The 225,620-nt window shown below is 63.0% G+C and carries 229 protein-coding genes, 4 tRNA genes and 1 pseudogene (2 of these 234 cut by a window edge); 156 read left to right on the forward strand and 78 right to left on the reverse strand.

The window, feature by feature from the left end:
* Window positions 1–308: the 3' end of an alpha/beta fold hydrolase gene (locus ACFWEM_RS22995; RefSeq protein WP_378537389.1), read on the forward strand. The gene continues 526 nt to the left of window position 1, outside the view; 308 of the gene's 834 nt are visible here — the last part of the coding sequence; its start codon lies beyond the left edge, outside the window; it ends in the stop codon at window positions 306–308.
* A gap of 4 nt (window positions 309–312) precedes the next feature.
* Here ACFWEM_RS22995 and ACFWEM_RS23000 read toward each other — a convergent pair whose 3' ends face one another.
* The 3 genes from ACFWEM_RS23000 to ACFWEM_RS23010 form a co-directional block, all read right to left on the reverse strand.
* Entirely contained in the window at window positions 313–2,364 is a 2,052-nt protein-coding gene (locus tag ACFWEM_RS23000) for a prolyl oligopeptidase family protein (protein ID WP_378537392.1), read from the reverse strand.
* A gap of 84 nt (window positions 2,365–2,448) precedes the next feature.
* Window positions 2,449–3,465 (reverse strand): alpha/beta hydrolase, encoded by a 1,017-nt coding sequence (locus tag ACFWEM_RS23005; RefSeq protein WP_378537395.1) that lies wholly within the window; start codon window positions 3,463–3,465, stop codon window positions 2,449–2,451.
* A gap of 254 nt (window positions 3,466–3,719) precedes the next feature.
* Entirely contained in the window at window positions 3,720–4,769 is a 1,050-nt protein-coding gene (locus ACFWEM_RS23010) for an alpha/beta hydrolase family protein (protein WP_283569216.1), read from the reverse strand.
* 233 nt (window positions 4,770–5,002) lie between these two features.
* Between ACFWEM_RS23010 and ACFWEM_RS23015 the strand changes: the two genes are divergently transcribed.
* The 3 genes from ACFWEM_RS23015 to ACFWEM_RS23025 all read left to right on the forward strand — a co-directional run bounded on the left by ACFWEM_RS23015 (window position 5,003) and on the right by ACFWEM_RS23025 (window position 8,618).
* Window positions 5,003–5,989 carry a dipeptidase gene (locus ACFWEM_RS23015; protein WP_378537400.1) on the forward strand — a complete coding sequence of 329 codons (987 nt, stop codon included), beginning with the start codon at window positions 5,003–5,005 and terminating at the stop codon, window positions 5,987–5,989.
* Between the two features lie 49 nt (window positions 5,990–6,038).
* The gene (gene lpdA, locus ACFWEM_RS23020; protein WP_003941477.1) at window positions 6,039–7,442 is read left to right on the forward strand and encodes a dihydrolipoyl dehydrogenase; all 1,404 of its coding nucleotides are present in this window, start codon (window positions 6,039–6,041) and stop codon (window positions 7,440–7,442) included.
* A 183-nt stretch (window positions 7,443–7,625) separates the two neighbouring features.
* A complete protein-coding gene (locus tag ACFWEM_RS23025; protein WP_378537403.1) occupies window positions 7,626–8,618 on the forward strand; it encodes an iron-siderophore ABC transporter substrate-binding protein in 993 nt (330 codons plus the stop codon).
* Here the strand turns inward: ACFWEM_RS23025 and ACFWEM_RS23030 are convergent.
* Complete coding sequence (locus ACFWEM_RS23030; protein WP_378537407.1) at window positions 8,594–9,043, reverse strand: winged helix-turn-helix transcriptional regulator; 450 nt, start codon at window positions 9,041–9,043, stop codon at window positions 8,594–8,596. The genes ACFWEM_RS23025 and ACFWEM_RS23030 overlap by 25 nt on opposite strands.
* 118 nt (window positions 9,044–9,161) lie before the next feature.
* Between ACFWEM_RS23030 and ACFWEM_RS23035 the strand changes: the two genes are divergently transcribed.
* A complete protein-coding gene (locus ACFWEM_RS23035) occupies window positions 9,162–10,013 on the forward strand; it encodes an SDR family oxidoreductase (RefSeq protein ID WP_378537409.1) in 852 nt (283 codons plus the stop codon).
* 52 nt (window positions 10,014–10,065) lie between these two features.
* Here ACFWEM_RS23035 and ACFWEM_RS23040 read toward each other — a convergent pair whose 3' ends face one another.
* A complete protein-coding gene (locus tag ACFWEM_RS23040; protein ID WP_378537411.1) occupies window positions 10,066–11,667 on the reverse strand; it encodes an MFS transporter in 1,602 nt (533 codons plus the stop codon).
* Window positions 11,668–11,735: 68 nt separating this feature from the next.
* On the opposite strand from ACFWEM_RS23040, the gene ACFWEM_RS23045 reads away from it, so the two are divergent.
* The gene (locus tag ACFWEM_RS23045) at window positions 11,736–12,311 is read left to right on the forward strand and encodes a TetR family transcriptional regulator (protein ID WP_378447068.1); all 576 of its coding nucleotides are present in this window, start codon (window positions 11,736–11,738) and stop codon (window positions 12,309–12,311) included.
* 3 nt (window positions 12,312–12,314) lie between these two features.
* Here the strand turns inward: ACFWEM_RS23045 and atzF are convergent, their stop codons facing one another.
* From atzF to urtA, 12 genes are all read right to left on the reverse strand, one after another.
* The gene (gene atzF, locus ACFWEM_RS23050; RefSeq protein ID WP_378537413.1) at window positions 12,315–14,081 is read right to left on the reverse strand and encodes an allophanate hydrolase; all 1,767 of its coding nucleotides are present in this window, start codon (window positions 14,079–14,081) and stop codon (window positions 12,315–12,317) included.
* Complete coding sequence (locus ACFWEM_RS23055) at window positions 14,041–14,742, reverse strand: GntR family transcriptional regulator (protein ID WP_378537417.1); 702 nt, start codon at window positions 14,740–14,742, stop codon at window positions 14,041–14,043. Before ACFWEM_RS23055 ends, atzF begins: the two co-directional genes overlap by 41 nt.
* A 76-nt stretch (window positions 14,743–14,818) precedes the next feature.
* On the reverse strand, window positions 14,819–15,352 hold the full coding sequence (locus ACFWEM_RS23060; protein ID WP_378537419.1) for a carboxymuconolactone decarboxylase family protein: 534 nt from the start codon (window positions 15,350–15,352) through the stop codon (window positions 14,819–14,821).
* A complete protein-coding gene (locus tag ACFWEM_RS23065) occupies window positions 15,349–16,155 on the reverse strand; it encodes an SDR family NAD(P)-dependent oxidoreductase (RefSeq protein ID WP_378537422.1) in 807 nt (268 codons plus the stop codon). Before ACFWEM_RS23065 ends, ACFWEM_RS23060 begins: the two co-directional genes overlap by 4 nt.
* 97 nt (window positions 16,156–16,252) lie before the next feature.
* On the reverse strand, window positions 16,253–17,506 hold the full coding sequence (locus tag ACFWEM_RS23070; protein ID WP_378537424.1) for an MFS transporter: 1,254 nt from the start codon (window positions 17,504–17,506) through the stop codon (window positions 16,253–16,255).
* 9 nt (window positions 17,507–17,515) lie between these two features.
* A complete protein-coding gene (locus ACFWEM_RS23075) occupies window positions 17,516–18,505 on the reverse strand; it encodes an LLM class flavin-dependent oxidoreductase (RefSeq protein WP_378537427.1) in 990 nt (329 codons plus the stop codon).
* Between the two features lie 118 nt (window positions 18,506–18,623).
* Window positions 18,624–19,313, reverse strand: a complete 690-nt coding sequence (locus tag ACFWEM_RS23080) for a GntR family transcriptional regulator (protein ID WP_378537430.1) — start codon at window positions 19,311–19,313, stop codon at window positions 18,624–18,626.
* A gap of 1 nt (window position 19,314) precedes the next feature.
* Window positions 19,315–20,007, reverse strand: coding sequence for an urea ABC transporter ATP-binding subunit UrtE (gene urtE / locus ACFWEM_RS23085; RefSeq protein ID WP_050656708.1), 693 nt, complete (start codon window positions 20,005–20,007; stop codon window positions 19,315–19,317).
* 3 nt (window positions 20,008–20,010) lie between these two features.
* Entirely contained in the window at window positions 20,011–20,847 is an 837-nt protein-coding gene (urtD, locus tag ACFWEM_RS23090) for an urea ABC transporter ATP-binding protein UrtD (RefSeq protein WP_064688302.1), read from the reverse strand.
* Window positions 20,844–21,950 (reverse strand): urea ABC transporter permease subunit UrtC, encoded by a 1,107-nt coding sequence (gene urtC / locus ACFWEM_RS23095; RefSeq protein ID WP_378537432.1) that lies wholly within the window; start codon window positions 21,948–21,950, stop codon window positions 20,844–20,846. Before urtC ends, urtD begins: the two co-directional genes overlap by 4 nt.
* Entirely contained in the window at window positions 21,947–22,831 is an 885-nt protein-coding gene (gene urtB, locus ACFWEM_RS23100; RefSeq protein WP_378537435.1) for an urea ABC transporter permease subunit UrtB, read from the reverse strand. The genes urtC and urtB overlap by 4 nt, the downstream gene beginning before the upstream one ends.
* A 54-nt stretch (window positions 22,832–22,885) precedes the next feature.
* Window positions 22,886–24,142: an urea ABC transporter substrate-binding protein gene (urtA, locus tag ACFWEM_RS23105; RefSeq protein WP_230816876.1), complete on the reverse strand. Its 1,257-nt coding sequence runs from the start codon at window positions 24,140–24,142 to the stop codon at window positions 22,886–22,888.
* A 267-nt stretch (window positions 24,143–24,409) separates the two neighbouring features.
* On the opposite strand from urtA, the gene ACFWEM_RS23110 reads away from it, so the two are divergent.
* The 9 genes from ACFWEM_RS23110 to ACFWEM_RS23150 all read left to right on the forward strand — a co-directional run bounded on the left by ACFWEM_RS23110 (window position 24,410) and on the right by ACFWEM_RS23150 (window position 33,746).
* Window positions 24,410–25,150 (forward strand): TetR/AcrR family transcriptional regulator, encoded by a 741-nt coding sequence (locus ACFWEM_RS23110; RefSeq protein ID WP_378537437.1) that lies wholly within the window; start codon window positions 24,410–24,412, stop codon window positions 25,148–25,150.
* A gap of 126 nt (window positions 25,151–25,276) precedes the next feature.
* Window positions 25,277–26,461, forward strand: a complete 1,185-nt coding sequence (locus tag ACFWEM_RS23115; RefSeq protein ID WP_378537439.1) for an ABC transporter substrate-binding protein — start codon at window positions 25,277–25,279, stop codon at window positions 26,459–26,461.
* 15 nt (window positions 26,462–26,476) lie between these two features.
* On the forward strand, window positions 26,477–27,352 hold the full coding sequence (locus ACFWEM_RS23120) for a branched-chain amino acid ABC transporter permease (RefSeq protein WP_054186876.1): 876 nt from the start codon (window positions 26,477–26,479) through the stop codon (window positions 27,350–27,352).
* Window positions 27,353–27,420: 68 nt separating this feature from the next.
* The gene (locus ACFWEM_RS23125) at window positions 27,421–28,380 is read left to right on the forward strand and encodes a branched-chain amino acid ABC transporter permease (protein WP_378537811.1); all 960 of its coding nucleotides are present in this window, start codon (window positions 27,421–27,423) and stop codon (window positions 28,378–28,380) included.
* Entirely contained in the window at window positions 28,377–29,150 is a 774-nt protein-coding gene (locus tag ACFWEM_RS23130; protein WP_378537442.1) for an ABC transporter ATP-binding protein, read from the forward strand. The genes ACFWEM_RS23125 and ACFWEM_RS23130 overlap by 4 nt, the downstream gene beginning before the upstream one ends.
* Window positions 29,151–29,152: 2 nt before the next feature.
* On the forward strand, window positions 29,153–29,857 hold the full coding sequence (locus ACFWEM_RS23135) for an ABC transporter ATP-binding protein (protein ID WP_378537444.1): 705 nt from the start codon (window positions 29,153–29,155) through the stop codon (window positions 29,855–29,857).
* A 9-nt stretch (window positions 29,858–29,866) separates the two neighbouring features.
* On the forward strand, window positions 29,867–31,507 hold the full coding sequence (locus ACFWEM_RS23140; RefSeq protein ID WP_378537446.1) for a class I adenylate-forming enzyme family protein: 1,641 nt from the start codon (window positions 29,867–29,869) through the stop codon (window positions 31,505–31,507).
* Between the two features lie 68 nt (window positions 31,508–31,575).
* On the forward strand, window positions 31,576–32,595 hold the full coding sequence (locus ACFWEM_RS23145; protein WP_378537448.1) for an alpha/beta hydrolase: 1,020 nt from the start codon (window positions 31,576–31,578) through the stop codon (window positions 32,593–32,595).
* Window positions 32,596–32,726: 131 nt separating this feature from the next.
* Window positions 32,727–33,746, forward strand: coding sequence for an alpha/beta hydrolase (locus tag ACFWEM_RS23150; RefSeq protein ID WP_378537451.1), 1,020 nt, complete (start codon window positions 32,727–32,729; stop codon window positions 33,744–33,746).
* 5 nt (window positions 33,747–33,751) lie between these two features.
* Here the strand turns inward: ACFWEM_RS23150 and ramB are convergent, their stop codons facing one another.
* The 4 genes from ramB to ACFWEM_RS23170 form a co-directional block, all read right to left on the reverse strand.
* Window positions 33,752–35,164, reverse strand: coding sequence for an acetate metabolism transcriptional regulator RamB (ramB, locus tag ACFWEM_RS23155; RefSeq protein WP_230816883.1), 1,413 nt, complete (start codon window positions 35,162–35,164; stop codon window positions 33,752–33,754).
* Between the two features lie 125 nt (window positions 35,165–35,289).
* Window positions 35,290–36,549: a formamidase gene (gene fmdA / locus ACFWEM_RS23160; protein ID WP_378537453.1), complete on the reverse strand. Its 1,260-nt coding sequence runs from the start codon at window positions 36,547–36,549 to the stop codon at window positions 35,290–35,292.
* Window positions 36,550–36,630: 81 nt separating this feature from the next.
* On the reverse strand, window positions 36,631–36,918 hold the full coding sequence (locus ACFWEM_RS23165) for an FmdB family zinc ribbon protein (RefSeq protein WP_378537455.1): 288 nt from the start codon (window positions 36,916–36,918) through the stop codon (window positions 36,631–36,633).
* Between the two features lie 79 nt (window positions 36,919–36,997).
* Window positions 36,998–37,630, reverse strand: coding sequence for a serine/threonine protein kinase (locus ACFWEM_RS23170; protein ID WP_378537457.1), 633 nt, complete (start codon window positions 37,628–37,630; stop codon window positions 36,998–37,000).
* Between the two features lie 514 nt (window positions 37,631–38,144).
* Between ACFWEM_RS23170 and aceA the strand changes: the two genes are divergently transcribed.
* The 4 genes from aceA (at window position 38,145) to ACFWEM_RS23190 (ending at window position 44,043) form a co-directional block, all read left to right on the forward strand.
* Window positions 38,145–39,434, forward strand: a complete 1,290-nt coding sequence (gene aceA / locus ACFWEM_RS23175) for an isocitrate lyase (RefSeq protein WP_050656693.1) — start codon at window positions 38,145–38,147, stop codon at window positions 39,432–39,434.
* Between the two features lie 200 nt (window positions 39,435–39,634).
* Window positions 39,635–40,531, forward strand: coding sequence for a 3-hydroxybutyryl-CoA dehydrogenase (locus ACFWEM_RS23180; RefSeq protein ID WP_003941541.1), 897 nt, complete (start codon window positions 39,635–39,637; stop codon window positions 40,529–40,531).
* A gap of 92 nt (window positions 40,532–40,623) precedes the next feature.
* Window positions 40,624–42,930, forward strand: a complete 2,307-nt coding sequence (metE, locus tag ACFWEM_RS23185) for a 5-methyltetrahydropteroyltriglutamate--homocysteine S-methyltransferase (RefSeq protein WP_378537460.1) — start codon at window positions 40,624–40,626, stop codon at window positions 42,928–42,930.
* A 72-nt stretch (window positions 42,931–43,002) separates the two neighbouring features.
* Window positions 43,003–44,043 (forward strand): NAD(P)-dependent alcohol dehydrogenase, encoded by a 1,041-nt coding sequence (locus ACFWEM_RS23190; RefSeq protein WP_378537462.1) that lies wholly within the window; start codon window positions 43,003–43,005, stop codon window positions 44,041–44,043.
* Window positions 44,044–44,048: 5 nt separating this feature from the next.
* Here ACFWEM_RS23190 and ACFWEM_RS23195 read toward each other — a convergent pair whose 3' ends face one another.
* Window positions 44,049–44,843 (reverse strand): RNA polymerase sigma factor SigF, encoded by a 795-nt coding sequence (locus ACFWEM_RS23195; RefSeq protein ID WP_378537464.1) that lies wholly within the window; start codon window positions 44,841–44,843, stop codon window positions 44,049–44,051.
* Window positions 44,840–45,271 (reverse strand): ATP-binding protein, encoded by a 432-nt coding sequence (locus ACFWEM_RS23200; protein ID WP_230816889.1) that lies wholly within the window; start codon window positions 45,269–45,271, stop codon window positions 44,840–44,842. Before ACFWEM_RS23200 ends, ACFWEM_RS23195 begins: the two co-directional genes overlap by 4 nt.
* A gap of 391 nt (window positions 45,272–45,662) precedes the next feature.
* Between ACFWEM_RS23200 and ACFWEM_RS23205 the strand changes: the two genes are divergently transcribed.
* Entirely contained in the window at window positions 45,663–46,106 is a 444-nt protein-coding gene (locus tag ACFWEM_RS23205) for an STAS domain-containing protein (protein ID WP_283304882.1), read from the forward strand.
* Window positions 46,107–46,174: 68 nt separating this feature from the next.
* On the opposite strand, the gene ACFWEM_RS23210 is transcribed toward ACFWEM_RS23205, so the two are convergent.
* A complete protein-coding gene (locus ACFWEM_RS23210) occupies window positions 46,175–47,443 on the reverse strand; it encodes a glycosyltransferase (RefSeq protein WP_378537466.1) in 1,269 nt (422 codons plus the stop codon).
* Between the two features lie 120 nt (window positions 47,444–47,563).
* On the opposite strand from ACFWEM_RS23210, the gene ACFWEM_RS23215 reads away from it, so the two are divergent.
* The gene (locus ACFWEM_RS23215; protein ID WP_378537468.1) at window positions 47,564–47,977 is read left to right on the forward strand and encodes a DUF6292 family protein; all 414 of its coding nucleotides are present in this window, start codon (window positions 47,564–47,566) and stop codon (window positions 47,975–47,977) included.
* 22 nt (window positions 47,978–47,999) lie between these two features.
* Here ACFWEM_RS23215 and ACFWEM_RS23220 read toward each other — a convergent pair whose 3' ends face one another.
* On the reverse strand, window positions 48,000–48,569 hold the full coding sequence (locus ACFWEM_RS23220; RefSeq protein ID WP_378537471.1) for a DUF2231 domain-containing protein: 570 nt from the start codon (window positions 48,567–48,569) through the stop codon (window positions 48,000–48,002).
* 114 nt (window positions 48,570–48,683) lie between these two features.
* On the opposite strand from ACFWEM_RS23220, the gene ACFWEM_RS23225 reads away from it, so the two are divergent.
* Complete coding sequence (locus ACFWEM_RS23225; RefSeq protein ID WP_230816894.1) at window positions 48,684–48,905, forward strand: hypothetical protein; 222 nt, start codon at window positions 48,684–48,686, stop codon at window positions 48,903–48,905.
* 16 nt (window positions 48,906–48,921) lie between these two features.
* Here ACFWEM_RS23225 and ACFWEM_RS23230 read toward each other — a convergent pair whose 3' ends face one another.
* Both ACFWEM_RS23230 and ACFWEM_RS23235 read right to left on the reverse strand, forming a co-directional pair.
* Window positions 48,922–49,776: a polyphosphate kinase 2 family protein gene (locus tag ACFWEM_RS23230; RefSeq protein WP_378537476.1), complete on the reverse strand. Its 855-nt coding sequence runs from the start codon at window positions 49,774–49,776 to the stop codon at window positions 48,922–48,924.
* Between the two features lie 57 nt (window positions 49,777–49,833).
* On the reverse strand, window positions 49,834–50,568 hold the full coding sequence (locus ACFWEM_RS23235; protein ID WP_378537479.1) for a TetR/AcrR family transcriptional regulator: 735 nt from the start codon (window positions 50,566–50,568) through the stop codon (window positions 49,834–49,836).
* A 171-nt stretch (window positions 50,569–50,739) separates the two neighbouring features.
* Between ACFWEM_RS23235 and ACFWEM_RS23240 the strand changes: the two genes are divergently transcribed.
* The 5 genes from ACFWEM_RS23240 to ACFWEM_RS23260 all read left to right on the forward strand — a co-directional run bounded on the left by ACFWEM_RS23240 (window position 50,740) and on the right by ACFWEM_RS23260 (window position 55,019).
* Window positions 50,740–52,020, forward strand: a complete 1,281-nt coding sequence (locus ACFWEM_RS23240; protein ID WP_378447269.1) for a DUF445 domain-containing protein — start codon at window positions 50,740–50,742, stop codon at window positions 52,018–52,020.
* A gap of 103 nt (window positions 52,021–52,123) precedes the next feature.
* Complete coding sequence (locus ACFWEM_RS23245; protein WP_230816898.1) at window positions 52,124–52,630, forward strand: helix-turn-helix domain-containing protein; 507 nt, start codon at window positions 52,124–52,126, stop codon at window positions 52,628–52,630.
* Complete coding sequence (locus ACFWEM_RS23250; RefSeq protein WP_378447100.1) at window positions 52,623–53,450, forward strand: heparin-binding hemagglutinin; 828 nt, start codon at window positions 52,623–52,625, stop codon at window positions 53,448–53,450. The genes ACFWEM_RS23245 and ACFWEM_RS23250 overlap by 8 nt, the downstream gene beginning before the upstream one ends.
* Before the next feature lie 95 nt (window positions 53,451–53,545).
* Window positions 53,546–53,842 carry a DUF2516 family protein gene (locus tag ACFWEM_RS23255; protein ID WP_003941505.1) on the forward strand — a complete coding sequence of 99 codons (297 nt, stop codon included), beginning with the start codon at window positions 53,546–53,548 and terminating at the stop codon, window positions 53,840–53,842.
* A gap of 145 nt (window positions 53,843–53,987) precedes the next feature.
* Window positions 53,988–55,019, forward strand: a complete 1,032-nt coding sequence (locus ACFWEM_RS23260) for an alpha/beta fold hydrolase (RefSeq protein WP_378537482.1) — start codon at window positions 53,988–53,990, stop codon at window positions 55,017–55,019.
* A 12-nt stretch (window positions 55,020–55,031) separates the two neighbouring features.
* Here the strand turns inward: ACFWEM_RS23260 and purU are convergent, their stop codons facing one another.
* The gene (purU, locus tag ACFWEM_RS23265; RefSeq protein ID WP_003941509.1) at window positions 55,032–55,919 is read right to left on the reverse strand and encodes a formyltetrahydrofolate deformylase; all 888 of its coding nucleotides are present in this window, start codon (window positions 55,917–55,919) and stop codon (window positions 55,032–55,034) included.
* Window positions 55,920–55,983: 64 nt separating this feature from the next.
* On the opposite strand from purU, the gene deoC reads away from it, so the two are divergent.
* Entirely contained in the window at window positions 55,984–56,649 is a 666-nt protein-coding gene (deoC, locus tag ACFWEM_RS23270) for a deoxyribose-phosphate aldolase (protein WP_378537485.1), read from the forward strand.
* Here deoC and ACFWEM_RS23275 read toward each other — a convergent pair.
* Entirely contained in the window at window positions 56,646–57,416 is a 771-nt protein-coding gene (locus ACFWEM_RS23275; protein ID WP_378537487.1) for a DUF2993 domain-containing protein, read from the reverse strand. The two genes, deoC and ACFWEM_RS23275, sit on opposite strands and share 4 nt — an antisense overlap.
* A 127-nt stretch (window positions 57,417–57,543) precedes the next feature.
* Between ACFWEM_RS23275 and ACFWEM_RS23280 the strand changes: the two genes are divergently transcribed.
* From ACFWEM_RS23280 to ACFWEM_RS23290, 3 genes and pseudogenes are all read left to right on the forward strand, one after another.
* Window positions 57,544–58,122, forward strand: a complete 579-nt coding sequence (locus tag ACFWEM_RS23280; protein WP_378537489.1) for a hypothetical protein — start codon at window positions 57,544–57,546, stop codon at window positions 58,120–58,122.
* Between the two features lie 199 nt (window positions 58,123–58,321).
* A complete protein-coding gene (locus tag ACFWEM_RS23285; RefSeq protein WP_378537492.1) occupies window positions 58,322–58,654 on the forward strand; it encodes an Ig-like domain-containing protein in 333 nt (110 codons plus the stop codon).
* A 76-nt stretch (window positions 58,655–58,730) separates the two neighbouring features.
* Window positions 58,731–59,264 (forward strand): annotated as a pseudogene (locus ACFWEM_RS23290) (Ig-like domain-containing protein); the annotation flags it as partial.
* A gap of 217 nt (window positions 59,265–59,481) precedes the next feature.
* On the opposite strand, the gene ACFWEM_RS23295 reads toward ACFWEM_RS23290, so the two are convergent.
* From ACFWEM_RS23295 to ACFWEM_RS23305, 3 genes are all read right to left on the reverse strand, one after another.
* Window positions 59,482–60,270 (reverse strand): class I SAM-dependent methyltransferase, encoded by a 789-nt coding sequence (locus ACFWEM_RS23295; protein WP_230816907.1) that lies wholly within the window; start codon window positions 60,268–60,270, stop codon window positions 59,482–59,484.
* A gap of 7 nt (window positions 60,271–60,277) precedes the next feature.
* Entirely contained in the window at window positions 60,278–60,778 is a 501-nt protein-coding gene (locus ACFWEM_RS23300; RefSeq protein WP_378537494.1) for a DUF2505 domain-containing protein, read from the reverse strand.
* A gap of 76 nt (window positions 60,779–60,854) precedes the next feature.
* Window positions 60,855–61,352: a DUF2505 domain-containing protein gene (locus tag ACFWEM_RS23305; protein ID WP_378537496.1), complete on the reverse strand. Its 498-nt coding sequence runs from the start codon at window positions 61,350–61,352 to the stop codon at window positions 60,855–60,857.
* 74 nt (window positions 61,353–61,426) lie between these two features.
* On the opposite strand from ACFWEM_RS23305, the gene ACFWEM_RS23310 reads away from it, so the two are divergent.
* From ACFWEM_RS23310 to ACFWEM_RS23325, 4 genes are all read left to right on the forward strand, one after another.
* Window positions 61,427–62,470 carry a UDP-N-acetylmuramate dehydrogenase gene (locus tag ACFWEM_RS23310; protein ID WP_378537498.1) on the forward strand — a complete coding sequence of 348 codons (1,044 nt, stop codon included), beginning with the start codon at window positions 61,427–61,429 and terminating at the stop codon, window positions 62,468–62,470.
* Window positions 62,471–62,502: 32 nt separating this feature from the next.
* Window positions 62,503–63,699, forward strand: a complete 1,197-nt coding sequence (locus ACFWEM_RS23315) for an Ig-like domain-containing protein (RefSeq protein WP_378537500.1) — start codon at window positions 62,503–62,505, stop codon at window positions 63,697–63,699.
* Between the two features lie 132 nt (window positions 63,700–63,831).
* Window positions 63,832–65,388 carry a hypothetical protein gene (locus tag ACFWEM_RS23320; RefSeq protein ID WP_378537502.1) on the forward strand — a complete coding sequence of 519 codons (1,557 nt, stop codon included), beginning with the start codon at window positions 63,832–63,834 and terminating at the stop codon, window positions 65,386–65,388.
* The gene (locus ACFWEM_RS23325) at window positions 65,385–66,143 is read left to right on the forward strand and encodes an ESX secretion-associated protein EspG (protein WP_378537504.1); all 759 of its coding nucleotides are present in this window, start codon (window positions 65,385–65,387) and stop codon (window positions 66,141–66,143) included. Before ACFWEM_RS23320 ends, ACFWEM_RS23325 begins: the two co-directional genes overlap by 4 nt.
* A gap of 15 nt (window positions 66,144–66,158) precedes the next feature.
* Here the strand turns inward: ACFWEM_RS23325 and ACFWEM_RS23330 are convergent, their stop codons facing one another.
* The 3 genes from ACFWEM_RS23330 to ACFWEM_RS23340 are packed head-to-tail and all read right to left on the reverse strand — an operon-like array spanning window position 66,159 to window position 70,219.
* Window positions 66,159–66,908 (reverse strand): SDR family NAD(P)-dependent oxidoreductase, encoded by a 750-nt coding sequence (locus ACFWEM_RS23330; RefSeq protein WP_095970396.1) that lies wholly within the window; start codon window positions 66,906–66,908, stop codon window positions 66,159–66,161.
* A gap of 15 nt (window positions 66,909–66,923) precedes the next feature.
* The gene (locus ACFWEM_RS23335; protein ID WP_378537506.1) at window positions 66,924–69,245 is read right to left on the reverse strand and encodes an arylsulfatase; all 2,322 of its coding nucleotides are present in this window, start codon (window positions 69,243–69,245) and stop codon (window positions 66,924–66,926) included.
* Window positions 69,242–70,219 carry a TauD/TfdA dioxygenase family protein gene (locus ACFWEM_RS23340; RefSeq protein WP_378537508.1) on the reverse strand — a complete coding sequence of 326 codons (978 nt, stop codon included), beginning with the start codon at window positions 70,217–70,219 and terminating at the stop codon, window positions 69,242–69,244. Before ACFWEM_RS23340 ends, ACFWEM_RS23335 begins: the two co-directional genes overlap by 4 nt.
* Window positions 70,220–70,561: 342 nt before the next feature.
* On the opposite strand from ACFWEM_RS23340, the gene ACFWEM_RS23345 reads away from it, so the two are divergent.
* Window positions 70,562–71,833, forward strand: coding sequence for an ROK family protein (locus ACFWEM_RS23345; protein ID WP_378447114.1), 1,272 nt, complete (start codon window positions 70,562–70,564; stop codon window positions 71,831–71,833).
* Window positions 71,834–71,848: 15 nt separating this feature from the next.
* Here the strand turns inward: ACFWEM_RS23345 and ACFWEM_RS23350 are convergent, their stop codons facing one another.
* Window positions 71,849–72,208: a YybH family protein gene (locus ACFWEM_RS23350; RefSeq protein ID WP_378537510.1), complete on the reverse strand. Its 360-nt coding sequence runs from the start codon at window positions 72,206–72,208 to the stop codon at window positions 71,849–71,851.
* 70 nt (window positions 72,209–72,278) lie between these two features.
* Between ACFWEM_RS23350 and ACFWEM_RS23355 the strand changes: the two genes are divergently transcribed.
* Entirely contained in the window at window positions 72,279–73,148 is an 870-nt protein-coding gene (locus ACFWEM_RS23355) for a LysR family transcriptional regulator (protein ID WP_378537512.1), read from the forward strand.
* On the opposite strand, the gene ACFWEM_RS23360 is transcribed toward ACFWEM_RS23355, so the two are convergent.
* From ACFWEM_RS23360 to ACFWEM_RS23370, 3 genes are all read right to left on the reverse strand, one after another.
* Window positions 73,114–74,118 carry a tocopherol cyclase family protein gene (locus ACFWEM_RS23360; RefSeq protein WP_378537514.1) on the reverse strand — a complete coding sequence of 335 codons (1,005 nt, stop codon included), beginning with the start codon at window positions 74,116–74,118 and terminating at the stop codon, window positions 73,114–73,116. The two genes, ACFWEM_RS23355 and ACFWEM_RS23360, sit on opposite strands and share 35 nt — an antisense overlap.
* On the reverse strand, window positions 74,115–74,507 hold the full coding sequence (locus tag ACFWEM_RS23365) for a PaaI family thioesterase (RefSeq protein ID WP_003942017.1): 393 nt from the start codon (window positions 74,505–74,507) through the stop codon (window positions 74,115–74,117). The genes ACFWEM_RS23360 and ACFWEM_RS23365 overlap by 4 nt, the downstream gene beginning before the upstream one ends.
* A 64-nt stretch (window positions 74,508–74,571) precedes the next feature.
* Window positions 74,572–75,345: a PIG-L family deacetylase gene (locus ACFWEM_RS23370; RefSeq protein WP_019744397.1), complete on the reverse strand. Its 774-nt coding sequence runs from the start codon at window positions 75,343–75,345 to the stop codon at window positions 74,572–74,574.
* A 111-nt stretch (window positions 75,346–75,456) separates the two neighbouring features.
* On the opposite strand from ACFWEM_RS23370, the gene ACFWEM_RS23375 reads away from it, so the two are divergent.
* The 8 genes from ACFWEM_RS23375 (at window position 75,457) to ACFWEM_RS23410 (ending at window position 83,948) form a co-directional block, all read left to right on the forward strand.
* A complete protein-coding gene (locus ACFWEM_RS23375; protein ID WP_378537516.1) occupies window positions 75,457–76,683 on the forward strand; it encodes an MFS transporter in 1,227 nt (408 codons plus the stop codon).
* Window positions 76,629–77,456 (forward strand): alpha/beta fold hydrolase, encoded by an 828-nt coding sequence (locus ACFWEM_RS23380; RefSeq protein WP_378537518.1) that lies wholly within the window; start codon window positions 76,629–76,631, stop codon window positions 77,454–77,456. Before ACFWEM_RS23375 ends, ACFWEM_RS23380 begins: the two co-directional genes overlap by 55 nt.
* A gap of 42 nt (window positions 77,457–77,498) precedes the next feature.
* Window positions 77,499–78,827, forward strand: coding sequence for a D-inositol-3-phosphate glycosyltransferase (gene mshA / locus ACFWEM_RS23385; RefSeq protein WP_378537813.1), 1,329 nt, complete (start codon window positions 77,499–77,501; stop codon window positions 78,825–78,827).
* The gene (locus ACFWEM_RS23390) at window positions 78,824–79,321 is read left to right on the forward strand and encodes a YbjN domain-containing protein (RefSeq protein WP_003941943.1); all 498 of its coding nucleotides are present in this window, start codon (window positions 78,824–78,826) and stop codon (window positions 79,319–79,321) included. Before mshA ends, ACFWEM_RS23390 begins: the two co-directional genes overlap by 4 nt.
* Before the next feature lie 139 nt (window positions 79,322–79,460).
* Entirely contained in the window at window positions 79,461–81,062 is a 1,602-nt protein-coding gene (locus ACFWEM_RS23395; RefSeq protein WP_378537520.1) for an AMP-binding protein, read from the forward strand.
* 46 nt (window positions 81,063–81,108) lie between these two features.
* Window positions 81,109–81,864 (forward strand): phosphoglyceromutase, encoded by a 756-nt coding sequence (locus ACFWEM_RS23400; RefSeq protein WP_003941992.1) that lies wholly within the window; start codon window positions 81,109–81,111, stop codon window positions 81,862–81,864.
* A 162-nt stretch (window positions 81,865–82,026) separates the two neighbouring features.
* On the forward strand, window positions 82,027–83,262 hold the full coding sequence (locus ACFWEM_RS23405; RefSeq protein WP_378537522.1) for a sensor histidine kinase: 1,236 nt from the start codon (window positions 82,027–82,029) through the stop codon (window positions 83,260–83,262).
* Window positions 83,259–83,948, forward strand: coding sequence for a response regulator transcription factor (locus tag ACFWEM_RS23410; RefSeq protein WP_003942020.1), 690 nt, complete (start codon window positions 83,259–83,261; stop codon window positions 83,946–83,948). The genes ACFWEM_RS23405 and ACFWEM_RS23410 overlap by 4 nt, the downstream gene beginning before the upstream one ends.
* Before the next feature lie 88 nt (window positions 83,949–84,036).
* On the opposite strand, the gene ACFWEM_RS23415 is transcribed toward ACFWEM_RS23410, so the two are convergent.
* Window positions 84,037–84,822: a hypothetical protein gene (locus tag ACFWEM_RS23415; protein WP_378537815.1), complete on the reverse strand. Its 786-nt coding sequence runs from the start codon at window positions 84,820–84,822 to the stop codon at window positions 84,037–84,039.
* Between the two features lie 66 nt (window positions 84,823–84,888).
* Between ACFWEM_RS23415 and ACFWEM_RS23420 the strand changes: the two genes are divergently transcribed.
* Genes ACFWEM_RS23420 through ACFWEM_RS23430 form a run of 3 tightly spaced genes read left to right on the forward strand, consistent with a single transcriptional unit; the run spans window position 84,889 to window position 87,831 of the window.
* The gene (locus ACFWEM_RS23420) at window positions 84,889–85,839 is read left to right on the forward strand and encodes a Ppx/GppA phosphatase family protein (RefSeq protein WP_003941975.1); all 951 of its coding nucleotides are present in this window, start codon (window positions 84,889–84,891) and stop codon (window positions 85,837–85,839) included.
* On the forward strand, window positions 85,839–86,939 hold the full coding sequence (locus tag ACFWEM_RS23425; protein ID WP_378537524.1) for a hypothetical protein: 1,101 nt from the start codon (window positions 85,839–85,841) through the stop codon (window positions 86,937–86,939). The genes ACFWEM_RS23420 and ACFWEM_RS23425 overlap by 1 nt, the downstream gene beginning before the upstream one ends.
* Before the next feature lie 7 nt (window positions 86,940–86,946).
* The gene (locus ACFWEM_RS23430; RefSeq protein ID WP_378447122.1) at window positions 86,947–87,831 is read left to right on the forward strand and encodes a sugar phosphate isomerase/epimerase family protein; all 885 of its coding nucleotides are present in this window, start codon (window positions 86,947–86,949) and stop codon (window positions 87,829–87,831) included.
* On the opposite strand, the gene ACFWEM_RS23435 is transcribed toward ACFWEM_RS23430, so the two are convergent.
* The 4 genes from ACFWEM_RS23435 to ACFWEM_RS23450 all read right to left on the reverse strand — a co-directional run bounded on the left by ACFWEM_RS23435 (window position 87,811) and on the right by ACFWEM_RS23450 (window position 93,826).
* Window positions 87,811–89,244 carry an HAD-IB family hydrolase gene (locus tag ACFWEM_RS23435; RefSeq protein ID WP_378537526.1) on the reverse strand — a complete coding sequence of 478 codons (1,434 nt, stop codon included), beginning with the start codon at window positions 89,242–89,244 and terminating at the stop codon, window positions 87,811–87,813. The genes ACFWEM_RS23430 and ACFWEM_RS23435 overlap by 21 nt on opposite strands.
* Entirely contained in the window at window positions 89,241–91,577 is a 2,337-nt protein-coding gene (locus tag ACFWEM_RS23440; RefSeq protein ID WP_378447124.1) for a glycerol-3-phosphate 1-O-acyltransferase, read from the reverse strand. The genes ACFWEM_RS23435 and ACFWEM_RS23440 overlap by 4 nt, the downstream gene beginning before the upstream one ends.
* Window positions 91,578–91,580: 3 nt before the next feature.
* On the reverse strand, window positions 91,581–93,047 hold the full coding sequence (locus tag ACFWEM_RS23445) for a wax ester/triacylglycerol synthase domain-containing protein (RefSeq protein WP_378537528.1): 1,467 nt from the start codon (window positions 93,045–93,047) through the stop codon (window positions 91,581–91,583).
* Window positions 93,048–93,202: 155 nt separating this feature from the next.
* Window positions 93,203–93,826 carry a TetR/AcrR family transcriptional regulator gene (locus tag ACFWEM_RS23450; protein ID WP_378537530.1) on the reverse strand — a complete coding sequence of 208 codons (624 nt, stop codon included), beginning with the start codon at window positions 93,824–93,826 and terminating at the stop codon, window positions 93,203–93,205.
* 154 nt (window positions 93,827–93,980) lie between these two features.
* Between ACFWEM_RS23450 and ACFWEM_RS23455 the strand changes: the two genes are divergently transcribed.
* The 7 genes from ACFWEM_RS23455 to ACFWEM_RS23485 all read left to right on the forward strand — a co-directional run bounded on the left by ACFWEM_RS23455 (window position 93,981) and on the right by ACFWEM_RS23485 (window position 99,426).
* Window positions 93,981–94,619 carry a MerR family transcriptional regulator gene (locus tag ACFWEM_RS23455; RefSeq protein ID WP_378537532.1) on the forward strand — a complete coding sequence of 213 codons (639 nt, stop codon included), beginning with the start codon at window positions 93,981–93,983 and terminating at the stop codon, window positions 94,617–94,619.
* The gene (locus ACFWEM_RS23460; protein WP_378537534.1) at window positions 94,616–95,461 is read left to right on the forward strand and encodes a thioesterase family protein; all 846 of its coding nucleotides are present in this window, start codon (window positions 94,616–94,618) and stop codon (window positions 95,459–95,461) included. Before ACFWEM_RS23455 ends, ACFWEM_RS23460 begins: the two co-directional genes overlap by 4 nt.
* A 34-nt stretch (window positions 95,462–95,495) precedes the next feature.
* Window positions 95,496–96,311, forward strand: coding sequence for a pyrroline-5-carboxylate reductase (proC, locus tag ACFWEM_RS23465; protein ID WP_317825117.1), 816 nt, complete (start codon window positions 95,496–95,498; stop codon window positions 96,309–96,311).
* A gap of 126 nt (window positions 96,312–96,437) precedes the next feature.
* On the forward strand, window positions 96,438–96,674 hold the full coding sequence (locus tag ACFWEM_RS23470; protein WP_003941845.1) for a helix-turn-helix domain-containing protein: 237 nt from the start codon (window positions 96,438–96,440) through the stop codon (window positions 96,672–96,674).
* Window positions 96,675–96,919: 245 nt separating this feature from the next.
* Window positions 96,920–97,021, forward strand: a complete 102-nt coding sequence (locus tag ACFWEM_RS23475) for a 30S ribosomal protein bS22 (RefSeq protein WP_003402602.1) — start codon at window positions 96,920–96,922, stop codon at window positions 97,019–97,021.
* A gap of 237 nt (window positions 97,022–97,258) precedes the next feature.
* Window positions 97,259–98,392, forward strand: coding sequence for an NAD-dependent epimerase/dehydratase family protein (locus tag ACFWEM_RS23480; RefSeq protein WP_378447128.1), 1,134 nt, complete (start codon window positions 97,259–97,261; stop codon window positions 98,390–98,392).
* Window positions 98,389–99,426: a lysophospholipid acyltransferase family protein gene (locus tag ACFWEM_RS23485; RefSeq protein ID WP_378537537.1), complete on the forward strand. Its 1,038-nt coding sequence runs from the start codon at window positions 98,389–98,391 to the stop codon at window positions 99,424–99,426. The genes ACFWEM_RS23480 and ACFWEM_RS23485 overlap by 4 nt, the downstream gene beginning before the upstream one ends.
* Before the next feature lie 39 nt (window positions 99,427–99,465).
* On the opposite strand, the gene ACFWEM_RS23490 is transcribed toward ACFWEM_RS23485, so the two are convergent.
* The gene (locus ACFWEM_RS23490) at window positions 99,466–100,461 is read right to left on the reverse strand and encodes an HAD family hydrolase (protein ID WP_378537539.1); all 996 of its coding nucleotides are present in this window, start codon (window positions 100,459–100,461) and stop codon (window positions 99,466–99,468) included.
* 200 nt (window positions 100,462–100,661) lie between these two features.
* On the opposite strand from ACFWEM_RS23490, the gene ACFWEM_RS23495 reads away from it, so the two are divergent.
* From ACFWEM_RS23495 to ACFWEM_RS23550, 12 genes are all read left to right on the forward strand, one after another.
* Window positions 100,662–100,922 (forward strand): glutaredoxin family protein, encoded by a 261-nt coding sequence (locus ACFWEM_RS23495; RefSeq protein ID WP_003941953.1) that lies wholly within the window; start codon window positions 100,662–100,664, stop codon window positions 100,920–100,922.
* Between the two features lie 141 nt (window positions 100,923–101,063).
* Window positions 101,064–101,951 (forward strand): redox-sensing transcriptional repressor Rex, encoded by an 888-nt coding sequence (locus ACFWEM_RS23500; RefSeq protein WP_042923244.1) that lies wholly within the window; start codon window positions 101,064–101,066, stop codon window positions 101,949–101,951.
* Window positions 101,948–103,309: a glutamyl-tRNA reductase gene (locus ACFWEM_RS23505; RefSeq protein WP_378537542.1), complete on the forward strand. Its 1,362-nt coding sequence runs from the start codon at window positions 101,948–101,950 to the stop codon at window positions 103,307–103,309. The genes ACFWEM_RS23500 and ACFWEM_RS23505 overlap by 4 nt, the downstream gene beginning before the upstream one ends.
* Window positions 103,306–104,280, forward strand: a complete 975-nt coding sequence (hemC, locus tag ACFWEM_RS23510) for a hydroxymethylbilane synthase (RefSeq protein WP_378447131.1) — start codon at window positions 103,306–103,308, stop codon at window positions 104,278–104,280. The genes ACFWEM_RS23505 and hemC overlap by 4 nt, the downstream gene beginning before the upstream one ends.
* A gap of 60 nt (window positions 104,281–104,340) precedes the next feature.
* On the forward strand, window positions 104,341–105,903 hold the full coding sequence (locus ACFWEM_RS23515; RefSeq protein WP_003941969.1) for a bifunctional uroporphyrinogen-III C-methyltransferase/uroporphyrinogen-III synthase: 1,563 nt from the start codon (window positions 104,341–104,343) through the stop codon (window positions 105,901–105,903).
* Between the two features lie 74 nt (window positions 105,904–105,977).
* Window positions 105,978–106,952: a porphobilinogen synthase gene (hemB, locus tag ACFWEM_RS23520; protein ID WP_378537544.1), complete on the forward strand. Its 975-nt coding sequence runs from the start codon at window positions 105,978–105,980 to the stop codon at window positions 106,950–106,952.
* A gap of 73 nt (window positions 106,953–107,025) precedes the next feature.
* The gene (locus ACFWEM_RS23525) at window positions 107,026–107,688 is read left to right on the forward strand and encodes a hypothetical protein (RefSeq protein ID WP_378537546.1); all 663 of its coding nucleotides are present in this window, start codon (window positions 107,026–107,028) and stop codon (window positions 107,686–107,688) included.
* Between the two features lie 57 nt (window positions 107,689–107,745).
* A complete protein-coding gene (locus ACFWEM_RS23530; RefSeq protein ID WP_019744371.1) occupies window positions 107,746–107,901 on the forward strand; it encodes a hypothetical protein in 156 nt (51 codons plus the stop codon).
* Window positions 107,902–107,916: 15 nt separating this feature from the next.
* Window positions 107,917–108,354, forward strand: coding sequence for a hypothetical protein (locus tag ACFWEM_RS23535; protein WP_378447134.1), 438 nt, complete (start codon window positions 107,917–107,919; stop codon window positions 108,352–108,354).
* A complete protein-coding gene (locus ACFWEM_RS23540) occupies window positions 108,347–108,862 on the forward strand; it encodes a hypothetical protein (protein WP_378537548.1) in 516 nt (171 codons plus the stop codon). Before ACFWEM_RS23535 ends, ACFWEM_RS23540 begins: the two co-directional genes overlap by 8 nt.
* A complete protein-coding gene (locus ACFWEM_RS23545; protein ID WP_378447136.1) occupies window positions 108,855–109,127 on the forward strand; it encodes a hypothetical protein in 273 nt (90 codons plus the stop codon). The genes ACFWEM_RS23540 and ACFWEM_RS23545 overlap by 8 nt, the downstream gene beginning before the upstream one ends.
* Before the next feature lie 31 nt (window positions 109,128–109,158).
* The gene (locus tag ACFWEM_RS23550) at window positions 109,159–109,440 is read left to right on the forward strand and encodes a metal-sensitive transcriptional regulator (RefSeq protein WP_003942012.1); all 282 of its coding nucleotides are present in this window, start codon (window positions 109,159–109,161) and stop codon (window positions 109,438–109,440) included.
* A gap of 12 nt (window positions 109,441–109,452) precedes the next feature.
* Here the strand turns inward: ACFWEM_RS23550 and ACFWEM_RS23555 are convergent, their stop codons facing one another.
* Window positions 109,453–110,064, reverse strand: coding sequence for a TetR/AcrR family transcriptional regulator (locus ACFWEM_RS23555; protein WP_378537550.1), 612 nt, complete (start codon window positions 110,062–110,064; stop codon window positions 109,453–109,455).
* 254 nt (window positions 110,065–110,318) lie between these two features.
* On the opposite strand from ACFWEM_RS23555, the gene ACFWEM_RS23560 reads away from it, so the two are divergent.
* The 9 genes from ACFWEM_RS23560 to ACFWEM_RS23600 all read left to right on the forward strand — a co-directional run bounded on the left by ACFWEM_RS23560 (window position 110,319) and on the right by ACFWEM_RS23600 (window position 119,892).
* Entirely contained in the window at window positions 110,319–111,065 is a 747-nt protein-coding gene (locus tag ACFWEM_RS23560) for a 3'(2'),5'-bisphosphate nucleotidase CysQ (protein ID WP_378537552.1), read from the forward strand.
* Complete coding sequence (gene cysD, locus ACFWEM_RS23565; protein ID WP_378537554.1) at window positions 111,062–111,967, forward strand: sulfate adenylyltransferase subunit CysD; 906 nt, start codon at window positions 111,062–111,064, stop codon at window positions 111,965–111,967. The genes ACFWEM_RS23560 and cysD overlap by 4 nt, the downstream gene beginning before the upstream one ends.
* On the forward strand, window positions 111,967–113,868 hold the full coding sequence (gene cysN, locus ACFWEM_RS23570) for a sulfate adenylyltransferase subunit CysN (RefSeq protein ID WP_378537556.1): 1,902 nt from the start codon (window positions 111,967–111,969) through the stop codon (window positions 113,866–113,868). The genes cysD and cysN overlap by 1 nt, the downstream gene beginning before the upstream one ends.
* Window positions 113,869–113,892: 24 nt before the next feature.
* Window positions 113,893–114,252 (forward strand): nuclear transport factor 2 family protein, encoded by a 360-nt coding sequence (locus tag ACFWEM_RS23575; RefSeq protein ID WP_378537558.1) that lies wholly within the window; start codon window positions 113,893–113,895, stop codon window positions 114,250–114,252.
* On the forward strand, window positions 114,246–115,037 hold the full coding sequence (locus ACFWEM_RS23580; RefSeq protein ID WP_378537560.1) for an SDR family oxidoreductase: 792 nt from the start codon (window positions 114,246–114,248) through the stop codon (window positions 115,035–115,037). Before ACFWEM_RS23575 ends, ACFWEM_RS23580 begins: the two co-directional genes overlap by 7 nt.
* A gap of 23 nt (window positions 115,038–115,060) precedes the next feature.
* Window positions 115,061–116,206, forward strand: a complete 1,146-nt coding sequence (locus ACFWEM_RS23585) for a sulfotransferase family protein (RefSeq protein ID WP_378537563.1) — start codon at window positions 115,061–115,063, stop codon at window positions 116,204–116,206.
* 27 nt (window positions 116,207–116,233) lie between these two features.
* Window positions 116,234–117,295 (forward strand): DUF1214 domain-containing protein, encoded by a 1,062-nt coding sequence (locus tag ACFWEM_RS23590; RefSeq protein ID WP_378537567.1) that lies wholly within the window; start codon window positions 116,234–116,236, stop codon window positions 117,293–117,295.
* A gap of 23 nt (window positions 117,296–117,318) precedes the next feature.
* Window positions 117,319–118,947, forward strand: a complete 1,629-nt coding sequence (locus ACFWEM_RS23595; protein ID WP_378537817.1) for an ABC transporter substrate-binding protein — start codon at window positions 117,319–117,321, stop codon at window positions 118,945–118,947.
* 69 nt (window positions 118,948–119,016) lie between these two features.
* Window positions 119,017–119,892, forward strand: a complete 876-nt coding sequence (locus ACFWEM_RS23600; RefSeq protein WP_378537570.1) for a TIGR03619 family F420-dependent LLM class oxidoreductase — start codon at window positions 119,017–119,019, stop codon at window positions 119,890–119,892.
* Here the strand turns inward: ACFWEM_RS23600 and ACFWEM_RS23605 are convergent.
* Window positions 119,883–120,431, reverse strand: coding sequence for a TetR family transcriptional regulator (locus ACFWEM_RS23605; RefSeq protein WP_378537572.1), 549 nt, complete (start codon window positions 120,429–120,431; stop codon window positions 119,883–119,885). The two genes, ACFWEM_RS23600 and ACFWEM_RS23605, sit on opposite strands and share 10 nt — an antisense overlap.
* Before the next feature lie 131 nt (window positions 120,432–120,562).
* Here ACFWEM_RS23605 and ACFWEM_RS23610 point away from each other — a divergent pair, with 131 nt between their 5' ends.
* Entirely contained in the window at window positions 120,563–121,579 is a 1,017-nt protein-coding gene (locus tag ACFWEM_RS23610) for a hypothetical protein (RefSeq protein ID WP_378537573.1), read from the forward strand.
* A 44-nt stretch (window positions 121,580–121,623) separates the two neighbouring features.
* Here ACFWEM_RS23610 and ACFWEM_RS23615 read toward each other — a convergent pair whose 3' ends face one another.
* Window positions 121,624–123,564, reverse strand: coding sequence for an acyl-CoA dehydrogenase (locus ACFWEM_RS23615; protein ID WP_378537575.1), 1,941 nt, complete (start codon window positions 123,562–123,564; stop codon window positions 121,624–121,626).
* 60 nt (window positions 123,565–123,624) lie between these two features.
* Window positions 123,625–123,972, reverse strand: coding sequence for a hypothetical protein (locus tag ACFWEM_RS23620; RefSeq protein WP_378537577.1), 348 nt, complete (start codon window positions 123,970–123,972; stop codon window positions 123,625–123,627).
* Window positions 123,973–124,082: 110 nt separating this feature from the next.
* On the opposite strand from ACFWEM_RS23620, the gene hemL reads away from it, so the two are divergent.
* The 7 genes from hemL to ACFWEM_RS23655 all read left to right on the forward strand — a co-directional run bounded on the left by hemL (window position 124,083) and on the right by ACFWEM_RS23655 (window position 132,075).
* Complete coding sequence (hemL, locus tag ACFWEM_RS23625) at window positions 124,083–125,408, forward strand: glutamate-1-semialdehyde 2,1-aminomutase (RefSeq protein ID WP_378537579.1); 1,326 nt, start codon at window positions 124,083–124,085, stop codon at window positions 125,406–125,408.
* Window positions 125,409–125,474: 66 nt separating this feature from the next.
* Window positions 125,475–126,134 (forward strand): histidine phosphatase family protein, encoded by a 660-nt coding sequence (locus tag ACFWEM_RS23630; RefSeq protein ID WP_378447149.1) that lies wholly within the window; start codon window positions 125,475–125,477, stop codon window positions 126,132–126,134.
* The gene (locus tag ACFWEM_RS23635; protein ID WP_378447150.1) at window positions 126,131–126,736 is read left to right on the forward strand and encodes a TlpA disulfide reductase family protein; all 606 of its coding nucleotides are present in this window, start codon (window positions 126,131–126,133) and stop codon (window positions 126,734–126,736) included. Before ACFWEM_RS23630 ends, ACFWEM_RS23635 begins: the two co-directional genes overlap by 4 nt.
* Window positions 126,737–126,738: 2 nt before the next feature.
* Entirely contained in the window at window positions 126,739–127,587 is an 849-nt protein-coding gene (locus ACFWEM_RS23640) for a cytochrome c biogenesis CcdA family protein (RefSeq protein WP_283304941.1), read from the forward strand.
* Window positions 127,584–129,248 carry a cytochrome c biogenesis protein ResB gene (locus ACFWEM_RS23645; protein ID WP_378537581.1) on the forward strand — a complete coding sequence of 555 codons (1,665 nt, stop codon included), beginning with the start codon at window positions 127,584–127,586 and terminating at the stop codon, window positions 129,246–129,248. The genes ACFWEM_RS23640 and ACFWEM_RS23645 overlap by 4 nt, the downstream gene beginning before the upstream one ends.
* The gene (gene ccsB, locus ACFWEM_RS23650) at window positions 129,245–130,207 is read left to right on the forward strand and encodes a c-type cytochrome biogenesis protein CcsB (RefSeq protein ID WP_019744351.1); all 963 of its coding nucleotides are present in this window, start codon (window positions 129,245–129,247) and stop codon (window positions 130,205–130,207) included. The genes ACFWEM_RS23645 and ccsB overlap by 4 nt, the downstream gene beginning before the upstream one ends.
* Window positions 130,208–130,755: 548 nt before the next feature.
* Entirely contained in the window at window positions 130,756–132,075 is a 1,320-nt protein-coding gene (locus ACFWEM_RS23655; RefSeq protein ID WP_378537819.1) for an AAA family ATPase, read from the forward strand.
* 25 nt (window positions 132,076–132,100) lie between these two features.
* On the opposite strand, the gene ACFWEM_RS23660 is transcribed toward ACFWEM_RS23655, so the two are convergent.
* On the reverse strand, window positions 132,101–132,307 hold the full coding sequence (locus ACFWEM_RS23660; protein WP_378537585.1) for a hypothetical protein: 207 nt from the start codon (window positions 132,305–132,307) through the stop codon (window positions 132,101–132,103).
* A gap of 145 nt (window positions 132,308–132,452) precedes the next feature.
* A complete protein-coding gene (locus ACFWEM_RS23665; RefSeq protein ID WP_378537587.1) occupies window positions 132,453–132,665 on the reverse strand; it encodes a BldC family transcriptional regulator in 213 nt (70 codons plus the stop codon).
* A 272-nt stretch (window positions 132,666–132,937) separates the two neighbouring features.
* Here ACFWEM_RS23665 and ACFWEM_RS23670 point away from each other — a divergent pair, with 272 nt between their 5' ends.
* Entirely contained in the window at window positions 132,938–133,324 is a 387-nt protein-coding gene (locus ACFWEM_RS23670; RefSeq protein ID WP_050656729.1) for a DUF4229 domain-containing protein, read from the forward strand.
* Complete coding sequence (locus ACFWEM_RS23675) at window positions 133,321–134,424, forward strand: PLP-dependent cysteine synthase family protein (protein WP_378537590.1); 1,104 nt, start codon at window positions 133,321–133,323, stop codon at window positions 134,422–134,424. Before ACFWEM_RS23670 ends, ACFWEM_RS23675 begins: the two co-directional genes overlap by 4 nt.
* Here ACFWEM_RS23675 and ACFWEM_RS23680 read toward each other — a convergent pair.
* Window positions 134,322–134,975, reverse strand: a complete 654-nt coding sequence (locus ACFWEM_RS23680; protein ID WP_378537592.1) for a GNAT family N-acetyltransferase — start codon at window positions 134,973–134,975, stop codon at window positions 134,322–134,324. The two genes, ACFWEM_RS23675 and ACFWEM_RS23680, sit on opposite strands and share 103 nt — an antisense overlap.
* A 122-nt stretch (window positions 134,976–135,097) precedes the next feature.
* Between ACFWEM_RS23680 and ACFWEM_RS23685 the strand changes: the two genes are divergently transcribed.
* The 4 genes from ACFWEM_RS23685 to ACFWEM_RS23700 are packed head-to-tail and all read left to right on the forward strand — an operon-like array spanning window position 135,098 to window position 137,143.
* Complete coding sequence (locus ACFWEM_RS23685) at window positions 135,098–135,835, forward strand: lysophospholipid acyltransferase family protein (RefSeq protein ID WP_378537594.1); 738 nt, start codon at window positions 135,098–135,100, stop codon at window positions 135,833–135,835.
* Window positions 135,836–135,890: 55 nt separating this feature from the next.
* The gene (locus ACFWEM_RS23690; protein ID WP_230812121.1) at window positions 135,891–136,142 is read left to right on the forward strand and encodes an HTH domain-containing protein; all 252 of its coding nucleotides are present in this window, start codon (window positions 135,891–135,893) and stop codon (window positions 136,140–136,142) included.
* A gap of 5 nt (window positions 136,143–136,147) precedes the next feature.
* On the forward strand, window positions 136,148–136,714 hold the full coding sequence (locus tag ACFWEM_RS23695) for a Clp protease N-terminal domain-containing protein (protein WP_378537596.1): 567 nt from the start codon (window positions 136,148–136,150) through the stop codon (window positions 136,712–136,714).
* A 48-nt stretch (window positions 136,715–136,762) separates the two neighbouring features.
* Window positions 136,763–137,143 carry a phage holin family protein gene (locus ACFWEM_RS23700; protein WP_003941998.1) on the forward strand — a complete coding sequence of 127 codons (381 nt, stop codon included), beginning with the start codon at window positions 136,763–136,765 and terminating at the stop codon, window positions 137,141–137,143.
* Between the two features lie 12 nt (window positions 137,144–137,155).
* Here ACFWEM_RS23700 and ACFWEM_RS23705 read toward each other — a convergent pair whose 3' ends face one another.
* Window positions 137,156–138,025, reverse strand: a complete 870-nt coding sequence (locus ACFWEM_RS23705) for a 1,4-dihydroxy-2-naphthoate polyprenyltransferase (protein ID WP_230812123.1) — start codon at window positions 138,023–138,025, stop codon at window positions 137,156–137,158.
* 49 nt (window positions 138,026–138,074) lie between these two features.
* Here ACFWEM_RS23705 and ACFWEM_RS23710 point away from each other — a divergent pair, with 49 nt between their 5' ends.
* Complete coding sequence (locus ACFWEM_RS23710) at window positions 138,075–141,323, forward strand: BTAD domain-containing putative transcriptional regulator (protein ID WP_378537598.1); 3,249 nt, start codon at window positions 138,075–138,077, stop codon at window positions 141,321–141,323.
* Between the two features lie 21 nt (window positions 141,324–141,344).
* Here the strand turns inward: ACFWEM_RS23710 and ACFWEM_RS23715 are convergent, their stop codons facing one another.
* Both ACFWEM_RS23715 and ACFWEM_RS23720 read right to left on the reverse strand, forming a co-directional pair.
* Entirely contained in the window at window positions 141,345–142,172 is an 828-nt protein-coding gene (locus ACFWEM_RS23715) for an ABC transporter permease (RefSeq protein WP_003941848.1), read from the reverse strand.
* Window positions 142,169–143,176 (reverse strand): ATP-binding cassette domain-containing protein, encoded by a 1,008-nt coding sequence (locus tag ACFWEM_RS23720; RefSeq protein ID WP_378447160.1) that lies wholly within the window; start codon window positions 143,174–143,176, stop codon window positions 142,169–142,171. The genes ACFWEM_RS23715 and ACFWEM_RS23720 overlap by 4 nt, the downstream gene beginning before the upstream one ends.
* Before the next feature lie 154 nt (window positions 143,177–143,330).
* Here ACFWEM_RS23720 and ACFWEM_RS23725 point away from each other — a divergent pair, with 154 nt between their 5' ends.
* Complete coding sequence (locus ACFWEM_RS23725; RefSeq protein WP_378537601.1) at window positions 143,331–144,224, forward strand: hypothetical protein; 894 nt, start codon at window positions 143,331–143,333, stop codon at window positions 144,222–144,224.
* Between the two features lie 54 nt (window positions 144,225–144,278).
* Here ACFWEM_RS23725 and menE read toward each other — a convergent pair whose 3' ends face one another.
* Genes menE through ACFWEM_RS23750 form a run of 5 tightly spaced genes read right to left on the reverse strand, consistent with a single transcriptional unit; the run spans window position 144,279 to window position 147,590 of the window.
* Window positions 144,279–145,418, reverse strand: a complete 1,140-nt coding sequence (gene menE / locus ACFWEM_RS23730; RefSeq protein ID WP_378537603.1) for an o-succinylbenzoate--CoA ligase — start codon at window positions 145,416–145,418, stop codon at window positions 144,279–144,281.
* Window positions 145,415–145,717, reverse strand: coding sequence for a DUF3349 domain-containing protein (locus ACFWEM_RS23735; RefSeq protein ID WP_003941976.1), 303 nt, complete (start codon window positions 145,715–145,717; stop codon window positions 145,415–145,417). Before ACFWEM_RS23735 ends, menE begins: the two co-directional genes overlap by 4 nt.
* Before the next feature lie 4 nt (window positions 145,718–145,721).
* Window positions 145,722–146,057, reverse strand: a complete 336-nt coding sequence (locus ACFWEM_RS23740) for a DUF3349 domain-containing protein (RefSeq protein WP_378447163.1) — start codon at window positions 146,055–146,057, stop codon at window positions 145,722–145,724.
* Window positions 146,058–146,111: 54 nt separating this feature from the next.
* Window positions 146,112–146,375, reverse strand: coding sequence for a hypothetical protein (locus tag ACFWEM_RS23745; protein ID WP_003942079.1), 264 nt, complete (start codon window positions 146,373–146,375; stop codon window positions 146,112–146,114).
* Between the two features lie 15 nt (window positions 146,376–146,390).
* A complete protein-coding gene (locus ACFWEM_RS23750; protein ID WP_378537606.1) occupies window positions 146,391–147,590 on the reverse strand; it encodes an anion permease in 1,200 nt (399 codons plus the stop codon).
* A gap of 284 nt (window positions 147,591–147,874) precedes the next feature.
* On the opposite strand from ACFWEM_RS23750, the gene ACFWEM_RS23755 reads away from it, so the two are divergent.
* The 5 genes from ACFWEM_RS23755 to ACFWEM_RS23775 are packed head-to-tail and all read left to right on the forward strand — an operon-like array spanning window position 147,875 to window position 153,471.
* Window positions 147,875–149,299: an ABC transporter substrate-binding protein gene (locus ACFWEM_RS23755; protein ID WP_378537608.1), complete on the forward strand. Its 1,425-nt coding sequence runs from the start codon at window positions 147,875–147,877 to the stop codon at window positions 149,297–149,299.
* Between the two features lie 60 nt (window positions 149,300–149,359).
* Complete coding sequence (locus ACFWEM_RS23760) at window positions 149,360–151,618, forward strand: ABC transporter permease (RefSeq protein WP_378537610.1); 2,259 nt, start codon at window positions 149,360–149,362, stop codon at window positions 151,616–151,618.
* On the forward strand, window positions 151,611–152,354 hold the full coding sequence (locus ACFWEM_RS23765; RefSeq protein ID WP_050656716.1) for an ABC transporter ATP-binding protein: 744 nt from the start codon (window positions 151,611–151,613) through the stop codon (window positions 152,352–152,354). The genes ACFWEM_RS23760 and ACFWEM_RS23765 overlap by 8 nt, the downstream gene beginning before the upstream one ends.
* Window positions 152,351–153,109, forward strand: a complete 759-nt coding sequence (locus ACFWEM_RS23770) for an ABC transporter ATP-binding protein (RefSeq protein ID WP_378537612.1) — start codon at window positions 152,351–152,353, stop codon at window positions 153,107–153,109. The genes ACFWEM_RS23765 and ACFWEM_RS23770 overlap by 4 nt, the downstream gene beginning before the upstream one ends.
* A gap of 2 nt (window positions 153,110–153,111) precedes the next feature.
* On the forward strand, window positions 153,112–153,471 hold the full coding sequence (locus ACFWEM_RS23775; RefSeq protein WP_003942018.1) for a hypothetical protein: 360 nt from the start codon (window positions 153,112–153,114) through the stop codon (window positions 153,469–153,471).
* A gap of 80 nt (window positions 153,472–153,551) precedes the next feature.
* Here the strand turns inward: ACFWEM_RS23775 and ACFWEM_RS23780 are convergent, their stop codons facing one another.
* Together ACFWEM_RS23780 and ACFWEM_RS23785 are read right to left on the reverse strand one after the other, a co-directional pair.
* On the reverse strand, window positions 153,552–153,941 hold the full coding sequence (locus tag ACFWEM_RS23780; RefSeq protein WP_378537614.1) for a VOC family protein: 390 nt from the start codon (window positions 153,939–153,941) through the stop codon (window positions 153,552–153,554).
* A gap of 29 nt (window positions 153,942–153,970) precedes the next feature.
* A complete protein-coding gene (locus tag ACFWEM_RS23785) occupies window positions 153,971–154,864 on the reverse strand; it encodes a 1,4-dihydroxy-2-naphthoyl-CoA synthase (RefSeq protein ID WP_378537616.1) in 894 nt (297 codons plus the stop codon).
* Between the two features lie 83 nt (window positions 154,865–154,947).
* Between ACFWEM_RS23785 and ACFWEM_RS23790 the strand changes: the two genes are divergently transcribed.
* Genes ACFWEM_RS23790 through ACFWEM_RS23800 form a run of 3 tightly spaced genes read left to right on the forward strand, consistent with a single transcriptional unit; the run spans window position 154,948 to window position 157,084 of the window.
* Window positions 154,948–155,592 carry a PaaI family thioesterase gene (locus ACFWEM_RS23790; RefSeq protein ID WP_378537618.1) on the forward strand — a complete coding sequence of 215 codons (645 nt, stop codon included), beginning with the start codon at window positions 154,948–154,950 and terminating at the stop codon, window positions 155,590–155,592.
* 1 nt (window position 155,593) lies between these two features.
* Window positions 155,594–156,589 (forward strand): o-succinylbenzoate synthase, encoded by a 996-nt coding sequence (locus tag ACFWEM_RS23795; RefSeq protein WP_378537620.1) that lies wholly within the window; start codon window positions 155,594–155,596, stop codon window positions 156,587–156,589.
* Window positions 156,590–156,637: 48 nt separating this feature from the next.
* Window positions 156,638–157,084, forward strand: coding sequence for a DUF6918 family protein (locus ACFWEM_RS23800; RefSeq protein ID WP_378447170.1), 447 nt, complete (start codon window positions 156,638–156,640; stop codon window positions 157,082–157,084).
* Between the two features lie 66 nt (window positions 157,085–157,150).
* Here ACFWEM_RS23800 and ACFWEM_RS23805 read toward each other — a convergent pair whose 3' ends face one another.
* Together ACFWEM_RS23805 and ACFWEM_RS23810 are read right to left on the reverse strand one after the other, a co-directional pair.
* Window positions 157,151–157,978: a siderophore-interacting protein gene (locus ACFWEM_RS23805; RefSeq protein ID WP_378537623.1), complete on the reverse strand. Its 828-nt coding sequence runs from the start codon at window positions 157,976–157,978 to the stop codon at window positions 157,151–157,153.
* Between the two features lie 58 nt (window positions 157,979–158,036).
* Window positions 158,037–158,639, reverse strand: a complete 603-nt coding sequence (locus tag ACFWEM_RS23810) for a flavin reductase family protein (RefSeq protein ID WP_378537625.1) — start codon at window positions 158,637–158,639, stop codon at window positions 158,037–158,039.
* A 68-nt stretch (window positions 158,640–158,707) separates the two neighbouring features.
* On the opposite strand from ACFWEM_RS23810, the gene menD reads away from it, so the two are divergent.
* From menD to ACFWEM_RS23830, 4 genes are all read left to right on the forward strand, one after another.
* Window positions 158,708–160,321, forward strand: coding sequence for a 2-succinyl-5-enolpyruvyl-6-hydroxy-3-cyclohexene-1-carboxylic-acid synthase (gene menD / locus ACFWEM_RS23815; RefSeq protein WP_378537627.1), 1,614 nt, complete (start codon window positions 158,708–158,710; stop codon window positions 160,319–160,321).
* The gene (locus ACFWEM_RS23820) at window positions 160,318–160,761 is read left to right on the forward strand and encodes a DUF3592 domain-containing protein (protein WP_378537630.1); all 444 of its coding nucleotides are present in this window, start codon (window positions 160,318–160,320) and stop codon (window positions 160,759–160,761) included. Before menD ends, ACFWEM_RS23820 begins: the two co-directional genes overlap by 4 nt.
* Before the next feature lie 68 nt (window positions 160,762–160,829).
* The gene (locus ACFWEM_RS23825; protein ID WP_378447175.1) at window positions 160,830–161,975 is read left to right on the forward strand and encodes a glycosyltransferase family 4 protein; all 1,146 of its coding nucleotides are present in this window, start codon (window positions 160,830–160,832) and stop codon (window positions 161,973–161,975) included.
* Between the two features lie 37 nt (window positions 161,976–162,012).
* On the forward strand, window positions 162,013–162,711 hold the full coding sequence (locus ACFWEM_RS23830; RefSeq protein ID WP_378537632.1) for a demethylmenaquinone methyltransferase: 699 nt from the start codon (window positions 162,013–162,015) through the stop codon (window positions 162,709–162,711).
* 54 nt (window positions 162,712–162,765) lie between these two features.
* Here ACFWEM_RS23830 and ACFWEM_RS23835 read toward each other — a convergent pair whose 3' ends face one another.
* Entirely contained in the window at window positions 162,766–164,028 is a 1,263-nt protein-coding gene (locus tag ACFWEM_RS23835; protein ID WP_378537634.1) for a geranylgeranyl reductase family protein, read from the reverse strand.
* A 104-nt stretch (window positions 164,029–164,132) separates the two neighbouring features.
* Here ACFWEM_RS23835 and ACFWEM_RS23840 point away from each other — a divergent pair, with 104 nt between their 5' ends.
* Window positions 164,133–165,182, forward strand: a complete 1,050-nt coding sequence (locus ACFWEM_RS23840; protein ID WP_037129929.1) for a polyprenyl synthetase family protein — start codon at window positions 164,133–164,135, stop codon at window positions 165,180–165,182.
* A gap of 153 nt (window positions 165,183–165,335) precedes the next feature.
* Window positions 165,336–166,199 carry a zinc metalloprotease HtpX gene (htpX, locus tag ACFWEM_RS23845; protein ID WP_378537821.1) on the forward strand — a complete coding sequence of 288 codons (864 nt, stop codon included), beginning with the start codon at window positions 165,336–165,338 and terminating at the stop codon, window positions 166,197–166,199.
* A gap of 70 nt (window positions 166,200–166,269) precedes the next feature.
* Here htpX and ACFWEM_RS23850 read toward each other — a convergent pair whose 3' ends face one another.
* Complete coding sequence (locus ACFWEM_RS23850) at window positions 166,270–166,761, reverse strand: YajQ family cyclic di-GMP-binding protein (protein ID WP_283305038.1); 492 nt, start codon at window positions 166,759–166,761, stop codon at window positions 166,270–166,272.
* A 224-nt stretch (window positions 166,762–166,985) separates the two neighbouring features.
* Between ACFWEM_RS23850 and ACFWEM_RS23855 the strand changes: the two genes are divergently transcribed.
* The 27 genes from ACFWEM_RS23855 (at window position 166,986) to ACFWEM_RS23985 (ending at window position 194,220) form a co-directional block, all read left to right on the forward strand.
* Window positions 166,986–167,068 (forward strand) — tRNA-Tyr (locus ACFWEM_RS23855).
* Between the two features lie 288 nt (window positions 167,069–167,356).
* A tRNA-Thr gene (locus tag ACFWEM_RS23860) sits at window positions 167,357–167,429 on the forward strand.
* Between the two features lie 45 nt (window positions 167,430–167,474).
* Window positions 167,475–167,547: transfer RNA gene (locus tag ACFWEM_RS23865), tRNA-Met, on the forward strand.
* Between the two features lie 61 nt (window positions 167,548–167,608).
* A complete protein-coding gene (rpmG, locus tag ACFWEM_RS23870; RefSeq protein WP_003941903.1) occupies window positions 167,609–167,776 on the forward strand; it encodes a 50S ribosomal protein L33 in 168 nt (55 codons plus the stop codon).
* A gap of 86 nt (window positions 167,777–167,862) precedes the next feature.
* Window positions 167,863–168,417, forward strand: coding sequence for a (3R)-hydroxyacyl-ACP dehydratase subunit HadA (gene hadA / locus ACFWEM_RS23875; protein WP_019744315.1), 555 nt, complete (start codon window positions 167,863–167,865; stop codon window positions 168,415–168,417).
* Window positions 168,404–168,829, forward strand: a complete 426-nt coding sequence (gene hadB, locus ACFWEM_RS23880; protein ID WP_230812146.1) for a (3R)-hydroxyacyl-ACP dehydratase subunit HadB — start codon at window positions 168,404–168,406, stop codon at window positions 168,827–168,829. The genes hadA and hadB overlap by 14 nt, the downstream gene beginning before the upstream one ends.
* Before the next feature lie 173 nt (window positions 168,830–169,002).
* Window positions 169,003–169,075, forward strand: a tRNA-Trp gene (locus ACFWEM_RS23885).
* 31 nt (window positions 169,076–169,106) lie between these two features.
* The gene (gene secE, locus ACFWEM_RS23890) at window positions 169,107–169,610 is read left to right on the forward strand and encodes a preprotein translocase subunit SecE (RefSeq protein WP_378537637.1); all 504 of its coding nucleotides are present in this window, start codon (window positions 169,107–169,109) and stop codon (window positions 169,608–169,610) included.
* A gap of 84 nt (window positions 169,611–169,694) precedes the next feature.
* Window positions 169,695–170,531 carry a transcription termination/antitermination protein NusG gene (nusG, locus tag ACFWEM_RS23895; protein ID WP_003942049.1) on the forward strand — a complete coding sequence of 279 codons (837 nt, stop codon included), beginning with the start codon at window positions 169,695–169,697 and terminating at the stop codon, window positions 170,529–170,531.
* Between the two features lie 66 nt (window positions 170,532–170,597).
* Complete coding sequence (gene rplK / locus ACFWEM_RS23900; RefSeq protein ID WP_003941896.1) at window positions 170,598–171,032, forward strand: 50S ribosomal protein L11; 435 nt, start codon at window positions 170,598–170,600, stop codon at window positions 171,030–171,032.
* Between the two features lie 110 nt (window positions 171,033–171,142).
* Window positions 171,143–171,862: a 50S ribosomal protein L1 gene (rplA, locus tag ACFWEM_RS23905; protein WP_003941982.1), complete on the forward strand. Its 720-nt coding sequence runs from the start codon at window positions 171,143–171,145 to the stop codon at window positions 171,860–171,862.
* A gap of 137 nt (window positions 171,863–171,999) precedes the next feature.
* On the forward strand, window positions 172,000–172,692 hold the full coding sequence (locus ACFWEM_RS23910; RefSeq protein WP_378537639.1) for a hypothetical protein: 693 nt from the start codon (window positions 172,000–172,002) through the stop codon (window positions 172,690–172,692).
* A 419-nt stretch (window positions 172,693–173,111) separates the two neighbouring features.
* Complete coding sequence (gene rplJ, locus ACFWEM_RS23915) at window positions 173,112–173,696, forward strand: 50S ribosomal protein L10 (RefSeq protein WP_378447180.1); 585 nt, start codon at window positions 173,112–173,114, stop codon at window positions 173,694–173,696.
* A 78-nt stretch (window positions 173,697–173,774) separates the two neighbouring features.
* On the forward strand, window positions 173,775–174,161 hold the full coding sequence (gene rplL / locus ACFWEM_RS23920; RefSeq protein ID WP_003941857.1) for a 50S ribosomal protein L7/L12: 387 nt from the start codon (window positions 173,775–173,777) through the stop codon (window positions 174,159–174,161).
* Window positions 174,162–174,420: 259 nt separating this feature from the next.
* Window positions 174,421–175,542, forward strand: a complete 1,122-nt coding sequence (locus tag ACFWEM_RS23925; RefSeq protein WP_007728450.1) for an ABC transporter ATP-binding protein — start codon at window positions 174,421–174,423, stop codon at window positions 175,540–175,542.
* 9 nt (window positions 175,543–175,551) lie between these two features.
* Window positions 175,552–176,346, forward strand: coding sequence for an ABC transporter permease (locus ACFWEM_RS23930; RefSeq protein WP_003942038.1), 795 nt, complete (start codon window positions 175,552–175,554; stop codon window positions 176,344–176,346).
* A 5-nt stretch (window positions 176,347–176,351) separates the two neighbouring features.
* A complete protein-coding gene (locus ACFWEM_RS23935; protein ID WP_230812149.1) occupies window positions 176,352–177,212 on the forward strand; it encodes an ABC transporter permease in 861 nt (286 codons plus the stop codon).
* Window positions 177,209–178,570, forward strand: a complete 1,362-nt coding sequence (locus tag ACFWEM_RS23940; RefSeq protein ID WP_230812150.1) for an MCE family protein — start codon at window positions 177,209–177,211, stop codon at window positions 178,568–178,570. The genes ACFWEM_RS23935 and ACFWEM_RS23940 overlap by 4 nt, the downstream gene beginning before the upstream one ends.
* Window positions 178,567–179,646, forward strand: a complete 1,080-nt coding sequence (locus tag ACFWEM_RS23945) for an MCE family protein (protein WP_378447182.1) — start codon at window positions 178,567–178,569, stop codon at window positions 179,644–179,646. The genes ACFWEM_RS23940 and ACFWEM_RS23945 overlap by 4 nt, the downstream gene beginning before the upstream one ends.
* The gene (locus ACFWEM_RS23950; RefSeq protein ID WP_230812152.1) at window positions 179,643–180,638 is read left to right on the forward strand and encodes an MCE family protein; all 996 of its coding nucleotides are present in this window, start codon (window positions 179,643–179,645) and stop codon (window positions 180,636–180,638) included. The genes ACFWEM_RS23945 and ACFWEM_RS23950 overlap by 4 nt, the downstream gene beginning before the upstream one ends.
* The gene (locus tag ACFWEM_RS23955) at window positions 180,638–181,882 is read left to right on the forward strand and encodes an MCE family protein (protein WP_378537642.1); all 1,245 of its coding nucleotides are present in this window, start codon (window positions 180,638–180,640) and stop codon (window positions 181,880–181,882) included. Before ACFWEM_RS23950 ends, ACFWEM_RS23955 begins: the two co-directional genes overlap by 1 nt.
* Entirely contained in the window at window positions 181,879–183,156 is a 1,278-nt protein-coding gene (locus ACFWEM_RS23960; protein ID WP_378447184.1) for an MCE family protein, read from the forward strand. Before ACFWEM_RS23955 ends, ACFWEM_RS23960 begins: the two co-directional genes overlap by 4 nt.
* Complete coding sequence (locus tag ACFWEM_RS23965; protein WP_378537644.1) at window positions 183,153–184,400, forward strand: MCE family protein; 1,248 nt, start codon at window positions 183,153–183,155, stop codon at window positions 184,398–184,400. The genes ACFWEM_RS23960 and ACFWEM_RS23965 overlap by 4 nt, the downstream gene beginning before the upstream one ends.
* 99 nt (window positions 184,401–184,499) lie before the next feature.
* Window positions 184,500–185,228 carry a hypothetical protein gene (locus tag ACFWEM_RS23970; RefSeq protein ID WP_308251467.1) on the forward strand — a complete coding sequence of 243 codons (729 nt, stop codon included), beginning with the start codon at window positions 184,500–184,502 and terminating at the stop codon, window positions 185,226–185,228.
* A 45-nt stretch (window positions 185,229–185,273) separates the two neighbouring features.
* Window positions 185,274–186,188, forward strand: coding sequence for a hypothetical protein (locus tag ACFWEM_RS23975; RefSeq protein ID WP_378537647.1), 915 nt, complete (start codon window positions 185,274–185,276; stop codon window positions 186,186–186,188).
* 450 nt (window positions 186,189–186,638) lie between these two features.
* Window positions 186,639–190,145 (forward strand): DNA-directed RNA polymerase subunit beta, encoded by a 3,507-nt coding sequence (gene rpoB, locus ACFWEM_RS23980; RefSeq protein WP_378447187.1) that lies wholly within the window; start codon window positions 186,639–186,641, stop codon window positions 190,143–190,145.
* Between the two features lie 118 nt (window positions 190,146–190,263).
* Window positions 190,264–194,220, forward strand: a complete 3,957-nt coding sequence (locus ACFWEM_RS23985) for a DNA-directed RNA polymerase subunit beta' (RefSeq protein ID WP_378447188.1) — start codon at window positions 190,264–190,266, stop codon at window positions 194,218–194,220.
* A 98-nt stretch (window positions 194,221–194,318) separates the two neighbouring features.
* Here the strand turns inward: ACFWEM_RS23985 and ACFWEM_RS23990 are convergent, their stop codons facing one another.
* Window positions 194,319–194,705 carry a glyoxalase superfamily protein gene (locus ACFWEM_RS23990; RefSeq protein WP_003942070.1) on the reverse strand — a complete coding sequence of 129 codons (387 nt, stop codon included), beginning with the start codon at window positions 194,703–194,705 and terminating at the stop codon, window positions 194,319–194,321.
* 88 nt (window positions 194,706–194,793) lie between these two features.
* Here ACFWEM_RS23990 and ACFWEM_RS23995 point away from each other — a divergent pair, with 88 nt between their 5' ends.
* Window positions 194,794–195,801 (forward strand): MsnO8 family LLM class oxidoreductase, encoded by a 1,008-nt coding sequence (locus ACFWEM_RS23995; RefSeq protein WP_378537649.1) that lies wholly within the window; start codon window positions 194,794–194,796, stop codon window positions 195,799–195,801.
* A gap of 13 nt (window positions 195,802–195,814) precedes the next feature.
* Here ACFWEM_RS23995 and ACFWEM_RS24000 read toward each other — a convergent pair whose 3' ends face one another.
* Complete coding sequence (locus tag ACFWEM_RS24000; protein WP_378537651.1) at window positions 195,815–196,312, reverse strand: SixA phosphatase family protein; 498 nt, start codon at window positions 196,310–196,312, stop codon at window positions 195,815–195,817.
* Between the two features lie 73 nt (window positions 196,313–196,385).
* Here ACFWEM_RS24000 and ACFWEM_RS24005 point away from each other — a divergent pair, with 73 nt between their 5' ends.
* A complete protein-coding gene (locus tag ACFWEM_RS24005) occupies window positions 196,386–196,586 on the forward strand; it encodes a hypothetical protein (protein ID WP_003941897.1) in 201 nt (66 codons plus the stop codon).
* Here ACFWEM_RS24005 and ACFWEM_RS24010 read toward each other — a convergent pair.
* Window positions 196,583–197,341, reverse strand: coding sequence for an acyl-[acyl-carrier-protein] thioesterase (locus ACFWEM_RS24010; protein ID WP_378537653.1), 759 nt, complete (start codon window positions 197,339–197,341; stop codon window positions 196,583–196,585). The two genes, ACFWEM_RS24005 and ACFWEM_RS24010, sit on opposite strands and share 4 nt — an antisense overlap.
* Before the next feature lie 44 nt (window positions 197,342–197,385).
* Window positions 197,386–198,375, reverse strand: a complete 990-nt coding sequence (locus tag ACFWEM_RS24015) for an NAD(P)-dependent alcohol dehydrogenase (protein ID WP_378537655.1) — start codon at window positions 198,373–198,375, stop codon at window positions 197,386–197,388.
* Window positions 198,376–198,440: 65 nt separating this feature from the next.
* On the opposite strand from ACFWEM_RS24015, the gene ACFWEM_RS24020 reads away from it, so the two are divergent.
* The 7 genes from ACFWEM_RS24020 (at window position 198,441) to ACFWEM_RS24050 (ending at window position 204,955) form a co-directional block, all read left to right on the forward strand.
* The gene (locus tag ACFWEM_RS24020) at window positions 198,441–199,097 is read left to right on the forward strand and encodes a TetR/AcrR family transcriptional regulator C-terminal domain-containing protein (RefSeq protein ID WP_378537657.1); all 657 of its coding nucleotides are present in this window, start codon (window positions 198,441–198,443) and stop codon (window positions 199,095–199,097) included.
* 96 nt (window positions 199,098–199,193) lie between these two features.
* Entirely contained in the window at window positions 199,194–200,159 is a 966-nt protein-coding gene (locus ACFWEM_RS24025) for an NADPH:quinone oxidoreductase family protein (RefSeq protein WP_378537659.1), read from the forward strand.
* 88 nt (window positions 200,160–200,247) lie between these two features.
* Window positions 200,248–200,718: a MarR family winged helix-turn-helix transcriptional regulator gene (locus ACFWEM_RS24030; protein WP_378537661.1), complete on the forward strand. Its 471-nt coding sequence runs from the start codon at window positions 200,248–200,250 to the stop codon at window positions 200,716–200,718.
* Window positions 200,715–202,247, forward strand: a complete 1,533-nt coding sequence (locus tag ACFWEM_RS24035) for a DHA2 family efflux MFS transporter permease subunit (RefSeq protein WP_378537663.1) — start codon at window positions 200,715–200,717, stop codon at window positions 202,245–202,247. The genes ACFWEM_RS24030 and ACFWEM_RS24035 overlap by 4 nt, the downstream gene beginning before the upstream one ends.
* A 146-nt stretch (window positions 202,248–202,393) precedes the next feature.
* A complete protein-coding gene (locus tag ACFWEM_RS24040; RefSeq protein WP_378447196.1) occupies window positions 202,394–203,488 on the forward strand; it encodes an LLM class flavin-dependent oxidoreductase in 1,095 nt (364 codons plus the stop codon).
* Window positions 203,475–203,948: a MarR family winged helix-turn-helix transcriptional regulator gene (locus ACFWEM_RS24045; protein ID WP_378537665.1), complete on the forward strand. Its 474-nt coding sequence runs from the start codon at window positions 203,475–203,477 to the stop codon at window positions 203,946–203,948. Before ACFWEM_RS24040 ends, ACFWEM_RS24045 begins: the two co-directional genes overlap by 14 nt.
* Window positions 203,949–203,968: 20 nt before the next feature.
* On the forward strand, window positions 203,969–204,955 hold the full coding sequence (locus ACFWEM_RS24050; RefSeq protein ID WP_378537667.1) for a pirin family protein: 987 nt from the start codon (window positions 203,969–203,971) through the stop codon (window positions 204,953–204,955).
* Between the two features lie 40 nt (window positions 204,956–204,995).
* On the opposite strand, the gene ACFWEM_RS24055 is transcribed toward ACFWEM_RS24050, so the two are convergent.
* Genes ACFWEM_RS24055 through ACFWEM_RS24065 form a run of 3 tightly spaced genes read right to left on the reverse strand, consistent with a single transcriptional unit; the run spans window position 204,996 to window position 207,225 of the window.
* The gene (locus tag ACFWEM_RS24055) at window positions 204,996–205,523 is read right to left on the reverse strand and encodes a gamma carbonic anhydrase family protein (RefSeq protein ID WP_378537669.1); all 528 of its coding nucleotides are present in this window, start codon (window positions 205,521–205,523) and stop codon (window positions 204,996–204,998) included.
* A gap of 44 nt (window positions 205,524–205,567) precedes the next feature.
* Window positions 205,568–206,428: a DMT family transporter gene (locus tag ACFWEM_RS24060; protein ID WP_378537671.1), complete on the reverse strand. Its 861-nt coding sequence runs from the start codon at window positions 206,426–206,428 to the stop codon at window positions 205,568–205,570.
* Window positions 206,425–207,225 (reverse strand): crotonase/enoyl-CoA hydratase family protein, encoded by an 801-nt coding sequence (locus ACFWEM_RS24065; RefSeq protein WP_378537673.1) that lies wholly within the window; start codon window positions 207,223–207,225, stop codon window positions 206,425–206,427. The genes ACFWEM_RS24060 and ACFWEM_RS24065 overlap by 4 nt, the downstream gene beginning before the upstream one ends.
* A 125-nt stretch (window positions 207,226–207,350) precedes the next feature.
* On the opposite strand from ACFWEM_RS24065, the gene ACFWEM_RS24070 reads away from it, so the two are divergent.
* The 14 genes from ACFWEM_RS24070 (at window position 207,351) to tuf (ending at window position 223,264) form a co-directional block, all read left to right on the forward strand.
* Window positions 207,351–208,172 (forward strand): TIGR03084 family metal-binding protein, encoded by an 822-nt coding sequence (locus ACFWEM_RS24070; protein WP_378537675.1) that lies wholly within the window; start codon window positions 207,351–207,353, stop codon window positions 208,170–208,172.
* The gene (locus tag ACFWEM_RS24075; protein ID WP_378537678.1) at window positions 208,169–209,890 is read left to right on the forward strand and encodes an acyclic terpene utilization AtuA family protein; all 1,722 of its coding nucleotides are present in this window, start codon (window positions 208,169–208,171) and stop codon (window positions 209,888–209,890) included. Before ACFWEM_RS24070 ends, ACFWEM_RS24075 begins: the two co-directional genes overlap by 4 nt.
* Window positions 209,887–211,035, forward strand: coding sequence for an acyl-CoA dehydrogenase family protein (locus ACFWEM_RS24080; protein WP_378447204.1), 1,149 nt, complete (start codon window positions 209,887–209,889; stop codon window positions 211,033–211,035). Before ACFWEM_RS24075 ends, ACFWEM_RS24080 begins: the two co-directional genes overlap by 4 nt.
* Window positions 211,032–212,630, forward strand: a complete 1,599-nt coding sequence (locus ACFWEM_RS24085; RefSeq protein WP_378447205.1) for an acyl-CoA carboxylase subunit beta — start codon at window positions 211,032–211,034, stop codon at window positions 212,628–212,630. The genes ACFWEM_RS24080 and ACFWEM_RS24085 overlap by 4 nt, the downstream gene beginning before the upstream one ends.
* Before the next feature lie 8 nt (window positions 212,631–212,638).
* Window positions 212,639–214,624 carry an acetyl/propionyl/methylcrotonyl-CoA carboxylase subunit alpha gene (locus tag ACFWEM_RS24090; RefSeq protein WP_378537681.1) on the forward strand — a complete coding sequence of 662 codons (1,986 nt, stop codon included), beginning with the start codon at window positions 212,639–212,641 and terminating at the stop codon, window positions 214,622–214,624.
* Window positions 214,624–215,784 carry an acyl-CoA dehydrogenase family protein gene (locus tag ACFWEM_RS24095; RefSeq protein WP_033236424.1) on the forward strand — a complete coding sequence of 387 codons (1,161 nt, stop codon included), beginning with the start codon at window positions 214,624–214,626 and terminating at the stop codon, window positions 215,782–215,784. Before ACFWEM_RS24090 ends, ACFWEM_RS24095 begins: the two co-directional genes overlap by 1 nt.
* Window positions 215,785–215,808: 24 nt before the next feature.
* Window positions 215,809–216,594 (forward strand): enoyl-CoA hydratase family protein, encoded by a 786-nt coding sequence (locus tag ACFWEM_RS24100; protein ID WP_378537683.1) that lies wholly within the window; start codon window positions 215,809–215,811, stop codon window positions 216,592–216,594.
* Between the two features lie 42 nt (window positions 216,595–216,636).
* A complete protein-coding gene (locus ACFWEM_RS24105; protein WP_378447208.1) occupies window positions 216,637–217,248 on the forward strand; it encodes a TetR/AcrR family transcriptional regulator in 612 nt (203 codons plus the stop codon).
* A gap of 50 nt (window positions 217,249–217,298) precedes the next feature.
* Entirely contained in the window at window positions 217,299–217,847 is a 549-nt protein-coding gene (locus ACFWEM_RS24110; protein WP_378537685.1) for a DUF3558 domain-containing protein, read from the forward strand.
* A complete protein-coding gene (locus tag ACFWEM_RS24115; protein WP_378537687.1) occupies window positions 217,844–218,389 on the forward strand; it encodes a DUF3558 domain-containing protein in 546 nt (181 codons plus the stop codon). Before ACFWEM_RS24110 ends, ACFWEM_RS24115 begins: the two co-directional genes overlap by 4 nt.
* A gap of 409 nt (window positions 218,390–218,798) precedes the next feature.
* Complete coding sequence (gene rpsL / locus ACFWEM_RS24120) at window positions 218,799–219,173, forward strand: 30S ribosomal protein S12 (RefSeq protein WP_003941908.1); 375 nt, start codon at window positions 218,799–218,801, stop codon at window positions 219,171–219,173.
* Window positions 219,173–219,643 (forward strand): 30S ribosomal protein S7, encoded by a 471-nt coding sequence (gene rpsG, locus ACFWEM_RS24125; RefSeq protein ID WP_003941856.1) that lies wholly within the window; start codon window positions 219,173–219,175, stop codon window positions 219,641–219,643. Before rpsL ends, rpsG begins: the two co-directional genes overlap by 1 nt.
* A gap of 201 nt (window positions 219,644–219,844) precedes the next feature.
* A complete protein-coding gene (fusA, locus tag ACFWEM_RS24130; protein WP_378447211.1) occupies window positions 219,845–221,947 on the forward strand; it encodes an elongation factor G in 2,103 nt (700 codons plus the stop codon).
* Between the two features lie 126 nt (window positions 221,948–222,073).
* Complete coding sequence (gene tuf / locus ACFWEM_RS24135) at window positions 222,074–223,264, forward strand: elongation factor Tu (protein WP_019744283.1); 1,191 nt, start codon at window positions 222,074–222,076, stop codon at window positions 223,262–223,264.
* A gap of 93 nt (window positions 223,265–223,357) precedes the next feature.
* On the opposite strand, the gene ACFWEM_RS24140 is transcribed toward tuf, so the two are convergent.
* The 5 genes in view from ACFWEM_RS24140 to ACFWEM_RS24160 are tightly spaced (at most 1 nt apart) and all read right to left on the reverse strand, a layout consistent with a single transcriptional unit that may run on beyond the window.
* Window positions 223,358–223,921: a hypothetical protein gene (locus tag ACFWEM_RS24140; RefSeq protein WP_378537689.1), complete on the reverse strand. Its 564-nt coding sequence runs from the start codon at window positions 223,919–223,921 to the stop codon at window positions 223,358–223,360.
* Window positions 223,918–224,904 carry a DUF6286 domain-containing protein gene (locus tag ACFWEM_RS24145; protein WP_378537691.1) on the reverse strand — a complete coding sequence of 329 codons (987 nt, stop codon included), beginning with the start codon at window positions 224,902–224,904 and terminating at the stop codon, window positions 223,918–223,920. The genes ACFWEM_RS24140 and ACFWEM_RS24145 overlap by 4 nt, the downstream gene beginning before the upstream one ends.
* On the reverse strand, window positions 224,897–225,076 hold the full coding sequence (locus tag ACFWEM_RS24150) for a hypothetical protein (protein ID WP_003942043.1): 180 nt from the start codon (window positions 225,074–225,076) through the stop codon (window positions 224,897–224,899). The genes ACFWEM_RS24145 and ACFWEM_RS24150 overlap by 8 nt, the downstream gene beginning before the upstream one ends.
* A gap of 1 nt (window position 225,077) precedes the next feature.
* Window positions 225,078–225,455, reverse strand: a complete 378-nt coding sequence (locus ACFWEM_RS24155) for a hypothetical protein (protein WP_378537693.1) — start codon at window positions 225,453–225,455, stop codon at window positions 225,078–225,080.
* Window positions 225,452–225,620, reverse strand: the 3' end of a protein-coding gene (locus tag ACFWEM_RS24160; RefSeq protein ID WP_003941912.1) for an Asp23/Gls24 family envelope stress response protein. 299 nt of this gene lie beyond the right edge of the window; only the last 169 of its 468 coding nucleotides appear in the window; the start codon falls outside the window, past its right edge; its stop codon occupies window positions 225,452–225,454. Before ACFWEM_RS24160 ends, ACFWEM_RS24155 begins: the two co-directional genes overlap by 4 nt.

Genomic DNA, 225,620 nt, shown 5'->3' on the forward strand with positions numbered 1-225,620 from the left:
GCTTCGGTCGACAGTCGAAGGTACTGATCACCGATTGGGCCCGGTTCGCCAGGACCGGTCGCATGGAACCCGTCGGTGCGGATATCGACTACGAGGAGCGGATCGCTCGCCTGACCTTGCCGGTTCTGTCGATCACGATCGAAGGGGACGATCTCGCTCCACGCCGGTCGGCAAAGAACCTGGTGGACAAGCTCTCCGGGGCCCAAGTGACGATGACGCACATCGACGAACCACTCGGTCACAACGGTTGGATACGCAATCCCACCGCTGTGAGCGAGCGCGTCGTCGCGTGGTTGCGCGACCGCTGAAAGATCAGCCGAGTTTCTGCCAGAGGAACTCGTAGGTCAGCGCAGTCTTGAAGGCCAGCTGAGCATTGTCCGCGGCGCCGCCGTGGCCACCCTCGATGTTCTCGAAATACAGCACCGGCTTGCCCAGCTCTTCCAGCCGTGCGGCCATCTTGCGGGCATGCGCGGGGTGGACGCGGTCGTCGCGGGTGGACGTCGCGATCAGGATCGGTGGGTACGACGCGGCGGCGTCGATGTTCTGATACGGCGAGTACTCCGAGATGAATGCCCACTCCTCCGGGACATCGGGGTCACCGTATTCGGCCATCCAGGACGCGCCGGCCAGCAGGAGATGGAATCGGCGCATGTCCAGCAGCGGGACCTGGCAGACGATGGCGCCGAAGAGTTCGGGGTACTTGGTCAGCATGATGCCCATCAGCAGGCCGCCGTTGCTTCCGCCCTGAGCTGCCAGAAGTTCCGGGGTCGTGATTCCGCGATCGACGAGGTCTCTCGCGACGGCAGCGAAGTCTTCGTGCACCTTGTGGCGACCGGCCTTGAGAACCTGTGTGTGCCAACCGGGTCCGTACTCGCCGCCACCACGAATGTTCGCAACCACATAGGTGCCGCCCTGCGTCAGCCAGGCACGGCCCAGAGAACCGCTGTACGACGGTGTCAGCGAGATCTCGAATCCGCCGTACCCGTAGAGCAGGGTAGGGCCTGGCTCGCTACGCGGACTACGCACCACGAAGTACGGAACTTGGGTGCCATCGGCAGAGGTGGCGAAGAACTGCTCCGTGGTGATGCCCTCGGCGTCGAAGAACGCGGGAGCCTGCTTGAGGGCAGTGGGTTCGGTTTCGCCGATCACGCCGTGCAAAAGAGTTGCAGGGGAGGTGTATCCGCTCGAGTTGACGAAGTATTCATTGCTGACATCGGGGTCGGTGTCGAGAATTTCGATACTGGTCAGTTCTGGAAGCCCTTCGAAAGGTCGATCCTCCCAGCCGTTTTCGCCCGGCGTCAGGATTCGCAGCGTCGTGCGCACGTCGGTCAGGACCACCAGAATCAGATGATCGCGTGTCCAGGTGTAGTGCTCGAGCGAGGAATGTGCGTCGGGTTCGAAGATCGATGTCAGTGCTCGTGAGCCGGCAAGGAAATCGTCGTAACGGATGGCAAGCAGTGCGCCGGTCGGATATTCGGTGTCCTCGACGGCCCACACGGACTTGGTGCGGATCAACAACCACTCGTGGTGAATCGAGATCCCGGCGTCCTCGGGGACGTCCACGAGCACCAGTTCACCGTCGGGGCGAACTTCGAAATGCTGAGAGTTGTAGAAATCGACCGAGCGAGTGACGAAGTCCCGTTCGAACCCGGGCGTCGGATCGTGCGAAGCCGAGATGGCCACGTCCGTGGCCTGGCCCTCGTAGACGGTCTCGGCGCTGGAGAGGGGAGTGCCGCGCTTCCACCGCTGGGCCAGACGGGGATATCCGGAATCGGTGAGCGACCCCGGGCCGATATCCGTTCCGACGTAGACGGTATCGATGTCGATCCAGTCGATGTCGGTCTTGGCCTCGGGAAGGTAGAAGCCGGGATTCTCGCCCTCGGGAGCGAGGAACTCGCGCTTGTCGATGTCGAACTCGCGAACGACCGCCGCGTCTGCCCCACCGCGGGAGAGGCTGATCAATGCACGGTTGCGGTGTGGCCGTAGAAGTTGCGTGCCCTTCCAGACCCAGTTCTCGCCCTCGGCCTCGGCCAGGGCGTCGAGGTCGACCAGGACGTCCCATTCCGGGTCGTCGGTGACGTACTGATCGAACGTCGTGCGTCGCCACAATCCGCGAACGTGGGTGCTGTCGCGCCAGAAGTTGTAGAGGAACTCACCTCGACGGCGGACGTAGGGGATTCGCGCGTCGGTATCGAGGATCTCGCGCACGTCGCTCTGGAGTCGATCGAAGCGCTCGTTCTCGGTGAGCTGCTCCTCGGTCACGGCATTGTGCTGACGGACCCAATCGAGTGCAGACTCACCGGTCACGTCTTCGAGCCAGAGGTAGGGGTCGTCGCCGGTGGTGGGCTGCTGATCGGAAGTCATACGTCCATTCTTACTGCTCGCTCCCGACAGCACTCGACCCCGCTCCCGAAACACTGGAGCGGGGTCGAGTGAGAACGAATCGGGTCAGACGCCCAGGGAGCGAGCGAGCATCGGCCAGGAGTTGTGGAGATCGTCCTGCCAGTAGCCCCACGAGTGGGTGCCGGTCGGCTTGAAGTCGAAGGTGGCCGGGATCTTCAGGTCGTTGAGACGGTAGGCGAGGTTGTGGGTGCAGTAGTTGACTGCTGCTTCGATGATGCCGCCGACGATCGCCTGGTTGGCGAGCGCACCGACCTGACCGTTGATCGCGGGATTGGCGAGAGTGTCGTGTGGGCCGGGGAGTCCCGAGCCGGTGGAGACGTAGAGCTCGGTGCCGCGGAGCTTCTCGGCGTTGAGGACCGGATCGTTGTCCTTCCAGCCCTGTCCGTCGAGCGGGCCCCACATGTTGGTGATGTCGGCTCCACCGCGGGTACCTGTGACAAGTTCGATCGCACTCTGACCGACGGGAGTACTGGTCTCGGCGCATCCGCTGTACGCGCCGACGCCCTTGTAGAGGCCGGGAGCTGCGATGGCGAGGTTGAGGACCGAGGTCGCGGTCATGGAGATGGCGGAGATCGACTGGACCTTGTTGGTGTTGAACTCGGCGTCGATGACGGGCGGGAGTTCCTGGGTCAGGAACGTCTGCCACTTCTGATGACCGAGAACCGGATCGTCGTTCACCCAGTCGGTGTAGTAGCTGAATGCGCCTTCGAGTGGAGTCACGACGTTGACGTTCTTGTCCTGGAAGAAGTTCATGACGTCGGTCTTGCGTTGCCAGGTCGCCGAGTCCTCGCCGCCGCCTGCACCGTTGAGCAGGTAGAGCGTCGGGCGGGGTTCGCTGCCATCCGCTGGGAGGATGACCTCGAGCGGGATGTTGCGATCCATCGCCGGGGAGAAGACCGAGATGGTGACCTTGCGGTCGCCGGTCTTGGTGTTGCTCACGACGTGCGATCCGGACGTGTCACCGCCCGCAGATGCCGTCGCCGGACTGACCAGCATCGGCAGCACCGTGGCCACTGCGAGAGCTGCGATCACACTGCCACGCTTGAAAATTCGAGCACGCATACGTTCGGATCCTCCACCTGAATGTCTTCGGATCCGGAGCGGATCGAAGTGCCTGTGAGCCCTTACTGGAACAGGTTCACTTTTGTTATGTGTCAGTAAAGCAGAGCGGGCGCAGAAAGTGACGCGATTTGCTTGCCTGACAATTGAATTGGCCCCCGAAATAACCCTCGAATTAACCCTCGAACTGGCCCTGAAAAGAACTCGACCCCGCTCCCGGAAGTGCGGGGAGCGGGGTCGAGCTGAAACGATTTGGGTCAGATGCCCATCGAGCGAGCGAGCATCGGCCAGGAGTTGTGGAGATCGTCTTCCCAGTAGCCCCACGAGTGGGTGCCGGTCGGCTTGAAGTCGAAGGTGGCCGGGATCTTGAGATCGTTGAGGCGGTAGGCGAGGTTGTGGGTGCAGTAGTTGACTGCTGCCTCGATGATGCCGCCGACGATCACCTGGTTGGCGAGTGTGCCGACCTGTCCGTTGATCGCCTCGTTGTTCAGGGTGTCGTGCGGGCCGGGGAGTCCGGAGCCGGTGGAGATGAAGAGTTCGGTGCCGCGGAGCTTCTCGGCGTTGACGACGGGGTCGTTGTCGATCCAGCCCTGGCCGTCGAGGGGGCCCCACATGTTGGTCACGTCAGCGTCGCCGCGCATGCCCACAACCAGTTCGATGGAGGACTGGCCGACCGGTGTGCTGGTCTCGGCGCATCCGCTGTATGCACCGACGCCCTTGTAGAGGCCCGGAGCTGCGATGGCGAGGTTGAGGACCGAGGTCGCGGTCATCGAGATCGCGGAGATCGACTGGACGCCGTTGGTGTTGAACTCGGCGTCGATGACGGGCGGGAGTTCCTGGGTCAGGAACGTCTGCCACTTCTGACGGCCGAGGGACGGGTCGTCGTTCACCCAGTCGGTGTAGTAGCTGAATGCACCTTCGAGCGGGGTGACGACGTTGACGTTCTTGTCAGCGAAGAACTCGTTGACGTCGGTCTGACGCTGCCACGTCGCCCGGTCTTCGCCGCCGCCTGCACCGTTGAGCAGGTAGAGGGTCGGGCGGGGTTCGCTGCCGTCTGCCGGGAGGATGACCTCGAGCGGAATATCGCGTCCCATGGAAGGGGAGTACACCTTGATGGTGGCGATGCGCCCGTTGTCCGTGCGGCTCGAGAGCTTGGAACCCGTTGTGTTTGCCTTGGCAACAGTTGCCGTGGTGGTCGACGGATCTCCGCCTGCGGACGACACTGCAGGGCTGATCAGCATCGGCAGCACGGATACTGCGGCTACAGCGGCGACCAGACGGCCACGCTTGAAAGTGCGAGCACGCATACGTTCAGAAACCTCCACCTAAAATTCCTTCGAATCCGCCCAGGAGTGAACGGTCCTTTGTTGCTGTTCCCGTACGGGAATTCATGCTGGGTACATGCTCTGTCGATAGGTACAGGGCGTGTGAGTCTTGTAAGTTCTACCGCATCGGTGCGTTATCCGCCAGTGAACCAGAGATTTGCTGAACGTACGACCAGTTTCAGGTGAATTTCCCTGATCATCGACGGGATTAGTGAGTGAACCGGACATATCCACTATGGGAACAACATTGTTGCCTACCTCTGCAGTCGAACGCGTCTGTCGAAGATCTTCTCCGATATCAGCGCCCAGCGGGGAGTTACGTTTCGGTGAACGTCGGTTACTCGCCGCAGACTCGCGCGGACTCGACGGCAATCGCCAAGAGTTTCGCGTGGCAGGCGCGGGTCGAGTTCCCGGAGATAACCCCTGTCTTCACCGTCGACGGCGTCCTCGAGATTCAGGAGTCCGGCGGAATCGCCCTGGCCTTTGACCTGGAGGACTCGAATCCGCTGGAGGGAGACCTGGCCAACGTCTCGTACTTCTACGACCTCGGAGTCCGCTCGATGTTGCCGACGTATAACTACATGAACGCTGCCGGCTGCGGCTGCTTGGACCTGGCGGACACGGGGTTGAGTGGATACGGCCGTGACCTGGTTGCCGAGATGAATCGCGTCGGAATGACGGTCGACGGCTCTCACTGTTCGGTGCAGACAGGTTTGGACATCTCAGCTATCACCCAGCGAGCAATGATCTACAGCCACTCGAACCTCCGAAGGTTGTGGGAGCATCCGCGCAACATCACCGACGATCAGGCCAGAGCGTGTGCGGAGACCGGCGGCGTCATCGGGATCAACGGCGTCGGCATTTTCCTCGGCGTCAACGGACCGGATGACGACCAGGCTCGGCTGTCCGCGATGGCCGACCACATCGAAGAGGCTGTGGGACTCGTCGGCATCGATCATGTCGGGATCGGCTCCGACTTCTCCTTCGACGCCGACGACTTCCGCGAAGAGATCGAGCAGAACCCGTCGTCGTTCTCCGAGGCGTACACCGCGTGGGGGCCACTGCAGTGGACTCCTCCGGAGGACGTGCTGACACTTGATCAGGTATTGCGTGAGCGGGGCTTCGACGAGCCGTCGATCGAGGCCGTGTACGGCGGAAATTTCGCCCGAGTTGCCCGAGAAGTGTGGGCTACCGACGGGTAATGCGACCATCTGGGGACAGCGAAACGATGCAGGACTACCCTGGTGAATCGTGACCTCACACTATGACGTCGTTGTCCTCGGAGCCGGCCCCGGTGGGTACGTCGCTGCTATCCGCGCGGCACAACTGGGCCTGAGCACCGCCATCATCGAGCAGAAGTACTGGGGCGGTGTATGCCTGAATGTCGGCTGCATTCCGTCCAAGGCGCTTCTCCGTAACGCCGAACTCGCGCATATCTTCACGAAAGAAGCGAAGACGTTCGGCATGTCCGGAGACGTGTCCTTCGATTTCGGCTCCGCTTTCGATCGCAGCCGCAAGGTCGCGGACGGGCGAGTCAAGGGCATTCACTTCTTGATGAAGAAGAACAAGATCCCGGAGTACGACGGCAAGGGCACGTTCGTCGACGCCAACACCATCAGCGTGGAGCTGAGCAAGGGTGGCACCGAGACGATCACGTTCGACAACGCGATCATCGCGACCGGTTCGTACACCAAGCTGCTGCCCGGCACCTCGCTGAGCGAGAACGTCGTGACCTACGAAGAGCAGATCCTCACCCGTGACCTTCCGGGTTCGATCCTCATCGTCGGTGCCGGCGCGATCGGCATGGAGTTCGGTTACGTCCTCAAGAACTACGGCGTCGACGTCACGATCGTCGAGTTCCTCGATCGGGCACTGCCCAACGAGGACGCCGACGTCTCGAAGGAAATCGCCAAGCAGTACAAGAAGCTCGGCGTCACCATCAAGACCGGTGCCGCTGTGCAGTCCATCAGCGACGACGGCAGCAAGGTCACCGTCTCCATCAAGGACAACAAGTCCGGCGAGATCGAGACCGTCGTCGTCGACAAGGTTCTGCAGTCCGTCGGCTTCGCACCGCGCGTGGAGGGCTTCGGTCTCGAGAACACCGGTGTCGCGTTGACCGATCGCGGCGCCATCGCGATCGACGACTACATGCGCACCAACGTCCCGCACATCTTCGCGATCGGTGACGTCACCGCCAAGCTGCAGCTCGCGCACGTCGCGGAAGCTCAGGCTGTCGTCGCTGCCGAGACCATCGGCGGCGCCGAGACGCAGACACTCGGTGACTACCGCATGATGCCGCGTGCGACGTTCTGCCAGCCGCAGGTCGCCTCGTTCGGGTTGACCGAGGAGCAGGCCAAGGCCGAGGGCTACGACGTCAAGGTCGCGAACTTCCCGTTCGCCGCCAACGGCAAGGCACACGGTCTCGGTGACCCGACCGGTTTCGTCAAGCTGATCGCCGACAAGAAGTACGGCGAACTGCTCGGCGGGCACCTCATCGGACCGGACGTGTCGGAACTGCTGCCCGAGCTGACCTTGGCCCAGAAGTGGGACCTCACGGTCAACGAGTTGGCACGCAACGTCCACACCCACCCCACACTCAGTGAGGCACTGCAGGAAGCGATCCACGGCCTCGCAGGCCACATGATCAACTTCTGACGGCAGGGCCTTCGGCCCCGTGCGCCTTTTCGGTAGTTCGCACTACCGGAAAGGCACACGGGGTTTTTCGTCTTTTGTGTCGAGTTGTGTTGCGAAAGCGCCATCTGAGGCCTTCGAGTCGGGGTGTAGGCGCGCAACGCATTAGCGTCCCGAGTCGACCATCCGGCTTTCGAAGGACCACTCATGAAAACTCGTTCCGTACTGCTCGCGGCTTGCGTCGCGCTGACGCTCTCCGCCTGTGGAACCTCAGGTGACTCCGGATCGGACGCCGAAGCTTCGGGTGCCGCCGAGGCGGGGGCGTTCCCCGTGACCGTCGACCACGCCTACGGTTCGACGACGATCGACGCGGAGCCTATGCGCATCGTGACCATCGGATGGAGTGGCCAGGATTCGGTGATCGCCCTGAACAAGGTTCCGGTCGCCATGGAGAGCTTCTCCGGCGACGGCATCGAGAACAACATCCTGCCCTGGGACGCTTCGCGTCTGAACGGTGCCAAGCCTGTTCTCATGACGACCAATCCCGATATCCCGTTCGAGCAGATCCTCGGGCTCGATCCCGACGTGATCCTCGCCGTCTACTCCGGCATCGACGAGGGCGAGTACAAGCGCCTCAGTGACATCGCGCCGACCGTCGCGTTCCCCGACCAGCCGTGGGATACGGCGTGGGACAAGCAGATGAGCATGATCGGCGCAGCGCTCGGACAGCCGGCGCAGGCTCAGACGCTGATCGACGAGACCGGGGCGTACTTCGAGAAGCAGGCCGCTGATCACCCGCAGTTCCAGGGCAAGACCGCCACGTATGCAATGCGGACCGACGAGGGCCTGATCGTCTTCTGCGGCACCGACCCGCGGATCCGTCTTCTCGGCCAGCTCGGGGTGAAGACCTCGCCCGGTGTCGACGCAGTGTGCACTTCCGGCGACAGTTCGGTGTCCGTGGGCATGGAATCGATCGACACACTCGACGCCGACGTCTTCATTCTCGTCGACGCCGACGGCACCAACCTGGACAAGCTCATGTCCTTCGGTCCGTTCGCGAACATGACCTCGGTGTCGAACGGCCGTCTGGTTCGTCTGGTCGGAATGGACTACGCGATGGCTACGTCCGCTCCGACGGTGCTGAGCGTTCCCTACGCATTCGACGAGTTCATCGCTCAGCTCTCGGACAAGTTGAGCTGATTCCGGGCGTCGTACGACGCTTGTGACGCAACGATTTTCGGCACCTGCGATTCGAGTAGTTCGATCAGGGCCGTGATCTTGGCGGCGACGTCGGCGCCGAGTTCGGTCAGGCTGTATTCCACTTTGGGTGGGATGGTTTCGAGTACCTCACGGTGCACGAGGCCATCCCGCTCGAGTGTTTGCAGGGTCTGCGAGAGCATGCGCTCGCTGACTCCGTCGACGCGTCGGCGCAGGGCACTGAACCGGTACGGGCCCTCGTTCAATGCCGCCAGCGCGAGTGCGCCCCAGCGTCCGGTTGCATTCTGCAATGCAGCCCGAGAGTTGCATCCGCGAGCGAAGACGTCAGCCTCGAGCGTGGGGTCCACGACGTCGGCATTCGGATCAGGAGTCCGGGCAGCACATGAAGGTGAGTCGGTGCTGGTCATGTACGCAGGTTACTACTGCACGATCCCATAGCGCTAACTCAAAGTGTTGCACTTACGAAAAATAAGTGCATGATGGTTGCAGAACGCATTTGCATTTCAACCTGGATCGGGAGTTCGCATGAGCATCGCAGTCACCGGCGCAACCGGAAACCTCGGACAACTTGTTGTCGAGTCGCTGATCGAGCGGGGTACCGCCGCATCCGACATCGTCGCGGTGGTCCGCAATCCGCAGAAGGCGGAAAGCCTCGCGGCGCGCGGAGTAGTTGTACGCCAAGCGGACTACGCCGATGCCTCGGCATTGGAAACCGCATTGGCGGGCGTCGACAAGCTGGTGCTGATCTCGGGAAGTGAAGTGGGGTCACGGCTCGCGCAACACACCAACATCATCGACGCGGCGAAGGCTGCCGGCGTCGGATTCATCGCCTACACGAGCATCTTGAATGCTCAGGACACGCCGATGAAGCTTGCTGCCGAGCACAAGGCGACCGAGGACGTGCTCACTCGGAGCGGTATTCCGTTCGCGCTGCTGCGCAACGGTTGGTACTGGGAGAACTTCACCAACGACCTGGCCGGTGTGATCGAACGCGGCGCACTGGTCGGTGCGGGAGCGGAAGGCAAGATCGCGGCTGCGGCGCGTGCGGATTACGCCGACGCCGCAGCAGTAGTCGCGACCACCGATGGCCACGAAGGCGCAGTGTACGAGTTGGGCGGTGACGAGAGGCTCACCTACGCCGAATTGGCCGAGAAGATCAGCGAGTTTGCCGGCAAGCCTGTCGCGTACCAGTTCGTGAGCGAGGACGCATACAAGGGGATTCTCGAGAGCGTCGGCCTGCCTGCCCCGGTCGCAGAGATTCTCGCGGATTCCGATGCTGCAATTGCCAAGGGAGCGTTGGACACCGAGTCTGGTGACCTGCAGAAGTTGATCGGCCGCAGCAGCACTCCGGTGGCTGAGGTGTTGAAGCAGGCCTAACCTGCTGTGCGCCTTTATTAACCGCGGGCGGTTAATAAAGGCGCACAGGGGTCTACCCCATGTGGACTGCACCCTCGGCGGGCAGATCACCCTTCTTGGCGCGGACCAGAACCAGCACGACCGGTGCGATGATCGCCAACAGGATCGCCGCCCAACCGAATGCGGCAGAGTATCCGGATACCTCGGCGCCGAAGAAGTAGTCCGTCATCGAGGCGACGAAGTCCTGCACCGGCTGGGGGAGTAGTGCCAATTGGTCGCCGGTCGGGATGGTCGCGTTCGACATGTCGACGGGCATGCCTTCGGGCGGCGTCGGCATTGCGTTGTCTGCACTGAAGGCGGACTTCGCCGAAGCGTAGATCGTGGTGAACAGTGCGGTGCCGAGCGCGCCGCCGATCTGCAGGGTGGCGTTGACCAGGGCACTGGCAGCGCCGGCGTCGTGGTCGGGAACGCCGATCAGTGCGAGGTTCTGCATCGGCACCATCAGCAGGCCGAGTCCGAAGCCGAAGATCGCGAGGCCGGGGAACACGTGCGTCCAGTAGGAGCTGTGTACCTCGATCTGGGTCAGCATGAGCAGTCCTACCGCTGCCACCAGTGGGCCGGCGACCATGAGCGGCTTGGGGCCGATCTTGGTGGACAACTGCGCTGCGATGGTCGACGCCAAGACGATGAAGAACGCCATCGGCAATGATCCGACGCCGGCCATGACCGGGCTGAATCCGAGCACGATCTGTAGGTAGAACGTCAGGTACAACGTGCCGCCGAGCAGGGCAGCGCCCACCAACATGGAGCCGATCAGAGCGGCGCCGCGATCACGATGCCACGGAACACTCAGCGGCAGAAGCGGATTCTTGCTGCGGCTCTCGACGACCACGAAGATCGCGAGGAAGACCAGGCCCAGTGCGATGAACAGCAAAGTGTCCGCCTGACCCCAGCCGTGCTCGGCGCGCGTGAACCCGTACACCAGTGAACCGAGGCCGAGTGCGATGAGAATCGCACCGGGAAGGTCGTAGCTCGTGTCGCCGTGTGCCTTGGTTTCCTTGACGATCGGGACGGCCGCAGCGATGGCGATCAGCGCGATCGGGATGTTGACGAGCAGGCACCAGCGCCAGTCGACGTACTGCGTCAGCACTCCGCCGAGGAGCAGGCCGATGGCAGCGCCACCGCCGGAGATCGCGCCGTAAACGGCAAAAGCCTTGGCGCGCTCCTTCTCTCCGATAAAGGTGGTGGTGAGCATCGAGAGTGCTGCGGGCGCGAGTAGTGCTGCGAAGACGCCCTGGCCGGCGCGGGCGATGAACAGTTCGATACCGCTCTGCGCGATGCCGCCGATGCCGGAGGCAACCGCGAAGCCCGCCATGCCGACGATGAAGGAGCGCTTGCGGCCCCAGTAGTCGGCGATTCGGCCGCCGAGGAGCAACAGCGCACCGAACGCCAAGGCGTACGACGTGACCACCCACGCGCGGTCCAGGTCGCTGATACCCAGTTCCTCCTGGGCCGCCGGTAGGGCGATGGAGACGATGGTGCCGTCGAGCACCACCATGAGTTGAGCGAACGCGACGATGCAGAGCACCAGCCAGCGACGTTGATGATTCGGATTCTCGGAGACAGCCGGGATCGGTGGCAGAGTGCCGCCGTCGACGTGGGACGTGGTGGTCATTGGAAAAAGGTATTCCAGCCTTCTCGGGTGAGTCAAACGAAATAGTTCGTTCGGTTACCATCATCACTATGGCTCCCACTGATGTGACCGCGACAAAACAGCGAATCCTCGACGCTGCGCAAGAAGAATTCGGCACCTACGGGCTTGCCGGTGCGCGCATCGATCGGATTGCGAAGAACGGAAACGCCAGTAAGGAGCGCCTCTACGCCTATTTCGGCGACAAGGTCGCGTTGTTCCACGCGGTGCTCGACGTCGACTTCGAGCAGGCGATGGAGTCCGTCGAGTTCACCGGTGAAGACATGCCCGCGCATGCCGTCGAACTGTTCGACGCGATGCTCGGCAAACCGCAGATTCAACGGATGATGATCTGGGGTCAACTGCAGGGTGAGGCGCCACGGATGAAGAAGCTGGCCGAGGAACATTCCAGTTGGGTTCCGCGAATGGCCACGATCCGCAAGGCGCAGGACGACGGCATCATCTCGAAGCATTGGGATCCCCAGGACTTGATCACAATGCTGTTCGGCCTCGTGTTCGGCTGGGTGGTGGCACCCGGTGTGGCTGACAACCAGAACGTCGACGCCGACGAGATTGCGCGCCGCCGTGAAGTGGTGCGCGAGGCCGTCACGCGAATCTGCAAGCCCTAGCTGTCAGCGAGCGAGGTACGCGGCCCAACCGCCGTAGTCGGTGATGTCAGCTGCGCCGTTTACGGCGTCATGAGTGCAGCTGAAACCGACAGTCGTTCTGCCGTCGGATAACTCGACGCTCGTGAGCGCCATCGGCGCAGGCAGTGCAGCGAGGAACGTTCCCAGCCCGGCCGGTGAGATCCGGAAGATCTCGCCGACGACCGGTGCACCAAGGCCGGGACCGCGGCGCACCAGGCCGGGCTTCGGTGGCGTCGTGGCGAGAGCGAAGAGTCGGTAGGCATCCGAGGTCGTGACAGTTTCGACGTACCGCGCACCGAGATCGACCAACTGTGTGTTGAGGGGTTGCCCGCGCAGGTGAGCACCGAACACTGCGAGGTCGATTCCGGTGTCCACGAGGGTAGGTGAAGGCACACCGCCGAGTCGCGCAGCGAGGTCGATGGCGATCTGGTCGTCGAAAGCGGGTACGACGAACATGACGCCGAACGGGTGATCTTCGGCAGTGCGGTGCCCGGGCGCCGCGACGGCTGCCATGTCGAGCAGGTTGCAGAAGTTTGTGAAAGTTCCCATCCGGCGGTTGATTCCGAACGGATCCTCGGTCACGGCAGCGATGGTCGGATGTTCGGTGGTGGTGGGAAGCAGTAGGGCGTCGAACCCGGCGAGGAGTTCCCGGGCAGCGGCCTTGGCGCGGGTGAGAGCATCGAGATCGTCGACTAGCTGGTATCCGGTGGGGTGCTTCGCGCCGAGCACGATGTCGGACACCGCGGGATCTGCTCCGGCAGGACGAGTTTCGAGGAACTCGCCGGCAGCGGCGTACCGCTGCGCCACCACGGCGCCGTCGTAGAGCAATCGGGCCGCATCGAGCAGTCCGGAGATGTCGACCGTCTCGGTCTCGGCGCCGCCCGCTACCAGAGCCGCCGCGGTGTCCTGGAACGCTGCCAGATACGACGGGCTCAGCTGTGCCAGATCCTCGATTCGGGGCACGGCGACACGGGGATTCGGCGCTGCCGCGAGACGAACATCGGAAGGCCAGATTCGGCTGCGGGGATCGCGCGATTCGTGGCCGACCATGATTGCCGCTGCCGCGGTTGCCGATTCGAGGTCGCCGGCGAACACGGTCAAAGCGTCGTAGTCGACGCAGGCGGGTACGACTCCGTGGACGGGGATGACGCCGAGCGAAAGCTTGAGTCCGTAGATCCCGTGGAACGCTGCCGGGACACGGCCGGAACCGGCAGTGTCGGTGCCGATTCCGATGTCTGCAATCCCCAGTGCGACAGCGACGGCGGATCCAGAACTACTACCACCCGAGATCAACTCTTCGTTCCAGGCGCAGCGAACGGCTCCGTAGGGGCTCCGCGTTCCGACCAGTCCGGTGGCGAACTGGTCGAGGTTGGTCTTCCCCAGAACAACAGCGCCGTGCTCGATCAGCCGCGCAACGGCGGAGGCAGTCTCGTCCGGTGCATAGGCGAATTCGGGGCACGCCGCTGTGGTCGGCAGACCGGCGACGTCGACGTTGTCCTTGACGGCGACCAGACTCCCGGCCAGGGGAAGCTGTTCGCCTGCGGCGAGTCTGGCCTCGACCGAGGCGGCGTCGGCAAGCACATCGTCCTTGCTGCGCAACGTGATCCAGACTTCGGGGCGATCGACCTCCTCGATCCGGTGGAAAGCCTGCTCGACCCGGGCAGTCGGGGTGAAAACTTCTGCTGCGACGGTCATGTGTGTACTGCTCCGATCAGTCCGTGATGTGGGCGAGTGAGAGCGCGGTGATCGCACGGGTCACCCGGTCGAGAACGACGTCGAGAGACTCGCCGATGTGTTGGTGCAAAAGAGTGCGGGCCTCGGGCAGGTTGCCGGCAAGTAGTTGTTCGAGGATGCGAATGTGCTCCGCGATCGAGGTGTCGATGCGGCCGTTGACCATGAAGTCGTACATCCGAACGTGCCGGATACGGGAGTTCACGGACAGCAGTGACGCGACCAGTTCGTTGTTGCCCGACGCCCTCAGCACAGCGACGTGGAACTCCTCGTCCAGTTCGACGAACCCCGGCTCCTGAGCCGGCGGATCGAGAGCAAGGGCACGCCACCGCGCCAACTCGTCGTCGAGAATTGTTCGGTCGTGCTGGATCGTCGGATCGGCGATCGCCCGGGTAATTCCTTGCAGCTCCAGAGTGATTCGGAGTTCGTACAGATCTCGGATCCGCGGGATGCTCGGGCGCACGGCGGAGAACCCGTACTCTTCCCGGCGCAGGAGTCCATCGGCACACAGCATCGTCAGCGCCTCCCGTACCGGAGTGCGAGAGATACCGAAACGCGTGGAGAGCTTCGGTTCCGTCAGACGCTGATCGAACCCGATGGTCCCGTTGACCAGTTCGGTACGTAGTTCCCGGTAGACCACCTCACGAAGTGGCTCCGGTGCCGTATTCGTCCCTGTCGACATACCTGTATACGCTATTGATCAGGTGTTTCGTCCAGATGTCTTCGGGTAAGAGCTGAGTTACGGCCGCCGCGGAACTTCAGGAGAAGTCGCGCTGAACCCGCAAGGTTCCGATCGTGGTGGCCAGGCCGTCGTACTGAGTGACCAGCAAGGTGAATTCGATCAACCGACGATCGTCGAGATGCTGCGAGAGCGTTCCCCACGTGTTGTCGGTGATGTCCTTGGCGGTGACCAACTCGTCGACCGCAGTCAAGATCGCACGGTGACGCGGACTCAACTCGGAAGCGTCAGGGCCCTCGATGATTCGGGCCAGTTCTTCTGCGTCGATTCCGGCTTTGCGGCCGAGCCTGGTGTGGTGATCCATCTCGTAACCGCAGTCCCGCAGGTGCGCGACTCGCAGGATGATCAGTTCGGTGTCGTGCCGAGAGATCTTGCCGCCGGGCATGAGTGAGCCGGAGTAGTGCAGCCAACCGCGGAAGAGTCCGCCCGTGCGCCCCAAGGTGCTGAACAGATGCGCATCGGGTGCTCCGGCAGCCTTCGACAGGACACGCCAAATTCCCCAGTTGATCGGACCGAGGTCCTTGAATCGGCCGGGCGGGATACGGGGGTTCATGCGACTCCACGGATGTGAGAGGGACGGAGGTCGATAGCTCGTTGCGCGATGTGGCGAACCGCGGCGCTGCGGCGGGGCGCGTGTACGCGTGACTTCCGGCCGACGATACCGCGCTCGAACGCGTCGACGGCGTCAGCGACGGTCGTGGTGCCGACGCTGGCGAGGGTTCCGCGTGCTCCGTCGAACGACAGTGCGGTGGTATCGGTGTCGATGTCGCCGATGTACGCGACGCCCACCTTGGTGCCGAGGTGTTTCATTTCCAAGCGCAACGCGTCACCCAAGGCTTCGACGCCGGCGCGCGAAGCACCGAACGGTCCGCGAAGCGGATGCTTGGCGGCGCCGTGAGCCGAGGTGACCACCAGGGCGTAACCGTTTTCGTGACTGATGTGCGGACCGGCTGCGCGCAGGGTGTAGTACGTGCCCATGAGATTGACTTCGACGGCGCGGCGCATGTCCGCAGGGTCGCCGCCGAGGATCGAGGAGTTCGCCTCGACACCGGCATTGGCGACGACGACGTCGATGCCGCCCAGCTCCCCGGCTATGTAGTCGACGCCGCGAGATACCTGCGCGAGGTCGGCGACATCGCACAACTGCCAGGGCGCGCGGCCGCAGGAGGTGGCGACTTGTTCGAGAAGTTCCGGCTCGAGGCCGAGCAGTCCCACGGACGCACCACGGTCGTACAGGCGTCTGGCCAGCGAAGAACCGATATTGCGGGCGGCGCCGGTGATCAGGATGCGCCGACCCGTCAGATCGTCGGCACTGCTCTTGCCCGATTCGGCCTTGCCCGCCTCGCTCTTACCCATGTGCTGTGTCCCTACGCAGTGACCTTCTGGTCCTCCGACGCTAACACCGCCGGGTAGCTGCGACTGCAAGTACCGCCAACTCTGTCCGAATGGACGCTCAGACCGATGCGGCTTCGAGACGAGGATGTGACGCGGAAGCCTGTGTCGACCGCAATCGGCGGAATCGGACCACGGCAACGACGGCGGCAACAGCGGCGAGGATCACCAACGGCAGTGACGGACCCATCGTGGGTTCGATGACGACCAGCAGCACCGGTAGTCCGAATCCGAGATAGGTGCCGACGTAGAAGATCCCGGTCAACGCGCCCCGCGAGGCTGGGGGAGCCAGCGACTCGAGATCCAACAGGCCTTCACGCAGGCACAGTCCGTAGGCCGTACCGAGGACGAGCGCGCAGACGATGAACAACCCGAGCCCGGGGCGTGCACCGCCGACCGCGACAAGAAGGTATCCGAGTGCCGCCAGTGCGGCGCCGACCGTGCCGGCCTGGGGACCCCAATTGCGATGACGCGCAGCGGTTTGAACCAGGATCCCGGCACCGAGAGTCAGCGCCGCCGCGAAACCCGGAAGGAGCGGTCCGGAGTAGCGGTCTCCGAGCCTGGCCGTCATGGTCACGAAAGACACTGTTGCGCTGGCGAACACCCACGGAGCCAACGGAAGTGCCCAGAGCAGAGCAGATGCGACGGAGCGCTCCGCGCCGTCTGGTGCATTTGCGACGGAGCGCTCCGCGCCGTCTGGCGCATTTGCGACGGAGCGCTCCGCGCCGTCTGGGACGGGTGTGATGGTCGCGGCTTCTACGGGAACAGGAGTACGACTCCACACAGCCGCCGCGGCAACGGCACCCACCGACAAGACGGCCGAGACGACAAAGGGCGTGGCGAGCGGGAAAGCGGCAAATTCCGCCAACAGACCCGAAAACAGCGGTCCCAGTGCAAAACCCGAGGTAAGTACGACGCCCGCCATGACGGTGCCGGACTTGCCGCGAAGGTCGGCCGCCCACGCGGTACCGGCGCCGATCGCCAGACCGGCACCGATACCGACGACAAGGCGTCCGACCATGAGTCCCGGCGCGTCGTGCCAGAGAAGAAGAATCAAGGTTCCGAGCGAGGCTATGAGCGCACCGGGCAGGACAACGACAGCTCGACCGACGCGGTCCGACACAGCTCCACCGGTCAACAGGCCGGGCAGCAGCCCGAGCGCGTAGATGCCGAAAACACCGTCGAGCACGGTGTGCGAGAGGCCCTCGTCCACCCGGAGAACCGGGATGAGAGAGGCAAAGTGGTTGGCGGCCCAACCCGTCGAAAGCAGAACGGCCAGTACCGAGATGAACCCGCGACGGGAAGGATCGCCCATACCGGCAGCTTAGGCGGGCACCAGATCGCTCACGTCGGCGAGGAGTTCGAACGCGCGCAACCATGCCTCGCGGTTGGTGCCGGTCGACACCGTGATCAGCTCGTCGGCCTGCGCATGCTCGGTGAACTCGTCGAGGTAGGCGCGGACCTCCGTGGGCGTGCCGATGGCGCTGTACTTGGTCATCTGCAGAACCTGCTGACCGGCGGGGGAGTCGAGCAGCATGTCCGCCTCGTCATCCGTGAACTTGCGTCCACGTCCGAGAAGGAGGCTGACGCGCGAACGCTTGGCCGCGAGGAAGTCCTGCTGAGCCTGCTCATGCGTGTCGGCGGCGATGACGTTGACGCCGGCGATGACGTACGGCTCTGCCAACTGCTCCGACGGCTTGAACTCGCGGCGGTAGATCGCAACGGCATCGCGCAGGGCGTTGGGAGCGAAGTGCGAGGCAAATGCATACGGCAGGCCGAGCATCGCGGCGAGCTTGGCGCCGAACAGTGACGATCCGAGAATGTAGAGCGGAACGTGAGTGCCCTTGCCGGGAACGGCGTTGATTCCGGGGACGCGTGAGGTGTCGCCGAGGTAGCCCTGAAGCTCGAGTACGTCCTGCGGGAAGCTGTCCGAAGAACTCGGGTCGCGTCGCAAAGCCTGCATCGTCTTCTGATCACTACCGGGTGCGCGGCCGAGCCCGAGATCGATACGACCCGGGTGCAGAGTCTCGAGGGTGCCGAACTGCTCGGCGATCGTCAGCGGCGCGTGGTTGGGGAGCATGATCCCACCGGCGCCGAGGCGGATTTTGCTGGTGTGCGCGGCGACGTGGCTGATCAGAACACTCGTAGCCGAAGACGCGATGGAACCCATGTTGTGGTGCTCGGCGTACCAGATTCGCTTGTAGCCCCACTCCTCGGCACGCTGCGCCAAGGTGACGCTGGCGTCGAAGCTGTCTTTGGCGGTTTCGTTGTCGCCGATGTGGGCGAGATCGAGGATGGAAAGTGGGACGGCCATGAATGTGGTGCCTTTCTCAGCGAATAGAACGCAAGTGTCGTTGGAAGGTGCAACCATCTGGCGGGCTTTCCTATTTCCGAGAGACCACGTCACCCTCGAGTCAGCGATACGAACCTGATCAATTCCGCACGGCATTGGCCATAGCGGCCAACGAGAGGGCTTGGCGGGCGCGGTCGAGGACAACCGCGCGAGATATGTCGATGTGCGATACCAGTGCCTCGTGCGCTTGCGGAATCTTGCCGTCCAGAACCAGTTCGACGACGGATATATGTTCCTCCACGGTGGCCTTCATACGGTCGGGAGTCAGGTAGTCGAACATCCGCACAGGGCGCAGCTTCGAGTTGACGGCCTGAAGAGCGTCGACCAGTGCGTGGTTGCCGGACGAGGCGAGGAGCGCAATGTGAAACTCCTCGTCGAGGGTCACGAAACCGGCGTCCGGCGACGGCATCTGTTTGCGAAACGCGTACCACCGGTCCAGTTCGGAACCGAGCGCGTCTTTGTCATGGACGGGGGCTTCACCGTCGAGTACCCGCCGAAGCCCGTGAACCTCGAGGAGTACGCGCAGCTCGTAGAGGCCACCCAACTCGTCGAGGTGCGGTCGGTACGGAAAGAGGCCGTGTTCGTCGCGTTCGACGAGCCCGTCGGATTCCAACTTTGCGAGCGCCTCGCGGACCGGTGTTCGCGAGACGCCGTAGAGATGAGCCAACCGTTCCTCACCGAGTCGTTCGGATGGCGCGATCTGACCCGACATCAGATCGTTCCGGATCGAGCGGTAGACCTGCTCGCGCAGCGGCGGCCGCACACTCATGTCAGATTGCCATCGCTCGACGAACCGCGTCGGTGGACGTGGTGCCGCCCTCACCGGTCGAGGTCACGTGTCCGGCCGCGAGAATGCTGTAATGCTGCGCAGATTGGAGCGCGAAACCGATGTGTTGCTCCACGAGGAGGACACCGAGATCGCCTCGCTCGGTGAGTTCCATGACGGTCCTTTCGATTTCGGCGACCACATTGGGCTGAATGCCCTCGGTCGGCTCGTCCAGGATGAGGATCTTGGGTTCGGTGATCAGTGCGCGAGCGATGGCAAGCTGCTGTCGCTGCCCACCGGAGAGAAGCCCGGCCCGTCGATCGAGCAGCGTGGTGAGTGCCGGAAACAGATCCAATGCCTCTGCGATGAGTGCTTTTCCGCGTTTGCGCCCGTCGGCGACCACTCGAAGATTCTCGGCAGTTGTCAGTTGTCCGAACGACTGCTGACCCTGGGGTACGTAGGCAAGTCCGCGAGCGACACGGGCGCTGGGCCGCAGACCGGTGATGTCCTCACCGTTCAGAAGTACCTTTCCGCGTGTGGGTTTGATCAGTCCGACGGCGGCGCGCAGCAAGGTGGTTTTGCCCGCACCGTTGTGACCCATGACTGCCGCAACCCCGTCGCTGGGAACCAGTAGGGAAACGCCGTGGATCACTTCGGTACGTCCGTAGCCGGCGCGGATGTCGACGAGTTCGAGCATGATTCAGTCCTCCGGGGTCGGTTCGGTGTCGGCGCCGAGATCGGTTCCGGCAGCGGCTGTGCCGAGATAGACCTCTTGCACCTTGGGGTCGGCTTGGACCTCGGCCACGGTCCCTTCGGCGAGCACTTTCCCAGCGGCGAGCACCGTGACGGACGTGGCGAAGGATCGCATGAAGTCCATGTCGTGCTCGACGACGACGACGGTTCGCGCACCGCCGATGCGCCGCAGAAGGTTCCCGGTCTCCTCGCGCTCCTCGAGGCTCATACCTGCGACGGGCTCGTCGAGCAGAAGTACGGAACAGTTCTGTACCAACAACATTCCGATTTCGAGCCACTGCTTCTGGCCGTGCGCGAGAATGCCCGCGGGAGTGTCCCTGAGGTGCTCCAAACCGGTTGTCTCCAGTGCCTCTTCGATCTCGGGAAGCACACCTTTGCGTTTTCTGAGCAGGTTCCACGGTGATCGGCCGGCTCCGGCCGCGATGTCGAGGTTCTGCAGCACCGAGAGCTCTTCGAAGACGCTTGCCGTCTGGAAGGTTCGCCCGACGCCGAGGCGGGCGATCTTGTGAACCTTCTTGCCGAGCAGTTGCTCGCCGGACTTCGTGATGGAACCCGTCGCGGGAACGAGTCCGGTGATGGCGTCGACCAGCGTTGTCTTTCCAGCCCCGTTCGGGCCGATGAGAAACCTGAGGTCGCCCTGCATGAGGGTCAAGTCGACGCCGTCGACGGCCTTGAAACCGTCGAAGCTGACCGAAAGGTTCCGTACTTCGAGGTACTCGGACGACATTCCGGCGTTGCCGCCCAGTGCCGGTGTGGGTTCGCTGGTGGCGGTTGTGTTGGTCATGACGACACCTCCACTGGTTCGGGTTGGGAGACCTTGACCGGCGGGTCGGCCGGGGTCTCACGCTTCTTGCGGTGGCGCATCAGGGCGAACAATCCGGCCACACCTGCCGGGAAGAACCCGACCACGACGATGAACATCAACCCTTGTGCGTAGATCCATCCCGAAGGGAGTTTCTCCGAGAATGTCGACTGCGCCCAAGCGACGCCGATCGCACCGAGTACCGGACCCAGAAGCGTTGCGCGGCCACCGATCGCGACCCCGATGAGGAAGGCGATTGACGGAACGATCCCGACGTCGGCGGGGGAGATGATGCCCACGATCGGAACGAAAAGCGCGCCGGCGATACCGGCGAGGAACGCCGCGGTCACGTAGGCGACCAGTTTGATGTTCGCCGGATCGTATCCGAGGAAACGCACGCGCTCCTCTTGATCGCGGACCGCGACGAGCAGTTCGCCGTATCGGGAGTTCATCAGCTGGCGAATCAGAGCTACCGACGCGAGAAGAACTCCGGCGGCGATGAAGAACAACATCTGCTTGTTCGCCGGATCATTGAGGTTGAAACCGAAGAACGTGCGAAAGCGGTTGAGGCCGTTGCTGCCACCGATCGATTGTTGTCCGATCAAGAGGATCGCAAAAGCTGCGGCGAGTGCTTGCGAGAGGATTGCGAAGTACGCGCCCTTGACCCTCCGCTTGAACACGCCGAGTCCGAGGAGAAAGGCAACAGCGGCCGGCAGGAAAAGGATGGCGAAGATCGCCACGAATGGCGAGGCGAACGGTTGCCAGTATCCCGGCAGTTCGGTCTTGCCGGCGATGGACATGAAGTCCGGGACAGCGTCGCCCTTGAGTTCGGCATCGGCGATCTTGAGGTGCATTGCCATCACGTATGCGCCGATTCCGAAGAACACGCCCTGGCCGAGCGTGAGCATTCCGCCTCTGCCCCAAGCCAAACCGATGCCGACAGCGACTATGGCGAAGCACAGGAATTTGGCCAACAGTGACAACCTGAAGTCCGAGAGTACAGCCGGAGCGATGGCGAACAGCACGATCGCGGCGAGAGCAAAACCGCCCCACACCCGAGTTCGGGAATTGTTCAGGATGCTCATACGAGGCTCCTCGTCTTGACTACGAACAGGCCCTGTGGCCGGACTTGAAGGAAGACGACGATGATGACGAACACGATCACCTTCGCGATCGACGCCGTCGTCGAGTACTCGATGAACGAGTTCAAGATGCCGAGGGCGAAGGCTGCGATCACAGCTCCCTTCATCTGACCGAGACCGCCGACGACAACAACCAGGAAGGCGTCGATCAGATAGGACTGGCCGATGGTCGGGCTGGTGGAACCGATGAGCGTCAACGCGACACCCGCTACGCCGGCGAGCCCGGATCCGAGGAAGAAGGTCGTAATGTCCGTACGACGAGAAGAGATTCCGCTCGTCTCGGCCAGATCGCGATTCTGTACGACGGCGCGGATGCGTCTACCCATCGACGACTGCTTCAGCGCGACCGAAAGCGCGATCACCGCAGCGATCGCCAATACCAAAATGAAGATGCGGGTCTTCGGGACCACGGCGCCGAAGATGTCGACCCCACCCGAGAGCCAGGTCGGTGCCGAAACATTGACTGCCGGCGCCCCGAAGATGTCTCGTGCCAACTGCTGAAGGATCAATCCGACGCCGAACGTCACCAACAGGGTGTCGAGGGGTCGGTGGTACATCCGCGATACCAGGACCACTTCGAGTACGACACCCATCAGTCCGCCGACGACAAAACCGACGAGGAGAGAAATGATCAACGATCCCGTTGCATTCGAGATCACCTGCTGCACTACGTATGCGGTGTAAGAGCCGGCCATGATGAACTCGCCGTGTGCCATGTTGATGACACCCATCTGCCCGAAAGTGAGAGATAATCCCAACGCTGCCAACAGGAGAATCGATCCGATACTCAAACCCGTGAACAACTGTCCGATCACAACATCCATGACAGACGCTCCACCTCTCTACTCGTCGATTCCGTCAATTCCGCCTTTCCTCGATCAGCTGCCGAGTCCCTCGGCCCAGGGGTAGTTCTTCAAGTACGGATCCGGCTCGATCGGCTGTCCCGAATCCCAGACCGTGTAGATCAGTCCGTCGGAACGGATTTCGCCGATCCGAGCAGTCTTGGTGATGTGGTGGTTGTCGCCGTCGATGGTGACGAGTCCTTCGGGTGCCTGGAAGGTCACACCGTCGGCGTTGTCCTGAATATCCTTGACCGCAAACGAGTTGGCCTTCTCGACGGTGTTCTTCCAGAGGTAGACGGAGGTGTATGCCGCTTCCATCGGATCGGACGTTGGCTTGTCCTGGCCGAACTTCGCCTTGTACGCCGCGACGAACTTCTTGTTCTCGGGGGAGTCGATGGTCTGGTAGTAGTTCCACGCCGTCAGCTGGCCTTCGACGTTCTGGACACCGATACCACCGACCTCTTCTTCCGCGATGGATACGGAGACGACAGGCATGTCGGCAGGCTTCAGACCGACATTCGAGTATTCACGGAAGAACGCGACGTTGGAATCACCGTTGAGTGTGTTGAACACGGCATCCGCGTCGGCAGTGCGCACCTTGTTCACGATGGTGGAGAAGTCGGTCGAGCCCAATGGCGTGTAGTCCTCACCCTTGATCTCGATGCCGTTCGCTGCCGCGTACGCCTTGATGATGCGGTTGGCGGTCTGTGGGAACACGTAGTCGCTGCCAACCAGATACAGCGACTTGACGCCCTTCTCCTTCAGGTAGTCCAGAGCCGGGATGATCTGCTGGTTGGTCGTTGCACCCGTGTAGAAGATGTTCTTGGAATCTTCGAGTCCCTCGTACTGGACCGGGTAGTAGAGCAAAGAGTTGTTGTCCTCGAACACCGGCAGCATGGCCTTACGGCTCGAGGAGGTCCAGCCACCGAAAACTGCTGCGACGCAATCGCTGCTGATCAGTTTCTCGGCCTTCTCAGCGAACACCGTCGGCTCCGATGCGCCGTCCTCTGCCACGATCTGAATCTTCTTGCCCAGCACACCGCCGGAATCATTGATCTCCTGCACCGCCAACGAGATGGAGTCGCGGACCGTCACTTCACTGATGGCCATGGTGCCCGAGAGTGAATTCAGGGAACCGACCTTGATCGTGTCCCCCGAGGTGTCGACGCACGACGTAGCCGTCGAATCTCCCGCTGCGGTGTCTGTTGCCTTGCTTCCGCAGCCGGTGAGAACCAAGCCCAGCGCGGCGAGAGCGGCCGGCGCGGCAAGGGTGCGCTTCGAGAAGGTTCGCATGTACGGGCCTTTCGTGTCGATGGCTCTGGCAGACAATGGCTCTGACAGATCTGTATCCGGGGTGCGTATACAACGCTGTATTCGTCGAGTGCACAGAGTAGGTGGAAGTTGTTGCGGTGGAATGACTGTCGGTGACAAGTGTGTGTCCGGTGTTTCCATTCGATGTCCGGGACCTCACACCGCAGGTCAGCAGGGGTGCGGTGTTAGCATCGACGAGAAATCGATCAAGCACTCGCTTGACAATCGGAACGTCGGAAGGATCTTCTCGTGCGCTCGACCCGACGGGACGAAATACTCGCTCATGCGGCCAAGCTGTTCAGCGAGCGGGGAATCGCCGCGACGACGGTGCGCGACATCGCCGACGAAGTCGGGATCCTTTCCGGGAGCCTTTATCACTACTTCGACTCCAAGGATGCGATAGCAAACGAGATCGTCGTCCGGTTCCTCGAAGATCTCAACGTCCGGTACGAGGACTCGATCGAGCCGGAAGGTTCGGCTCGCGATCGCCTGGCCACGATGGTTTCGGTGTCGTTCGCCTCTGCGGTCGATCACCCGTATGCCACCGAGGTGTATCAGGGCGAGGCCATTCTTTCGTCGCAGCCGGCCGACGCTCCCATCACGGTCCTGGTGCAGAAGGCCCACAGTTACTGGCGATCGGCCATCGCGCGCGGAATTGCCGACGGGGAGTTTCGGGAGGACATCGATCCCGAGCAGTTTCATCGGCTCCTGCGTGAATCCGTCTGGTCCACCGTCGCGCAGTATCGCCCGCAGCTTTCCGAGTTGGCCGACGATCTGCAGCGCAATCTGATCTCGGTATTCCTGGACGGCTTCGCCGCACGTTCCGGCGACGGAGAGCCAGTGGCACGCATTGCGAGGCGCACCACGAAGAAGGATGCGCAGACCGAATCTCCTGACTCTGAATTTGCCGAACTCCGATCTGATGTTGATGAATTGAAGTCCGTCATTCGCGAACTTAGCTCCTCGATCCGGCACCTGCAGAAGCCGTAACACCGCAGTTCCTGCGCGTGTAGTTCGGATTTTGACTATCGGTGTGACCCAGTGCATACTTCTGTCCACAATCGTAAATCAAGCGCTTGTTTGATTTACCAAGCAGAGTTTGGACGGGAGTTCGATGTGAGACTCGGAAAGGCGATTGCCGTCTGCGCGGCAGTGGTTCTCGGGGCGAGCGCGTGCGCATCTGCCGGTGTCATTCCCGAAGACACCATCGTCATCGGTTTGGACGAGGACTCGACCGGCCCCGGTGCCTCGTACAGCACGATCGCCGGCAAGACCGTACGGATGACCGTCGACCTGATCAACCAGGCGGGCGGAATCAACGGTAAGCAGGTCGAATTGGTTGTCGAGAACGACGAGAGCAGCCCCACCAAGACACCGTCGATCATTCGGAAGTTGGTCGATCACGGATCCAGTGCGGTCATCCTCGCAACGGGCAGCGGGTCGGTCCTGCAAGCCAAGTCGATTCTCCAGCAGTCGAAGATTCCTGCGATAGCTCCGGTCGTTCTCAGCGACGCTTTTGCCTCGGCGCCCGACAACGACTACTCGTTCATGATTCCGAACTCGTTGAAGCAGTATGCCCAGGTGTACTGCGGGGCTTTCGAGAAGATGGGGTACAAATCCCTGGGAATTCTCGGTGACGCTAGTGCGTCCATCGACGGAATCATCAAGACCCTGCGGCCGGCGCTCGAGAAATGCGCCAGAGTGACGGCAGTCGAAAAGGCGCCGGTCGATGCCGCGGACATCACCGCACAAGTGTCGCGTCTCTCGGAAACTGAACCGGACGCAATCCTGGTCGCCAGTATCGGCGGGCACTTCGAGATTCTCGCTCACAACACCCTGTCGAAAATCACCCCGCAGACGCAACGCTTCTCACTCGCTTCCATCGGAAACCAGCCTGCATCTTGGGCTTTGGCGGACCCGAAGGCGTTGAGCGGCATGGTGTACATGGGCTCACTGAGTGCGAACAACCCGAGAACCGCCGAACTGCGCAGCAAGGTGCAGGCGGTGAAGGGCCCTGATTATCAACTGACTGCCTACGACGCACAGGCGTACGACGCCGTCATGATGTTGGCAGAGGCCATCGAAATTGCCGGCGATCACCGAGATCGGACGGCCGTCCGTGATGCTCTTCAACAGGTTTCGGCACTTCCCGCCAGCTTCGGCCAGGACGGACTGACACTGTCGTTCTCCCCACAGGATCATCTGGCTCCGGACAGCCTCTGCGGACTGGTGCTCATCGAATTCGGTGAGGACAACAAGCCGGCCCATCCGTGGGATTCCTACCAACCCCCGTGCGGATAACCGAGGAGCCTTGACATGACAGACGCACAACTGTGGCTCGCAGCCATCGAGATCGGTGCATTCTTCTCGCTGATAGCCCTCGGAATGTATCTCGTGGTGGTCGGCGCCGACTTCTTCAACTTTGCGATGGGCCCGTACGCGATGGCTGCGGCCATGGCGTCGAGTTGGGTCGCGATCAACTACGGGCTCGCTCTCTGGATTGCCATGCCGCTGGGGATCGCGGTGGCAGTGGCGTTGTCGATTCTGACGGAAAAGCTTGTGGTCAAGCAGGTTCAGAAGCGCTCGGGTCGGGGGGAACTACCGGCGTTGGTGGCTGTGACCGCGGTCCTGTTCGGGATCCAGCAGCTCGCCGGCACGGTCTTCGGCCGCACACCGCTTCCCGGACAGAAGATCTTCGACTTCGATCCGATATCGGTGCTCGGCGCCACCGTCGACAGTTCGACCGTAGTACTCGTCGTCGGAACTGCTCTGATCTTCGTCGGTATCGGACTGTGGCTGAACCGGTCCACCTCAGGCCGTCTGCTTCGCGCCGTCGGCGACAGTCCGGATGCCGCCCGTGTCCTGGGGTTGCCGGTGGACCGTGTCCGGCTCATCGCGTTCACCCTCGCCGGTGTGATCGCCGCCGTTGCCGGACTTCTGTTCGCTCCCAAGGCCGGTGTTCAGTTCACGAGCGGCCTGTCGTGGACCCTGACGGCGTTCATCGCGCTTGTCATCGGCGGTACCGGCCGGAGTTGGGCTCCGCTGATCGGCGGAATGGTGTTGGGCGTCGTCCAGGTATTCGCCCCGTACTACTTCGGTGCGAGTGCTGCTCAAACCGCGATTCTGTTGATCGCGCTGGTGTTCTTCGCTTTCCGTCCGGAAGGCCTGCTCTCGAGGAAGGTTCGCGTCTGATGGCCTCGCTTTCTACCAGTCCGCTCACGTCAAGTCCGCCCACTTCAGGTGGCGGTTCCCGGACGAGAATGCTTGCCGTGTCACGGGAAGCTCTGATCACCGTGGCAGTGGTTGCCGCCGTGCTGCTGTGGATGGGGCCGAGTCTGTATCGGCAGGATCTGGTGTTCCTCGCTGCGACCTATTCGTTGATCGCTCTCGGAATGTATGTGCCGTTCGTTCTGGCCGGATCACTGTCGATGGCGTACAGCGCGTACGCCGCGATCGGTGCGTACGCGGTTGCGCTGATCTCTGTTCGGACCGGGTTGTCGATGTGGTGGGGATGGATTCTCGGCGCCCTCGCCGCCGCAGCGGTCGCAGTGCTCCTCAGCTTGGCGACGCAGAAACTCTCCGGGTTCTACCTCGCCGCGGTCACCTTGTTGTTCGGTATCGCCTTCGAGCACTGGCTGATCGACGGGCCGAGCTTCACCGGAGGTTCGGCCGGGATCTCGGGTGTCGAGACTGCGACGATGTTCGGTTGGGAGCCACCGCGTTACGCGTTGGTCGTGTTCGCGATCCTGTTCGTGTGTCTGATCGCGGTCGCTGTCGATCGGCTTCGGAAATCCGTGTGGGGTCTGATGTTGCAAGCTGCCCGCGACAATCGCAATGTCGCACGGTCTTCCGGCGTCAATCCTGCGCACCTGACCGTGGTGGCGCTGGCGATCGGTGCCGCCGTCGCGTCGACCGGCGGATCGCTGTTCACCGTGTCGGTGCAAGCGCTCACTCCTGAAACATTCACTCTCAGTATTGTTTTCCTCGCGATCTTCATGCCGATCATCGGTGGTCGCGGTTCCGCGTGGGGTGCTCCGCTCGGTGCACTGATCGTGGTGATCGTGACGCTGAACATGCCCGGGTACCAGGGAAGCGGTGAACTGCTACTCGCCGGAGCCGTTCTGGTGATCCTCATCGTCGCGCCTGGCGGGGTGATCGGATGGAGCCGGAACGTTCTGGGCCGAATGAACCGTCTGTACAAGGAGCGTGGCAACCGATGACTCGGCTACTCGAAGTGAGCGCGCTCCACAAGTCCTACGGCGGCGTCCGCGCAGTCAGCGACGTCTCGTTCAGCGTCGGACCGGGTGAGGTGATTGGCCTGGTCGGTCCGAACGGTGCAGGCAAGACCACACTCGTGGACTGCATCTTCGGCACACAGCAAGCAGATTCCGGAGCGGTCACGCTCGCCGGTGCCGCCTTGACCGGGCCGTCGGAGCGCCGTGCACGGCAGGGGCTCTCGCGTACGTTCCAGCATCCACAGCTCGCAGCGGAACTCGACGCGATCGACAACATCATTCCGGGACTGTACGGGCACAAGATCACCTCACCGCTGCACTCGCTGTGGTGGGCGATCAAAGGGCCGTTCGAGAACTGGGATCGCGCAGCGCAGCGGGCCCGGGAGATTGCCGCCCGGTACTCGGTTACCGATGTCGAAAGTGCCTGCGGGGATCTCAGTTTGGGTGCGCAGCGCCTGGTCGAGGTAGCGCGGGCGATGTCGAGCGAACCTGAAGTCCTCCTGTTGGACGAACCGTTTGCCGGTGCGGATCACGACGGTATCGCCGCGATTTCCCGTGCTGTTCGATCGATTGCTGCACAGGGCAAGGGAGTGGTTCTGGTCGATCACAACGTCGATCTCATCGCGGCGCTCGCAACCAAGATCGTTCTGCTCAATTTCGGATCGGTGGCGTTCTACGGACCGCCGCAGGAATGCCTGGCCAGCGATGCGATGCGCGAAGTCTATTTCGGTTCCGAATACGAGGAAGGTGCCTGACGATGCTCGAACTCGACAGAGTCACAGTTCGATACGGCTCCGCGGTTGCCGTCAGGAACGTCTCCCTCACCGCCCCGGCCGGTGAAGTGACCGCAATTGTGGGACCGAACGGTGCCGGCAAGACCAGCTTGATCGGAGGAATCTACGGCTCGGTTCCCGCTACCGGGAAAATCACTGTCGACGGTCGTGAGATTCAGAAGCTTTCGGCTCTCGCCCGAGTCCGTAGCGGATTTGCCTATGTCCCCCAGGGCAGGCAACTGTTCATGCGTATGTCCGTTCGCGAGAACCTACGCGTCGGCGCCGACCTGATGGGTTTGAAGGCCGAGGCCGTGGAAACAGCTTTCGAGAGGTTTCCGATCCTGCGCGAACGCTCGGAAAGTTATGCCGGGGTTCTCAGCGGTGGTGAACAGCAGATGTTGGTTCTGGGGCGGGCCCTTCTGGAAACTCCGAAGGTGTTGCTCCTCGACGAGATGATGACCGGGCTGGCACCGAAAATCGTCGCGGAACTGCGAGCGTTGGTCGGCGATCTGGCCGCCGAGGGAGTGACCGTCGTCGTGACGGAACCGGCTCTGGCTGCACTGAAGTCGGTTGTCGACCGCGGATATGTCATGCAACGCGGCGAACTCGTCCGCGAATGCGATTCCGCAGCGACACTGGACAACGCGTACAAACAATCGATGGGCGTACTCAGCGCCGACGGGAGATGATCGACGATCATGGTTGAAACGAAGACACTCGACTTCACCGTCGGTGAATTCGCCACGAATCCGGCCCGGTTCGCCGGTGTCAGCATCAGCGAGATGGTCAGGCATTGGTCTGAGACCATCCCGGACGAAACTGCCTTTGTCACCCCGGAGTCGAGGGTGTCGTGGAAACAGTACGACGCCGCTGCCGATGCCATCGCGTCGGCACTGGACCTAGCGGGTGAGGGATACGGGCATGTGGCCGTGTTGCTTCCCGACACCGCTGTCTTCCATGCGGCTCTCTGCGCAGCATTTCGGACCGGCCGCGTTGCCGTCGGAATCGGTTCGCGCTCCGGCATTCGCGAGATCTCTCATCTGATCGCCCGCTCCGAAGCATCCGTTCTGGTCACCGCGCGCACGCTGCGAGGCGTCGATACCGCCGAACTCGTTGCGAGTCTTCGGGCCGAGCATCCCGGACTGGACGTTGTCTTCGCCGACGAACGCGCCGACGTGATTTTCGAACGCGCGGGCGCAGGTGGCGAATTCACTTCGTTGCCGGTCGAAATCAAGCGTTTCCCCGCAACCAGTCCGTGCTTTGTCACGTCGGGCGTTTCGATGCTGAACTCGACCTCCGGCACGACGGGCCTGCCCAAGCTGGTGACTCAAACCGAGGACCGTTGGGTTGCCTTTTCCGAGATTGCAGCCGAGGCGGCGGCTATCGGTGCAGACGAGGTGTTCCTCGGCGCTGTTCCGGCACCTTTCGGATTCGGTCTCTGGACTTCGCATTTCCTGCCTGCGCTACTCGGTGCTCGTAATGTCGTCATGGAACGCTTCGACGTATCGGTGATGATCGAGTTGATCGAGCGCGAACGGGTAACTGCTTTGAATTGTGTGAGTACACAATTCAAGATGCTGTTGCGCTCGGAGGCCGCGGAATCGGCCGATCTCTCGTCGCTTCGTTTCATGTTCACCGGTGGTGAAGCCGTGCCGTATTCGGAGGCACTGGCTTTCGAGCAACGTACCGGGGCGGCAGTCCTCCAGTTCTACGGATCGAACGAAACCGGCGCCGTCTCGGTGACGACGGTCCTGGACGATCCCGACACCCGACTGAAGACGTGCGGCCACATCATCGATCGCATGCAAGTTCGTGTATTCGACGATGCGGCAAAGGAAATGACCGGCTCCGTCCGTCGAGGTCAGCCTGCGGTTAACGGCCCACTGATGTGCCAAGGGTACTGGGGTGACGTCGATGCGAACGACGAGTTGTACACCGACGAAGGTTGGATGCTTCTCGGCGACATCGTCGAGATCGACGAGACGGGACGGGTGCGTGTGGTCGGACGCAAAGCGGACATCATCATTCGTGGCGGCAAGAACATTTCCGCGGTCGAAGTCGAGGAGTATGTACGCGCGCACCCTTCGGTGGAACTGGTCTCGGTAGTGGGAGTCGACGATCCGCTGTTCGGTGAGAAGGTCTGTGCGGTCGTCGTGTCCGCTGATGACGATCTGAGTTCGGAGGACTTGACTGCCTGGCTGCAGAGCCGAGGAGTGACCCGCGAGTACATACCCGAGTACGTGATGACGGTCGCCGAATTGCCGATGGCGGCCGGGGGCAAGGTAGCCAAGGGCGAAGTCAAGGCGCTCGCGCAGAGGCGGATCGCGGAACTCAGCTGATCGAGCCTGGCGGTAACGGCTTCGCGCTACGCTGATCCGGACATTGTGCCGAGAGTGAGGGAAACCCGATGACGAACCCTTCACCGCACCGATGGCGTAAGCGAGCGCTGTGGACTCTCGGGACAGTGATAGTCCTTGTCGGAGCCGTGGTTCTGGCTTTTGTGCTGAGTCCGAGACCCGGCGCGCTCACCGTGCGCTGGGTCTTCGATCGTGATGCTGTGAAAGTCACCGAGGCGCTCGAGAAGCATGCTCCAGGTGGCGTCGACTCGATCAAGGACCAGCACTATCGCGCCGATGACGACGACGCATATCTGGACGTCTACTTTCCTGCAGCGACGACGGCCACGCTGCCCACGGTGATCTGGACTCATGGCGGTGCCTGGATCTCGGGAAGCAAATCCAACTACGCGTCGTACTACGAGCTGCTGGCTTCTCGCGGATACACCGTTGTGTCCCTGGACTACTCACTCGGGCCCGAGCATCACTATCCGACAGCGGTGCGACAGCTCAACGACGCACACGCGTATGTCGTCGCGAATGCGGAACGGCTGCATGTTGATCCGACGAAGATCGTTCTCGCCGGTGATTCTGCGGGAGCGCAACTCTCGAGTCAGCTCGCCACTCTCGTCACTGATCCCGCGTATGCGGACCGCGTGGGCGTGAACCCGTCGCTGCGGCCGGATCAGCTACGCGGAGTGATCCTGAACTGTGGAATCTACGACGTCGGGAACATGGTCGGCGGACCCGGCATCATCGGTTGGGGAGTTGATCGGTCCCTCTGGGCGTATACCGGGGTGCGTGACTTCATGAGTACCGATGCAGCGGATCAGATGTCGACCTTGAACTACGTCACCGATAGATTTCCGCCTGCCTACATCAGTGGCGGCAACTCGGATCCGTTGACCGATTCTCAGTCGAAACCTTTGGCTGATAAATTATCGGCGTTGGGAATTGCGGTCGACACACTGTTCTATCCGGCCGATCACGTTCCGGCGCTCGGTCACGAGTATCAGTTCGATCTGGACAATGCCGACGGTCTCACGGCGCTCGATCGGACGGTTCAGTTTCTCGACGCTCATACCGGCTAGTTACCGGATTGTGTTGAACCGCCGGGAAAATGGTCATTTCGGACAAAGCTCCGAGGATGTGTTCGGAGGGAATTCCCAGCTAGTCCTTTTGGTCTAGCCTGGGGAGATCCGATCCGACACCAGGAGTTGTTGTGCGAGCGTCTTCCCCCGACAGACGGCGAAGACTCGTTGTCGGTAGCATGGCGGCGTTCGTCGTCATTCTGTTCGGCATAACCGCCGCGCTGGTCAGTCCGTGGCCAGGAGTTCTCCTCGTACGGTGGATGTCAGCGGGTGGGTCCGAAGCGACTCACGCCCAACTCGACAAACACGCACCGCCAGGAATCGTCTCGATCCTCGATCAGCCGTACCGCGACGGCGACGACGACGCACGACTGGACGTGTACTACCCGTCGGAGTCCACTCTGGCGCTACCGACGGTGGTCTGGGTGCACGGCGGTGGCTGGATAGCGGGATCGAGAACTGATGCCGACGGTTACTACAAACTTTTGGCAGATCAAGGTTTCACCGTGATTTCGGTGGACTATTCACTCGGACCGGAAGCGTATTACCCCACCGCAGTGAATCAACTGAACGACGCGTATCGATACATCGTGAGCAACGCGGACAGGTTGCATGTCGATTCGAATAATCTCTTTCTGGCGGGAGATTCGGCAGGCGCGCAGTTGTCCAGTCAGTTGGCGACCGTCATGACCAGCCCTGACTACGCGTCGGAAATGGGGTTGGAGCCGGCATTACGTCCCGAGCAGATACGCGGAGTTGTCCTCGACTGTGGGGTCTTCGATCTGAAACCGCTACTGTCGCAGGGGAAGTACTTCGGTTGGGGTGTCGACAAGCAGTCGCTGTGGGGGTACCTCGGAAGGAGGGACTTCGACGGGTCGACTGCAGTGGGTCAGATGTCGACGCTGGGCCATGTGACCTCGGACTTTCCAGCGACGTTCATCACCGGCGGAAATGTCGACCCACTGACCGCCAGCCAGTCGAAACCCATGGCAGAACGGCTCGCCGATCTGGGCGTCGAAGTAGACGCACTGTTCTACCCCGACGATCACGAGCCTGCGCTGGACCACGAATATCAATTCGACCTCGACACCGTGGACGCGATGATCGCGTTCGATCGCACAGTCGCGTTTCTACGCGAAAACGTGCGTTAGCGCGGTCAGCGAATCACGTACGGCGAAATCGAACTCCGGTGCTCGCTGATGTCGAGGTCTTTCCCCAAAGGAGGGAAGGCGCGCTGCGGACAGTTGAGGCGTTCGCAGACGCGGCAGCCCGAGCCGATCGGCGTTCCCGGATTCGACTCGTCCAGATCCAGACCGTCGCTGTAGACGAGTCGATGAGCGTGGCGAATCTCGCATCCCAATCCGATGGCGAAGATCTTCGCGGGCTGTCCGTACCGAGCAGCTCGGCGTTCGACGGTGCGTGCAACCCACAGGTATCGGCGACCGTCGGGCATCTGCGCGATCTGCGGCATGATCTTGCCCGGATAAGAGAACGTCTCGTAGACGTTCCACAGCGGGCACGTGCCACCGCTGGTGGAGAAGTGGAATCCGGTGGCGGACTGACGCTTCGACATGTTTCCGGCACGGTCGACACGTACGAACATGAACGGGACCCCGCGAAGTTTGGGGCGCTGCAGGGTCGAGAGGCGGTGGCAGATCGTCTCGTAGCTCGCGGAATAGAAGGCAGACATGCGCTCGATGTCGTAGCGGAAGTCCTCGGCAACCTCGTGAAACTGGCTGTAGGGCAGCACCGTGGCCGCGGCGAAATAGTTGGCCAAGCCAAGCTTCGCCAGGGAGACCGATGCTTCGCTGGTGAAGTTGCCCTCGGCCACCAACGAGTCGAGCAGTTCGCCATGCTCGAGGTACGCGAGTTCTGTCGCGAACTTGAAGACCTGTTGCCCGCCCGAGAGCCTTGCGGAGATTTCCAGGACCCTGGTGTCGGGGTCGTAGCGATGAAGTATGTTCTCGCCCAAGTCGACTCGTCGAACGATCTGCACGTCGTGGACGGACTCGAGGCGTCTGGCGATCTCACCGGCGACGTCGCCACGGTGAAAGCGCATCCGGGCAGTGAGTTCTTCGGCTGCGGTGTCGAGATCGTGGATGTAGTTCTGTCGCTGATAGAAGTAGTCGCGCACTTCCTCATGCGGCATGGTGATCGAACCGCTGCCGCTGCCGTCCGAGAAACGGTCCTCCGTGGCTGCGGCGAGCTGGGCCGTCGTGTTGCGGAAGCGGCGATGCATGTTCACCATCGCCTTGGCGAGGCCGGGGTGGGTTGAGACCATCTCCGCGATTTCGTGGGCGTCGGCGTCGATACCCATCTCCTGATCGAGGGCAACTTCACGCATTTCCGCGATCAGGCGTGTGTCGTCCTGCGGGGAGAAGAAGGTGGTGTCGACACCGAAGACTTCACTGATTCGCAGGAGAACCGGCACGGTGAGTGGCCGGACGTCGTGCTCGATCTGATTGAGATAGCTTGCCGAGATCTCCAGCGTCTTGGCCAGCGAAGCCTGACTCAACCCGCGCTCGGTCCGCAGTTGGCGGAGCCGGACACCGACAAAGGTTTTCGACATTTTCCCAGGATACGAGTGACGGTCCGGCTTCGCAAAGGTGGGTTCGCAGTCTTCGCACAGGGGCTCCGCCCCCGTGAGTGGTTGAGGAGCCTCGGCACTCCCTAACCACTCACGGGGCCGGAGGCCTAGATTTTGTTCTCCGAACGCGGAGCGCCAATTCCGGGATCGATCTGGAACGGTCCGCTCGACGACGGTGCGAGCGGGAAGTCGAAGATCGCTGTCGGGAGATACACCGTCGAACACGAGTTGGGGATATCCACGACGCCCGACAGACGACCCTCGATCGGTGCCGCACCGAGTAGCAGGTACGCCTGCTCCGGTGCGTAGCCGAACTTGGTCAGGTATTCGATCGCATGCAGGCACGCACGCTGGTACGACAGATGTGAATCCAGGTACTTCTGTTCGCCGTCCAACGTGACAGAAGTGCCCGAGAATGCAAGCCACTCGGAATACTGCGGATCCGTGTTGCCCGGCATGAAGATCGCGTTCTCGGAAACGCCGTAGGTATCCATGCCGCCCTTGATGATGTCCACACGAAGGTCGATGAAGCCGCCCATCTCGATGGCACCGCAGAACGTGATCTCGCCGTCCCCCTGGGAGAAGTGAAGATCGCCGACCGACAAATTCGCGCCGTCCACGAACACCGGATAGAAGATTCGGCTGCCCTTGGTGAGGTTCTTGATGTCCTGGTTTCCGCCGTTCTCGCGCGGGGGAGCGGTGCGAGCCGCCTCGCCGGCCACGCGTGTGTACTCGTCACCGGTCAAGGTTCCCAGAACGGCATCGCGGGGCTCGGGCGGAAGCGCAAGCGGGGGAACCCGATTGGGGTCGGTGGCAATCAGGGCGCCCTCGCGGGCATTCCACTTGGCGAGCAGGGCTGCCGACGGAGCCGTGCCCATGAGTCCCGGGTGGACGATGCCTGTGAACGAGACGTGCGGAATGTGGCGCGACGTCGCCGTTTGTCCGGAGAAATCCCAGACAGCCTTGTACGCGTCGGGGAACTGTTCGGTGAGGAATCCGCCGCCGTTGTTCCGAGGGAAGATGCCGGTGTACCCCCAGCCTTGGCCGGCCAACGGACCCGAATCCTCTTGGGGGATAGGACCGATATCCAAGATGTCGACGATCAGCAGGTCGCCGGGCTTCGCGCCTTCGACGGAAAAGGGGCCGGACAGCGTGTGGACCGTGGTCAGTGGTGCATTGAGAATGTCGTCGGCGGAGTCGTCGTTGTGGATTGCGCCGTCGAACCATTCGCGGCAATGGACACGAAACGCATCACCGGGTTTCACCGTCACCGCTGCCGGGATGTCCGGGTGCCACCGATTGTGGCCGACGATCGCCTGGTCGGTGAATTTCTTGGCGGAATCGAGTGGAAACAGCAGTTCGGGCATATGCACTCCTCATTCTCGAAGAAACGGAAAACTCGTGGCGGCAGGACTTTCGTGTCGGATCGTGACTCGCTGTGAGGGTGCTCAGGGGCGAGGTAGCTTGCGGTGCAACGGATTGGATGTGGTCGGGGCAGTTTTTCGGCCGCGGCCGGGTAGTGACCCACTGACCACGGCAGGCTCGTGAGCCGATCGAGCTGTGCTGTCCAGCAGACCCATCACGGCTGACGACGCGTGACTCAAGCGGGGAGACGAGACCACCCGCTTGGACTCGAGGCTGCACTGGGGGCAGCTGATCGACTGGGGCACTTCGGCCATCGCGAACGACCGCTCGAGTGGGCCGCAGCCGGTACAGCGAAACTCGTACAGGGGCATGCGGTCACGCTATCGGAGGATCCGTCAGTACGACACTGGAACGACAAGCGCCGGGTTGCTGCCGCCGCAAGTGCGCACGTCAGCGCAAGTACACAACCGCGTTGTCTCCGCCGGTGCAGGTGACGATGCCCGAGGCCACCTTGCACGCCATGGTGTACTCCTTGCCGGTCACCGGACTACGTGCGGAAACCGTGCTGGATCGACCGGCGGCACCGGAGTTTCCGTAGGCGATCCGAACTGCCTCGGCAAACTCGCACGAAGTTTTGCCCCCACTGGTCGCGGATTCCCTGTAACTTCCCGCCGGCTGCCCGCCGGGGCAGGTGGACGCACCTGCCGGGAAGTTCGCGGCGCGTGTGGTCGTCGGGGATGTCGTGCTTGGAGCAGTTGTCGTGGCACCGGCGGTGCCGGGTGTGTTCGCGGCGGCGGTGGTGGAGTGGGCGGCTCCACCGGCCGTCGAGTTGGGGACGTCCTTCGGCCACAGAACCCATGCAAGCCCGCCGAAGAGAGCCAACACGGTGACGACACCGATGATCGATACCGGAATCACCCAGCCGGGTCGTCGTGGCGGCGGATTTCCACGTGGCGGACCAGGCGGGAATCCCTGCGGTGGGGGATAGGACTGCGGCGCGGCCCGGTATCCCAACTGCGGCGGTTGAGGCCCGGATTGCGACCATGCCTGGTTGTTCGGTGGCTGCTGATAGTTGTCCGGCACAGCTTTATCGCCCGTTCAGTGGTGTCGAGGGCGTCGAACGACAAGTCATGGTTCGACAGCATATGGCCGGTGAACGGGTTGTCGGGGGCTTTGCGAGACCTCGATCTCGGCAAAGTACTCGCGCGAATGCCGTTGCGACGAAGTGATTGCGGTCACTTGCGGGCAATGAAGTTGACTCCGAAGTAGCGGACAGGCCCGTTCCGTGCGCTGCGCGAACAGGCGTAATTCACCAGTGGCGGAGTTGAGTGCATTTCGTTCACAGCCTGCGGTTTCATTGCTACTCGCCAGTACGGAACCTGTCCGAATGGGTAGTGCTCGCCGTGTAGGAATCTTCACAGACTTAGCAAAGTGTGTTGAAAAGGTAGCGAAGATTGGCATTAGCAACAGGTAGACGGCACTTTTTCGATGTGCCATTCTCGGTAGGTACACAAGAAGGGCCTGGCAAGTATGTGAAGTAGTACGCACGTACTGCTCACAACAGGCCGGACCAGCAGATCAAAGAGATGGAGTCTTGATGTCGACCACCGGCACCCCGAAGACCGCAGCTGAGCTCCAGCAGGATTGGGACACCAACCCTCGCTGGAAGGGCGTTACTCGTAACTACACGGCCGATCAGGTCGTCAAGCTCCAGGGCACCGTCGTCGAGGAGCAGACCCTCGCTCGTCGCGGATCCGAGATCCTGTGGGATCTCGTGAACAACGAGGACTACATCAACTCCCTCGGTGCACTTACCGGCAACATGGCTGTGCAGCAGGTTCGCGCCGGCCTGAAGGCCATCTACCTCTCCGGTTGGCAGGTTGCCGGCGACGCGAACCTCTCGGGCCACACCTACCCGGACCAGAGCCTCTACCCGGCCAACTCGGTTCCGGCCGTCGTCCGTCGCATCAACAACGCACTCCTGCGCGCCGACGAGATCGCCAAGACCGAGGGTGACACCTCCGTCAGCAACTGGCTCGCTCCGATCGTTGCCGACGCCGAAGCCGGCTTCGGTGGCGCTCTCAACGCTTACGAGCTGCAGAAGGCCATGATCGGCGCCGGCGCTGCCGGTGTCCACTGGGAGGATCAGCTCGCTTCGGAGAAGAAGTGCGGCCACCTCGGTGGCAAGGTGCTCATCCCGACGCAGCAGCACATCCGCACCCTGACCTCGGCTCGCCTGGCTTCCGACGTTGCGGACGTTCCGTCCGTCATCATCGCCCGCACCGACGCTGAGGCCGCAACCCTCATCACCTCCGACGTGGACGAGCGTGACCGCCCGTTCCTCGACGGAACCCGCACGGCTGAAGGCTTCTACGGCGTCAAGAACGGCATCGAGCCCTGCATCGCTCGCGCCAAGGCTTACGCACCGTACGCAGACCTCATCTGGATGGAGACCGGCGTGCCGGATCTCGAGGTTGCAAAGAAGTTCGCCGAGTCCGTTCGCAGCGAATTCCCGGACCAGCTCCTGGCCTACAACTGCTCCCCTTCCTTCAACTGGAAGGCGCACCTGGACGACGCCACCATCGCGAAGTTCCAGAAGGAGCTCGGCGCAATGGGCTTCAAGTTCCAGTTCATCACGCTGGCCGGCTTCCACTCGCTCAACTACGGCATGTTCGACCTGGCCTACGGCTACGCCCGCGAAGGCATGACGGCATTCGTCGACCTGCAGGAGCGCGAGTTCAAGGCTGCTGAAGAGCGTGGCTTCACCGCCATCAAGCACCAGCGTGAGGTTGGCGCCGGCTACTTCGACACCATCGCCACCACAGTTGACCCCAACACCTCGACGGCAGCTCTCAAGGGCTCCACCGAAGAGGGCCAGTTCCACTAAGAACTGACTTCGGGTGGGGGAGAGGCTCGGCTTCGGGTCTCTCCCCTGCTTGTATCACCGATCTACTTTCTCTCGTCTTCAAGGCAGTTCCAATTGCATCGGCCACCAGCGTCGACGCAGTTCGAAGTGCTTTCTTTGCAACACCTTCAGACTGCAAAACCTTCACCAGACAAACTCCACGAGACAAACAAGGAGCTGACGTGACCAGCGAAAAAATTCAGCGCGTCGGCGTTATCGGCGCCGGAATCATGGGTGCCGGAATCGCCGAGGTGTGCGCCCGCGCACATGTCGATGTTCTGGTCTTCGAGCAGACTCGCGAGCTTGCAGCAGCCGGGCGTTCACGCATCCTGCGTTCGCTCGACCGCGGCGTGAGCAGCGGAAAGATCACAGAACGCGAGCGTGAGCAGGCCGCATGGCGTCTGCGTTTCACCTCCGATCTGGGAGATTTCGCGGACCGCCAGCTCGTCGTGGAGGCTGTCGTCGAAGACGAGAAGATCAAGAGCGAAATCTTCGCCGAGCTCGACGCGGTCGTGACGGACCCGGATGCGGTTCTCGCGTCCAACACGTCGTCGATCCCGATCATGAAGCTCGGCATCTCGACCAAGCGTCCCGAGCGAGTCATCGGTATGCACTTCTTCAACCCGGTGCCGGTTCTGCCGCTCGTCGAATTGGTGACGACGCTCAAGACCAGTGCCTCCGTCTCGCAGCGCGCCGAGGCTTTTGCCAGCGACATCCTCGGCAAGCAGGTCGTCCGCAGTGCCGACCGCTCCGGCTTCGTCGTCAACGCACTCCTGGTGCCGTACCTGCTCTCGGCGATCCGCATGGTCGAGTCGGGCTTCGCTACCAAGGAAGACATCGACAAGGCAACGGTTCTGGGCCTCGCGCACCCCATGGGTCCGCTGGCGCTGACGGACCTGGTCGGCCTCGACACCGTCAAGTCCATCGCCGACTCCATGTACGAAGAGTTCAAGGAGCCGCTGTACTCCGCTCCGCCGCTGCTCCTGCGTATGGTCGAAGCCGGATTGACCGGCAAGAAGTCCGGCGCGGGCTTCTACGAATACGCCGACAACGGTCGCTCCACCAAGCAGGCAAGCTAAGGCCCAAAGCCCCCTGTGCGCGTTTGTGGAGTGTAGAGACTCCATAAACGCGCACAGGGCGCTCGCGCCCCTCGGTTAGAAAGGTCGACCGCATGTCCAGCAGCACTGCAGCATTCGGCTCCAGCGTCCTGGGGTATCCGCGCATCGGGCCGCGCCGTGAGCTCAAGCGCGCCCTCGAGTCCTACTGGCACGGCACTTCGGACAAGGACGCACTTCTCGCGGTCGCCAAGGAACTCCAGGAATCGACCTGGAGCGAATTGGCTGCGACGGGATTGAGCCAGGTTCCCGGCAACACCTTCTCCTTCTACGATCACGTGCTCGACAATGCGCTGCTTTTCGGCGCAGTGCCGGAGCGGTTCAAACCGCTCGAGGGCGCACTCGATCCGCTCGATTTCTACTTCACGATGGCCCGCGGTCGCCCCGACTTCCCGCCTCTCGAGCTGGTGCGCTTCTTCGGCACGAACTACTACTACCGTCAGCCCGAGATCGACGCGAACACGGTGTTCTCGCTCAACTCGGAAGCACTGCTCGACGAGTTCGAACGTGCGAAAGCGCGCGGCATCGAATTGCGCCCCGTCATCATGGGACCGGTTTCGCTGCTTCTGCTCTCGAAGGTCGGGCCCGCCACCGAGAAGTCAGATCCGAACTTCACCCCACTCGATCTGTTGGACGCAATCCTGCCCGAGTACGAGAAGCTCTTCGAGCAGCTCGCCAAGGCCGGTGCCACCTGTGTTCAGTTGGACGAGCCTTCGGTGACCGAGGACCGCACCGCCGACGAGCTCGCCGCTCTGGGACGCGCATACGAGAAACTTTCGACGGCTCCGCTGCGCCCGCGCCTGTTGGTGACGGGTCCGTACGGCAAGTTCGGCGAAGCCCTCAACATCTTGGCGCCCACCAAGATCGAGGCCTTCGGTCTGGACTTGGTGCACGGCAAGATCACGGCCGAGGAACTGGCCGCGGTGCCGAACATCAAGCGCAAGCGCATCTACGCAGGCGTCGTCGACGGTCGTAACGTGTGGCGCGTCGACCGGTTCAACACGTTGACGTACCTGAACGAACTCAAGGACGTCGTGCCTGACCTCGTCGTCTCCACGTCGTCGTCGCTGCTGCACGTGCCGTACGACGTGCTCTCCGAGTACGACATTCCGGGAGACGTCGCAGACCGTTTGGCTTTTGCGAAGCAGAAGGTCGGCGAGGTCGTCTCACTGGCGAAGGCGCTCACCGAAGGTCCTTCGGACAAGTGGCGTAAGCGTCCGACGAAGGTGCACTTCAAGCTCAAGCATGCTGTCCGTGCTCGGGTCAACGCGATCAAGCCCGAAGATCGTGTGCGTGCACCGTACGAGGAGCGTCGCAAAGCTCAGCAGGAACGGTTGAACCTGCCTTTGGTTCCGGCTCAGACACTGGGTTCGTTCCCGCAGACCGACGCGATTCGCCAGGCTCGTTACGAACTCGGCCAGGGGCGCTTGGAGTGGGACGACTACTACAAGCGCATCCAGGAAGAGATCGAGCGCACAATCCGTCTGCAAGAGGACATCGGTCTCGATGTTTTCGTGCACGGCGAGCACGAGCGCAACGACATGGTCCAGTACTTCGCCGAACTGCTCGAGGGCTATGCCTTCACGCACAACGGTTGGGTTCAGGCCTACGGATCTCGTTGTACGCGTCCGCCGATTCTCTACGGAGACATCGCACGTCCGAAGCCGATGACGGTCGAGTGGATTGCGTACGCGCAGTCGCTGACCGACAAGCCGGTCAAGGGCATGCTGACGGGTCCGGTCACCATGATCGCTCGTTCGTTCGTGCGTCAGGATCAGCCGCTCTACGAAACGGCAGAGCAACTGGCACTTGTCATTCGAGACGAAATCGCGGATCTCGAAGCCGCCGGAATCGCCATCATCCAGGTGGACGAGCCGGCAATTCGTGAACTGCTGCCACTGCGTGAGGACGGCCGGGAGGCCTACCTGGAGTGGGCCGTCGACGCGTTCCGTCTGGCAACAGGTGGAGCGAAGCCGGAAACACAGATCCACACACATCTGACGTACTCCGCTCGGTCGTCGGTGGTCGACGCCATCGAACGGTTGGACGCAGATGTGACGGCTATCGTCGCGACCCGCTCCATCACGTGGGTTCTCGAAGCACTCAAGGAAGGCGCGCTCACACACGGCGTCGGCCCCGGCGTCTACGAATCTCGTTCGGCTCGGATTCCCGACATCGACGAGCTCGACGAATTGCTCACCGAGGCAAGCGAATCGATCTCTCTCGATCGTTTGTGGGCAAACCCGGACGGCGGCCTCAAGACCCGCCATCCGTGGCAGCTCGAGCCTTCGCTGCGCAACATGGTTGCGGCCGCGAGGCGCTTGCGTCGTCGCGCCGAGCAAGCCGAGCGCGACGCCGGGTAAGTCACGTAAAGAACTAGTCATGGAGGGGCCTGCGAGTTGCAGGTCCCTCCATGCACGGGTAGGCATGTCTGCATGGTTACTGCTGCTGCTTATGCCGCGACGTCCGCTGACGGTCCGCTCGAGAAGACCACCGTCGAACGCCGCGAGCTCGGTCCACTGGACATTCTCATCGACATCAAATTTGCCGGCATCTGCCATTCCGACATCCACACCGCTCGCAACGAGTGGGGCGGAGCCAAGTACCCGATCGTCCCCGGACACGAAATCGCCGGCGTCGTCGCCGCCGTGGGTTCCGATGTCACCAAGCACAAGGTCGGCGACCGCGTCGGCGTCGGCTGCTTCGTCGACTCGTGCGGGGAGTGCGACGCCTGCGCCGCCGGCGAAGAGCAGTACTGCCGCAAGGGTGTGACGGGTACCTACAACGCCACCGGCCGCGACGGTGAGCGCACTCAGGGCGGCTACTCGACGCACATCGTCGTCACCGAGCATTTTGTTCTCTCGATCCCGGAGGGCATCGAACTCGACGTTGCCGCGCCGCTCCTGTGCGCAGGCATCACCTTGTACTCACCGCTGCGGCACTGGAACGCCGGCCCCGGCAAGAAGGTCGCCATCATCGGTTTCGGCGGCCTCGGTCACGTCGGTGTGAAGATCGCCAAGGCGCTCGGAGCAGAAGTTACCGTCCTGAGTCAGACGCTCGGCAAGAAGGAAGATGGTCTTCGCCTCGGCGCCGATCACTACTACGCGACCAACGACCGTGAGACGTTCAAGGCTCTTCGCGGCGAGTTCGATCTGATCCTCAACACGGTCTCGGTCAATCTCGACATCGACGCCTACATGTCCCTGCTCGCCATCAACGGCACTCTCGTCGAACTGGGCCTGCCGGAGAAGCCGATCGAAGTTCGGGCATTCTCGCTCGCCGCAAACCGTCGTAGTCTCGCCGGTTCCATGGTCGGCGGTATCCCGCAGACACAGGAGATGCTCGACTTCTGCGCCGAGCACGGCATCGGTGCAGAAATCGAACTGATCCCGGCTAGCGACATCAACGACGCTTACGAGCGCGTGATCAAGAGCGATGTGCGATACCGATTCGTGATCGACACCGCAACGATCTGATCCGCTCAGTCGAGTTGCTCGCGAAGATTACTCAGTGTCTTCGCGAGCAATCTCGACACGTGCATCTGGGATACGCCGACTTTCTCGGCGATCTGTGTCTGCGTCAGGTTTCCGAAGAATCTGAGCATCAACACCGTCCGCTCTCGTTCGGGAAGCTTGTCGAGAAGCGGGCGTAACGCCTCGTGATTCTCGACGTTCTCGAGTGCTGTGTCGTAGTCACCGAGTGTTTCCACGAGCGGGAGATCATCGGTGTGATTGGACGCGGCACCGTCGACCGAGACGGTCTGGTACGCGTTGCCGGCGATCAACGCCTGGGCGACTTCTTCGCGTTCTATCCCTAACGTCTCGGCCAACTCGTCGACGGTCGGCGCGTGCCCGAGTTGCTGAGACAGCTCACTGATCGCCTGCCCGAGTTGGAAATGCAACTCCTTCATCCGACGCGGAACTCGTAGCGCCCAACCGGTGTCACGGAAGTGTCGCCGAACTTCACCCATCACGGTGGGAACTGCGAACGAGACGAAATCGGAACCGCGCGTGGAATCGAAACGGTCGACGGCGTTGACCAGACCGAGCCGTGCCACCTGAACCAAATCGTCGTGCGCCTCACCGCGCCCGTCGAATCGCCTGGCAATGTGCTCGGCCAACGGCAGGCACCTGGTGATGAGTGCAGTGCGCACTCGTTCGTACTCGGGGCTGTGGGGTTCGAGGGTCCGCATTTCCTCGAAAACTGGTATGACGTCCCGATATTCGTCGGTGGACCGCCGACGCGGGCGTGAGGGGCCGTCTGCGGAAGCGGTCACAGGCGCCCGCTGAGGGCCTTGGTGAACTTCATGGTCGTGATGTAGCCGGCACCGCCGAGGTTCTCTTCCTGGTCGAGCGAAATCGAATCCGTCAGTTCGGTGAGAATGTGCCACCCGAACGAGCGCTGACTGCCGTCCTCGTACTCCGTGGTGGTCGTCGAAACAGACACGTGCAGTTGTGGGGGAGTGAAGACGAACCGACACACCAGAACCGAATCAGGGGCAGCACGAACAATCAGATGCGTACAGATTTCGTCCATGGCCAGCTTGATGTCGGCGATGGCGTCGAGGTCGAAGTTTTCCTGAATGGCAACGGTGGCAGCCAGTGCACGCAAAATCGACAGCTGATCGAGAGTCGCTTGAATCCTCAACTCCACGACCGGTTGAGTCTGATCCTGATCGGGCTCGAGTGCGCTGAGGTGTGCCATAAGTTCTCCGGATCGTCGTACCAGGGGTCGCCGTGAAGTCTGGTGCCGAGAACGATACCCATCTCGACCTTCACCGTGACCCCCGAACACGAAATTTCGTCGATGGTGGTGCCGGGGTAATCGACACAGTTCTGCTCACGACCGTTGGCAGTCGCAACATCGGATTACCTCACGGAACCGCAGACCAAACCACATTTTTGTTCGGAGCACCGAAACGAATGGTCGCAACGCACTTGTGACGTCGGTCATGCTGGCGTACTGTTTCAAACCGAGGTTGAGCACACAGCCGATGAGGGATTGATCCGTAATTCTGGAGACCCGTTCATCGTGCGTCTCCTTCGGAGGTCCCTTCTCTTTTGCAGAGTGTAAACCGTTGCGGGATGGGAGAACCATGACTGTTGTTCCAGGATCATCTATTTCAGGCTTTACGAACGCGGCGAAGGGATCGGTTGATTACGGACCTCCCGCGACCGGGACAGCGACCGCATCATTTCACGCGCACCGCATCAGTGCACAGACCGCTGTTATTCAAGTTCGTGGCGAGATCGACCTGATGAGCGCCAATGCTTTTCGCGATTATTTGACGTACCACGTGGCCGCGGACCGGACACTGGTCGTTGATCTCTCCGAACTCGAATTCATGGGGACGTGCGGCTTGTCCGTACTGTCGGTGCTGTCGACGCGATCACGCGACGTGGGCGGCACACTGGCGCTCGTCTGCGCTCGCCCGGTTCAAAGGTTGCTCAAAGCAGCTGGTCAGGAGTCGATGTTTGCCTGCTACGAGTCGCTGGATCACGCGATCGGCCTCGAAGAGACCCGACGTTTCCCGGCTTGATTCCGCAGCTTCACTTCAAACTTCGTGAAATCAGCTTCGTGAAATCAGGTTCGTAGAGCCCGTCAGCGTCAGTGCACTTCACTTCGGTGAGTGCCCTTGTGTTGGCGGGCTCTCGGCGGTGCTGTGACGCACCGGCCGTAGGTTCGGACCACTTCGGTGGCGACGTGATCCCACGAATACGATTCGCACGCGCGAGCGCGACTCTGCCGTGCAAACGCTGCGCCTTCGTCCTCGTCGTCGAGAAGATGCCGGACTGCCCGCGCGGTTTCCACCGGATTGTTGACCGGGACCCGCCGGCCGGTGAGCCCGTCGATCACGGTATCCCGCAGTCCGCCAACAGGAGTCGCGACCACCGGCACTCCGCACGCCATCGCCTCCAGAGCCGCGATTCCGAACGGTTCGTATCTGGGGGTACAGACGAGGGCGTCGGCCGATCGCATCAATTTCGGTAGTTGGCGGTGCGGAACCCGTCCCAGTAATTGGACTCGATCTGCGACGCCGAGCCGCTCGGCAAGCTTGACCAAGCGGATCGCCACCTCGTCGGTGCTCAGTTGTGCGACGGGCGGCCCACCGATCACTACCAACTCCGTGTCGGGCAGCGAAGCCAGCGCGGCGACGGCAACATCGAAGCCCTTCTGCTCCACCAGCCTTCCGACGCAGATCAATCTATGCGGTGCGGTCTTCTTCGCGGCGGGTCCCTCAGGGGTGAACGCCTCGGTGTCGACGCCCGAGGGCACCATGGTGGTCCGTGATCGTGGTGATCCCTGCCGAACCAGATCGAAGATTTCGTCCGAACTGGTCGCGATGACATGGGTTGCGCCCCTGGCGATCAACGGTTCCAGGTGAGTCCGCTCCGAGGGGCTGTCGTCGGCTGCTCCGAGGTGGCGGTGCGCCGCAGATCCCAGGGAATGGAATGTCTGAAGTACAGGGATGCCGAGCGAGCGGGTCGCGAGTTCCGTTGCCACACCAGACATCCAGAAGTGCGAGTGCACCACATCGGGTCGGCCGGTACTCCACTGAGCGCGCAGAATGCTGGCAAAGGTTCCCAGGTGAGGAAGGATTTCGGCATCCGGAAGAGCCTGTGTCGGGCCGGCCTCGAGATAGTCGACGCAGTACCCGGCGCGAGCGCGAACGCGGTCCGGTCCACCGACGTGTGCCCGCCGCGTGAAGACGGTGACGTCGTGTCCGGCGCGAACCAAGGCCGCAGACAGTTCGTCGACGTGCAGGTTCTGTGCACCAGCTGCCGAGCAGCCCACCGGCGCGAGTGGATCGGCGTTCACCGACACCATGGAGATCTTCAGCATTCGTCCGGGAGCCATAGCGGGCGAGTACTTCATCGGGTCCCCTCTCCACTTGATCGGTTCGTCTGGGGATACCCGGAGTCCATGATCTGAACCGGGTTTCGACGTGGTCAGCGGTGGGCACATTCCAAACACGATGGCGAGGAGTGAGGTTCGATGACAGAACAAATGCTGGTCGACGCAACCGTCGGACTCGGGTTCGAGCGGTACGTACAACGGGTGGCGGTCGGCGTGGGCGCCGGTATCGAGCAATGGTGTTGCAGGCGCGAACACCCCCTGGAGGCCTACATCGCGTTGGACCGAACGGTGCCGCGTTTTCCCGGGCGTGAGGTGGCGTTGCTCTGGGAGGAGACGTGCGGTTGGGCCCTGGCCGTGGAGACTCGTTCAGGGGAGGACCTCATCGTTCTCGGATATCTGGGAGAACATGCGGTGCCTGCCCCCGGTGCCGTCGCCGACTTTGCCGCGACACTGGGCACCCGCAGCCCGCATTGGGTCATGAACAGGCCGCTGGCGGATTCGGACGAGACCGCGCGAGAACTGCGGAGCTATTCCGGAAGTGCTTACACCTGAACAGTATTCAGATTCAATTGGCTCAGTTGACCACGTCCAGGATGGGATCGAGGACGGGCGTCGAGGCAGCTTCGACGTCCGGATCGTCCATGAGTCGAAAGACGATGTGACCGCCGAGCGCACCACCGATGCCGACCGCGGTGAGCCCCAGTATCGACAGCACTCGTGCCAGCGCGAGTGAGTCCTTTCCGCGTAGCCTGTACGACGCAGCAAAGGACCAGATACCCACTGCATTCGACGCAGCGTGCACCAGTCCCACACGGCGGGCGACGTCGCCACGTTCGGACCAGTCCAGCCAGCCCGTCAGCAGGACCGGCGGAGTCGAAACCAATCCGAGCCCGATCAGCCGTCGTGCTGTCTGCGGATCGCCTAAAACATCGAAGATCAGCGACGCCGTCCAGGCGCCCGCCGGAATGGTCACGAGGGCAGGATGGATGGGATGCCCGACGGCGGCGCCGCGCAGAAGTGCGGCGACAGTGCGCGATCGGTCGGATCGCTCCGTGATCTCGAGGATTCTGCGCCTGAGGCCAGTGGACGGACCGTCCAGTCCGCGAGCGGATTCGATTCCGCGATAAAGAGTTCCGATGTCCATGTAATTCGGCTACCCGGCGTAGACGTCGGGAAACCTCGCGACGGCAGTGTCTTGTCGACCGTCATGCTCCGGCGTACGGTCGAAACGAAAGAGATCCGACCGGAGGAGCGAACGATGAAGCTCAATCTCTTTGCGGCGTGGGCGTCGTATTTCCTGGTATTGGCCACAGTGGTCTGCCTCGGCAGTTTCCTGGTGGCGGCAGGCTCAGGTCAGGGCGGTTGGGCATTGATCGCCGGACTCGCCGGCGTCGCGTCCATCGGCCTCGCGGTAGCCCTGTACGCCAGCACTGTGCGTCACGACCACAAAGTGCACCGCGAATCCCCACACCTGTTCTGATCGGGAATGCTTCTGATCAGGACTGTGCGAGTCGCGCCTTCTCCGCCTCGATGTCGAAGTTGGCAGGCGGCCAGTCGAGATCGAGCTTTTCCAGAGCGTCGATCAGTAGCTCCGTGACCGCAATTCGGCTGTACCACTTGCGATCACACGGCACGACGTACCACGGCGCGTGCTCGGTCGACGTCTTGTCGAGCATTGCCTGATACGCCTGCTGATACGCCGGCCACAAACCGCGCTCGGTCACGTCGCCCGGGTTGTACTTCCAGTACTTGTCCGGACGGTCGAGACGTTCTTCCAGTCGCTTCTTCTGCTCGTCGAGCGAGACGAACATCGCGACCTTCACGATCGTGGTTCCGGCGTCGACGAGTTCCTTCTCGAACTGGTTGATCTCGTCGTAGCGCGTGCTCCAGACATCCTCCGGGACAAGATCGTGAACGCGCACGACCAGGACGTCCTCGTAGTGGGAGCGATCGAACACACCGAGATAGCCGCCGCGGGGCAGTTCCTTCTTGATCCGCCAGAGGTAGTGGTGTTGCTTTTCCTCTTCGGTCGGGACACCGAAAGCTGCGTGCTTCACTCCCGAAGGATCCACGTGACCGATCACGTGCCGGACCATGCCGCCCTTGCCTGCGGTGTCCATTCCTTGCAGGACCAGCAGAATCGAGCGGATGTCCCCGGACCGGCCGTTGGCGTACAGCAACTCCTGCAGGTCGGACAGTACCGCGCCGCGCTCCTCGAGCAGACGTTCGCCGTCAGCTTTGTTTCCGGTGAATCCCGGAGTGCTGTTGCGATCGAGTTGATCGATTTCGAACCCGGGCTCTGCCCGCAAGGTCTTGGCGGCCGGTGTTTCCCACAGCGAGTCTTGTGCCATGCCGAAAGAGTGCCACAGGATCGCCCCCTACGGCCCGAAAGTTCGGTCTCGGGCGAGTCAGTCCTCGGCAGGCTTGACGAGGGGATGCGGAACCGACTTGAACTTGGCCGGTGATCCGTTGACCGCCGCAATGCCGGTGATGCCGCCCCACGTCATCATCGTGAGGTAATCGATCAGCGATTCAGCGGACATCGACTTGTTTGAGATCCACCAGTGCGTCGCGAGCTGAATTCCGCCGACGATCCCGAATGCCCACGGCAGGGAGCCGCCGGAATCCATCTCCATCTCGCGAAGACGATTGCCCAACACCGTGGAGAGCAATTCGGCGATCATGCGCTCGGAGTCGGCAACGACGTCGCGGTTGGCGCCGGCGCCGTTGGCCATCACGTAGAGGTAGATGTCCGGGTCGGATGCCACCGTCTCGACGTACGCGGTGATGCTGGCCTGAGTGAGTTCGAAATCGTCGAGATCGCCGCTGATCGCTTCGTAGATACGCGGCGAGAGGATGGTCTCGACGTACCGCATCATCGTGGCGGTGGTGAGGTCGCTCTTGTCGGCGAAGTAGCGGTAGAGGACCGTCTTGGAGACACCGATCTCGGATGCGATCTCGTCCATGCCGATCTCACGGCCGCGCGCGCGGATTGCGGCGATGGTGCCGTCGACGAGTTCCTCGCGTCGAGCGATCTTGTGCTCACGCCAACGACGCTTGCGACCGTCGGATTTCTCGGGCTTCGCATCAGCAACGACTGTGCCGTCTACCTGCTCGTTGTCCTGCACGGCATTCTTGGCCACGAGTCATCTCATATCTGTGGTGCGAGCCACGTCCGATCGGTCTACTTTTCCGTTCCAGCTTAATGTCCGTGCCTTTATCTCGGGCACTCACATCGGCAGTTGGGGGGATTAGGTCCTGCAGAATCAGACATCGTGTCGCTCGCGCTACGCCGCGTCACACCTTTCGGCACAATGGCGAGGGTGCAGCAACTGAGCCTCTCCGCCTTCGACGACGCCGCCAAGCGTCGGGACCTTCGCAAGATGAAGGTCTTCGCCACGGGCCTCCTCGGCTTCGCGACGGTGGTCTACATCTTCTGCCGGTGGCAGGAATCCCGCGGTGCCGGAGAGTGGGTCGGATACGTCCGGGCCGCGTCGGAGGCCGGCATGGTCGGCGCACTTGCCGACTGGTTTGCCGTCACCGCGCTCTTCCGTCATCCGATGGGGCTTCCCATCCCGCACACCGCGATCATCAAGCGTAAAAAGGACCAGCTCGGGGCCAGTCTGAGCTCATTCGTCGGACAGAACTTCCTGGCTCCCGAAGTTGTGTCGGCCAAGGTGCAGCAGGCGCAGATTCCGCTCCGACTCGGCACGTGGATGGCTGAACCTGCCAATGCCGCTCGCGTCGCTGCCGAGACGTCGACCGTCCTGCGCGGCATGGTCGAGGTTCTTCGCGACGAGGACATCGCCCAGATCATCGACAACACGATCGTGAAGCGTCTCGCCGAGCCGATGTGGGGACCGCCGATCGGCCGAGTGCTCGGTGAGCTTCTCAAGGACAACAAGCAGCTGCCGATCATCGAACTGCTGGCCGAGCGCGCGCATCAGTGGGCTCTCGGCAGCCAGGAAACGATCGATCGTGTGATCGTTCGTGATTCGCCGGCATGGTCGCCGAAGTTCGTCGACGCCATGCTGGGGGAGAAGATCTACAAGGAGCTCGTCGAGTTCACCTGGAAAGTCCGTTCCAATCCCGAGCATGAGGTGCGCCTCGCCGCCAACCGCTTCCTGATCGATTTCGCGGACGATCTTCAGAACGACCCGGAGACCATCAAGAAGGCCGAGGGGATCAAGGCCGAGATCATGGGTCGCGAGGAAGTGACCGGTCTGGCGTCGTCGACGTGGCAGGTCGCCAAGCGGCTCATCATGGAGTCCGTCGACGATCCGAACAGCACCCTGCGGACCAAGGTCGCCGAGAACGTGGCCGGCTTCGGAGTTCGGCTGCGCGACGACGACTCCATGCGCGCGAAGGTCGACGGCTGGCTGGTGCAGGGCACCAAGTACATCGCGGAGAACTACACCGACGAGATCACCGGGGTCATCAGCGACACGGTCGAGCGGTGGGATGCCGACGAAGCAAGCGAAAAGATCGAATTGCAGGTCGGTCGAGACCTTCAGTTCATCCGTATCAACGGCACCGTCGTCGGGTCGATCGCCGGTCTGCTGATCTATACGATCTCGACGCTCATCTTCGGCTGAACTGTCCGGTATGTGACGTCCACCACGAGTGCTAGCAGTAGTGCTTGCAATAGTTAGCACCCTCTCCTATCCTGGGAAATGTCCACTGGAAAGGGAGGACGCAATGCCAGCGAAGTCGACGAACTCCGATGACGGAGATCGTGAATCATCCGGTGCCGCAGCCGGAGCAAGCGACTTGGCAGCTCGCGTCGTCAGCTCTGCGGCACACGACATCGGGGGGTTCATTCGTGCACAGCGGGAAGCCGCCCAAGTTTCGATGCGCCAACTTGCTCAACTCGCCGGCGTCAGCAATCCGTATCTGAGCCAGATCGAACGCGGATTGCGCAAACCGTCGGCAGACGTACTGGCGCAAATTGCCAAGGGCCTTCGAGTCTCCTCGGAAGTCCTGTACGTCCAAGCGGGATATCTCGAACAACGCCCGCACAGTCCCATCAGGGACGCGGTGTTGGCCGAGACGGCCATCAACGAACGGCAGAAGCAAGTACTGCTCGAAATCTACGACTCGTTCTGTCGCGAGAACGAGTCGTCCAGACCAGCCGCAGCGCCCGATTTTGCTGAATCGGCCGCAATTCCAGACACCGAGACTTCACTAGGAGAAAAAGATGACTGACAAGAACGCCATCGACAGCGTCAAGACCTCGCTCTACGCCGCCGTCGGTGCAGGCGACCTCGTCGTCCAGGCCGTAGCCGACGTTGTTGCTCAGGTTCGTGAACGCGCCGAGAACACCCAGGGTGACGTCAACGGCCGTGTCGACGGTGCCCGCGAGAAGCTCGCTTCCGTCCAGGGTGACGTCGCCGAGAGCGTCGAGGCACTGCGTGAGCGTCTCGCCGGCCTGCCGTCCGAGCTGCCCGAAGAGCTCGCCGAGCTGCGCGAGAAGTTCGCACCCGAGGAGCTCCGCAAGGTCGCCGAGGCATACCTCAAGGTTGCCGGCGATCTGTACAACTCCCTCGCGGAGCGCGGCGAAGACGCAGTCGAGCGCATCCGCAAGCAGCCCGCAGTCGAAGAGGGCATCGCAGCTGCAGAGTCGGCACTCGGCGACGCCGTCGAGCTGACCGAAGACGCACTCGGAACCGTTGCTCGTCAGACGCGCGCCGTGGGCGAGCAGGCTGCCAAGCTGGCCGGCCGCGCTGCCGGACGCATCTCCGACACCGCAGAAGAGGTCGGCGAGAAGATCTCTGACGCCGGCGAGAAGATTGCCGACGCAGGCGACGAGGCCGCGCTGAAGGTCCTCGACCTCGGTGACCAGGCTGACGAGGCTTCCAAGGAAGCTGCCGCTCGCGTGACCGCTGCTGCTTCCGACGTCCAGGAGCGCGCAACCACCGCCGCCAAGAAGGCCGCTCCGGCCAAGGCTGCTCCCGCGAAGGCTGCACCGGCCAAGGCCACCGCGCCGGCTCCGGCCAAGAAGGCTGCTCCGGCCAAGAAGGCCTGATTTGCCCAGCCCCACCTGACGAAGGCTCCCGCGCTCAGCCGAGTGTGGGAGCCTTCGTGTTCGTCGGGAACCGGATGAGAACTTAGGATGTAGTTGTGACTCAAGTCGATGGGCTAGTCGGTCTGATCTTTCTCGCACTCAAAGTGCTCGCGTTGGTGGGCGCTGTCTACGCGATCGTTCATGCCGTCAGGCAGCGTCCAGACGCCTTCACCGCGGTCAACAAATTGACCAAGCCGATCTGGCTGGGAATTCTGATTGTCGCGGCATTGATTCTTCTGGCGACGTCTCCTGTCGGCCTCCTGGGCATCATCGCGGTCGTCGCAGTGTGCGTGTATCTCGTGGACGTTCGCCCGCGGGTCGATGACATCCAGCACGGCGGTTCTCGCTGGTAGTGTGCTGCGGTTCCCGCTCATCGTGTGCTGCCCCACTCTTCGCTCCAACGCTGACAACGGGCGTTGTTCGAGTGATAGTGTCGGTTAACGGCAGTCACACATAGATTGCATCCGTCTGTCGTCAGCAGCAGTCAGGGGTAAATGCATGTCCAGTCGTTCGCGCACCACAGAGCTTCGAGTACTGGCAGGCGCCGTCGGAGTGGGAGCACTCGTCGCGGCTGTCGCGGGGATCCGTCATCGGCGATCCACGCGTGGGTTGACCCTCTCGAGTGACGTTGAGCCCAATGCACTCCTGAAGGCTCCGACGCTCAAAGCTGACATCAGTGAACTGACCACCGACGACGGTGCGATCATCAACATCCGGGCTTACGGTCCCGTCGACGGCGATCCGATCGTTCTCAGTCACGGCTGGACGTGCTCAACCGAATTCTGGTACCCGCAGGTCAATGCGCTTGCCGGCGAATACCGCGTCATCACCTACGATCAGCGCGGTCACGGCCGCAGCACCGTCGGCAATCTTCCGCTCGGCCCGGACGTCCTTGCCGACGACCTCTCTGCTGTGCTGGCAGCCACGGTTCGCGAGGACAAGAAGGCCGTCATCGTCGGTCACAGCATGGGCGGGATGAGCATCATCGCCTGGGCTGGTCGCCACCCCGACGAGGTCAAGAAGTATGCATCGGCGGTCATGCTCGCGAGCACCGCGAGTGAAAGGTTGATCGCGGAGACCACGGTCATCCCACTGCCCAATCGTTTTCCTCGGGTGCCGGTCCCGGTGGGCCGCGCCATCCTCAGCTCGCCCGTTCCGTTCGTCTCCTCGGGCGCGATGACGAAGGCGATCCAATACGTCTCGATGTCACCGAACGCGACCAAGGCCGAGATTCAGTTCTGCGAGAACATCGTTCGCGAGTGCAAGCCCCGCATCCGTGGCGGTTGGGGAGCAGCGCTGAGCACCCTGGACATTCACGAGGGACTCGACAATCTCGAAGTGCCGACCACCGTGCTCGTCGGCTCGCTTGATCGGCTCACTCCGCCGGTCCATGCGCGCAAGCTTGCGCAGGTCCTCGACGACGCCGGCAACCTCGAACGGTTGATCGTGTTGCCGGGCGTCGGTCATATGTCGTCGATCGAGAACATCGACGAGTTCGACAAGGAAATCGTGCGATTGCGCAACCTCTAGCGCAACGCTGCTCTAGCTGAAGACAACCGTCTTGCGCCCGTGGACCAGAACACGATCCTCGAGGTGCCAGCGCAGTCCGCGTGAGAGTACGAGCTTTTCGATGTCTCGACCCTGACGGACCATGTCGGCGACATCGTCGGCATGGTCGACGCGGATCACGTCCTGCTCGATGATCGGGCCTGCGTCGAGTTCGGCGGTGACATAGTGGCAGGTGGCGCCGATCAGTTTCACGCCGCGCGCGAACGCCTGGTGATAGGGGCGGGCGCCGATGAACGACGGCAAGAAGCTGTGGTGGATGTTGATCGCGCGTCCGGCCCAATGCTCGCACAGTGATTCGGGCAGCACCTGCATGAAGCGTGCAAGAACTACGGCGTCGGGATTGTGAGCGTCGACCAGGGCGCGGACCTTCTCGAAGGACGGTCCCCGTTCAGCCGGGTCCTTGGCGAACGGAACGTGATGGAAGTCGATCCCGTGGCGCTCGGTGACACTGCGCAGATCCTCGTGGTTTCCGATGACGGCGCTGATTTCTGCCGGAAGTTCTCCGCCCGCAGCGCGGCCAAGGAGATCATGCAGGCAGTGACCTTCCTTGCTCACGAGCAGCACGATCTTCTTGGGAGCACCCGAGTCGTGAAGAGTCCACTCGGTTTCCGGACCGATCTCGGCTGCAACAGCTTTGAACCGTTCACGAAGCTCGTCGATGCTCATGCTCACCGAAGACGCACGGACCGCCTGCCGCGTGAAGAACCATCCGGTGTCGGCATCGGCGTGATACGCAGCTTCCACGATCCATCCACCGACGTCGGTGAGAAAGGTCGAGATGCGTGCGACGATGCCCGTGGTGTCGGGGCAGCCGAGGGACAGAACATAGCGACGATCGTCGATCGAAGGTGCAGCGGTCATGCGGCCTAGTCTCTCAGGTGCGGCTGCGGCGACGGTCGCGTGGTGGTGTGCCAAGCTTTCCACCATGTCTGAAGCTGCACTCACTCGTTCCCAGGTTGCCGCGATGGTGGACCACACTCTGCTCAAACCCGAAGCCACCGCGGCCGATGTCACCGCCTTGATCGACGAAGCACGCAGCCTCGGTGTGCTCGCGGTCTGCGTCTCGCCGTCGATGTTGCCGATTCGCGCCGACGGACTGGTGACGGCGGCCGTCGTCGGATTCCCGTCGGGGAAGCATCATTCACTGGTCAAGGGCGCTGAAGCGCGACTGGCCGTCGATCAAGGCGCAGCCGAGATCGACATGGTCATCGACGTAGGAGCGGCGGTCGCCGGCGACTACAGCGCGGTGTTGGCAGACATCCTCACCGTCCGCGAGGCGATGGGGGAGAGTGCGATCCTCAAGGTGATCCTCGAAACCGCAGCGCTGTCCGACGAGGCCATCGTCGAATGTTGCCGCGCAGCTGTGCGTGCCGGGGCGAACTTCGTCAAGACCTCCACCGGCTTCCACCCCGCGGGCGGAGCGACGGTCGAGGCCGTCGCACTGATGGCGCAGACGGTCGGCCCGGGCGTGGGAGTCAAGGCCAGTGGCGGAATACGTACTACGCAGGCAGCACTCGACATGATCGCGGCCGGTGCCACCCGCCTCGGATTGTCCGGAACCCGAGCAGTACTGGACGGACTGGCCGACTAGGTCAGCAGGCCGCAGCTGTCCGGCACCGCCGAGGTGTTCTGGTTGTTCGCGTCGGCGACGGGCATGGCGTAGGCGCCACCCTCGAGCGAGATCTCGATAGCGTCGTCGGTGACGGTCAGCTTGGTGGGCTTCATGTCCAGCGGGTACGTCTGCAGGCTGTCGGTGAGTGTCTGGACGATGCCGTCGACCAGGTCGGTCGGCAGACCCAATCCGAGAATCTCGGCGCCGACGGTCTGGACGTCGACCACACCGTTGGTGACGGTGGGCTTGACCGTGAGCTTCGCGAGCCCGACCGGTCCGACGTCGAACGCGAGTGTTCCGGCGCTCGAGTCGGCGGTGACGCCGGAGACGAGCCCGCCGAAGGTCTGTTCCTGCAAGGTGGCGAGAATGCCTGCGGTAGACCAGTTGACGTCGGCGCTGGAGCTGCCGATGGTGCCGCTGTTACCCGTCGAGGGCTGCAGGTTGATGTCGTTCACCTTCGCGTGAACCTGCATTCCCGTTGCGGGGCCGAACGACGAGTCGTCACTGTCGATGCTGATGTACGGCACCTTCTTGTCGACTGCCTGCAGGAGTACTGGCTTCCAGCTCAACCCGACATCGACCTGGGATCCCAGTTCGCTCTGGAACTGGTCGGCCATGCAGGTCTTCACCTGGTTGCGTACGTACAGTTCTCCACCGACGAGCGCCGCGACGAGTACGGCGATCACCACGAGAAGGATGATGAGCACTCGGTTGCGCGGACGAGGGTTGTTCGCTGCGACAGTCATTCGCCAGATTCTTCCCGACGAGTCTGAACGAACTCTGTGAATACGCACTTCCTCATTCCTGTGATGCGCGACACAGTCGCCCGTAGTCTGTTCGAAACGGCGTTTTCGACGGTCACCGGAGGTGGTCATGGCTTCGGACTACGAGTCACTCGAGCTGCTGGCGCTACGACAGTGCGGATTTGTCACGGCTCTCCAGGCATCCGAACTGGGTTTCGGTCTGGCCCTGATGGACGAGATGACGGAATCCGGAGCTTGGACGTGTGAGTGTCGCGGACTTTTTCGCCTCGAACGCGTCAGACATACTGCCTTGGACGAGTTTGCGAAGTGGTGCACGTGGTTCGCCGGTAGCGCCACCGTCTCGCACTACAGTGCCGCAGATCTGCATGGCCTCGGGCACCTGCAACCTCGTTTCATTCATCTCTCCGTTGCGCATCCTCTCGCGGCGCCGACCCGCCAGGTCGCACTGCATCGACTGCCACTCGCGGACGACGAGTGTGAACAGATCGGGCCCATCCGCATCACCACGCCGTTGCGTACCGTGCACGACCTCGCTTCCGGTGGAATTTCCCAAGTCCTACTCAACGAAGTAGTCGCTGATGCGGTGGCGATCGGTCGACTCGACGCGCACGAGTTGTATCTCTCGTGTGAGAACGCGAGTGTGGATGTTGCTGTTCGAGTGGAGTTGGCGCTCGCCGCAAGCCTGTAATCGAGATTGAATTCTTATACTTCTGCGAGCTTCTGGCATCACGTCCCAAATCGAATATGACGCCCATATCAGAGATGAGTGCGGGACTTACGGAATGGCCGATGTGGGGCGGCGACGTGAAGACGTTTGAGTTCCAGTATCGCGTTGGTGCGGATTGTGCGCTGTAAAGGTAGGGCAGTCCGTTGAGCTGAAGGCGGCAGTGACCGGTGGTGCCGACGGTGATTCGGTCGAGTTCTTCGACGGCGCCACCAAGATCGGTGAGGGCACGCTCGCCAATGGTGCTGCAACACTTGCCTGGACACCGGCCGACGTCCGAACGCACAGCGTGACGGCCAAATATCTCGGCAATGCGAAGGTATCGACCTCGACGTCTTCGGCTGTCGACGTCGTCGTCTCCGAAGACGACAAGAGCACTGCCACCACGATCACCGGTCCCGCAAGTGCGGTGGCGGTGTACTCCGGTTCCGGTGTGTACCAGGCCTCGACGTCCGCGCCGCATGCGTTGACGGTCGCTCCGGTAGTCGTTCACTGACTCCGTCTCGACCGGTGCTGCAGGCGGAACCGTGCAGTTCAAGCAAGGCGGCAGGGATCTGGGCTCACCGATTCCCGTGAACGTCAAGGCGCCGGCTCCCACCGACCAGCAGACCCAAACGACCTTGACCGTTCCGGCGAATGCGAAAACCGTTACGGCAGTTGGTCTCTCCGTAGCCGTCACGCCGACTCCCGTAGGCGGCACGGTGCAGTTCAAGGACGGCTCGGGCAATCTCGGCTCGCCGGTGTCGGTCGTCGACGGCAAGGCGTCGATCATGCACGAGTTCGCGAGCGTCGGCACGCATGACATCACGGCCGTCTACTCGGGTGCCACAGGATTCCTCACCTCTACCTCGGCCGCGCGGGCGGTTTCGGTTACGGCTCCGGCCGCGGAGGATCAGGAAACGTCCATCACCGTGAGCGTCCCGGCATCAGCGGTCAAGGGCGCGAAGGCCGATCTTGTTGCGGCAGTTGTACCTACGCTCAGCGCAGGAACGGTCCAGTTCATGGATGGAGCCACCCCGATCGGTGGATCGGTTACCGTGGTGAACGGCAAGGCCACGCTCTCGCATACTTTCACCGAACTCGGCGATCGTCGAATCACCGCGGTGTTCAGCGGAACTGACGGCTACCTCGGTTCCGAGACCCAGGCTGCAGTCACCGTCAAGGTCACGGCAGAGTCTGACGGCGGCGATCCCGGCAACGGCGGCAGTTCGACCGGTTCGCTGGGAAGCCTGGAAAACACCTTCGGGTCCTGGCCCGACGCCGGCACAAAGACGCCTCGCCGCGGAGAACACCTCCGCGGCGGGGCGTTTCCCGTCTGGGAGTTCAGGGATTCGGCGCTACGACGTGCCAGGGCACGGTCAAGATGCAGTCACGAAGACGTCGACGCGCGGGTTGGACGGGAATTCCCTGTGCCCGAAGAATTTCCAAGGCGGCGGCCCACCGGTGGCGCGGGCCGAACGAGGCGTGCGGCGCAGCGGTGGCCCAGGCTCGATCGGCAGCGCTCAGCAACGCATGGATCGGCTCGCCCGGAACATTGCGATGGATGAGAGCCTTCGGCAGTCGTTCCGCGATGTCGGACGGTCGCTCGATGTCGAAGGGGTCCCAAGCCAATGTCAGCGTCAGCGGACGATCGGCGTCGAGAAGTACCCAGGCGCAACGCCTCCCGAGTTCGTCGCAGGTGCCGTCGAGTAACAGTCCGCCCGGTGCGAGACCGGACTGGATGTGCGACCAGGCCGAATCAACCGCGTCCTCCGGGTACTGCCGGAGAACGTTGAATGCGCGCACGAAAACGGGTGTCAGACCGGCCAGCTCGAATCCACCGCGGGCGAAGCTGACACCGTCACGACTCTCGACCACGCGGGCGGGGTCGATCTCGAGTCCGATGACCCGTCGGTCCCGCCGGACAGCGGTGAGGCGGCTTGCCATCTCGAAGGTGGTATCCGGCCTCGCCCCGTAACCGAGGTCGACTATCAACGGATCGGCTGCGTTGTTCAGAGCGTGTGCGATCGTGCGGTTGTGGACGATCCACCGGTCACTTCGTCGCAGTCTGTTGATCCCCGTCGTGCCACGGGTGATGACCCCCTCGATCTTCGGGGGTGGAGCCTTCTTCACGCCGGCTTCAGCGAGCGGCGAGCCAGGTCGCGGTGACCTGTGCCTCGGTGCGGAACAGATCTACGAGGTTGATCAGCATGAGCTGTTCCAACTTCGCGCCGATGAACGGGATGAATACCTTGGCCTCGGACGTGGTTCGCAGTGTGGACCCGGTATCGGTAGCGAACAACTCCATGGTTCCGGACAGACTTCCCGGCCCGGCGGGGATCGAAGCCTCATATGTTCCGGTCACGGTGTCACCGAAGGCGCCGTAGGACTCCTTGCGAGTGATGACAAGATCCTTCTTCATCACCGTCTGAGCTATGTCCGGCAAATCGGTGCGCGGAAGAATGTGGTGGAGCACGAGATCGATTCCGGTATCGGTGACCTCGAAATGTTCCACATGGTTCTCGGAGTGCTTGCGCATCTCCTCGACGCGGGCCTCCCAGTACGAGCGGTCCGCCAGCGCCGCGTAGACCTGCTCGGGGGAGTGCTGATAGCGGGCGGAGTAGTCGATGCGGCGAGCCATGATCGGAAAGAATACCTGTTACCCGCTGTGACAAGCCAAATTGGCCGTATCCACAACTGTCGCCGCCCGCAGGGTTTTACTTCGCGATCCACTCCCGGGTGAAGTCCTGTTCAGCCTGGATGAGCCGGACAACTTCGTCGACTATCGCGCTCTCGATCTTTCCGCCGAGGAACGGGATCTTGACCTCGACCTCACCGTCGACCTCGAGAGTGGCGGAGTTCTCGTCACCAGTCAGAACCTGGGTGCCCTCGATACGGGCGGGAACACCGTCGACGTGGGCGGAGAAGGTTCCGGTAGCCCTGCCGTCCTTGAACGGGGCCATCGTTTCACTGCGCTTGATGACGATGTCGCCGTTGACGACCTTCGACACCATGCTCGGGAGGTGCTCGGCGGCAATGATCTGCGACATCGTGACCGCAACGGTCTCGTCGCGGACGGTCAGCTCTTCGATCGTTGCGCCGGGACCACCGACAGCGACGATTCGGTCGCGCCAGTACTGCTCGGAGGTCACCGCCTCATGGACCTTCTCGGCGGGGACTGTGTACTTCGACGAATGCTCGATGCGACGGCTCACGATTGTGGAGGCTACCGTTTATCGATGTGTGGGACGTAACCATTGGCAGACGCGTCGTGGAATCAGGCGCTTTCGTGTCCGAGAACGTTGACTTGTCAGGATTGACGACGCTGCGAATCGGGGGACCGGCGCGGCTGCTCGCAGAATGCCCGACGACGCAGTCGTTGATCGACGTCGTGACGCTGCTCGATCGCGAGCAGATCCCGACGCTGATTCTCGCCGGCGGATCGAATCTCGTGATTTCCGACGAGGGATTCGACGGAGTTGTCGTTCGTGTGGCCAACACCACCGTGAGCCTCGACACGGACCGCGTCGTTGCCGAAGCGGGTGCGGTGTGGGACGAAGTAGTCGGCCAATCCGTCGCCGCGGAGTTGGGTGGCCTCGAGTGTCTCTCCGGGATTCCGGGCTCCACGGGTGCGACGCCGGTACAGAACGTCGGCGCGTACGGCGTCGAGGTGGGCTCGCGACTCCGGCGAGTTCAATTGCTCGACCGGCGCAATGGCGAAGTGTCGTGGGTCGAACCGTCGAAACTCGAATTGGGTTACCGGTCGAGCGTCCTCAAGCATTCGGACGCAGCACTGGTTCTCGCCGTCGAATTCGACGCGTCGACCGACGGATTGAGCGCCCCGCTCGCGTACCGCGAACTGTTCACCGCGCTGGGAGCAGAAGAAGGCGCGCGGTTGCCTGCGTCGCAGGTCCGTGAGGCAGTTCTGGGACTTCGGACAGGCAAGGCGATGGTCCTCGATCCGTACGATCACGACACCTGGAGCGCGGGTTCGTTCTTCACCAACCCCGTAGTGCCGGGCGACAAGCTGCCTGCCGTGCTCGCAGCCATCGCCGAACAGCTCGGCGACGTCACCGTGCCGCAGTTCCCCGGCAGTGGTGGGACCAAGCTCTCGGCCGGATGGTTGATCGAACGGGCCGGATTCTCGAAGGGTTATCCCGGCGAAGATGCACCGGCCAGGCTGTCGACCAAGCACACCTTGGCGTTGACCAACAGAGGGTCCGCAACGAGTGCGGATGTGGTCTCGCTCGCGCGGGCAGTGCGCGACGGGGTCGAGGCCGCGTTCGGCGTCCGCCTGGAACCGGAACCGGTAACTGTGGGCTGCACCGTCTGATTCCTGACAGAGCCCGCAGGTAGCCTGTTGAAGTGCATGAGCTGGGTGGTCGGAGAAGTCGTTCGCGTCTTGTTGCGTTGGTAGCTGTATTGCTCGCTGTGATGGTGGCCGTCGTCGGCTGCACGATCGGCGGCAAGGACGGACAGGGCGGCGCGGCGGCCGCCGAACCAGCACCGGTGGCGACCGTGGTGTCGACGCCGGCGCCCGGTACCAAAGATGTCAGCCCGGTCGCCCCCGTCTCGGTAGCGGTGACCCAGGGAACGCTGTCCGACGTCAACCTCAGCAACGCAGCCGGTAAAGCCGTCGCCGGACAACTGTCGCCCGACAAGACATCGTTCACCGTCGGTGAGGCACTCGGCTACGGCACCACGTATTCGTGGTCGGGCTCGGCAACCGGAACCGACGGTAAATCCGTGCCGGTCCAAGGGAGCTTTACGACGGTTGCCCCGGAGTCGACCACCGGCGCCACCCTCAACATCGCCGACGGCCAGGAAGTTGGCATCGCGGCACCGATCACCGTGCAGTTCGACAACTCCGTCGTCGACAAGGCGGCCGTCGAGAAGGCACTTGTCGTGACCACCGTGCCGCCCACCGCCGGATCGTGGGCTTGGCTGGCTGACGACAACGGCGGATCTCGGGCCCATTGGCGCCCGGCCGATTACTGGGTGCCAGGAACGACTGTTCATCTGGATGCCAAGCTCTACGGCTTGAACTACGGCGGTGGCGCCTACGGCGACCAGGATCTCACGCTCGATTTCACGATCGGCCGCAGCCAGATCGTGAAGGCGAATGCACCGAGCCACCGCATGCAGGTGGTGCGCGACGGCCAGACGATCATGGACATTCCCGTCAGCTACGGCGAGGGCAACGAACCCCGAAACGTCACGCGCAGTGGCATTCACATGGTGACCGAGAAGTACGAAGACTTCATGATGTCCAACCCGCCGTTCTACGAGAACGTGCGCGAGCGTTGGGCGGTGCGCATCTCCAACAACGGCGAATTCATCCACGCCAATCCTGAAACCACTGGGGTACAGGGCTCGTCGAACGTCACGAACGGTTGCATCAACCTGTCGACGTCCGACGCGCAGGAGTACTTCGGAACGGCCCTCTACGGTGACCCCGTCGAGGTGACCGGCACGTCGATCGACCTGTCTCCTGCGGACGGCGACATCTACGACTGGGCGATCGATCTGCCGACCTGGAAGTCGATGTCCGCACTGCCCTAAATCTATTTGTCGCTGTGAACCGAGCAATCTGGCGAAGTTCGGAACCATCCGGGCGTTGCTTGCGTCAGTACAGGTAAGTGCTGTCGGCTCGGGGGAGTCTGACGGAGGTTTCGACGTCAGGGGGGGACGGCAGTGGGCATTCCATTTCTGGAAGACGTGCTGGGCAGAATTTCCGAAGCGACGCAGGCCGTTCCTTCCGGCGTGGCGGCATTGCCAGTTGTCGGTATTCCCGTCGCTAGCGCAATCGCTACATCTGCTCTGGTTCAATCCGTGACCGACGACCGCGGCGCGTTCGACGGCGAGATGGCTGCTGCGACTGCGGACGCCGATGCAGAACGCGCACGAGCCTGGGGTGAGCGCGATGCCCTCACCGCTCAGACCTCGTCGCTGGAGTACAGCGAACATGCAATCGTGGACGACGATCCGTTCGACGCGATGTCGCACTCCGAAATCTTCGATCACGTCAACGAGATGGATCCGGCAACCCTGAGCGCAATCGGCGAGGCCTGGAAGGCAATTGCCGGCCGGGTGGAAGCCGGCATCGGGAAGTTCCAGAACGATGTGAACGGCGCGATCACCGAAGGGTGGCAGGGGCGGGGCGGCTCGGCTGCGTTGGAAGCCGTGCTGGCCTACTCGGCAGATGCGGGTGAGCTGAAGGTGCGGGTCGATCTGATCTCGAACAAGATCGAGGAGGCGAAGATCGCACTCCACGAGGCCAAACGCTCGATTCCGGCACCCGACGGCGCCTCGACGGTCGAGATGATCCTCAGCGTGGTTCCCGGGGCTACGTGGAAGCAGGCCCAATACGAAGCGGAAGAAGCCGAACGTCAAGCGCGTCAGGTGATGAAGGACGTGTATCTGCCGTACATGAAGCGCGCGGACGACCAGGTGCCGATCCTCCCGGCCGCGTTCAATCCGATCACCGGCAGTGGAGGGGCAGGCAGTGGAGGGTCTGGGGGCGGCGCATTCGGTGGCGGTGGTTCCGGCGGCGGGAACACTTCGGGTTCGGGGAACGGGCTCGGCACGCCACCTACATCGGGTGGCGGAGTTGGTGGAGGAGCGGACGGTGGAAACTCCGGCGGTGCAAACCCGGCCGGAGACGGTTCCGGTCAGAACGCATCCGGAACCAGTTCCGGAAATGGTGACAACCGTAGCGGCGTTGATGCCCAAGGGAATTCGGGTGCCGATGCTGCCCGGTTCGCAAACGATTCGGGCCCGGCCGGGACTACCGCGGCACATGCCGGCTCACTGCCGGCCGGTGCAGCGCCAGGTGGCCTGGCAGGTGCAACTCCGAATGGTGCTCAGCTCGGTTCCGGAGCGCCTTCAGGCCTCATGGGTAGCGGTTCGGGTGGTGGTTCCGCAGGTGGAATCGGTACCGGCGGCTTCGGGCCAGGTGGAACCGGAGGTGGCGCTCTCGGCCCTGGCGGCCTCGCCGGTGGCGCTCTCGGCCCTAGCGGCCTCCCCGGTGGCGGGCGTGGGGGCGTCAACGGAACTGGCGGTACCTCGGCGACGGGCGCGCAGAGCGGTCGGGGCGCGATGGGTGGCGTCGGCGGCATGGCACCGGGACGCGGACAAGGACAAGACGAAGACAACGTTCACGACACCCCCGGCTACCTCGTCACGGTCGAGAACGGCAACGCCCTGATCGGCGACCTACCCATGGTCTCCCCGGCGGTGTTGGGCGAATGACAACCAAGCAGTGGCACTTCACCGGCCTCGAATTCTCGATCCTCTGGGAAGCGGTCGGACGTGACCGCCTGCCGTACCCGCTTCGGTTTCGTTCGACGGCCGAAACCATGAACGAGCTGACAGCGGAGCGCCGTCGAGCGGGAGCGCGCCTGTCCTCCATGCTTGACGATCGGCTGCATCACGTTCTCGGAGCTCTTGCGAATCCCGCTGCTCGCGTTGAGGTTTCCGGCTTTCACGGGCCGAACATGAGTACAGTGACGCGATTGCACGGCGTTGTTGCCGGCGATCTGGGCGTGCTCGCAACCCAACTGCCCGGCAGGACCTCGGACTGTGGCTCCGATGTGGTTCTGAGCGTGGCGCATCCGTCGGCAATTCCGCGGATGCTGGTCGATCGGCTGCCCGCCTGCTCCGCCGGATCGGAGCGTGGTGTGAGCATCGAGAGATCGAAACCTACCGGGGGACAGAGCTTTCTGAGCAGCGCCGGCAGTGCACGCGGGAGCGAGGAAGTGCGCAGGTTCTTCGGCCGAGCACGGACCTCGATCGGTGAAGTCACCGCATACCCAGGCGGAGCCGTCGACAGCAGACCGACCGACGACGGAATAACGTTCCACTGGTACGACTATGCCGATGACGGTCGGTACATCATCACCGCGGGTGAAACCGTCAGTGCCCGCGGCGCTTCCGCGGAAATGACGGAGGCCGAGATTGCACGCAATCTCGGCCTCGTCCTACACCGGGCGATTCGCACTGGTTAGTCAGAACGATTCGAACTAGCTGGTGGTGCGGTGGAACCGGCCGGGGCTTGCCTGATCCCTCGGCTTGACGACGATCTGATCGAGGTTCACGTGCGACGGCCGCGAGGCAACAAAACCGATGATCTCGGCGATGTCCTGCGCCACCAACGGTGTGATTCCCTCGTACACCTTGTCTGCCTTGTCCTGATCACCTTCGAACCGGACGAGTGAGAACTCCGTCTCGACGGCTCCCGGCGCGATTTCGGTCAGACGAACGGGCTTGCCCAACAGTTCACCGCGCAATGTCCGATGAAGGACGGCTTGAGCGTGCTTGGCGGTGGTGTAGCCCGAGCCGTTGTCGTACGCCTCCAGCGCGGCCACCGAGGTGATGGTCACGACCAGACCATCACCCGAATCGATCAGCTTGGGCAGCAGTGCCTTCGTCACACGCAACGTGCCCAGGACATTGGTCTCCCACATCCACCGCCAGTCGTCCAGATCGGCGTCCAGGACCGTCGCCAGACCCTTTGCACCACCTGCGTTGTTGACCAACACGTCGACACGGGGGACCACGGCCGCGAACGCGTCGACGGAATCCTCGTCGGTGACGTCGAGTTCGAGAGCAGTACCACCGATCTCCTCGGCGATCTTCTCGAGACGATCGACGCGGCGAGCACCGATCACGACGTGGAATCCCTGAGCTGCCAGGGTGCGGGCGGTGGCCTCACCGATTCCGGAGCTGGCTCCGGTGACTACGGCGATGCGGGCATCGGAAGAAATGGTCATGATGCAATCGTAGGGCTAGTCGGCGGCATACTCTGCTTCCCGTTCGATGGATTCGATGTGACGACGCGGTACTTGTATCCGGCCGGGTGTGTAGGTGACGGCACGCAGAGAGCCGCTGTACCGGAACGGTCCGTGGCGTCGGCGCACATCCCACGACACCGGCCCTCTCGCGTCGACGCCGACTGAAATGCCGGTCCACGGCGCCATCCCGACCAGTTGTACCTGCCCGAGTAGTTGACCCGCATGGATTCCGTCGACACTGACGTGGAGATCCCAACGCAGCCGAGGTACCACCGTCACGGACACGTCGATGCGCTTGCTGCCGATCGCCAACGGGCCTGCATCGACCACGGAGTAGGAACCGAATGCGTTGTATCCGAGATGCAGGTGCCCGTCCTCGACGTAGAGAAGATATCCGCCCTGTGGATCACCGTGAGCGACAAGAACACCGGCGTCACCTGCTCGGTAACCGTCGAGTTCGATCGTGATGTCGAAATCGCGGAACCCGATCAGTTTGCTCGACCGGTAGCGCTCCAGTGGAGGTGTTCCGGCAAGCAGACGGACCGGGCGCGAGAGTGCTTCCTCCGCCGGCCGCCGGACTGCGCCCACCGAGTTGCCGAGCAGTGGAAAGACGGTGTTCGCCCACGCCGAGTGGTCCCAGGCCTCGGCGAGTTCGCGAACCTTGTCGGGAAACCGTGATGCGAGGTTGTCGAGCTCGGTCGGGTCGGCTCGGACGTCGAACAACTGCCAGTGTGGCTTGTCGATGTCGTCCGGCGCCAGGGCCAGCAGTTTCCAACCGTCCTTGTAGTAGCCGCGGTTGCCGGTCATCTCGGTGTACTGCTCGGTGTGAGTGCTCGGAGCGGTGGACGATCGCAGAACCGGTGCGGTCGAGACACCGTCGAACTCCTTCACCGGAAGCCCGTTGCGTACGCTCGGTGCGTCGATTCCGGCCAGGTCCAGCAGCGTGGGGGTCAGGTCGGTGACGTACGCGAACTGGTCGCGAATCCCGTTGTCGTCTGCTCCGGGTTTCAATCCCGCGGGCCACGACAGGACGAAGGGAACACGAATTCCCCCCGCGAAGGACTGCCCTTTGTAGAACCGGAAGGGAGTGTTGGACGTCTGCCCCCATCCACGTGGATAGTGGACGCCCAACTCCGGTCCGCCGATCAGGGATTCGTCGTGGGGGACATCGCCGACCCAGTCCGGATCCTGGATATGCGCGAATTGTGCGAAGTAGCTTCGGGTTCCGTCCGAACCGCCCTCGGCGGTGCCGCCGTTGTCCGAGGTGAAGACGATGATCGTGTTGTCGAGCTCGCCCAGCTCGTCCAGGGTGTCGACGATGCGTCCGACGCTCTGATCGATCGAGTCGACCATCGCCGCGTACACCTCCATGTAGCGGGCGAACCGAGACTGCACTTCCGGTGTGAGCGAATGCCATTCGGGGACGTCGAAGCCGGGTTCGGAGTTTCGCGGAGCCTGCCGTGTTCCGTCCGGAAAGAGTCCTTGCAGGAGCTGAGAGGCGAACCGAGACTCTCGGATTCGATCCCAGCCCTCGTCGTAGCGACCGCGGTATTTTGCCTGATCGGCCGGCTTGGCCTGCAAAGGTCCGTGCATCGCGACGTGCGCGAAGTAGAGGAAGAACGGCTTGTCCTGATCGTGGGCGCGCAGATCCTTGATGTACCCGACGGCCTTGTCGGTCAGATCGTCGGTGAGGTAGTAGCCCTCGGGATACTCGTCGACGTCGACCACCGAATTGTCGGAGATCAACTGATTGGGATAGTAGAAGGAATTGAGGCCTTCGAGCGAGCCGTAGTATCGATCGAAACCGCGCTGCGTCGGCCAGGAATCGCGACTTCGGCCCGGGGCGAGGTTTGCGTCGCGCACGAGATGCCACTTGCCCACCGCATAGGTTGCATAGCCTGCGCCGCGCAGGATTTCGGGGAGTGTCTGCACGTCGTCGGCCAATTCCAGACGCAGCCCGGGGTATCCCGGATCGGCGTTGGCGACAAATCCGTACCCGGCGCGGTGCGGATTGAGGCCGGTGAGAAGTGCGGCGCGTGAGGGCGAGCAGAGGGGTGTCGTGTGATAGTTGGTCAACCGAACACCCTGCGCGGCAAGCCGATCGAGGGTCGGAGTCTCGATCTCGGAGCCGAAAGGCCCGATGTCGCTGTATCCCATGTCGTCGATCAGAACCACGACGATGTTGGGTGATCCGGGAGTAGGGGTCGAGGCGGTGGGCCACGACGGGGCCGAATCGGCTGCGGTGCGGCCGATTCGACCCTCGAAGCCTTCGTAACCGCGGGCATGCGGAGGAAGGATGGAATCCGGTGAAGTCATGGGAGAGTCGAGGCACCTTCGATAATCGAGTATTCGGAAGCGTCGCCGGCGATGCTGCTGCTTCGTTCCCCGTGGATGTTGACCGGAATGTCACCGGCAAGTGTGATGCGCTCCAGGCGGCGGTACTGATCGTCGTAGTCGGCGATCGCGTAGTGCTGGGTGGCGCGGTTGTCCCAGATGGCGACATCACCCGCCGCCCAGTTCCAGCGCGTCGTGTACTCGAGCTTGATGGCGTGATCCTGCAGGAGCTTGAACACACCGTTCGACTGTTCGGTGCTCAACCCGACGAAGTTCTTGACAAAGTGACCGAGGACGAGCGTGCGTTCTCCGGTTTCGGGGTGGACACGCACCACCGGGTGTTCCGTCTCGAAGTAAGTGGACTGGAACTCTTCGCGGTAGGCGGCCGTGCGATCTTCGGTGAGCCGCTCGGCACTGGTGGCCGCGTAGTCGTAGACGTTCGTGTGGCGGGCCCAGAGGTTCTCCGCGAGCGCCTTGAGCGGATCCGGGAGTCCGTTGTACGCGGCTACCCCTGACGCCCACGTCGTGGAACCGCCGTATTCGGGTAGCTGCACCGCGCGCAGGATCGACGCCTTGGGGATGCGATCGACGAAGGTGACGTCGGTGTGCCAACTGTTGGCCTTGCCCAGGTCCGAATCGATGGGGAGGACTTTTGCGCCGTGCGACTTCACCGTGGGGTGGGCAGTGGTCGGGGTGCCCAGCAGCTGGGCGAACTCGTACTGCGAATCGTTGTCGAGGTGGTCTTGCCCGCGGAAGAAGATCACCTTGTGTTCGAGAAGTGCCTGTCGGATGAGCGAGATCGTCGCCGGGTCGAGGTGCCCGCCGAGGGTGATTCCGTCGATGCGGGCGCCGATATGCGCGCCGAGGGCGGTGACAGTGCCGCGAGCGGCGTCAGCAGCCGCTCCGTTCGTCGACGCCGCATTGGTGAGGGTCGGCTTGGCGAAAGCTGTAGACATGGTGCACCTTTCGTGGGGAGTGTGCCCACCCAAACACGCGAGATTTCGCCACGACAGGGTTGCGTTCAGTGTGATCGTTACCGCACCTGATTTGTGAATCTCGGTGAAGCTGCTACTTTTGGAGCCATGTCGACCGACCAGCCTGCCGCTTTGCGGGTCACCTATGTGACCGCTGCGCTTGGTTCGCGTCTGCCTCTGGCGCGAGAGCTGTGTTGTCGCCGCCGTTCTTTCTGCAGCTAATTTCTGCGCCTTTTCTGTCTACTTCTTCGTGTGACCAGTGGAAACGCTGATTTCTCGGTCGACAGAGATATGCGCCTTCTCCTCCTTCTGCAAGGGACAGCCATGTCGACACCCACCATCTCTGCCATTCCGAACATCCGATCGCGAACCGCGCTCTCGGGAACCCGGACCCGTACCCAGATTGTTGCGCCCGAACTGCGCATTGCCGACGGTCCGTCCGCGACTGTGTTGCGCATTGCTCGATCCCGCGGACCGCTCTCTCGCGATACCGCCGCGAAAGCGTCCGGACTGAGTATTGCCACCGTGAACCGGCAGGTCACGAGCCTGCTCGACCTCGGAATCCTGCGCGAACGCGCAGACCTGACAGCCTCCGGCGCCATCGGGCGTCCGCGGGTTCCGTTCGAGGTCAATCACGAGCCGTACCTGACCGTCGGCATCCACATCGGTGCCGTAGTCACCAGCATCATCGCCAGCGATATTCGCGGCAAGGTGCTCGGCGCCGTCGAGATTCCGACGCCCGCCACCAATTCCGCTGTCGCACTTGCCACCATTGCGCGGTCGGCCAAATCGTTTGCCTCACGGTGGCACAAGCGTCGCCCGCTCGCCGTCGGCGTGGCCATCGGCGGTCGCGTCGATTCAGCGACCGGAGTAGTCGATCACCCGCGCCTGGGGTGGAAGGGCGCCAAGGTCGGATCCATCATCGGAGCCGGCTTGGACCTCCCCGTTTCGGTCGCCGCCCACGTCGAGGCGATGGCCGCGTCGGAACTTCTGCTCAGCAACGACCGCGCCGAGGCGCCGACGCCGGGAACCACCGGACTGTACTTCTACGCCCGTGAAACCGCCGGTATCGCAATCACTTTCGAAGGGCGAGTGCACACTCCGTCCAGCGGGCCCGGTTCGATCGCGCACCTGCCCACCGGCTCGTCGGCGCGGTGCACCTGCGGCGCGGTGGGTTGCTTGGAAGCGACGATCAGCGACCGCGCGGTCGTCGCGCAGGCACTGTCTTCGGGCGCAGTGATCCAGGGCAGTGAGCGTGTCACGATCGCCGATGTCTATCGTGCTGCGTCGGCGGGTTCCATTCCGGCTCACGAACTTCTGGTCGACCGGGCGCGCGTGCTCGGCCGGACAGTGGCGATGTTGCGTGACCTGTTCAACCCGGATCGGGTGATCCTCGGTGGCCAGGCGTTCACCGACTATCCGGCCGGCGTGCCGCACGTCGCCGAGGCTTTCTCGTCGGCATCCTCCTTGGAGCGCAAGGATATTCGAATCACCGGTTTCGGCAATCGCGTTCAGGAATACGCCTCGACGGTCGTGTCACTGAGCTCGCTGTTCGCCGATCCGGCGGCGGCAATGCGGCGTGCGTCGGCCGTCTGACTGCGAAGAGGGCAGTCAGAGTTCCGGTCGATCGAGCACCCGCAACCACGAACCGTCGGGCTGGCGGCGCGCCACCTGTGTGCGTCCGCCGGTTCCGTCGGAAGGTTTGGTCGAGGTCATGGCGAGGTCGTCGCTGATCACCGTTGGTAGGGTTTCCTCGACGGTGAATGTCGGTGCTGCTGCGAGCATCTGAGAAATCACTTCGCGGATGGCCTGACGGCCAATCGTGAGGGATCCGGGTGGAAACGCCATCACAGCGTTTTCCTCGTACAGTCCGGCGACAGCGTCTGCGTTTCCGGCGTTCGCGAACTGGACGAAGAGTCGGGCAATATCTTCGGGGGTTGCGGCCTTCTGAACTTCATGTGTTGTTGTCATGTTTCCATCGTGCAAGCACACTTTCGATAAGTCCAAGATCTAGTTTGTCTCAAAGCTAGAATCAACAGTTATGGAACTCCGGCAGCTGGAATACTTCGTCACGGTAGCGGAGGAAGCCAATTTCACTCGCGCCGCCGAGCGGCTTCACGTGGCGCAGCCGGGTGTGAGTGCGCAGGTCAAAAGACTGGAACGTGAGCTGGGGCAGGAGTTGCTCGACCGTAGTGGTCGAACCGTTCGTCTGACCGATGCCGGGCGAGCCGTCCTCCCACACGCCCGCGCTGCACTTGCTTCCGTGCAGAGCAGTCGCGACGTTGTCGACGCCTTGAACGGACTGGTTCGGGGCTCGGTTTCGGTCGGGATGGTCACCGCCTGCGCTTCCGCCGATCTGACCGATCTGCTCAGTCGTCTACACACCAGACACCCAGGTTTGGACATTTCGCTGGCCGAGGACGATTCGCGCAGCCTGCTTGCCGGAGTGGTGGACGGAACCTTCGACATAGCCGTCATCGGAGTTGCGGGCGAGCTGCCGGAAGACCTCGAATCGAGGGTGATCACCGACGAACGACTGGTGGCCGCAGTGGCGGCGGATCATCCGCTGGCCGCGTTGTCGTCTCTGCCGTTTGCCGAACTCGCCACGCGATCGGTCATCTGTCTTCCGGAGGGAACCGGTATCAGGACGTGTCTGGACTTCGCGTGCTCCGCGGCCGGCACGAAGGCGACGGTTGCGCTCGAGGCAAGCAACCTCGGCATCATCGTTTCGTTGGCCGCACAGGGGTTGGGAATCGCTGTGCTTCCCGAGTCGACAGTGGGGGAGTTGCATCGGATCGATCTCGAACCGGAAGCTCGATCCCGGTTGGAATTGGTCTGGCGTTCGTCGGGCGGCAAGAACCCGGCGGCATCCGCTCTCATCGATCTCGCGAGAGCTGTTCCCGCCGAGTGAGTTCGGCCTGCGCCCGATCCAATCCGCCGTGCTCTAGGGCGGCCAATCTTGATCTGTCCTTCCAGACTATGGTGCCGCGTCGCCGGACGATAACCGACATGGTTCCACCGAGATGCTCGAGCGCTCCGGGTACGTTTCGACGCTCGGCGGGAATGGGAACCGGAAGTATGTGCGCGTCGGCGATGGGTGCGGTCCCGTCGATGTCGACGCTCCACTTTCGGCTGTAACCTCGAAGCGTCCAACGATCGTCGGACACGGTCGTCTCCACCTGTGACGTCAGCGGATTGCCCAGACGCACCACTGTGCCGTCTGGCAAGGCGACCACCACGGCGGTGACTTCGGTGCGCAGAGGCCCGGCGCTGACCTGGCCGCCGGCAAACGCCACGCAGGCCCGCGGATCGGTGAATCCCTGGGCCTGTCCCCACCACCAGGCATCCGGGAATCCTCCCTTTCCCCAGTTCTTCTCGCCGTACACCTGTGCTCCGGTGAGATCCCAGCTCTGTCCGTCGATGACGGCGCTTCCCTCGACCCGGCCGCCGAGCAGCCACGGATGCCAGTACTGATTGAGTGCGGGAACTGATTGGAAGTAACTCGATCCCCCGAAGCGGCGGTGCGGCCAGAATCGCTGATTACTGATCCGCACATCGAGATGGCTGTCGCCGAAATCGACCTGTAGTCGACCAGCATTGCCGCGGAAAGCGTTGTCGGCGTAGGCCACCAGGATGCGGGAATCGGCCGATCCGCTCGGGTGCTCGGCGGTCCGGAGGAATCCGCCCGGATGCGCCGCGAGACCGAGCGTCGACCAGTTGCCACCATCGGACTTGTTGATTCCGGCGAGCGCAATCACCACCCGCCCGCTCTCCGGCATCGTGAAACGCCAGAAGTAACCCTCCATCGCAACGTCATGGGAGGCAAGCAGATTGCCGAAAGGAAGGGTGGCACCGGAGGCGCGGTACGAGGGAAGCTTCACGGTCCCAGCACTGCCTGTGATGCGGTGACCTGAGCGACGAGACGGCCCTCGTCATCACGAATCTCGGTCACGACCGCGACGGTGCTGCGTCCCGCGTGCAATGGACGGGCAGTTGCGGTGACCGTGCCTTTACGAACCCCGCGGGTGAACACGGTCGACGAACTGGTGGTGGACGTACTTGCGCCGGGCGGAAGATTGAGGAATGCACAGACGGCGCCGACGCTGTCTGCCAGCGTCATCAAGGCGCCGCCGTGCATTCCGTTGCCGGCGGTGGTGCGGTGGCTGTCCCAATCCAGATGGCCGACAACCTGTTCGGGTGCCGCGCTGTCCAACTGAATTCCGGTGTGAACTGCAAAAGGCATGCTCGCGACAAGTTGTTCGAGGTCCATGCCTACCGATGGTAACGAGCCGCCGAAACCTCCGTCGGGACTTCGGTTTATCGAGGGCGGTGGCTCAGAGGGGCAGGGCGGTTTCCGACAGTCCCTCCGGCGCGTTTCGGCGACGGAACCACTCGGTGCCGAATGCCGCGGCGAGCTGCTCCGTCGGCATTTCGAGGAACGGGCCGAAATCGCCGACCTGCGTTGCGTGCGCGTACATGGCCGCGCGCTTGGACGAGATCACCGAACTCACGTCGACTGCGGTGGTGAGTTGGTCAGCCGGAAGCCCGAACGATTCGATGTCCGGCGGCTGCGCCTCCTCGGTCCACTCGGGGTTGGCCTGCATCAGCATCTTCATGTGATCGCGGTTGGTGGACGCCTCGTAAACGAACGGCGTGCCCGCGAGTTCTGCAGCACGAACGCCGACATGGTGGACCTGGATGTGATCCGGGTGGCCGTATCCGCCGTTGGGGTCGTAGATGGTCAGGACATCGGCGTTCTCTTCACGAAGAACCTCGGCCAGACGCTCGGCCGCCTTCTCGACGTCGACGTTGCAGAACGCTTCCGGATTCTCGTTCTCGGGCGTACCCACCATCCCCGAATCCGGGTAGTGCAGGGACACGACGCGATTGGCACCCAACGCGTCGGTGGACGCCTCGAGTTCACGGCTGCGGCGCTGAGCCAACGTCTCGTATTCGTCCAACAGTCCGTCGGGGAATTCACCGAGAGCACCGTCGGTAGCGGTGACGACTACGACGCGGTGACCTGCGTCGGCGGCCATTCTCATCACGCCGCCCGTGGTGAAAACTTCGTCATCGGGATGGGCGTGGAAACACACCAGGACACTCATTCGCGCAATCGTAAGGCAAGTTACCGACAGGTCAACCCGAGCGCACAGTGAAAACGATTTGTCGAGTCGGCCTCGGCTCTGTGAACCTTGTTCAGTGCACGAGAAGCTGACATGAGCGAATCCACCAACAAAGGCCTGCTGAGCGCCTACCGCGAGATATTCTCGGCCCCGGGATCGGTTGCCTTCTCGGCCGCCGGATTTGTCGCAAGGCTGCCGATAGCGATGATCGGCATCGGAATCGTGACGATGATCTCGCAACTTCGTGGTGACTACGCGCTCGCCGGGGCGCTCGCCGCGGTTTTTGCGCTCTCGTCGGCGATCATCGCGCCAGCGGTCTCGCGCGCGGTCGACCGCTTCGGACAGAGGGCGGTCCTGCCGATTGCCGCGGCTGTCAGCGTCACCGCGATCGGGGCACTCTTGCTCGCAGTCCGGATGGAAGCCCCCGACTGGCTGCTTTTCGTCCTGGTAATTCCCGGCGGCGCCACCCCGACGATCGGGGCGATGATTCGCGCCAGGTGGGTCGCGATCTACGTCGGAAAACCGCAGCTGCGCACTGCCTTCGCCTTCGAATCGGTGGTGGACGAGCTCTGCTTCGTGGCGGGCCCGGTCATCTCGGTGGGTCTGAGCATCGGACTCTTCCCCGAGGCTGGACCACTTGCAGGGTTGATTCTGCTGGTCACGGGGACCTTGCTGCTGGTGATTCAGCGCGGAACCGAGCCGAAGGTGCATCCGCGTCGACCCGGCCGCGGACGGTCGGTACTCGGTAACCACGTGATGTGGATCGTCATCGTGATCATGGTGATGCTCGGAACGATCTTCGGTGTCATCGACGTCGGCGCCATCGCGTTCACCGAGGAACAGAATTCACCTGGCTCCGCGACGCTGGTCCTCGCGCTGTTCGCCGGCGGTTCGGGAATCGCGGGACTGATCTTCGGATCGATGCACCCGGCGCGATCGCTGCGTGGGCAATTGATGATCGCGTCCGCCGCGGTCGCCCTTCTCAGCGTCCCGCTTCTCCTGGTCGGAAACGTGGCCGCACTTGCGGGCGCGTACGTCCTGGCCGGCGCGACCGTCGCACCGACGCTCATCATCGCGACAGCCTTGGTCGAGCAGATCGTCCCACCGGAAAAACTCACGGAGGGGATGACCCTGACGGTCACCGGACTCGGCGTCGGCGTGGCGCTCGGGTCCGCGCTGGCCGGGCAGTTGATCGACCGCTACGGCGTCTCCTCCGCTTACATGCTCGCCGTCGGCGCCGCAGTCGCAGCCTCTATCGTGACGGCATGTCTATTCGTGAAGCCGTCAGCGTCGACGGCACGTCCATCGTCTATCGAGTAACCGGAAATCCGGCTGGGACCCCGCTGGTGCTGCTGCACGGCTGGGCTCAGTCGTCACAGTGCTGGGGCGAGCAGGTCCTCGCGGACCTGGCAGCGGACTACCGCTTGATCGCCGTCGATCTGCGCGGCCACGGTTACTCCGACGCGCCCGAGTCCGGATACGACGACTCCGCGAACTGGGCCGGCGACGTCGCGGCGGTTCTTGCTGCCGAAAGCATCACCGAGAACGCGATCCTGCTCGGCTGGTCGTACGGCGGTCTGGTGATCTGCGATTACCTGGCAGCACACGGAACCGGCGCGGTGGCGGGTGCGGTTCTCGTCGGTGCGATCACCAGCATCGGGCGCGGTGAGAAGGGCGGCAAGGTCGGCTCGGCAATGCGGAGTGCGGTTCCCGGCGCTATGTCCGAAGATCCCCGCGAGGCAATCCGGGCACTCGGCGCTTTCGGCAACGCTCTCACCGGCCCACCCGAGGGCAAGGGTGCAGCGTCGCAGGCCTTGTTCGGGTACAGCCTCTCGACGCGTCCGCGGGTGCGCGCAGCACTGTTCAACCGTGCAGTCGGTCACGACGACCTGCTCCGCAACCTGGACATCCCGGTCCTCGTTCTGCACGGGACCGAGGACTCCGTCGTCGACGTGAATGCAGGTAAGCACGCCGAGGAACTGATTCCCAAGTCGCAGGCGTCGTACTGGGAAGGCTGCAATCACGGCCCGTTCGTGGAGGATCCGACACGATTCGTGTCTGAAGTGCGAACCTTCATCTCGAGCCTCGGTTAGAGTTCGCGCCCGGTGAGGGGGCAGTATGGAGTGGTGACGTCCATGCACATTTCGCGCCCTCGCCGGGTGGCCGTTCTCTCGGTCCACACCTCGCCATTGGCGCAACCCGGCACCGGTGACGCGGGTGGGATGAATGTCTACGTTCTGCAATCCGCCATTCAGCTCGCCAAACGTGGCGTCGAGGTGGAGATATTCACCCGCGCGACGTCCTCGGCCGACGCGCCCGTGGTGGACGCCGCTCCCGGAGTGCGGGTTCGGAACATTGCGGCCGGTCCCTTCGAAGGACTGGACAAGGCGGATCTGCCGACTCAACTGTGTGCCTTCGTCGCGGGAGTTCTTCGGGAGGAAGCGCGACGCGAACCCGGGTACTACAGCCTGATTCACTCGCATTACTGGTTGTCCGGGCAGGTCGGCTGGCTGGCCCGCGATCGTTGGGGCGTGCCCCTCGTCCACACCGCGCACACACTCGCGGCAGTGAAGAATCTTTCGCTGGCCGAGGGGGATACCCCGGAACCTGCAGCACGGCAGATCGGCGAGCAGCAAGTTGTCGCCGAATCCGATCGGCTGGTCGCCAACACCACCGACGAAGCCAAGGCGCTGCACGAGTTGTACGGCGCAGACCCCACGCGTATCGACGTCGTGGCTCCCGGCGCCGATCTCACCCGTTATCGACCGGGCGATCGCGATTCCGCCCGCGCGTCGTTGGGATTGAACCCCGGCGAGATCGTCGTGACTTTCGTCGGCCGGATCCAACCTCTGAAAGCACCGGACGTTCTGCTGCGTGCTGCCGCCGAAGTGATCAGCCGTCGCCCCGAGTTGCCGTTGCGCATCCTCGTCGTCGGCGGGCCGTCGGGAACCGGTCTCGCGCGGCCGGACGTATTGATCGAACTGGCACGCTCACTCGGCATCACAGCGCAGGTGACGTTCTTGCCGCCGCAGGCGCCGGAGCGTCTCGCCGATGTCTACCGTGCCTCGGATCTGGTTGCGGTGCCGAGCTATTCGGAGTCCTTCGGGTTGGTGGCCATCGAAGCTCAAGCCTGCGGAACTCCGGTGATCGCCGCCGACGTCGGCGGACTGGGAGTAGCCGTACGCAATGGTGAGACGGGCCTGCTGGTTCAAGGACACCGCACCGAAGACTGGGCCGGTGCCCTCGAATCTTTGGTGACAACGCCGAAGCGCTTGGCCGAACTCGCCGCGCAGGCACCGCGTCACGCCGAGAATTTCTCGTGGGAACACACCGCGGACGGTTTGCTCGAGAGCTATCGCAAAGCCGCAGTCAACTACAACAACGGAACCGGTCCCAGCGACTTCTCGCCCCGCCGTGCGCGGGGTCTGTGGCGTCTGCGCCGGACCGGGGGAGTGCGTACATGAGCAGCATTTCGGACACTATCGAGCAGGCCCTCACCGAGCGCGAACTCGAGTTCACCAGAAAAGACGACGCGCATTTCATCGTCGAACTTCCCGGCGAGCACAAACTCAAGACGTCGACTCTGCTCACCGTCGGCAATCACGGCGTGCGGGTCGAGGCCTTCGTGTGCCGCAAGGTGGACGAGAACTTCGAAGGCGTCTACAAGTTCTTGCTCAAGCGCAACCGCCGTCTGTACGGGGTGGCGTACACACTCGACAAGGTCGGGGACATCTACCTGGTCGGCAAGATCGCCGAGCATGCCGTGACCGGCGATGAACTCGATCGAGTGCTCGGTCAGGTTCTCGAAGCCGCCGACGGCGATTTCAACGTCATTCTCGAACTCGGTTTCTCTTCGTCGATCAAGCGTGAGTGGGCGTGGCGGGTGTCGCGAGGTGAGTCGCTGGCGAATCTCGAACCGTTCAAGCACCTCATCGAGGAGGAGCCCGCGCAAAGCTGACCGAGCGGGGTGAGACACATCGCTGATGTGTCACGTAAAGTGGCCTTTATTTGTGACTGTCGTCACGGAATAATACTGTTCCCGTGAGTCACAGTAAGTTGGTCACACCACCCTGCCGCGCAACTTTTCGAGGAGCACAGTGAGCTTCAAGAGTCCGTTCCCCGACGTTGAAATCCCCAACCTCAGCGTCTACGACTTCCTGTTCGGAAACACCGACCCCGCAGACCTCGACAAGACGGCATTCGTCGAAGGCAGTTCTGGCGCGGTCACCACATACGCATCGCTGATCGCACAGATCAACGGCGTTGCAGGCGCTCTCGCTGCGCGTGGACTCGCCGTCGGAGACGTGGTCGGGTTGCATTCGCCCAACGTCCCGGCCTTCGGTTCCGTCTTCCACGGCATCCTTCGTGCCGGTGGTGTCGCGACCACGATCAACGCTCTCTACACCGCCGAGGACATCGCCAAGCAGCTCACCGATTCCAAGGCCAAATTCCTCTTCACGGTCTCGCCTTTGCTGCCGCAGGCCAAGGCAGCCGCCGATCAGGTCGGCATCCCCGCTGAGAACGTGTTCGTGCTCGACGGAGCCGAAGGCCACCTGTCGCTGCGAGATCTGCTCGGCGAGGGTGCAGCGGCGCCCGATGTCTCCTTCGACCCGGCCACCCAGCTCGCGGTTCTGCCGTACTCATCGGGCACCACCGGCCGGCCCAAGGGCGTCATGCTCACCCATCGGAACCTCGTGGCCAACGTCTGCCAGATAATCCCGCGGATGGGGATCGAGACCGACGACAAGATCCTCGCGGTCCTGCCGTTCTTCCACATCTACGGCATGACGGTGCTGCTCAACGCGGCGCTGTACCGCCGCGCGACCCTCATCACGATGCCGAAGTTCGATCTCGTCGAGTTCCTGCGGATCGTCGCCGAGCAGAAGTCGACGTACATCTTCGTCGCACCGCCCGTTGCCGTCGCGCTGGCCAAGCACCCGCTGGTCGACCAGTACGACCTCTCGAGCGTGCACACCATCTTCTCCGGTGCGGCCCCGCTCGACGCGGCGCTCGGCAAGGCCGTCGCAGACCGTTTGAACTGCCACGTCCGCCAGGGCTACGGCATGTCCGAGATGAGCCCGGTCTCGCACGCGATCCCGTTCGATCGTGACGACATCGCGCTCGACACCTGCGGTCCCACCATCGCCAACATGGAATGCAAGCTCGTCGACCCGGGAACGGGCGAAGAGGTCGCGTACCCGGCACTCGGCACGGACGGGGTCAGCGAGCCCGGTGAACTGTGGTGCAAGGGCCCGAACATCATGGTGGGCTACCTCGGCAACGACCAGGCCACCAAGGACACCCTCGACGACGACGGTTACCTGCACACCGGTGACATCGCGACCGTCGACGGAGACGGCGTCGTCAAGATCGTCGATCGCCTCAAGGAACTGATCAAGTACAAGGGCTACCAGGTTCCCCCGGCCGAACTCGAGGCTTTGCTGCTGACGCATCCGCAGATCGCCGACGCCGCCGTGATCGGTGTGCTCGACGCCGAGGGCGAAGAGGTTCCGAAGGCATTCGTCGTTCTCCAGGACGGCGCCGAGTTGACCGAAGCCGACGTGATCTCGTTTGTCGCCGAGCGCGTCTCGCCGCACAAGAAGGTCCGCCAGGTTTCGTTCATCAGCACCGTGCCGAAATCCGCGGCCGGAAAGATCCTCCGCAAGGATCTGCGAACTGCGGAAGTAGCCCCGAGCTGATTTCCAGACAGGGTTGACCAAGAAGGGTTCCGGTACTCGTGCCAGGATGAACGCCATGAGTATCGGAACCCTGGTCCTGCTCCGCCACGGCGAGAGCGAATGGAATGCACTCAATCTGTTCACCGGCTGGGTGGACGTACACCTGACAGACAAGGGCATGGCCGAAGGCAAGCGCGCCGGCGAACTGCTCGCCGAGCACAACCTGTTGCCCGACGTTCTCTACACCTCGCTTCTGCGCCGCGCGATCAGCACCGCTAATCTCGCGCTCGATGCGGCCGATCGCCACTGGATCCCGGTAGTTCGCGACTGGCGCCTCAACGAGCGCCACTACGGCGCCCTGCAGGGCAAGAACAAGGCTCAGACCAAGGAAGAGTACGGAAACGAGCAGTTCATGCTCTGGCGTCGTAGCTACGACACCCCGCCGCCCGCCATCGAAGCCGGCAGCGAGTACAGCCAGGACACCGATCCTCGGTACGCGAACCTCGACGAGGTTCCCTTGACCGAGTGCCTGCTCGACGTCGTCAAGCGTCTGATCCCGTACTGGGAGGACACCATCTCGCAGGAGCTGCTCGCCGGCCGGAACGTGCTGGTCACCGCGCACGGCAACTCGCTGCGTGCATTGGTCAAGCACCTCGACGGCATCTCGGACGAGGACATCGCGGGCCTGAACATCCCGACCGGAATCCCGCTGCGGTATGACCTCGACGAGAACCTGAAGCCGCTCAATCCTGGCGGCACCTACCTGGATCCGGAGGCCGCCGCTGCCGGCGCCGCCGCGGTGGCGAATCAGGGCGGAAAGTAGCAACCCGATGATGTGCGTCGAGGCCCCCCGAACAGTGTTTTCGGGGGGCCTCGGCCAACAACAGATGAACGACGAACCAACGCCGTCCACCTGGCGGATTACACGGGTGGGAACGTCCGAACCCGCCGTAACCGACTCTTCGCGCGAACGTACGATTGCGCCGTGAGTGTCGTGATTGCAGTGCTGCTGGTCGTGGTCGCCGGCTTGGTCGGCTACCTCGTCGGCGGGGTGCTGGTGCCAAGGCTGTCGTCGCGCCAGAATCAGCGCTCTGACGAACAGACCGGGCTCACGATGTCCCAGGTTCTCGACCTCATCGTGTTGGCTTCGGAAAGCGGTATCGCCGTCGTCGATGGTTTCCATGACGTCGTGCTCTTCAACCCTCGCGCCGAAGAACTCGGCCTGGTGAAGAATCGTCTGGTCGACGAGCGAGCGTGGCGGGCAGCGCAGGAAGTCCTGCGGACAGGTCACACCGTCGAGGTGGATCTGACAGCGCAGACCGCGCAGCGCGGCCGCGACAAGATTGCCGTTCGTGGCACCGCTCGGCTGCTCAGCAAGGACGACCGCAACTTCGTGGTCCTGTTCGCCGACGACGATTCCGAGCAGGTCCGCATGGAGGCGACCCGACGCGATTTCGTCGCGAACGTCAGCCACGAACTGAAGACACCGGTCGGTGCGATGAGTCTGCTCGCGGAGGCGCTGCTCGAATCTGCCGACGACCCGGAATCGGTGCGCCACTTCGGCGAACGGGTGCTCGGTGAGTCGATTCGTCTGGGCAAGATGGTCACCGAGTTGATCGCACTCTCGCGTCTGCAAGGTGCCGAGAAGCTGCCTGATCTCGATGTGGTCGACGTCGACACGGTGGTGTCCGAGGCGCTGTCGCGGTCGAATCTGTCGGCCGAGGCCGCCGGAATCACCGTCACCACCGACCATCCGAGCGGGCTGGAGGTGCTCGGGGATCAGACCCTCCTCGTGACTGCACTGTCCAACCTCATCGAGAACGCTATTGCATACTCGCCCAAAGGTTCTCCGGTGTCCGTCAGTCGGTCGGTGCGCGGCGACAATGTCGCGATCGCGGTCACCGACCGAGGTGAGGGCATCGCGAAATCGGATCAGGAGCGAGTGTTCGAGAGATTCTTCCGCGTGGACAAGGCGCGGTCACGGCAGACCGGTGGAACCGGTCTGGGGCTGGCGATCGTCAAACACGTCGCGGCCAATCACAACGGCTCCATCGAACTGTGGAGCAAACCGGGAACAGGGTCTACCTTCACGTTGCAGATACCGGCACACGTGGAGTCGGACGACGACATCGACTCTGACGACGCGGGAACCGCCGGTTCCACGCGGATCGGCAGACGAGAACAAGGCAGTAGAGAAAACGGCATGGAGGCCAAACGATGACGAGTGTGCTGATCGTGGAGGACGAGGAGTCCTTGGCGGACCCGCTGGCGTTCCTGCTCCGCAAGGAAGGCTTCGAGACCACCATCGTCAACGACGGACCGTCGGCGTTGGCGGAATTCGACCGCTCCGGCGCGGACATCGTCTTGCTCGACCTCATGCTGCCCGGCATGAGTGGTACGGACGTCTGCAAGGCGCTGCGATCGCGCTCAGGCGTTCCCGTCATCATGGTGACGGCGCGCGACAGTGAGATCGACAAGGTCGTCGGCCTGGAACTCGGTGCGGACGACTATGTGACCAAACCGTATTCGGCGCGCGAGCTGATCGCCCGCATCCGTGCGGTGCTGCGCCGCGGGGTGGAGAACGAGGCAGACCTCGCCTCCGACAACGGTGTGCTCGAGGCCGGACCGGTACGGATGGACGTCGAGCGTCACGTCGTGCAGGTGGCCGGTAACCCGGTGACGTTGCCGCTCAAGGAGTTCGACCTCCTCGAGTACCTGCTCCGCAACTCCGGCCGGGTGCTGACCCGCGGACAGCTGATCGACCGCGTCTGGGGAGCCGACTACGTCGGTGACACCAAAACCCTTGACGTACACGTGAAGCGGTTGCGTTCGAAGATCGAATCCGATCCGGCCAAGCCGGAACACCTGGTCACCGTCCGCGGGTTGGGCTACAAGCTCGAAGCGTGATCGAACCTCGTCGAGAAGAAATGTCGAGAGAGAATTCAGCCGCTCACACGATCGTGTGAGCGGCTGAAATTTTTCGGTTTGCGTGGAGTCAGCCCTGAGCTTTGTTCTGAGCGATCGTGGTCGCCGGGTGGACCGCTATGAGGCCGAGGCCGGCGCGACGCCTGCAGAGGCGAGCCAGCTCGTCGTACGCGCGCTTTCCGAGAAGCTCCGTCAGTTCCGGCCCGTAGGACTGCCAGACTTGCCGCTCCCCGACGTGAGCGTCGGGGGAGCCGGAGCAGTACCAGGCGAGGTCGTCGCCGCCCTCACCCCAGCCGCGGCGGTCGTACTCGGTGATCGTGGTCTTGAGGATCTGCACGCCGTCCGGCCGGTCGACCCAGTCCTGAGTGCGGCGGATGGGTAGCTGCCAGCACACGTCGGGCTTGACCTCGAGTGGCTCGATGCCCTTCTTGAGCGCCATGGAATGCAGTGCGCAGCCCTCGCCGCCGGCAAAACCCGGCCGGTTGAGGAAGATGCACGCTCCTTTGTAGCGGCGGGTGCGCAGCGCGGGCTCGTCCTCGAGGTCGTCTTCTTCGACGTAGCCCTTCTTGCCGAGACCCTTTTCCATGTACTGCCAGTCTTCGGCTGTGAGCATTTTCACTGACGCATCGAGCTTGTCCTGATCTTCCTGATCGGAGAGGAAAGCGCCGTGCGAGCAGCAGCCGTCGTCCGGGCGGTCGCCGATGATGCCCTGACATGCCGGCGTGCCGAACACGCAGGTCCAATGCGAGAGCAACCACGTCATATCAGCGGAAATGAGGTGCTCGGAGTTCTCCGGATCGACAAATTCGACCCATTCGCGCGGGAAATCGAGATCGACCTCGGGGCTCGGAGTCATCTTGTGGGACCGGTCTGGGTTACCTGCTGTCACAAGGGCCGACGGTAGACCCAGTAACGTGGCGATGTGCGACTAGGGGTACTCGACGTCGGAAGCAATACCGTCCATCTATTGGTTGTGGACGCCCATCGGGGCGGCCACCCAACACCCATGAGCTCGACCAAGTCCACGTTGAGGCTGGCGGAGAACACCGACGACCGCGGCGATATCACCACGTCAGGAGCCGATCGGTTGGTCTCGACGGTCTCCGAATTCGCCGGTATCGCCAAGACGTCCGGATGCGAGGAAATGATGGCTTTTGCCACTTCCGCCGTCCGTGACGCCAACAATTCCGAAGCCGTGCTCGCCCGCGTTCGCGCGGAGACCGGAGTCAATCTCGAGGTTCTCTCCGGGGTCGACGAAGCCCGCTTGACCTTTCTGGCAGTGCGCCGCTGGTACGGCTGGAGCGCCGGACGCATCCTGAACCTGGACATCGGCGGCGGCTCCCTCGAACTCACCGCAGGTGGAGACGAGGATCCGGACGTCGCCTTCTCGCTGCAACTCGGTGCCGGACGGTTGACGCGCGACTGGCTCCAGGCCGATCCGCCGGGCAAGCGCCGGGTCGCAGTCCTGCGCGACTGGCTGGACGCGGAGCTGGTTGGACCAGCCAAGGAACTGCGCGCCGCCGGCGACTGGGACCGCACGGTCGGGACGTCGAAGACCTTCCGATCGCTGGCTCGGCTCACCGGCGCGGCCCCTTCTGCCGCAGGCCCCCGGGCCAAACGGACCCTGACTTCCAGCGGACTCAGGCAACTCATAGCCTTCATATCCAGGATGACGGCAGCGGACCGTGCAGAATTGGAAGGAGTGAGCTCGGATCGGTCACAGCAGATTGTGGCCGGCGCGCTCATCGCAGAGGCAACCATGCGGGCGCTCGGAGTGGACGAACTGGAAATTTGTCCCTGGGCACTGCGTGAGGGTCTGATTCTGCGAAAGCTCGACACAGAAATGGGCGGTGAATTGGTGGTGAGTGCTTGATGACCGAGGACAGTCAGCAGATTTCCGTAGCGGAACTGCTCAAGCGGAACGGTCAGAGCGTCGAATCCCGAGGTGGACGACGCCGGCGCGGCGTAGCCGGTGGCATCTCCGTCGCCGAACTGACTGGTGAGATCCCGATCGTTCGCCAGTCGGGATCGCGCGCGGCAGCCGAGCCCGAGTCGGCCGAACCAGCAGCGTCCGAGCCGGCAACCGCAGCGCCTGAAACTGCTGCACCGGCCGAGGCTGTTGCGGAAACCGCGAAGCCCACCGCGCCGGCACCGAAGGTTCCCGCCGACCGCACTGCCGCTTTCGCCGTTTCCTTCGACGACGACGATGACGACGAGCCGCAGGCACCCAAGGCCGAGTCGAAGCCGGTTGCCGCGCCGCCGACCACGACTCCGAAGCCGACTTCCACACCTTCGCCAGGACAGACCTCGAAGTCCTCGCCAGGACAGTGGGTGAGCCGGGCTCCGCTCAACTCCTCGTCGCCAACGCAGGTAACGCAGGAACCGGCACTGCTGTCGGGTCAGACCCTGGCAGGTGACCTGATGCGTCAGGAACGTGCCGCAACCCAGTCACCGTCGTTGCGTCCGCCGATCCTGCCGCCGCGTGTCCCCACTCCCGTCGCCAAGACACCTGCTCCGGCCGCTCCGGACGACAGCACCGAACTGATCGACAAGATCGCAGAAGCGGATTCCACCGAGGCCGAATCGACCGCAGTGGTCGATCTGGTCAAGGCGCCGGCAGTCACTGACAGTGCAAAAAAGTCCACTGCCGTCGCTGAGCCCGAGACTGATGTCGAAGCCGAACCGGCCGCGGAAGAGGCCGGCGAACGTAACTCGATCCGTGAATGGGCAGTGCTTGCCGGTCAGGTCGTTATCGCACTGATCGTCGGCGGCGCGATGTTCAAGGGCTTCGAGAAGCTGTGGGACATGCTGCCGTGGGTGGCGTTGGTGCTCGCGCTGATCGTGATCGTCGGCCTGGTGGCCGTCGTGCGGGTTCTGCGCAAGACGGACGACATCACGAGTTTTGTGATCGCGGTGGTCGTCGGCATGATCGTGACGCTCGGTCCATTGGCGTTCTTGTTGACTTCGGGTTGATCGGACGATGATCGGGGGATCGCAGCGCAGAATTCGTCGGCCGATAGCCGTCGGTTTGTCGACGGCTTCGGTGTATCCGGAGAACACGGAAGCAGCATTTCGTTACGCCGCCGATCTCGGATACGACGGTGTAGAACTGATGGTGTGGGCCGAATCCGTCAGCCAGGACGTCGGTGCTGTTGCTGCCCTCGTTCGCAAATATGCGATCCCGGTGCAGGCTGTGCATGCGCCATGTCTGCTGATTTCGCAGCGCGTGTGGGGATCCGATCCGGTCGAGAAACTCGAGCGTTCGGTTCGCACCGCCGAAACCTTGGGTGCGACGACGGTGGTCGTCCACCCACCGTTCCGGTGGCAGCGCAAGTACGCCGAAGGCTTCGCCGAACAGGTTGTCGACCTCGAATCGAAGAGCAGCGTCGTCGTGGCGGTGGAGAACATGTTCCCCATGCGCGCGGACAGCTTCTTCGGCGGTAAAGACAAGTCTGCGGAGCGTCTACGCAAACGTGGCGGTCCGGGCGCGGCGCTGTCGGCATTCAGCCCGTCGTACGACCCGACCGATTCCGATCACGCTCACTACACACTCGACCTGTCGCACACCGCGACGGCGGGCATGGATGCCTTGGAGTTGGCCTCCCGGATGGGTAGGGGACTCGAGCATCTGCATCTGGCCGACGGTCGCGGGGCGTCGATGGACGAGCACTTGATCCCCGGGCATGGTTCACAGCCGTGCGCGGAGTTGTGTCAGCAGTTGGCCGCGAGCGAATTCAGCGGCCAGGCCGTCATCGAGATCAACACTCAGAACGCGCGCACCAGGCGGGAGCGGTCGTCGATGCTGGCGCAGGCGCTCGCGTTTGCACGCGAGCACCTGGCACGTTCAGCGGTGGCCGGCAAGTAGCGCAGCTTCGAACTGCGCGCGTACCTTCTCGACGTGCGCGTCGAGGTCCTTGGTCTCCCAGCCTTCGGTCGAGATGGGATCGAGCACCGAGACGTAGACCGGGCCCGGATGGGCGACAAGCGAATTGCGCCACATTCTTTCGCCCGCGTTGTGAATCACCACGGGCACGATCGGCACACCGGCCTGGATCGCCAAGTGGAATCCACCTTTCTTGAACGGGCCCAGGCGTGGTGTCGGAGAACGGGTGCCCTCCGGAGCGATGACGATCGAGACGCCGTTCTTCAGCTTGTCGACCGCCGGCTGCAATGCGGCCTTCGCCTTGGTGGTGTCCGTGCGGTCGATGTAGGCGACGTCGAGCAGTGCGCCGACGGGCATGAACCGCGGATCGCTTGCCGCTTCCTTCTTCGCGACGCCGGTCACGTCACGCTTGATCACGGTGCCCAGGACCAACATGTCCAGGGAACTCTGATGATTGAACATGAATACCGCCGGACGGTGATCCCACACGTTGTGCTCGCCGTCGATCTCGACGTCGATGCCCAGCAGTGAGAGCGAGATGTCGGGGCCGTACGTGCCGACCAGGTTCGCACCCAGTTGACGGTTCCCGGTGACAATGCCTGCCGACGCACCGAGGGCGGCGGTGGCAGCAAGCGCGCCCATGGCCGTCGCCGTTCGGATCGTGGAGATCGGTGTTGCGCCACGTTGCGGTTTACGCAGGCCGACCGAGGGCCAGTGATTGCGCAATGCGATCTTGGCCAGACCACGGTCGGGATTCAGTGCGACAGGTCGCCCGACGGCCTCGAGCATGAAAACATCTTCGACGCCGTTGGAGTACGCAAACGCGTTCTTCAAGTCGGCGCCCATCGTCTCGGCATATCCCGCAAGGGCATTGGCTTTGGCCGGACCCCACAGAGCGGGTGAGGACAGTTCGCCGGTCAGCATTCCGTCGACGACTTCGGGTTCGGTGCACAGCACGTCTTCGATGTCGAGATCTTCGGCGACGTATTTGGCCTGGAACGGAGTCGCCGACGTGGCCATCACGATGGTGTGGCCGGCGCGCCGGTGCGCAGCCAGAAGCCCGCGTGCTTCCGGGTAGATCATCGCGGCGATCTCCTGCTTGAACAACCGTCGGCCCCAGTCGTTCAGTTCCTCGACGGTCCGGCCGCCCAGGGCGCGAACGCCGATGTCCATCAGTGCTCCGACATCAGCGCCACGGAACTGCGTGTCGATCGCGGCACCGGTGGTGCGCAACAGTTCACCGACGCTGATGTCCAAGCGTCGCAGGCGGTCTCGGTACACGACACTGGCCGAGTACCCGCTGATCAAGGTGCCGTCGAGATCGAAGGCGGCGATCGTTCCCGGTCCGGGCGGGGCGGCTTCGATGGCGGAGTGCAGACGCTCGAGTCCGGTCACAGTCCTACTTCCTCGTTCGCGGCGGGCGCTCGGTTTGCTTCTGGAATGGTCACTACCGCAGCGGCGTCCGGTACCGGCATCGCCACCTGATCGAGTCGCGCATGCGCGAGTGCGCGAAGGTGACGCAGGCGCTCGACCTGAACCTTGATCTCGGCAGCGAATGCCAGGCGCCGGGCCCGGACTCCGTCGTCGTCGACTTCGATCAAGTTACGGTTGCGCGCCAAATTCAGTGCGGTGGCGAACAATTCGCCGGAGACGGATTCGTTGCTGGCGATCTGCTGCCGCAGTCGACGCTGATGTGCGACGTCGATACAGTTGCTGATGAACGACTTCTCGTCGAACGACGTCGAAATCGGCGCGAGCACAAGCTGATCGGCGACAACCTGGTACGCCTCGAGGAACGGTTGGAGCACGCGGTGCGCGAGGTACGGGCGAACCGTCTCGATCATGTGCTCGGTTCGTTTGTCGTCGGCCATGACGGTTTCCCACTCGGGGTCGATCAACGTCAGCTCGGTCCGCATCTCCTGCTCGAATGTGTCCCGGTCGCTGAAGAAGAACTCGAATTTCAACAAATCTCGGATGCGCTTGGCCTCGGCCCACCCGTCCCCGATGGGATCCTCGAACCGCTCTTCGACGGCTGCCTGGAGTACCAGTTCGGTGATGGCACGCACGACAAGAAAGTGAATCGTGTTGTTGCGGTAGAAGGCAGCGACAAGATGCTGGTCCTTGCCGAGGTAGAAGACCTGCTCGCCGCCGCGATCGAAGCGCTCGAGCACACCGGAATCGACGTGTGTCTGCAACGCCTTCTCGATGACACGCGGATCGGACAGTTCGACGTCGCCGGCGATCGGAAGGTTGCGCGCGGTGATGTACCCGAACAGCGGCGTGAGGATCGCCGTGAGTTCGCGAACGGTCAACGCCCGGTCTTCGATTCCGAGGAACGCCAACATCGCCAGCGAAGACACGGTCACCGGCGTGACCTCGTTGATTCGGTGACACACCTCGATTCCGGCCTTTTGAATGGCGAGGCGCTGGTCGGTTTCCTGGCTGAGTGCGTCCGCGAGTGAGAGCGGCCTGCCGATGGTCACGTGCGCGACGCCGTTGCGCTTGCCCTGTGCACGTACGTAACCCACCATCCAGCGTAGGCCTTCCGGTGTCTTCTCGGCGCCGAGCGCCTCGGCCGCCATGGCCCCGACTTCGTAGAGTTGGTCGTAGCTCAGCGCGACCGGGACGAGGTACACGTCGGATGCGCCGCTGACCTGAAAAGCCTTGGTCAGGTAGGTCAGGAGACCGAAGCGCGGCGGGCGCAGTTTCCCGGTGCGCCCGCGTCCACCCTCGATGTACCACTCCAGATTGAAGCGCTTGGTCAGCAGGTAGCGCATGTACTCGTGCATCGACCACTTGTAGACCTCGTCGTTGCCGATGCTTCGACGAATGAAGACGGTGCCGCTGCGCTTGAGGATCGAGCCCATGGGCCAGAAGCTGATGTTGAGTCCGCCCATGACGTGATTGAGCGGCAAGCCGTTCGCGATCAACGCCGGACGCAGAACGAGGGGATCGAGATACGAACGGTGACTGGGAAGGAAGACCAGTGAGTGTTCCTTGTTCAGCTCACGGAGTTCCTCGAAGCGGCTCGTGTCCACGTCCAGCTTGTAGGCGCGAGCGAAGTAGCGGCCCAGGCGATCCCACACCGCGATGGCTTGGCGACTCTGGGTGGCAACCATTTCTTCGAGAGCTTCACGCGCACGACGATCGACGTCGGCGACCGCGATGTTCAACCGGTCGGCCAAAGCCATGACCTCGGTGGCGAACCGGCGGGTGTCGGTGATCTCGTCGACGACGAACCGCGACACCTTGTACTGGCCACCCAGTAGGCCCAACTCGGCGCGCTCGAGCGCCAGCGCCGCCTGACGACGGATGAACTCGGGTAGCGAACCGCCACCGCTCTTTTCGAGTCGACGCTCGAGATCGCTCAGTGGCGCGGGTTCACCTTCGATGACCTGGCACCGCGACGGGTCGGTGCGCAGGGTTCTGCGCTGCGCGCCGCGTCCGGGGTGGAGGGGGTCGCGTGGTGCCAGTGCATCGCGCACCCGCACCGCGACGTTGTGTTTGGTATGGGTGTCCGGGATCCACACAACGCGAAGCGGCGCGAGCATCGGGTCGTCGGTCCGCGCCGCCAGTTCGGCCAGGGTCTTGTCGGTAATGTTGACGGTGACCGGCCGCGTTTCGGATGCGGTTGCCTTGTCGGCAAGCCACTTTCGCAGTACACCGGCCTCGGCCTCTGTCATGGTTTCGGTGAGGTACACGCGCGGGTTGGTCGTGTTTTCACTCATGACTCACGCACCTTCCGTTGGAACTCCGAGAGCCACGATCTCGTCCAGGCTCTCCTGCAGGCACTGCATCAGCAAGGCGGGTTTCGTGATCGCAGCGGTGTCGAGATTGATTCCGATACAGCACACCCCGACATGGGAGACCAGCGTTGCCATCGCCGCGCAGCCGGGAGCCGGGCCGAACGGGAACATCCGCTCGATCTTGGCTCCGGCGAGATACACCGGCACCGGTACGCCGGCGACATTGCTCGCCTGCAGATCCAGTCCAGTCGACTGGGACAGATACCAGTTCGCGAGCAGATAATTTGGCAGGCGGGCGAGGATCGGGGCAGCGACGTCGAGAGCGTCCAACGCCGGTTCCTCACGCAGACCCAGGACGATTTCTCGTACCTGCCTGATGCGTTTGGCCGGATCGGTCTCGGCGACCGGACCGTTGAAGCGAACTGCTGCAAACCGGTTGCCTCCGTTGGCATCCGCGCCGGTACGCATACTGATCGGCATACCCATCGGAATGCTGTCGACGGATTGTCCGAAGGCTTCGTGGTAGCGACGGAAGCCGCCGAGCAAGGCAGCGACATACGCGTCGTTGAGTGAACCGCCGGCAGCTTTCGCCCCGGCCTTGAGCTCTGGAACACCCACTTCGAGAGTTCCGAACCACCGTCCGAGACCACGATCGTGGAGCAGCGGGGAACCGGAACGAGCTGGGGGAGTGACGATCTTGCGGAGTGAATTGGCGTAACCGAGGACCTCGGAAGCCGTCGTGATCGGACTCGAGATCGCCGTCGTCGCAACATTGGTGGCGCCGCGGACCAGTTTGGCGATCCGCGAGGGCGTCCGCCGGATCTCGCTGACGACCTCCTCGCCGAAGGCGCCTACCGAAGACAGGTGCTCAGGGGCGGGCGGTGTGCGGTCGGGTTTGTTCGGGGTGGGATCCGGGCGCCTGCTGTGTAGGAGCGTCATCATCTGGATGCCCCCCATGCCGTCGGTGATGGAGTGGTGAGTCTTGACCACGAACACGGCGCGACCGTCGTCGAGACCTTCGATGAGCAGTGCGCTCCACGGCGGCCGAGCCTTGTCGAAGGGTTCGGTGGCCAGGTGGCGACACATGCGCAGCGCGTGATCGAAATCCGCGGGTGCAGGCAAGCGAACCCGTCGTAGGTGATAGCCGATGTCGAACTCCGGATCGACGGACCACACCGGATTGCCCAACTGCATCGCCGGTTCCACCGCTCGCATACGAATGCGCGGAACCACGTGCGATGCCCACTCGACTGCGTCGAGCAGACGGTCCCAGTCCGGGGCGCGATCGAGAACCTCCACCGCAACGATCGGTGAGCGCAGTTGCGGCTGCGCTTCTTCCATCCGCCACATTCCAGTCTCGAAGTCGGACATCGTGCGGTTCGCCCCCCAGGCGACCGCGGAAAGGTCGACGTCGACCGCGCTAGGAGGAACAAATGGATTGCTGTTGGCCATACGTCAAGAACTCCCTCGGTCTGCGGATCCACCCCGCGCATCTCTGCTTCTAAGTGTGGACCCGCGACCGTGGGCGCGTCCCGGTTTCGGTGTCAGCCGACAGGTGTGACGTTCGTCAGTTAAGGGCTAATCGGACATGCCGGGAAGATCAGTGATCAAGAAGTGACGCCGACGGCTTTCAGGGCTATCTCGCGGTAGAGGACACTGACTTCGCGTGGAGTCTGCGGTCCGTCGAGTCGATACCAGAGGACGACGGACTGACACATGCCCAGCAGTGCGCGGCCCGTTCCGGTGATGTCGGGGACCGTGAACTCACCGCTCTCGACGCCTGCCGTCAGTACGTCGACGAGTAGGTTCTCGAGCTTCTTTCGCTTGGCCGCGTAGCTCTTTCGTTCCGCGTCCTCGAGGTATCGGAGTTCGGAATCGAGGAAAGCTATGTCGGAGCGACTGGTCATGTGCAGGACGCACGCCTCGATGAGATTGCCGAACTGTGTCGTCGGTGACGGGCCGGCAGCGTCGACAGCAGCGCTCGCGCGCGCGGTGACGTTCTCGATTCCCGGTTCCATCAGTGCGACGAGGATGCCTTGTTTGTTGCCGTGGTGGTAATACAGTGTCGGCACGGTGACGCCGGCGCGTTTGGCAATGTCGCGAACCGATGCTCCGTGGTAGCCGAGTTCATGGAACACCTCGAGTGCGGCGGTGAGCAGGGGAGTCAGCGCCAGTGGTTCGACGATGCGCCACTGTTCGTCGGGCTGAGCCTCCGACTGCAAATCCGTCATTCCGCCTGTTCGCTCCGTTCGGAAGTTTCTGGTGGTGTGCGCAAAGAAGGTTCAACCCTAGCGCAAGGCGTGTCCTCCTTACCGATGCTCGGCCACCATTGGATAGCATCACTATCCAGTGATGGGCCGAGCGAGTTGGAGCGACGGAGGAGCAGTGAAGGTTTCCGAACTGGCCGCGCAGTCCGGCGTCGCACTGGCCACGATCAAGTACTACCTCCGTGAAGGTCTGCTGATGCCTGGTGAGCCGATCAGCGCAACGGGAGCGAGGTACGGCGAACAGCACGTCCAACGACTCGCGTTGATCAGGGCCCTGGCCGGGGCGGGACTCGCGATTCCACGGATTCGCGCGGTGCTCGAATTGGTGGTCAGTGACGAGCGATCCGAATTCGAGACTTTCGGCCGCGCGATCGCACAACTACCGCCCTACATCGAACCTGAACCGGATCCAGAGTTCCCCAGAGCTCGCAAGGTTCTGGAGTTTCTCGGTCAGGTCTTCGAGCCGAGGTACGTGGCGGTTGCGCACCTCGAGCGGGCACTGATCGGCCTCGAGGATGCCGGACTGAGCCTCTCGGACGAGCGATTGCGCGCCTACGGCGAGCACATCCGAGGGATCGCCGAAGTGGAAATCGAGCTGATGCCTACCAGTTCGACCGAGGACGGCATTCGCTATGCGGTCCTCGGAACCGCCATGTACGAACCCGTCCTGACAGCTTTGCGACGCTTGGCGCACCAAGACTTGGCCGCACGACATTTCCCGCAACACCGAGAAAGCATTGAACAGGAAAATCGATGAGCACCAGCCCCTTTCAAGATCTCAATCGCCTCACCTCGCTCGGCAACGGGCGGTACACCGCAACGATCGACCCGATCTGGACCATCGGGCCGAAGGTGCACGGCGGCTCCATGATGGCCGTGTGTGCTGCTGCGGCGCGTCAATGTCTGCGAGACGGCGCAGGTGAGAACGACTCGCTTTTGAATATGCAGCCACTCGCTGTGAGCGCCAACTATCTCTCCGCCCCCGACCCCGGTGAAGTCGACTTGGAGGTGATCGTCCGCAAGCAGGGACGGCAGGTCGCGTTGTTCGACGTCGAATTGAGCCAGGCCGGTCGCAGCGCTGTTCGCGCGGCGGTCACGCTCGGATTCCCGGACGACGGCGACCCGACATTTGTCACTGCCTCGTCGATCGACGACATGTCACCGGAACCGCCGGAGAGTGCGGTGGCCGTCATCGGCGATCATCCGATGGCTCAGGTCGTGCACGTCGGGCAGGGTTGCGACATGCGAATCGACACCACCTCGGCGCACTTCCTCACCGGGAGCCAAGGCGAGGCCGAGGTCAGGATGTGGGTCCGCCCCCGGCCCGAGGACGAGAACGATCTCGACACCGCTGTGCTGTTCGCCATCATGGCAGGTGACATCAGCGCGCCGGTGACGATGAACCGCGGCTTGTTCGGGTGGGCGCCGACAGTGCAGTTGACGACGTACCTGCGCCGACTGCCGACGCCGGGATGGCTTCGTGTGCGAGCAAGTTCGGATGTTCTGGGCAGCACGTGGTTCGAAGAGGACCACGCAGTTCTCGATTCGACGGGCGCAGTCGTCGTCCAGAGTCGTCAATTGGCGATGATGCCCCGCTAGGGTCGATCGCTGCGGTCGTGGCAGGCTGTTCGCCATGACAAGAATTGCGATTATCGGTGGCGGCAAGATCGGCGAGGCGCTGATCTCCGGGCTGTTGCAGGCCGGCCACGCCATCAAGGATCTGGTTGTCGCCGAGCAGTATCAGCCTCGCGCAGACGAATTGATTGCCGAATACTCCATCCGCGTCAGCACGGTCGCCGATGCTGCGGAGGGTGCAGACGTCATTGTCATCGCGGTCAAGCCCAACGACGTCGAATCAGCGCTCACCGCGTTGACGAAGGTCGATCTGGACGGTGACCTCGAGCAGTTGATCGTTTCTCTCGCGGCGGGAATCCCCACCGGGTTCTTCGAAACGCGTCTGCCGGCAGGGTTCCCGGTCGTCCGCGTCATGCCGAACACCCCCATGTTGGTGGGGGAGGGCGTGAGCGTTCTGTCACCCGGACGCCACGTCAAGGCCGAGCATCTCGAGCTTGTACGCGGCATCCTCGGCAGCGTCGGCAAGGTGGTCACTGTTCCCGAATCGCAGATCGACGCGGTCACTGCTGTCTCCGGTTCCGGCCCGGCCTATTTCTTCCTGGTTGCCGAAGCGATGATCGACGCGGGAGTCGGTCTCGGCCTGACGCGCCCGGTCGCTACCGAATTGGTGGTGCAGACGATGGTCGGTTCCGCAGCGATGCTCGATCGCACCGGCGACAGCGCAACGGATCTTCGCGCCGCGGTGACGTCACCGGGCGGAACGACGGCTGCAGCACTGCGTCAGCTCGAAGCGGGCGGCCTGCGGACGGCGTTCTTCGATGCCTTGGATGCAGCAAAGACGCGTTCGGCCGCGATGGGTGCAGCTGCGGAATAGTCGTCCGTTTAGCCACACCCGTCGCTTTAACCCCACCAGTACAGCTAAGCTCGACTTAGTACGTACGTGTCTGTTCCGCCGGAGGGGAAGCCGGCGGCGCGAGTCGTGCTGGAGGTATGTGGATTAATGGTGTCTGCAAACAAGCCGTCCATGGGTTCGTCCCACGACGGAAAGCCGGCAGTGGCCGGCACGCAATTCCTCACTGTTGCTGAGGTAGCAACTTTGATGAGGGTGTCGAAAATGACTGTGTACCGGTTGGTGCACAGTGGCGAATTGCCCGCTGTACGAGTGGGCCGTTCGTTCCGTGTACATGCGAAGGCAGTGCACGATTACCTCGAAACCTCGTACTTCGATGCCGGCTGACCAGCCGGTTCGAAGCGGATGACCTCGGCGTGAGCCGAGTCGCGGGCACAGCGGTTGCTGTGCCGGAGGCTCGGTTTATGCCGAGTGAGTCCACACCGGTACGATGAGTCACTGTCGTACCAGCAAGCTGGTGTCGTAAGGCGCTGAGCTAGTTAAAACGAGGGCCAGGCGCCAAATTGCTTGGCGCAGGCGTACGTGACCGGCGTGCGCAGGAACGCTAGAGAAGAACGTGAGGGACACCCGCTATGGGTTCAGTGATCAAGAAGCGTCGCAAGCGCATGTCGAAGAAGAAGCACCGCAAGCTGCTTCGTCGTACCCGAGTACAGCGCAGGAAACTCGGTAAATAAGCAATACCTGTCGATGCCCGCCGCCCCTTCCGGGGTGGCGGGCATCGACGTATTTCAGGGGAGGGGCGACGTATCTCCGGGGAGAGATGTGTCGGCCGTCTCATTGTCTGGGCGGTTTGTCTTGAATGACCGAAATCTGGGTAGTCAGCGCGGGACCCCCTCTGCCCGTAAAGTGGGGGAAAATCGCGGGAGGGACGCTTCGGCAGAGCGCGTTTCTACTGGATATGGGGGTACTTGGTGGTTGAAGGTGACAACACTTCAGGGGGTACGGCGCCTCGCGTCGTACTGGTGACCGGGGCGAGCAGATTCCTCGGCGGCTACCTGGTTACCAGGCTTGCGCAGAATCCGTCGATCGAGCGTGTTATCGCCGTCGACGCGGTCAGTCCGAGCAAGGACATGATGCGCAGAATGGGCCGCGCGGAATTCGTGCGAGCAGACATCCGCAATCCGCTGATCGGCAAAGTGATCCGAAACGCCGAGGTCGACACCGTCGTGCATGCGTCGACGCTTCAGAAAGCCCCCAAAGCCGGCAGCCGCGCCGCGATGAAGGACATGAACGTCATCGGCGCCATGCAACTGTTCGCGGTCTGCCAGAAAGCTCCGACGGTTCGCAAGGTGGTTCTGCGCTCGGCCTCGGTCGTCTACGGGTGCAGTGCCAAGGACCCCGCTCAGTTCACCGAAGAAATGAGTGCGCGCCGCCGGCCGCCGGGCGGATATGCCCGCGACAGTCTCGAGATCGAGGGATACCTCCGCGGGATGGGGCGTCGGCGTCCCGACATCTCGGTCGGGATTCTGCGGTTGGCGCCGCTGATCGGACCTCAACTGACGGCAACTGTCGGGCATTACGTCACCGCCCCGCTCGTGCCGACCATCGTCGGGCGGAACGCGCGTCTGCAATTGCTCCACGTCGAGGATGCCCTCGCAGCGTTGGAGAAGGCGACCATCGGACACGCCTCGGGTACGTACAACATCGCCGGCGACGGAGTGGTGATGATGTCGCAGGCGATCCGCCGGGCAGGAAGGGTCGAAGTTCCGATGCCGCTCGCGCTGTTCCGCAGTGTCGGGAGCGCGTTGGTGGGATCGTCCATGAGGCTGTACACCGACGAGCAACTCGAGTACTTCCGGTTCGGCTGCGGACTCGACACCACTCGCATGCGCAGCGAATTGGGGTTCGAGCCGCGATGGACCACCATGCAGGCACTCGACGATTTCATGCGTGCGATGCAGACCCGCCGGATCATCAAGTCCGAGTGGATCGATCGGGCCGAGAATGCGTTGACCACGATCCTCGGCGGTGACGCCGCCGCGGCGAGCGCAAGTGCAGACGTGATGCACATGCCGTTGTCGCGGCAAAGTGCGGTGAAGGGGTGACTGACGTGGCGAAGGTAATTCCCCTGAGACCCAGCGCAACTCACACCGGAAAGTCGGCAACCTCGCGCTCGCGTGAGTCCGTCACGGGCACGGAGCGTGACATCCGTGAACAAAGTGAGCGTCGGCATCCGTCCGGAGCGTCCTCGGCGGCCGACCACGGCGGTGAGAGCACATTCGTCGATGCGGCCAGGTCCGCGATCGTCGACCAGATCGGCTCGGCGGCAGAATTTTTCCGACGTCGGGTGTCCGGTGACTACGAGGTCGACGAGTTCGGATTCGATCCGCATTTCGCGGACAACGTCGTCATGCCGATGTTGCGACCGTTGTTCGAGAAGTGGTTCCGCGTCGAGGTCAGTGGGATCGAGAACATTCCCCTCACCGGGGGAGCACTGGTGGTTGCCAATCACGCCGGCGTGATTCCGCTCGACGGTCTGATGACGTCGGTCGCAGTGCACGATCATCATCCGGCGCATCGCCCGCTGCGAATGTTGGCTGCGGACATGGCTTTCGAGATGCCGGTGGTGGGCGGTCTGGCGCGCAAGGCCGGTCACACGTTGGCGTGCAACCCCGACGCCGAGCGTCTGCTCAACGACGGTGAAGTCGCGGCGGTGTTCCCGGAGGGATTCAAGGGGATCGGGAAGCCGTTCAGTGAGCGGTACAAGTTGCAGCGGTTCGGGCGCGGTGGCTTCGTGTCGGCCGCAATGCGTACCGGTGTTCCGATCATTCCGTGCTCGATCGTGGGTTCGGAGGAGATCTATCCGAAAATCGGTGATCTGACCACACTCGCGCGTGTTCTCGGGTTGCCGTATTTTCCGGTGACACCACTGTTCCCGCACTTCGGGCCGCTCGGCCTGGTTCCGTTGCCGTCGAAGTGGTACATCGAGTTCGGAAAGCCCATCGTCACCGACACTTTCGAGAGCGGTGCCGCCGACGATCCGATGGTCCTGTTCGAGGTCACGGACCACGTTCGAGAGACGATTCAGCAGACGCTGTATCGGCTGTTGGCCAAGCGTCGCAACGTCTTTCTCGGCTGAGTTCGGTCCGGATCGCCAGGCGATCCGGACCGAACCCGCTCAGGCGTTCTGTTCTTTGCGCCTGGCAAGAATTGCCGCGAGCGCCCCACCGACCGCTCCGAGCACCAGCGCCGTCGGTACGCCGATCTTGGCGGCCTTTCGTCCGGTGCGGAAATCGCGAACTTCCCAACCGCGGTTCTTCGCGAGTTCACGAAGATCTGCGTCGGGATTGATCGCCACTGGCGTCCCCACCAACGAGAGCATCGGAACGTCGTTGTGGCTGTCGGAGTAGGCGGAACAGCGCTTGAGATTGAGTCCTTCCCGTACGGCCAATGTCCGCACGGCGTGAGCCTTGCCCATGCCGTGCAGGATGTCGCCGACGAGTCGGCCGGTGAAGACGCCGTCCTCACTCTCGGCGACGGTGCCCAAGGCGCCGGTCAGTCCCAGTTTCTCGGCGATGACCTGAGCCAGTTCGACCGGAGTCGCCGTCACCAACCACACCTGCTGTCCGGCGTCGAGGTGCATCTGAGCCAACGCTCTCGTGCCTGGCCAGATCTTGTCGGCGATGACCTCGTCGTAGATCTCCTCGCCGAGGCGGGCGAGTTCGGCGGTGGATCGGCCGGCCACGAAGGACAGTGCTTTCTCGCGGCCTTCCGCGACGTCGTCACTGCTTTCTCTGCCGGTAACTCGGAACTTGATCTGCTTCCACGCGAAATCGACCAGATCCGAGGTCTTGAGATACTTGCGAGCAGCGAGACCCCGGGCGAAGTGGATGATCGATGCACCCTGCACCATGGTGTTGTCGACGTCGAAGAATGCGGCGGCCGTGAGGTCGCGCGGAACAGTCGGCAGCTCTTCGCCGGTTTCGGGTTCGGTGGGGTTGGCAGCTTCGTGCAACGCCAGGGCTGCATCGGCACTCGCCTCGCCGGCGAGATTGGCTCGAACTTCCGACTCACTCGGGCCCAGCGGATTCTTCACATGGCGACGCCCGGGGAGTATGACCCCGGCCAGCCCTGATCCGAATCCGGAGCCGTTCGGTAGTGATCGCGCAGGCACCCGCACCTCCCGTGTTGCACTCTCGAGCAGAGAACTCTTCGAGTCAGCCTATCCTCCGCGATGAGGCCCGATGGGTTGGATGGCGACCTTCCCTGTGGTGTGTGACGTTCCTCTCCGCCGATTTGGTATCGAGTGGGGCTCTGGAGGCACACTCGACCGATCAAGTAGATGGCATCCCAGCAGAAGAAAGGTATGCGTCGATGACTGCAGCTACGCATGAAGTAACCCTGTTGACACGCGCAGGATGCGCGTCCTGCGTCGGCGCGGCGGAGGTACTACGACGGGTCTGTTCCGAGTTCGAGCTGGAATTGACGTGCATCGACGTAGACGAAGCTGCCGCGACCGATCCAGAGCTGAGAGCGGAGTACGGAGACAGATTGCCGGTCATTCTTCTCGACGGACGCGAGCACGGTTACTGGGAAGTTGACGAAGAACGCCTTCGCGACGATTTACGCAAGTAAGGCAACCCTCAAAGTTGTGCGCGGAGCCGCTTTGCAGGTGAACGGCACATCGCACCCGTCTCGAGCAACTTTGTGCATGGGTTCACAAGCGGTTACCGTGGTGTGAACATTCCCCCCGGAGCATCGTGGAGGTCGACAGTCGTGTCGACCGGACGAGGAGCCAGCGACGTGACCGAACCGCACCAGACGCATGAGCCTGTGGCTCAGCGCGTCACCGGCGCTGCGGGCTCTTCTGTCACCGACGCTGCCAGCGCCTCGGTCACCGACCCGATCGCTCAGGATCGCGTCATCCCCCAGGCTACGGTGACGCGGTTGGCCGCATACCTGCGGGTCCTCGGAGTGATGTCCGACCGGGGTACCTCCATCGTCTCGAGCGAGGAACTAGCCCAGGCGTCAGGCGTCGGATCAGCGAAATTGCGTAAGGATCTGTCGTTCCTCGGGCCCAACGGCGTCCGCGGCGTCGGGTACGACGTCAACAGGCTCCGCATCCGCATCGAGCGTGCACTCGGACTCGATCGTGGGCACAAGGTCGTTCTCGTCGGAGTCGGAAACCTCGGCAAGGCGCTGGTCGGCTACGGCGGATTCAGCCGCCGCGGTTTCGAGATGGTCGGACTCTTCGACAGTGACGCAGATCGAATCGGAAGTAGAGTCGGCGATCTCGTCGTGCGCAGCACCGAGGAACTGACTGTCGCCTGCCGCGAACTGAACGCGACCATCGGCGTCATCTCCACACCGGACGAGGCAGCGCAGGGCGTGTGCGACCAGTTCGTCAGCGCCGGGCTGCGCTGCATCATGAGTTTCTCGCCGATCGCCCTCGACGTTCCCGATCACGTGGAACTGCGACGCGTCGATCTGGCCGTCGAGATGCAGGTTCTCTCCTTCAACAGTGCGCGCAATGCCGATCAGGCATCCAGCGCGCCGCGAGTACGCGTGGCTCACGCCGCATCCGCTTCGTCAGTTCCATCCACCAGTTCACCCGCTCCGGTCGGAGCAGGTTCGACAAGAAACGGATCAGTGATCGCGCCGTGAGTGTTCTGCTTGTCGGGGTCTCGCATCGAACCGCGCCCGTCCCGGTGCTCGAGCGAGTAGCTGTGACCGACACCGATCGTCCGAAGCTGATCGACAAGCTTCTGGCGTCCTCGCACATCTCCGAAGCGATGATCGTCTCCACCTGCAACCGGGTGGAGGTCTACGCGGTGGTGGACGCATTCCACGGTGCTCTCACCGAAGTCGGTGAAATCCTGGCCGACCATTCGGGTCTCGACCTGACAGCGCTGCACGCTCACGCTTACGTCCGCTACAGCGAAGCAGCGGTCGAACACCTCTTCGCGGTGGCCAGTGGCCTCGACTCGATGGTGATCGGCGAACAGCAGATTCTCGGCCAGATCCGATCGGCCTACGCATCTTCGGATGCGCAGCAGGCCGCTGGACGCGTCGTCCACGAACTGGCTCAGCAGGCACTGCGCGTCGGTAAGCGAGTGCATTCCGAAACCGGAATCGACTCCGCCGGAGCGTCAGTCGTGTCCGTGGCTCTCGATCGTGCAGCCGGCATCATCGGCGAGGGCGGCCTGGTCGGCCGCACTGCCGTGGTCGTCGGGGCAGGCTCGATGGGCGGCCTGTCCGTCGCGCACCTCACCCGCGCCGGAATCGAACGCATCGTGGTCGTCAACCGGACACAGGAACGTGCCGAGCACCTCGCCGAGACGGCACGCTCCAACGGCGTCGACGCCGACGGTGTTGCCTTCGACCAGCTTTCGGCCGCGATGGCGCAGGCCGATGTCATGGTCACCTGTACCGGCGCGGTCGGGGCAGTGGTCACCCTGGCGGATGTGCACCTCGCACTCGCCGAGCCCGATCGCGACAACACCAAGCACCTGGTCATCTGCGACCTCGGGCTGCCGCGCGACATCGATCCCGCCGTCGCCGGCCTGCCGGGTGTCACCGTTCTCGACATGGAGACGCTGCAGCGTGATCCGGCGGCAGGCGCCGCCGCTTCCGACGCAGACGCCGCACGCACCATCGTTGCCGGTGAGCTTGCGACGTACCTCGCGGGACAGCGTCTCGCCGAGGTCACTCCGACCGTCACGGCTTTGCGTCAGCGCGCCGCCGACGTCGTCGAAGCCGAACTGATGCGGCTCGATTCGCGTCTGCCCGGCCTGGACGATCCGCAGCGCGACGAGGTTGCGCGCACCGTGCGCCGCGTCGTGGACAAGCTTCTCCACGCCCCGACTGTGCGCGTCAAGCAACTGGCGTCGGCCCCCGGCGGCGACTCCTACGCAGCAGCGCTGCGCGAACTCTTCGAACTCAGCCCCGGATCTCCCGCGGCCGTGGCCACACCCACCGATCTGGTGGACGGCGACCGCACTGGAAGGGACCTGCAGGCATGAGCGTCACCACCCCGCAATCGGGGAGCCCGCTGCGGATCGGCACTCGCGGAAGTCTTCTCGCGACCACCCAGGCCGGAACCGTGCGCGATGCGCTCATTGCAGCCGGACATCCCGCCGAGTTGGTCATCATCAAGACCAAGGGCGATCAGTCCACCGATCCCGTCCAGAAGATCGGCGTCGGAGTGTTCACCGCTGAGCTTCGAGAAGCCTTGCTGGACAATCGCGTCGACGTCGCAGTGCATTCCTACAAGGACCTGCCGACCGCGCAGGATCCACGTTTTGTCATCGCTGCGATTCCGCCGCGTGAAGATCCGCGCGACGCGCTCGTCGCCCGCGACGGTCTGGTCCTCGGCGAGCTTCCGGCCGGTTCCAAGGTGGGAACCTCGGCGCCGCGACGGGTTTCACAGCTGAAGGCACTCGGGCTCGGCCTCGACATCGTGCCGCTGCGGGGCAACCTGCAGCGTCGCCTCGGCAAGGTCGAATCCGGTGAACTCGACGCCGTGATCCTCGCCCGCGCCGGCCTGTCCCGGATCGGCCTGCTCGATCTCATCACCGAGAACATCGAGCCCGTACAGATGCTCCCCGCTCCGGCGCAGGGCGCTTTGGCCGTCGAATGTCTTTCTGCCAATACGGAATTGGCAGCAATTCTGGCCGAGCAGGACGACGCGGGTACCCGAGCGGCAGTCACTGCCGAGCGTGCACTTCTCGCCGAGTTGGAAGCCGGCTGCACCGCGCCGGTCGGTGCGATCGCGGAAATCGTCGAATCCCTCGACGACGACGGCAGAATCTTCGACGAACTGTCGGTACGCGGCTGCGCAGCCGCCATCGACGGCTCGGACGTCATCCGTACCGGCGCCGTCGGTGCGCCGGACAAGGCCGAGGAACTCGGCCGAGCGGTAGCGCGCGAGTTACTCGAACTCGGCGCCCGAGAGTTGATGAACGTGACTACAGGCGAGGCAGCCGATGTTTGACGCCCCACTTTGCACTTGCACCAAGTTCCCATTTCGATACAGCGCACTGGAGAATCACCGATGACCCGAGTCCGAAAGAACACTCCCGGACGGATCCTGTTCGTGGGATCGGGACCGGGCGACCCCGCCCTGCTCACCGTTCGCGCACGTGACGTCCTCACCGGCGCCGCAATGGCATTCACCGATCCGGACGTCGACAAGGGCGTCGTCGCGCTCGTCGGCATCGACATGGGTCGCGACGAGGAGACCGGCGAGCTGATCGCGGACGTGCGTCCGGCACTCGGTGAGCCGGCCGAGGTCGCAAAGACATTGGTGCACGAGGCCAAGAACGGCCACGACGTCGTGCGTCTGGTCTCCGGTGACCCGCTGACCACGGATTCCGTGATTGCAGAAGTCACCGCGGTCGCTCGCACGCAGGTTCAGTTCGAGGTCCTCCCCGGTCTTCCGTCCGGTTCGGCAGTGCCGAGCTACGCCGGCATGGCGCTCGGCTCGGGTCACACCGAGGCCGACGTTCGCGGTGAAGTCGACTGGGCTGCTCTGGCCGCTGCACCGGGACCGTTGGTTCTGCACGCGACGTCCGGACATCTTGCCGAGACCGCCAGCGCGCTGGTCGAGAACGGTTTGGCTCCGCAGACCCCCGCTGCCATCACCGTCCGCGGCACCACTCGTCAGCAGCGAACCGTCGAGGCAACTCTCGCGACGCTCAACGAAGCCGGATCCGAACTGGTGGGCTCGCTGATCGTCACCGTCGGCAAGGTTGTCGCGCAGCGCAACAAGATGTCGTGGTGGGAATCGCGCGCTCTGTACGGCTGGACCGTTCTCGTGCCGCGCACCAAGGATCAGGCCGGCGAGATGAGCGACCGTCTGGTCACTCACGGAGCCATCCCGATCGAGGTTCCGACCATCGCCGTCGAGCCGCCTCGCAGCCCGGCTCAGATGGAGCGTTCGGTCAAGGGTCTCGTCGACGGTCGTTACCAGTGGGTCGTCTTCACTTCCACCAATGCTGTTCGCGCAGTGTGGGAGAAGTTCGAAGAGTTCGGTCTCGACGCTCGCGCCTTCTCCGGTGTGAAGATCGCCTGCATCGGCGAAGCAACCGCAGCCAAGGTTCGCTCGTTCGGCATCAACCCCGAGCTGATCCCGACCGGTGAGCAGTCCAGCGAGGGCCTGCTGGCCGAATTCGCGCCCTACGACGACGTTTTCGATCCGGTCAACCGGGTTCTGTTGCCGCGCGCGGATATTGCGACCGAAACCCTTGCCGAGGGCCTGCGCGAACGCGGTTGGGAGATCGACGACGTCACCGCCTACCGCACCGTCCGGGCAGCGCCGCCGCCGGCCGAGACCCGCGAGATGATCAAGACCGGTGGATTCGACGCCGTCTGCTTCACCTCGTCCTCGACCGTGCGCAACCTCGTCGGCATCGCCGGCAAGCCGCACGCCCGCACGTTGGTCGCGTGCATCGGCCCGAAGACGGCCGAAACCGCTATCGAGTTCGGTCTGCGCGTCGACGTGCAGCCCGAGACCTCGCAGGTGGGACCGCTGGTGGAGGCTCTCGCCGAGCACGCAGCTCGTCTGCGCGCCGAAGGTGCTTTGCCACCCCCGCGTAAGAAGTCTCGAAGGCGCTAGCGCACCCGTGAGTGGTTGAGGAGTCTGTGGGCTCCTCAACCACTCACAGGTCCCGACGAAGGAGGGCCCCTTCCGTGTTTCCCACTCATCGCCCTCGCCGGCTCCGGCGCACGCCTGCGCTCCGGCGGCTCGTGGCAGAGACCTCGCTCGAACCCCGGCACCTCGTGTTGCCGATGTTCGTCGCCGACGGCATCGACGCTCCGCGTGAGATCAGTTCCATGCCAGGCGTTTTCCAGCACACCCTCGATTCGTTGCGGTCCGCCGCGGTGGAAGCGGTGGAAGCCGGCGTCGGTGGCCTGATGCTCTTCGGTGTCCCCAAAGCGGAGGACAAGGATCCACAAGGTTCCGGTGCCTCCGATCCCGACGGCATCCTCAACGTCGGATTGCGCGCTCTGGCAGACGAACTCGGTGATTCGACGGTCATCATGGCCGATACCTGCCTCGACGAGTTCACTGATCACGGCCACTGCGGTGTGCTCTCTGCCGACGGTGCCGTCGACAACGACGCGACCTTGATCCGATACGTCGAAATGGCTCTCGCACAAGCTGAATCGGGTGCTCACCTGCTCGGACCCAGTGGCATGATGGACGGCCAGGTGGCTGCAATTCGAGGTGCGCTCGACGCATCCGGGTATGTCGAGGTCGGCCAGCTCGCCTATGCCGCGAAATATGCGTCAGCGTTCTACGGGCCGTTCCGTGAAGCCGTTGGATCCTCTCTGCAAGGTGACCGTCGTACGTATCAGCAGGACGGTGCCAATCGCCGCGAGTCGATGCGCGAAGTAGACCTCGACATCGCCGAGGGCGCCGACATGGTGATGGTCAAGCCTGCGATGTCCTACCTCGACATTCTGCGTGAGACCGCCGACCGGTCTCCGGTTCCGGTCGCGGCGTACCAGATATCGGGGGAGTACTCGATGATCACGGCCGCTGCGCAGAACGGGTGGATCGATCGGGATGCTGCGATTCTCGAATCGCTCACCAGTATTCGCCGCGCCGGTGCCGACGTGGTCCTCACGTACTGGGCGTCGGAAGTTGCCGGATGGCTGTGACGGTGTCACGCATGTTGTCTGTGACGGTGCCGCACATGGTGGCTGCGCCCGTATCGACCGATACGCTGGTGTCATGACCGAGCAGTGGCCGCCGTCGCGCCAGGAACCGCCCCGCCGGGAACCTCCCTACGAGAACCAGCCGTTCGAGAACCAGCCGTACCGCGAACTCGGACCGATGCCAACCGGTCAGATCCCGGGATACGGCCCCGGTTACAACGGATACCCAGGACTTACGCCGAAACCCGAGCCGCCGACGGACGTCGTGACTGCGATTCAGTTGTGGTGGGCTGTGACGGCGCTGGGGTTGGTCCAGGGCGGCGCGATGATCTGGATGCTGCTCGGGCAGAAGTCGATGTTCGTCGACGAGATGCTCAAAAACCAAGCGGCTGTCGACGCGGGCCTGACGCGTTCCGACGTGGACGGTATGTTCCCACTGGTCATCGTGTTTTCCGCGGTGCTGGTCGTGATCGTCACCGCGGTGTTCCTTCTGTTTGTGCGCTCGATGAGTCGCGGCAAGAACTGGGCTCGAATGTTGCTGACGTTCTGTGGTGTGTTCATGCTGGTCTCCGCGATCCCGGTGATCTTCGGGCTCGGCGGCGACGGCGGCGCGGCCACGCTGCTGTTCGGTGGCGCGGAAATCCTGCAGGCAGTTGCTGCTGTCGGCGCGATTGTGATGATGCACCGAAAAGAGTCCAATCCGTACTTCCTTCGTTTCCCCCCGGCGGGGAACCGGTAGGTAGCTCGGGGTACTGTGAAACGGGTCACTGCAGTAGTAGGGGAGAGGTCGCACGCGATGAGTTCTCAGGAAGCCCTGCGCACAGAAAGCACCCACGACGCGCCACTGCGCCAACGTGGTTCACGCACCGAAGTGATCTTGTTCGCGATCCTCGGAGCCTCTGTTCTGGTGACACTCCTGGTGCTCATGATTCCGGGCATCGTCAGCGGATAGCGCACACTTGAACCCGTGAGTATCTCTACGAAGGTCAGGCGCCCGACAGCCGTCGAGGCAGCATTTTGGCTGTGGATCGCCAGCGCGTTCCTACTCATACTTTTCGGCCTGATCAACGTCACCAGCGCGTCGTATTCGCTGCGTGAGCAGTTCACCGATCAAGGCATATCGGCCGGAAACATCGACATCTACGTCACTTTCGTGCGGGTGTCCGGGCTGGTTCTGCTGTTGACCGGTCTCGCGATCGGCGGCCTCGCCGGTCCCACGCGCGCCGGAAAACCTCTCTGTCGACGAATCCTGGTGATCGTCTCGGGAGTGTTCGCGGTGCTGCAGATCGCGCTGGTGGTGGCCGGGATCAGTACCGTGCTCGCGCTTGTCGTTCCCGTCATGCTGATCTGTGCCTGCATCGCGATCTACCGAGACACCACAAGAAGTTGGTTTGCCCGTGGCTGACCGTGCTCCTGAAAGCGGCCCGGACGTTCTCTACTACGAGCCGGGTTCGCGGTGGTGGGCCGTCGCGTTCGGTCCGATCTTCTGCCTGATCGCCTTGGTCATCGAACTGCTCACCGGCCCTGTCGTGCATTGGTTCGGTCTGGCGATGTTCGCTGTGATTCTCACCGGATTGGTGTACGTGCAGGTGATTGCCGCGCGCCGGCATGCGAGCGTACTTCTGACCGCGACTACTTTGCGTCAGGGAACCGAAGAGGTGCCGATCACCGAGATCGCCGAGGTGTTCCCAGAGTCCGACGACGCGGCCTACGAGGACGAAATGGAACCGTGGGAAACGGCACGTGCACTCGGTGAGCTGTCCGGAGTGCCGAGGCGTCGGCACGGTATCGGCTTGCGTCTGACCACCGGGGGATTGGTGCGGGCGTGGGCGAAAGACGATCGGGCACTTCGCGAGGCGTTGAGCCAGGTTGTCACGGTTGGTGTCGAACCGGACGGGTCTGCCGATGACTGAGTCGCAGCCATCTCCGCTTGTCGACGTGAAGACGTGGATCGGTGTCCTCGGCATCGTCGCCGCCACGATTCTGGCGATCGTGTGCTGGCGGTCGGGTACGACGACTACCGACTTCGGCCCGATCTTGGAGGGCGCTCCGCCGTTCGAGAGCACGCACTACGACGGCCTCTGGATCTCGGGTGCCGGACTGTCGATTCTGGTCGCGGGGCTGATGGCCATCGATGTCGTGCGCCGGGTCCGGGTGGGCTTCGTCGCATCCCGCTAGCCCTCATACGGGTAGGGGGTATAGTTGCGGTATGAGTAGTTACAGCCCCGAGCAGGACGATCTGCTCAAGCGCCTTCGTCGTATCGAAGGTCAGGTAGCCGGAATCTCGCGCATGGTCGCAGACGACCGGTACTGCATCGACGTGCTCACCCAGGTGTCCGCTGCGACGAGCGCGCTGCAGTCGGTATCCCTGAAGCTTCTCGACGCCCACCTCGCAGGTTGCGTCGTCGAAGCTGCCAAGCAGGGTGGTCCGGAAGCGGACGTCAAGATCAAGGAAGCACAGGCGGCTATCGCTCGTCTCGTTCGTTCGTAAGGTGCCGGTCCGTCACTGTGTGATGGACCGCGCAAGCGCCCGGGCGGAGAAGTTCACGAAATGCTCGGGCGTGATTTCCTTGGCGATGTTGACGACGATGGTGTCCGACAGACCTTTGAGCCCGGAGAGCACGACGTGGATCAGCGCAGGGTCGTCGATCAGCCGACTTCCTTCGGCTGCAGCAGCTTCGGTGAGCGCTCGAATCAACGCCGAGTTGAAGACCGCGACGGATGCGTGAAGTTCCCGCATGCTCTCTCGGTCGGATCCGGCCATGCCTTCGATGTCGCGCCAGGTGGTGGTGAGTCGACCCACCCGTGCCCAGTGCCGAGCAAACTCGGAAATCATGGACGCGAGCAATGCGCTCAGTCCCTGCTCGCGGGGGAGCGAGTTCACGAAATCAGCCATTTCCAGCTGACTTTCGCTCAAGAGGGCTGCGAAGATGTCCTGCTTGTCGACGAAGTACTGGTAGATCAGCCCAGTGCTGGTGCCGGCTCGTTTGGCGACCGCGCGGATCGTGAGCGCGGAGTAGCCACCCTCGTCCAGTAGCGAGATCGCCGCGTCGAGTGTTCGGCGCCGACGCACTTCGGCGTCGCCGTAGATCGACTTGCTGCTGGTACTGCTCATTTGATCACCGTAGTCGCGGTGGTCGGCATCCTCAATTCACATCGAACACTGTTCGTTGTCGAACGCCGCACTCAAGTGAATGTGATGTATATCATAGAATGAACATTGTTCGAAATAGAATGAACATCGTTCATTCTGGTGTTACGGTATGGCGCAGACCACATCGAGGCCAGTGCAAAGCGCTGGACACTCTGCGGTCGGCCTGACCTTTCTTCCCGCATCGATCGGGAGGTCTACACAGTTGTGGAGTACCTATGACACGCACCAACGATGAACGCGCGGCGATCGACATCGCCACTGCGGCGGGAGAACTTCTGCTCGAACACCGGAAATCTCTCGGCGAAAACGACGGTGATGCCGCGACTTTCAAGAACGCCGCCGATCGGCTCAGTCACGAATTCATCGTCGCCGAACTTGCCCGACGCTTTCCTGCGGATGCAGTGCTGTCGGAGGAAGGCGCCGACGACCTCGCGAGGCTGGCTGCGGATCGAGTGTGGATCGTCGACCCGCTCGACGGCACCCGTGAATTCGGTGAAGCCGGCCGATCGGACTGGGCCGTTCATGTCGCACTGACCGAAAACGGTGTCCTCACAGCGGGTGCGGTCGCAATGCCTGCCCTCGGTGTCACCTATTCGAGCAGCGATGATCGAACCGAGCGGGATGCCGCGACGCCGGTTCGAGTCGTCGTATCGCGGACGCGTCGTCCGGAACCGGTCATGCGCATGGCCGACTCGATGGGCGCGGAGTTGATCGAAATGGGATCCGCCGGAGCCAAAGCAATGGCGGTCGTCTCGGGTGACGCGGACATCTATGCCCATGCGGGCGGGCAGTACGAGTGGGATTCGGCGGCGCCTGTTGCCGTCGCACGCGCTGCGGGACTGCATGTTTCGCGTATCGATGGCAGCGAACTGCGCTACAACCAGGAAAACCCGTGGTTGCCGGATCTGCTGATCTGCCGACCAGAACTCGCCCCGAAAGCACTGGAGGAACTGGGCCGATGACCACGACACTGACTCATCTCGAACGGCTCGAAGCCGAGAGCATCCACATCATGCGTGAAGCTGTTGCGCAGAGCGAGAACCCGGTGATGTTGTACTCGGTGGGCAAGGACTCCGCCGTGATGCTGCATCTCGCGCGTAAGGCCTTCTACCCGTCGAAGTTGCCGTTTCCGCTTCTGCACGTCGACACGACGTGGAAGTTCCGAGAAATGTACAAACTTCGTGACAGTACCGCTGCTGCAGGCGATCTCGATCTGATCGTCCACACCAATCCGGACTGCATGAAGCAGGGGATCAACCCGTTCACTCACGGATCCGCGGTGCACACCGACATGTGGAAGACCGAGGGCCTCAAACAAGCCCTCGATCACTACAAGTTCGACGCGGCATTCGGCGGCGCCCGCCGTGACGAGGAAAAATCCCGCGCCAAGGAACGGATCTTCTCGATCCGATCGGCTGCGCACCGCTGGGATCCCAAGCAGCAGCGACCGGAGTTGTGGCGGATGTACAACGTCCGCAAAGCGCCGGGTGAAAGCCTGCGCGTCTTCCCGCTCTCGAACTGGACCGAGCTGGACGTGTGGGAATACGTACGCCAGGAAGAGATTCCGATCGTTCCGCTGTACTTTGCCGACAAGCGTCCCGTCGTCGAACGCGATGGCGCACTGATCATGGTCGACGACGACCGGATGCCGTTGCTGCCGGGAGAAACTCCGGAACTCAAGAGTGTTCGTTTCCGCACCCTCGGCTGCTATCCGCTGACCGGCGCTGTCGAGTCGACCGCCACCAGCTTGACCGAGATCATCTCGGAAATGTTGCTCACCACCACTTCCGAACGCCAGGGACGGGTCATCGACCACGACTCCAGTGCGTCGATGGAAAAGAAGAAGCAAGAGGGGTACTTCTGATGACTGTTTCCTCGGATCTGATCGCTGACGACATCGAGACATACCTCGAGCGTCACGCGAACAAGAGCATGCTGCGATTCATCACGTGTGGCAGCGTCGACGACGGCAAGAGCACCCTGATCGGCCGTCTGCTCTACGAATCGAAGCTCGTCTTCGACGACCAGTTGACGGCGCTCGAAGCGGATTCACGCAAGAGCGGCACCCAGGGGGAGGGGCTCGATTTCGCGCTCCTGGTCGACGGTCTCGCTGCCGAACGTGAGCAGGGCATCACGATCGACGTCGCCTACCGCTACTTCACGACCGAGCGTCGCAAGTTCGTCGTCGCCGATACTCCGGGGCACGAGCAGTACACCCGAAACATGGTGACCGGCGCGTCGACCGCCGATCTCGCGGTGATCCTTGTCGACTCCCGCAAAGGCATTCTGACTCAGACCCGTCGGCACTCGTATCTCGTGTCGTTGCTCGGGATCAAGCACGTGGTTCTTGCCGTGAACAAGCTCGACCTCGTCGACTACTCGCAAGAGGTCTTCGATGCCATTACCGCGGACTACACGGCCTTCGCTCACGAGATCGGGCTGGACGGATTCGTCGCCATTCCTATGTCGGCATACATGGGTGACAATCTCACCGAGCGCAGTGCGAATACCCCGTGGTACTCCGGGCCCAGCCTGATCGAGCATCTCGAAAGCGTGGACATCGACGATGCTGCCGCCGCGGCTCCGTTCCGGATGCCGGTGCAGTGGGTGAACCGGCCGGACCTCGACTTCCGGGGATTCTCCGGCCAGATCGTTTCCGGCACCGTATCTCCCGGAGATCCCATCCGCGTGCTCCCCAGTGGGAAGACGTCCACCGTCGAGCGCATCGTGACCATGGGTGGTGACCTCGACGTTGCCGGTGCCGGCCGCTCCGTCACCATCACGCTCACCGACGAGATCGACATCAGCCGCGGCGACGTGCTCTCCATCGGTGACAATCCGCCGGCCGTCGCCGATCAGTTCGAGGCCTGCATCGTCTGGATGGGTGAGGCTCCCATGCTGCCTGAACGGCCGTTCCTGTGCCAGATCGGTACCGTCACTCTCACCGCACGCATCACCAAACCGAAACACAAGATCAACGTCAACACACTCGAAAAGACCGCAACGACTACTCTCGAGCTCAACGAAATCGGTGTGTGCAACATCAGTTTCGATCGGCCCGTCCCGTTCGATCCGTACGTGGGCAACCGCGACACCGGTAGCTTCATCCTCATCGACCGTCTTACCAACGGCACTGTCGGTGCGGGCATGATCACGCACTCGCTGCGTCGATCGGACAACATTCACTGGCAATCCGTCGACGTCGACGAGGCCGCGCACACCAGGCTCAAGGGACACCAACCCGCAGTTCTGTGGTTCACCGGTCTCTCCGGTTCGGGAAAGTCGACTATCGCCAACGACGTCGAGCGTCAACTGCACGCACTCGGCGCGCACACCTACCTCCTCGACGGAGACAACGTCCGTCACGGGTTGAATCGAGACCTCGGATTCACCGAAGCCGACCGCGTCGAGAACATCCGCCGCGTCACCGAGGTCACCCGCCTGATGGCGGACGCGGGTCTGATCGTCCTCGCGTCCTTCATTTCACCGTTCGAGGCCGAGCGTCATGCCGCCCGTGAATTGATCGGCGACGACCAGTTCGTCGAAATCTTCGTCGACACCGCTCTTGCCGTCGCAGAGGAGCGAGATCCCAAAGGTCTGTACAAGAAAGCTCGACGTGGGGAGTTGGTGAACTTCACCGGAATCGATTCGCCGTACGAAGCGCCGCAGAACCCCGACATTCACATCGACACCAGTGTCACGACGACCGAGGACGCTGCGATCGCGATCATCGATTACCTCCGCGCCCGCGGAACCATCTCTTGATCCGACTGACCACGAGGAAATTCCATGCCTGACAGAGCTGAAATAGTTTCTGCTGTAGAAGATTACGTCAAGTATCTCGGAAGTCACGACGTCGACGGCCTGGTTGCGCTGTTTGCACCGGACGCAGTTCAACACGAACCGCTCGGGGTCCAGACCTACCGCGGGATCGACGAGATTCGCGCATTCGATACCGCGAACGCGCAGGTCGACTTCACAGTGAGTCTGCTCGGCCCGATTTCGGTGACGGGAAACTACGCGGCCATGCAACTTCGGGTGCAGCGAGTCGGTATCCCCGACTTCGCTGCCACCGACCTGTTCGAGTTCGACGAGAACTGCAAGATCACCTCTCTGAGCGTGGTTCTCGATCCGCAGGCGCTGTGCTGACCTGTCACGGCCTGCTGGCAGACAAGGTGGTCGTCGTCTCGGGAGTGGGCCCGGCGCTGGGTCGCTCGATTGCGCTGCAGAGTGCGGCGGCCGGAGCGAAAGTTGTCCTGGCTGCCCGCACACCCGAGCGCTTGGAATCGGTGGCAACCGAGATCCGTGATCGCGGCGGAATTGCACTGGCCGTTCCGACCGATCTCACCGACGTCGACTCGATCACGTCGCTGGCGGAGACAGCGGTCGCCGAGTTCGGTGCCGTGGACTGCCTCGTGAACAATGCATTCGTCCAACCGGCCCAGGTCCCGCTCCTTGACGCTGATTTGGCGTCCATCCAGTCGGGTATCGACATCAACCTGCTTGCGGCGTTGAATGTCACACGCGCGCTTGTGCCCGCATTGACCGAGGCACAGGGGTCCGTCGTGATGGTGACGTCCATGGTGCTGCGCAATCAGCTTCCCGGGTTCGGGGCGTACCGCATCATGAAAGCCGGGCTCCTGGCAATGGCGCGAAGTTTGTCGATCGATCTCGGGCCCAAGGGGATTCGAGTCAATTCAGTTGCTCCCGGCTATATCTGGGCGGACTCGGTCAAGAACATGTTCGAGAAGAAGGCAGCGGCAGCAGGAGTCGACCCCAAGGTCATTTACGACGAGGTCGCAGCGGGCGCCGATCTGCGCCGGCTACCAGAACCCGACGACATCGCCAATGCCGTCGTCTTCCTCTTGTCCGATGCGGCCAGAGCCATCGCCGGGCAATGTCTCGACGTCAACTGCGGTCACACCCACCACTGAACCCATCCCCCAAGGAATTACAGATGACACAGGATTACGACGGCATCGGTTCCGTCGACGACTTGCACCAGGCTGCGCGCGAGGTGGCCGGGTACAAAAACTTCGGCAGCGACAGCTATCTCGAAGGGCTTCGAGTTCTCCTCGAGTCGTTCCAGAACGAGGCCGACCTCACTCCGCACGGCAAGGTGATCGCTCGCAAGATGATCGTCGGCGCGCTCGCGGGTCGCTTGACCAGTGAGGCCGGATTCGCGAGATATCCAGAGCACGTCGACGTTCCGATCGAGCGCCCGATCTTCGTCGTCGGGTTGACCCGCACCGGCAGCACCGCGCTGCACCGCTTGCTCGGCGCAGACCCGGCGCATCAGGGCGCCGAGATGTGGCTCGCCGAGTCGCCGCAGCCTCGCCCCGAGCGCGACAAGTGGTCGGAGAACGCAGACTACGTTCGCTCCGACGCCTTCTACCGTGCGCGCCAGCGCAACGAGGCGGACCTGATGAAGGTTCATTTCATGGGGGCAGAAGAGGTCGAGGAATGTTGGCGTCTGCTGCAGCAGACGATGCTCTCGACCGCGTTCGAGACGGTGGCGTACGTGCCGAGTTACACCCGGTGGCTGGCGGAGCAGGACTGGACCGAAACATATGCGCGGCACAAGAAGAACCTGCAGTTGATCGGGCTTCACGACCAGGACCGACGGTGGGTGCTCAAGAGCCCGAGCCATGTATTCGCGATCGACGAGATCATGTCGGTTTATCCGGATGCACTGTTCGTTCGGACCTTCCGGGACCCGTTGACGTCGATGGCGTCCACCTTCAGCCTTGCCGAGCAGGGCGGACACGACATGTCGAAGGCCTTCGACCGTCCGGCTATCGGGCGCACCCAACTCGACCTGTGGGCGAGAGGGAATGCGAACTTCAACAGTGCCCGTAGCCGTTACAACTCCGATCAGTTCATCGACGTCGACTACAAGGACTTCATCTCCGATGCAGTCGGCACCGTCGAGAAGATCTATGCACAGTTCGCCCTGCCCTTCACGGACGAGGCTCGCGCCGCGGTGGAGGCGTCACACCAGGCGAGCCTTGCCGAGCATCGTCGTCCGTCGCACCGCTATTCGCTCGAGGAGTTCGGCGTGAGCGCTGCCGACGTCGAAGCGAAGTTCGCCACCACACCCTGAAGCCCTGACCGAAACAAGGAGATTCACATGAATGCTGTTTGGGAAAAGTTCTGCGCAGATCTGCTCGAGGTCGGAAAGGTCCTGGAAGACGAGATCGTCCCTCAGGACCCGCTGACCCAGGCCGAGGGCGTCCGCTATCTGAGTCGGTTGCTTCGGTACGGCACGATCAACTGTGTCGAGTACACCGATCCACGCTGGCCACAGTTCTCGTCGGCTCCGAACCCGAACATGATGACGAAGATCGGTGCCGACAACCCGGACAACGTCTACATGCGCGCCAACATTTCCGGTCAGTACAACTACCGGATCATCGGCACCCGAGGCACCGTCCCGTTGATCACCTTCGGCTCGCGCGTCAATCGGTACCACATCGACGGCACCATGCTGCAGACCGGCGATCTGCATATCCAGGACCTCGAGGTCGACGAGAACGGCCGTTTCGAGTTCATCGCGAGCGTCGACAAGCCCGCTGAGGGGGCTTGGCTGCCTTTGGCGCCCGACAGCAACCTCATCTCCGTTCGGCAAACTTACAAGGATCGGCGCAACGAGGTCATCGGTGATCTGACCATCGAATGCCTGAACCCGGACGGGGAGTTCGTCCCGCTGACTCCGGAAGAGATCGGCGAGCGCCTCACCAAGTCCGTCGGGATCGTGAAGGGGATGGCGGAGACCTTCCTGGAATGGTCACGCAAATTCCAGCCGCACACCAACGAGATCTTCGACTGGGGACAGGACTACTTCCAGGACGCCGGCGGCGATCCGACGATCTTCTACTTCCACGGCTATTGGAAACTCGCAGAGGACGAGGCGTGGGTCATCGAGACCGAGGTTCCGAACTGCGAGTACTTCAACTTCGTGCTGCAGAACTTCTGGGTCGAGTCTCTCGACTACAACCGCACGAACATCTACATCAACAACCACACCGCGAAGCTCAACGACGACGGCACCATGACGATTGTCGTGGCGGCGAAGGATCCGGGCTACGGCAACTGGATCGACACCGATTCGCACGCCGAGGGGACTTGGGCGCTGCGCTGGATCAAGGCGGACTCGCACCCGATCCCGACGTCGAAGGTAGTCAAGATCTGACCCGCTGCCGAGATTGGGAACGTATGTACACCAAGAAGAATCGGTTCGTCCCTCGATTTGTCGCGCTCGGGCTTGCCGGTGCCCTGTTGTTGGCCGGGTGCGCCTCCAGCAGTGGGGGCACCGCAGGATCGGATTCACCGGGCAGTAGCGGCGCAGCGGGTTTCGTGGGAGCTCGAGATACGGGGGAGCGGATCGACGGAGGTCTTCTCACCTTCGGGTCTTATTCGTTCCCTTCCTCACTGGACCCCACTAGAACTCAAGCCGCCGGTTCGACCGGCGGAACCGAAATGGCCGCGATTTACGACACGCTGGTGCGCAGCGACTCCGCCAGCGGGAGCTTCGTGCCGAAACTTGCGAAGTCACTGTCGGGCAACAGCGACTTCACCTCGTACACCGTCACTTTGGCTGATGGTCTGACCTTCAGTGACGGAAGCCCGCTCGACGCGGAAGCGGTGAAGTGGAGTATCGAACGATTCGTGGCAGGTAAGGGTGATGTATCGCAGACCTGGCTCAACATCGTGGAGCGGATCGAGACACCCGACGCCACCACTGTCGAATTTGTGCTCGAGCGGCCCTGGCGACAATTCCCGGCACTGTTGTCGCTCGGCCCCGGAATGATCGTTGCGCGAAGTTCCGACGCAGAGACCGTGGGAGGGGAAAAAGCGTTCACTCCGATCGGGGCGGGCCCGTTCACCTTGGCCAAGTTCGCGCCGCACGAAGAACTGGTACTCGCCGCACGCACGGATTATCAGGGCGGCAAACCGCCACTGGACACACTGCGGTTTGTCCCTACCTCGGGTGCACAGTCTCAGTACGAATCGCTGAAGAGCGGTCAGATCGACATGACGTACATTCTTCGCGACGAGGCCGTCATCAACCAAGCTCTCGACGACGGATACTCCGGCTACCTCAGTCCGACCGGACAGAACGGGATCGGCACGATCAACAACCGGGCGGGCAAGCCCGGAGCCGATGTGCGCATTCGTCAGGCGATCGCCTATGGGGTGGATCCGGCGGCGATCAATACCCGTGCGAACAACGGATTGGGCACCGCCAGTTCCGAACTGGTCCCGCAGACATCACGTTGGTTCAACAACACCGCAGGCATCCCGTTCGATCACGTGAAGGCAAAGGCGCTGCTCGATCAAGCGAAGTCCGACGGGTACGACGGGAAACTCCGCTACCTCACCACCTCGGAGCCGAGCCAGCAGGCGACGGCACTGACGGTTCAGGCGTCGCTGAACGCGATCGGGTTCGACGTCACCATCGACTACGCCACCGATGTGACCGACCTGGTCCGACGGGTATACAAGGACCACGATTTCGACATGACCAGAGGTGGCGCTCCAGTCGGCGAAGAAGCGCCGTACCTCAATGTGTACAACAGTATGGCCAGTGATTCGAAGAACAACCCGTCGGGCTTTGCGGACCCGGAGATGGACGCACTGATCACGGCTGTGCAGACTGCACCGTCGGACGACGCTGTCCGTGATGCGATCAGCAAGGTGCAGGAGTACGCCAATGTGACTGTTCCTTACGTGATCTGGGGTCCCGCATCGGTGTTGATCGCCTGGGACGGCAATATTCACGGCGTCGAACGCAATATCACCGACATCATGTTCTTCGACGAAGCCTGGATGTCGTCGAAGTGAGTTCCTCTGAGCGGAAGGGTGTTTCGACGTGCGAATGACGAAATGGTGTAGCGGCGAAATGGTGGAACGATGAAGTGGTCGTTGGCGGGCGCGATGATCGACGCTCTGGAACTGTGCGAATTGGCCCAGGTTGCAGAAGAGGTGGGGTTCGACGGTATCGCGATGCCGGATTCCGTGTTCTATCCCGAGCAGGTGTCGGCGCCGTATCCGTACACCGCTGACGGGAAGCGGATGTGGGCGCCCGAGACTCCGATGCCTGATCCGTTCATTGCGATGACGGCAATGGCGGCCGTCACGTCGCGAATTCAGTTTTACACCAACGTGTTCAAACTCCCACTGCGTGATCCTTTGTTGACGGCAAAGCAGGTCTCGACCATGGCAGTGATGTCGCGAAATCGCATCGCACTCGGCATCGGTTTGTCCTGGATCCCCGAGGAATTCACCTTTACCGGGACCGAGATGCGCACCCGCGGTGCGCGTACCGACGAAGCCATCGAGATCATCAAGGCCGTGTGTGCGGGACGTGGACCCGAATGGATCGAATACCACGGCAAGCACTACGAGTTCGACGCTCTGATGATCAGTCCTGCTCCGGAGATTGCGGTTCCGATCTACATCGGTGGGCACAGTGAACCGGGATTGCGCCGCGCAGCCAGGCTGGCCGACGGTTGGATGTCGGTGAACACGACCAAAGCCGAATTGGCCTCCGCCATCGATCGCCTCATGGAATTGCGGGTCGAGTACGGTCGTGCCGATCTTCCTTTCGGCGTCAACGTCTCGCCGACTGATGTTCGTGATCTGGACGGATATCGCGAACTCGAGACTCTCGGAGTCACGGAAATCAGAGTGTCGCCGTGGTATCGCTACGGAGTTGATGCCGGTGATCGTCAGGGAAGACTCGACTCCATTCGACGGTTTGCCGACGAGGTCATCGCTCAGTACTGATCGATCAGCGTCTGCATCGCCCGGCCGTAGAGCTTTGCCAACTGATCTCGATCTGCCGACTGAGGGATGCTCTCGTCGCTGAGAGCACTCAACAATCCGGACACCTGGGCGGAGACCAGGAGCGCGCGGGTGTATGCGTCTTCGCCTTGGAGACGAGCCGAGAGATTGGTGGCGAATACTCCGGTCATCTCGCGCAGCCGCTCCCGGATGCGTGGACTGTCCGACGCCCGCATGAGCGCCGTGTACACCGACAGCATCCGGGCGTCGGCCTTACCCAGGACGAATTCTGCGATCCGCTCACCGAGGGTGTCGATCGGGCCGTCGAACTGGCCTTCGAAGTAGCCGGCGACCGGCGTGGTTTCCAGGAACAGTGCTTCTTTGGATCCGAAATGCCGGATGACCAGGGCCGGATCGATACCGGCAACCTTGGCGATGGCGCGAACTGACGTGCCACCGAACCCGTGCTCGCCGAACAGTTGGAACGCTGCCGCGCGAATCGCCTCGGACGTCGAGGGCTGCTCTCGTTCTGTGAATGTCACGACACCGACCTGTGTGCTCGCTCGCCGACCTCGTTGTCAACACTGTTGACTATAACGTGTCAACAGTGTTGACTGTTGAGTCTGTCAACGGTGTTGACAGCTAGATGCGGTTAGTGAAGAGAGCGTGGAATATGACAGTTACCGACGTCCGGGTGCCCAGCGAAGAGGTTGTCGATCCGCCGACCAATTGGAAGATGGTGGGCAGTGGACTCGCATTTCCGTTGTTCTTCGTCATCATGTTCTGCCTGTGTTACGTCAGCGCCTTCCACTCACCGATGCCGAATCAGGCACCGATCGTGGTGGTCGGTTCACCATCCGTCACGGCTCCGCTGATCGAGGGAATCGAAGCTACGTCAGGCGACAAGTTCGACATCGTCGCCACCGACAACGCCGCCGACGCTCTCGCTCGTATCGACAACCGCGACGCCATCGGCGCCATCGAAATCGGTGACACCGTGACCGCGCACATCGCAACCGGTGCGGGGGCCTCGACGGTTTCCGTGGTGAGCGGCTTAGCCCATTCCGTCGCGGAGCAGACGGGGCAGCAGGTCACCGTGATCGACTCGGCGCCTGTCACGGCGCGCGACTCCTCGACCGTCGGGCTCTTCTACTTCCTGATCGTCTGCACCCTCGGCGGCTACCTGACCATCACGGTGCTCAGTCAGGTTGCTCCGAGAATGCGCCTGCGAGAGCAGTATTCAATCCTGGCCGGCGCGGCGATTCTCACCCCGCTCATCGCGTTCGGCATCACCAGTATTTTCATGCACGCCTTCGGCGCGTCGTTCAGCCAGATCCTGCAACTGCTGGGGATCTCGATGCTCTACACGTTCACCGTCGGCGCGGTGAGCATCCTGCTGAATCGACTGCTCGGACAGGCAGCGATCTTTGCAGTGCTGACGGTGCTCGTTTTCATCAACTTCCCGAGCTCGGGTGGCGCCATCCCGGTGTCGTTCCTTCCAGGATTCTGGCAGCACATCCATTCGTTCTGGCTCGGATCAGCGGCCATGGAGCCGATTCGGTCCGTCATCTACTTCGATGGCAACGGTGCCGGGCCGCACCTGCTCGTTCTGGGAATCTGGCTCGTCGCGGCACTCGGCCTGACCGGACTGCTCGCCTCTCGCCAGTCGAAAAAGGCAGCAGCGCACTGAGTGTGGTGGGGCCGGCGTTTGCCGACCCCACCCGACCATCTACTTCAGACCGTCTGCTTCAGCCGTACCGCGTCCGTACCCGGTCCGTCGAGCATCGCCGACCCCAGCAGGATGTCCGGAATGCCGAACCCGTCGATCAGTGTCTCGACGTGCGGACGCAGGGTGCGGCAACGCTCGTTGATTCCGCGCGTCACGGCCTTCGAACGCTCCACCGACAGATGCCGGTGCTCCATGAACCAGGCCTTGTCCTCCTCGATGACGGACAGTGCATAGAGGTCGCACACCTCGCCGAAGAGTTCCTTCGTGGTCTCGTCCTCACAGGAGTCGATACCGGCGACGAATGCTTCCAGGATGACACGCTCGATGTGTGCCTGAGCGGCTTTGAGCACGTGATCCTGGACGAAGTTGAACGCGTCGAAGGGGTTCTCCTCGCGCTTCTGTGCGGCCTGCAATCGCCTTGCCGCAGTGGCGAGTAGGTACTCCTCGCGGTCCTCGAACATCTTCATCTGGGTGCCGCGGTTGAAGAGGCTGCCGTCCTCTTCGTTGTCCTGGCGGGTGTCGACGATCGTCTGCAGAATCTGCTGCGCCGCCGTGCGCTTCTTGACCACGTCGGAGACCGTCGTAGCGGCGAAGCGCATCCAGTCGACCGGGCTCATGCCGCGTACTTCGTCGGCGTAGGAGGTGAGCAGTTCCTTGGCGACCAACTGCGTCAGAACGTGGTTGTCGCCCTCGAACGTGGTGAACACGTCGGTGTCCGCCTTGAGCGCGGTGAGACGGTTCTCCGCGAGATAGCCTGCGCCGCCGCACGCTTCGCGTGCCTCCTGGATGGCCCGCGTGGCATGCCACGTGTTTGCGGCCTTGAGTCCGGCGGCGCGACCTTCGAGTTCGCGCTGCTCCTGCGGATCCGGGTTGTCGCTGCTCTGGATGTCGTGCATCGCGGCAACAAGTTCGTTCTGTGCGAACTGCAGAGCGTACGAGCGGGCGATCAACGGCAGCAGACGCTTCTGGTGGACGAGGTAGTCCATGATCAGAACCTCGTCGTCGCTCTTCGGGGCGCTGAACTGCCTGCGCTGCAGGGCATATCGACCGGCAATGGCCAATCCCACGCGGGCGGCCGCTGCTGCCGAACCACCGACCGTGACACGTCCACGAACCAGTGTGCCGACCATCGTGAAGAAACGACGGTTCGGGTTTTCGATAGCCGAACTGTACGTGCCGTCCTCGGCGACGTCGGCGTAACGGTTGAGTAGATTCTCACGCGGGATGCGGACCTGGTCGAAGACGATGCGGCCGTTGTCGACTCCGGGTAGTCCGCCCTTGAGTCCGCAGTCGGACGTCGTGACGCCGGGAAGGTCGTTGCCGGCGTCGTCACGAATCGGCACGACAAAACAGTGGACGCCCTGGCTTTCGCCACCGGTGATCAACTGAGCGAACACCGCCGCGACGGTGGCGTGCTGGGCCGCGCCGCCGATGTAGTCCTTGCGCGAGGACGGAGTGGGGGAGTTGACGACGAACTCGCCCGTCTCGACGTCGTAGGTTGCGGTGGTTTCGAGTTCTTGTACGTCGCTGCCGTGGCCGGTCTCGGTCATCGCGAAGCAACCGAGTAGGTCCAGATCGATCAGCGGTTTGACGTACGCCTGGTGATGACGCTCGGTACCGAGGTTTTCGATGGCGCCGCCGAACAATCCCCACTGGACGCCCGCCTTGACCATCAGCGAGAGGTCGGACATCGCCAGCATCTCGATGCTGGTGACGGCGCCGCCCGCGTCGCCCGTTCCGCCGTGAGATACCGCGAAACCGTTTGCGGCGTAGCCGAGATCGGCGAGAACCCGCATCTGTTCGAGAGCCTTGGAACGCGCTATGGCGGTGTTGGGTGTGTAGTGCGGAGCAAAACGTTCGTCGTTCAATTCGCCGCGAACGCGCTCACGCACCTCCCGCCAGCGTCCGTCGAGTGTTGTCCTGAGGTGGTCCGCTGTGGTGGCCATGGAACCGACGATAGCGCGTAGCGCACCGCGGGCAACCCGGTTCGATCTCAACCCTCGCATTCAGCAGGAGCCTGCGGCGCCCGCTTCGATTCCCTGACGGAAGAGTTCCTTCTCGCTCTCGGACATAGCCTGGTACGAAGGGTCGTTCTCGACGATCTTCAGGAAGTCGGCTCCCGCCGCCCGAGTCGACGTGTCGCCGCTCTGAACACGCTGCTGAACGTAGACGGACACGGCCGAACACCCGCCGAGAAACGCGGGATCAGTGCTCGCCGCCGCGGTGGTTCGAGCCGAATCGGTGGCGCTCGATTGCGACGAAATTGTCGCCTTGTCGTCATCGGAAGCGTCCGAACCACATGATGTGAGAAGAATCGCAGCTGAGACCATCAGCGTCGTCAACAGTCGCTTCATGCCCGAAATCGTCTCACGTGAGGTCCGGTTCGACCGGAAAACTCGCCTCGAGCACCGAAGTCCTACACCCTGTCGTTGTCAGATTCGACAGAACTGGGACACTGGAAGCCGTGACTGTGTCTTCCGGTGATCCCGACGTGCATGCAACGAACTCCGCTCGGCTCTTCGAACGTGCCGGCAACGTGATTCCGGGTGGCGTCAACTCGCCCGTCCGTGCGTTCGGTTCGGTCGGCGGAACACCGCGATTCATCCGCGAGGCGTCCGGTTACACCCTCACCGACGTCGACGGGAACAACTACGTCGACCTGGTGTCGTCCTGGGGTCCGATGATTCTCGGGCACGCTCACCCGGCAGTCGTCGAAGCCGTTCGCGAAGCCGCGCTCGGCGGTCTCTCCTTCGGTGCGCCGACGGAAGGCGAAGTTGCCCTCGCCGAGGAAATCGTCGCCCGCGTCGCGCCCGTGGAAAAGGTTCGCCTGGTCAACTCCGGAACCGAAGCCACGATGAGCGCAGTCCGCCTCGCCCGCGGATTCACCGGACGCACCAAGATCATCAAGTTCTCCGGTTGCTATCACGGCCACGTCGACGCCCTTCTCGCCGACGCCGGATCAGGCCTCGCGACGTTCGGACTGCCGACCTCGCCCGGTGTGACCGGTGCGCAAGCCGAAGACACCATCGTCGTCCGCTACAACGATCTCGACGCAGTGGCCGCGGCGTTCGCCGCCAACCCCGGCGCCATCGCGTGCGTCATCACCGAAGCTGCCGCTGGAAACATGGGCGCCGTCGCGCCGCTCCCCGGCTTCAACGAGGGCCTGCGTCGTCTCACCCGTGAGCACGGCGCACTCCTGATCATGGACGAGGTGATGACCGGATTCCGCGTCAGCGCCTCGGGTTGGTACGGCATCGACAACGTCGCCGGCGACCTCTACACCTTCGGCAAGGTCATGAGCGGGGGCCTGCCCGCCGCAGCCTTCGGCGGCCGCGCCGACATCATGGGCCACCTCGCACCCGACGGTCCCGTCTACCAGGCAGGCACCCTCTCGGGTAACCCCGTAGCCGTTGCCGCCGGACTCGCGAGCCTGCGCGCCGCCGACGCCGAGGTGTACGCCAAGCTCGGCCGGCACGCGACCGCCCTCGGCGACCTCATGACCCAAGCCCTCACCGCCGAAGGCGTCGAACACCGTGTGCAGTACGCAGGCACCTTGGTGAGCGTGTTCTTCACGGAGAACACGGTGACCAACTACGACGAAGCCAAAGCCGCGCAGACCTGGCGATTCCCCGCCTTCTTCCATGCGCTGCTCTCCCGCGGCGTGTACCCGCCGCCGAGCGCGTTCGAAGCGTGGTTCGTCTCCGCAGCACTCGACGATCGAGCATTCTCGATCATCGCCGACGCCATGCCTCATGCAGCCAAGGCCGCAGCTGCTTCCGTCAAGCCCTGATCCGTTCCAGTTCCAGAACACCCGCACGCTTCCGACATCCATCACCTTCAGCGAGGACCCTCGACTGTGACCGACGCCGATCACCCCGACCACACGTCCACCCGCACCATCGTCCACGTCCTTCGCCACGGTGAAGTTCACAACCCGCGCGGGATCCTCTACGGACGGCTCCCGGGTTTCCGGTTGTCGGTGGCGGGCGAGGCCCAGGCTCGTGCGGTCGCATCCGTGCTTTCCGATCACGACATCACCCACGTGGTCGCGTCGCCGCTTCAGCGCGCACAGGAAACCGCGACTCCGATCGCCGAGGCGCACAAGCTCGACATCGTCACCGACGAGAACCTCATCGAGGCGGGCAACGAATTCGAGGGCCTCAAGGTAGCTGTCGGGGACGGTGCGCTCTCGCGTCCGCGTCACTGGTGGAAACTGCGTGACCCGTTCACCCCGTCCTGGGGCGAGCCCTACTTGCAGATCGCACATCGCATGCTGGCAGCCGTCAACGCCGCACGCGTCGCGGCAGTCGGACACGAAGCCGTCGTCGTCAGCCATCAGCTTCCGGTCTGGACTCTGCGTCGATTCCTGCAGGGTGAGCGTCTCTGGCACGACCCCCGTCACCGTCAGTGCGGTCTGGCCTCGTTGACGTCACTGGTCTACGAGGGCGACACACTGGTCGACATCGTCTACTCCGAACCCGCCGGCGCCTCCGACCCGAGAGTGACAGGCGCATGATTTCGCGCCGCATCGCCGCAGCACTGGCAGCCGCTGCATCCGCGATGCTCCTTCTCTCGTCCTGCGCGACCGGCGACGACGCCGTCGCACAGGGCGGAACTTTCGACTTCGTCTCACCGGGCGGACAGACCAAGATCTTCTACGATCCGCCGTCCGACCGAGGCACCATCGGCAACCTCTCCGGGCCCGACCTGATGAACGAAGGCCAGAAGGTCGGCGTCGACGACTTCGAGGGCAAGGTCGTCGTCCTCAACGTCTGGGGTCAGTGGTGTGGACCGTGCCGGGCCGAAGCCGACGATCTGGAACAGGTCTACGAGCAGACCAAGGATTCCGGCGTGCAGTTCCTCGGTATCAACGTCCGCGACGACACCAAGAACAAGGCGCAGGACTTCGTGGTCGACAACAAGGTCTCGTACCCGTCGATCTACGACCCGTCGATGCGCTCGCTGATCGCCCTCGGCAAGGGCTACCCCACGTCGGTCATTCCGACGACGATCGTCCTTGATCGCCAGCATCGCGTCGCCGCGGTATTTCTCCAAGAACTTCTCGCCGAGGATTTGCTGCCCGTCGTCCAGCGGGTAGCTCAGGAAGACGCGCAGTAGACATGACAACCACGACCACCACGCTGCTGGCCGGCAGCGAAACACTGAGTGCCGGTGTGGGCGAAGCATTTCAGAACGCGGCGTCGTCCGGTCCGCTGCTGCTGGCCCTCGGTGCCTGCGTCCTCGCCGGTCTGGTGTCGTTCGCTTCACCGTGCGTCGTGCCGCTCGTTCCCGGCTACCTTTCCTACCTCGCCGGCGTCGTCGGCGCCGACGCACCCGCGATCACCGCCGACGAGGCGAGGACCCGGACGATCACCCGGAGCAGTCGCCTGAGGGTCGCCGGTGCGGCCGGACTGTTCGTCGCCGGCTTCACCGTCGTCTTCGTTCTCGCCACCGCGTCGGTGTTCGGCGTTATCTCGACTCTGCTCGTCAACCGCGAGGTCCTGATGCGCGTGGGCGGTGTGGTCACGATCGCGATGGGCCTGGTGTTCATCGGACTGATCCCGGCGCTGCAGAAAGACGTCCGCTTCGAACCGCGTCGTGTGTCGTCGCTGGTGGGGGCGCCGCTACTCGGGGGAGTGTTCGCGCTGGGGTGGACGCCATGCCTCGGACCGACATTGGCAGGCGTGATGTCCGTAGCCGCGGGAACCGACGGGATGACCGCCGCGCGCGGTGTCACGTTGATCGTCGCGTACTGCATCGGACTCGGGCTGCCGTTCATCTTTCTGGCGCTGGGGTCGGCACGTGCGCTGACCGGCGTCGGCTGGTTGCGTCGTAATGCACGCACCATTCAAATTTTCGGCGGAATCATGTTGGTGGCAGTGGGAATCGCCCTCGTCACGGGCGCGTGGGACCAGTTCGTCGGCTGGGTTCGCGACGCATTTATCTCGGAGGTGACGCTGCCGATATGACAGCTGACGACAATAACGACAACCCGACACCCGTGCTGCCGAAGCAGTCGGTGATCGGTCGAGTCGTTGCACTCGGGCGCAACACCTGGCGCGGGCTCACCTCGATGCGGACCGCGCTGGTTCTGCTGTTCCTCCTCGCACTCGCTGCGATCCCCGGTGCCCTGCTGCCTCAGCGAACCCTCAACGAGGGCAAGGTCGCCGACTACATCGCCGCGCGTCCGACTCTCGGCCCGTGGATGGACCGCCTCGAACTGTTCGACGTGTTCAGCAGCTTCTGGTTCACCGCGATCTACGCATTGCTCTTCATCTCGCTGGTCGGCTGCATCCTGCCGCGTTGTGTGGAGCACGCAAAGGCACTGCGCACCCGTCCCGTTAATGCGCCGCGTAACCTCGCTCGTCTGCCGCACCACACCACGAGCGTCGTGGACGGCGAGACTCCCGACGAACTTGCCGCCCGTGTGTCGAAAGAACTGCGTGGTTGGCGCGTCGAAACGCGTCGCGGCGATACGAAATCACGACGCGAAGGCGAGATCACCATCTCGGCGGAGAAGGGATATCTCCGCGAATTCGGCAACCTCATGTTCCACCTGTCGCTGGTCGGACTGCTGATCGCGATCGCCGCGGGCAAGTTGTTCGGCTACGAAGGCAATCGCATCGTCATCGCCAACGACGGCCCCGGGTTCTGCACTACGTCACCGGCGGTGTTCGACTCGTTCGTCGCGGGCCTGAGCCTCGACGGCACCGGCATGACTCCGCTGTGTGTCCGTGTGAAGAACTTCCAGGCCGACTACCTCGAGACCGGTCAGGCCGAGATGTTCACCTCGGACATCTCGTACCAGGCAGGCGACGACCTCGAGTCCGATACCTGGCGGGACACGACCATCCAGGTGAACCACCCGCTGCGGATCGCCGGCGATCGTGTGTACCTGCAGGGACACGGATACGCGCCGACCTTCACCGTCACGTTCCCGAACGGCGAGACCCGCACCGAGACGCTTCAGTGGCGTCCGGACGACGCCACGACGTTCCTGAGCAGTGGCGCGATGCGTTTCGACCCGCCGGGCGGTATGTATCCGGATGCGGACGAGCGTCGGAAGAATCAGATTGCCATCGAAGGATTGTTCGCGCCCACCGCGCTGTTCCACGGCAACCTTCTGTCGTCGAGTTACCCGGCGATGAACGATCCGGCCGTCGCGATCGACATCTACAAGGGCGACACCGGACTCGATACCGGTAACCCGCAATCGCTGTTCGAACTCAACACCGAACTGATCAATCAGGGTCGACTGCTCAAGCAGGACCGGGTCAACCTTTTCCCGGGGGAGAGCGCGACGCTTGCCGACGGAACCCAGGTGCGATTCGACGGTGCCGTCGACTTCGTGAACCTTCAGGTCTCCCATGATCCCGCTCAGGTATGGGTGTTGGTTTCGGCGTTGACGATGATGGCGGGTCTGCTCGTCTCGCTCGTGATCAAGCGTCGCCGCGTCTGGGCGCGTATCTATCCAGATGACGAACGACGTACTGTAGTAGAACTTGGTGGGCTTGCCCGCACCGACCACGCAGGCTGGGGCGACGAGTTCGACCGCCTCGCCGACCGCTTGCTGAAAAGCAATCCGACCACCGCGGTGACCGAACCGCACGCGCAGGAGAACGCCCGATGACAACCAACGAGACACTCGCGCAGTACAGCGACTGGGCCTTCAAGTCCGCCTTCACCGTGCTCGTTCTGGCGTTTGTGCTGCTCATCGTGCAGTACGCGTCGGCCAGAGCCAAGGCGGTTCAGGACAAGGAACTGGTCTCGGCCGGTGGAGTCGACGCTTCCGTGCCTGGCAGGGTCGCGGAGACTCCGACCAAGTCGCTCTCGGAGCGATTCGGCGGAATGGGCCGGGCTGTCCTGGTCGTCGGAACGGTTCTGATCATCGCGTCGATCGTGCTCCGCGGATTTGCGACGGAACGATTCCCGCTCGGCAACATGTACGAATTCGTGGCGATGGCGTGTGCGGCGTCGTTGCTGGTCGGGCACGTCCTCTTGATCAAGCCGGCTTACCGTCCGATGTGGGTCTTCCTGCTGGTTCCCGTTCTGATTCTGATGTTCCTCGCCGGCACGGTTCTCTACGCCGACGCGGCCCCCGTGGTTCCGGCGCTGCGCTCGTACTGGCTTCCGATTCACGTGACGATCGTCAGCGTCGGCTCCGGCATCTTCATGATCGGCGGTATCGCGAGCCTCCTGTTCCTGCTGCGACTGAAGTTCCCGCCCGGTGACGAGGGCACGAGCATCGGCGGCCGGATCGCAGAGCGACTGCCGGACGCCCAGACTCTCGACCGCTTGGCATACAAGAGCACGATCATCGCGTTTCCGCTGTTCGGCGCAGGCGTAATCCTCGGTGCCATCTGGGCGGAAGCTGCGTGGGGACGCTTCTGGGGTTGGGATCCGAAGGAGACGATGTCCTTCATCGCCTGGGTGATCTACGCGGCCTACCTGCATGCGAGGGCAACGTCCGGGTGGCGGGAGACGAAGGCTGCTTGGATCAACATCGCCGGTTTCGTTGCGATGCTGTTCAATCTCTTCATCATCAACATGGTCGTCTCCGGCTTGCACTCCTACGCGGGACTCAACTGATCCTCTCGAGGTACCGTGGGTGGCTGCCGACCGGTCTGTAGGTATTACCGGTAGGTAGGTCAGGGGCGGCACCAGCTACGATGCAGCTCGGTGAATAACTAGCTGCCTGGTAGCTGTGGGGATCGACGAGGGGGAACGGCGAGATGGCCGACAAGATTGAAGACGCCGGAGCAGGATTGTGGGAGCCGGTGCGTCCTGCCGAGCCGACGCGGCGCGAGCCGCGCGCGTCCGCGCCGGATCCGTCATCCGACTCGGTTCCCAGCGATGTTCGCAGTCTCTTCGTGGCCCCGGTCGACTCCGGTCCGCTCCAGCAAGTAGGCGGCCAGGCGCCCAGTGCATCCCCCGCCCACCCGCCCAGTGCATCCCCCGTCCACCCGCCCAGTGCATCCCCCGCCCACCCGCCCAGTGCACCCGCCGCCCAGCCGCCGCTTACGACGCCGGCAGCTCCGCCGGCGCCTGCGCCAGGCCCTAAAACTCCGGTCATCCAATACCCGGAAGCACAGCCAGGCCCCATCAACGGCCAGTTCTCGACCTCGCCCGCGATGCCGATGCAGACCTACGAACCCGCGAATCGTGCAGGGTCGGTTCCGGATTCACGAGTCGCCGCTCCGCAATCCGCACAGAACTCGCAGCCCGTTCAGAACCATCCCAGCCCGACCGCGAGACCTCTCCAGCAACCGCAGGCACCTTCTTCGCCCGGCATGCATCAGCCCAATCCCGTGATTCGGCAGTTCGGTCACCCCGGCGCTGCGCCGGTGCAGAACGGTCAAGCGCTGCAGAATGGTCAAGCGCTGCAGAACGGTCACACCCTGCAGAACGGGCAGGCGATGCCGGTTGCTCCGCCGACGGCGGCACCGGTTCACCCTCCGATGCAGAAGGCCGGATTCAACCCCGCTCCCGGCAATCGTCCTGAGCCGGCTCTTCCGATGACGGCGCAAGACCTCTCGGCAGCGCTTCTCGTCAAGCCGGTCCGGCCAGCCCCGGCCGGTGGCTGGCGCAAAGCGCTGTACACGATGTCCGGCCGATCGGTGAACCTCGGGAACGGCGCGAAGGATCAGCATGTCGTCGAGTTGACGCGCCAGATCAACCAGCCGCTGCAGGGCTGCTACAAGGTTGCGGTGCTCAGTCTCAAAGGTGGCGTCGGAAAAACCACGACCACTGCGACGCTGGGATCGATGTTCGCATCGATTCGCGGCGATCGCGTCGTCGCAGTCGATGCAAACCCGGACCGGGGAACCCTGAGTCAGAAGATCCCGCTCGAGACGCCGGCAACTGTGCGTAACCTGCTGCGTGACGAGAACAGTATCGAGAAGTACAGCGACGTCAGAGGCTATACATCGCAAAACCAGCACCGGCTCGAAGTGCTTGCGTCCGACAGTGATCCAGCAGTCTCGGAGGCATTCAGCGGCGTGGACTACACGCGCACGGTCGACATGCTCGAAAAGTTCTACAGCATAGTTCTGACCGACTGCGGCACCGGCTTGATGCACTCGGCGATGCAGGCCATTCTCGAGGGCGCAGATTCGTTGATCGTCGTCAGTTCCGGATCCGTCGACGGTGCACGTAGCGCCTCCGCAACACTTGATTGGCTCGACGCTCACGGTTACAGCAGGCTGGTCGCCACGTCCGTGGCCGTCATCAACGCGGTGCGGCCTCGCTCGGGCAAGGTTGATCTGCCGCGCGTCGTCGAGCACTTCGAGCAGCGCTGCCGAGCGGTGAGGTTGATTCCGTTCGACCCGCATTTGGAAGAGGGCGCCGAAATCGATCTGGACCGGTTGCGTCCGGGTACTCGGGAAGCGGTGCTGGAGTTGGCTGCTGTGGTTGCGCAGGACTTTCCGGCCTCCCCGTACGGCTTCTCAGGGCGGTAATCGGATAGCCGGGTAAGCCCGGACGCTACGTCGACGTGTCAGTCGGCGGTACGTCCGGCCCTTCCGTGCGCTTGCGTCGTGTTTGCTGGTTCACATTCCACAGGAATTCGGGATCGTCGTCCGGTCCGCGCACGCCGCTCACCGGGGCGCGCGTCGACGGATCGGGCCCGAATGCCTTCCACATCAGAACGATCAATGTCACCAAACCCACCAACGCCAACAGATAAAACACGGCGCACCTCCTCAGGGAACTGAGGTCGAGCCTACTCAGTCTCCGGCCCGCATCACCAGAAGTGCTGCGGACAAGTGTTTAGGCTCAGTGCGTCAGTGCTGTATCTGTCGGGTAGTACGTGTTTCTCTTTGCGGGCTGTGGATGCTCAGTTGTGGTCCGCTTCCGTGGTCAGCGATCGCAGAAGCTGCATGACCTCGGCCTCACGGAATCGACGATGTCCCCCTGGTGTGCGAAGCGAGCCGAGTCGTCCTGCGTGTGCCCAGCGGGTCACGGTCTTGGGATCGACATGAAACAATGCCGCTACCTGTCCGGGCGTCATGAGTGCGTCTGCGGCGGTATTGAAGGTTGGTGCGCTCATTGTGAGGTCCTCCATGTTGATGTCGAACGTTGACGAACAGTGACTCTGAACAGTGATACCGAACCGGCGTGTCGAGCAGTTGCCGAAAACCTGCGTCGAGTTTGTTTCGAAGTCCTTCGCTTACATTCGACCGTTTTCTGAGTGGTAGCGCAATGTTTGCACAGATATAGCCGGGTAGTCGATCTTTCAAGACAAAGTAATGTTTAAGTAAAGGACAAAATGGATATAGCGGGCTCGGTGCTACCGGTATTCGGAATGGGTAACCTGAGAGGGTGAGTCAGTTGTCTGAAAACCCCGAAAATGTTCCTTCTGAGCCGGTCAAGGCCAGTAAACCTTCCGCAAACTCTGGGCAAGCAAAGTCGGCTGCCGGGCCGGTGACCAAGGGTCAACTGGCCCGCGACGTGGTGCTGTACTCGGTCGCCCGGTTGCTGCTTGTCGTCGTGATCGGTGCCCTCATCATCGGCGGCGGAAAGCTCGCCGGCACCGACGTTCCGCTGATTGTCGCCGCACTGTTCGCAGTGCTGATCGCCTTGCCGCTGTCGCTGCTGCTCTTCGCGAAACTGCGCAAGCGTGTCAACGCAGGCATTGCGGCCGTCGACGCCCAGCGGCGGTCCGATCGTGACGATCTTCGTTCCAAGCTGCGTGGAGACGGCCGGTGACCACGGAGTCGCTCGACGTCGACCGCCGGACGTCTCGGCAGTGGGTCGACAACGCGGTGCGGTTGATCGAAGCTGATGCGCAACGCAGCGCGGACACTCACCTGCTGCGGTATCCGCTGCCGAGTAACTGGACCGTCCAGCTCTATCTGAAGGACGAGTCGACACACATCACGGGAAGTCTCAAACATCGACTCGCGCGGTCGCTTTTCCTCTACGCGATCTGCAACGGCTGGGTTACCGAAGAGACCACCGTCATCGAAGCGTCGTCCGGTTCGACGGCTGTGAGCGAGGCGTATTTCGCGAAGTTGCTCGGTCTGGATTTTGTCGCGGTGATGCCAGCGAGCACGAGTCCCGCCAAGATCGCGTTGATCGAGGCACAGGGTGGACGTTGTCATTTCGTGAGCGATCCGTCTTCGATCTACTCGGAATCGCATCGGCTCGCGAGTGAGTTGAACGGTCACTACATGGACCAGTTCACCCACGCCGAGCGTGCGACGGACTGGCGCGGAAACAACAACATCGCCGAATCCATCTTCACTCAGCTCGAGCACGAGGAACATCCGATTCCCGACTGGGTGGTCGTCGGAGCCGGAACGGGCGGAACCGGCGCCACGATCGGCCGCTTCCTTCGCTACCGGAAATTCGACACCGGACTGTGCGTCGTAGACCCGGAGCACTCCGTGTTCTTCGACGCGTGGCGAGCGAGCGATCCGTCGATCGTCGGTACTCGGGGCTCCCGGATCGAGGGCATCGGCCGTCCGCGCGTCGAACCGTCGTTTGTCGGTCAAGTGGTCGACCGCATGATCAAGGTGCCGGACGCGGGCTCGATTGCGGCGGCACGGCACGCCAGCGCCGCCCTGGGGCGCAAAGTGGGTGGCTCGACGGGTACGAACCTGTGGGGAGCTTTTGCGTTGCTTGCGGAGATGATGGCCGCCGGACGCAGCGGCAGCGTCGTCACGCTTCTGTGCGACGGCGGAGAGCGCTACTCGGGCACCTACTACAACGACGAATGGGTGGCCTCGGAAGGGATAGACCTGCTCGGCCCCACAGCAGTGCTGGACGAGTTCGTTCGTTCGGGTGCGTGGACCGCCAACTCCTGAACCGCATACTCCTGCGCCGCGCGCTTCTGCACTGCTGACACATGACCGCGGGCGGGGCGGCTCATTGTCACGCGAGGCCACGCGTCCAGGCCGGATGACTGCTCGATCATTCTGATGCGGATCAGGCCGGGGGAGAGTGTGTTCTCCGCCAGGCGCACGAATCCGAGTCGCTCGTAGTACGGCGCGTTCCACGGAACGTCGACGAAGGTCGTCAGAGTCACGAGATCGTGGTGATGGTCCGCCGCCCATTCGGTGACAACGTCGATCAGTTGGGCTCCGAGGCCTTTGCGGGCATGATCGGGGTGAACGGAAACCTGCTCGATATGTGCGCCGCCGTCCACGATCTCGACCAGTGCATACGCAACGGGTACGTCGTTTGCGTCGGTCTGAACCCAGATGTGTTCGGCGGCGAGAAAATCGTTCAACTCGTCGAGCGTCGGCGGTGGATCGTCTGCGATGGCGTCCATCCCGATGTCTCGGAACGGTTCGCCCGCGGCGATCTCGATCTGTTGCAGTGCGGGTAGGTCGGTGGATATGGCCGAGCGGATCACAGAAACCGTTTTACCTCGAGAAGTGCGTTTCTCCCAGCGCTACGCCATGTGAAACACAAACCTACGCAACCGTAGGTTGTGTATCGTTTGTCCAAGGGACACTTCTCCAGCGAGGGCGGATCATGGGCAATCCTGAAGTTTCACTCGACAACTACGAAGCTGTGTACGAGTACTACCGCAGCCATCAGCAGAACCGGTTTGTGGCGAAGCTCGCCTATGCCGCGCTGGCGTTGAAGTACCGCCCGCGGGTGAAGTACGCGCCGGGTGCGGAAGCTGCGCTGAAGACTCTGCTCGAACGCAAGACGCAATTGGTCGTGGCAGTCAATCATCTGACGGAGAGCGACCAATTCACACTCGCCGCGACCGCGTGGCGTACTCCGTTGCGGCGCGTGATCGGACGGACCAGGGTCCTCGCCAAAGACGAACTCTTCGTTGATCCTTCGCAGCGCAAGAAGGTCGACATGATGGGCAGCATTCCGGTTTTTCGCAGCAAGAACTACGGCCTTCGCGCTGTCTCGGATGCCGGCCGCGTGATGATGGACGTCGCGGCCGAGCGTCTGGGCAATGGGGATTGTCTGGCGATTTTCCCGGAGGGGACGTGCAATACCGAGGATCCGACGCGGCTGCAGCATGTCAACAGCGGTATCGGCCACATCGTCGCCCGCGCCGAGAAGTTGGGATGCTCGCCGGCCCTGGTGTCGATCGGCATCAACTACGGCCCGGTGGCCGGCGACGTGAAGGCTGCGAGCGTCTTCGTCGGGATGCCCGTGACCGAACTTCCGGACAAGCCGATGGATATCGCCCGAACCGTGCAGGCTGACCTGCAGTTGGCAGTGGACGGCGCAGTCGCCGGGTACTGACATGGCGGTGTCAATTTTGGTTGACAGATTTCGATTGTCAATCTAAATTGACAATATGACCGAAGCAACCTCTCTTGCCGCTGCCGCCGGCAGTCCGGATCCCGCCGAGGGATTGCGTGCCGTTCGAGCGCTGCGACGTCTACTCGAAAAACTCGAGGCCATTCAGGTCGCCAATGCGCGTCGTCACGGATGGTCCTGGCAGGCAATCGCGGAAACCCTCGAGGTCAGCCGTCAAGCCGTCCACAAGAAATATGCGTCCGCGCAATCGGAATCGATGCTGCGTTCACTGCGCGAGAAGGGCAGGTAAGTGCCATGTTCGAAAGATTCTCCGCGCAGGCGAGGGGAGTCGTCGTCGATGCTGTCGCCGGCTCCGGTCCTGTCACTCCGATGGAACTGTTGACCGCGTTGCTCACCTCTGATCGGGGCATCGCCACCGAGGTGCTCGCCGAGTCTGGTGTCACGCTCGACGTGATCCGCCACGCCGGCGCCGGGTCGAACGAAGGTAGCTCGAACAAGCTCGACGACGACGCCGAGATACTCAAGTCGATCGGCATCGATCTCGATGCGGTTCGGGAGAGTCTCGAGCAGTCCTTCGGCGAACGTGTGCTGGACGAGACTCCTGTGCCGAACGGCGTCGACACTTCCCGCAAGAGCCGATTCGGGTTCCCTCGTTCACGATTCGAGAAGGACTCCAAGAAGGTGTTGGAACTCTCGCTCCGTGAAGCGCTCGCGCACAAGGACAATCGCATCGGCGCCGAACACATCCTGCTCGGCATCCTGCGTGTCGCCGACGGACCCACCCGTGAGGCTCTCGAAACGCAGGTCACGATGTCGGTGATCCGTGAGCGGTTGGAAGCGAAGATGAATCGCGCGGCCTAGATTCGGCACGGTTCCGCATGCACGGGAGGGATGTGCCAGCATTCAGACATGACATTTCTGGCACGTCTCATCATCAACGGCATAGCCATCTGGCTGGCGTCGGCGTGGGTCACCGGCATCACGATCGCCAACCACGACAACGGCACCTGGGGCACGGTTCTCGTGATCGCGGTGATCGCCCTGATCTTCACGGTGGTCAACGCCTTCATCAAGCCGGTAGTACAGCTTCTCTCGCTACCGCTGCTCATCCTGACGCTCGGACTGTTCACTCTCGTGATCAACGCCCTGATGCTGATGCTGACGGCGTGGATCTCGTCCGGAACGTCCTACGGCTTGACGGTCGACGGCTTCTGGACGGCAGTCTGGGGCGCGCTGATCATCTCGATCGTGAACTTCCTGCTCAGCGCGTTCGTGCCCGACAACCGTTGAGTGCGTCGACGTTCAGGCGAGACTGAGCGCAACTGCGGTCGCGGCACCCCAGACGAGCATGGCAAGTCCGGTGTCGCGCAGCGCGGGGATCAGGGCCATTCCCTGCCCGCCTGAACGCAGCGGGGCGTTGGCTCGGATTGCCAGTGGCAACGCGAGCAATCCGAGCAATGCCCACGGAGTGCGCAGGATCAGCAGCAGGGTCGCGACGAACGGAACGGCCAGCAGGATCACGTGCAGCGTGCGGGTCTTCGCGTCCCCGAGCCGTACTGCGAGAGTGATCTTTCCGGACTCGGTGTCGGTCGGGATGTCGCGAAGATTGTTGGCAACGAGCACTGCGCTCGAGAACGAGCCGATGGCGATCGCTCCGGCCAGCCCGGCCAGATCGACCCGCTCGGCCTGCACGAACTGAGTTCCCAGTACTGCGATCAGCCCGAAGAAGATGAACACGGCGATCTCGCCGAACCCGCTGTATCCGTACGGCTTCTTGCCGCCGGTGTAGAACCAGGCACCGATGATGCAGAACACGCCGACCGCGACCAGCCACCACGCTGTGGTCGCCGCCAGAACGAACCCGGCCACCGCGGCAACGGCGAAGCAGCTGATCGCTGCGGCCTTCACGGCTCCGGGACTGACCAACTTCGATCCGACCAAGCGCAGTGGCCCGACGCGGTCGTCGTCCGTTCCGCGGATTCCGTCGGAATAGTCGTTCGCGAAATTCACCCCGACGATCAAGGCCAAGGAGACGACCAGTGCCAGGAGCGCCTTCCACCACACTGCGAGGTCCAGGGACGCCGCGGCTCCGGTGCCGACCAGCACGGGCGCAATCGCGTTCGGGAGTGTGCGCGGCCTCGCGCCTTCGATCCATTGAGCAGCTGTTGCCATACAAGGATCTTTGCACTGTGCAATACGATCGAACGCGGTGGATCAGCACATGACTCGAGACGTGAGTGAGCGCGCCAGGTACGCGCAGTCGGGCGAAGACCTGGCAGACATTGCCTTGCTCGGACCCGTTTCGACCAAAGTGGGCGATCGCCTGGTTCCGCTGCCGGGTCCGCGAGCTCGAACTCTGCTGGTTGCGCTGGCTCGCAATCCCGGTGAGCCACGCACCGCGCAGAGCCTGATCGACGACGTCTGGGGGCTGGAGCCGCCGCGCTCACCGATGAACGCCCTCCACACTCAGGTCTCGCGCTTGCGATCTGCACTCCCGGACGGGGCCCTCGAGGTCACGGCGGCCGGATACCGGCTCACTCTCGCCAGAGCGCGCGTCGACCTGGCCCGGGCAGCGGACGCGGCTCGTCGTCTGCACGCCGGCGACGCGGACGCGTCCGAGTCACTTGCGGCCGCGACCGAGGCGCTGCGCCTGTGGCGCGGCACACCCGGGAGCGACGTCGTCGGCGACGTCGCAGATCGTCTGGCGCTCGACGCGGGCCGCGTGTACGACGAACTGGAGACGGCGCAGATCGACGCGTTCCTCACGCTGGGGGAGTACGCGGCAGCCATTCCACTGGTGCGCGGACGGCACCTGGCGAATCCATTCGACGACACAGCAGCCGAAGCGCTGATGCGTGCGCTCGCCGGAGCCGGCCGGGTCAACGAGGCACTCGAGGTGTTCGCGGAGTTCCGAAACCATCTCGCCAACCGTCTGGGCGCTGATCCGTCACCCGCACTGGTGACTCTGAACGCGAAACTTCTGGGGGCACCTGCGGCAATACCGCGGGCTGCGCGTGCGATCGGCCTGCGGGCTGCCCCCAACGCCCTGCTCGGTCGCGACAACGACATCGACAAGATCGAATCCTTGCTCGCCCGCTCTCGCGTCGTCACGATTCTCGGACCCGGTGGTGCCGGAAAGACCCGCCTTGCACACGAATTGGGTCTGCGTGCATCCGTGAACCACCCGGGCGTGTCGGTGGTACTGGTGGAGTTGGCGTCGTTGCGTAGCAGCGAAGATGTGATCGCGGCCATCGGCGGCACCCTCGGAATCAGTGAATCCGACCTGGCTCCAGGCAAATTGACCGTCGGCCGGACGCATTCGGCGCGAGAACGACTCAAAGAGGCGCTGTCGGCCGGTCCGATGTTGCTCATCCTCGACAACTGCGAGCACGTGATCGGCGCGTGTTCGGAGATCGTGGCCGAGATGATCGCGGCCGGTCGTCAGTTGACGGTACTGACCACCAGTCGATCGCCGCTCATGATCAGCGCCGAGGCTGTGTACCCGTTGCCGCCGTTGGCGATCGACGACGGAACCGGCTCGGCAGTCGAACTCTTCTCAGCGAGAGCCCGCGCGGTGCGGCCGTCGGTTCATCTGGACGTCGACGCCGTCGTCAAGCTGTGTACGACGCTCGACGGACTCCCGTTGGCGATCGAACTCGCGGCCGCTCGGGTCCGGACGATGAGCGTCGACGAAATCGGTTCGAGACTGCGAGATCGGTTCGCGTTGTTGCGCTCCGATGATCCGACGTCTCCGGATCGGCATCGCACTCTGCACGCGGTGATCGACTGGAGTTGGAATCTGCTGGGCGGCGGCGATCAGATTGCGCTGCGTCGGTTGTGCCGATTCCCGGCAGGCTTCACGCTTTTCTCGGCGCAGGCCGTTGCCGGGTGGGGCGAGTTGACCGATGTGGCCGGTGCCGTCGAAGCGCTGGTGAATCAGTCTCTTCTTTCCGTCAGCGACGGGGAGGGTGAGCTTCGCTACTACATGCTCGAGACGGTCCGTGAATACGGCGAGGAGCAACTCGCCGCGTCCGGAGAGGGGCCGGAAGTGATTCGGCGCCTCGATGACTGGGCGATCGCGATCGCCGAGGACGCCGTCGTGCGTGCGCGCACCGATCAGCTGCGTCTGATTGCCGACCTGGACGCCGAGCACGACAATCTTCTCGCAGTTCTTCGCTGGGCAGTCGAGCGCGGCGACGCGATCACCGTGGCCAACGTCTTTCCCGTCCTTGCGATTCTGTGGGCAGTGCGAGGATCGAACTCGGAAATCTCGAACTGGGCGTCGAAGATCGTCGGGGCTACCGCGGACAACGATCTGCGCGACGTGAATGCGGAACTGGTGGGCGCCACGTTCATTCTGGTAGCGATGCATCTCTATTTCGGGGAGGCCGATCGAAACCATGCCCGCGCGCGGGTTCGTCTTCGAAAGTTGTTGCGAGAGCGCGATGATCTCGGTCCGTTGTTTGCGTTTCTGATCAGACTTTCCACGAGTGGGATCGCCAACCACAAACTTGCGCGGTTGGTTGCGGAGGGCGTTCGCAGCCCCGACCCCGAGACCCGAATGGCTGCGCTGTCCGCGCGTTCGAACATGCGGGAGAACATCGGCGATCTGCGCGGCGCATTGCTCGACGGGCAGGCTCTGTTCGACTACGCGACCAGTGTCGGTGACGAGTGGGGACTGGCGATGGCAGCCCAACATGTCGGGTCGGTTCACAGCCAGTCCGCCCGCTACGGCGACGCCATTGCGTTCTACGCGATTGCGGCGGCGTCGATGGAACGTCTCGGCGCGCGTGACGAGGCGATGCAGCTCATCTGCTTTCAAGCCGGAGCGATGATCGCATCCGGTGACACCGCCGGCGGGCGAACACTTCTCGATCGGGCGCGCCCGGCCTTGGCGCACTCGACCGGGACCGGTGCGATCGAAACCGATCAACGGCGAGCGGCACTCATGGCGAGCATTGCCGAGGCGGATCTCGCGGACGGCCGTATCGAGGACGGCCTGGCCCGCTATCGAGAAGCCCTGGAGTTGTTGGGTCCTGCAATCGAGAACATCTTCGGTGATCCCTTCGTCGTTCTACTCGGTGCCGCGGCAGTGTGTGCTCACGTCGTTCACGGACGACACGAACTCGTAGCCGGTCGGGTTCTGCAGATGAAGGATTCGAGTGCTCTCAAGTTCGATCCGAACGGTTATGCGGACCTGCCGCTCGCGGGTTCCTTGGCGTCGGCGATCGGGTCGTTCGATCTTGTCACGGGCAACATCGACCGCGGGGTCGAACTGATGGCTCTGTCGTTGAAAATGCCCGGGAGACAAGACTTCGTCTCGCTCCACCATGCGCGCCTGTCCGACTTCGCCGTTGGTGTGGTCGGAGCCGACAGGTGGTCCGTGGAAACCGAAAAGGTGTCGGGCTACTCACGCAGAGCGGTCCGCGAAGCAGCGTTGGCTGTGCTTCGCGGACCGGTGCTCGATTAGAGCTGGACAGTGGTGCGGGACTTACGTCTTGCGCATGTACATCCGGACGGTCAGAGGTGCCATGACGGCAACGATCACCGCGGCGCCGACCAACGACCACACGACGTGGATACCGAAGTGACCGTCGTTGGCCAGCTCGCGAACCGCGGTTACCAGGTGTGAGACCGGATTGACGTTCACGAACTTCTGAAGCCAACTTGGCATGGTGGCAGGATCGACGAACGCATTCGACAGGAACGTCAGCGGGAACAGCACGAGCATCGAAACGCCCTGCACCGTGGACGCTTTGTTCATCAGCACGCCCATGAGAGCGAAGATCCAGCTGATCGAGAACGCGCACACCATGACCAGGATCGCGGCGGACAGAATGCCGACCACGCCGCCCGCGGGGCGGTAACCCATCGCGAAACCGACGATGAACGTGATGGTCGTGGCGATGCCGTAGCGCACGACGTCGGCGAGCAATGCTCCGGACAGCGGGGCGATACGAGCGATGGGAAGGGATTTGAATCGGTCGAACACACCCTTGTCCATGTCCTCACGAAGCTGGGTGCCCGTGACGATGGAACCGGTGATGACGGTCTGAACGAGGATGCCGGGGATGATCGTCGGCAGATATGCCGTCACGTCACCGGCGATCGCGCCGCCGAAGATATAGGTGAACATCAACGTGAAGATGATCGGCTGGATGACGACGTCGAACAGTTGCTCGGGGTTGTGCTTGATCTTGAGAATTCCGCGGTACGCCATCGTGAACGTGTTCGCGAAGCTCTGCTGCAGGCTGATGCGGCGGGGTGCGGCATCCGGCTGGGCTATCGGTGACCGGGGTTTGGTGAGGGTGGTTGTCATGCGACGCTCCGATCGGAGTCGTTGTCGGACTGGGCGTCGTTGCGTCCACCGTCTTCGGGCTGGTGCCCGGTGATGGTCAGGAACACTTCGTCCAGGCTGGGTTTCTGTACGTTGATCTCGTCGACGGCGATACCTTGCTCGCGCAGGCGGATCAGCAGGTCGGCGGTGATCGACGGGTCGCTCAACGGGGCGGTGATCCGTCCGACCTCGGGCGTGACACCTACCTCGACGCCGAGCGCCGACGCGATGAGCGAGCGAGCTTCCTCGGTGCGATCTCGATCGACCAGCTTGAGTTGGAGCGAGGAGATCCCGACCGAAGCTTTGAGTTCGTCGGCGGTGCCGTTGGCGATCACGCGGCCGCGGTCGATCACCGCGATCCGATCCGCCAACTGATCGGCCTCGTCCAGGTACTGCGTGGTGAGCATCACTGTCGAACCCTCGGCGACCAATCGCCGGATGGTCACCCACATCTGGGCGCGGGTGCGCGGATCGAGGCCCGTGGTGGGCTCGTCGAGGAACAGCAGCGGCGGGCGGGCGATCAGGCTTGCTGCCAGGTCGAGGCGTCGACGCATACCGCCGGAGAAGTTCTTGAGCGGCTTGCTTGCTGCCTCGGCCAGGTCGAACTCTTCGAGGAGTTCGAGGGACTTGGTCCGCGCATCGCGGCGGCTCAGGCCGAGCAGTCGCGAGAAGATCACGAGGTTCTCGGTCGCGGTCAGGTCCTCGTCGACGGAGGCATACTGCCCGGTGACGCCGATCAGGGAGCGGACTGCGGTGGGTTCACGGCTGACGTCGTGGCCGAAGATGCGCGCCTCACCGCCGTCGGGACGAAGGAGGGTGGCGAGCATGCGGACGGTGGTGGTCTTGCCGGCGCCGTTCGGCCCGAGGACGCCGAAGACCGAGCCGGTGGGGACGGTGAGGCTGACGCCGTCGACCGCGCGGTGCTCGCCGAACTTCTTGACGAGTCCGTCGGCCTCGATGGCAAGAGGCGAAGCTGTGTGGTTCATGGGGTGAAGCTTGGCAGATCGATCTTGCATGGACCTTGCGTGGAACTTGCGGTTACTTGCACAGCGCGCGAGGTCGGTGCTCCACAACCGGCAGACAATCCCCAGACGGATCTTGTTTGTCGGTGTGCGGGCGCGATGGCGTCACGCTCGCTGCATGGGAATTCTCACGCGGGCGCAGGCGCACCGGGACGGCACCAGCGACGCGCAGTTGCAGCGAGCGGTCAGGCGCGGTGAGCTGTACCGAATCGCAGCGGGGATCTACATGCGAGCCGATCACTTTCGCGAACTCGATGAGAGAGCACGCCACCGGTGCGCTGTCCTCGCGGCCGCTGAAACCTGTGGTCCAGGTGCGATCGTGAGCCACGCTTCGGCAGCGGTCATGCACGGATTGGATTGCGGCGGATTGCGATTGGGCACCGTGCACATGACGCGTAACCGGTGCTCGGGTGGGCGGAAGAGTCAGACCTTGCATCTTCATCCAGCAGTGGTCCCGCCCGAGGAGGTCGTGCTGATCGACGGCGTCGCAACCACGTCACTTGCGCGAACATTCGTAGACCTCGCACGGACGACGTCGTTCGAGAACGCCGTGGTGATCGGCGATTGCGCCCTGCGACGCGGAATGAGGCGTGAGGACGTCGACGCTTCGCTCGATCATGCGCGCGGAAGGCTGGGCATGAGTCGTGCGCGAGTGGCGGCGGAGTTCATCGAACCGGGTGCCGAGAGCCCAGGGGAGTCCATCAGCCGCGTACGCATGCGCGCCGACGGTTGGCCGAAGCCGACCCTGCAGCACGAGATCCGTCATGGTGGCCGGTTCATCGGACGAGTCGACTTCTTCTGGAAAGAGCACGGTGCGGTGGGCGAGTTCGACGGGATGGTCAAGTACCGCGGCGACAATCCGGGTAGGGCGGTAGAGCGCGAGAAACTGCGTGAGGACGCGATCCGGGACGCGGGGTTCGAGGTGTTCCGCTGGGTGTGGGCGGATCTTCGCGACTTCGAACGCGTCCGGGAAAGGTTCGAGCGGGCTTGCCTCCGCGCAGCCGCGCGCTGATTGTGCAGCCGCGGGGCTGGTCAGGCCTGCGGCTGAACAATAGTGCTGCGGCTGCTAGCTGAACCGAGCCACCAGGGCGGCGCGGTCGAGCTTGCCCGGTCCACGCAGGGGGAGCGCGTCCACGACGAACAGTTCGCGCGGGGCTGCGGTGACGTCGAGTGTCCGCTGAGCATGTGTGCGCAGTTCCTCGAGCGTCGGAGCTTCGCCCTCTGGTACGACGACGGCCACCACCCGCTGCCCGAGACGCTTGTCCTCGATGCCGATCACCGCGCACTCGCGAACGGCGGGGTGATCTGCCAACGCGGCCTCGACCACCTGCGGTACGACGGTCAGCCCGCCGGTGGAGATTGCCTCGTCCAGTCGGCCGCTGATGCGCAGGACCCCGTCGACCACCGATCCGGCGTCGTCGGTCCGGAACCACCCGGGCTCGGCGAAGGCTGGGTGGTCGGGAAGCCCGCGGTACCCGGACGCGAGCATCGGCCCACCCAGCAGAACCCGGCCGTCGTCGATGCGAATCTTTGCCCCGGACAACGGGATTCCGTCGTACACACAGCCGCCGGACGTCTCACTCATTCCGTAGGTCCGGACGACGGTGATGCCAGCTTCGGTGGCCTGCGCGAGCACCGGCGCGGGAGTAGCAGCGCCGCCGAGCAGGACAGCGTCGAGCGAAGCCAACGCCTCGACAGCGGTGCGATCACCGAGCGCCTTGACCAACTGCGTCGGCACCAACGAGGTGTAGCGGCGCGGTCCGCTCATCGCGGCGACAGCGCCCGGCAAGGCCGCCGGGTCGAAACCCGCGCTGACGTCGACGATCACCGGTTGTGTTCCGGCGAGGACACTGCGCAACAGAACCTGCATCCCGGCGATGTGGTGCGGAGGGAGAACCAGCAACCAGGATCCCGGCCCGCCGAGGCGTTCATGCGTCGCGTCGCCGCTGGCCCGCAGTGCGCTCGCCGTGAGCATCGCACCCTTCGGAGTGCCGGTGGTTCCCGAGGTTGCGACTACCAGCGAAACACCGTCGTCGATGGGCTGATCGGGGTGCAGTGCATCGCTCAGGCGGGCAGTCTCGCGTGCGTCGGCCGCCGGGACGGGGAGCACGGCGTCGTGCTTGCCTTCGAGGATCTGCGCGATGCGCGGCAGCACCTCGAAAACGGCCTCACCCTGCGGAACGGCCAGTGTGCGAAGAACGCTCACCGGACGTCCGGCCCGGCCAGCGGCCAACCACCGGCAGCCAGATGGCTTCGCACGCGGTCGACGTCGGTTTCGAGTGGCATCTCGTTGGTGATCTTCGTGATGAGGACCTGGATGTCGGTCTTCTCGATGGGCAGATCGCCGTCCTCGATCAACGCGTCGGCGACGGCGTCGACCTCGGTTTCGGAGAGTCTGCGAGTGAGAAGTGCGAAGAGGGGGATGTAGTCCTGCTCAGGGACGCCATTGGGATAGCCGGCCCGCAACCAGCCGACTATCGACGTGAGGAAGGGCGGAAGGGCCATGACGTCAGCTCACGTCTCGAACTTCGTTGTCGGATTCCGCGTCTTCGATGACCGGCCACCCACCTGCACGCAGTCTCTCGCTGACACGATCGACGTCGTCCTCGGAAGGCTCCTCGTTGAGGATTCCCTCGATGATGGCGCGGATGGTGTCGTAGTCGACGTGCCGGTCCGGTACCTCGTGTGCGGACTCGATGGACATCGAAACGACCTGCTCGATCTCCTCGTCGGTCAGACGACGACGGAGAACGGCGAGCAGTGCAAAATGATCCTTGTCCGGGATGCCCTCGGGGTACCCGGCACGCAGCCAGTCGAGCACGCTGCGCAATGAATACTTGCTCAAATCCTCGGCCTCAATTTCGTTTCGGTGGTTTCAGTGGTGTGCCGCGACGACCACTCAGAAGACGTGGATTCCGAACGTGCTGGCCAAGAAGTTCTTCATCAACAACAGTATTCCGGCGAAGATCGTGACGAGCACGACCGCAAAACAGAGGTACGCACCCATTTTACCCAGGGTGGACGGTCCTTCGGTGCCGTCAGCGTTCGGCAGGCTCAGCGACTTGAGGCCGAAGGCGAAGATCGCCGGCAGTCCGGCTCCGAAGAGCAGTCCGACTGCCACTACCTGCCAGAGCGAATCGAGGGTATCGGTGAGTAGATGCATTCTCTTGCGCCCCTTTCAGGAGTTGCGAGTGGGTTCGGTGGACGGAGTGGGATCGGCGACCGGAATCTCTCGAGCCGTCACATCCGGATTCTCGTCCCATTCGGCGGTCACGTTGGCCGCGTCTACGGGTTCCTTACGCGAGCGCAGGTACATGAAGATCGCGAACGCGATGAGAGCGGCGAAGACGACGAGCACCCCGGCCAGTCCACCGACCAGATGCGCGAGTGCCCAGCAGATAGCGCCGACGACGGCGGCCGACGGCAGCGTGATCAGCCAGGCGGCGGCCATTCGGCCTGCGACGCCCCAGCGGACCTCCGCGCCCTTGCGGCCGATGCCGGTGCCGAGGATGGATCCGGTGGCGACGTGGGTGGTCGAGAGGGGGAGTCCGAGATGGCTCGACGTGAGGATGATGGCGGCCGACGATGCTTCGGCTGCCAGACCCTGCGGCGCGGCGATCTCGACAAGGCCCTTGCCCAGGGTGCGGATGATGCGCCAACCGCCGAGGTAGGTGCCGAGAGCGATCGCGACGGCACAGGTGAACTTCACCCAGAACGGCATCTCGGTTTCGGCGGTGATGGTGCCGTGAGCGACCAGGGCCAAAAAGATGACGCCCATCGTCTTCTGGGCGTCATTGGTGCCGTGCGCAAGTGAGATCAGTGAGGCGGTGCCGATCTGGCCGTAGCGGAAACCGCGCTCACGCTCGTCTTCCTTAACGGATGCGGTGATTCGGTACACGAGCTTGGTGCCGACGCCGGCGACCAGAGCCGCGACGACCGGCGCGAGGATTGCGGGGACGACGACCTTGGTCAGGACCCCGCCCCACTCGACGCCGCCCATTCCGATGGAGGCGATTGCGGCGCCGATCAATCCGCCGAACAGTGCGTGCGAGGAGCTCGACGGCAATCCGAGCAGCCAGGTGGCCAGATTCCAGATGATTCCGCCGACAAGACCGGCGAACACGATCAGCAGCAGATCCTGCCCACTGACCGCGCCGAGGTTGACGACTCCTTTGGCCACGGTCGCGGCGACCTCGACGGAGAGGAACGCGCCGACCAGGTTCAGGATCGCGGAAAGTGTGACCGCAACTTTGGGCTTGAGTGCACCGGTCGCGATGGAGGTGGCCATTGCGTTACCCGTGTCGTGAAAACCATTCGTGAAATCGAACGCGAGGGCGGTGACAACTACCACCAGGAGGATTAAAAGCTCTGCGGTCACAACGTGAATTGTGCGTATCGAACGCGTAAAAGTACAGCGAACGGGATGCGAACAGCGGCTCCGTGGAGTACGTCGCCGCGCGTGGGCTGCGGCGCTGCCGTTCGTGATGTGTTCAGCGCCACGAATTTCGAACCCTGTGTGGGACCTCACTTTTTGGTCTCACTCACCGGGAAGGCACATTCGGGCCGTTTTAAACGCTGATTACCTACGGGCACCGAGCGCACCGGAACAGGGGTTTCACCCCTGTATCTCGGTGTCTGTCAGTGAGAAGGAGAGCTCCGACCGTGAAGCCCAACAAGTCCACGAAGCTGATCGTGGCACTCGCCGCGACCGCCGTTCTGGCATCAGCCTGCGCATCGAATCGTGGTGACGATCCCTACGCCGTCGCTGTCGGCGGATCAGGCGTCAGCGCCGACGTCGCGTCGAGCACCTCCGATGCCAAATTCGGCACCCTCGATTCGCCGTGCGGCGAAGGCGATGCCACCGGGGCAACCGATCAGGGCGTCAGCGACACCGAGATCAAGATCGGGTTCGGTGACGACCGCGGGTACGTGAAGTCTCCGGGGCTGAACAAGGAAATGAGCGACGCGGTGAACGCGCTCATCTCGTGGTGCAACGATCAGGGCGGCATCAACGGCCGCAAGGTCGTCGGAACCGACTGCGACGCCGCGATGACACAGGCCAACTCGGTCATGCAGGAAGCGTGCGCAAGCCAGTTCATGATGGTCGGCTACGGCTTCGCGATGGATCAGACCGCCGAGCAGACGCGTGTCGCGTGCAACCTGGTGTCCGTGCCAGGCTTCACCGTCTCGCCCGACGCAGCCAACGGACCGATGACGTTCCAGGGTGTCCCGTTCCCGGTCGATTACGCGAACGGCTCGCAGTGGTTCCAGATGGCCGAGATGCACCCTGACCTGGTCAACGACTTCGACGTCGTCAACAGCACGATGCCCACGATCATCAGCTCCACCACGAAGATTCGTTCGATTGCCGAGGCTGCGGGCTTCAAGCTCAAGGATTGTGGCGTCACCCTCAACTACGAGGGTGAATCGAGCTACGTGCCCTTTGCCGAGAAGTTCAAGGAGTGCGGCGCGAAGGGGATCTGGACGTCACGATCGGCGAGCCCTTCGGAACTGAACTTCGTCAAGGCCCTCGACCAGGTCGGGATCGATCCCATCTTCTTCGGTGAAGCCACTTGGTACGGCGCGACCGTCTCCGATTGGAACAAGGACACCGGCCTGCTCGACAACCTCAACGCGGGCATGACCTTCCAGATGCTCGAGAACGCGGACAAGGTGCCCGCAGTGAAGAAGTACGTCGATCTGGTCGCCGAGCAGGGTGGCAAGACCGCGCTCCTCGGTATGCAGGCGGCATCGTCCTTCTTACTGTGGGCCGCCGCCGCGGACGAGTGCGGCAGCGATCTGACGCGTCAGTGCATGGTCGACGAACTCTCGAACATTCACGAGTGGGACGGCGGCGGACTGCACGCCGCCACCGATCCCGGCAAGAACATGCCGGCTACTTGCGGACTCACGACCTCGCTGAAGGGCAATACCTACTCGCAGGCGTTCCCGTCGACCGCGGGCGAATTCAAGTGTGACCCCAAGTACCTCGTCGCGACCGACAAGAGCACCTGGGGAACCGAACTCGGCACCGACCGCGTGTCGACGAAGTACCAGAACGCGAACGTCATCAAGCCGCAGTCCTGATTCTCCTGACTCGGGTGGTGAGCGCCAACCACCGCCCGAGTCCCTAACGAGGGTTCAGCCATGAACACTTTTGTCACTTTCACGATCCTGGGCCTGGTCCTGGGGTCGGTGTACGCGATCGCCGCCTCCGGGCTGGTGCTCACGTACAACACGTCAGGCATCTTCAACTTCGCGCACGGTGCACAGGCAATGCTCGGTGCGTTCATCTACTGGCAGTTGCGCTACGGCTGGGAACTTCCCACCGTCGTCGCTTTGCTGATTTCACTCGTCCTGGTCGGGCCACTGATGGGCCTCGGCCTCTACGTCCTGATCATGAAGGGTCTGCGCGATACCGCCGAGGTCACCAAAATCGTTGTGACGGTCTCGATCCTGCTCGGAATGCTCTCGATCTCGCACTGGTTCTGGCACCCCGAAACTGCTCGGACGATGCAGATGTTCTTCGGCGACCAGTCCAAGATCACGGTGTTCGGCGCGAGCATTCGCTACCACGAGTTGATCTGCATCCTCGTTGCGATCGCCATCGCCGTCGGCCTGCGGATCCTGTTCACGCGCACCCGCGCCGGCGTCGCGATGCGCGGCGTCGTCGACGATCCGGAACTACTGCGCCTCAACGGGCACAATCCGGAGCGCCTCGCGGCACTCTCGTGGGCGATGGGTTCGACGCTCGCCGTCCTCGCCGGCATCCTGATCACCCCGATCAGCGGCGGCACGCTCGAAGCGAACATGTTGACGCTCTTGGTGATCGACGCGTTTGCCGCGGCCATGTTCGGCCGGTTGCGCAGCATCCCGCGCACCTTTGTCGGCGCCGTGGTTCTCGGGCTTGCCGGTACGTACGTATTGGCGTACTTCCCGACGAGTTGGAGTTGGACGTCGAATTTCCGTGTCTCCCTGCCGATGATCGCGCTGTTCGTCGTACTCATCGTCCTACCTCAGGACCGCTTGCGCGGTGCGGTCACTCGTACTCGCGAGCGCTACCACGTGCCGAGCGTGCGCAAGGCCGTCGTCTGGGGCGTGGCCCTGATCGTCATCGTCTACCTGATCCGTCTGCTGATGGTGACGTCCGCGGTCACCACACTGACCATCGGAATGACGTTTGCGATCATCGCACTCTCGCTCACCCTCCTCACCGGCTATGCGGGTGAATTGAACTTGGCGCCGGTGTCTTTCGGCGCTATCGCCACCATCGTGGCCTTCCACTTCGGGATCTCCGGTTCCGGATTGGCCGCGCACCTCAACCTGTGGGGCATCGTCGTCGGAGTCCTGGTCACCGCAGTCATCGGCGGCCTGGTTGCCCTGCCGGCGCTGCGGCTGCGAGGGCTGTATCTGGCGCTTGCGACCATGGCCTTCGGAGTGTTCCTCTCCAACATGGTTCTTCGTGACACCACCGAACACGAGATGTTCGGCATGAAGTACTCGCTGTTCAAGGACGGCAACATCGCCCTCCCGCCGCTGAAGATCGGCCCGCTCGATCTGAGCAACGAGACGGTGTTCCTGATGACCGTGACCGCGCTGTTCTCGGTACTCGGCGTCGGCGTCATCGCGTTGCGTAACAGCGGCTACGGGCGCCGACTCGCTGCGATGAAGGACAGCCCGGCCGGTTCGGCGATGCTCGGGCAGAGCCTGGTTCGGCTCAAGCTGAGCGTTTTCATGATCTCTTCGGGGATCGCCGGTCTCGGCGGCATTCTGATGTCGAGCGCCATGGGCTCCGTCTCGGGCGAGAGCTTTGCCATCATGGTCAGCCTCTCGCTGCTCATGTTGACCGTCGTCGCGGGTATCGGATACGTCACCGGTGCCCTGTTCGGTGGACTGATGGCCGGAATCGGGTTTGCGGTCATCATGGTTTCGTTCACCAATCTGGCTTCGGCGCAACCGGAGTTGGAGGGAATGTGGCTGCTCTTCGGCAACATCGCGGCCGTCAGCCCGGCACTGATCGGCATCGGCGTCGGCGCGAACCCCAGCGGAACGGTCCACAGCGTGATCGAGGGCTACCGAAGGCTTGCCGACGCCAGGCCGGTTCTGATCGGCGGCGCCGCAGTTGTTCTGCTGACGTACGTCCTTGCCCTGACCGGCGTGCTCGGCAACTGGTGGTTCGCGTCCATCACGATTGCCGTGGTGTTCATGTTGCCGGTGATCGGTGAGATGGTCATGCCCAGTGCGGTTCTCACCCCGGAAGAACTGGCTGCCAAGTCGACAATCGTTCCCGAGGACGTCGGGATCGTCGTTCCGTACAGCCCCGAGATCCGTGACGAGATCGACCGCGAACTGGGGATTCCTCAGTACCAGGGCGGCTCGCCGAAGGAGTTGACCGCTCATGTCTGATGCACCACTTCTCGAAACACGCGGTGTGAGCGTTCGTTTCGGTGGACACGTCGCGGTTAAGGACGTTTCGCTCACCGTGCAACCCGGCACGGTGACGGGACTCATCGGACCGAACGGCGCCGGTAAGACGACGCTCTTCAATACCATCACCGGGCTGCAGAAACCCACGTCCGGTCAGGTGTTCCTCGGTGGCGTCGACGTGACGAAGCTGCCGCCGCACAAGCGTGCGGGTCGGGGGCTGGCACGTACCTTTCAGCGGCTCGAACTGTTCGTCTCGCTGTCGGTGCGTGACAACCTGCGCGTCGCGGGAGACATCCACAAGGCCAACGGCCGCAACAAGATCGACGTGGACGGTGAGACCGATCGCCTGCTGGAGCTGACCGGGCTCACGGATGTCGCTGACAAGGACGTCGCGGACATTCCCACCGGACGTGCTCGCGTCGTCGAAGTTGCACGAGCCCTCATGACCGACCCGCGAGTCCTTCTGCTCGACGAACCGGCCTCGGGTCAGACCGAGCAGGAAACCGAGGTCTTTGCGGAGATGCTCACCGAACTGGCTGCGGGTGGACTCGGAATCTGTCTGGTGGAGCACGACATTCCGCTGGTGATGAAGGTGTGCTCGACCATTCACGTGCTCGACTACGGCGCTGTCCTCGCCTCGGGTGATCCGGAGAAGATCCGGACGGATCCGGAAGTGATCGCGGCCTACATCGGGACCGAGGAGGAGGCGGTATGACTTCAGCGAAAATTGGCGAGGCGAAAATTGGCGAGGGTATACGCAGCCCCGACCGCGCCGAACCGTTACTCGAACTGTCCGGTGTCCGCGCCGGTTACGGGTCCATCGAGGTTCTGCACGGCGTGGATCTGGTCCTCGAACCGGGCGCCGTGGTGGCGTTGCTCGGACCCAATGGCGGCGGCAAGACGTCGACGCTCAAGATATGTTCGGGCGTCCTGCCCGTCACCCGCGGCGAGTTCCGGCTCGCGGGCCAGGTCGTGAACGGCGTCGAGCCTTCGGAGTTGGCGCGGCTGGGTGTCTGCTCCATCCCCGAGGGACGCGGGATCTTCGCCAACCTCACTGTGCGGGAAAACCTGTGGATCGCCACCGGAACGGGCGTCGGGCTGGCCGAACTCGAAGAGGTTGCGTACGGCAGGTTCCCGATCCTGGGGGAGCGGCGCGGACAGTTGGCCGGATCGATGTCCGGTGGTGAGCAGCAGATGCTGGCGCTGTCACGGGCACTCGGCACTCACCCGACGGTGCTCCTGCTCGACGAGCTGTCGATGGGACTCGCACCTCGAATCGTCTCGCAGATGTACGACGTCGTCGGCTCGCTTGCAGCCGAAGGGATTTCCATTCTCGTCGCCGAGCAGTTCGCACGAGCGGTGCTGCCCATCGCGACCTCGGCCGCACTGATGTTGCAGGGACGCGTCGTCAAGACCGGCGATCCACACGACATCGAAAACGAACTTTCTACCAGTTATCTAGGAGGATGACGATGACTACTCTCGCCGAAGATCGCCGTGAGGAATTCAAGAAGAACATCGCAGAGTTGAAGCTGGACAAGAAGCAGGCAGGCGGCGACGCGGCGACTCGCATCGCCGGCCTGGTGCTCATGGTCGTTGGAGTGGTCGGCGCCTTCGTCGTCTACATCTCCTCGCTGACGCTCTCGGACCTGCGTGATCTGGTGTCGTACCAGATCCTCACCGTGGTTTTCCTCGCCCTGACGGTGGTCGGCGCTGCGCTCTTCCTGGCCGCATCGGTGGCAAAGGTGCTGCGGCTGTGGTTGGTTCGCCAACTGCTCGAAGGTCAGGCCCAGACCGATCAGATCTCGCAGGCGTTGAGCACGCGCAACTGATCCCTGGGAAGAACCGAAAGATGCCCGCCACGAAAGTCGTGGCGGGCATCTGTCACTGCTCGGCTACAGCTGTGTCTCGACTACGCGGACGGTGGCCGGGAATCGCGTCGGATGGGATGGTTCTCCGGGATCTGCACCATCACGATCGGTGTCCCGTCCGGGTCGGCAATCCACATCTCGTGTAGACCCCACGGTTCCTGTCTTGCCTCGCGCGCGATCTTGACCCCGGCGAGAACCAGTTCGGTCTGAGCGGCAGTGAGGTCACGGACCTGCAGCCAGATCGCGCCGCGAAACCCACCCTCGCCGGTGCCGCCGTGTGCGGCGACTTCGATCAGCCCTTGGCCGGCGAAGAAGACTGTGCCGCCTGGATATTCACGAGCGATCGCCAGACCGAGGGTGTCTCGGTAGAAGCTCAGCGTCCGTTCGTACTCGCTCGGGCGCAATATCGTACGGCTACTCAGAATCTCCACGTCCGGCCTCCCGTCTCACACCTACTGTCTCAGAAGTACCAGGGATATGGTGACCAATCGGGATCGCGCTTCTCGAGGAACGAGTCGCGACCCTCGACGGCCTCGTCGGTCATGTACGCCAAACGTGTTGCCTCACCGGCGAACAACTGCTGACCGACCAACCCGTCGTCCTGCAGGTTGAACGCGTACTTGAGCATCCGCTGCGCCTGCGGCGACTTACCGTTGATCTTGCCGGCCCAGTCGATCGCGACGTTCTCGAGTTCCGCGTGGTCGACAACCTTGTTGACGGCGCCCATCTGATGCATTTCCTCGGCGGTGTACGTCTCACCCAGGAAGAAGATCTCGCGGGCGAACTTCTGGCCCACCATCTTTGCCAGGTAGGCGCTGCCATAGCCGCCGTCGAAGCTTCCGACGTCGGCGTCGGTCTGCTTGAAGCGAGCATGCTCGCGGCTCGCGAGCGTCAGGTCGCACACCACGTGCAGGCTGTGGCCGCCGCCCGCAGCCCAGCCGTTGACCAGGCAGATGACTACCTTCGGCATGAAGCGGATCAGGCGCTGAACCTCGAGGATGTGCAGGCGTCCCGCGCGTGCCTTGTCGACGGTGTCCGCTGTTTCACCTTCGGCATACTGGTAGCCGTTGCGGCCACGGATGCGCTGGTCGCCGCCCGAGCAGAACGCCCAGCCGCCGTCCTTCTCGCTCGGTCCGTTGCCGGTAAGCAGCACCGCTCCCACGTCGGAGGTCATGCGGGCGTGATCGAGGGCCCGGTACAACTCGTCGACGGTGTGCGGGCGGAACGCATTACGTACTTCCGGTCGGTCGAAGGCAACGCGAACGGTGCCTTGGCTGACGTGCCGGTGGTAGGTGATGTCGGTGAGGTTCTCGAATCCGGGGACAGGGCGCCAGAGCTGCGGGTTGAAGGTCACCTGAGCCACGATAGAGGCACGCCTCGCGCGTCTAACGGATACCTGAGGTAGAACACGTTCCCGGGCGCGCTAACGTGCAGGTCATGAGCGAACAAACCGCAGACGGCACGGAGATCGTCACAGACGGTGAGAACCGGGGCGGATTTCCGCGGTTCCGGCACACTCCCGCAGGTCCGGACTTCGGCCGCTTCGTCGAGGCAATGCGCAGGTTGCAGGACCTTGCGGTCTCGACCAACGTGCCTGACGACGTACTCGCAGACATCGCTACACAGGCTGAGGAGCTTGCCGATCGGTTGACGCCGTACGAGGTCCCGGAAGGCAAGTCGCCCGCGGGTTCCAACATTCAACTGCCCGGTCGCGGCAGCCTCCTCATGCTCCCGTGGATGGTGGAGAAGTTCGACACCGAAGGGGTCCGCAGTACCGGCGTCTTCCGCCGCTACCACCTGGGCGGCAACGGCGCCGCTCACGGCGGCGTACTGCCGCTGCTGTTCGACGACGTCTTCGGGATGACGGTCCACGCGGGTGGCCGTCCGATCTCCCGCACCGGCTACCTCCACATCAACTACCGCGCCATCACTCCGCTCAACCAACAACTGGTGATCGAGGGGAAGGTGGATCGGGTCGAGGGTCGCAAGACTTTCGTCAGTGCGCGCCTGACCGACCTCGACGGCAAGCTCCTCGCCGACGGTGAGGCGCTCATGATCGAACTGCTTCCGGGACAGCCCTGACATGTTCCCCTCGTTCGACGATCTGATCTCGGACGCCGTGGTGCTCGCGCTGCCGATGCGAGTTCGCTTTCGCGGCATCACGACTCGTGAGGCGCTGCTCGTTCGTGGCCCAGCCGGGTGGGGAGAATTCGCCCCGTTCGTCGAGTACGACGACGAAGAGGCGTCGCAGTGGCTGCTCGCAGGTATCGAAGCGGCGTGGCTGGGTCCGCCGCCGGCACTTCGTCACGCGGTTCCCGTCAACGCGACCGTGCCGGCGATCGACGCGTCTGCCGTTCCGGAATTGTTGGAGCGCTTCCCCGGGGCCCGGACCGCCAAGATCAAGGTCGCCGAGAAGGGGCAGTCGCTGGCGCAGGACGTCGCTCGGGTGAACGAGGTGCGTCGGCACATCCCGAACGTGCGCGTCGACGCCAACGGCGGGTGGAATGTGGACGAGGCGATCACGGCTTTGCGTGCGATCACCGAGGACGGTGACCTCGAATACGCCGAGCAGCCGTGTGCCAGCGTCGAGGAACTTGTCAGGGTTCGCGCCGCGGGGACCGGTGTGCGGATCGCTGCTGACGAGAGCATTCGCCGTGCCGAGGACCCGCTGCGCGTCGTACGAGCCGGGGGAGCGGACGTAGCCGTCGTAAAGGTGCCGCCGCTGGGCGGAATGCGTGCTGTGGTGGCGCTGTCGGCGCAGCTGGCGGACTACGGGGTGCCGGTAGTGGTCTCGAGTGCGCTGGACACGGCTGTGGGGATGTCAGCGGGGCTGGCTGCCGCGGCAGCCTTGCCTTCGCTTCCGTTTGCCTGCGGCCTCGGCACCGGCGGCCTGTTCGTCCGGGATGTCGCGGTCACCGGGGCAGCCGTCGACGGCGCTTTGTCCGTTGGCGCGGTCGAGCCCGACCCCGTTCTACTCGAGACGCTGGCCGCGCCGGCGGACCGGCGCGACTGGTGGCTGGATCGTGCTCGGCGCTGCCATCGGATACTCGGCGGTAAGGACCTGCCGAATTTCGTATAGTCTCGGGCCCGACCTGATGAACATCAGTGAAGAATGAAGGGATCGAAAGTGGTTGCAGCTCTGAACGAAACCCTGCTCGAGGAATCACGGGTTCCCGCGGTCGTCGCGGACGTGCAGACCTTGATCGACGCAGAGGTTTCGGATAAGTCGGGGGCCTCAGGGCTGGCTCTCAAGGGTGGCTACGGCGCGGTCAAGAAGGTGAGCCCGTCCATCGTGCCGGACGCCGTCACCGCGCTTCTGCCGGCTTTCGTGGCAAAGCTCGAGCCGTACTGGCAGGACTTCTCGGCTTCCGGTGAAGGCAGCTTCGCCGATTTCATCAGCGCCCGCGGTGACGCGGTTGCCGATTCCCTCCTCGAGGTGACGGACGAGCGTATCGACGGCAGCGACAAGGCCGTCGTCAAGTCGATGTACTCGAAGCTGCGCGGTTCGGCCAAGAAGCATGTGACTGCAGCTCTGCCCCGTCTGGGCGAGCTGATCCAGAAGCACGCTGCCTAAGCGAACGTAAAACAACGAGCGGCCCGGGAGTTTCTCCCGGGCCGCTCGTCGTTTTCGATGCGTTTGTCAGTGAGCCGAATGGCCGTGGCGCCAGAAGCCGGTGAAGGTGATGTCGGTTTTGGCGAACTTCCGGTCGTTCACCAGGTGCCGACGCAGCCCGGTGGTAAGTGCCTGTTCGCCGGCGACAAACGTGTACGACGGCCCCTCGGGCAGTTTGGCATCGAGGACGGTCTCGAGGGTAAGAACACCCGGCGTTGCGTGTTCGTCCTCGCGAACGAGCCAATGCACGTTGACGTTCGCCAGCTCCGGAATGTCTTGCTTGTCTTCGATGTTCGGAATCTCGACGAAGACCTCGGCACGCAGGTCTGCGGGCGCGGATTCCAGAATGCCGATGATCGCGGGAAGTGCACTTTCGTCGCCGACGAGCAGTTGCCACTTGGCCTCGGGTGTGGGGTTGTAGATGCACCCCTCGTCCAGGAGGGCGACCTTGTCGCCGGCCGACGCGGTGTCCGCCCACGCGGATGCCGGGCCGATGTCCCCGTGGTAAGCGAAGTCGATGTCGATCTCCGTGGTCTCGCCGAAGAGGCCTGATCCGGCCGCGCGATAGGCGCGAATCGTGTAGTTGCGCACGACAGGTCGCGTGTCCTTGGACATCAACAGATACTGCGCGTACCAGAGATTGCTTGCCGCGCTCGGCAACCGGAGTTCACTCTGACCGAGTTGCGGGATGAACATGCGGAACCACTGATCTGCACCCATCGGTGCGATGGTGGACAGTTCCTCGCCCGCAATGGTCACTCGGATGAAGCTCGGGCTGATTCGTTTGTTCGCCACGACCTGCGCCGACACGATGCTGCGTGAGGCCGGTTTCACGAACTTGGCGCGCTTGGCCATGACTGGTTGCTCCCTGATTAGCTGTTACTCATACCTAATCAGGTAACCCTAACCTGATTTACGGCCGGTGTGGAGTGGTGGGTCTGTCCTTTTCGACGACTTCGGGAGGAAGACCCCACTGCGCTCGGCCAAGTCGGCTCATCGGTGCGATTGCCGCGAAGTCCGGTAACCCGTCGTCGGCGACAGCCTCGGGACGCACAGCGACCGCCACCACATTTCCCATCACGACAAACGAATTACCGACCTCGATGACCTGGTGGAGCGTGCATTCGATGGCGATCGGGGAGTCGGCGACCCGGACCGGTCGAACCCGCTCGCTCGGTTCGCTGCGGATGTTCAACTCGAGAAATTCGTCGGCATCGGCGTCGTAGAAGGCCGAACTGGCGTTCACGACGTCCGCGAGAGGAGCCGTCGCGAGATTGACGACGAATTCGCCGGTCGCTTCGATGTTGCGCAGACTGTCCTTGCGCCCGACCGACGTGAACTGCACGATCGGCGGCGCCGAACTTGCCACGGTGAAGAAGCTGTACGGAGCCAGATTGCCGACGCCGTCGGCCGACACCGTGGACACCCACGCAATCGGCCGGGGGACCACCGAAGCGGTGAGTAACTGGTAGAACCGGCGGGGTTCGAGCTCGGCTGGATCGAAGAGTGTGCGCACCCACACATAATGCCGCTGTCCCCGCCCCTGGGCATGCTTGCGCCCGAACATCTGACACTCTTGAAGGTGTGAATCCGTCCACTGCACAAGCCACAGCCGTCGTCGACGAACTGGTTCGTGGTGGCGTGCGTGAAGTCGTGCTGTGTCCAGGCTCTCGCAACGCGCCCCTCGCATTTGCCCTACAGGCTGCCGACCTCGACGGCCGGTTGCGTCTGCACATGCGGATCGACGAGCGGACCGCAGGCTTTCTGGCACTCGGACTGGCAATCGCCGGGAAACGACCGGTCCCCATCGTGATGACCTCCGGGACCGCCGTCGCCAACCTCGGACCCGCTGTCCTCGAGGCCAACTACGCGCGAGTGCCGCTCGTCGTCCTGAGCGCGAACCGGCCGTACGAGATGCTCGGCACCGGCGCCAACCAGACCGTCGAACAGCTCGGGCTCTTCGGCAGTCAGGTCCGCGCAACCATCAGCCTGGGCCTGGCCGAAGACGATTCGACGCAGAACAGCCAGTGGCGCTCGGCAGTCTGCCGTGTGCTCGCCGCTGCCCGCGGAACCCGATCCGGAAACGCGGGCCCCGTGCATTTCGACATCCCGCTGCGTGAGCCGCTGGTGCCGGACGTGCACGTCCAGGGACCGGTTCCGGAAGGCCGTCCCGGCGGTGCGGCCTGGACCACCACGCAGAACGCGACGCTCGACGTTCCGGTCGATCTGGACCTCACCGCGGACACGGTGGTCATCTCCGGACACGGCAGTGCACTTCGGCCCGAGCTGGCCGGCCTGCCGACGGTGGCCGAGCCGACGGCTCCGATGCACGGGATCGCGCTGCATCCACTCGCTCTCTCTCAACTCAAGCCCAAGCAGGCGATCATCACCGGCCGCCCGACGCTGCATCGCCAGGTCTCGAAGGTGTTGGCCGACCCGAGCGTCGACGTCTACGCGCTGACAACCGGGCCGCGCTGGCCCGACGTGTCCGGCAACGTACTCGCCACCGGTACCAGGGCAGTGGTCACCGGAACGCCAGATCCCGCGTGGATCGCTCGGTGCGCCGCGCTGACCGAACACGCCGAAACTGCCGTGCGTAAGCAACTCGACGCCCACCCGAAGGCGACCGGCCTGCACGTCGCAGCGGCCGTGATGGATGCGCTGGTGGACGGTGACCAGCTTCTGCTCGGCGCGTCCAATCCCGTTCGCGACGCGGCCCTCGTGAGTTACCCCAAGCCCGCAGTGCGGGTGCTGTCCAACCGCGGTGTCGCAGGTATCGACGGCACCGTCTCGGCGGCGGTCGGTGCCGCGTTGGCGTACGACGGTGGCCGGACCGTCGCTCTCATGGGCGACCTGACATTCCTGCACGACGCGTCCGGACTGCTGATCGGGACCGGTGAGCCGAGGCCGAGCGACCTCACCATCGTCGTCGCCAACGACGACGGCGGCGGCATCTTCGAGCTCCTCGAACAAGGCGACCCGCAGTACGCGGGAGTCTTCGAGCGAGTCTTCGGAACTCCGCACGGCATGGACCTGGCCGCGCTCTGTGCGGCGTACCGCGTGCCACACGCAGCTGTCACCGTCGACGCCCTGGCCACGACGCTGGCACAACCAGCCAACGGGATCCGTGTTCTCGAGGTCGCGACAGATCGCAGTGGGCTGCGCGAACTCCACGCTTCCGTGCGGGCACAGCTGTGACGCAAACAGTTCTGCGTCGCTTCCGCATCGGCGTGCTGGTGGTTGCCGTCGGCATTTCGGTGCTCGCGGTCATCCTCGTCCTCGGAGCCTGGCGCAACGATCGGACCATCGAATCGAACATGGGGACCGCAACTGCCGAGGTGCTCTCGGCAGGCTCGCTTCGGTCGGCGATCAGCTTCGTGACACCGGACGGCGCAAATCACAACCCCGAACTCGGCGTGCTCTACCCCACCAATCTGACTGTGGGACAACGTATCGAGGTCGAGTACTCCAAGGCCGACCCCGATTTGGTCCGGGTGGCGGGACGCAACGCGACGGTGGCGCTGATCCCGGCCGGATCCGTGATCGTCGTGACGTGGCTCCTGGCTGGACCGTCGATCTGGTACCTGCGCAAGCGGGAAGCACAGGCAGCGGGTTCGGCGCCGGTCGCCTCGAGTTAGTTCGCGCTTCGCCCGAACTTCACACGAACATGACGTGGACTTTTCCTGGCCCTGTCACCGTTCTCGGTGTGAGAGTAGCCATCGTTGCGGAGTCATTCCTGCCCAACATGAACGGCGTCACCAACTCGGTACTACGCGTGCTCGAACACCTAGATCGCACTGGCCACGACGCCATGGTCATTGCGCCGGACACTGTCGGATCCGACACCTCTGCCGCCACCGAACACGAAGGTGTTCAGGTGGTTCGGGTGCCCGCCGTCATGGTGCCCAAAGTCAGTTCACTCCCCGTCGGCCTGCCACAACCACGTCTGACGACGGCCGTGCGGACCTTCGCGCCCGACGTCGTACATCTGGCGTCACCGTTCCTGCTCGGTGCCGGGGGAGTCGCCGTCGCCAAACGCCTCGGAATCCCCACCGTCGCGGTTTATCAGACCGATGTCGCTGGATTCGCCGAAAGCTACGGTCTCGGCGTCACCAGTCGCGCCGCATGGGCGTGGACCCGTCGAATCCACAAGAGCTGCAACAGGACCCTCGCGCCGTCCACCTCGGCGGTCGACGCCCTCGAAGAGCACGGCATTCCGCGCGTGCACCGGTGGGCTCGCGGCGTCGACGCACAACGATTCGCGCCTTCGCGTCGTAGCTCGGGGTTGCGCCAGTCCTGGATCGGCGACAGTGATCGGCTGGTGGTCGGCTTCGTCGGTCGCCTCGCGCCCGAAAAGCACGTCGAACGGTTGGCGGCGCTGGCCGGCGATCCCAGTGTGCAGATCGTCGTCGTCGGAGACGGCCCGGACCGCCAGAATCTGCAGCGACTGATGCCGGACGCGATCTTCACCGGACAACTCGGCGGTACCGCGCTTGCTGACGCTTACGCCAGCCTGGACGTGTTCGTTCACCCCGGCGAGCACGAGACCTTCTGCCAGGCGGTCCAGGAAGCGCTCGCGAGCGGTGTGCCCGTCGTCGGCCCGGACGCCGGTGGCCCCCGTGACCTGATCTCGCATTGCCGCAACGGCTACCTCCTGCCGACGGACAGGTTCACCGAACTCCTGCCCAGCGCCGTCGACGCACTTCGCCAGCGTGATCTGCGAGTGCAGTTCGGCTCCGCAGCGAGGCGCTCGGTGCTGCACCGCACCTGGCCGGCCATCTGCGAAGAGTTGCTCCGTCACTACGAGGACGTGCAGGGCCTCGGGCGGCGAACGGGTGCCAGAGCAGCCTGAACGCCCTCGCTGCCCGAGGGTTGGTAGCGTTTCGGGTGTGGCCACTACACACGGAACCCGAGCAACTCTCGAGAAGCAACCGCACGAAGTCGCGTCGATGTTCGACGACGTCGCGGAGCGGTACGACCTCACCAACACCGTGCTGTCCTTCGGCCAGGACAAGGGTTGGCGCAAGGCCACCCGCGAAGCCCTCGACCTGAAGCCGGGAGAGAAGGTGCTCGACCTCGCTGCCGGAACCGGTGTCTCGACCGTCGAACTGGGGCGCTCCGGGGCCTGGTGCGTCGCCACCGACTTCTCCAAGGGAATGCTCAAGGCGGGAATCTCGCGCAAAGTTCCGATGGTCGCAGGTGACGCGATGTACCTGCCGTACGCCGACAACGTTTTCGATGCCGCGACGATTTCCTTCGGCCTGCGCAACGTCTCCGACTTCGAGGCCGGACTTCGCGAGATCGCCCGGGTCACCAAGCCGGGCGGACGCCTCGTCGTCAGCGAGTTCTCGACGCCCGTCTTCGGGCCGTTCCGCACGGTCTACATGGAGTACCTCATGAAGGCGCTCCCGCAGGTCGCACGCACTGTCAGCAGCAACCCCGACGCCTACATCTACCTCGCCGAATCGATCCGCGCCTGGCCGACCCAGGAAGAGCTGGCACGCAAGATCGAGGCCGCCGGGTGGAAGAACGTCAAGTGGCGCAACCTCACCGGCGGCATCGTGGCGCTGCATTACGCCACTGCCTGACTGCTGTGCGCCTTTATTAACCCCCGGCGGTTAAGAAAGGCGCACAGCAGTTGCTCAACCGAACAGCGGCCGGGAGTCGATCTTTCTCGACGCGGCCCCTGACGCCCGCCAGGCCTTCGCCGTCAGATCGGCGTCGGCGTCGGTGACGAGGTTTCCCATCACCCGAACGGCGACCGTCATCAGTGCCCGTGAGCGCATCGCAATCGGACCCGACGCGGGCAGGAACTGCGGAACCGTCAGCAGTCCTGCGAGTCGGCGCGCGACCGAGAACGCCTGCCCGTAATGCTCCCGCAGCACCTTCGGCCACAGCTGCGTCAGATCGTCGGCGCCGAGCGCTTCGACCACCAAGCGTCCGCCTTCGAGGCCGTAGTCGATGCCCTCACCGTTGAGCGGGTTCACGCACGCTGCGGCGTCACCGATCACGGCCCAGTTGCGTCCGGCGATGTTGGAGACGGCGCCGCCCATGGGAAGCAAAGCCGAAGCGACGGAATGTATTTCGCTGCTCCACTGCCACTCGCTTCGGCGCTGATCGGTGTAGAGGTCGAGCAAAGGTCGCAGGGCACCTGGTGCCGGACGTTTGGACGTCGCCAGTGTCCCGACCCCGATGTTCACCTCGCCGGTACCGAGCGGGAAGATCCAGCCGTACCCCGCCTGCAACGTGCCCTCCGCGTCCCGCAGCTCCAGATGCGAGGTGATCCACGGGTCGGCGCTGCGCGGCGTCGCGACATACGCGCGTGCGGCGACGCCGTACGCGGTGTCCCGGTGCCACTGCCGTCCCAGCTTCTTGCCGAGCGTCGAGCGAACGCCGTCGGCGATGATCAGCGTCCGACAGCGAAGGGTGCTGCGTCCCGAGGGGCCGGCGAGTACGACGGCGGCTACTCGATCGCCGTCGAGTTCGACGTCCACTGCCTTGGTGCCCTCGACCATGACCGCGCCGGATTCGACGGCACACCGGCGAATGGCGTCGTCGAGTTCGGTGCGGGGGATCGCACTGCCGATCGGCGGGAACGACGTCCCCGGCCACTCGAGTTCGAGTTCTTGCCCGAAGCCGGACAACCGCAGGCCCTTGTTCGTCGTATGTGACCGAACCCACTCGCCGAGGCCGAGGAGATCCAGTTCGGCTACGGCGCGCGGAGTGAGTCCATCACCACAAGTCTTGTCTCGCGGGAAGACGGCAGCGTCCACCAGAACGACGTCTCGGCCGCTGCGGGCGGCCCATGCCGCGGCCGAAGAACCCGCGGGACCTGCGCCGATGACCACAATGTCGGTTTCGGTCGGAAGCGAATCGACGACGGGGGACTGCTCTTCTACGGACACACTCACATCTTCCCAGGCTCGCGATCGCCACCGTGGCGAGGCCGTCCCGAGTGCGAACCGCTAGGTTCACTACCGTGGGAACCGAGCCGTCACTGACGACAGGAATGGGTACTGACATCGTGAGCACCGAAAAGACTGCTGCCGACGCAACCGCATCGAGCACCGTCGTTGCAGGCATCGACCTGGGCGACGAACAGCTCGCCGCAGTGGTGCGTGGTGGACTCTCCGATGTCGAGGAGTTGTTGGTCAGCGAGCTGTCCGACGGCGAAGACTTCCTCACCGAGGCCGCGCTGCACCTCGCGCGAGCCGGTGGAAAGCGCTTCCGTCCGTTGTTCACGATCCTGACCGCGCAGCTCGGACCGGTGCCGAACGATCCGTCGATCATCACCGCAGCGACCGTCACCGAACTCGTTCACCTCGCGACGCTCTATCACGACGACGTCATGGACGAGGCGTCCATGCGCCGCGGGGCACCCAGCGCCAACGCCCGCTGGGGCAACAGCGTGGCGATCCTGGCCGGCGACTACTTGTTCGCGCACGCGTCACGACTGGTGTCGACGCTCGGACCCGAAGCAGTTCGGATCATCGCCGAAACCTTCGCCGAGCTGGTCACCGGCCAGATGCGCGAGACGATCGGCGTCAAGAAGGAGCAGGATCCGGTCGAGCACTACCTCAAGGTCGTGTGGGAGAAGACCGGTTCGCTGATCGCTGCCTCGGGACGCTTCGGCGGCACCTTCTCCGGCGCCGACGCAGCTCACATCGAGCGCCTCGAGCGCCTGGGTGATGCCGTCGGCACCGCGTTCCAGATCTCCGACGACATCATCGACATCTCGTCCGTCTCGGCGCAGTCCGGCAAGACGCCCGGCACCGACCTGCGTGAGGGCGTCCACACCCTGCCCGTCCTGTACGCATTCCGCGAAGAAGGGGCCGACGCAGATCGTCTGCGCGAGCTGCTCGCGGGTCCGGTAACCGAAGACGCCCTGGTAGAAGAAGCCCTCGAACTGCTCGAGCGTTCGCCGGGCATGGTCAAGGCGAAGGCAAAGCTGGGCGAGTACGCCGTCGCGGCCAAGGCTCAGTTGGCCGAACTGCCCCAGGGGCCTGCAAACGAAGCGCTGGTTCGTCTCGTGGACTACACGATCGAACGAGTCGGCTGACACCTCGACGAATCGGGGCTTCCGGGGGGAAACCCCGACGAGCTCTGGGTGGGAACCCTGATGGCCCTGTCCTTCGTTGACTGAACAGAACCGGTGCACACGCCGGGGAGTTCGGGTGAGCCTTCGGCTCCGGCGAGGCAAGAGGTGAGCGGTTTGCACGGCTACGCGAACGGTGCGAAGACATTCGGGTTGTTGGTGGGGATGTCGGCGCTGATCGTCTTCATCGGCTCGCTGTTCAACAGCCCGATGCTTCTGTGGGGATCCGTACTCTTTGCCGTCGGCATGAATGCATACCTGTACTTCAACAGCGACAAGCTGGCGCTTCGATCGATGCGCGCCCAGCCCATCACCGAGGTCGAGGCACCGGCGATCTACCGGATCGTGCGCGAACTCGCCACGACGGCGCACCAACCGATGCCCAGGCTGTACATCAGCCCCACGAACGCCCCGAACGCGTTTGCCACCGGTCGTAGCCCTCGGCACGCCGCGGTGTGCGTGACCAGCGGCATCATGCAGATCCTGAACGAACGCGAACTGCGTGCCGTGCTCGGGCACGAACTCTCTCACGTCTACAACCGGGACATTTTGATCTCGTCCGTGGCCGGCGCGATGGCCAGCGTCATCTCGGGCCTGGCCAACTTCGCCATGTACGCGAGCATCTTCGGTGGCCGAGGGAACGGGCAGGGAAGCAATCCGATCGCGCTGCTGCTCGTCTCCCTGCTGGGACCGATCGCGGCAACCGTGGTCAAGCTGGCCGTCTCGCGCTCTCGCGAGTACCAGGCGGATCAATCGGGAGCCGAGCTCACCGGTGACCCGCTGGCGTTGGCGTCGGCGCTGCGCAAGCTCGAGTCTGGCGTCGCAGCCGCGCCGTTGCCGCCTGAGCCCAAGCTCGCGGCGCAGTCCCACCTGATGATCGCCAACCCCTTCAGAGCGGGGGACAAGGTGAGCAAGCTGTTCTCGACGCATCCGCCCATGGCGGACCGGATCGAGCGGTTGGAGAAGATGGCGGGGATGTAGGGCCTTCGGCCCCTGTGCGCGGTCAGGTAGTCCCAGGACTCCTTAACCGCGCACAGGGGCGCAGCCCCTACTACCGGTAGTTCACGAACTGCAGGGCGATCCCGAAGTCCTCACCCTTGAGCAGGGAGATGACACCCTGGAGGTCGTCGCGCTTCTTGCTGCTCACCCGAAGCTCTTCACCCTGGATCTGCGCCTTGACGCCCTTGGGACCCTCGTCGCGGATCTTCTTGGTGATCTTCTTCGCGTTCTCGCTGGTGATGCCCTGGACCAAGGTTCCGGACAGCTTGTAGATCTTTCCGGACTGCGCCGGCTCGCCGGCATCGAATGCCTTCAGTGAGATGTCACGACGGATCAGCTTCTCCTTGAACACGTCGAGGGCGGCCAGCAGTCGCTCCTCGGTGTCGGCGTTCAACGTGATCGTCTCTTCACCAGACCACTCGATCGACGCTCCCGTGTTTCGGAAGTCGAAACGCGTGGTCAACTCCTTGGCAGCCTGATGCAGAGCGTTGTCCACCTCTTGACGGTCTACTTTGCTCACCACGTCGAAGGACGAATCAGCCACTTCACACTCCCGCTTTCCGGTAGTTCACGAACATCGAGTTCCGCCCACCTTCCATACCGGTGGACACCTCGACGTTATCGGGTCGGCACCGCCCGTTACCACCCGGTTTGCAAAATGGGGGTGTGTTCGTTGTATTCTTCTCACCGCACCGAGGAAGCCGTTTTCGGCCGCCGCACGTCGCGATATACTTGCGAATGCGCCGGATCGAAGCCTGGTGCAAGCACGGCAGATTGCCCGAGCGGCCAATGGGAGCGGACTGTAAATCCGTCGGCTTATGCCTACGTAGGTTCGAATCCTACATCTGCCACACCAAGTCAGCCCCGATTCTCTTTCCGAGAATCGGGGCTGACTTTTTTGTGCTTGTTCCGATGTCGACGGATGGCAGGTGACGCGTACCTGCTGCGGCTCGGGGAGGACTCCGGGGGAGTGCGGGGCCAAGTTGGTTCTCGCAAAGCCCTCGCCACAGGCCCCGATCGGTGCAAGAATGGGCTCCGGCACCATTTTTGCCCCGATGACCAGCGGATTTGGTGCTGGCGCTCGTTCGTGTGTAATCTTTCGGAGGCTTCAAGAGAGCGGCAACGCACTCCTGAGCCACGCCCCCTTAGCTCAGTCGGTAGAGCGTTTCCATGGTAAGGAAAAGGTCAACGGTTCGATTCCGTTAGGGGGCTCGCTGGATTGTGGTGCCGTGCTTTCCGCGCGACACTCGACACCGAGGCGGTGTAGCTCAGTTGGTAGAGCAAACGACTCATAATCGTTGCGTCGCCGGTTCAAGTCCGGTCACCGCTACACAATATGCATGATCCACCCTGATTGCTCGTAATCAGATACACCCGAAAGAAGGCATCCCGTGGCCTCCTCGACCGACGTTCGGCCCAAGATCACCTTGGCCTGCGAGGTATGCAAGCACCGCAACTACATCACCAAGAAGAATCGGCGCAACGACCCCGATCGCCTGGAGCTCAAGAAGTTCTGCCCCAACTGCGGAACCCACCAGTCGCACCGCGAGTCGAAGTAGTAAGTCCTTAACCGGACGACGATTTTCGCGGAAGACCCTCTCCGGGCCTGCGTCTTCGGGTCCTAGCTAGAAGAGAGTCTCACCGCGTGACAGATTTGCAAGAGAACCAGGCAGCGGCCGAGGTCCCTACGGACCCGGCCGCTCATGCCGTCCAGATGGTCGGTCATCACTATCGTGTCGAAGACTTCTACGAGGTCGGACGCGAGAAGGTGCGCGAGTTCGCTCGCGCCGTCCAGGACGCGCATCCCGCGCACTACGACGAGTCGGCAGCCAAAGGCCTCGGATACGACGGTCTGATCGCTCCCATCACTTTTGTCGCAATCGTGGGTGCCATTGCTCAGCGACGTCTGTTCGAAGAGATCGTCACTGGCTACGACTTGAGTCAGATTCTTCAGACCGATCAGCGTTTGGTGCTGCACAAGCCCATGCAGGTCGGTGACCGACTCTTCTGCGATGTCTTCCTGGATTCGTTCAGGCAGGCCGCAGGTAGCGACATCATCGTGACCAAGAACATCATCACCGATCAGAACGACGAGGCAGTTGTCACCACGTGGACAACGCTTGTCGCTCGAACCGGTGGGGAAGTGGACGAGAACATCGCCCACGCAGTCAAGGACGTGATGATGCATGTCGCTTCGTAAATTCTCCGACGTGAGTGTCGGCGAACTTCTCCCCGAGAAGTCCGTGACTCTGACACGCGGAAACCTCGCCAACTATGCCGGTGTCTCGGGAGATCCGAACCCGATTCACTTCAGCGACGAGGTTGCACGACTTGCCGGCTTGCCGGACGTGGTTGCGCACGGCATGCTCTCCATGGGCATCGGTGCCGGTTACGTCACCGAATGGCTGGGAGATCCGGGCGCAGTGACCGAGTACAACGTACGGTTCACGAGCCCGGTCATCGTGGCGGCCGACAAGGCTGCCGAGATCGATTTCACCGCCAAGGTGAAGTCGGTCGACGAAGAAAGCAAGACCGCAGTACTGGCAATCGTGGCCAAGTCCGAAGGTAAGAAGATCTTCGGTCGTGCCACTGCCACGGTCCGTCTAGCCTGATCGCAGGGCGGATTGTGTTTGTTCCGGGGCTTTGAAGTACACTGAGATTTCTGGGATTCCTCAGCGCTGCGCGCTGCCCTGAATGTTGCAAGGCATTCACCTCGGGTAGCGCGTATGTTGTGTGATCGCAGAACGGTTGATTCAGGCAGGGTCTACCTGTCGAGGTCAACCAAAGGGGCGTAGCTCAACTGGCAGAGCAGCGGTCTCCAAAACCGCAGGTTGCAGGTTCAAGTCCTGTCGCCCCTGCCCCCGGATGCCAGCGACTGAGAGGAACGACGTGAGCGAGGAGCGCGCCAAGCGCGACGCCGACACTTCGGATGCGGAGACTTCACCGTCTGCCGATTCGACCGGTGTCGACGACACTGCAGCTGACGCGACTACGCGTTCCGATCTGTCGCTGGACAAGGACGGTGCCGACGAGGCCCCCTCCGCATCCAGTGGGGTTTCCAACAAGCCGACCGGCAAGCGCGCTGCACGCGGCGCCTCGGTCAGCGCGTCCACCGTGAAGACTCCGGCACGGACGGCATCCCGGACATCATCGGCCAAGCCGACTGCAACGAACCCCGGCAAGAAGCCCAAGGCGAAGAAAGACAACATCTTCAAGCGCCTGCGCAAATTCTTCCGCGAGGTCATCGCAGAACTCCGTAAGGTCATCTGGCCGAACCGCAAGCAGATGATCACCTACACCAGCGTCGTGCTGACGTTCGTGGTCTTCATGGTCGCTTTCATCAGCGGCGTCGATATCGCTGTGATCAAGGGTGTCACCTGGCTGTTCGGCTGATCGCCGTAGCAGTCGGGCGTCTTTGCCTGCGAGCGCGACAAGACCCGACCCGGGTCCGAGTAACGAGAGGAAGCGAGTGCCCCAGTGAGCACCCCCGAGAACGACACGAATGAGGCTTTGGCCGAAGAGCGTGTTTCTGCCGAGGCGGCAGCCGAAGTAGACGTCGTGGTTGCCGAAGGCACCGATGCAGACGTTGCCGAAGGCACTGATGCAGACGCTGCAGCGACCGAGGACGTCATCTCCGACGATGCCGAGAACTCCGACGAGGCCGCTCCCGCCGCCGAACTCGAGGTCGAGGATCCCGTTGCCGAACTCAAGGCTGCGCTGCGCCGCGCCCCGGGTGACTGGTACGTCATCCACTCGTACGCCGGTTACGAGAACAAGGTCAAGACCAACCTCGAGACTCGCGTTCAGAACCTCGACGTCGGTGACTACATCTTCCAGGTGGAAGTTCCCACCGAAGAGGTCACCGAGATCAAGAACGGCCAGCGCAAGCAGGTCAACCGCAAGGTTCTGCCCGGATACATCCTCGTTCGCATGGAGCTCAACGACGAGTCGTGGGGCGCAGTGCGCAACACGCCTGGTGTCACCGGTTTTGTCGGTGCAACGTCGCGTCCCTCGCCGCTGACCCTCAACGAGGTCGTCAAGTTCCTGCTCCCGCAGCAGGAGCAGAAGAAGCAGCAGGCTGCAGCGGCCGCCGTCGCAGCAGGCGAGGCACCGTCCGAGTCCTTCGGCAAGCCCCTCATCGAGGTCGACTTCGAGGTCGGCGAGTCGGTCACCGTCATGGACGGTCCGTTCGCAACCCTTCCGGCCAGCATCAGCGAGGTCAACGGCGAGCAGCAGAAGCTCAAGGTTCTCGTGTCGATCTTCGGTCGTGAAACCCCGGTTGAGCTCAACTTCAACCAGGTCGCGAAGATCTGACCACCCCAAAACTTGCAATTTGTTCGACGCAAGACACACACCCAAGCTAGAAACTAGGAACTAGAGATGCCCCCAAAGAAGAAGAAGCTCGCCGGGCTCATCAAGCTGCAGATCCAGGCAGGTCAGGCTAACCCTGCACCTCCCGTGGGTCCCGCGCTCGGTCAGCACGGCGTGAACATCATGGAGTTCTGCAAGGCCTACAACGCGGCGACTGAGTCCCAGCGCGGCAATGTTGTGCCGGTCGAGATCTCGGTCTACGAAGACCGGACCTTCGATTTCAAGCTGAAGACCCCTCCCGCCGCCAAGCTGCTCCTCAAGGCAGCCGGCGTCGCCAAGGGCTCCGGCGAACCGCACAAGACCAAGGTTGCCTCGGTGACCATGGATCAGGTGCGCGAAATCGCGAAGACCAAGGCTGAAGACCTCAATGCCAATGACATCGAGCAGGCCGCGAAGATCATCGCCGGCACCGCTCGCTCCATGGGCATCACGGTCCAGGGCTAGTAGCCCGCTCCACAGCATTACGTGGGAGGGCCGGCCAGGCCCCGACCACAACTGAACCATTCACCACTGCACCAAGTAACTCACTGCAGTGATAAGTAAGGACAGAACAAATGGCAAAGCGCAGCAAGGCGTACCTCGCCGCCGCTGAGAAGATCGACGCAGACAAGCTCTACAGCCCGCTTCAGGCTGCAAAGCTCGCCAAGGAGACGTCGTCCACCAAGATGGATGCAACCGTTGAGGTTGCAGTTCGTCTGGGCGTCGACCCCCGTAAGGCTGACCAGATGGTCCGCGGAACGGTCAACCTGCCCCACGGCACCGGTAAGACCGCTCGCGTCATCGTGTTCGCTGTTGGCGAGAAGGCAGCAGAAGCAGAGGCTGCAGGCGCTGACGTAGTCGGTGCAGAAGACCTGATCGAGCGCATCCAGGGTGGATGGGTCGATTTCGACGCCGCAATCGCGACTCCTGATCAGATGGCCAAGGTCGGCCGCATCGCCCGTGTCCTCGGACCGCGTGGCCTGATGCCGAACCCGAAGACGGGCACCGTCACGGCGGATGTCACCAAGGCTGTCAACGACATCAAGGGCGGAAAGATCAACTTCCGCGTCGACAAGCAGGCCAACCTGCATTTCGTCATCGGCAAGGCATCGTTCGACGATGAGAAGCTGGTGGAGAACTACGGCGCAGCCCTGGACGAGATCCTGCGTGCGAAGCCCTCGTCGGCCAAGGGCCGCTACGTGAAGAAGATCACGGTCTCGACCACCACCGGTCCGGGCATCCCGGTGGATCCGAACCGTACTCGCAACCTCCTCGAGGATGCTGCAGACGCGTAAGCAGTCCGCATACGAACAAGAAGGCCGGCAGGGATCACTCCCTGCCGGCCTTCTTGTCTGTTTCGTGAGGGAGTGATCCCCGCCGGTGGTATCCGGTCCAGCGGTGGTATCGATCTAGCGATGGCATCATCGGGTGTATGCACGAAGCGTTCCAGTTCCTCGGAAATTTCTGGTGGCTGCTGTTCGTTTTCGGCGGCACCATCGGTGGGGCGCTGAAAGGTGTCGCGGTTGCCAACGAAAGGCGGATCGAGCGCCGGCAGGAGCGTTTCCGGCTCAAACAGCAGACCAAGGTCGCCATCGCGCAAGCCAACGCACAACATCACGCCGACGAAGACACGCAGCGTCGCGAGCTGGTGAAAGCCGTCGAGCAGCACGACGAAGTCGACGCAAGATGGTTCTCGTACGAGCTCGACCCGGTCACGCTGCTCGACACCCCGATGATGACGGACATGCGCGAGCCATTGACCGCCGATTTTCATCGAGCCAAATATCGTGCCGATCTCCTCCGACCAGGCAATCCGGAGACGATGATCGGTAACCAGCAGGCACAAACCGAGTACCGCGAGTCGGTGCACGCTTACGCGATCGCCTTCGAAATCGCGGAAGCGGAAGCCAAGCGCCGCCGACGCAGCGGCTTCACCCTCGACGAACAAGAACGCCTGGTACGAGCGCAGCGTCTGTTGCGACTGGCCATGGACGAGGGCGCGACGCCGCAGGAACGTCAGAGCGCTTACAGGAAGGCACACAAGGAACTCGACGGACTCCTTGTCTTGCCGGATCGTGCTCGGGCGGAGATCGAGCACAAGATCGCCAGGGCTATAGGTGCGTGAAGAAGCGGGGCGTGACGAACCCGATTTGGTTATGCAGCGAGCAGTCAGGTAGTCTTCGACGCGGAGTTCAGTGCTGGATATGAACTTCACCCCAAAATCATGTTCTACCCAAGACCGTTGGTGATTGCGCTCAGTGATGAGTGTGGTTGAAAGTCCGGGAGTGCCCGGCGGCCCACGTAGGTGAACGAGGTAGGGGGATAGCTTGATGTAGTGGTTCTACAGTTTGCCTGGTTGTGCACTGCTTTGCGTTGCATCGTTACGCTGATTCGTAAGCCTCTTCTTCATGTTTCCTCTGTACGCCCCGTGCGCTTGCGCCCGGGGCGTTTTGCATGTCGCGGGCTGTGTCTTCTCGGGTTCATCCCCGATGAGGTGCAGCGGTTCCTGAGTGGGACAACGACGCTCACGAGAGGAGGCGAAGTATGGCAAAGCCTGAGAAGGTTTCCGCAGTTGCGGAAATCACCGAGCAGTTCAAGGGTTCGACCGCCGCTGTGGTCACGGAATACCGTGGCCTTTCGGTTGGCAACATCACGACACTGCGACGCGCTCTCGGAGAAGGTGCCACCTACTCCGTCGCCAAGAACACCCTGGTCAAGCGTGCCGCCGCAGAGGCTGGCATCGAGGGCCTTGATGACCTGTTCGTTGGTCCGACCGCCATTGCATTCATCAAGGGCGAACCGGTCGACGCTGCGAAGGCTCTGAAGAACTTCGCTAAGGACAACAAGGCGCTCATCATCAAGGGCGGCTACATGGACGGCGCTGCGCTGTCCGTGGAAGAGGTCAACAAGATCGCGGATCTCGAATCCCGCGAAATCCTGTTGGCAAAGCTTGCCGGCGCGATGAAGGGCAACTTGGCAAAGGCCGCAGGCCTGTTCAATGCTCCCGCTTCGCAGTTTGCCCGTTTGGCTGCTGCACTGCAGGAGAAGAAGGCCGCAGAAGGCGGAGCCGCAGAGGCCCCCGCAGAGGCTGCCACCGAGGCTCCGGCCGAGGCCGAAGCCGAAAGCTGATCCGCACCCGCGCATCACTGCTATAACCCCGCCCGGTCGCGGATCAGCGACATGGGACTTACAGGAAGGACCGCCACAATGGCGAAGCTCAGCACCGAAGAGTTGTTGGACCAGTTCAAGGAGCTCACCCTCCTCGAGCTCTCGGAGTTCGTTAAGGCATTCGAGGAGACCTTCGAGGTCACCGCTGCTGCTCCCGTCGCCGTCGCCGCTGCAGGCGCACCGGCTGCCGGCGCAGAAGCTGCTGAAGAGCAGGACGAGTTCGACGTCGTCCTCGAGTCGGCTGGCGACAAGAAGATCCAGGTCATCAAGGTCGTCCGTGAGGTCGTTTCCGGCCTCGGCCTGAAGGAAGCCAAGGACCTCGTCGAGAGCGCTCCGAAGGCCATCCTCGAGAAGGTTGCCAAGGACGCCGCAGAGGCTGCCAAGGAAAAGCTCGAAGCTGCCGGCGCAAAGATCGTCATCAAGTAAGACGGTTTTCCCGCTGCTCTTCGCGAGTAGTAACGAAGAGGGCCACTCCCCACGGGGAGTGGCCCTCTTTTTTTGAACTTTTTTCGCGGGCGATATGTCGGAATCCATGCAGGTGGGAGGGGTGTCCGAACTAGGCTGTGACCTGAATTATGCTTCTTCCCTACTCGTTAGTAGTATTCGCAGTCACGGGTACCACTCCCATGCGATAGAGTGACCCAACCCACACGGGTGCATGCATGCAACGGACGTCGCGGAGGTAATGGTGGGAGTCGAGGTAGCGGTACAAGGACTGACAAAGTCTTTCGGGTCGCAGAGGATTTGGCAGGACGTGTCGTTGACACTTCCCGCGGGTGAGGTCAGTGCACTGCTCGGGCCTTCGGGTACCGGTAAGTCGGTGTTCCTGAAGTCCCTGATCGGACTGCTCCGCCCTGAACAAGGCTCCATCGTCATCGACGGCACGGACATCCTGCAGTGCTCCTCCAAGGAGCTCTACGAGATCCGCAAACTGTTCGGCGTTCTGTTCCAGGACGGCGCTCTGTTCGGCTCGATGAACTTGTACGACAACATCGCCTTCCCGCTTCGTGAGCACACCAAGAAGTCGGAATCCGATATCCGCAAGATCGTGATGGAGAAGTTGGACCTCACCGGTCTGGTCGGCGCCGAGGACAAGCTCCCCGGCGAGATCTCCGGCGGTATGCGCAAGCGTGCCGGTCTGGCGCGTGCACTCGTTCTCGATCCCGAGATCATCCTCGTCGACGAGCCGGACTCCGGTCTGGACCCGGTGCGTACGACGTACATCAGCCAGACCCTGATCGACATCAACGCGCAGTCCGACGCGACGATTCTGATCGTCTCGCACAACATCAACCTCGCGCGCACGGTGCCGGACAACATCGGCATGCTCTTCCGTCGCCAGTTGGTGATGTTCGGTCCTCGTGAGGTGCTTCTCACCTCGGACGAACCCGTCGTCAAGCAGTTCCTCAACGGAACGATGATCGGTCCGATCGGTATGTCGGAGGAGAAGGACGAGGCGCAGATGGCGCACGAGCAGGCGCTCGTCGACGCCGGTCACCACGCCGGTGGTGTCGACGACGTCGAGGGCATCGTGCCGCAGATGAAGGCCACCCCCGGAAACCCGGAGCGTCAGGCTGTTCGTCGTCGCCAGGAGCGCGTCCGCCAGATCATGCACACCCTCCCAGCTAACGCTCAGGCGGCAATTCAGGACAGCCTGGACGAGGTTGACGGAACTGGGCAGTACGATCCCCAGTACGCCGAAGCGAGCGGCTATCAGGGGGAGTGGAACGACAACTCGCAAGACACGCAGGTCATTCCTGCATACGAGGGCGATCCCTACGGAAACACGACACACGGGCAAGGGTAGGCATATCGGATGGGGGTTACCCGCAACTCGGTTCTGAGTCCGGTCAACGGAGCATTAACTCAGGCCGGAAACATCGTCGAACTGTTTGTCGACGTCGTTAGGAATACGTTCCGGCGTCCATTTCAGTTCCGTGAGTTCATCGAGCAGGCCTGGTTCATCGCCAGCGTGACGATTTTGCCGACGGCATTGGTAGCCATTCCTTTCGGCGCCGTCGTCTCACTGCAGACCGGTTCGCTGATCAAGCAGTTGGGTGCAGAATCGTTCACCGGCGCGGCCAGCGTCCTGGCGGTGATCCAGCAGGGTAGCCCTCTGGTGACAGCGTTGCTGGTCGCCGGTGCGGCCGGATCGGCCGTGACGGCCGACCTCGGTTCACGAACCATCCGCGAAGAGATCGACGCGATGGAAGTCCTCGGAATCAATCCGATTCAGCGCCTGGTGGTTCCGCGAGTACTCGCGATGGTGCTGATCGCTGTACTGCTCAACGGACTGGTGTCCGTGGTCGGTATCGCGGGCGGCTACTTCTTCAACGTGATCCTGCAGGGCGGTAACCCCGGTGCCTACATCTCGTCGTTCTCAGCTTTTGCGCAGCTACCGGACATTTGGAGCGGTGAGATCAAAGCCGCGGTGTTCGGTGTCATCGCAGGTGTGATCTCCGCGTACAAGGGACTTCACCCGTCCGGTGGCCCCAAGGGCGTCGGTGAGGCGGTGAACCAGGCCGTCGTCATCACGTTCCTGCTGTTGTTCTTCGCCAATCTGATTCTGACGATGGTGTACCTCCAGATCGTGCCGGCGAAGGGATCTTGACCTAAATGACCATCGCACGAGGCCGCGGCGATCAGTTCCTGCTGAAGAGCCGCAAAGTTGCCAAGATTCCATTGAACGCGTTGGACCGCGCGGGCGAGCAGATGTCGTTCTACGCGCGCGCAATCGCGTGGACTCCGCGCACCCTGCACCGGTACCGGAAGGAGACGCTTCGGCTGCTCGCCGAAGTGACGTTCGGTAGCGGTGCGCTCGCAGTCATCGGCGGAACGATCGGCGTCATCGCGATGATGTCGGGATTCACCGGTGTCGTCGTCGGTCTTCAGGGCTTCGCCGCCCTCGAGCAGTTGGGTAGCTCGGTTCTGACCGGCTTCCTCTCCGCCTACGTCAACACCCGTGAGATCGCTCCGATCGTTGCGGCCCTCGCGCTCTCGGCCACGGTGGGTTGTGGATTCACAGCTCAGCTCGGCGCCATGCGAATCTCCGAGGAGATCGACGCACTCGAGGTCATGGCGGTGCCTTCGGTGCCGTTCCTGGTCACGACGCGCATGATCGCCGGCTTCGTCGCCGTCATCCCGCTGTACATCGTGGGTCTGCTTGCGGCGTACCTCGCCTCCAGAGTGATCAGTACGGTGTTCAACGGGCAGTCGACGGGCTCGTACGACCACTACTTCAACCTGTTCCTGCCACCGCAGGACGTGCTGTATTCGTTTGCGAAAGTCCTGGTCTTCGCCTTCGTGCTGATCCTGATCCACTGCTACTACGGTTTCCACGCCTCGGGTGGTCCCGCAGGCGTGGGCGTGGCCGTCGGCCGCGCTGTTCGCGCCGCCATCGTGACGATCGCCGTTCTCGACTTCTTCCTCAGCCTCGCAATCTGGGGCACCACGACGACAGTGAGGGTGGCCGGATGATCGAGGCTCCGTCAGTCCTGCGCCGCCGTGTGCTCGGACTCGTGTTCTTCGTGGTGTTGGCCTTGTTCCTGGCCTTCACCATCGGAACTTTCAACAAGACGTTCAAGGACGTCGTGAAGATCGACCTCGTGACCGACACCGTCGGAAATGCTTTGCCGCCCAACGCGGACGTCAAGGTCCGTGGGCTGCTGGTGGGCGAGGTGCGGTCCGCGTCGACGAAAGACGGCCAGGTCACGTCGGTCCTCGCGATCGAACCGGACAAGGCTGATCTGATTCCGTCCAACGTCACGGCACGTCTGCTTCCGAAGACGCTGTTCGGTGAGCGATACGTCTCCCTGATCATTCCGGAGGGAACCACCGCGACCCCGATTTCCGCGGGAACGGTGATTCACCAGGACAAGAGCGGCAACGCTGTCGAGGTCGGTGACGTTCTGGACGGGCTGCTCCCACTCCTGCAGGCCATTCCGCCGCAGGATCTGGCGAACACTCTCGGGTCTCTCGCTCAGGGCCTGACGGGACGCGGTGCCGAGCTCGGTTTGACCGTCGATCGTCTCGAAGAGATCTTCCGCGGCGTCAACACCGAACTACCTGCCGTGCAAGAGGATCTGCGTAAGTTCGCGGACTTCTCCCAGACGTACTCGGACGCTGCGCCCGATCTGGTCAACGCTCTCGACAATCTGCGGACCACGGGTAACACGGTGGTGCAGAAGCAGGATCAGTTGCGGACACTGCTGGCGTCGCTCACCGCGACCTCGTCGAACACAGCAGCATTCCTCGAGACGAACTCGTCCTCGATCATCACGCTGGCTGCAGATTCGACCGAAGCGCTCCAGCTGTTGGCGCAGTACTCGCCGACCTTCGGGTGCACGTTCAAGGGCTTCTCGGACACTGCTCCGGAAGCGGCCAAGATTCTGTCCACCGACGCGCCCAATCCCGGTGTGCGTGCGAGTATTCAGATCGTGAACCCCAAGGGCCGCTACCTGCCCAACCAGGACGAGCCCCGGCTCGTCGACAACCGCGGCCCGGTTTGCTACGACAACGTCACCGAGCCCGGTCGCCCGTTCCCGCAGTACCCCGGCGGGTCGTACGGTGACGGTTCCTACCAGGTGCCGTCCCGCAACCCAGGACCCGCGACCATGGAATTCCTGCCCGCACCCGAGGGCTCCGGACCGCAGCTCTTCTCGACCAACAACAGTGGTCCTGCACAGCAGGCCGGCTACGCGGGCTCGCGACTCGAAGAGGATACGTTGAAGGTGATCTACGGACAGGCCAACGGTGTTGCGCCGGACGACGTTCCGGCGTGGACCACAATGGTCAGTGCTCCGGCATTCGCCGGTGCGGAGGTGAGCGTCCAATGAGAGGACTCGCAGCTCCGCTGACAAAGCTCATCATCTTCGTGGTGGTGACGGTCCTGGCGACAGGACTGCTGGCAGCCAGTATCGCCAACCTCGGAGGCGGTGGCGGTACCAAGTTCAACGCCGTCTTCTCCGACGTCACCTCGCTGAACGAGGGCGACGAGGTACGCATTGCCGGAGTTCGTGTCGGGCAGGTCGAGAAGATCGCCATCGTCAACGACAACCAGGCCGAGGTGCAGTTCTCGGTGTCCGACCGTGATTGGTTGCCGGCGAGTTCCATCGCCACGATCCGGTTCCGCAACCTGGTGGGGCAGCGGTACATCTCGCTTTCACAAGGTGAAGGTAGCCAGGGCAAGAAGATCACCGGCGGCGACACCTTGCCGCTGGCGCAGACGCGCCCGGCGGTCAACCTCACGACGCTCTTCAACGGCTTCAAGCCGCTGTTCACCACTCTGAGCGCCGACGACGTGAACAAGCTGTCGTACCAGATCATCCAGGTCTTCCAGGGTGAGTCGGGAACTATCAGTGAGCTCGTACGCAACACCGCGAGCCTGACCAACACCGTTGCCGACAAGGACGCTGTCATCGGCGCGGTGATCAAGAACCTCAACGACGTTCTCGACACCGTCAACGCAAATGACAAGAACCTCGATTCGCTGATCGTCAACACCCAGCAACTGGTCACCGGGTTGGCCAACGAGCGTGGTGTGGTCGGTTCGGCCGTCACCTCACTCGCCGGCCTGACCGACGCGACAGCCGATCTGCTCGAGCCGACGCGGCCGTCGATCCAGGGCTCGATCACGGCACTCAACACCTTGGCGACCACACTCAACCGTCGTAGTGACGACGTGAATGCGGTGCTCGAGACCTTGCCGGTCAAGCTCGACAAGCTCGCTCGCGTCGCGAGTTACGGTTCCTGGTTCCAGTTCTACCTGTGTGGAATCGACATCGTCGCCGGTCCCGGACAGTCTGCGTCGCTGAATCTGCCCACCGGCCTGCCGACGGTCAACCAGCCGATCTACACCAATGCCGCCACGCGATGCACTCAAGACGGTATGAGGGAGTTGCAAGGTCGATGAGTAAACGTCGCAGTCCGGCAATGGCCGGAGCCATCGGTATTTTCGTGGTGCTGTTGGCCACTTTGTCAGCATTCTTCCTCGATTCGCTTCCGTTCGTGGGGGCAGGGTCGTCCTACTCCGCGGAGTTCTCCGAAGCCGCCGGGCTCAAGCCCGGCAACGAGGTTCGTATCGCCGGAGTGAAAGTCGGAAAGGTCACCTCCGTCGATCTCGACGGAGATCGTGTACTCGTCGATTTCAAGGTCAGCGACGCGTGGGTCGGCGATCAAACTTCGGCGTCCATCCAGATCAAGACGATTCTGGGACAGAAGTACCTCGCACTCGATCCGCGCGGAACCGACAACCTCGATCCCAAGGACCGGATCCCGCTCGAGCGCACCACGTCTCCGTACGACGTCGTTCAGGCTTTCTCGGCCGCGGCGGACACGGTCGGCGACATCGACACCGACCAGTTGGCGAAGAGCATGGAGACGTTGTCCCAAGCCTTCTCCGAGACACCTGGCGACGTGCGAGCCTCGCTCGACGGTGTCAGCCGGTTGTCCCAGACGATCGCGAGCCGCGATCAGGACTTGCAGAAGCTTTTCGACGCGACCGGGAAGACGTCCCAGATCCTTGCTGATCGCAACAAGGAATTCACGCAGCTCATCCGAGACGGCGGACTTCTGGTGCAGGAGCTCAACAATCGTCAGCAGGCGATTTCGCAGTTGCTCACCGGAACTCAGCGAGTCTCGCAGCAGCTCACCGGTCTCGTTCGCGACAACGAGGCGGCAATCGGGCCGGCGTTGACGCAGCTCAACGGCGTCATCGACATCTTGAAGGCCAACAACGAGAACTTGGACAAGGCACTGAAGCTCTACGAACCCTTCATTCGGCTGTACGCCAACGTGGTCGGCAACGGCCGTTGGTTCGACCAGGTCGTCGTGAACCTCCTTCCGCCGGGTCTGCCGGATATTCCGGGCTACCGTGACCCCGTTCGTACGTTGGGAGGCAACTGATGGCTGACACTGGAAGCGGCTCCAAGAAGCGTTCGGTCGCGATCATCGCCGCTGTTCTGATCGGGTTACTCGTCATCGGTGGCGCACTGTGGTGGGTGTTCACGCGCGCCGGAACGACCAAGATCACCGCCTACTTCGACAAGTCGGTGGGTATCTACGACGGTTCCGACGTTCGTGTTCTCGGTGTCAAGGTCGGCACCGTCGAATCCGTCGAACCTCAGGGAGATCAGGTCAAGGTCGAGTTGCGTGTCGATCGTGGGATCGACATCCCCGCCGGCGCCAGCGCCGCACAGATCACTCCTTCGGTGGTTGCCGACCGTTACATCCAGTTGACTCCGGTCTTCACCGGCGGCGACAAGATGTCCAGCGGTGCAGTCATTCCGCTCGAGAAGACGGCGACGCCCGTCGAGGTCGACCAGTTGTACTCCAGCATCGACGAACTCGCGTCGGCACTCGGTCCCGAAGGTGCCAACAAGAACGGTGCGCTGTCCGATTTCGTCGAGGCCGGCGCGGCCAACCTCGAAGGCAACGGTGAAGCGTTGGGGGACAGCATCACCAACCTCTCGGATGCCGCACGGACGCTGAACGATTCGCGTGACAACATCTCGCTCACCATCAAGAACCTCGATACGTTCGTGGGTGCGCTCGCGGCCAACGATCAGCAGGTGCGTCAGTTCAACACTCAGTTGTCGGACCTGACCGGATTCTTGGCAGGTGAACGCGACGATCTCGGTGCCGCCCTGAATCAGCTCTCGATCGCACTCGGCGACGTCGCGAAGTTCGTGGCCGACAACCGCGATCAACTGGTCCAGACAACCGAGGGTCTCGTCGAACCGACACAGACATTGGCGAACAACAAGGAAGCCCTGGCCAACACGCTCACCATGCTTCCGTTGGCGATCTCCAACCTGGTCAACTCGTACGACGCCGAATCAGGTGTGCTCGCTTCACGTCTGGCGTTCCCTGATCTTCAGAACCCGGCCGGAGTGCTCTGCAAGTTGATGGACCTCGGCAAACTATTGCCTGGTGATCCGCGGTTCGAGGCGTTGGGACGGCAGATGCAACCGGCCATCGACCAGTGCGCAAACGTCGCAGCGATGACCGACGCAGCCAATCAGGCTGCAGGCCTGAACCTTCCCTTCGGCATCCTTGCCGGTTCCGAACGACAGATGCAGGTAGTTCCGGGCACTGTGCCCGGCGTCGTGTCACCGCGACTGACCAGTGGAAACGGGGAGGGCGAGTGAAGCGTTCATTGATAGTCGGCGCCGGATTGTGCGCCGTCCTGATCTCGGCAACCGCCTGCTCGTCCGAGGGGATCTACGCTGTCCCGCTTCCCGGCGGTCCTGATGTGGGATCCGATCCGATGCACTTGACCATTCAGTTCGACGATGTCCTGGACCTTGTTCCGCAGTCCGCTGTGAAGGTCGACGGCGTTCCTGTCGGTCGCGTCGACGACGTATCGGTCGGACCGGACGGATGGACCGCGGACGTCGGCATCATCCTTGACTCGTCGGTTGATCTGCCCGCCAATGCAATTGCCGCGGTCGAGCAGACGAACCTGCTCGGCGAGAAGTTCATCCAGCTGTCGGCCCCGCCGTCAGGCCCGGACTCTGCGAAGCTGGCCGACGGCGATCTGATCCCGCTCGATCGCACCCGGCACGCCACCGAGATCGAGCAGGTTCTCGGCGCGTTGTCGCTGCTCCTCAACGGCGGCGGTGTCGGCCAGTTGCAGCCCATCGTCGAAGAACTCGGGGCCGCGTTCGACGGCCGCGAAGGCAAGACGAGGAGTCTGCTGGAGCAGGCGAACACTCTCATCGGTGGACTCAACGAGCAGCGTGACGACATCACCCGCGCGCTCGACGGACTCGACGTGCTGTCGAGTCGAGTCAACGATCAGAACGAGAAGATCGGCAAGATTCTCGAGGAACTGCCCGTTGCGACACAGGTTCTCAACGAGCAGCGTCCGCAGTTGACGCAGATGCTCGCTCAGGTGGATCGACTCGGAACAGTGGGAACCGACGTCCTCACGCAGTCGAAGGACGATCTGATCGCTGATCTTCAGGCCCTTCGTCCGACGCTTCAGGCGCTTGCGGACTCCGGTGACGACTTCGTCGGGGCACTTCCTTTTCTCCCGACCTTCCCGTTCCCGGACGGTGTCGAGAAGATTGCGCAGGGTGGTTCGGTGAACCTCTTCCTGAGCGTCGACCTGCAGATCGGCAATACTCTCTCGGGTCTTGGTGTCGGACAGGGTGAACCGGAATACCGTCAGCCGAAGTTCGGCAATCCCAAGCCGGTAGTCGATCCGTCCAACCCGTATTACAACGGCAACGGACCGCGGCCGGGTTGGCCGACGGTGTCACTGCTGCCGATCGCTCCGATCCTGCCGCAGATCCCCGTCGTCGCCGGTCTTCCCGCGACAACGGCCGGTGACCCGGCAACCCCCGCTCCGGCGGCGGATCCGCTCAACCCCATCCAGGGAATGCTGGAACAGTTCGGAATCGGTGGTGATGGACAGTGAGATCAGCTCTGGTCAAATGGCAGCTAGTCGGCTTTGTCTTGGTTGCGCTTCTGGGTCTCATCTACGTCGGTGCCAAGTACGTGCGTCTGGACAACCTCATGGGGTTCGGGCAGTACACGGTCAAGACCGAATTGGCCACGTCCGGTGGAATTTTCACCAACGCCGAAGTGACGTACCGCGGCGTTCCGGTCGGCCGAGTGGGCGACATGTCGTTGACCGAGGACGGAATTCAGGTCGACCTGAAGATCGACAACAGTGCTCCGGAGATTCCCTCGTCGGCCCGTGCCGTCGTGGCTAACCGCTCCGCCATCGGTGAGCAGTACGTCGATCTTCAGCCCGATACCGATCAGGGACCTTTCCTCGAGGACGGGTCGGTGATTGCGGTGGGGGACACCACAACTCCGATCCCGATCGAGGATGTGTTGACCAGTGCAAACGGCTTGGTCAAGTCCGTGCCGGTCGACGCACTCCACACCGTCGCCGTCGAACTCGGTGCCGCGTTCAACGGCAAGGGTGAGGACATTCAGGTCCTGGCCGATTCGTTGTCCGGTCTCTCGCAGTCCGGTCTCGACACTCTGCCTCAGACACTCGCGCTGATTCGCAACAGCGAGACGGTTCTGACGACGCAGTCGGATCAGTCCTCCGCGATCAAGCAGTTCAGTACCGATCTCGACGCTGTCACGGCGCAGTTGCGTACCAGCGACCCGGACATTCGACGTTTGATCGACAACGGCATTCCGGCCAGCGATCAGATCGGTGCCCTCATCAACGAGGGCGGTCCGAGCCTGACGACCGACCTGACCAATCTGGCGGCCACTACCAAGACACTTGCGCCGCGAACGATCGCGCTGCAGCCGTTCCTGATCTTCCTTCCTGGCCTTGCCGCTGCCGCACCGACGGTTGCTCCCGGCGACGGAACGGTCCATCAGGGCTTGGTGCTGGAGACCAACAATCCGCTCTCGTGCACGGTGGGTTACGAAGGCACGATGGCGATCCTGGACGACATGAAGCGTCAGAATCCCAATTTCGACGACACCCAGCAGGATTTCCCGCTCAACACCGCGGCGTCGTGTGAGGTGCCGTTGGGCAGCGAGACGGGTGTCCGTAGTGCCAACCGTGTGATCTACGCAGACCCCGACACGATCCAGCCTTGGGACTTCAAGCCGAAGGTCGATCCGGACAAGTTGAACCTCAACCCGATCGCGACGCAGTTGGCGCCGATGCTCGGAGTGACACCGAAGTAGACCGATCCGAATGTGATCGAGTTTGTGCAGTTCAGGCTACTGAGTTGTGGCAGTTGACGATTCGCGGCCAGAGGCTGGGCAAAACAGGTAAGTAGGGTAGTGAGTGTGATTCAGAGAAACAGTTCCCCGCAGTCCGGCGGGCCCGAGCAAGTCGAAGCGGGAACGCCGACGACCGGCAAACCGAAGGGACTGACAGCGTCTCTGATTGCGGTCGGTGTCTTGCTTCTGGCGGCAGTGGTTGCGCTCGGTGTGTTCGGCGTCCCGTACGTTCGGGCGCTGACCACCGACCGCACCACCGCCGAGATGCGTGACGACGCGCTGATCGGTGCGCAGCAAGTCGCGATCAATCTCAACAACGCGGACTCGGCCAATCTCGACCAGTCGATCGAGAACATGCGTTCCTCGGTGACCGGTGACGAGATGACGACGTATCTGCAGACCGTTCAGGATTCGATCACCGACGAATTGCGTAACTCCGGCTCGAAGGCTGACACCGAGGTTGTGCAGTCCGCTCTGACCGAACTCAACACCGATGATCGGACCGCCACGGCTCTGGTCGTCGTTCGAGTGACCACGACGCAGGGCAACCAGTTCGTCAAGAACCAGCTCGGGATGCGGCTCGGAATGGTCGAGGTGGACGGGGTCTGGAAGGCGCAGTCGGCCGATCCGGTCGGATCGCGGGTCGACCTCGGCTCCGGCACTTTGCCGGCTGCCGACGGCTCCACGCCGGCACCCGATGCGACGCCCGCCCCCGGCTCGGGGACCGAAGCACCCGCATCCAGTGCTCCTGCACCGACAACCGAGGGTGGTGATTCCGGTGGCCAGTAGTTCTTCGAACCTGCACACCGACATCCCTCGAAGGAGAAGCGCGTAATGCCACCCAAACGTCGTACCGGCGGACCGTCCTCCCCGCAGAACCGTCGGCCGAAGATCGCGGGAAGCGCTCGCTCGCTCAACGTCCCCGCGGGGACGTCCGATTCGGATCCGGTCGAGCCCACTATCGAGCAGCCGGAAGCAGCGACACCAGAAGCAGCGGCTCCGGAAGCAGTGACTCCCGAAGCAGTGACTCCCAAAGCAGCGACACCTGAATCAGCGAAGCCGAACCTCGCGAAGGCGCAAGCCTCCAGTGCCGAGCCGGCGAAGTCTGAATCCGACGACCCGGAATCCACACCAGCCCCGGATCTCACCAAGCCGGCGAAGACCGTCGCCGACGAACCGAAGGCCGCTTCCGAAGAGTCGAAGGCCCCCGCTGCCCCGGAGACGGACGCGGGGGAGTCGGCGACAACCTCCCCACCATCCAGGGTCGGCTGGCGCCTGGTCGCGATCCTGGGGGCAGCAGCGGTCATCGTCGCGATCATCGCCGGCATCGCCTTCTTCAAAGTCGGCGCGAAGACGGACGACATCGCCTGGGTGGACGAAGGCGCCACGGCTGAGGTTCTTCGTGTGACGCCGTCGGCGTTGGCTGCAGTCTTCACGTTCTCTCCCGACACGTTCGACGCCGATTTCGACAAGGGTGTCCAGGGCCTGAACCAGTCGATGCGCGATCAGCTGACGCAGTACAAGGACACGCAGAAGGCCGGCGTCGAACAAACCCAGACGGCAACGACCGCTGATGTCCCGCTGATCGGGATCACACGGCTCGAGAAGGACCGGGCGCAGTTGCTCGCCCAACTGAACGTCAGCTCGACGCAGAACGGCGTGGCGGCAGACTCTCGCTCAGGAATGGTCATCGTGAGCCTGGAGAAGCAGGACGGAAACTGGCTGATTTCTGAGATTCGCGACCAGTAGAACGCGAGTAGCCCCTGCGTAGCAGCGCGAAGATCTGGATCGACGCACGATGTCGGTCCAGATTTTTCGTATGTGATGCCGTTGCTGGCTACACTCCCGGTGGCAGTGTTCGAATGCGCGTCACGAATGTTCGAATGCTGCGACACGCGCTCTCGCCCTTGACGGAGCGGTCCGCAAGGTCCACTCTGATCGGTGAACATGCACGGACGAGTGATCGGCAGTCTCACGTCAGTATCTGAATTCGACCCTCAGTTACACCCGACTCGACATTTCCAGAGTAAGGGTGTACTTTTGGACGTTGCGCTGGCTGCCTCCTGTCCACCCCTCGTCTCAACCGCTGCGAAGTCAAGTACTTCTTGCTTTCTGCGACGGGTTTCGTTCGGGTTGTAACCAGCGAAATTCGAAGCAGATACAGCGGCGGTCGCAACAGCACGGAGCGGCCCGCGTGAGGTGCTGGAAGGACGCATCTTGGCAGTCTCTAGCCAGACCAAGGCAGTTTCCGGAATCCCCGGAGCCCCGAAGAGGGTTTCGTTCGCGAAAGTTCGCGAACCCCTCGAAGTTCCCGGGCTTCTTGACGTACAGACAGATTCGTTCGAGTGGCTGATCGGCGCGCAGAGTTGGCGCGAACGAGCAGCGGCACTCGGCGACAATGCAGTGTCCGGTGGTCTCGAGGACATCCTCGCGGAGCTTTCTCCGATCGAGGATTTCAACGGCACTATGTCGCTGTCCTTCTCCGACCCTCGATTCGACGAGGTCAAGGCCTCGACGGACGAGTGCAAAGACAAGGACATGACCTACGCGGCGCCGTTGTTCGTCACCGCGGAGTTCATCAACAACAACACTGGTGAGATCAAGAGCCAGACGGTCTTCATGGGAGATTTCCCGATGATGACCGACAAGGGCACCTTCATCATCAACGGCACCGAGCGTGTGGTCGTCTCGCAGCTCGTGCGTTCCCCCGGTGTGTACTTCGACATGAGCGTCGACAAGAGCACCGAGAAGGATCTGCACAGCGTCAAGGTGATCCCGGGTCGCGGCGCATGGCTCGAGTTCGACGTCGACAAGCGCGACACCGTTGGTGTCCGTATCGACCGCAAGCGTCGTCAGCCTGTCACCGTCCTGCTCAAGGCACTCGGCTGGACCACCGAGCAGATCACGGAGCGCTTCGGCTTCTCCGAGATCCTCATGGCCACGCTGGAGAAGGACAACACCGCCGGCACCGATGAGGCGTTGCTCGACATCTACCGCAAGCTGCGTCCGGGCGAGCCCCCCACCAAGGAGAGCGCGCAGACTCTGCTGGAGAACCTGTTCTTCAAGGACAAGCGCTACGACCTCGCTCGCGTGGGTCGTTACAAGATCAACAAGAAGCTCGGCCTTAACGCGGGTCAGCCGATCGTTGCATCCACGCTCACCGAAGAAGACATCGTCGCCACCGTCGAGTACCTCGTGCGTCTGCACGCAGGTGACACCTCGATGACGGCTCCGGGCGGCGTCGAGGTTCCCGTCGAGGTCGACGACATCGACCACTTCGGCAACCGTCGTCTGCGTACGGTCGGCGAGCTCATCCAGAACCAGATCCGCGTGGGCCTGTCCCGCATGGAGCGCGTGGTTCGTGAGCGCATGACCACGCAGGACGTCGAGGCAATCACGCCTCAGACGCTGATCAACATCCGTCCCGTCGTCGCTGCGATCAGGGAGTTCTTCGGAACCTCCCAGCTGTCGCAGTTCATGGACCAGAACAACCCGCTGTCGGGGCTGACGCACAAGCGTCGTCTGTCCGCCCTCGGCCCGGGTGGTCTGTCCCGTGAGCGCGCCGGCCTCGAGGTTCGCGACGTTCACCCGTCGCACTACGGCCGCATGTGCCCGATCGAGACCCCGGAAGGCCCGAACATCGGCCTGATCGGTTCACTGTCGGTCTACGCCCGCGTCAACCCGTTCGGTTTCATCGAGACCCCGTACCGTCGCGTCGTCGACGGACAGGTGACGGATGACGTCGACTACCTGACCGCCGACGAAGAAGACCGCCACGTGGTCGCGCAGGCCAACTCGGCCATCGACCGTGAGGGTCGCTTCACCGACTCGAAGATTCTCGTCCGCCGTAAGGGTGGCGAGGTCGAGTTCGTCGCGTCCTCCGACATCGACTACATGGACGTTTCGCCGCGTCAGATGGTGTCCGTCGCTACCGCGATGATTCCGTTCCTCGAGCACGACGATGCAAACCGTGCCCTGATGGGCGCGAACATGCAGCGTCAGGCTGTCCCGCTGGTTCGCAGCGAGGCACCTCTCGTCGGAACCGGCATGGAGCTGCGTGCAGCTGTGGATGCCGGCGACGTCATCATCACCGAGAAGACCGGTGTCGTGGAGGAGATCTCCGCGGACTACGTCACGGTGATGGCTGACGACGGAAGCCGCAAGACGTACCGGATGCGCAAGTTCGCGCGTTCCAACCAGGGCACGTGCGCCAACCAGCGTCCGATCGTGGACGAGGGACAGCGTGTCGAGGCCGGCCAGGTTCTGGCCGACGGCCCTTGCACCGAGAACGGTGAGATGGCGCTGGGCAAGAACTTGCTCGTCGCGATCATGCCGTGGGAAGGCCACAACTACGAGGACGCGATCATTCTGTCGCAGCGTCTCGTGGAAGAGGACGTCCTGACCTCGATTCACATCGAGGAGCACGAGATCGATGCCCGCGACACCAAGCTCGGTGCCGAGGAAATCACTCGCGACATCCCGAACGTCTCCGACGAGGTCCTCGCTGACCTCGACGAGCGCGGCATCATCCGTATCGGTGCCGAGGTTCGTGACGGCGACGTGCTGGTCGGAAAGGTCACGCCGAAGGGCGAGACCGAGCTGACCCCCGAAGAGCGCCTCCTTCGCGCCATCTTCGGTGAGAAGGCTCGCGAGGTTCGTGACACGTCCCTCAAGGTTCCTCACGGTGAGACCGGCAAGGTCATCGGAATCCGCGTGTTCTCGCGTGACGAAGACGACGATCTGCCTCCCGGTGTCAACGAGTTGGTCCGCGTGTACGTGGCACAGAAGCGCAAGATCCAGGACGGCGACAAGCTCGCCGGCCGCCACGGTAACAAGGGCGTCATCGGCAAGATCCTGCCGCAGGAAGACATGCCGTTCCTCTCGGACGGCACGCCTGTCGACATCATCTTGAACACGCACGGCGTCCCGCGTCGTATGAACATCGGTCAGGTCCTGGAGACCCACCTCGGGTGGATCGGCAAGACCGGCTGGAACGTTCAGATCGCGTCCGACGGCTCTCGTCCCGACTGGGCTGCGACCCTGCCGGAAGAGATGCTGTCCGCTCCGGCCGACTCGAACATCGCCACCCCGGTGTTCGACGGTGCGAAGGAAGACGAGCTCACCGGTCTCCTCGGCGCGACGCTGCCGAACCGTGACGGCGAGCAGATGGTCGGACCCGACGGAAAGGCCACCTTGTTCGACGGCCGCTCCGGCGAGCCGTTCCCGTACCCGGTCTCGGTCGGTTACATGTACATCATCAAGCTGCACCACTTGGTCGACGACAAGATCCACGCTCGTTCGACCGGTCCGTACTCGATGATCACGCAGCAGCCTCTCGGTGGTAAGGCCCAGTTCGGTGGCCAGCGCTTCGGTGAGATGGAGTGCTGGGCGATGCAGGCCTACGGCGCGGCTTACACGCTGCAGGAACTGCTGACCATCAAGTCGGACGACGTGGTCGGTCGAGTCAAGGTGTACGAAGCCATCGTCAAGGGCGAGAACATCCCCGAACCCGGCATCCCCGAGTCGTTCAAGGTGCTCCTCAAGGAGCTCCAGTCGCTCTGCCTCAACGTGGAGGTGCTGTCCTCGGACGGCGCGGCCATCACGATGGCGGACGGCGACGACGAGGACTTGGAGCGGGCCGCAGCGAACCTGGGCATCAACCTGTCTAGGAACGAAGCTGCGACGGTCGACGACCTCGCGAACTAGGTTTCGGTCCCCGGGTTGTTCTTCGAAAGAGCGGCCCGGGGGCGTAGTTCACATTTGAATTGGCAGTCAGGTTGCCGGGTGACCGGCAACCGTAACCCCAACGGGGAAAGGAAGTTACGTGCTCGACGTCAACTTCTTCGATGAACTCCGCATTGGCTTGGCCAGTGCAGAGGACATCCGCAATTGGTCCTACGGCGAGGTCAAGAAGCCGGAGACCATCAACTACCGCACGCTCAAGCCCGAGAAGGACGGCCTCTTCTGCGAGAAGATCTTCGGCCCCACCCGGGACTGGGAGTGCTACTGCGGTAAGTACAAGCGTGTCCGCTTCAAGGGCATCATCTGTGAGCGCTGTGGCGTCGAGGTCACTCGCGCCAAGGTTCGTCGTGAGCGCATGGGTCACATCGAACTGGCCGCACCGGTCACGCACATCTGGTACTTCAAGGGTGTTCCGAGCCGTCTCGGTTACCTGCTCGACCTGGCTCCGAAGGATCTCGAAAAGATCATCTACTTCGCTGCCTACGTCATCGTCGGCGTCGACGAGGAGCTCCGTCACAACGAGCTGTCCACCCTCGAAGCCGAGATGCAGGTCGAGAAGAAGACCGTCGCAGATCAGCGCGACGCCGATCTCGAGGCACGTGCGCAGAAGCTCGAAGCCGACATCGCGGAGCTCGAGGCAGAGGGCGCGAAGTCCGATGTCCGCCGCAAGGTCAAGGACGGCGGCGAGCGCGAAATGCGTCAGCTCCGTGACCGCGCGCAGCGTGAGCTGGATCGTCTCGACGAGATCTGGACCACCTTCACCAAGCTGAGCGTCAAGCAGCTCATCATCGACGAGCTGCTGTACCGCGAGCTGGTCGACCGTTACGGCGAGTACTTCACGGGTGCGATGGGCGCAGAGTCCATCCAGATCCTGATGCAGAACTTCGACCTCGACGCCGAGGCAGAGTCTCTTCGCGAGACCATCCGCAGCGGCAAGGGCCAGAAGAAGCTGCGTGCTCTCAAGCGCCTCAAGGTGGTTGCGGCTTTCCAGACCAACGGCAACTCGCCGATGGGCATGGTCCTCAACGCTGTTCCGGTGATCCCGCCGGAGCTTCGCCCGATGGTTCAGCTCGACGGTGGACGTTTCGCGACGTCCGACCTCAACGACCTGTACCGCCGAGTCATCAACCGCAACAACCGCCTCAAGCGACTGATCGACCTCGGTGCTCCCGAGATCATCGTCAACAACGAGAAGCGGATGCTGCAGGAGTCGGTCGACGCCCTGTTCGACAACGGTCGTCGTGGACGTCCGGTCACCGGACCGGGTAACCGCCCGCTGAAGTCCCTGAGCGATCTGCTCAAGGGCAAGCAGGGTCGTTTCCGTCAGAACCTGCTCGGTAAGCGCGTCGACTACTCGGGTCGTTCCGTGATCGTCGTCGGTCCTCAGCTCAAGCTGCACCAGTGTGGTCTGCCCAAGCTGATGGCTCTCGAGCTGTTCAAGCCGTTCGTGATGAAGCGTCTGGTCGATCTGAACCACGCGCAGAACATCAAGTCGGCAAAGCGCATGGTCGAGCGCAAGCGCGTCCAGGTGTGGGACGTCCTCGAAGAGGTCATCGCCGAGCACCCCGTGCTGCTCAACCGTGCACCTACGCTGCACCGTCTGGGTATCCAGGCATTCGAGCCGCAGCTTGTCGAGGGCAAGGCCATTCAGCTCCACCCGCTGGTGTGTGAGGCCTTCAACGCCGACTTCGACGGTGACCAGATGGCTGTTCACCTCCCGCTGTCGGCAGAGGCTCAGGCCGAGGCGCGCATCTTGATGCTGTCCTCGAACAACATCCTCTCGCCTGCTTCGGGTCGCCCGCTCGCCATGCCGCGTCTGGACATGGTCACGGGTCTGTTCCACCTCACCCGTCTCGACGAGGGTGTCACCGGTGAGCTCATTGCTCCGACCAACGACGAGGCAGAGCAGGGCGTGTACTCCTCGCCCGCCGAGGCTCAGATGGCGGTCGACCGCGGTGCTCTCTCGGTACAGGCTCAGATCAAGGTGCGTCTGACGCAGCAGCGTCCGCCGCGCGACCTCGAGAACGAACTGTTCCCCGAGGGCTGGAACTACGGTGACGGCTGGACCGCCACCACGACACTCGGCCGTGTGCTCTTCAACGAGCTGCTTCCGGCGGACTACCCGTTCGTCAACGAGCAGATGCCGAAGAAGCGCCAGGCGACGATCATCAACGATCTCGCCGAGCGGTACCCGATGATCGTGGTTGCACAGACCGTCGACAAGCTCAAGGACGTCGGGTTCTACTGGGCCACCCGTTCGGGTGTCACGGTCTCGATTTCCGACGTGCTCGTGCCGCCGGAGAAGCCCGCCATCATCGAGGACTTCGAGGCTCAGGCCGACAAGATCGAGAAGCAGTACCAGCGTGGTGCTTTGGACAAGAAGGAGCGCAACAGCGCTCTGGTCACCATTTGGCAGGAAGCGACCGACAAGGTCGGCAAGGCCATGGAGGCTCACTTCCCCGACAGCAACCCGATCCCGATGATCGTGAAGTCCGGCGCAGCCGGCAACATGACTCAGGTTCGCTCGCTCGCCGGTATGAAGGGCTTGGTGACAAACCCGAAGGGTGAGTTCATCCCGCGTCCGATCAAGTCTTCCTTCAAGGAAGGCCTGACCGTTCTCGAGTACTTCATCAACACGCACGGTGCTCGTAAGGGTCTGGCCGATACCGCACTCCGCACCGCCGACTCGGGTTACCTGACCCGTCGTCTGGTGGACGTTTCGCAGGACGTCATCGTCCGCGAGGTCGACTGTGGAACAGAGCGCGGCATCGTCACCACGATCGCCGAGAAGCAGGCCGACGGCACGATGATCCGCGATGCTCACGTGGAGACCAGCACGTACGCCCGTACCTTGGCGGCCGATGCAGTCGACGCGAACGGCACCGTCATCGTCGAGCGTGGCCACGATCTCGGTGACCCCGCGATCGATGCTCTGCTCGAGGCCGGCATCACGACGGTCAAGGTCCGCTCGGTCCTGACCTGCACCACCGGCACCGGCGTTTGTGCCACTTGCTACGGCCGCTCGATGGCCACCGGCAAGCTGGTCGACATCGGTGAGGCTGTCGGTATTGTCGCCGCTCAGTCGATCGGTGAGCCCGGTACCCAGCTGACCATGCGTACCTTCCACCAGGGTGGTGTCGCAGGAGATGACATCACCGGCGGTCTGCCGCGTGTCCAGGAGCTGTTCGAGGCACGTGTGCCCAAGGGCAAGGCTCCCATCGCGGACGTCACCGGTCGGGTACAGCTCGAAGACGGCGATCGTTTCTACAAGATCACCATCGTTCCGGACGACGGCGGCGAAGAGGTTGTCTACGACAAGCTCAGCAAGCGTCAGCGTCTGCGCGTCTTCAAGCACGCCGACGGTCGCGAAAGCCTCTTGGCTGACGGTGACCACGTCGAGGTCGGACAGCAGCTCATGGAAGGTGCTGCCGATCCCCACGAGGTTCTGCGAGTCATGGGTCCGCGTCAGGTTCAGATCCACTTGGTCAACGAGGTCCAGGAGGTGTACCGGAGCCAGGGTGTGTCGATCCACGACAAGCACATCGAGGTCATCGTGCGCCAGATGCTTCGTCGCGTGACGATCATCGATTCCGGTGCCACCGAGTTCCTGCCCGGTTCGCTCACCGAGCGCGCCGAGTTCGAGTCGGCAAACCGCCGCGTTGTCGCCGAGGGTGGCGAGCCCGCAGCCGGCCGTCCGGTGCTCATGGGTATCACGAAGGCGTCGCTCGCGACGGATTCGTGGCTGTCCGCGGCATCGTTCCAGGAGACCACTCGTGTCTTGACCGACGCGGCTATCAACTGCCGTTCGGACAAGCTGATCGGTCTGAAGGAAAATGTCATCATCGGTAAGCTGATCCCTGCCGGTACCGGTATCAACCGTTACCGCAACATCCAGGTTCAGCCCACCGAAGAGGCGCGCGCCGCTGCTTACGCAGTGCCGTCGTACGACGACCAGTACTACAGCCCGGACGGCTTCGGCCAGAACACCGGTGCTGCAGTTCCGCTGGACGACTACGGCTTCAGCAACGACTACCGCTAGTCGGGTAGTCGCATGTGACGACTACCGCTAAGCGCTAGGTCGTGAGAAATCCCCCGCCTGAATCAGGCGGGGGATTTCTTCGTTTCGGAGGTGCGGTTTCAGGAGTTACTGCCGCTGAGGTCCGGGATGACGATCTCCTGGACGGCCCACTTGTTGCCGTCGGGGTCGGCGAAGTAGATGAATCTGCCCCAAGCCTGGTCGTCGATCGGGCTGATGTCGATGCCGCGGCTCTTGAACTCGCGCTCAGCCTCTTCGATGTCCTTGACCACCACCTGCATGCCGACGACCGAGCCGGGCTCCGCGTCGGTGATTCCCTTGCCGATGCAGATCGAGCAGGCAGAGCCGGGTGGGGTCAACTGGACGAATCGCAGGTCTTCGCTGACCGTGTGATCGTGGTCGGCATTGAAGCCGAGGCGGACGTAGAAGTCCTTGGCGCGGTCGATGTCGGTGACGGGAATGGCGACCAGTTCGAGCTTGATGTCCATGACGTGCCCTTCATGTGATGGTGAATTCCGGCGACAGGTCCAGTGTTGCGGGTATTGCGGTCAGAAACGGTCCTCGTTCGGCGTCCGGATGAAACTTTCCGAATTGCTTGTTGCTCCGAGAGTGCTTCTCTCACTTCTCGACCGATCCCGAACCAGGAGCGGATACCCCGACTCCGCTGCTCTGACGCATTCGCTCGAACGTGCCGCGCACGCCGACGCTCTCGGCTACCACCGGTTCTGGGTCGCCGAGCATCACGCGGTGCCCGGGATCGGGAGCGGGTCGCCGGCAGTACTGCTCGCCGCGATCGGCGCGCATACGAGCGATATCAGACTCGGCAGCGGTGGGGTCATGCTGCCGAATCACCAACCACTGATCGTCGCCGAGCAGTTCCTGATGCTGGAGGCTCTCTACCCGGGGCGAATCGATCTCGGCCTCGGCCGATCGCTGGGGTTCACGGAGCCTGTTCGTCAGGCACTACGACGCAGCAAGGACGCGCCGGACACGTTTGTGTCGGACCTGGACGAGGTGAGGCGTTACCTGGACGGATCCGCCGTGGTGACGGCACGGCCGGCGTCGCAGACTGGAGTCCCGATCTTCGTGCTCGCCACGCGCACAGGCTTGAAAGTGGCAGCGCAGCTGGGGCTTCCGGTGGTCGTGGGTGGGCCGATACTCGGAATCGGCGGCACCGATCGGGTGGATCTATTGGACGAGTACCGCCGAGATTTCCGGCCCACCGACGCTCATCCCGAACCCTTTGTGATGGTTTCCCTCGAGGTGGCGGTTGCCCACACCACCGACGCGGCACGTGAGTTGCTGATCCCGGAGGCGTACGCGCTGGCCGAATCGTCTCGGACAGGGGAGTTTCCGCCGCTGGCGTCACCCGATGAGATCAGGCGCGCACCGCGCAGTGATCGAAACGCCAGGCGTATCGAGTCTTTCATGGCGTCGGCGCTGCACGGGACGCCGGTCGAGGTGAAGCAGCAGCTTCACGATCTGGCCGAGCGGACCGGTGCCGACGAATTGCTCGCGTCCACGTCGACGTACGACCGTGACGCGCTTGCACTTTCGGACCGACTGCTGCGTGAGGTGATCTAGCGGTGTGGTCGATCTAGCGGGGTACGTGAAACTCGAGCAGCGTCGCGACGGAGTCGTCGAGTTCGGTCCACGGCACCGGTACCGAGAGGACCGCGATCGCCGAAGTCGGGAACTTGTCCCGGATACGTTGGGCCGCTTCGGAGTTTTCGTTCGACGCCAGATCGAGTGCAGTCCACGGGATCCCGGGTTCGTGTCCGACGATCAGGAGTGTTTTGACGTGGTCCGACGTGGTGCGCGCAGCTGCGATCACGTCGGCGGGTGAGCCGCCGTAGATGGACTTCTCGAATCCGGCGGGCGCCTCGATACCCGTCGAGGCAAGGGTTTCGACGGTCCGCCGGGAGGTGGAGCACAGAACGGCGTCGACGGGCGGGACGTTCTCGCGGATCCATTCGCCGCCGATGCGGGCCTCGCGCAGGCCCCGTTCGGCGAGTGGACGCTGGTGATCTCGGATGCCCTCGGGGTAGCTGGACTTGCCGTGTCGCATGAGGACGAGGGTGCGGTGGTCGGCCATGCGTTCACGGTATCCGCTTTATGCCCGTCAGTCCGGTTACTCTGGATGGTCAGGACCTTGAAGGAGGTTTTCGATGGCCGGTAAGAAGCTTGATCGAACTAATGCCCGAACCGCACTCGAGGTGGTACGCGAAAGCCCCACCATCGCGTTCATCACCGTTGCCCCGGCAGTGGTGGTCTTCGGTGTGGTGTGGTGGCTCTTCGGTTTTTGGGCCGCGATTCTTCTCGCGTTGGTTTTCGGTGTCGCGGCAGTCGCGACCCAGAAACTGCGTTAGAGGGCGCTCACCTGCGCAACTGCGCGGAGCGCTTCGCCCACCAGGAACCAGACCGTGACGGTCTTGTCGTCGACGCGACTGCGCAGGACGACGTCGTCGCTGGAGACGATGGGGGAGAGGTACTCGATCAGCGCTCGATGCGGAACGGTACGCAGTTCTGTGCGAGCGCTGAGGACCTCTTCGACCGCTTGCCAGTAGACGGCGTTGTTGACGTGGTCGAACGGGTCGATGTCGGTGGCGCGCAGAGCGAACGGCGTGTCGAGAACACCGGCGTCGTCCACCTCCGGTGCGTTCTCGGCGAGGACACGCTTCCACTTCAGGCGATGCTCGTCGGTGGATTCTTCCAACGGCCGCATGAAGTCGTCACTCATCCGGGTGGGCATGCCCGACTCGGCGCTGATGTTGATCCAGAAGCCTTCGGTTTCCATCAGCGCGCCGTTGCTGCCGTCGAAGCGCACGCGCATGTTCGCCCATCTCGTGGAGAAGCCGGAGCACCAGCGAGTCATGGTCAACTCTTCCGGCCAGATTGCCGGCCGGACGACGTCGACGACGGTGCGACGCACTATCCAGAGCGGGTGTGTGTCGATGGCCCCGGCGGCCTCGATGTTGTCGTTGCCGATGTCTTGCAGGTAGCGGGCGACGGCGTCGAGCCTGACCTGTTTGGCGACGTCGATGTCGCCGGTGCGTACCGGGCGGGACTTGACGAAGATCGGTCCTCTGTCTGGCTGCTGCGCGAGCGTGAGATCTGGGTTCACGTGAGATTCCTGTTCGCTGGAGTGAGCCGATTCTGTCAGGCTTTTCAGCGAGTGGCGATTATCTGCTTTCCGCAGCCGGAGCCGTCGACCATCCGTGCCACAGCGACGGCGGTGTCGGTGAGGGTATGAACCGAGTCGATCACCGGGGTGATGACACCTGTGTCGATCATTGCCGTCAGCACCTCCAGATCCTCGGTGTTCTCCGAAGCCATCAAAGACCCGAGCTTCTGAGATACGAACGGAGACAAGCACAGTGCGCGGATTTGACGATCGATTCCGCCGAGCCACCGTCCACCGTTCTCGCCGCCGACGATGACGAGAGTTCCGGTGCGTGTGAGTGCTCGTCGTAGGTCTCGCAGTCGGCGGTTGCCGCCGGTGTCGATGATGACGTCGTACCGATGTGATCCGTCGGTGGCGTCGTCGATGCGGTAGTCGAGAACCTCGTCGGCTCCGAGAGCGCGGACGGTATCGATTTTCGATGCGCTGCATACGCCGGTGACGTGCGCCCCGAGGGCTTTGGCGACTTGGACCGCATAGATTCCTACGCCACCGGATGCACCGAGGACGAGGACAGATTGCTCCGCCTCCACGTGACCGTGATCGCGCACCGCTTGCAGTGCCGTCAGGGCGGAGACCGGTACTGCTGCCGCTTGCGCGAACGACAACCGGGCAGGTTTTGCGGCAATCTTCGATTCGAGCGCGCACGCATATTCCGCGAAAGCACCGACCGCGATCCCGTACACCTCCTGGCCGACTGCCACGCGGGTAACCGAACTGCCGATGGCTTCGACGCGACCGCAGACGTCCAGTCCGCGAACCCGGTTCTTGGGTGCGCGCAGTCCAAATCCCGCGAGGCGCAACGGATATGGCAACCCGGCCATGAGGTGCCAGGCCCCTCTGTCGACAGACGCAGCCTCGACGCGTATCAGCACTTCGTTGTCGGCGACGGTGGGGCGCGGAATGCGATCGAGGTAGAGGACATCGGCTTCGCCGTAGCGATCCTGCACGACGGCGGTCATCAGTTCCTGTGCCATGCGAGTCTCCGTTCGTCGAGTACTTACACCGTAAGTATTACACTTACGGTGTAAGTTCTGTCAATGTGGAGAAGCGTGCGAGATTGACCCGGGACGACGTCGTAGGCGGTGCCGTCGCACTGGCCGATTCCGTGGGGATCGACTCGATGACGATGCGCAAACTGGGGACGCAACTGGGCGTCGAGGCGATGTCTCTGTACAACCACGTGTCGGACAAGGGTGACCTGCTCGACGGAATGGTCGACGCGGTTTTTGCGGAGATCGACCTGCCGACGCCAGGACGCCCATGGCGAACGGAACTTCACGCGCGAGCGGTTTCCACTCGTGCAGTATTGGGGAGGCACCCTTGGGCAACTCCGTTGATGGAGTCTCGAACGACGCCTGGTCCCGCGACGTTGCGTCACCACGACGCAGTGATCGGGACGCTACGCGCCGCCGAATTTCCGGTCGCCCTTGCTGCGCATGCCTTTTCGATCATGGATGCGTACATCTACGGCTTCGTGCTGCAAGAGGTGAGCTTGCCGTTCGAAACTGCGCAGGAGACGACGGAACTGGCGAACGCGATCATGGGATCGTTCGAGAGCGGTCAGTATCCGCACCTGGCCGAGTTGACCACCGAGCACGTGCTGGCGCCGGGATACAGCTACGCTGCCGAATTCGCTTTCGGTCTGGATCTGATTCTCGACGGACTCGAACGACTGCACATCGGGAGCGAACGATGATCTGACGTGAGTACCGGGTTAAGGTCGAGAAAAACCGGGTTACCGGTCCAGATTTCAGATGTCCCGAATTTCAGATGTCCCGAAGAGGAGCTTTCTGTGCGCGCAATGGTGGTTACGGAACTGACCGGTCCCGAAGGAATTGTCGCGCAGGAGGTTCCCGAGCCCGCAGCTGAAGGTCTGGTCCTCATCGACGTGAAGGCCAGTGGCGTCTGCTTTCCGGACCTACTGATCACCTACGGCAAGTATCAGATCCGGCCGGAACCGCCGTTCATTCCCGGAGCGGAGATATCGGGCGTCGTGGTCTCTGCGCCCGAGGGTTCGGGTTTCGCTCCGGGTGATCGTGTTCTGGCAGCCGCATATCTGGGCGGCTATGCGGAGCGGATTGCCGTGAACCCAGCGCAGGTACTTCGAATTCCGGACGGACTCGCATTCGACGAGGCGGCTTCGCTGATCATCAACTATCAGACGATGGAGTTCGCGCTCGCTCGTCGCGCAAAGATCGTCGAGGGGGAGACGGTGGTTGTGCTCGGCGCAGCGGGTGGCGTCGGAACGGCAAGCATTCAATTGGCAAAGGCGCACGGCGCCCGGGTGATCGCGGTAGTACGACGCGAGGGTGTAGAGGACTTTCTTCGTGAGCTCGGTGCCGACGAGGTTGTCGCGCTTGCCCCGGGATGGGGAGAGCGGATTCGGGAACTGACCGACGGTGTCGGTGCTCAGATCGTGGTGGATCCGGTGGGCGGCGACGCGTTCGACGACGCGGTTCGTGTTCTGGCACCCGAAGGACGGCTTGTGGTGATCGGATTCGCCGGCGGCGGTATTCCCGAGGTGAAGGTGAACCGGGTGCTGTTCCGGAACATCAGCATTGTCGGGGCGGCGTGGGGCGAATTCACACGCACCAATCCCGAAGCGGTAGCCGAGGTGCACGCATCGTTGGTCGACCACGTCCGAAACGGCCTGCGACCCCTGGTCAAGGCACGGTATCCGCTCGCGGACGCTGCGGTTGCCCTCGCTGATCTCGAAAGCGGCAAAGTTCTCGGAAAGGCCATTTTGCTGCAGGAATGATGTCGGCAACGTGATGGCGCTCACCAAATAATAAGTTGCAACATGTTTTCATTTGGGCAATAGTTGCAACCGCACTACCATTTGCCAGGTGATCGCTTCCGATTCTGATGACCTGTTTGGAGCACTCGACGAGTTGTTCACTCGCCTGATGAGCGCCGGTGATTCGGAGTCGATCGATGCGTTGATCGAGCTGGATCTCTCGTTCTCTCAGGTGCGTGTGCTGTTCGTACTTGCACAACGTGATGCGGCGATCCCGATCAACGAGGTTGCCGAGGAGCTTCGGCTCTCGGTGGCAGCTACGGGACGAAACATCGACCAGCTCGTGAACATGGGCCTGGTCGATCGCCGTGAAGACGAGCGGGACCGGCGCGTCAAGCGGGTTTCCTTGTCGGAGGCCGGTCGTAAGGTGACGACCAACCACATCGAGTGCAAGCGCGGCCAGCTTCGTGATTTCGCGTCGCGTGTTCCTGAGCCAGAGCGAATTCGTTTGTTCGAGGCTCTCAAGCCCATTCTCGCGGGTGACTATCTGCGAGCACTTACCCAGGAGACTTCGCGATGACATCGCCGAACGCGCCGGCAACGGCGCCTGACAAACTCGACGGGGCGGTCCTCAAGATTGCGTCCGTGGTGGTGCTCGGCGCCATCATGTCGATTCTCGACGTAACCGTGGTGAGCGTCGCGCTCACCACCTTTGCCGAGGACTTCCAGACCTCGTACGCCACCGTCGCATGGACGATGACGGCGTACACCCTTGCCTTGGCGACGGTCATCCCGGTCACGGGTTGGGCAGCAGATCGATTCGGTACCAAGCGCCTGTACATGACGGCCCTGGTGCTGTTCGTGCTCGGTTCGGTCGCCTGTGCGATGGCGTGGGACATCACCTCGCTCATCGGCTTCCGTGTGCTCCAGGGCCTCGGCGGCGGCATGTTGATGCCGCTCGGTATGACCATCATGACCCGGGCTGCCGGTCCGGACCGCGTCGGTCGCGTCATGGCAGTTCTCGGTATCCCGATGCTGCTCGGCCCCATCGGTGGTCCGATCCTCGGTGGTTGGCTGATCGAGGCCGCGAGTTGGCACTGGATCTTCCTCATCAACCTGCCGATCGGCATCATCGCGTTGGCAGCAGCATTCATCATTCTGCCGTCCGACAAGGCGAAGCCTTCGGAGTCCTTCGACTTCCTCGGCATGATTCTGCTGTCACCCGGCCTCGCGCTGTTCCTGTTCGGTGTGTCGTCCATCCCCGAGGTGGGGACCGTTGCCTCGGCCAGGGTTCTGGTGTCGGCCGGTATCGGTCTGGCGCTGATCATCGCCTTCGTGTTCCATGCGCTCAACAAGGATCACCCGCTGATCGACTTGCACCTGTTCAAGAACCGCCAGTTGACCACCGCCGTCATCACGACATCGTTGTTCATTGTCGCCTTCATGGGAGCCGGTCTGCTCTTCCCGAGTTACTTCATTCAGGTCGGCGGTCACACCACGCTCGCTGCCGGATTGTTGATGGCTCCGCAGGGCCTCGGTGCCATGGTCACGATGCCGATTGCCGGCCGGCTGGTCGACAAGATCGGCCCGGGCAAGATCGTCCTGACCGGTTTGCCGTTGATTCTGATCGGTCTGGGTGTCTTCACACAGGTCGCCTCGGATTCGCCGACGTGGTTGCTGATGGGCGCGCTGTTCGTCATGGGCCTCGGCATGGGTTGCACCATGATGCCGCTGATGACCGCAGCCATCGTGACGCTTTCCAACGAGCAGATCGCTCGCGGTTCCACCCTGATGAACATCGTTCAGCAGACCGCAGGTTCGATCGGTACCGCTGTGATGTCGGTGGTTCTCACCAACCAGCTCCTCGATCGTGGCCTCGATACGACGATGGTCGGAGCGGCGTCGCACATTCCGACCGAGCCGGGTAGCCCGCAAGAGTCTGCGGCCGATTCGATTCTCAGCGCAGCGTCGGACGCATTCGGCAACACCTTCCTCGTTGCCACCGTGTTGATCGTCCTGACCCTCATCCCGGCGTTCTTCCTGCCGCGGAGCAAGACCACCAGGCCGGTGGCCGAGGGCGAGACGGCAGCGCCGATCGTTATGCACTGACCGGTTTCCGGTACAAAGTTTGACCAGGTGAGGGCGGCACACATCATGTGTGCCGCCCTCACCTTTTGCCGTGGAATACAGCGGGATGGTTGAATGTTTGATCAGTTACATGCAAACGCATGGATCTAGTTCGCGGAGGAGCAACCATGCAGTTCGGAATCTTCACGGTCGGCGACGTCACCACCGATCCCACGACCGGGGTCACGCCCACCGAGCACGATCGCATCAAGGCCATGACGACCATCGCCAAGCACGCAGAGGAAGTCGGTCTCGACGTCTTCGCGACCGGCGAGCATCACAACAAGCCGTTCGTTCCGTCGTCTCCGACGACGATGCTCGGATACATCGCTGCTCAGACCGAGAAGATCACGTTGTCCACGTCCACGACGCTGATCACCACCAACGACCCGGTGAAGATCGCCGAGGACTACGCGATGCTCCAGCACCTCGCCGAGGGGCGCGTCGACCTGATGATGGGACGCGGAAACACCGCGCCGGTGTACCCGTGGTTCGGCAAGGACATTCGCGCCGGAATCCCGTTGGCGCTCGAGAACTATCAACTTCTTCGCAGGCTGTGGGACGAGGAGGTCGTGAACTGGCAAGGGGAGTACCGCACACCGCTGCAGGGATTCACGTCCACTCCGCGCCCGCTGGACGGCATCGCTCCGTTCGTGTGGCACGGGTCGATCCGCAGCCCCGAGATCGCGGAGATCGCGGCGTATCACGGCGACGGATTCTTCGCGAACAACATCTTCTGGCCGAAAGAGCACTACATCGAGCTGATCAATCTCTATCGCCAGCGTTACGAGCACTACGGCCACGGGTCCGCGGATCAGGCGATCGTCGGCCTCGGCGGTCAGGTCTTCATGCGCAAGAACAGTCAGGACGCGGTCAAGGAGTTCCGTCCGTATTTCGACAATGCCCCGGTGTACGGCCATGGACCTTCCCTCGAGGAGTTCACCGAGCAGACCCCGCTGACGGTCGGTTCCCCCGAACAGGTCATCGAGAAGACCTTGGCTTTTGCCGATTTCTTCGGTGACTATCAGCGCCAGCTGTTCTTGATGGATCACGCCGGACTGCCGCTCAAGACAGTGCTCGAGCAGCTCGATCTGCTCGGTGAGGAAGTTGTTCCGGTTCTGCGCCGTGAGTTCGCGGCCAGACGCCCCGCCCATGTGCCGGACAACCCGCCTACTCACGCGTCGATGAAGGCGGCTCGTGAGGCAAGCAGTGTCACTGCCTGACGCACAACAGCCAGAGGCTCCGGTCAGCACCACCGAGCTCGCCACCGACGCCTGGGAAGCCTTGTTTCGCGCCCAGGTGTCGGTGATGCGGCGGCTCTCTGCCGACGACGTCTGGGATCAGGTGTCAATGCGCGAGTACGACGTGCTGTTCACGCTCAGTCTCGCGCCGCGGAACTGTCTGCGCCTGCATGACCTGAATCGGGAGATTCTGTTGAGTCAACCGTCGCTCAGTCGCCTGGTGGAGCGGCTGGAGGGCGAAGGCTTGGTGTCCCGAAGCGTGGATCCACTCGACCGCCGCGGCACGATCGTGCAACTCACCGAAGCGGGTGCAGCGCTGCAGAAATCAGTGGGTCGCCGTCATGCGGCAAGTATTCGCCGCCACGTCGGACCGGCGTTGGACGCGGACGAACTTCGACTGTTGGCCGAACTGTGCACGCGTCTGCGTCTCGCGCAGGCATGACTAGAGGCAGGATGGACGATATGAGCAATCTCGAAGCGCAACCCGTCGAGCAGGAATGCGAAGGCCATCCGGTCGAGAGCGAGATTCAGATTCTCACCCCGCGCGACGTGCCGCTCGGCGGCCCGCGGGCAATGCGAGTACGACGCACCCTCCCACAACGCGAGCGTTCGTTGATCGGAGCGTGGTGTTTTGCCGATCACTACGGTCCGGATGACGTCGGCTCTGGTCCGGGCATGCATGTGCCGCCGCATCCGCACACTGGATTGCAAACGGTCAGTTGGCTGTTCACCGGAGAGATCGAGCACCGTGACAGCATCGGTTCCCATGCGATGGTGCGACCGGGTGAACTGAATTTGATGACGGCCGGGAGTGGGATCGCGCACTCCGAGGTGTCGACGCCGAACACCAAGGTTCTGCACGGGATGCAGTTGTGGGTGGCGCTTCCGGATGCGGCACGCGATACCGCACCCGCATTTGTTCACTACCGGCCCGAGCCGGTGACCACCGGCGGCGCCACGCTCAGTGTGTTCCTCGGTTCGCTCGCCGGTGACACATCTCCGGTGTCGACGTTCACCGAATTGTTGGGCGCCGAGGTGATTTTGGACCCTGGCGCCGAGATCGCCCTCGACGTCGATCGTTCACATGAGCACGGCGTAATCGTCGATCAAGGATCGGTAGTGCTACGCGGAACCACCGTCGGCTGGGCCGAGTTGGGTTATCAAGCACCGGGTTTCGGCAAACTGACATTGCGTAATCCGGGATCCGAACCGGCTCGACTGCTACTTCTCGGCGGTAAACCGTTGGGAGAGCAGGTCATCATGTGGTGGAACTTCATGGGCCGCACCCACGAAGAGATCGTCGAGTATCGACGCAAGTGGCAGGCCGAGCTTGGCTCCGGATTCGACGGCAGCGTCCCGGACCAGCGTTTCGGCGTCGTGCCGGGATACGACGGTCCGGCGCTCCCGGCACCCGAGTTGCCGAACAGTACGTTGCGGCCCCGAGGCTAGTCGTTGCTCTTGCTGCTACCGGCCGCGAGCGTCGTCTCGATCAGGCCTGCTCGATGTCCTGGTGGGCCTTCGCGAGCATCAGGTAGCCGGCGCCGTTCGCGATGATACCGGCCTTTTCGCCTTCGGAGAGTTCACGTTTGACCTTGGCGGGCACACCGGCGACCAGCGATCCGGGCGGGATCTGCATTCCCTGAGACACGACGGCACCGGCCGCGATCAGCGATCCCGAACCGATGTGCGCGCCGTTGAGCACCACGGCGCCCATGCCGACGAGCACGTCGTCTTCGACGGTGCACCCGTGCAGCACCGCGTTGTGGCCGACCGAGATTCGTTCGCCCAGTACCGCGGGGAACGTCGGGTCGGCGTGAACCGTGCAGTTGTCCTGAATGTTGGTGTCAGCGCCGATGGAGATCGATTCGGCGTCGCCGCGCAGGACTGCGCCGTACCAGATGCTGGCGCCCGCAGCGATGGTCACCGCGCCGACAACGGTGGCGTTGGGTGCGATGAACGCGCTTTCGTCGATTTTCGGGGTGCGTCCGAGAACGGTGGCGATGATCGGGTTGGTCATGGTTCTCCTGTGCGTTGGAATGACGTGCTCTGACGGTACCTGGACTATTTCGGCGTGGACTTTCGATTCATGACAACAGTCCCGACACCCGCGGTCACCACCAGTCCGATGGCGACGAGTGTGAAGGCGTCGAGCGATTGCCCGATCACGAGAACTCCGGCCAGTGCAGCCGCAGCGGGTTCGAGGGCGATGAGGACGGCAAAGACCTTCTTGGCCAGCGAGCGTAGGGCCCACATCTCCAGGCTGTAGGGGATGACGGACGAGAGGATCGCGACGGCCGCGCCGGCGGCGAGCATCTTCGGATCCAGCAGTTCGCTTCCGCCGGAGACGAGGCCGAACGGCAGGGTCAATACTGCCGCGACGATGCTTGCGCCGGCCAAACCGTCGGCGCTCGGGAGGGTCGCGGCGAGATGGGAACCGGCCACGATGTAGCCGGCCCACGCAGCAGCGGCGATCAACGCGAACATCACCCCGACCGGGTCCAATCCGGATTCGCCGTGATCTCCCAACCCGAGCAGCAGCACTCCGCCGAAGGCGAGCAGCACCCACGCTCCGTCGGCCCATCGACGAGACAGCACTGCGGCCAGCGTCAACGGTCCGAGGAACTCGATGGTGACAGCGGTGCCGATGGGCACCGTGTCGAGGGCGAGGTAAAAGGCACCGTTCATGACGGCCAGCGCGATACCCAACGCGAAGATGCCTTTGCGCTGCCGGTTCGACCACCTGCTCCATCTAGGGCGGACGATGACGCCGAGGATGATCGCGGCGATAGTCAGTCGCAGCGTCGTCGCTCCGGCCGGCCCGATCTGTGAGAACAGCGTCGTCGCGAATGCCGCTCCGAATTGGAGCGAAAGTATCGAGGTGAGGACTGCACCGACCGGCAGTAGCTGACTGCCGGTCTTCATTCTCCGGTGAACTCAGGACTACGACGTTCGAGCATCGCGGCGACGGCTTCGTGGTGATCGCGAGTGTGATGCGCGATCGACTGCATGGCGGCGGAGAGTTCGAGCAGGCTCTCGAGGCTTTGGTGCTGGCCTTCACGGAGCAGTTTCTTGGTCATGCGGAGTACCTGCGGGGAATTGGCTGCTACTCGCGCTGCCAAGGCGTGCGCGGCGGAGAGCAATTCTTCGGGATCGGTGACCTGCGAGATCAGCCCCCAGTCGAGTGCCTTGGTCGCGTCGATCGGTTCGCCGGTGAACGCCATCTCGGCGGCGCGGGCGTTGCCGATCGCGCGGGGGAGCAGCCAGGCTCCGCCGTCGCCGGGGATGAGTCCCACCTTGACGAAGCTCTCGGCGAAGACCGCCGCTGTCGACGCGATGCGGAGGTCGCACATGAGTGAGAGGTCGCAGCCCGCTCCGATGGCGGGGCCGTTGACGGCTGCGATGGTCGGGACCTCACACGTGTACAGAGCGAGGGGAATGCGCTGGATCCCGTGCCGGTAGCCCTGGCGGATCTCGCCGGGAGCGCCACCGAACATGCCTTCCTTGTCTCGCATGTGTTTGACGTTGCCGCCGGAGGAGAAGGCCGACCCGGCTCCGGTGAGGATCACCGCGCGCACACTCTGATCTCGGTTTACTGCGGTGACCGCGTCTTCGAGGGCCTCGATCATGTCGATCTCGGAGATCGCGTTGCGGGTGTCCGGGCGATTGAGGGTCCAGGTGACCACGTCGCCGGTTCGTGAGATGAGTACGGCGTCGCTCATGGGTGCTCCTGTTTGATCGATGGTGCAGGGTCGGTGATCGGTTCCGCTCAGTCTCTCACCACAGGATTTCGCAATAACAATCATTCGTGCTTGATTTTTATAACCTTGAGTGTGATGCTGGTCGCATGGCCGAACTTCAGACGTTCATCGATGACTTGCGGGCCGAAGGCGAGAGCCTCGACGCCCTGGTTGCAGATCTGCCCGAGGAGAAGTGGGCGACATTGACGCCCGCGGAAGGGTGGACCATCGCCCATCAGATCGGGCACCTGCACTGGACGGACAGTGCAGCAATCCTGGCGATCACCGACCCGGACGGGTTCGCGGAGCAGTTGAAGGCGGCGTTCGTGAATCCGGCGGGGTTCGTCGACGACGGCGCTGCCGAGCAGGCCGCCCGGCCGCCCGCAGAGTTGCTCGCCGATTGGCGGGCGGGGCGCACTGCTCTCGTCGAGGCGCTCACCGCTGCCCCGGCCGGCACCAAGTTCCCCTGGTACGGCCCGCCCATGGGCGGTGTCTCCATGGCAACTGCGCGGTTGATGGAGACGTGGGCACACGGACAGGACGTCGCCGACGCTCTTGGCGCCGAACGAGTTCCGACGTCGCGCATCAAGAACATCGCTCACCTGGGTGTCCGCACGCGGAACTTCGCGTACTCGGTCAACGAGAAGACGCCACCCGCCGAGGATTTCCGGGTTGAGTTGACGGCGCCCGACGGCTCGATCTGGACCTGGGGGCCGGAAGATGCGACGCAGAAGGTGACGGGGCCGGCGTTGGATTTCTGCTTGCTGGTCACTCAGCGCGCCAACCGCGCCGATCTCGATCTGGTCGCCGACGGCGGCGACGCGGACGAGTGGCTCGGGTTCGCGCAGGCATTTGCGGGGCCCAGCGGTGAGGGACGAGCTGCCGTCGGATCCAGCGGTGAGGGACGAGAATCGAAGGTGGACAAATGAGTTCGGTGCGGATCGGCAACTGTTCCGGTTTCTACGGCGACCGCGTCTCGGCGATGCGCGAGATGCTCGAGGGCGGCGAACTCGACTACCTGACCGGCGACTACCTTGCCGAACTGACGATGTTGATCCTCGGCCGCGACCGGATGAAGGACCCGTCGCTCGGCTATGCGAAGACGTTCCTGCGGCAGGTGGAGGACACCCTCGGCCTCGCGCTCGACAAGGGCGTGAAGATCGTCGCGAACGCCGGCGGCCTCAACCCAGCCGGACTGGCCGACGCGCTGCGCGAGGTCAACGCCAAGCTGGGTTTGAACGCGAAGATCGCTCACGTCGAGGGTGACGATCTGGTCTCCCGCGCCGACGAACTCGGACTCGGCTCCCCGCTGACGGCCAACGCGTACCTCGGCGCCTGGGGCATCGTCGAAGCATTGTCGGCCGACGCCGATGTCGTGGTCACCGGACGTGTCACCGACGCTTCGGTGATCGTCGGTCCGGCCGCCCACCATTTCGGTTGGAAGCGAGATGATTTCGATCAGCTGGCTGGTGCTGTCGCGGCGGGCCACGTCATCGAGTGCGGCACCCAGGCCACCGGCGGCAACTACGCGTTCTTCACCGAGATTCCCAATCTGGGCCGCCCTGGCTTCCCGATCGCCGAGATCAACGCGGACGGCTCGTCCGTCATCACCAAGCATGCCGGAACGGATGGCGAGGTGAGCGTCGGCACCGTTACGGCGCAGCTGTTGTACGAGATCACGGGCGGACGCTACGCGGGCCCGGACGTGACCACTCGCATCGACAACGCGGTGCTCACCCAGGAAAGCCCGGATCGGGTGCTGATCAGCGGTGTCACAGGCGAGGCTCCGCCGCCGCAGTACAAGGTCTCGCTGAACACACTGGCCGGGTTCCGCAACGAGGCTACGTTCATCCTCACCGGTCTCGACATCGAGGCCAAAGCGGATCTGGCAAAGGGGCAACTCGAATCCTGGCTGACGAAGAAGCCGGCCGAACTGGTCTGGACCCTCGCTCGCACGGATCATCCGGATTCCGATACCGAAGAAACTGCGAGTGCGTTGCTGCGCTGCGTGGTTCGCGATTCCGATCCCAAGGTTATCGGTCGCCCTTTCTCCGCGGTTGCGGTGGAAATGGCACTTGCCAGCTACCCCGGCTTCTCGCTGACGGCACCGCCGAGCAACGGCCAACCGTACGGGGTGTTCACCCCCGGCTACGTCGACGCGGGATCGGTGCCTCACGTCGCCGTGCTTCCCGACGGCACTCGTGTGGACATCGCTCCGTCCACGCTGACGCAGGACCTCGAACCTGTCGACGAACCCGAGCGTCCGGAGCCCTTGCCGCCTCAGTCTTCGCTCTCGGTGCCGCTCGGCACGATCGCCGGCGCTCGAAGCGGCGACAAGGGTGGAAACGCCAACGTAGGCGTCTGGGTTCGCACGGACGATCAGTGGAAGTGGTTGGCGCACACACTCACCGTCGAAAAGCTCAAGGAACTACTGCCCGAAGCGGCAGAGTTGACCGTCACTCGTTACCAGCTTCCGCACCTTCGTGCCGTCAACTTCGTGATCGAGGGAATCCTCGGTCAGGGTGTGGCCTCGCAGGCGCGGTTCGATCCGCAAGCCAAGGGAATTGGCGAATGGTTGCGCTCGCGCCACATCGACATCCCGATTTCGCTACTCCCCGCAACTGACGAGAAAGAGGATTCACGGTGACCGTGTGGACCACACCGGAAAGGCTTGCGCTTCGCGAGACCGTACGCGGATTCGTGAACCAGGAGATTTTGCCGCACCTGACGCAGTGGGAGCGTGACGGTGAGATTCCGCGCGAATTGCACCGCAAGGCAGGTGCTCTGGGTCTGCTCGGGGCCAGTGCTCCCGAATCTGCAGGCGGTGAAGGCGGTGACGCCGTCGACTCCATCGTGATCTGTGAGGAGATGCATCAGGCCGGTGCGTCGGGCGGGCTGTTCGCATCGCTGTTCACCTGCGGCATCGCGGTGCCGCACCTCATTGCGGCCGGCGACGAGGCGCAGATCGAGAAGTGGGTCAAGCCGACGCTGCGCGGGGAGAAGATCGGCTCGCTCGCCATCACCGAACCGGGCGGTGGCAGCGACGTCGGACACCTGACAACCACAGCCAAGCGCGACGGCGACCATTACGTCGTCAACGGCGCAAAGACGTTCATCACCTCCGGGGTTCGCGCCGACTTCGTCGTCACCGCGGTGCGCACCGGCGGCTCCGGAGCCGGTGGCGTCTCGCTGCTCGTGATCGAGAAGGGCACACCGGGATTCACGGTGTCGCGCAAGCTCGAGAAGATGGGGTGGCGCGCGTCCGATACCGCGGAACTGTCGTTTGTCGACGCAAGGGTTCCGGTGGAGAATCTGGTCGGGGCCGAGAACAGCGGCTTCGCGCAGATCGCGCAGGCATTCGTCTCCGAGCGTGTCGCCCTCGCCGCGCAGGCGTATGCCAGCGCGGAGCGATGCCTGGAATTGACCCTCGAATGGTGCCGTGCCCGTGAGACGTTCGGCCGCCCCCTGATCAGCCGCCAGGCAGTGCAGAACACCGTGACCGAGATGGCCCGCAAGATCGATGTGGCCAAGGTGTACACGCACTCGGTGATCGAGCGTTACATGGCCGGTGACGGAGATCTGATCGCCGAGGTGTGCTTCGCCAAGAACACGGCCGTCGAAACCGGTGAATGGGTTGCCAACCAAGCGGTTCAGCTGTTCGGTGGCCTCGGCTACATGCAGGAAAGTGAAGTGGAGAGGCAGTACCGGGACATGCGAATTCTGGGAATCGGTGGCGGTACCACCGAAATCCTCACCGGCCTCGCAGCCAAGCGATTGGGGTATCAGTCATGAGTGTCATCCGGTCCACACTGGACACCAATTCCGAGGTCTACAAGACCGCAACCTCGACCATGAACACCAAGCTCGCCGAGATCGAGGTCGAGCACGCCAAGGCGCTGGCCGGTGGTGGCGAGAAGTACACCGAGCGGCACCACAAGCGGGGAAAGCTCTTGGCGCGTGAACGGATCGAACTTCTCCTCGATCAGGATTCACCGTTCCTCGAGGTGTGCCCCCTCGCCGCCTGGGGAAGCGATTTCCCGGTCGGCGCCAGCACCGTGGTCGGTATCGGCGTCGTCGAAGGCGTCGAATGCCTGATCGTCGCCAACGATCCCACCGTGCGCGGCGGCACCAGCAACCCGTGGACGCTTCGTAAGGGTTTCCGCGCCAACGACATCGCCATGCAGAACCGCCTGCCGGTGATCTCCCTGGTCGAGTCCGGCGGCGCAGATTTGCCGACGCAGAAGGAGGTGTTCATCCCGGGTGGGCGTATGTTCCGTGACCTCACGCAGCTCTCCGCCGCCGGAATCCCCACCATCGCACTGGTCTTCGGCAACTCGACGGCCGGCGGTGCGTACATCCCCGGCATGTCCGACCACGTCGTGATGATCAAGGAACGCTCCAAGGTGTTTCTCGCGGGCCCGCCGCTGGTCAAGATGGCCACCGGTGAGGAATCCGACGACGAGGCACTCGGCGGCGCCGAAATGCACGCGCGCAAGTCCGGACTGGCCGACTACTTCGCCGCTGACGAGCAGGACGCGATCCGCATCGGGCGCTCGATCGTCAAGCGACTCAACTGGACCAAGAAGGGGCCGGCGCCTCGCGCCGAGATCATCGAACCGCTCGAGGATCCGGAAGAGTTGCTCGGCATCGTTCCCGCCGACCTGAAGATTCCTTTCGATCCGCGTGAGGTCATCGCTCGCATCGTCGACGGTTCCGACTTCGACGAGTTCAAACCGCTCTACGGGTCGTCTCTCGTGACCGGCTGGGCGGAGCTGAACGGCTACCCGATCGGCATCCTGGCGAACGCCCGTGGAGTTCTCTTCAGTGAGGAATCCCAGAAGGCCACACAGTTCATCCAGCTGGCCAACCGCTCCAACACGCCGTTGCTGTTCCTGCACAACACCACCGGCTACATGGTGGGCAAGGAATACGAGGAGGGCGGCATGATCAAGCACGGATCGATGATGATCAATGCGGTTGCCAACTCCAAGGTTCCGCACATCTCCATCCTGCTCGGAGCGTCGTACGGCGCTGGTCACTACGGCATGTGCGGGCGCGCGTTCGATCCGCGATTCCTCTTCGCCTGGCCCAGTTCCAAGTCCGCGGTCATGGGCGGTGCGCAACTCGCCGGAGTCATCTCCATCGTGGGACGCGCTGCCGCCGAGGCGCGTGGCCAGGTCTTCGACGAGCAGGCCGATGCCGGCATGCGCGCGATGATCGAGAACCAGATCGAGGCCGAGTCACTTCCGATGTTCTTGTCCGGGCGTCTTTACGACGACGGCGTCATCGACCCCCGAGACACCCGCACCGTGGTGGGAATGTGCCTGTCGGCCATTGCCACCGCCCCGATCGAAGGCACCGAGAACTTCGGCGTCTTCCGTATGTGAGGCACGCCGTGACAATCACTTCAGTACTGGTCGCCAATCGTGGCGAAATCGCCCGCCGTGTCTTTGCGACCTGCCGCAAGAACGGAATCGGCACGGTCGCGGTGTTTTCCGACGCAGATGCCGACAGCCCCCACGTCGCCGAAGCCGACGCCTCGGTTCGGCTGCCGGGTAACACACCTGCCGAGACGTACCTGCGGGGTGAGCTCATCATCGCCGCCGCCAAGGCTTCGGGCGCTGACGCGATTCATCCCGGCTACGGATTCCTCTCCGAGAACGCGGAGTTCGCGCGCAGCGTCATCGACGCGGGACTGACGTGGATCGGCCCGCCCGTCGAATCCATCGAGCTCATGGGTTCGAAGGTCGAGTCCAAGAAGATCATGGACGCCGCCGGAGTTCCGGTACTTTCCGAACTCGATCCCGCCGCGGTGACCGAAGCTCATCTGCCGGTGCTGATCAAGGCATCGGCCGGTGGCGGTGGACGCGGAATGCGTGTCGTTCGTGAATTATCTTCGCTGGATGGCGAACTGGAAGCGGCTCGGCGGGAGGCGCAGTCCGCATTCGGCGACCCGACGGTCTTCTGCGAGCGCTACCTCGAGACCGGTCGGCACATCGAGGTTCAGGTCATGGCCGACCGACACGGCGGCGTGTGGGCGGTGGGGGAGCGCGAGTGCTCGATCCAGCGTCGGCACCAGAAGGTCGTCGAAGAAGCACCGTCGCCGCTCGTGCAACGCATCCCCGCCATGCGCGACAAGCTCTTCGACGCCTCGCGGCTTGCCGCCAATGCCATCGGCTACGAAGGCGCAGGAACCGTCGAGTTCCTTGCCGACGAAAAGGGCGACTTCTTCTTCCTCGAGATGAATACCCGTTTGCAGGTGGAGCACCCGGTCACCGAATGCACCACCGGACTCGATCTGGTGGAGCTGCAATTGCAGGTGGCTTCGGGTGACGCGCTCCCAGACGAGCAGCCGCAGATCCGCGGGCATTCGATCGAGGTGCGTCTGTACGCCGAAGATCCCGCGAAGAACTGGCAGCCGCAGAGCGGTACCGTTCACCACATCGAGTTGCCCGGTGGCGTGGCAGAATTCAGTGTTCTGCGTGAGCAGGGCGTTCGCCTCGATTCGGGTGTCATCGACGGCAGTGTCGTCGGCGTCCATTACGACCCGATGCTGGCCAAGGTCATCTCCTACGCGCCGACGCGAACGGCAGCTGCGCGGCTGCTCGCATCGACGCTGGCGCGCACCAGGATTCACGGCTTGCGTACCAACCGCGACCTGCTCGTCAACGTCTTGGCCCATCCGGCCTTCATTGCCGGAGATACCGACACTGCCTTCTTCGAGACTCACGACCTCGAGAAGCTGTCAACACCTCTGGCCGACACCGGCGCCGTAAGACTCTCGGCGCTGGCGGCGGCACTTGCCGATGCCGCGCACAACCGGGCGTCGGCCCGCGTCATCGGCCGCTTGCCCAGTGGGTGGCGCAACCTGCCGTCGCAGCCGCAGAGCAAGAGCTATTCCACTGCGTCGGGCGACTACGACGTCCGCTACTCCCTGAGTCGAAGCGGCGTACTGAGTGCAGAGGGCTTCGACGACGTGAGCCTGGTATCGGCAACTGCGACCCGGGTCGTGCTCGAGCAGAGCGGAGTTCGGCGTTCGTTCGACGTGGCTGCCTACGCGAGTGAGATTTTTGTCGACTCCTCGCTCGGACCCGTCGCCTTGACGGCAGCACCGCGCTTCGTGGATCCGTCGGCGGAAGTCGCTGCCGGTTCGTTGCTCGCTCCGATGCCGGGATCGGTCATCCGCCTCGGCGCCGCACTCGGTGACACCGTCACTGCCGGCCAGCCGATTCTGTGGCTCGAGGCCATGAAGATGGAGCACACTGTCACCGCGCCGACTGCCGGTGTCCTGGTAGAACTTCCGGTCGCAGTCGGCCAGCAGGTCGAGGTCGGATCGGTACTCGCACGTGTGGAAGAACCCGCTACAGAAGAGGAAGCATGATGAGTTTCATCGAAACCGAAGAGCAGAAGGAACTGCGGGCATCCGTTTCCAAACTGGGTGAGCGCTTCAACTACGTCGACTACGTGCTGCCCAAGGCGCGCAAGGGTGAGCCGCTCACCGAATTGTGGAACGAGGCGGGCAAACTCGGATTCCTGGGCGTCAACCTGCCGGAGGAATACGGCGGCGGCGGTGCCGGCATTTACGAACTCGCGCTGGTGCAGGAGGAATTGGCAGCGCAGGGTGCCGGTCTGCTCCTGGTTGTCGTCTCGCCGGCCATCTGCGGCACCATCATTGGCAAGTACGGCACTGCGGAGCAGAAGCAGCAGTGGCTACCCAGCCTCGCCGACGGCTCCAAGATCATGGCGTTCGGAATCACCGAGGCCGACGCAGGTTCCAACTCTCACCAGATCACGACGACTGCTCGTCGCGACGGCGAAGACTGGATCCTGAGCGGTAACAAGATCTACATCTCGGGCGTCGATCAAGCTGATGCGGTCCTCATCGTTGCGCGCACCGAGGACTCCAAGACCGGCAAGCTCAAGCCCGCTCTGTTCATCGTCCCCACGGATTCTCCCGGATTCGTGAAGACGCAGATGGAGATGGACATCATCGAACCGGACCACCAGTTCATCTTGTTCCTCGACGACGTGCGCCTGCCGGCCGACGCTCTGGTCGGCGAAGCTGATGCAGCTTTGATGCAGTTGTTCGCCGGCCTCAATCCGGAGCGCATTCTGGGTGCGTCGATGGCGATCGGTATGGGCCGTTACGCCCTCAACGCTGCGGTGAAGTTCGCCAACGAGCGAACGGTGTGGAAGACGCCGATCGGTGCGCACCAGGGTATTTCGCATCCTCTCGCGCAGGTGAAGATCGAACTCGAACTCGCCAAGCTGATGATGCAGAAGGCCGCGGTGCTCTACGACAGCGGTGACGATTTCGGTGCTGCCGAAGCCGCGAACATGGCGAAGTACGCGGCCGCCGAGGCCAGCATCAAGGCACTCGATCAAGCGATTCAGACGCACGGCGGCGCCGGTCTGACGAAGGAATACGGACTGGCTGCCATGCTCGGCGCGGCACGTATCGCCCGCGTTGCTCCGGTCAGTCGCGAGATGATCCTCAACTTCGTCTCGCAGCATTCCCTCGGTCTGCCGCGGTCTTACTAGACGGTCCTACTGAAGAGGAGACTCATGACGGATCAGGACAAGCCATACGTACGGTACGAAGTATCAGGCGGTGCTGCCACGATCACTCTCGACTCACCCCACAACCGCAACGCGATTTCGACGCGGTTGGTTACGGAGTTGCAGGCGGGGTTGACGTCGGCTGCGGCCGATCCAGCGGTTCGGGCGGTAGTGCTCACCCACACCGGTGGAACATTCTGTGCGGGAGCCGATCTCAGTGAGGCTTCGGGGTCGTCCGCGTCACCGGAGGAAGCCGTCAAGGAGCGCGGCCGGGGGATGCTGACGCTCTTGCGCAGCATTCTCGAGCTTCCCAAGCCGGTGATCGGGCGCATCGACGGTCACGTCCGGGCCGGAGGCATGGGTCTTGTCGGGGCGTGCGACATCGTCGTCGCCGGACCGGCGAGCACCTTCGCGGTGACGGAATCACGATTGGGTTTGGCAGCATCCATCATTTCGCTCACGGTCCTGCCGAGGCTCGACCAGCGATCCTCGAGCCGCTACCTGCTCACCGGAGAGAAGTTCGGCCAGCACGAGGCCGAATCCATCGGACTCGTCACCTCCGCGTCGCAGGACACGGAGGAGTCGATCACCGAACTGCTCGGCACCTTGCGCCAATGTTCACCGCAGGGGCTGGCCGAATCGAAGTGGATCACGACGCGTTCGGTCCTGGCCGGATTCGACCGGGACGGCGAGGAGATGATCGCGCAGTCGGCTCGGCTGTTTTCCTCTGACGAGGCTCGTGAGGGCATGATGTCTTTCTTGCAGAAGCGTCCAGCAGTCTGGGCGCAGTAGAACTGCGCACTGGAACACAGCGGTAGAAAGGATGGCGGCGCGATGACTCGAGAGCCCAAGCAGGACCGAAGTCGAGTCACGCGCTCCCACCTGCTCGAAGTGACGGTGGAGTGTCTCGCCGAACTCGGATGGAGCGCAACGACGATGAGCGTCGTCGCGCAGCGTGCCGGGGTGTCCAGAGGTGCGATGCAGCACCACTTCCCGACTCGTGAGGACCTCATCACCGCGGCGCTCGAGGTGATGTTCGACGCCCGGATGGATCAGGCGCGAAAGGAATCGACCGACCTTCCGGTGGGTGCCGGACGAACCGAAGCAATCATTTCGCGGCTGGTCGAGTACTACACCGGGACCCTCTTCAAGGCAGCACTGCAGGTGTGGACGGCCGCCGCCTCCGACCCCGACCTGCGTGCCCGCGTCCTGCCTCTCGAGGAACGGTTCGGGCGCATCGCGCACCGCATGGCCGTTGAGAGTCTGGGTGTCGACGACTCCGATCCGGTGACGCATCGCCTGGTACAGGCGACACTGGACCTCGCCCGAGGGCTAGGGTTGGCAGACGTACTCACCGACGACTCGCGCCGGCGCACCGAGGTGGTCAAACAGTGGGCGGCGCAATTGGATTCCACGCTGGTTCGAGTACCGGTCACGACCCCCTGAATCGGTAGCGGGGCGTGTGTCGGGGGCCACCGAGAAGTACAGTCGGCTCCATGGCCGCGCGCACTCTCACTTCGATCGGGACTTCGGTATTGGTCTCGGCTGCCGTGCTCTCGGCGGTGGTCGGCTGCAGCTCCGACGACGGGTCCGCCGACCGGCCGGGCGACGGCGCCAGTTCGCCGGCCCTCGCACCCACCGATCCCGGTCCGATGTTCGCCGAATGCGGCTCGGTGACCGACGAAGAAGTTGTCAACGCCTTCAATCTCGGCACTTTTGCGACGACGACGCGCAACGGCGTCGGTTGCCAGTGGGAGGTCGCCGGTTCGAATGGCCCGAGCGTAAGTTTCTCCTGGTACCGCGGAAGCCCGATAGGCCGCGAAAGGGCAGGGTCCGACCTTCTCGGACGTCCCGCCGACGACATCACGATCGGTGGTCACCAGGGCTTCATCGCGTCCACGGCGGGTTCGTTGTGCGAGTTGGGTATCGCGTTCGGCGGAGACTTCGTGCACTGGTCGATCACCTACGGCTTGCTGCCTCCGACCGCTGATCCGTGCACGGTTGCACGGGATCTGATGGAAAAAACAGTTTCGAGGGCACAGTGAGGTTCGAAGGCACACTGAAGAGCGCAAGGATCGGACTCGCCCTGGCGGGGTCGATTGTTCTACTCACGGGCTGCGGCTCGGTGGTCACCGGGACTCCCCGCGCGGAGGGCAGCTACCGCGGTAGTGACAGCCAGGAATTCGCGAACGTCCTCCAAGAATGCGAAGCGGTCACCGACGAGCAGATCGCCGGCGCCGTGGGTGCCGACGCCGTCGGGCGTGGGTTCTTCGGCGCTATCTGCCGCTGGGACGGCATCGGGGCCGCGGGTCCGATCAAGATCACCTTCAACTGGTTCGAGTCGGGCACTCTCGATCACGAGCGCGCTGCTTTCGAACACCTGGGATACGTGGTGGCGAAGATCGACATCAACGGCAGTAGCGGGTTCCAGGTTCGCCAGCCGGTCGATCCGCAGAGTTGCGGGGTGAGCGCGAGCGCACCGGCCGGGGGAGTGTTCGGGTGGTGGGTCACCGAGCCGCAAGGCGGAGCGGATCCGTGCGAGGCGGCGGCGAAGCTCGGCGGGTTGACGTTGAACCGCAGCATCTGATCGCGACCGGTCCGGCTACGTGGTTCGAGTATGCGACCAGAGTGTCTGGTCAGAGCATGAGGTCACTATCACCGTGGCCTCGCTTTGACCTTGTGGCGCGCCGACAGGTATCGTTATGGGTCGTGTCCGGCATGCCCGGGCCGATCTGTGTGCCTAGCTAGGTATTGCCGTGCGCGCGTTCGAGCAGATTTTGCTGATGAACGAGCATCCGGCTGCCTGTGTGGGGGTATGCGACACGCCCGACCTCGGGGGTGGTGCAAGGCGCGAAAGTGCTGAGTACAGACTCTGAGGTGGGTGAGGAGCAGCAGCTCTCTTGCTCCAACTGCTAGATCCCTAATTTCAGAACAGCCACGTTTTCGAACGGCCCGAGTTCGCTCGAGCAGTCTGTTCGTCACAAGAAAGCCGGTAAATGCCAACCATCAACCAGCTGGTCCGCAAGGGTCGCCGCGACAAGACCGCCAAGGTCAAGACGGCAGCTCTCAAGGGCAGCCCGCAGCGTCGTGGCGTGTGCACTCGCGTGTACACCACCACCCCCAAGAAGCCGAACTCAGCGCTCCGTAAGGTCGCACGTGTTCGCCTCACGACTTCGGTCGAGGTCACCGCGTACATCCCCGGCGAAGGTCACAACCTTCAGGAGCACTCCATGGTGCTCGTCCGTGGCGGTCGTGTGAAGGACCTCCCGGGTGTCCGTTACAAGATCATCCGCGGCTCCCTCGACACCCAGGGTGTCAAGGGTCGCAAGCAGGCACGCAGCCGCTACGGCGCCAAGAAGGAGAAGAGCTAATGCCACGTAAGGGCCCCGCTCCGAAGCGCCCGCTCATCAACGACCCGGTTTACGGTTCCCCGTTGGTGACGCAGCTCGTCAACAAGATCCTGCTGGACGGCAAGAAGTCCACCGCAGAGCGAATCGTGTACCAGGCTCTCGAGCAGGCACGCGAGAAGACCGGCACCGATCCGGTCGTCACCCTCAAGCGCGCCCTGGACAACGTCAAGCCTGCACTCGAGGTTCGTAGCCGCCGCGTCGGTGGCGCTACCTACCAGGTGCCGGTCGAGGTTCGTCCCGGTCGTTCCACCACGCTGGCACTGCGCTGGCTGGTCACCTTCTCGCGTGCACGTCGTGAGAAGACCATGGTCGAGCGTCTCGCCAACGAGCTCCTCGATGCCAGCAATGGCCTCGGTGCAGCTGTGAAGCGTCGCGAAGACACTCACAAGATGGCCGAAGCCAACAAGGCATTCGCCCACTACCGCTGGTGATGTAAAGCGTCGGAGCAACTGCCATCGGGTGGGGCTCCGACGCTTGTCGCCGTTGGCGACCTGATCATCTCGCCGGTTTCCGGACGCAGGTGGCCAGGTTCGCCTCGGCAGAGACATAATTGAAAGACCATGGCCTTGACGGTGGAACACACCGGATACGGCCGACACCCGAAAACCAAGCAACGAGCGGGGAAGAAACCTGTGGCACAGGAAGTGCTGACTGACCTGAACAAGGTCCGCAACATCGGCATCATGGCGCACATCGATGCCGGCAAGACCACCACCACCGAGCGCATCCTGTTCTACACCGGTGTCAATTACAAGATCGGTGAGACGCACGACGGTGCGTCGACGACGGACTGGATGGAGCAGGAGAAGGAACGCGGCATCACGATCACGTCTGCCGCCGTGACTTGCTTCTGGAACAACAACCAGATCAACATCATCGACACCCCCGGCCACGTCGACTTCACGGTCGAGGTGGAGCGGTCGCTGCGCGTGCTCGACGGCGCAGTTGCTGTCTTCGACGGTAAGGAAGGTGTCGAGCCGCAGTCCGAGCAGGTTTGGCGTCAGGCTGCCAAGTACGACGTTCCGCGTATCTGCTTCGTCAACAAGATGGACAAGATGGGCGCGGACTTCTACTTCACAGTCCAGACCATCATCGACCGTCTCGGCGCGAAGCCGCTCGTTCTCCAGCTGCCCATCGGCGCTGAGGACGACTTCGACGGCGTCGTCGACCTGGTCGAGATGCGCGCCATCACCTGGCGCGGCGTGGTTCCGACCGGTGCACTGCCGACCATCGAAGAGATCCCCGCGGACCTCGCCGAGAAGGCTGCAGAGTACCGCGAGAAGCTGCTCGAAACCGTTGCCGAGTCCGACGAAGCTCTCATGGAGAAGTACTTCGCAGGTGAAGAGCTCACGGTCGAGGAGATCAAGGGCGCCATCCGCAAGATGACGGTCGCTTCGCAGCTCTACCCCGTGATCTGTGGCTCCGCGTTCAAGAACAAGGGCGTTCAGCCCATGCTCGACGCGGTCATCGATTACCTGCCGAACCCGTTGGACATCGGCGAGGTCGTCGGTCACAAGCTCGGTGACGAAGAAGTAGAGATCACTCGCAAGCCGAGCAAGGACGAGCCGTTCGCGGCTCTCGCCTTCAAGATCGCCGCTCACCCGTTCTTCGGCAAGCTGACCTTCGTTCGCGTGTACTCGGGTCGTCTCGATCCGGGCCAGCAGGTGCTCAACGCGACGAAGGGCAAGAAGGAGCGCATCGGAAAGCTTTTCCAGATGCACGCCAACAAGGAGAACCCGGTAGACGAGGCTGTAGCCGGCCACATCTACGCAATGATCGGCCTCAAGGACACCACCACCGGTGACACCTTGTGCGATCAGGCGAACCCGATCGTCCTCGAGTCGATGTCCTTCCCGGCACCGGTCATCCAGGTCTCCATCGAGCCCAAGACCAAGTCCGACCAGGAAAAGCTGGGTGTCGCCATCCAGAAGCTGGCCGAAGAGGATCCGACCTTCTCGGTCGAACTCGACGACGAGACCGGTCAGACCGTCATCGGCGGCATGGGCGAGCTCCACCTCGACATCCTCGTCGACCGCATGCGTCGCGAGTTCAAGGTCGAGGCCAACGTCGGCAAGCCGCAGGTTGCGTACCGCGAGACCATCACCAAGAAGGTCGAGAAGCACGACTACACCCACAAGAAGCAGACGGGTGGCTCGGGCCAGTTCGCAAAGGTCATCATCGCTCTGGAGCCTTTCGTGGGCGAAGACGGTGCTACCTACGAGTTCGAGAACAAGGTTTCCGGCGGTCGTATCCCGCGCGAGTACATCCCTTCCGTGGATGCCGGCGCGCAGGACGCGATGCAGTACGGTGTTCTCGCCGGCTACCCGCTCGTGAACCTGAAGCTGTCGCTGCTCGATGGTGCTTACCACGACGTCGACTCCTCGGAAATGGCATTCAAGGTTGCCGGTTCGCAGGCATTGAAGGAAGCCGCCCGCAAGGCCGGCCCCGTCATTCTCGAACCCATCATGGCTGTCGAGGTCACTACGCCCGAGGACTACATGGGCGACGTGATCGGCGACCTCAACTCCCGCCGTGGCCAGATTCAGGCCATGGAGGAACGCAGTGGTGCCCGTGTCGTCAAGGCGCAGGTTCCGCTCTCGGAGATGTTCGGCTACATCGGTGACCTGCGGTCCAGGACTCAGGGTCGCGCGAACTTCTCCATGGTGTTCGATTCCTACGCAGAGGTTCCCGTGAACGTTGCGAAGGAAATCATCGCCAAGGCGACAGGCGAGTAAGCGCAAGCAAGCTCCCCAGCCCGCGCCGGTAAGCGACCTCGGTTTCTTCCGGCACGAAGCACGACCAAGTAACAACCAACCGCACTGCTGCATACGGCAAGCAACAACAGTCCAGGAGGACACAAAGTGGCGAAGGCGAAGTTCGAGCGGACGAAGCCGCACGTGAACATCGGCACCATTGGTCACGTCGACCACGGCAAGACCACGACGACGGCGGCCATCACCAAGGTTCTCGCGGATGCATTCCCCGACCTGAACGAGGCTTCGGCCTTCGATCAGATCGACAAGGCTCCCGAGGAAAAGGCTCGTGGCATCACGATCAACATCTCGCATGTTGAGTACCAGACGGAAAAGCGCCACTACGCGCACGTCGATGCACCGGGTCACGCCGACTACATCAAGAACATGATCACCGGCGCAGCTCAGATGGACGGCGCTATCCTCGTCGTCGCAGCTACCGATGGCCCGATGCCCCAGACGCGCGAGCATGTCCTGCTCGCTCGCCAGGTCGGCGTTCCTTACATCCTCGTCGCCCTGAACAAGGCCGACATGGTTGACGACGACGAGATCCTCGAGCTCGTCGAGATGGAGGTCCGCGAACTGCTGGCCGCTCAGGAATTCGACGAGGAAGCCCCCGTCATTCCGATCTCGGCACTCAAGGCACTCGAGGGTGACCCGAAGTGGACGCAGTCCATTCTCGACCTGATGGCTGCTGTCGACGAGTCCATCCCGGACCCGGTCCGCGAGACGGACAAGCCCTTCCTCATGCCTGTCGAGGATGTCTTCACGATCACCGGCCGTGGCACCGTTGTCACCGGTCGTATCGAGCGCGGCTCGGTCAACGTGAACGAGGAGGTGGAGATCGTCGGCATCAAGGAGACCTCCACCAAGACCACCGTCACGGGTATCGAAATGTTCCGCAAGCTGCTCGACTCGGGCCAGGCCGGCGACAACGTCGGACTGCTCGTTCGTGGCATCAAGCGCGAAGATGTCGAGCGTGGACAGGTTGTCGTCAAGCCGGGCACCACGACTCCCCACACGGAGTTCGAGGGCCAGGCATACATCCTGTCGAAGGACGAGGGCGGCCGCCACACCCCGTTCTTCAACAACTACCGCCCGCAGTTCTACTTCCGTACCACGGACGTTACGGGCGTCGTGACGCTGCCTGAGGGCACCGAGATGGTCATGCCCGGTGACAACACCGAGATGTCCGTCAAGCTCATCCAGCCTGTCGCCATGGACGAGGGCCTGCGCTTCGCAATTCGCGAAGGTGGCCGTACGGTCGGCGCCGGCAAGGTTGCCAAGATCATCAAGTGAGACTCTCGTCTCGCTAGCTGATTCACAGCACTAGAAAAGGCGCTCATTCCCTTCGGGGAGTGAGCGCCTTTTCTGTGTCTGTTTGCTTCTTACCTACTTGGTGGCTTCGACCCGGTCGAGATGCAACAGAACCTGCACCGCCACGGGTGAGCCGTCGAGGCTTCGCCTGGTTGCGCCGGCGATGCGTTCGGCCGAAGCGGTGAATCCGGCGACGTCGATCGCCGGATCTGCGGTGACGACAATCGACAGCGTCGGCAGGCCGCGATCGATCGTCGCTTTGCTCCTGGTGCTTCGCACGCCGCTCAGCTGGGCGAGTTCGGCAGCTACACCGTCGGCAACGGGCCCGAGATCCACGCTGACGTCGGTACCGGATTCGTTGTGCCGCAATGTGACTGCGCTCGTTCGGCGCCGGCGAAGGTTCAGGTATAAAAGCCCGAAACCGGTGACGACGCAGAGAACAAAGGTGCCAGAGAGGACCCAGTGCCACCACGGCTGCTCCGGAAGGCCGAAGAGGACTTCCCGATCAAGACGTGACACCCAGGTTCGAATAAGCGAGGCACCCGCGTCCCACGCGATGGCGTATGCGCCGGCCGCAAGCAGCGCGATTCCGACAATGAGGACGATGGTCCGATCGACCGCGGAGATCCAACGGTTCACGAGGCGTCCTTTCGTCGGACTGCGGCTTCTCGTCGTGCGGCAGCTTCTCTCACGACCACCGAAAGTTGCAGTGGCTGCTGCAGTATCGCAAGGTGAGGCCGAACGGCTTCGTCGACGGCTGCGGCAAGTTGGGTGCGATCGCCACCGGTGGATTCGACGTGGACTTTGACGTGTTTGCGGTCGACGCTGGTGTGGGCCGAGCCGACGCCGGGAACGATCGCTGCGTGGCTACTGCACAGACGTGCGATGTCCGTCGGTCGCATCCATACCGTCGATGCACTCGGGTTGCCCAGTGGGACATGGGTTTTAGCGCGGCGTTTGGCCGCCGACATGATCAGGACCACGCCCGCGACGACGGCGGCGATTGCCGCCGGAAGGAGCCACGGTTGCCAGTGCAGACGCGACGTCCATTCCACGGAGTTTCGGATCCAGGGTGCCGATTCGAAAGTTCCACGGTTGATGAACCATTCGCGGGAGACCACGAACGCGAGCGCGAGCAGGCCGCAGGCGATCACGACGGCAGAGACCGCGGCGGCCGGGTTCGCGGAGGGAACTCGCGGTGGAATCGGATCCGAGAGCGCCTCCTGTGCAGGGTCTTCCGCGATCTCGACGCCGGAAACGCAAGAATCGTCGGTGCCCTCGGTTGCCGCGATCATAACGTTCATGTCGTGGAGGGGCAGGCCGGTCAGCGACTCGACGCTGCGTCCGACTTCCGCTCGCACGCGCCCGGTCAGTTCGGTGACCGAACACGGCCAGGACACGGCGAGGAAGAGGTTGATGGCGACGGCGTCGCTGCCCATCGAGATGTCGGCTCGCGGAAGGTCGCGTCCGGTCAAGCGGGTCAAACCGCCGGACTGGCGGACCACTCCCGGGACGTTTACCGCTGCGGCCGTGGCGATCTTGGCCATCGCCCGGTCCTTGATGACCAGCGAACCGCGTAGGCCGGGATCGTCTGCCGCGCTCGAATCAACTGGCTCAGCCACGGCCACGGCTTCGAAGGATCGCGCCGAGATCGAGATGTCCGTCGCGGTGTGCTCCAATCGCCATACCGGCGGCGCCGAGCAGGACTGCGAAGACGAATCCGCTGAATCCACCCATGATTCCGGCGAGCGCGAGGAGCAGACCGACCAGCAGTCCGACGGTGGTGCTGTTCATGTCAGTTCCCTTCTCGAATGTTCGGTGCAATGTCGGTGACGCTGGAAGGCTCGGTGACTACATTCTCGGAGATATCCGGCAGGTACCCCGCTGTCGACAGGTCTCCGACGGTGACGTCGACCGGTACGTCGACCAACTGCGCCACCACAACTCGGACGCGTTCGGCGACGCTGCGAACGTCGGCCGGGTAGTGAACGGAAATATGTACCGCACAGGAGTTTTCGTCGACGACGACGCCGGTGATTCGGCGCCCTGGTAGGTAGGTTCCCACCTCACCGAACTGCCCGCCGTGCAAATCTGCCACTTCCGGGATCGCAAGAACGGCGTCGGCGACAACCTCGGCCGCGTCGATCTCGCGGCCGGCGTCGGCGGTACTCACTGAACCCTCGGCTTGGCTTCCGGATCGGTACTGCCGCCGCTCTCGGCATCCTCGAAGAGCATGACGTCGAAGACGGTGATGTTGACCTCGGTGACCTCGAGACCCGTCATGCTTTCGACTGCGGCAATGACGTTTCGGCGGATCCCTACCGCCAGTTCGTGGAGT

The sequence above is a fragment of the Rhodococcus sp. NPDC060176 genome (assembly GCF_042728675.1).
Taxonomy (GTDB): domain Bacteria; phylum Actinomycetota; class Actinomycetes; order Mycobacteriales; family Mycobacteriaceae; genus Rhodococcus_F.

Excerpts from the sequence above, each read along its gene's own strand:
- ACFWEM_RS23145 (WP_378537448.1), top strand. The coding sequence starts at position 31,576 with ATGACGAACCCTTCACCGCACCGATGGCGTAAGCGAGCGCTGTGGACT.
- ACFWEM_RS23365 (WP_003942017.1), bottom strand. The coding sequence starts at position 74,507 with ATGGACCTCGAACAACTTGTCGCGAGCATGCCTTTTGCAGTTCACACC.
- ACFWEM_RS23925 (WP_007728450.1), top strand. The coding sequence starts at position 174,421 with ATGGTGGGAGTCGAGGTAGCGGTACAAGGACTGACAAAGTCTTTCGGG.
- rplJ (WP_378447180.1), top strand. The coding sequence starts at position 173,112 with ATGGCAAAGCCTGAGAAGGTTTCCGCAGTTGCGGAAATCACCGAGCAG.
- rplK (WP_003941896.1), top strand. The coding sequence starts at position 170,598 with ATGCCCCCAAAGAAGAAGAAGCTCGCCGGGCTCATCAAGCTGCAGATC.
- ACFWEM_RS23655 (WP_378537819.1), top strand. The coding sequence starts at position 130,756 with ATGCAGACCTACGAACCCGCGAATCGTGCAGGGTCGGTTCCGGATTCA.
- ACFWEM_RS23205 (WP_283304882.1), top strand. The coding sequence starts at position 45,663 with ATGACTGTTGTTCCAGGATCATCTATTTCAGGCTTTACGAACGCGGCG.
- ACFWEM_RS24055 (WP_378537669.1), bottom strand. The coding sequence starts at position 205,523 with ATGACCAACCCGATCATCGCCACCGTTCTCGGACGCACCCCGAAAATC.
- ACFWEM_RS23060 (WP_378537419.1), bottom strand. The coding sequence starts at position 15,352 with ATGAACCCCCGTATCCCGCCCGGCCGATTCAAGGACCTCGGTCCGATC.
- ACFWEM_RS23130 (WP_378537442.1), top strand. The coding sequence starts at position 28,377 with ATGACTCGGCTACTCGAAGTGAGCGCGCTCCACAAGTCCTACGGCGGC.
- ACFWEM_RS23710 (WP_378537598.1), top strand. The coding sequence starts at position 138,075 with ATGACTCGAGACGTGAGTGAGCGCGCCAGGTACGCGCAGTCGGGCGAA.
- ACFWEM_RS23440 (WP_378447124.1), bottom strand. The coding sequence starts at position 91,577 with ATGAGTGAAAACACGACCAACCCGCGCGTGTACCTCACCGAAACCATG.
- ACFWEM_RS23200 (WP_230816889.1), bottom strand. The coding sequence starts at position 45,271 with ATGGCACACCTCAGCGCACTCGAGCCCGATCAGGATCAGACTCAACCG.
- ACFWEM_RS24040 (WP_378447196.1), top strand. The coding sequence starts at position 202,394 with ATGCAGTTCGGAATCTTCACGGTCGGCGACGTCACCACCGATCCCACG.
- ACFWEM_RS23640 (WP_283304941.1), top strand. The coding sequence starts at position 126,739 with ATGACAACCACGACCACCACGCTGCTGGCCGGCAGCGAAACACTGAGT.
- metE (WP_378537460.1), top strand. The coding sequence starts at position 40,624 with ATGTCCAGCAGCACTGCAGCATTCGGCTCCAGCGTCCTGGGGTATCCG.
- ACFWEM_RS23995 (WP_378537649.1), top strand. The coding sequence starts at position 194,794 with ATGAAACTTTCCGAATTGCTTGTTGCTCCGAGAGTGCTTCTCTCACTT.
- ACFWEM_RS23000 (WP_378537392.1), bottom strand. The coding sequence starts at position 2,364 with ATGACTTCCGATCAGCAGCCCACCACCGGCGACGACCCCTACCTCTGG.
- cysN (WP_378537556.1), top strand. The coding sequence starts at position 111,967 with ATGACTGTTTCCTCGGATCTGATCGCTGACGACATCGAGACATACCTC.
- ACFWEM_RS23585 (WP_378537563.1), top strand. The coding sequence starts at position 115,061 with ATGACACAGGATTACGACGGCATCGGTTCCGTCGACGACTTGCACCAG.
- ACFWEM_RS23010 (WP_283569216.1), bottom strand. The coding sequence starts at position 4,769 with ATGCGTGCTCGCACTTTCAAGCGTGGCCGTCTGGTCGCCGCTGTAGCC.
- ACFWEM_RS23975 (WP_378537647.1), top strand. The coding sequence starts at position 185,274 with ATGCCACCCAAACGTCGTACCGGCGGACCGTCCTCCCCGCAGAACCGT.
- ACFWEM_RS23725 (WP_378537601.1), top strand. The coding sequence starts at position 143,331 with ATGGGAATTCTCACGCGGGCGCAGGCGCACCGGGACGGCACCAGCGAC.
- ACFWEM_RS23745 (WP_003942079.1), bottom strand. The coding sequence starts at position 146,375 with ATGCATCTACTCACCGATACCCTCGATTCGCTCTGGCAGGTAGTGGCA.
- rpsG (WP_003941856.1), top strand. The coding sequence starts at position 219,173 with ATGCCACGTAAGGGCCCCGCTCCGAAGCGCCCGCTCATCAACGACCCG.
- ACFWEM_RS23065 (WP_378537422.1), bottom strand. The coding sequence starts at position 16,155 with ATGGGTAAGAGCGAGGCGGGCAAGGCCGAATCGGGCAAGAGCAGTGCC.
- ACFWEM_RS23080 (WP_378537430.1), bottom strand. The coding sequence starts at position 19,313 with ATGAGTGTGCGGCCGCCGCTGCGCGAGCAGGTCTACCGCTCGATCCGG.
- ACFWEM_RS23530 (WP_019744371.1), top strand. The coding sequence starts at position 107,746 with ATGAGTTCTCAGGAAGCCCTGCGCACAGAAAGCACCCACGACGCGCCA.
- ACFWEM_RS23120 (WP_054186876.1), top strand. The coding sequence starts at position 26,477 with ATGACAGACGCACAACTGTGGCTCGCAGCCATCGAGATCGGTGCATTC.
- ACFWEM_RS23280 (WP_378537489.1), top strand. The coding sequence starts at position 57,544 with ATGGCTTCGGACTACGAGTCACTCGAGCTGCTGGCGCTACGACAGTGC.
- ACFWEM_RS23340 (WP_378537508.1), bottom strand. The coding sequence starts at position 70,219 with ATGTCTACAGCTTTCGCCAAGCCGACCCTCACCAATGCGGCGTCGACG.
- urtC (WP_378537432.1), bottom strand. The coding sequence starts at position 21,950 with ATGAGCATCCTGAACAATTCCCGAACTCGGGTGTGGGGCGGTTTTGCT.
- ACFWEM_RS23590 (WP_378537567.1), top strand. The coding sequence starts at position 116,234 with ATGAATGCTGTTTGGGAAAAGTTCTGCGCAGATCTGCTCGAGGTCGGA.
- ACFWEM_RS24065 (WP_378537673.1), bottom strand. The coding sequence starts at position 207,225 with ATGAGCGACGCCGTACTCATCTCACGAACCGGCGACGTGGTCACCTGG.
- rplA (WP_003941982.1), top strand. The coding sequence starts at position 171,143 with ATGGCAAAGCGCAGCAAGGCGTACCTCGCCGCCGCTGAGAAGATCGAC.
- ACFWEM_RS23910 (WP_378537639.1), top strand. The coding sequence starts at position 172,000 with ATGCACGAAGCGTTCCAGTTCCTCGGAAATTTCTGGTGGCTGCTGTTC.
- urtA (WP_230816876.1), bottom strand. The coding sequence starts at position 24,142 with ATGCGAACCTTCTCGAAGCGCACCCTTGCCGCGCCGGCCGCTCTCGCC.
- ACFWEM_RS23075 (WP_378537427.1), bottom strand. The coding sequence starts at position 18,505 with ATGGCCGTCCCACTTTCCATCCTCGATCTCGCCCACATCGGCGACAAC.
- ACFWEM_RS23230 (WP_378537476.1), bottom strand. The coding sequence starts at position 49,776 with ATGGCACAAGACTCGCTGTGGGAAACACCGGCCGCCAAGACCTTGCGG.
- ACFWEM_RS23325 (WP_378537504.1), top strand. The coding sequence starts at position 65,385 with ATGACAACCAAGCAGTGGCACTTCACCGGCCTCGAATTCTCGATCCTC.
- ACFWEM_RS23135 (WP_378537444.1), top strand. The coding sequence starts at position 29,153 with ATGCTCGAACTCGACAGAGTCACAGTTCGATACGGCTCCGCGGTTGCC.
- ACFWEM_RS23685 (WP_378537594.1), top strand. The coding sequence starts at position 135,098 with ATGGGCAATCCTGAAGTTTCACTCGACAACTACGAAGCTGTGTACGAG.
- ACFWEM_RS23245 (WP_230816898.1), top strand. The coding sequence starts at position 52,124 with ATGCCAGCGAAGTCGACGAACTCCGATGACGGAGATCGTGAATCATCC.
- ACFWEM_RS24110 (WP_378537685.1), top strand. The coding sequence starts at position 217,299 with ATGGCCGCGCGCACTCTCACTTCGATCGGGACTTCGGTATTGGTCTCG.
- ACFWEM_RS24150 (WP_003942043.1), bottom strand. The coding sequence starts at position 225,076 with ATGAACAGCACCACCGTCGGACTGCTGGTCGGTCTGCTCCTCGCGCTC.
- ACFWEM_RS23705 (WP_230812123.1), bottom strand. The coding sequence starts at position 138,025 with ATGGCAACAGCTGCTCAATGGATCGAAGGCGCGAGGCCGCGCACACTC.
- urtD (WP_064688302.1), bottom strand. The coding sequence starts at position 20,847 with ATGACCAACACAACCGCCACCAGCGAACCCACACCGGCACTGGGCGGC.
- ACFWEM_RS23735 (WP_003941976.1), bottom strand. The coding sequence starts at position 145,717 with ATGGCCCTTCCGCCCTTCCTCACGTCGATAGTCGGCTGGTTGCGGGCC.
- ACFWEM_RS23375 (WP_378537516.1), top strand. The coding sequence starts at position 75,457 with ATGAGCGAATCCACCAACAAAGGCCTGCTGAGCGCCTACCGCGAGATA.
- ACFWEM_RS23030 (WP_378537407.1), bottom strand. The coding sequence starts at position 9,043 with ATGACCAGCACCGACTCACCTTCATGTGCTGCCCGGACTCCTGATCCG.
- ACFWEM_RS23005 (WP_378537395.1), bottom strand. The coding sequence starts at position 3,465 with ATGCGTGCTCGAATTTTCAAGCGTGGCAGTGTGATCGCAGCTCTCGCA.
- ACFWEM_RS23935 (WP_230812149.1), top strand. The coding sequence starts at position 176,352 with ATGACCATCGCACGAGGCCGCGGCGATCAGTTCCTGCTGAAGAGCCGC.
- ACFWEM_RS23515 (WP_003941969.1), top strand. The coding sequence starts at position 104,341 with ATGACCCGAGTCCGAAAGAACACTCCCGGACGGATCCTGTTCGTGGGA.
- rpsL (WP_003941908.1), top strand. The coding sequence starts at position 218,799 with ATGCCAACCATCAACCAGCTGGTCCGCAAGGGTCGCCGCGACAAGACC.
- ACFWEM_RS23035 (WP_378537409.1), top strand. The coding sequence starts at position 9,162 with ATGAGCATCGCAGTCACCGGCGCAACCGGAAACCTCGGACAACTTGTT.
- ACFWEM_RS23430 (WP_378447122.1), top strand. The coding sequence starts at position 86,947 with ATGATCGGGGGATCGCAGCGCAGAATTCGTCGGCCGATAGCCGTCGGT.
- ACFWEM_RS23470 (WP_003941845.1), top strand. The coding sequence starts at position 96,438 with ATGGTGTCTGCAAACAAGCCGTCCATGGGTTCGTCCCACGACGGAAAG.
- ACFWEM_RS23445 (WP_378537528.1), bottom strand. The coding sequence starts at position 93,047 with ATGGCCAACAGCAATCCATTTGTTCCTCCTAGCGCGGTCGACGTCGAC.
- ACFWEM_RS23615 (WP_378537575.1), bottom strand. The coding sequence starts at position 123,564 with ATGGCCACCACAGCGGACCACCTCAGGACAACACTCGACGGACGCTGG.
- ACFWEM_RS23790 (WP_378537618.1), top strand. The coding sequence starts at position 154,948 with ATGAGCGAACAAACCGCAGACGGCACGGAGATCGTCACAGACGGTGAG.
- ACFWEM_RS23380 (WP_378537518.1), top strand. The coding sequence starts at position 76,629 with ATGTCTATTCGTGAAGCCGTCAGCGTCGACGGCACGTCCATCGTCTAT.
- ACFWEM_RS23040 (WP_378537411.1), bottom strand. The coding sequence starts at position 11,667 with ATGACCACCACGTCCCACGTCGACGGCGGCACTCTGCCACCGATCCCG.
- ACFWEM_RS23125 (WP_378537811.1), top strand. The coding sequence starts at position 27,421 with ATGCTTGCCGTGTCACGGGAAGCTCTGATCACCGTGGCAGTGGTTGCC.
- hadB (WP_230812146.1), top strand. The coding sequence starts at position 168,404 with ATGTCGCTTCGTAAATTCTCCGACGTGAGTGTCGGCGAACTTCTCCCC.
- ACFWEM_RS23055 (WP_378537417.1), bottom strand. The coding sequence starts at position 14,742 with ATGTCGACAGGGACGAATACGGCACCGGAGCCACTTCGTGAGGTGGTC.
- ACFWEM_RS23165 (WP_378537455.1), bottom strand. The coding sequence starts at position 36,918 with ATGCCCCTGTACGAGTTTCGCTGTACCGGCTGCGGCCCACTCGAGCGG.
- ACFWEM_RS23335 (WP_378537506.1), bottom strand. The coding sequence starts at position 69,245 with ATGACTTCACCGGATTCCATCCTTCCTCCGCATGCCCGCGGTTACGAA.
- ACFWEM_RS23460 (WP_378537534.1), top strand. The coding sequence starts at position 94,616 with ATGAGCACCAGCCCCTTTCAAGATCTCAATCGCCTCACCTCGCTCGGC.
- ramB (WP_230816883.1), bottom strand. The coding sequence starts at position 35,164 with ATGTCGAAAACCTTTGTCGGTGTCCGGCTCCGCCAACTGCGGACCGAG.
- ACFWEM_RS23805 (WP_378537623.1), bottom strand. The coding sequence starts at position 157,978 with ATGGCCAAGCGCGCCAAGTTCGTGAAACCGGCCTCACGCAGCATCGTG.
- ACFWEM_RS23945 (WP_378447182.1), top strand. The coding sequence starts at position 178,567 with ATGAGAGGACTCGCAGCTCCGCTGACAAAGCTCATCATCTTCGTGGTG.
- hemC (WP_378447131.1), top strand. The coding sequence starts at position 103,306 with ATGAGCGTCACCACCCCGCAATCGGGGAGCCCGCTGCGGATCGGCACT.
- urtE (WP_050656708.1), bottom strand. The coding sequence starts at position 20,007 with ATGCTCGAACTCGTCGACATCCGCGCCGGCTACGGACGTACCGAAGTG.
- ccsB (WP_019744351.1), top strand. The coding sequence starts at position 129,245 with ATGACAACCAACGAGACACTCGCGCAGTACAGCGACTGGGCCTTCAAG.
- ACFWEM_RS23355 (WP_378537512.1), top strand. The coding sequence starts at position 72,279 with ATGGAACTCCGGCAGCTGGAATACTTCGTCACGGTAGCGGAGGAAGCC.
- ACFWEM_RS24000 (WP_378537651.1), bottom strand. The coding sequence starts at position 196,312 with ATGGCCGACCACCGCACCCTCGTCCTCATGCGACACGGCAAGTCCAGC.
- ACFWEM_RS23550 (WP_003942012.1), top strand. The coding sequence starts at position 109,159 with ATGAGTAGTTACAGCCCCGAGCAGGACGATCTGCTCAAGCGCCTTCGT.
- ACFWEM_RS23775 (WP_003942018.1), top strand. The coding sequence starts at position 153,112 with ATGACTACTCTCGCCGAAGATCGCCGTGAGGAATTCAAGAAGAACATC.
- ACFWEM_RS23545 (WP_378447136.1), top strand. The coding sequence starts at position 108,855 with ATGACTGAGTCGCAGCCATCTCCGCTTGTCGACGTGAAGACGTGGATC.
- ACFWEM_RS23990 (WP_003942070.1), bottom strand. The coding sequence starts at position 194,705 with ATGGACATCAAGCTCGAACTGGTCGCCATTCCCGTCACCGACATCGAC.
- ACFWEM_RS23025 (WP_378537403.1), top strand. The coding sequence starts at position 7,626 with ATGAAAACTCGTTCCGTACTGCTCGCGGCTTGCGTCGCGCTGACGCTC.
- ACFWEM_RS23140 (WP_378537446.1), top strand. The coding sequence starts at position 29,867 with ATGGTTGAAACGAAGACACTCGACTTCACCGTCGGTGAATTCGCCACG.
- ACFWEM_RS24015 (WP_378537655.1), bottom strand. The coding sequence starts at position 198,375 with ATGGCACAGGAACTGATGACCGCCGTCGTGCAGGATCGCTACGGCGAA.
- ACFWEM_RS23700 (WP_003941998.1), top strand. The coding sequence starts at position 136,763 with ATGACATTTCTGGCACGTCTCATCATCAACGGCATAGCCATCTGGCTG.
- rplL (WP_003941857.1), top strand. The coding sequence starts at position 173,775 with ATGGCGAAGCTCAGCACCGAAGAGTTGTTGGACCAGTTCAAGGAGCTC.
- ACFWEM_RS23330 (WP_095970396.1), bottom strand. The coding sequence starts at position 66,908 with ATGACCATTTCTTCCGATGCCCGCATCGCCGTAGTCACCGGAGCCAGC.
- ACFWEM_RS23045 (WP_378447068.1), top strand. The coding sequence starts at position 11,736 with ATGGCTCCCACTGATGTGACCGCGACAAAACAGCGAATCCTCGACGCT.
- ACFWEM_RS23190 (WP_378537462.1), top strand. The coding sequence starts at position 43,003 with ATGGTTACTGCTGCTGCTTATGCCGCGACGTCCGCTGACGGTCCGCTC.
- ACFWEM_RS23930 (WP_003942038.1), top strand. The coding sequence starts at position 175,552 with ATGGGGGTTACCCGCAACTCGGTTCTGAGTCCGGTCAACGGAGCATTA.
- ACFWEM_RS23210 (WP_378537466.1), bottom strand. The coding sequence starts at position 47,443 with ATGAAGTACTCGCCCGCTATGGCTCCCGGACGAATGCTGAAGATCTCC.
- ACFWEM_RS23720 (WP_378447160.1), bottom strand. The coding sequence starts at position 143,176 with ATGAACCACACAGCTTCGCCTCTTGCCATCGAGGCCGACGGACTCGTC.
- ACFWEM_RS23695 (WP_378537596.1), top strand. The coding sequence starts at position 136,148 with ATGTTCGAAAGATTCTCCGCGCAGGCGAGGGGAGTCGTCGTCGATGCT.
- ACFWEM_RS23955 (WP_378537642.1), top strand. The coding sequence starts at position 180,638 with ATGGCTGACACTGGAAGCGGCTCCAAGAAGCGTTCGGTCGCGATCATC.
- ACFWEM_RS23300 (WP_378537494.1), bottom strand. The coding sequence starts at position 60,778 with ATGGCTCGCCGCATCGACTACTCCGCCCGCTATCAGCACTCCCCCGAG.
- ACFWEM_RS23275 (WP_378537487.1), bottom strand. The coding sequence starts at position 57,416 with ATGACTGTCGCAGCGAACAACCCTCGTCCGCGCAACCGAGTGCTCATC.
- ACFWEM_RS23595 (WP_378537817.1), top strand. The coding sequence starts at position 117,319 with ATGTACACCAAGAAGAATCGGTTCGTCCCTCGATTTGTCGCGCTCGGG.
- ACFWEM_RS23070 (WP_378537424.1), bottom strand. The coding sequence starts at position 17,506 with ATGGGCGATCCTTCCCGTCGCGGGTTCATCTCGGTACTGGCCGTTCTG.
- ACFWEM_RS23765 (WP_050656716.1), top strand. The coding sequence starts at position 151,611 with ATGTCTGATGCACCACTTCTCGAAACACGCGGTGTGAGCGTTCGTTTC.
- urtB (WP_378537435.1), bottom strand. The coding sequence starts at position 22,831 with ATGGATGTTGTGATCGGACAGTTGTTCACGGGTTTGAGTATCGGATCG.
- ACFWEM_RS24035 (WP_378537663.1), top strand. The coding sequence starts at position 200,715 with ATGACATCGCCGAACGCGCCGGCAACGGCGCCTGACAAACTCGACGGG.
- ACFWEM_RS23950 (WP_230812152.1), top strand. The coding sequence starts at position 179,643 with ATGAGTAAACGTCGCAGTCCGGCAATGGCCGGAGCCATCGGTATTTTC.
- mshA (WP_378537813.1), top strand. The coding sequence starts at position 77,499 with ATGCACATTTCGCGCCCTCGCCGGGTGGCCGTTCTCTCGGTCCACACC.
- proC (WP_317825117.1), top strand. The coding sequence starts at position 95,496 with ATGACAAGAATTGCGATTATCGGTGGCGGCAAGATCGGCGAGGCGCTG.
- ACFWEM_RS23610 (WP_378537573.1), top strand. The coding sequence starts at position 120,563 with ATGACAGTTACCGACGTCCGGGTGCCCAGCGAAGAGGTTGTCGATCCG.
- ACFWEM_RS24085 (WP_378447205.1), top strand. The coding sequence starts at position 211,032 with ATGAGTGTCATCCGGTCCACACTGGACACCAATTCCGAGGTCTACAAG.
- ACFWEM_RS24060 (WP_378537671.1), bottom strand. The coding sequence starts at position 206,428 with ATGAAGACCGGCAGTCAGCTACTGCCGGTCGGTGCAGTCCTCACCTCG.
- ACFWEM_RS23370 (WP_019744397.1), bottom strand. The coding sequence starts at position 75,345 with ATGAGTGTCCTGGTGTGTTTCCACGCCCATCCCGATGACGAAGTTTTC.
- fmdA (WP_378537453.1), bottom strand. The coding sequence starts at position 36,549 with ATGCCCGAACTGCTGTTTCCACTCGATTCCGCCAAGAAATTCACCGAC.
- ACFWEM_RS23940 (WP_230812150.1), top strand. The coding sequence starts at position 177,209 with ATGATCGAGGCTCCGTCAGTCCTGCGCCGCCGTGTGCTCGGACTCGTG.
- ACFWEM_RS23260 (WP_378537482.1), top strand. The coding sequence starts at position 53,988 with ATGTCCAGTCGTTCGCGCACCACAGAGCTTCGAGTACTGGCAGGCGCC.
- ACFWEM_RS24070 (WP_378537675.1), top strand. The coding sequence starts at position 207,351 with ATGGCCGAACTTCAGACGTTCATCGATGACTTGCGGGCCGAAGGCGAG.
- aceA (WP_050656693.1), top strand. The coding sequence starts at position 38,145 with ATGTCGACCACCGGCACCCCGAAGACCGCAGCTGAGCTCCAGCAGGAT.
- ACFWEM_RS23225 (WP_230816894.1), top strand. The coding sequence starts at position 48,684 with ATGAAGCTCAATCTCTTTGCGGCGTGGGCGTCGTATTTCCTGGTATTG.
- ACFWEM_RS23390 (WP_003941943.1), top strand. The coding sequence starts at position 78,824 with ATGAGCAGCATTTCGGACACTATCGAGCAGGCCCTCACCGAGCGCGAA.
- ACFWEM_RS24100 (WP_378537683.1), top strand. The coding sequence starts at position 215,809 with ATGACGGATCAGGACAAGCCATACGTACGGTACGAAGTATCAGGCGGT.
- ACFWEM_RS24095 (WP_033236424.1), top strand. The coding sequence starts at position 214,624 with ATGAGTTTCATCGAAACCGAAGAGCAGAAGGAACTGCGGGCATCCGTT.
- ACFWEM_RS23220 (WP_378537471.1), bottom strand. The coding sequence starts at position 48,569 with ATGGACATCGGAACTCTTTATCGCGGAATCGAATCCGCTCGCGGACTG.
- deoC (WP_378537485.1), top strand. The coding sequence starts at position 55,984 with ATGTCTGAAGCTGCACTCACTCGTTCCCAGGTTGCCGCGATGGTGGAC.
- ACFWEM_RS23250 (WP_378447100.1), top strand. The coding sequence starts at position 52,623 with ATGACTGACAAGAACGCCATCGACAGCGTCAAGACCTCGCTCTACGCC.
- ACFWEM_RS23475 (WP_003402602.1), top strand. The coding sequence starts at position 96,920 with ATGGGTTCAGTGATCAAGAAGCGTCGCAAGCGCATGTCGAAGAAGAAG.
- ACFWEM_RS23495 (WP_003941953.1), top strand. The coding sequence starts at position 100,662 with ATGACTGCAGCTACGCATGAAGTAACCCTGTTGACACGCGCAGGATGC.
- ACFWEM_RS23760 (WP_378537610.1), top strand. The coding sequence starts at position 149,360 with ATGAACACTTTTGTCACTTTCACGATCCTGGGCCTGGTCCTGGGGTCG.
- purU (WP_003941509.1), bottom strand. The coding sequence starts at position 55,919 with ATGACCGCTGCACCTTCGATCGACGATCGTCGCTATGTTCTGTCCCTC.
- ACFWEM_RS23690 (WP_230812121.1), top strand. The coding sequence starts at position 135,891 with ATGACCGAAGCAACCTCTCTTGCCGCTGCCGCCGGCAGTCCGGATCCC.
- ACFWEM_RS23555 (WP_378537550.1), bottom strand. The coding sequence starts at position 110,064 with ATGAGCAGTACCAGCAGCAAGTCGATCTACGGCGACGCCGAAGTGCGT.
- cysD (WP_378537554.1), top strand. The coding sequence starts at position 111,062 with ATGACCACGACACTGACTCATCTCGAACGGCTCGAAGCCGAGAGCATC.
- ACFWEM_RS23415 (WP_378537815.1), bottom strand. The coding sequence starts at position 84,822 with ATGACTCCGAGCCCCGAGGTCGATCTCGATTTCCCGCGCGAATGGGTC.
- ACFWEM_RS24105 (WP_378447208.1), top strand. The coding sequence starts at position 216,637 with ATGACTCGAGAGCCCAAGCAGGACCGAAGTCGAGTCACGCGCTCCCAC.
- ACFWEM_RS23345 (WP_378447114.1), top strand. The coding sequence starts at position 70,562 with ATGTCGACACCCACCATCTCTGCCATTCCGAACATCCGATCGCGAACC.
- ACFWEM_RS23645 (WP_378537581.1), top strand. The coding sequence starts at position 127,584 with ATGACAGCTGACGACAATAACGACAACCCGACACCCGTGCTGCCGAAG.
- ACFWEM_RS23240 (WP_378447269.1), top strand. The coding sequence starts at position 50,740 with ATGGCGAGGGTGCAGCAACTGAGCCTCTCCGCCTTCGACGACGCCGCC.
- ACFWEM_RS23840 (WP_037129929.1), top strand. The coding sequence starts at position 164,133 with ATGGGTACTGACATCGTGAGCACCGAAAAGACTGCTGCCGACGCAACC.
- ACFWEM_RS24005 (WP_003941897.1), top strand. The coding sequence starts at position 196,386 with ATGGCCGGTAAGAAGCTTGATCGAACTAATGCCCGAACCGCACTCGAG.
- ACFWEM_RS23450 (WP_378537530.1), bottom strand. The coding sequence starts at position 93,826 with ATGACGGATTTGCAGTCGGAGGCTCAGCCCGACGAACAGTGGCGCATC.
- ACFWEM_RS23795 (WP_378537620.1), top strand. The coding sequence starts at position 155,594 with ATGTTCCCCTCGTTCGACGATCTGATCTCGGACGCCGTGGTGCTCGCG.
- ACFWEM_RS23665 (WP_378537587.1), bottom strand. The coding sequence starts at position 132,665 with ATGAGCGCACCAACCTTCAATACCGCCGCAGACGCACTCATGACGCCC.
- ACFWEM_RS24075 (WP_378537678.1), top strand. The coding sequence starts at position 208,169 with ATGAGTTCGGTGCGGATCGGCAACTGTTCCGGTTTCTACGGCGACCGC.
- ACFWEM_RS24050 (WP_378537667.1), top strand. The coding sequence starts at position 203,969 with ATGAGCAATCTCGAAGCGCAACCCGTCGAGCAGGAATGCGAAGGCCAT.
- ACFWEM_RS23525 (WP_378537546.1), top strand. The coding sequence starts at position 107,026 with ATGACCGAGCAGTGGCCGCCGTCGCGCCAGGAACCGCCCCGCCGGGAA.
- ACFWEM_RS23400 (WP_003941992.1), top strand. The coding sequence starts at position 81,109 with ATGAACGCCATGAGTATCGGAACCCTGGTCCTGCTCCGCCACGGCGAG.
- ACFWEM_RS23215 (WP_378537468.1), top strand. The coding sequence starts at position 47,564 with ATGACAGAACAAATGCTGGTCGACGCAACCGTCGGACTCGGGTTCGAG.
- ACFWEM_RS23715 (WP_003941848.1), bottom strand. The coding sequence starts at position 142,172 with ATGACAACCACCCTCACCAAACCCCGGTCACCGATAGCCCAGCCGGAT.
- ACFWEM_RS23425 (WP_378537524.1), top strand. The coding sequence starts at position 85,839 with ATGACCGAGGACAGTCAGCAGATTTCCGTAGCGGAACTGCTCAAGCGG.
- ACFWEM_RS23560 (WP_378537552.1), top strand. The coding sequence starts at position 110,319 with ATGACACGCACCAACGATGAACGCGCGGCGATCGACATCGCCACTGCG.
- ACFWEM_RS23575 (WP_378537558.1), top strand. The coding sequence starts at position 113,893 with ATGCCTGACAGAGCTGAAATAGTTTCTGCTGTAGAAGATTACGTCAAG.
- ACFWEM_RS23770 (WP_378537612.1), top strand. The coding sequence starts at position 152,351 with ATGACTTCAGCGAAAATTGGCGAGGCGAAAATTGGCGAGGGTATACGC.
- ACFWEM_RS23620 (WP_378537577.1), bottom strand. The coding sequence starts at position 123,972 with ATGAAGCGACTGTTGACGACGCTGATGGTCTCAGCTGCGATTCTTCTC.
- ACFWEM_RS23635 (WP_378447150.1), top strand. The coding sequence starts at position 126,131 with ATGATTTCGCGCCGCATCGCCGCAGCACTGGCAGCCGCTGCATCCGCG.
- ACFWEM_RS23410 (WP_003942020.1), top strand. The coding sequence starts at position 83,259 with ATGACGAGTGTGCTGATCGTGGAGGACGAGGAGTCCTTGGCGGACCCG.
- ACFWEM_RS23600 (WP_378537570.1), top strand. The coding sequence starts at position 119,017 with ATGAAGTGGTCGTTGGCGGGCGCGATGATCGACGCTCTGGAACTGTGC.
- ACFWEM_RS23350 (WP_378537510.1), bottom strand. The coding sequence starts at position 72,208 with ATGACAACAACACATGAAGTTCAGAAGGCCGCAACCCCCGAAGATATT.